Genomic DNA, 230686 nt, shown 5'->3' on the forward strand with positions numbered 1-230686 from the left:
ACTTCTTTAGCCGGCTGGCCCATCTACAAATTCGGTTCTGAAGAGCAAAAACAAACCTTCCTTCGTCCGATGGCAGAAGGCAGCAAAATCGGTGCTTACGGTTTAACGGAGCCCGGCAGCGGCTCGGATGCAGGCGGCATGAGAACAACGGCCCGCCTTGAAGGCGACCATTATGTGTTAAATGGCTCAAAAATTTTCATTACGAACGGCGGCGTTGCTGACATTTATGTGGTGTTTGCTTTAACCGATCCTTCCAGCAAGCAAAAAGGAACGACAGCATTCATTATCGAAAGCGACTTCCCGGGCTTCTCGGTTGGGAAAAAAGAAAAGAAACTCGGCATTCGTTCGTCACCGACAACCGAAATTATTTTTGAAGATTGCAAGGTTCCAGTGGCAAACAGACTGGGTGAAGAAGGCGAAGGCTTTAAAATTGCCATGATGACCCTTGACGGCGGCCGTAATGGCATCGCTGCCCAGGCAGTCGGAATTGCCCAAGGCGCGCTTGACGCTGCCGTCGATTACGCAAAGGAGCGGCACCAATTCGGCAAACCGATCGTTGCTAACCAAGGAATCAGCTTTAAGCTTGCGGATATGGCCACAGGTATTGAAGCTTCAAGACTATTAACCTATCAAGCTGCATGGCTTGAATCAAACGGCCTGCCATATGGAAAAGAATCGGCAATGTCGAAATTACTCGCCGGTGACACGGCCATGAAGGTCACAACCGAAGCAGTACAGATATTTGGCGGTTACGGTTATACAAAGGATTATCCGGTTGAAAGATTCATGCGCGATGCAAAGATCACGCAAATCTACGAAGGAACACAGGAAATTCAGCGTCTTGTCATTTCAAGAATGCTGACAAAATAAGAAAAAGATGGCGGTATCGAAAATCGCCTAAAAAGAAAAGCGGAAGCGCCCTGGGTCATCGACGAAAAGTGCTGGACTGAGCCGAGTGAGATATAAGGAGAGTCGAAAGACGTTAGTCTTTCGCTCTCGACTTATCGATGCGAGGTGAAGGAAGCGCTCTAGCCGATAGGGCGCTGGAGCTAGACAGTAGTCAAAGTAAAAAAGTTATACTTTTTTATTTGAAAAAAGGGCGGTTATAGCATAATGAAAAAACGGGAAGTACAGGCATCTGTCAAAGATGAAAAGCTCGTGCAAAAAAGGCGCGATCAGATGATTAAAGGGGCGGTCACGCTTTTTAAAGAAAAGGGATTTCATGGGACGACGACAAGGGAAATTGCCAAAGCGGCCGGCTTTAGCATTGGGACGTTATATGAATACATCCGCACAAAGGAAGACGTCCTTTACCTCGTTTGCGATAGCATCTACGATCATGTCCGCGAGCGTTTGGAACAGGGACTTGACCAGGAAAAGGGGACGCTTGCGAGCTTGAAGCTGGGGATTGGAGATTATTTTCGGGTTATGGATGAAATGCAGGCTGAGGTACTGGTCATGTATCAAGAAGTGAAATCACTTTCAAAGGATGCTCTGCCCTATGTGTTGAAAAAAGAAATGGAAATGGTCGGGATGTTTGAAAATCTTCTGACCAGGTGTGTCGAAATTGGAGAACTGACCTTATCGCAAAAACAAATAAAAATCATTGCTCATGACATATTTGTACAGGGACAGATGTGGGGGTTCCGTCGCTGGGCATTGAGGAAATTATTTACTTTGGACGAATACATTGAACTGCAAACGGACCATTTGTTTTCAGGTTTAAATCAATATCGTGTGAAAAAACCAACAATTTAAACGAACAAAAGTGGAACGAAGGAACAAGGTTCATTTTCATAATGATTAATGTCTAGCTCCGGCGCCCGGCGACTGGTGTACTTCGCTCACCTCCATACGATAAGTCAACATCGAATTACAAAAAACGCGATTCGTGTTTCCTTTATCTCATTCGGTGTGCTCCAGTCCAAACGTCGCTAAACAGGGCGCTTACGCTTTTCTAATAGGGGGATAATGATGGGAAATTATCGGCCAAAGCATCATATTCGGTTTGTGACAGCATCGAGTTTGTTTGACGGGCATGATGCATCGATCAATATCATGAGAAGGATTTTGCAGTCAAGCGGAGCGGAGGTGATTCATCTTGGTCATAACCGTTCGGTGGAGGAAGTGGTGAATGCGGCGATTCAGGAGGATGTGCAGGGGATTGCGATTTCTTCTTATCAAGGCGGTCACGTTGAATACTTTAAATATATGTACGACCTTTTAAAGGAAAAGGGCGCACCACATATCCGCATATATGGCGGCGGGGGCGGCGTTATTATCCCTCGGGAAATTAAAGAGCTTCATGACTACGGAATTGCCTGGATTTTCTCACCTGAAGATGGCAGAACGATGGGCCTTCAAGGAATGATCAACAGGATGCTTGAAGAGTGCGACTTCCCGACGGTGACTACCAATGCCGCCGAGCAAATAGAAAAGCTGCCAACAGGTGATGTTAATGCGATTGCCAAGCTAATCACACTGGCCGAACTTCATGTTGATGACAACAAAGAAGTTGCGGCAGCAGCAGAATTGGTGCTGGAACAAGTGAAAACGCTATCAAAGGCCATTCCGGTTGTCGGAATCACCGGAACAGGCGGTGCGGGAAAAAGCTCGTTAACCGACGAATTAATCCGCCGGTTTATCAATGAGCTGCCTGATAAAAAAGTGGCGATTCTATCCGTTGACCCGACGAAACAAAAAACGGGCGGCGCGTTGTTAGGTGACCGGATCCGCATGAATGCAATTTTTTCACCAAATGTCTATATGCGCAGCCTGGCGACCAGATCATCGAAATCGGAGCTTTCGCTCGCAATCAAAGATGCGGTTGCCGTTACGAAAGCGGCCGGATTTGACCTTGTGATCGTTGAAACGAGCGGAATCGGCCAAGGAGATGCCGGTATTACCGAAATTTGCGATTTGTCGATGTATGTAATGACAAGTGAATTCGGGGCGCCGTCACAGCTTGAAAAAATTGATATGATCGACTTCGCCGATTTAATAGTGATCAATAAATTTGAGCGCAAGGGCTCCGAGGATGCGAAGCGCCAGGTGCAAAAGCAATACCAGCGCAGCCATATGCTGTTTGAAAAAGAAGCTTCCGAGATGCCTGTTTACGGCACGATTGCCAGCCAGTTTAATGATCCAGGAACGAATGCTTTGTTTGCGGCGCTAATTGAAAAAATTAATGAGAAAATGGCAACGGATTGGCTGACTGCTTTTACAAAAAAAGCCCTTGTCGAAAAGCAAAATGTCATTATTCCAACAGATCGGCGCTATTACTTACGTGAAATTTCCGATACCGTCCGCATGTTTCATAAAAAAGCGGAGGAGCAGGCGAATATTGCCCGGAAATTATTCCAGCTTGAGGGTGCAATTGCCGCCGTCAAAGAGCGGGAAGCAAACGGGGATGTGCTCGCTTCATTAGAAGCGATTAAGCAAGAAACCGAAGCCAAATTGACACCGGAATCGAAAAAAATTCTCGCCGGTTGGGAAAAAACGAAGGAAGCGTATTCGAGCGAGCAATTGGTGACAAGAATTCGCGACAAGGAAATTATTACCGTCTTAAAAACAAAGAGTTTATCAGGACTGGACATTCCAAAAGTGGCGCTTCCTAAATATAAGGATTACGGTGAAATCCTCCGGTGGGTCTATCAAGAAAATGTACCGGGCTCATTCCCTTATACAGCGGGGGTATTTCCATTCAAGCGCGAGGGGGAAGACCCAAAACGGCAATTTGCCGGCGAAGGGACCCCGGAAAGAACGAATCGCCGTTTCCACTATTTATCAAAGGACGATTCAGCTAAGCGTTTAAGTACGGCGTTTGATTCGGTAACCTTGTACGGCGAAGACCCTGATTACCGCCCGGACATTTTTGGGAAGGTCGGCGAAAGCGGCGTCAGCGTCTGTACGCTTGATGATATGAAAAAATTATATGCAGGCTTTGATTTATGTCATCCATCAACATCGGTATCGATGACAATCAATGGTCCGGCACCAATTATCTTGGCGATGTTTATGAATACGGCGATAGATCAGCAAGTAGAAAAGAAAGAAGCGGAGCTTGGGCGAATGTTAACGGTGGAAGAATTTGCTGAAGTGAAGGCTTATACATTGAAAACGGTCCGCGGCACGGTCCAGGCTGATATTTTAAAAGAAGATCAAGGCCAAAACACCTGTATTTTTTCAACGGAATTTGCTTTAAGAATGATGGGTGATATCCAGCAGTATTTCATTGACCATCAGGTGCGCAATTATTATTCCGTTTCGATTTCCGGCTACCATATTGCTGAAGCGGGGGCCAACCCGATTTCCCAGCTGGCGTTTACATTGTCAAATGGTTTTACTTATGTGGAATATTATTTGAGCCGCGGCATGAAAATTGATGATTTCGCACCAAACCTGTCATTCTTTTTCTCCAATGGCTTGGACCCGGAATATACGGTAATCGGCCGCGTGGCACGCCGCATCTGGGCAACGGTAATGCGCGATAAATATGGGGCAAATGAACGAAGCCAAAAGCTGAAGTATCATGTCCAAACATCCGGCCGCTCGCTCCATGCGCAGGAAATTGACTTTAACGATATTCGCACAACACTTCAAGCATTAATGGCACTGCAGGATAACTGTAATTCGCTTCACACAAATGCCTATGATGAGGCGATAACGACGCCGACCGAAGAGTCAGTGCGCCGGGCAATGGCGATTCAAATGATTATCACCAAAGAACACGGATTAACGAAAAATGAAAATCCGCTCCAGGGATCCTTTATTGTTGAAGAGTTAACGGAGCTTGTCGAAGAAGCGGTCCTCCAGGAATTTGATCGCTTAAACGACCGCGGCGGGGTACTGGGTTCGATGGAAACGCAGTATCAACGCGGAAAAATCCAAGATGAATCAATGTACTATGAAATGAAAAAGCATACGGGTGAATTGCCGATCATTGGCGTGAACACCTATTTGAACCCTAATCCCCCTTCAGAGGAAGCTGTCAATAGTATGGAACTGGCAAGAGCATCCTATGAAGAAAAAGAATTGCAAATTCACAATTTACGTGCCTTCCAGGAAGGTCATGCAGATGCGGCCGCGGAAAAATTAACGAGCTTAAAAGAAGCTGCTGTCAACAATGGCAATATTTTTGCCGAATTAATGGAAACCGTTAAGGTCGCAAGCCTGGGGCAAATTACGAGAGCGCTTTATGAGGTAGGCGGACAGTATCGCAGGAATATGTAGCCCGAAAAGCGGAAACGCCCGTTTAGCGCACGACAGGACTGGACCGCTCCGAATGAGATAAAGGAAACACGGAGCTCAAGTCGATTCGATGTTGACTTATCGTAAGGAGGAGAGGGAAGTCCGCTGGGCGTTGGAGCTAGACAGCCCGAAAAGCGGAAACGCCCGTTATCAGGCAAGCTTTTATAAATTTTATTTATTGAAACAATGGCTCTAAAAGCTCCTGCTTTTGAGCCATTGTCTTTTTCTGTTATAATTATTTTTCAACATATTATAAAAATAGACTATTTTCTTATATAATCAAAAGTAGCAAACAAACTATGAGGTTTATCGGGCAGGTGTAACCAAATGAAAATAAGTTATATGATTGTTGTTTTACTTGTGTTTGCTTGGCCGCTATATTATCTCTATCAGCTTCAATTAGGGGCGGTTTCATTTTTACTGCTGGCGATTTTCTTCTTGGTAGTGTCATTTAAGGAGATTAAAAAAAACAAAGCAAAGAAGGAAACGGATAGAGATCCAACAAAAATCAAGCGAAACGGCAGATAGCACTAGCATAAACGGGAAAAATTTGTTTATAATGAAGAATATGTATTCTGGGGGAAATCCCGCTAAATGCCCGTTATTCACTCTTTTTAGGGTGTTAAATAGAGAAAGGAAGTGCCAAAAATGAGCCTAGCAAGTTACTCAAAAGAGCAATTAAAAGAGTTATCCCTCATAGAAATGGCTTACGAGTTTTTAAAAAATAGAAAGCAAGCTATTGCCTTTAATGAATTAGTGAGTGAAATCTCTGCTGCTGCAGATATTTCAGAACAGGAAATCAGATCACGCCTGGCACAATTCTATACTGATATGAATATTGATGGCCGTTTCCTTTCATTAGGTGAAAATCGTTGGGGTCTCCGTGTTTGGTATCCTGTTGATACTGCTGAAGAAGAAGTGGTTTCTGCCGTTAAACCTAAGAAGAAAAAGGCTAAAAAGGTTGTCGATGAAGAGGATCTTGATCTTGACGATTACGATGAAATCGATGAAGAAGAAGAGTACGATGATCTTGATGACTTTGCCGATGATGAAGATGATATTCTGGAAGATGACGAAGACATACTTGATGAAGACCTTGATGATGATGAGGATCTTTTGGCCGACGATGACGATGTTATTGAGGACGAAGAAGAATTTGATCTCGGTGATGAAGAAGATTTAGATGATGAAGACCTCGAAGAAGAAGAAACGTTCGAGGAAGAAGAAGATTTATAATCGGCTTGACTTTTTTATCCGGCCCTTGTAGAATCTTTTTTGGGCTCCTTTTAAAAGGAACGATTCGATATTTACTAATATGCGCTCCCTTACATTGTGTAGGTGGAGTGCTTTTTATTTTTCTAAGAATGTTGATTTTCCCCGTCGAATGAGGAAAGTTTACCTTTCCGGCAACTACGTCTCTCGGCAATGGCCGGGTTTCTTTATGGATGAGGCGGATTGAAAATAATTTTTTAAAAAACGCCTTAAACAAAATGGATAATGTACAAACTGTATAAGAGGGGGATTATTTATGACAAAGTATATTTTTGTAACAGGCGGTGTTGTTTCATCGCTCGGAAAAGGAATTACCGCTTCATCTTTAGGGCGCTTATTGAAAAATCGCGGACTGAACGTGACGATTCAAAAGTTTGACCCGTACATTAACGTGGACCCTGGAACAATGAGCCCATATCAGCACGGCGAAGTGTTCGTGACCGATGACGGCGCTGAAACCGACTTGGACTTAGGCCACTATGAGCGTTTCATTGATATTAATTTATCCAAATATAGCAACGTTACGACCGGGAAAATCTATTCAACTGTTTTACGGAAAGAACGTCGCGGTGATTATTTGGGTGGAACAGTTCAAGTTATTCCGCATATTACGAATGAAATCAAGGAGCGCGTATTCCGTGCCGGCAATGAAACAAATGCCGACGTTGTTATTACCGAAATTGGCGGAACGGTTGGTGACATTGAATCATTGCCATTCCTTGAAGCAATTCGTCAAATCAAAAGTGATGTCGGCCGTGACAATGTTATGTATGTACACTGTACGCTTATTCCGTACATTAAAGCTGCAGGAGAAATGAAAACGAAGCCGACCCAGCACAGTGTAAAAGAGCTGCGCAGCCTTGGAATTCAGCCAAATATCATCGTCGTTCGTACCGAAATGCCGGTTTCGCATGACATGAAGGATAAAATTGCTTTGTTCTGTGATATTGATTCCAAAGCGGTAATTGAATGTCAAGATGCAGATACGCTTTACTCGATTCCACTTTCTCTTCAAGAGCAAAACATGGACCAAATTGTCTGCGACCATTTGAAATTGGATACACCTAAAGCGGATATGTCAGAATGGAAAGTATTAGTTGATCGCGTTCTTCATCTTTCTAATAAAGTGCGCATTGGTCTTGTCGGTAAATATGTTGAGCTTCAGGATGCTTATATTTCCGTTGTTGAAGCGATGAAGCATGCCGGTTATGCCTTTGACACGGATGTGGAAGTGAAATGGATCAACTCCGATGAAGTGACGGAAGAAAATGTGGCAGAGCTATTAAATGATGTTGATGGCGTCCTTGTTCCCGGCGGCTTTGGTGACCGTGGAATCGAAGGGAAAATTCATGCTACCCGTTATGCACGTGAACAGAAGAAGCCATTCCTTGGCATTTGTTTAGGCATGCAGCTTGCGACTATTGAATTTGCCCGTAATGTCCTTGGCTATAAAGGTGCGCATTCTGCTGAATTCCAGCCGAATACAGAATTCCCAATTATCGACCTGCTTCCTGAACAAAAGGATGTGGAAGATTTGGGCGGAACATTACGTTTGGGACTCTATCCTTGCCGCCTTTCTGAGAATACGAAAGCTTTCGCTGCGTATAATGAAGAAGTCATTTACGAGCGTCATCGCCATCGTTATGAATTTAACAATTATTATCGTCAAGAGATGGAAGAGGCAGGATTTATTTTCTCCGGTACAAGCCCTGATGGCCGCTTAGTTGAAATTATCGAATTAGCCGATCACCCTTGGTTTGTTGCATCCCAATTCCATCCGGAATTTGTTTCAAGACCAACCCGCCCGCAGCCGCTTTTCCGCGACTTTATTCAGGCGTCAATTCAAAAATAAATTTTAGTAGAGCCGGTTCCGTTTTTGATGGGACTGGCTTTTTTATATTATAAATGTTGTTAATTCCGCGGGCTTTTGAAGGAATTCCGCCGATTTGAACAATTATTCCGCGTAAATAGGGGGTGATTTCCGCCGATTTTTAAACTGATTCCGCGGAGTTCACAATTTATTCCGCGAACTTCACAATTGGCGGGTTTTTCTAACAAAAAAACGACCCCAAACCAAGGTCGTTTTACTCCTCATATTCAGCAATAATCTCCTCAATTGTGAACTTCAGTCCATAATAAACAAATAATCCTGCCATTGAAGTCGGAAACCCGAAACGATTTCCTAAATCATCCGGAAGCAAGCCTTTTGTCATCAGCAAATCAATGTGGACATCAGCCATTTCCGCCAGATCAGCCGAATTCGCGGAACCTGCAACCGTTGAAACCGCCACAAATGGAATTCCCTTTTCCCGGAGCCGTAATCCTAGCTCTACTGCGTCATGATCAGCCGAAGACCTTGTGAAAATCAAAACTCTGTCTTCATGTTTAAGTTCATCCCGGTTCACGGCTGCCAATGCTTTTGCACCGGCAAGCGGTTCGGCACCCTCTAAGGCCTCGAACTCCACGGCCTTCATTTCCCTTGTTCCAAAAAGATAAATGGAACCGTCCCCGATGGGAGCCTGTGCAAGCAACCGTGCACCGTCCTCAAATGAAAACACTGATTTTTCCTCTATTCGTTTAAACAAACCAGTTAACTGGGTAGTAAACATTTTTAGCAAAATAAAAGCCCCTCCTTTTCGGATTTATTATAAACTTTTTTAATTAAATGCAAAAATAAACGCTTTTGCTGTAAAATAACATGAAAACGTTGCACAAAAAAGGCAGGAGTTTTTTAATATATGTAGAACTATAGTAGGTGGGATAAAGGGAAAATGTATCGATTTAAACAAAATGGGAAGAGGTGGAGTTATGAAAGAGAAAATTTTAATTGTTGACGATCAGTTTGGAATTCGGATTTTATTAAATGAGGTGTTCCAAAAAGAAGGGTATCAAACATTTCAGGCAGCTAATGGCATTCAAGCCCTTGATATTGTTACCAAGCATGACCCAGATCTTGTCCTTTTGGATATGAAAATACCCGGAATGGATGGTATTGAAATATTAAAAAGAATGAAAGTCATTGACCCGGACATCCGTGTCATCATTATGACTGCTTACGGTGAATTGGATATGATTCAAGAAGCGAAGGATCTTGGGGCGATTACCCACTTTGCGAAGCCGTTTGATATTGATGATATCCGCAGCGCAGTAAGAAAACATATGCCTCAAAACGCCAATTAACATTTTTTACCGTTATCAATGCATAAATATTCGATATGTTGACGCTTTCATTATGACAGTTTACAAAACTGCGCTAGATTGATGGCATTTCCTTATTTCTTTTGGTATGATACATATGGAATAAACAATGGTTGCTTATTCTTTTCCGTGAATACATATTCGTGAAATGAGAGGGAAATCCTTTATAGGGACGCCCTGTTTTGAAAAGAGTTCAACCTAAAACAAGGAGGAAGAGAAATGCCTTTAGTTTCAATGACAGAAATGCTTAAGAAAGCAAAAGCAGAAGGCTATGCTGTTGGGCAGTTTAACCTTAACAACCTTGAATTTACGCAAGCAATCCTTCAAGCTGCTGAATCAGAAAAATCACCGGTTATCCTTGGTGTATCTGAAGGGGCAGCGCGTTACATGGGCGGTTTCAAAACCGTTGTCAAAATGGTAGAAGGATTAATGGAAGATTATAAAGTGACTGTTCCAGTTGCTATTCACTTGGACCACGGTTCAAGTTTTGAAAAATGTAAAGAAGCGATCGATGCAGGCTTCACATCTGTAATGATCGATGCTTCACACCACCCATTTGAAGAAAATATCGAAATCACTTCAAAAGTGGTTGACTATGCACATGCACATAGCGTTTCTGTTGAAGCTGAATTAGGTACAGTTGGCGGACAGGAAGACGATGTTGTAGCTGAAGGCGTAATCTACGCAGATCCTAAAGAGTGTGAAGAGCTTGTTAAACGCACTGGCATTGACTGCCTTGCTCCTGCATTAGGCTCTGTACACGGTCCTTACAAGGGTGAACCAAACCTTGGTTTTAAAGAAATGGAAGAAATCGGAAATATCACTGGCATGCCGCTTGTTCTTCATGGCGGAACAGGTATCCCAACAAAAGATATCCAAAGATCTATTTCTTTAGGTACTGCTAAAATCAATGTAAACACTGAAAATCAAATTGCCTCTGCTAAAGTAGTTCGTGAAGTATTAGCGGCAAAACCTAATGAATACGATCCACGTAAATATTTAGGACCTGCACGCGATGCGATCAAAGAAACGGTTAGCGGCAAAATGCGCGAATTCGGTTCTGCAGGAAAAGCTTAATAAGAAAAGCGGAAGCGCCTTGCTCAGGGGCGACAAGCATAAGACGAGCCGGCAGGAAGGTTGGTTTTTAACCTTCATGACGGATTGGCTTATGACCTCGAGCCCCTAGGCGCTGCAGCTAGACAATAAGAAAAACGGGCCCAATTGCTTGGTACCTTTGATGAATTTGAAACCGCCCTTAACAAAAAAAGGGCGGTTTCAATGTTACATAGGTAAGTCGAAAATTATCGAAAAATAATGGAGGGAAACACATGAAATTTTTTATTGATACAGCCAATATTGAAGAAATCCGTGAAGTCTATGAGTTAGGATTACTATCAGGTGTTACCACAAACCCATCGCTTGTAGCTAGAGAAAAGGATGTTTCTTTCCATGACCGTATTAGAGAAATCGCGGCACTTGTACCGGGTTCTGTTAGTGCGGAAGTCATTTCACTTGATGCTGAAGGCATGATCCGTGAAGGGAAAGAACTGGCAGCAATCGCACCGAATATTACCGTTAAGGTTCCAATGACTCCGGATGGCCTAAAAGCAGTAGCAGCTTTTTCAAAAGAAGGAATCAAAACAAACGTAACACTTATTTTCAGTGCCAACCAAGCGTTGCTTGCAGCTAGAGCAGGAGCAACCTATGTATCACCATTCCTTGGCCGCCTGGATGATATCGGTCAAAATGGTTTAGAGCTTATTTCCACTATCTCCGAAATCTTTGCCGTTCATGGCCTTGAAACAGAAATTATTGCCGCATCCATCCGCAATCCAATTCACGTAACAGAAGCAGCTTTAAGAGGAGCGCATATTGCGACAATTCCATATAAGGTACTTTTAGGTTTATTCCATCATCCATTAACAGATAAAGGAATTGAAGGATTCTTAAAAGACTGGAATTCCCGTACAAACGCATAAATTTTACCCAAAATTTTTCCATTTTCGTGATTTTTTTTAATATAGATACATGAAAATAATTTTTTCGTGTAAACTATATAAATAGACAAGCTGTCGGAATATGACTTTTTGTGTTGGAAAAAAATACCTCGAGCCTCGTTTTAGTAATTAATGGAGCTTTTAATTGGATGAAGACAACCATTCATTTCGAGAGCGGCTGGAAGGGAGTCGAAAATGGAAAAACTTAAGATTGCGGGCGGTTATCCGTTAAAAGGAACCGTAAGAATAAGTGGTGCAAAAAATAGTGCGGTTGCTTTAATCCCGGCGACCATTTTGGCAGAATCACCAGTAACCATTGAAGGATTACCGGATATATCTGATGTTGAAATTCTTAAGGACCTGCTTGAAGAAATCGGGGGTAGGGTCCGGCTTTCCGATGATGACATGACGGTTGATCCATCGACAATGATCTCAATGCCGCTGCCAAACGGAAAAGTAAAAAAGCTGCGTGCTTCCTATTATTTAATGGGGGCAATGCTGGGGCGCTTTAAAAAGGCGGTCATAGGTCTGCCGGGAGGATGCCATCTTGGACCAAGACCAATTGATCAGCATATTAAAGGCTTCGAAGCACTGGGTGCCAGTGTGACAAACGAGCAAGGCGCCATTTATTTGCGTGCCGACGAACTTCGCGGGGCACGAATCTATTTAGACGTTGTAAGCGTTGGGGCCACCATCAATATCATGCTCGCTGCGGTTAAAGCAAAAGGCCGTACCGTCATTGAAAATGCGGCGAAAGAGCCGGAGATTATCGATGTAGCGACTCTTTTAACCAATATGGGTGCAAAAATTAAAGGTGCCGGTACAGATGTTATCAGGATTGATGGCGTGGACAGCCTTCATGGCTGCCGCCACACGATTATTCCTGACCGCATTGAAGCGGGAACCTACATGATTATCGGTGCTGCGATTGGCGAGGGCGTCTTAATTGATAACGTGATTCCACAGCATTTAGAGTCATTAATTGCCAAGCTGCGCGAAATGGGCGTCCATGTGGAATCAGGGGATGACCAAGTGTTTATTAATGGAGCCGCTAAATTGAAAGCGGTTGATATCAAAACGCTCGTTTATCCGGGATTCCCAACCGACCTGCAGCAGCCCTTCACGACTCTTTTAACAAGGTCGACGGGTTCAAGTGTTGTCACGGATACGATTTATGGTGCCCGTTTTAAACATATCGATGAATTACGAAGGATGAACGCCAATATTAAGGTTGAGGGACGCTCAGCCATTATTAACGGTCCAATTCAGCTTCAAGGTGCTAAAGTAAAAGCAAGTGACCTCAGGGCAGGTGCTGCATTGGTCATCGCAGGCCTGATTGCTGAAGGAATTACCGAAGTAACGGGTCTTGATCATATCGACAGAGGCTATAGCAATCTCGTCGAAAAGTTAAACGGCCTTGGAGCAACGGTTTGGCGCGAAGCTTTAACCCAAGAAGAAGTAGAGCACTTGAAAAACACCTAGCACGGCTTGTGACCATAGAGCCGAACGGAAAAGCTAACACTTTTCCTTCATGCGAAGGAATCTTCCGAAGATTATATTTCCGAAGATTACTATTACGGGGTAAGACGATTAAAAAAGCGGAGAAACTGGGGGATGGAACCGATGGAAAGAAGTTTATCGATGGAGCTTGTCCGCGTGACCGAAGCAGCAGCACTAGCTTCAGCTCGCTGGATGGGCCGCGGGAAAAAGGATGAAGCAGACGGTGCTGCTACATCGGCAATGCGCGATGTGTTTGATACGATTCCTATGAAGGGAACCGTTGTTATTGGTGAAGGCGAAATGGATGAAGCACCAATGCTTTATATAGGGGAAAAGCTTGGAACCGGGTATGGTCCGCGCGTGGATGTTGCTGTCGATCCGCTGGAAGGTACCAATATTTTAGCTTCAGGCGGTTGGAACGCTCTTGCAGTTCTTGCGGTTGCGGATCATGGAAACTTACTTCATGCGCCTGATATGTATATGGAAAAAATCGCAGTCGGTCCCGAAGCTGTCGGGCAAATTGATATCAACGCATCCGTTTTGGACAACCTGAAAGCTGTTGCGCGAGCAAAAAATAAAGACATTGAGGATGTAGTCGCAACTGTCTTAAACCGTCCGCGTCATGAACATATTATTGCTCAGCTTCGTGAAGCAGGAGCAAGGATTAAATTGATTAACGACGGTGATGTCGCCGGTGCAATCAATACAGCATTCGACAACACGGGTGTTGATATTCTTTTTGGTTCCGGAGGCGCACCCGAAGGCGTAATTTCCGCAGTTGCCCTAAAATGTTTAGGCGGCGAACTAATCGGAAAGCTATTACCGCAAAGTGACGGTGAACTAGAACGTTGTATTCAAATGGGACTTGATGTAAACCGGGTACTCCGCATGGAAGACCTTGTAAAAGGCGACGATGCTATTTTTGCGGCAACAGGTGTAACAGATGGAGAACTATTACGCGGCGTTCAATTTAAAGGATCCCACGGCTCAACACACTCCGTTGTTATGAGAGCGAAATCGGGAACTGTTCGTTTTATTGACGGCCGTCACAGCTTAAAGAAGAAACCAAATTTAGTCATAAAATAAAATTTTTTTAAGTCAATGCAAACCCTTTCAAGAGAGGCTGGATATTTTCAATGTCCGGACTCTCTTATATTGAAAAACTCCTTTATATAGAAAAACTCCAAGAGGAATACAGAGCATACTCCTTCCAGAAAAAATTTCCAACGATTATTTTGCTAAAGAAACGCCTAGCTTCTGATTGCCAAAAAAATTCAGTTGATTAATTTTTTACTCAGAGGGTAAAATAGAAATTGTTTTTACTATGCATATTTTTCTGCAATTCTATTTATTTTTCTTCTTTGATGCCTCTTTGAAAAAGATGTATACTTTTCTATTCTCTCATTTTCTTATTTAATTTGCCGCTTAGGGCGGAATGTGTGAAAAATTTTAAAGTGTGGTGTACAAATGGACGTAACAATTTCAAATTTAGAAAATATGAAGCTGAAAGAACTTTATGAGCTTGCACGCGAATATAAAGTGACTTATTACAGCAAATTAACGAAAAAAGAATTAATTTTTGCCATTTTAAAGGCTCGGGCTGAGCAGCAGGGTTTCTTTTTTATGGAAGGTGTATTGGAAATAATCCAATCAGAAGGGTTTGGTTTTTTAAGACCAATCAATTATTCACCAAGCTCAGAGGATATCTACATTTCAGCATCGCAAATCCGCCGCTTTGACCTTCGTAATGGGGATAAAGTTTCCGGTAAGGTACGGCCTCCAAAAGAAAATGAACGCTATTACGGTCTTCTGCACGTAGAAGCGGTAAATGGAGAGGATCCGGAATCAGCAAAGGAACGCGTTCACTTCCCGGCATTGACGCCACTCTACCCGGACAGACAAATGAAGCTTGAAACAACTCCAAAATATCTTTCTACAAGGATTATGGATTTAGTTGCTCCCGTCGGTTTTGGCCAAAGGGGATTAATTGTTGCCCCGCCAAAAGCAGGTAAAACGATGCTCCTAAAAGAAATCGCTAACAGCATCACCACGAATCACCCGGATGCGGAATTGATTGTTCTGTTAATCGATGAACGGCCGGAAGAAGTAACCGACATTGAACGCTCTGTTGCCGGTGATGTCGTCAGCTCTACGTTTGATGAAGTACCTGAAAATCATATTAAAGTGGCTGAGCTTGTACTTGACCGGGCAATGCGTTTAGTAGAGCACAAACGCGATGTTATTATCCTGATGGACAGTATCACCCGTCTTGCCCGTGCTTATAACTTAGTTATTCCGCCAAGCGGTAGAACTTTATCCGGGGGGATTGACCCGGCAGCTTTCCACCGTCCAAAACGATTCTTTGGTGCCGCTCGTAATATCGAGGAAGGCGGCAGCTTGACAATTTTAGCAACAGCCTTAGTTGATACAGGGTCCCGTATGGACGATGTAATTTACGAGGAATTTAAAGGAACAGGTAATATGGAGCTCCATCTTGATCGTTCACTTGCAGAACGCCGTGTTTTCCCTGCTCTTGATATCCGTCGTTCAGGAACGCGTAAGGAAGAGCTTATTCTTCCGAAAGATCATTTGGATAAACTATGGGCCATCAGGAAGTCGATGTCTGATTCCCCTGACTTTGCTGAGCGCTTCCTAAAGAAATTAAGACAAACGAAGTCCAATGAAGAATTTTTCGCACAATTGGGCGAAGAATTGAAATCAAGAAGGTCTTAATTTAAGTCTATCTTAAAGCTCAATGTTGATTGGAGCGGAAATCAACAGGCAAGTTTAACAGAGCCAATTTAAAAAAACATACAGAAATCCAACAAATCCCAACTTGCAAAAACATCTTGCCCTTGTTATAATGGGTGCAGTGTGTTTTTAGTAATTTTGTGTTTGTTTCAAGACAAGCACTTATGATAACTCTGTTTCGAAAGATTCAGGGCGGAAGGAGATGAAAAGAATGAAAGCAGGAATTCATCCAAATTATAAAACCGTATCGGTGACTTGTGCATGCGGAAACACGTTTGAAACTGGATCTGTTAAAAAAGAGATCCGTGTAGAGACTTGCTCTGAGTGCCACCCATTCTATACCGGTCGCCAAAAATTCGCTGAAGCAGGCGGACGTGTTGACCGTTTCAACAAAAAATACGGCCTTAAATCTCAGCAACAATAATCGTGTAAAAGCACAGGCAAGAAGCAATATACTTGCCTGTTTTTTATTGAATAAAACTTACAGTTTTTATGAAAAAATAGGATGAAACGCGGAAGCGCTTGTCTAAGCGCCCGTTTAAATATAGAAGTTTAAGGATTCGTTATAGGAAGGAGACGCCGTTTTATGTATTTAATGAAGCAAAGCGGATGGGTTGAGGTTATCTGCGGCAGTATGTTTTCCGGAAAATCGGAGGAATTGATTCGTCGTGTCAGACGAGCTCAATTTGCCAAACAAAAAATAGCTGTATTTAAACCCAAAATTGATAATCGCTACAGTGAGCAGTCTGTAGTTTCCCATAATGGTTCTTCTTTTATTGCGAAGCCAATTTCCCATTCCGTGGAAATTATGCATCACATTGAGGCAGATATTGATATGATCGCAATTGATGAAGTACAGTTTTTTGATGAAGGGATCGTCAGAATCGTGCAGCAGCTTGCTGACAGGGGACATCGGGTCGTTTGTGCCGGTCTTGACATGGATTTCCGCGGCGAGCCGTTTGGACAAATGCCGGCCTTAATGGCAATTGCTGAACAGGTAACAAAGCTGCAAGCCGTTTGTACCGTTTGCGGTTCACCTTCAAGCCGCACACAGCGTCTCATTAACGGAAGACCGGCATCTTACCATGATCCAATCATTTTAGTCGGAGCATCGGAAGCATATGAGCCGCGCTGCCGTCACCACCACGAAGTGCCAAAAACGGCATACCGGCCGGAAGTGCAGGAAGCAGTGAAGTAGTAGATAGGTGGTGCCCGGCACCATTCGAATAGTTAGGGGAAGAACCGTCTGAGAGTGGATCTCAGGCGTTTTTTTGTCGTTGCAAGCTTTCGAAAATGGGCTTTTAGCGGAATTAGGCTTAAAAACGGCGGAATGATTACCATAATCGGCGGAATTAAATAAAATTTACGCGGAATGATCGCTCAAGTCCGCGAAAAAATCCGAAATTCACGCGGAAACCTTTATTTTCTCCGCCATCTATGGAAAGATTTCTCTCGACCGGTTCAGCTGACTGACGGGCATGATAGTAGTAGGAGGTGGAAATAGTGAAAAAGTTTATTTTTCCCTCATTATTTATTATGATGATGCTCGCAAGCGGATGTCAGACCAGAGATGCAAACGATGCCGCCTATGATTTGCGTAAAGATAAAACGGCTCCCAACTATATGTCCTACAGGACAACAGACCGCGACCAGAATCGCTTTGTAGGAAATGATGTTATCAATCAAAATCCCAACTTCCTTAATCTAAATGGAACAAGGAATGGCATTGCATCAGGCGGCAGTGGAAATTTCGCCACAGACATTGATCAAGTCAAACGAGTGATCAATCAAACAAATGAATTCCGGAAAGAATCTGTTTTGATCAAAGGCGACAGAATGTGGGTAAGTGTTTTTAAAAAGGGCAATCTTACAAAACGAGATGTCAAGGATGCCGAAGCACGCCTCCATCACAAGCTGGTTCAAGCCCTTCCGCGTTATAATATTGATGTGAAAGTAAAAGAAGACAGAAGATAACATGCTCTGATTTTAGGGCATGTTTTTTGTATTGGTAGGAACCGAAAAAAAATTCCGACAATATTTGGTTTTGACGGTGCGTATCACCTATACTATAATTAGAATGTTATGGACTAAAACTAGAGGTGAATAACTGTGTTTGATCGTCTTCAATCCGTGGAAGATCGTTATGAAAAGTTAAATGAACTTTTAAGCGATCCGCAAATTATTAATGATACAAAAAAACTTCGTGAATATTCAAAAGAACAATCTGACATACAAGAAACCGTACAAACATACCGTCAATATAAAGAGGCGCGGGAACAGCTTCAGGATGCGAAGGCCATGTTTGATGATAAGCTCGATGCTGAAATGCGTGAAATGGTCAAAGAAGAGGTTAGTGAACTGGAAGTGCAAATCGAGGAATTAGAAGCACGTATGAAAATTCTTCTTATTCCAAAGGATCCGAACGATGACAAGAACGTTATCTTTGAAATCCGCGGTGCTGCCGGCGGAGAAGAGGCTGCATTGTTTGCAGGGACGCTTTACCGGATGTACAGCCGTTATGCAGAGGCACAGGGCTGGAAAACGGATGTAATTGATGCGAACCCAACAGGTCTCGGCGGCTATAAAGAAATTATTTTTATGATTAATGGTACAGGTGCCTACTCTAAACTAAAGTTTGAGAACGGAGCCCACCGTGTTCAGCGTGTTCCTGAAACAGAATCAGGCGGCCGGATCCATACGTCCACTGCCACTGTTGCCTGTTTACCGGAAGCGGAAGAAGTGGAAATCGAAATTCACGATAAAGATATCCGTTTCGATGCCTTTGCATCGAGCGGTGCAGGCGGACAGTCTGTTAACACGACAATGTCAGCCGTTCGGTTAACACATATTCCTACGGGTATCGTTGTATCGTGTCAGGATGAAAAATCCCAGCATAAAAACAAGGACAAAGCGATGAAGGTATTGCGCGCCCGTGTCTACGATAAGTTCCAGCAGGAAGCACAGGCTGAATACGACCAGGTTCGAAAATCGGCTGTCGGAACCGGCGACCGTTCTGAACGGATTCGCACCTATAACTTCCCGCAAAACCGTGTGACCGATCATCGGATCGGCTTAACGATTCAAAAGCTGGATCAAATTTTAGAAGGCAAGCTCGATGAAGTGATTGACGCTTTGATTCTTGAAGATCAATCCAAAAAGCTTGAAAGTGCCTCAAATGAGTAAAAAAGTGTACGAAGCTCTCCAATGGGCTTCTTCTTTTTTAAAAAAATCGAATCGGGACGAAAATGCGGGGGAGCTGCTGCTCCGTCATTTTACGGGAATGACACGTTCCCAGCTGTTTGCCAACGTAAGGGATGACTTAGCGCCGTCCGTTTGGATCGATTTTGAAAAATCAATCCAAGAACATGCCGGGGGCGTGCCGATTCAATATATTATCGGTTCGGAGGAATTTTACGGGCGAACGTTTCTGGTCAATGAAGAGGTATTGATTCCGAGACCTGAAACAGAAGAACTGGTTTTTGAAACATTAAAAAGAATAAAAAATGGTCAAACGGTGATTGATGTTGGGACCGGCAGCGGAGCAATCGCAGTAAGCCTAAAGCTTGAGAATCCATCCTTAAAGGTGTTTGCATCCGATATTTCGGGTGAATCATTGGCGGTGGCGAAAGAAAACGCCGCACGTCTTGGAGCGGACGTTACCTTTTTTCAAGGGGATTTGCTGCAGCCGTTTAAAGGTCAAAAGATTGATGTGGTTATCTCGAACCCGCCCTATATTCCTGTAGCTGATATATCTTCGATGTCTGTAGTGGTGACCGAACATGAGCCGCACCGGGCGCTATTTGCCGGCGAGGACGGTCTTGATTTTTATCGGAGATTTATGGAGGAGCTGCCGGCGGTACTAGCTCCAAGCGCGCTGGTTGGATTTGAAATTGGGGCCGGTCAGGGCGAAGCGGTAGCGGAGCTTTTTAAAAAATCGTTTGTAAATGTAAAAGTGGAAATCGTCAATGATATTAACGGAAAAGATAGAATGGTGTTTGCAGAAATGAACGAAAGCTTCGGAGTTTAAAATTCCGGAGCTTTATTAATAGATTTTTTTAAAATTAATAGTTTAAGATTCTTGGTTTCTGTCCACAATGAAGATATCGAAGGGACGGTGCCAAGTATGAAGAGTAAAACATTGGTGTTGGCTTATCTGCTTATTTTATCATTAGGAACTATTTTAAGTTTATATATACCGAAAAATGAAGCGATTGCTAAGGAAGCAGTGGTTATTCCGGGTGATGCGATTCGGCTGCGGATTCTCGCAAACAGTGACAAGGGTTCGGATCAAGCATTAAAACGGCAGGTGCGCGATGCGGTGAATGCGAAGATTTCACTTTGGGTGAAGGATTTAACTTCCCTGGATAAAGCCAAATCGGTGATTAAATCCAAGCTGCCGGAGATTCAGGCGATTGCGGAAAAAGTGGTACGCGATCAGGGGGCAAACCAGACGGTTCATGTGAAATTCGGCAAGGTTCAGTTTCCGACTAAATTATACGGTGAATTTTTGTATCCGGCCGGCGATTATCAAGCCATTTTGATTACGTTAGGAAAAGGGGAAGGCGCGAACTGGTGGTGCGTGCTGTATCCTCCGCTTTGCTTCCTGGATTTTTCAAATGGTGTAGCGGTCAGCGACGGTTTTGAGGAAAAAAAGGCTAAGGCGGCAACAGTGAGTGAGGCTTCTGTTAAGAAAGCTACTAGTGATGAACTTCAGGCTTCAAGTAGTACGGAGGAAATGCAAGTTGCTTCAGCAAAAAATGATGATAACGCGGAAATGCAAGTTGCTTCAGCAAAAAGTGATGACAACGCGGAAATGCAAGATGCTTCAGTAAAAAGTGATGATAACGCGGAAGTGCAAGTTGCTTCAGCAAAAAGTGATGACAACGCGGAAATGCAAGATGCTTCAGCAAAAAGTGATGATAACGCGGAAGTGCAAGATGCTTCAGTAAAAAGTGATGACAACGCGGAAATGCAAGATGCTTCAGTAAAAAGTGATGACAACGCGGAAATGCAAACTAGTCAAGATAACAGCGTGCAAAAGGTAAAACCTGCAGACAAAGGATTACAAAAACACGATACAGCTAAAAAAGCTGCGCCGGTATATACGGCTGAAGATGAACAGCCTGTAAAAGTTAAGTTTTTTATCGTAGAAATGTTTCAAAAGCTATTTGAATAAAAGCCAGTCCCGGAAGTGGGGCTGGCTTTTTAGTTGATTTAGAGAGAGAGCGGAGTGAAGTGGCAGGTAAATCTTCCGAAGTGGCAGGTAAAGTGGAAAAAGTGGCAGGTAAAGTGGAAAAAGTGGCAGATAAATTGTCCAAAGCGGCACAAAACCCCAAAAAATCGCACGCAAAAGCTTGGTTCAAAAGAAATATATCAAAAATTTAATAGAAACTATTACCTCATGTTCTATTTTATCTATTTTTTCATATTCATAGATTATCAAAATAAACGAGGTGGACAAGGATGCAGGCACGGATTCGTAAAGCGGGTAAACAGGATTTGGGGAAATTGACGGAGTTTCTTACAAAGGCAAACCTGGGGACAGAGGGATTGACGGACGAAACGGTAGATTACTTTTTGCTTTTGGAGGATGATAGGGGAGAATTGAGGGGATCGCTTGGGATTGAAGCATTTGATGGGTTTGGGCTTTTGCGTTCACTCGTGGTTTCGGCGGGTCAAGCTGAAAAAGAGATCTTCATTCTTTTTACACAAATGCTGCAATTAGCAAAAGAAAAGGCAATGAACACTTTATATTTGGCAACAAATAAACGGGAGGCTGTTTCATTTTTTGAATTACTCGGGTTTCAGAGTGTGGAACGGGAGGAGTTACCCACACCATTTTATGACTCCGAACATATTCGACATATATTAAATGTGGATAACTCATTATTTTTGAAATTTTCACTATAATTGTGGATATATCCACAAAGTTATCCACGTTTTCCCGAATGTTATACACAATTTGTGGATAAAACTTGTTTTTATTCCCACCTTCTTTTATACTTTCAAAAGTATTATAGAAAAAATACAGGTCTTGATGCCTAAATTCGGCAAATTTCGAGTTTTAGCTTGTTTAGTATAAAGGTGGATAAAAATGAACACAAAAGTTTGGAAAGTGGATAAATCTGTGGATAACTTGGAAAATAATCCACAGATTGTGGATGCAGCCCATTTTTTACGGGAAAATGAAGTGGTGGCACTGCCGACGGAAACGGTTTATGGCCTTGGAGGGAATGCGGAGAGCGACGCGGCCGTGGCGAAAATTTTTGCTGCAAAAGGGAGACCCGGGGATAATCCGTTAATTATTCACATTGCCGACAAAGAGCAGCTTAATCGCTTTGTGGCGGAAATCCCCGAGAAAGCTTCTATCTTAATGGAAGCATTTTGGCCCGGGCCGCTGACGATTATTTTTAAAAAGAAAGATGGCGTTCTTTCTGAAAAGGCAACGGCAGGGCTGGACACAGTGGCGGTAAGAATGCCCGACCACCCTGTTGCCCTCGCACTGTTGAAAAAATCCCGGCTGCCGATTGCGGCACCGAGTGCGAACAGCTCAGGCAAGCCGAGTCCGACTAATGCCGAGCATGTGCTGGATGATTTGCAAGGAAAGATTGCCGGTGTGCTCGATGGCGGAGCAACGGGAGTAGGCGTGGAATCGACGGTCGTGGATTGCACTGAGCCGGTTCCTGTCATCCTACGGCCCGGCGGGGTAACGAAGGAGCAGCTTGAGGAAGTAGTCGGTGAAGTTCGTGTGGACCCGGCCTTGATGGACGGAGAGGCAAAACCGAAAGCACCCGGGATGAAATATCGGCATTATGCGCCGAATGCACCGCTTTTTCTTGTTGCGGGAAGCAAGGATTTTTTACAGAAGCTTGTGGAAGAAAAGAAAAAGGAAGGGCAGCAAGTCGGTGTCCTGACGACGGAAGAAAACGTGGACCGGTATGGCGCGGATGTTGTGATTGCTTGCGGAAAAAGAGCGGAGCTTGAAACGGTTGCCGCTTCGCTTTATGATACGCTCCGTTTATTTAATCAAAAAAAGGTCGATATCATTTTTAGTGAAATGTTTCCGAATTCAGGTGTCGGACATGCGATTATGAACCGCTTGGAAAAAGCAGCCGGGAATAAAGTGATTAGTGAATAAAAAGCATCAGTTTCTCCTTAAGGAGACCTGATGCTTTTTTTTATGCTGCCTTCTAAATCGGCCTGGACGTGCATATGGTGAATTAGAGCAAGTCCAAGGGGGATGTCAGCAATGATAGGAGAAATAGTAACGCTGGTGTTAATGGCGATTGCACTGGGGATGGATGCCTTTTCCGTCGGTCTTGGCATGGGGATGTACAAATTACGCTTAAGGCAGATTTTTAATATCGGCCTTACCATTGGCTTATTCCATGTGTGGATGCCGCTTGTCGGCATGCTCGCAGGTAAATATTTATCAGAGAAATTTGGAACGTTCGCCACACTGATTGGCGGCTTGCTGTTAGTTCTACTGGGGGTTCAAATGATTTGGTCCAGCTTTAAAAAGGGCGATGAAAAGGTTATTACGCCGATTGGCTTCGGCTTACTTTTGTTTGCGCTGAGCGTGAGCCTGGATAGTTTTTCATTGGGCCTAACGTTAGGGATATATGGGGCAAAAACATTAATGGTTATCATTTGCTTCGGTGCTGTCGCGACCGTGCAAACATGGGCCGGTTTGCTGCTGGGAAGAAAGGTTCAGGGCTGGCTGGGCGTTTATGGCGAGGCACTGGGCGGCGGTATTTTACTGGCCTTCGGCTTTAAATTATTGCATCTTTTTTGGTGAAAATTCTTTTTTTAATGTTTTTTTTCCATAAAACGGTCTCTTATTATGATATGATAAAAACTGGTAAATTAAAAATCTCTAAATCTATCATATTTATCTAAAAAGAAGGGACAGCGGATGGGAAGATCTTTAATAAAAATTTTTATTGGTCTAATAGTAATCTCTAATACATTATTCCCGGGACTTGCATCAGCTGAGATGATCACCGGTCCAAATCAGCCCCAAGGACAATCATTGGAAAAAAGTACGGAGTCACAAAATCAGGCTCCTGTACAGCAATCCTCGGGTACAACGGCAGAGCAAACAAGTCAGATTGCAGCACAGCAATCCTCGGGTACAACAACAGAGCAAACAAGTCAGACTCAGGCACAGCAATCCTCGGGTACAACAACAGAGCAAACAAGTCAGGCTCAGGCACAGCAATCCTCGGAAACAACAACAGAGCAAACAAGTCAGGCTCAGGCACAGCAATCCTCAGAAACAACAGCAGAGCAAACAAGTCAGGCTCAGGCACAGCAATCCTCAGAAACAACAACAGAGCAAACAAGTCAGGCTTCGGCACAGCAATCCGCAATCACAACAATGGATTTGCAGCTTGCCGAAAAAATAACGGATAAGACTGCGGTTATCAAAGGGAAATCGGCTCCAAGCAGTAAAATAACTGTTGGAAACAAAGCAGGGATTCTTAATACTGTTCAAGCAGATGCGGAAGGTAATTTTGCAGTACCGATTTCAAAACAGCCGGCAAAGACAGTTTTAAAAATAACAGCGGCTGTTGGCACGAATACATATTCAATCGAAGTAACGGTCGAAGCATCGCCTCAGGTAGGCTGGGTCCTTGTGAAAGGATATTGGTACTATCTTGATAGCAACGGTCAAAAGGAGACAGGCTGGCTGACCGATAAGGGCAAACGGTATTATCTCGATCAAACGGGCGTCATGAAAACAGGTTGGATTACGGATAATCAAAAGCGGTACTACTTGGAAAAAGACGGTGCCATGAAGACAGGGTGGCTATGGTACGGCGGGAAATGGTATTATCTTGATGATTCAGGTGTCATGAAAACAGGATGGATTAAAACTTCTAATAGGTGGTATTATTTGAATACAAATGGCGCAATGAAAACGGGCTGGCTGTTTTATGGCGGAAAATGGTACTATCTCGACCAAAGCGGGGCAATGAAAACCGGCTGGTTATTTGATGGTGGAAAGTGGTACCTCCTAAATGGTGACGGCACAATGAAAATCGGTTGGGTACAGAACGGAAAGGACCGATATTATTTTGGCAGCAACGGCGCAATCGCTTCGGTTATCCTGGATGTGCCGCTTATAGCACAAAATCCTGAGCTGCCAAGAGGATGTGAAGTTACCTCGCTTGCGATGATGCTTCAAGATGCAGGGATCAAGGTGGATAAAATGACGCTGGCCAAACAGGTGAAAAAGGATCCGACACCATACTCCAAACAGAATGGCCAAATTTATTTTGGAAATCCAAATACAGGATTCGTCGGTGACATGTATTCATTTAAAAATCCCGGCTTGGCGGTTTATCATGGGCCGATAGCTGAACTGGCTAAAAAATATTTACCAAATCGAATAGTTGATTTTTCGGGTAGTAAGTTTGAAGAAATCTATAAATATCTGAATAGCGGGACTCCTGTATGGGTCATAAATAATACGTGGTTTGATACCGTGCCATCTCAATACTGGCAGCAATGGAACACGCCGGCAGGCCGGATTTCCATTACGTATAAGGAACACAGTGTGCTTATTACCGGCTATGATAAGGATTATATTTATTTTAACGATCCTCTCACCGTTATTAAAAATAGAAAAATACCTGTGAGTGCTTTTAAGCGTGGCTGGGAGCAAATGGGCAAACAGGCGATATCCTATGTTCGTTAACAAAAAAAGATTGTCCATCCATTTTTAAAAGACCTTTGATAGGTCTTTTTTTTGGAATCCCGGAGCAATCGTTTTATAATAAATGGAAAGGGGGCAGGCATATTGCGACGCATTTTGTTTGTTTGTACGGGAAATACTTGTAGGAGTCCGATGGCCGAGGCAATTTTAAGGAGTAAGAAAATCGAAGGGATGGAAGTGAGGTCGGCAGGCGTATTTGCTGCGAATGGGAGTGAGGCATCTGTCCATGCGAAGACGGTGCTCGATGATAACCGGATTCCGCATCAGCATTCATCAAGTCTGTTAACCAATGAGACGGTGGAATGGGCGGAATTGATTTTAACAATGACCGCATCGCATAAAGCGGCGATTCTCCGGCAATTCCCCGGTGCGGCGGTGAAGCTTTTTACGCTTAAGGAATTTACGGGAGAGGCAGTGGACCATGATGTGGTCGACCCGTACGGCGGGAACCTCGCCATGTACCGGGAAACGTATAAAGAACTTGATCGCTTGATTGAAAAGGCACTTGAAAAAATAAAACCATAGGGCTTCTTTGAAAAGGGAGCTTTAAATTCGGGCTCTCTTTGAAAGGGGAGCTTTTTATTTGGTTCTCACTTTATATTTTGGGAGCAGTGTGTCAAAATTAAAAGCATGGGTTTTGATTTGGATAGGAGGGTTTTGACATGAAAGTGGCATTGGCTTCAGACCATGGCGGGGTCATTATTAGAAAAGAAATCGCCGATTTATTGGATGAGCTGGGAATTGAATATGTTGATTTTGGCTGTGATTGCAGCACATCGGTGGATTATCCGGATTATGCACTTCCGGTTGCGGAAAAAGTGGCGAGTGGCGAGTTTGACCGCGGGATTTTGATTTGCGGTACCGGCATCGGCATGAGCATTTCGGCAAACAAGGTTAAAGGTATTCGCTGTGCGCTTGTGCATGATACGTTTAGCGCAAAAGCAACGCGTGCCCATAATGACAGCAACATGCTGGCGATGGGTGAACGGGTAATCGGCCCCGGCTTGGCACGGGATATTGCCCAAATTTGGCTGACGGGTGAATATGAAGGCGGCCGTCATGCGACTCGCGTTGGGAAAATTACGGAATACGAAAATAAGCACCTTTGAAAGGGACGAAGCTTATGATTCACAAATGGGAAAAAGAACTGGATGCGATTCTGTCAGAGTTTAAAGAACAGGCTTCGTTTAGGCCTGGGCAGTTATTGGTCGTTGGCTGCAGCACAAGCGAGGTAATGGGTGAGCGAATTGGCACCGCAGGCACGTTTGATGTGGCGGAAATGATTTTTCGAGGATTGCGAAAGCTTCAGAGCGAAACCGGCATTCAGCTGGCGTTCCAATGCTGTGAGCATTTAAACCGCGCGCTTGTGGTGGAGAGAGCTGTTGCTGAGAGCCTGGGCTTGGATGAGGTTTCTGTGGTTCCTGTTCGAACGGCGGGCGGAGCAATGGCCACTTATGCGTTTGCTGAACTGGAAGATGCCGTTGTCGTCGAGTTTGTGAAAGCAGAGGCGGGGATTGATATTGGCAACACGTTAATAGGGATGCATCTAAAGCACGTTGCCGTTCCGGTACGGGTGAAGCAGAAATCCTGCGGCCATGCACATGTTACTCTGGCCAAAACGAGGCCAAAACTAATCGGCGGTGCAAGAGCTGTTTACGAACGAAACACCGCAAATTCAAGCTGCAGTTAGAATTCATAGTCAAGCATGTCACGCCGGGATGGGCAACGCAGCAGTACCCTTGCGCTGCTTCGAGGGCAAAAACCGAAAGTTTCGGCTATTTTTGATGGTTTTGTTCGTGAAAATGGGTACTTTGGTTTAATTACACGGTTTATGTTGGTGATTTTTCCAGTAAACACGAAAAACTTTCTCTTTCAATTTAAGTGAGATTCATGCTAAAATGAAAAAAGAATTTTTAAAATAATTTGGTTTTCAACTTACATACGATTAGAGGGGGATTATCATGAAGCATTTGTCACAGCAGGATGAGCAGGTATTTCAAGCGATTCAACAGGAATTAGGACGTCAGCGCGGAAAAATCGAACTAATTGCCTCAGAAAACTTTGTTAGTGAAGCAGTAATGGAGGCTCAAGGGTCCGTTTTAACCAATAAGTATGCGGAGGGGTACCCTGGACGCCGCTATTACGGCGGTTGTGAATACGTGGACGTTGTGGAAGACTTGGCTCGCGATCGTGCGAAAAAGATTTTCGGTGCAGAGTATATCAACGTACAACCGCACTCCGGAGCTCAAGCCAACATGGCTGTTTACTTCACCATTCTCGAACACGGCGACACAGTACTTGGCATGAATTTATCACACGGCGGCCACTTAACACACGGAAGCCCGGTAAACTTTAGTGGTATTCAATATAAATTTATTGAATATGGTGTAGATGAAACAACTCAACGTATCAATTATGATGATGTTCGCGCAAAAGCTCTCGAGCACAAGCCAAAACTAATTGTTGCCGGAGCAAGTGCATACCCGCGCGAAATTGATTTTAAAAAGTTCCGCGAAATCGCTGATGAAGTAGGAGCCTACCTAATGGTTGATATGGCGCATATCGCCGGCCTTGTTGCTGCCGGACTGCACCAAAATCCGGTTCCATATGCTGATTTTGTAACAACAACGACGCATAAAACCTTGCGCGGTCCTCGCGGCGGGATGATCATGTGCCGCGAAGAATTTGGTAAGAAAATTGACAAGTCTATTTTCCCTGGAATTCAGGGCGGTCCGCTTATGCACGTTATTGCTGCTAAAGCAGTTGCTTTTGGCGAAGCACTTCAGGACAGCTTTAAAGAATATGCGGGTCAAATCATTGCTAATGCAAAACGCTTGGCGGAAGGCCTTCAAAAAGAAGGAATCAAACTTGTTTCCGGCGGCACCGACAACCACTTATTGCTCTTAGATATGCAAAGCCTTGGCTTAACAGGTAAAGTGGCGGAAAAAGTTCTTGATGAGGTTGGGATTACAGTTAACAAAAACACAATCCCGTTTGATCCGCAAAGCCCATTTGTTACGAGCGGTATCCGTATCGGAACAGCTGCTGTAACAAGTCGCGGCTTCGGTTTAGAGGATATGGACGAAATTGCCTCCATCATCGCCTTTACATTAAAAAATCATGAAGATGAAGCAAAACTTAAAGAAGCAAGCGAACGCGTCGAAGCGTTAACAAACAAATTCACACTATATCCTGAATATTAATAGCGGGAGAATCGGCCTTTTGAAAGCAGAAGGCCGATTTTTTTGTGTGGTATTTTCAAAAAATTATTACTAGTTCAGAAGATCAGAATCTAAGTTGCTCATTGCTTTTTTTTTCTGTAAAATTAGACGAAGTGTTTATTTGATGAAAAATTAATTTTAAAAGGGGCGATTATTGTGGCAAAGGTATACGTCTTCGACCACCCACTTATTCAGCATAAGCTTACTTACATACGTGATAAAAACACAGGAACAAAGGAATTCCGGGAACTGGTAGACGAAGTGGCAACACTAATGGCTTTTGAAATCACAAGAGATATGCCGCTTGAAGATATCGACATCGAAACACCTGTATGCCCGGCTAAATCAAAAGTTCTTTCCGGGAAAAAATTAGGACTTGTGCCGATCCTGCGCGCCGGAATCGGCATGGTTGACGGGATTTTGAAGTTAATCCCGGCTGCAAAGGTGGGCCATATCGGTTTATACCGCGACCCGGAAACCTTAATGCCCGTTGAATATTATGTGAAGCTGCCAAGTGACGTGGAAGAGCGCGATTTCATCGTAGTTGACCCGATGCTGGCGACGGGCGGTTCAGCAAACGAAGCAATCCGTTCCTTGAAAAAGCGCGGCGCCAAACACATCAAATTTATGTGCTTAATCGCAGCGCCGGAAGGGGTAGAAGCGGTAAAAACGGAGCACCCTGACGTCGACATTTACATCGCAGCACTGGATGAGAAACTAAATGACCATGGCTACATCGTACCGGGCTTAGGTGATGCCGGTGACCGGTTGTTTGGAACAAAGTAAATAGGTGGAAAATTGCCGGGTAGACTGAGTCTGCCCGGCTTTCTTTGATTTGGGACGTGGATTCCGCCGATTTCATTGTTGATTCCGCGGATTTTAGAGAGAATTCAGCGAACTTTTGCTTGGATTCCGCCAAATACAGAATCAATTCCGCGCAAACCAATTTTCCAATCAATTCTTTTATCAATGCAGCGGTATACTTTCCCCACCGGATGAAAACGATATCCAAAAAGGGGAATTTACCACATGAAAAACCTAATCCTGCTACTATCGCTAATCCTGCTTATCCAAACACCAACCTATGCCAGGACGCTTACAACCCCGCCCATTCCAAAAGACGTTCAGGAAACAATTGCGATTGTTGTGCTCGAAAATCCGCAATCAGAGAAGGAAATCAGACAGCTTTTAGCACCCTATAAAGACATCCGGCTGCGACACATTTTTCAAGAGGCGATCTATGGCTTTTCGGTTAAAGGATCGCCGGACTCGATCGCTAAACTCGCGCTGCACCACAAACAAATTGTCAATATTTCTCCGGTTGCCGAGTATAAGGCTGAAACGGAGGAAGGGGTGAAAATTATTGGCGGGGAAGAGGTCCGCAAATTTTTCGATAAAAAGAATGAACGGCTGACAGGAAAAGGAGTTACCGTTGGGGTCATCGATACGGGGGTGGACTATACCCATCCTGACCTGAGACGGAACTATGCAGGCGGCCATGACCTGGTAGATGGTGATAATGACCCAATGGAAACACGCGCCATCGGTAAAGCAACACTGCACGGCACCCATGTGGCAGGGATTATTGCAGGCAACGGAAAAATCCAAGGTGTCGCCCCTGAAGCGAGGATTATTGCCTACCGTGCCCTCGGCCCCGGCGGCGGCGGCACCACGGAGCAGGTGCTTGCGGCGATTGAACAGGCGATTAAAGATAAGGTGGATATCGTCAATCTCTCGCTTGGAAATGATATTAACGGACCCGACCTGCCTATTAGCCTTGCATTGAACCGCGCGGTCGACAAAGGCATCACGGCCGTGGCGGCATCGGGCAATTCCGGGCCGAATGTGTGGACGGTCGGTTCACCGGGCACAGCCGCGAAGGCCATCTCTGTCGGGGCCTCGACCCCGACCATGGAAATCCCCTATTTATTAATAGAAGGAATGCAGGATAAATTTCGGATTCAACCGATGGAAGGGTCGGAAAAGTGGACGCTGGACCGCTCCATTGAAATGGTGGATGGCGGCATCGGAAAGAAAGAGGAATTGAAAAATGTTCTGGGTAAAATGGTGCTTATCAAGCGGGGCCGCTTAACGTTTACCGCGAAGGCGAAAAATGCCATCGAAGCGGGGGCAAAGGCGGTCATTATCTACAATAATATGAGTGGAAGCTTCATCGGGAATCTGGAAACGCCGAGCACCATACCGGTCGGTTCACTCTCTAAGCGTGACGGAGATAGGATAACAAAGGAATTGAAAAATAAAAGCCTCTCGACCAGATTATCTGTAATAGAAGAAAAAGATCGTCTCGCTGAGTTTAGTTCACGGGGTCCTGTGACGGGAACGTGGGAAATCAAGCCGGACATTGTCGCGCCGGGAGTGGCTATCAATTCGACGGTCCCGGGAGGATATCTTTCGCTGCAGGGAACAAGCATGGCGGCACCGCATGTTGCCGGGGCCTGCGCGTTAATTAAACAGGCCCATCCCGATTGGACGCCGGCACAAATCAAGGCAGCGCTGATGAATACCGCGAAGCCGCTGGTGAAATACACCGGAGCATCGGGGCAAGTTCCGATTTATTATCGCACCTATGAACAAGGGGCGGGCAGAATCCAGGTGGACGATGCCGTCAAAGCGGAATCCCTTGTTACGCCGAGCTCGATTAAGTTTGGAAAATTTGCCTTCGGCGATCAGCGGGCTGTGCACAAGGCTAATTTGCATGTTGATAATGTGTCTAACCAAACGATCAGGTATTCGTTTGATGTTCCTGAGCATGTGGACGGGCTTGAGTGGAGGTTCCCGCTGATGTTTACATTAGCGCCAAAACAATCCCGTGATATTACCGTTGAGCTCACAGTCGAGCCTTCGGTTTTTAAAGGGAAAATTCAGGACGGTTTTCTTAGCTTGCATGCGGGCGCTAACTCCATCCGCATCCCTTACATTTATGTGCTTGAGGAGCCGAATTACCCGCGGGTAATGGGCTTTGATTTTGGTGAAGGGGATAAGCAGGGCCATTACCGTTATGAGGTCTATTTGCCGGGCGGTGCCGAGGAATTTGGAATTGCCTTGTTTAACCCGGAGGATTACCGCTTTGTCGGGTTTTTAGATACAGGGCGGAATTGGAAGAAAGGATTAATTAAAAAAGATATCCCTGTCGAGCAGATCCCTGCAGAAGGGACCTATTTGGCTAAAGTGTTTGCCAAAAAAGCCAATCAGGAGGATTTTATTGAGACGATGATTACAATCGGGAAAAAGGTGGAGTAAAACGGGGCGGCAATGGCCACCCTTTTTCCATTTTTAGCTAGGGTAGAATCGTCCTCTTAAGGTCTGACCTTTTCGGGTGAAAACCCTTTTATATTTAGTGTGATAATGCGGGCGGTGAGGTGAAATAGGCAGTGCAAAAATTGCCTAAAAATGGTATGGAAATATAATGAGAAAACTGGGAATAGTTTGTGGAATATTTCACGTAAATGCATTGACATTGACATGTGCCTATTGTATGCTAACAAAGGGTGTAAAATGGTAGGGTTTTCAAGGATATCACTGTGTTAACCTACTATATTATTTACCTCTTACCCAGCGCTGATTCTCTTAATAGTGAGGATGCGATAATATGCGTAAAAACAACCGCCACCCATTTAAAGCTATGGCTTTGATGTCCGCAATTGTCTCCCAGTTAGTCGGTTCCATTCTTATAGGTATATTTTCAGGCAGATGGCTGGATCGACATTGGGGTACCGAGCCAATTTTCTTAATAATTGGGTTGCTAATCGGATTGGCAGCAGGAACTTATTCCATGCTTCTCTCAATCCGCCATTTCTATTCAGGAGATTAAACAACTATGCCGGAATTTAGAGTAATGTACAACAGGCAACGGAAATGGATCTTTTACTTGTTGTCAATTTATGTTCTTGGCTGGGGATTCACTTCTTACAAGACAATCTTTTTAGGCTTGATTCTCGGGACATGCTTTAGCTTCCTGAATCTATGGATGCTCGTAAGAAAGACAGAAAGCTTTGACAAAGCGATTGCCAAAGGGAAAAAGGTTCGATCACTCGGATCGCTCCAAAGGATGGCGACCGCAGCGATTGCCGTGATTATCGCATTAAGATACCCGCAATACTTTCAAATTATTTACCTTGTTTTGGGACTAATGACATCCTATATTGTCATTATGATAGATTATTTTTATCATGCATTGCATGTTCATAAATGAAATGGGAAGCGAGGTGAGTTTACATGCATCATGGAGCTCCTGAGGTGCAGATTTTAGGACTTTGGTTTAACTTAGCCAATGTATTGATGATTACGGTTGCGAGTGCAATTGTTTTTCTTATAGCCGTTCTTTCCACTCGCAAGCTTGCCATGAAACCTACAGGGATGCAAAACTTCTTTGAATGGGTAATGGACTTTGTGAAGGGGATCATCAATAGTACAATGGATTGGAAGGATGGAGGAAGATTTCACATCCTTGGAATCACAATTATTATGTATATTTTTGTATCCAATATGTTAGGTCTGCCATTTGCACTGGTGATTGACGAAAAGCTTTGGTGGAAATCACCGACAGCCGATCCTGTTATTACGTTAACATTAGCTGTAATGGTTGTAGGGCTTTCCCATTTCTATGGCGTAAAGCTAAAAGGATTCAAAGGATATGGAAAAGGATTCTTCAGTCCGATGGGATTCTTATTCCCGTTAAAAATTATTGAAGAGTTTGCCAATACACTGACTCTTGGTCTGCGGCTTTATGGTAACATTTACGCCGGTGAATTGCTTCTTTCGCTATTGGCGGGAGGATTGGCAACGTCAGGAATAGTTGGCACGATAGCAGCAGTGCCGCTAACACTTGTATGGCAAGGTTTCTCCGTTTTCGTTGGTACTATTCAAGCTTATATCTTTACCATGTTAACAATGGTTTATATGTCGCACAAAGTCGGCCATGACCATTAATATATTTATGCAACAAAAAATAAACAATGATTTATTCATACAATTTCAAGGAGGAACAAAAAAATGAATCTTATAGCAGCAGCAATTGCAATCGGTTTAGCAGCAGTAGGCGCAGGTATCGGTAACGGTCTTATCGTGGGACGTACAGTTGAAGGTATTGCCCGCCAGCCGGAAGCTCGTGGATTACTTCAAACAACAATGTTTATCGGGGTTGCGTTAGTTGAAGCATTACCGATCATCGGCGTTGTTATCGCGTTCATGGTTTTAGGACGATAAAATTAGCGAAAAATCGTAGTGGCGAAGAGGCGTGTCAAAAACCTTCGCCATTCATTTATGTCTTATCGACGCTTAAGCGACTTCTGAAAGGAGTGAAATCCGAGTGTTTACAAGCAGTTTAGTTTTGGGTGCAGTAGAGAAAGCCCATTTTAATACTGGAGATGTAATTTTCCAGCTTTTAATGTTTATCATATTGTTAGCTTTGCTTAAAAAGTTTGCATGGGGTCCGTTAATGGGCATCATGAAACAACGTGAAGAGCATATTGTCAGTGAAATTAATGCGGCGGAACAAAGCCGTTTAGAAGCTAAAAAGATTTTAGAAGAACAAAGAAGTCTTTTAAAAGAAGCTCGTACAGACGCTCAAGGCTTAATTGAAAGTGCCAAGAAACAAGGCGATGTGCAGCGTGAAGAAATTATTTCAACAGCCCGTGCAGAAGCTGAACGCATTAAAGAAGCAGCTAAATTAGAGATTGAGCAACAAAAAGAAAAAGCGGTTGCCGCTATTCGCGAACAGGTTGCATCATTATCAGTCCTAATTGCCTCAAAGGTTATCGAAAAAGAATTGAGTGCAGCTGATCAAGCCCAGCTTATTAACGAATATATCCAAGAGGCAGGAGAAAAGCGATGAGCAACTCCATGGTAGCAAAACGCTACGCGTTGGCTCTTTTTCAGATTGCGAAAGAACAACAGCTTCTTGGTACAGTGGAAGAAGAACTTCGTGTAGTAAAGGAAGTTTTACTATACAATACCGATTTAAAAGCTGTTTTAAAGTCTACGAAGCTTACAAATGAAAAAAAGAAAGAGATTTTAAAAGAAGCTTTTGCATCTTTAAATGTATATGTTCTTAATACATTGATGATTTTGATTGACCGCCACCGTGATGACCAAATAGTAGAAGTGGCAAACCAATTTATTGAACTTGCTAATGAGGAAATGGGAATTGCTGAAGCAAAAGTGTACAGCATCCGCCCGCTTTCAGATGCGGAACGTGAAGGATTATCCTCCGTATTTGCTGCAAAAATCGGCAAGAAATCACTAAAAATTGAAAATATCGTTGATTCCGATTTGCTCGGCGGCATTAAGCTCCGAATCGGAAACCGTATATATGACGGGTCCTTGCGCGGCAAGCTCGATCGTTTAGAACGTAAATTATTAAGCTAAGATTCGAAGATAGGGGTGAAACTCATGAGCATCAAAGCTGAAGAAATTAGTGCCCTGATTAAGAAGCAAATTGAAAACTATCAGGCAGAAATTCAAGTGACTGATGTAGGTACTGTTATCTCAGTCGGTGACGGTATCGCACGTGTTCATGGCCTCGACAATGTCATGGCCGGAGAACTGGTTGAATTTTCAAATGGCGTTATGGGTATGGCACAAAACCTTGAAGAAAATAACGTCGGTATCATTATTTTAGGACCTTTCACTGACATTCGTGAGGGGAACGAAGTACGCCGCACGGGCCGCATCATGGAGGTTCCGGTTGGTGAGGAACTAATCGGACGTGTCGTGAACTCATTAGGACAACCAATCGATGGTATGGGTCCAATCAATACAACAAAAACGCGCCCTATTGAAGCGGTTGCTTCAGGCGTTATGGCTCGTAAATCCGTTCATGAGCCGTTACAAACAGGTATTAAAGCGATTGACGCGCTTGTACCGGTCGGCCGCGGACAACGTGAGTTAATTATCGGTGACCGTCAAACAGGTAAAACATCTGTTGCGATCGATACAATCTTGAACCAAAAAGGTCAAAACATGATTTGTATCTATGTGGCCATCGGACAAAAAGAATCAACTGTACGCGGTGCGGTTGAAACACTTCGTAAGAATGGTGCATTAGAGTACTCAATCGTCGTTTCGGCATCTGCTTCACAACCGGCTCCAATGCTATTCTTAGCTCCATATGCCGGCGTTGCGATGGCTGAAGAATTTATGTATTCAGGCAAACACGTATTAATCGTATATGATGACCTATCTAAGCAAGCGGCTGCATACCGTGAGCTTTCCTTGTTACTTCGCCGTCCTCCGGGCCGTGAAGCCTATCCGGGGGATGTATTCTACTTGCACAGCCGTTTACTGGAACGTGCAGCGAAATTGAGCGATGCCCTAGGCGCCGGTTCTATCACGGCATTGCCATTTATCGAAACACAAGCAGGGGACGTATCTGCTTATATCCCGACAAACGTAATCTCCATCACAGATGGACAAATTTTCTTACAATCAGACCTATTCTTCTCCGGTGTTCGTCCGGCGATCAACGCAGGTCTTTCCGTTTCACGTGTAGGTGGTTCCGCGCAAATCAAAGCAATGAAAAAAGTTGCCGGTACATTAAGGCTTGACCTTGCTTCCTACCGTGAATTAGAAGCATTCGCGCAGTTCGGTTCTGACCTTGATAAAGCAACTCAGGCTAAGCTTGCACGCGGTGCACGTACAGTAGAAGTTCTTAAACAAGATCTTCACAAGCCGCTTTCTGTTGAAAAACAAGTAGCGATCCTTTATGCATTAACACGCGGATTCCTGGATGATATTCCGGTACATGATGTCCGTCGTTTTGAATCAGAATTCCATAATTGGTTAGACCACAACCGCAAAGAGTTGTTAGACCATATTACAAAAACGAAGGATCTTCCTTCTGATGACGATATGGCTTCTGCAATCAACGACTTCAAAAAGACGTTTGCAGTTTCCGAATAAATAGGGTCTGACATTTTGAACAGCGTGCAGCGCGAACATGCGCTCACGCTAGACATTCTTTGAATGAGGGTGGTGAGAACCTATGGCTTCATTACGCGATATAAAATCACGTATTAATTCGACGAAAAAGACGAGTCAGATCACAAAAGCGATGGAAATGACCTCTGCAGCAAAATGGAACCGTGGAGTTATGAATGCCAAAGCATTCGTACCTTACATGGAAAAAATCCAGGAAGTGACCGCAGCGATCGCGATCGGCAGCAAAGGTATTAACCATCCAATGCTTATCGCTCGTCCTGTTAAGAAAACCGGTTATATTGTCATTGCATCCGACCGCGGACTTGCCGGAGCGTTTAACAGTAACGTTTTGCGCCGTGTGTTTCAAACAATTCAAAACCGTCATAAATCGAATGATGAATTCGCCATTATTGCCATCGGTAGAGTGGCGCGTGACTTCTTTGTCAAACGCGGCATGAACGTAGCCCTTGAAATTATCGGCGTTTCCGACCAGCCGTCTTTCGCTGACATTAAAGATATCACCGGCAGTACCGTAGGCATGTTTTCTGATGGAACATTCGATGAACTATATATTTATTACAATCATTATGTAAGTGCGATTTCACAGGAGGTAACCGAGAAGAAGCTGCTTCCGTTATCGGACATCACTGCTTCCGGCAAACTTACATCCTATGAATTTGAACCATCTGCAGAAGAAATATTAGAAGTTCTCCTGCCGCAATACGCAGAAAGCCTAATTTACGGAGCCCTGTTGGACAGTAAAGCCAGCGAGCACGCCTCCCGTATGACGGCAATGAAAAACGCAACCGACAATGCGAAAGAATTGATTAACAACTATACCCTAATGTACAACCGTGCCCGTCAAGCATCTATTACCCAAGAAATAACGGAAATCGTCGGCGGTGCGGCAGCATTAGAATAGGAAAAGCGTAAGCGCCTTGATCAGGACCGAAGCGACTCGAGCCCCTAGGCGCTGAAGCTGGACAAATATTTTTGAAAAAATTGACCCCGTTGAGTGGGCTAGATAAGTAGGGATGAGGGAATGAATTTGTTCGTTCCCGACTCCTTTTTAATCACATGAGAACGGATGCGAGAGGTACTCTTGGTTCGTTTTTCAAAAGAGTAAGTTAGGAGGGAAAAATGATGAACAAAGGACGCGTTCTTCAGATTATGGGTCCGGTTGTTGACGTAAAGTTTGATAACGGCCAGCTGCCTGACATCTATAACGCTTTGAAAATCGTCAATAAAGCGCGTAATGAATCAGAAGTTGACATCAACTTAACCCTTGAAGTTGCACTTCATTTAGGTGATGATACTGTTCGTGCCATCGCGATGGCTTCCACTGATGGTTTGACTCGCGGATTGGAAGTTGAGGATACGGGTGCAGCGATTTCTGTACCGGTTGGGGATGTAACGCTTGGTCGTGTATTTAACGTATTAGGGGAAGTAATTGACCTTAACACGGAAATTCCCGCAAGTGCCCGCCGTGATTCAATTCACCGCGAAGCTCCAACGTTTGAAAATCTTTCTACTGAGGTAGAAATTCTTGAAACAGGTATTAAGGTAGTAGACCTTCTTGCCCCATATATCAAGGGTGGTAAAATCGGTCTTTTCGGTGGTGCGGGTGTAGGTAAAACCGTATTAATCCAAGAATTGATCAATAACATCGCGCAAGAGCACGGCGGTATTTCGGTATTCGCCGGTGTTGGTGAGCGTACACGTGAAGGTAATGACCTTTATCATGAAATGACGGATTCAGGCGTTATCAAGAAAACAGCGATGGTATTCGGACAAATGAACGAGCCGCCGGGCGCACGTATGCGTGTTGCTTTAACAGGTTTGACTATGGCTGAATATTTCCGTGATGAGCAAGGACAGGACGTTCTTTTCTTCATGGATAACATCTTCCGTTTCACACAAGCAGGTTCTGAGGTTTCCGCGCTACTTGGCCGTATGCCATCAGCGGTAGGTTACCAACCGACGCTTGCAACTGAAATGGGTAGATTACAGGAACGTATCACTTCTACTAATGTAGGTTCTGTTACTTCCATCCAAGCGATTTATGTACCGGCCGATGACTATACGGACCCGGCTCCGGCTACAACTTTCGCTCACTTAGATGCAACGACAAACCTTGAGCGTAAGCTTTCTGAAATGGGTATCTACCCTGCGGTGGATCCTCTTGCATCAACTTCCCGTGCATTGTCACCTGAAATTGTCGGCGAAGAGCACTATTCTGTAGCACGTAAAGTTCAACAAACCTTACAACGCTACCGTGAATTACAGGATATCATCGCGATCCTTGGTATGGACGAACTTTCTGATGAAGATAAGTTAATCGTACTTCGTGCGCGCCGTGTGCAATTCTATTTATCACAAAACTTCCACGTTGCTGAACAGTTTACCGGTCAGCCGGGCTCTTATGTGCCTGTTAAGGAAACAGTTAAAGGTTTCAAGGAAATTCTTGATGGTAAATATGACCATCTTCCGGAAGATGCATTCCGTCTTGTTGGACGTATCGAAGAAGTCGTTGAGGCTGCAAAACGTATGGGTGTAGAGGTTTAAAACCTGCCAGGAGGGTAAAAAATGAAGACGATTAAAGTCAGTGTTGTTACTCCCGATGGCCCGGTGTATGAATCAGATGTGGAAATGGTAAGTACGAAGGCTCAAAGTGGTGATCTGGGAATTTTGCCTGGTCATATTCCGTTGGTTGCTCCGCTTGTCATTGGCGCCGTTCGTTTGAAAAAGGATGGAAAAACTGAACATATCGCGGTAAGCGGCGGCTTTTTAGAGGTCCGTCCCGATCAGGTAACAGTTTTAGCCCAGACTGCTGAACTCGCATCGGATATTGATGTTGAGCGTGCCCTTAAAGCGAAAGAACGCGCTGAACAGCGCCTTCACCAGGAACACATCGACTTCAGACGTGCTGAGCTTGCCCTGCAACGTGCAATCAATCGCCTCGCCGTATCGGAAGGAAAAAGATAATAATTTATAAGTAAAACCCCTCTTGGCCTTTTTGGCCGGGAGGGGTTTTTTGTTGTTTCTTGAGGTGAGTTGTCTAAGAGGGAAAGGTAAGTTTTGGTATTACTATAAATTTTAATAAATAGTTTGAAAGTTCCCCCAATTTTGATATTGACGTTAAACGTTATAATATGTAATATTATCTTATAATACAACATCTAATACCTACTAGGGGAAAGAGAAAGGGGGAGTGCAGCAAAGGAAGCTACGAGATTTATATTAAAAATGTAAGCGTTTTAAATTAATTCCGGTATGAAAAAAACTAAATTGGGGGTATGTATATGAAACGTTGGCTTAATGTAGCAGTTGGAATCTTTTTGATAGTTTCATTAGTATTAGCCGGTTGTTCCTCACAGAGCACGGGTACAAAATCAGCAAATGGAAAGGTCACTCTTACATTCTTTTACCGTTGGCCAAATGAGCCATATCATTCTTATTTTAAAAGTGTAATTGCCGACTTTGAAAAGCAGCACCCTACTATTAAAATCAATGAAGTAACCGCGTTAAATGATGATTATAAACAAAAGGCGAATGTTCTTCTTGGAAGTCAAACTCCACCGGATATTTTCTTTAGCTGGGCAGGAGAATATGGCCAAAAGTTTATTCGAGATGGTGTGGCTTTAGATCTTACGAAATACTACGACGAGAACAAGGATTGGTCAGGCAAATTAATTGGATCACAGGTGAATTTCTTTAAAAAGGATGACAAAGTCTACGGAGTTCCGCTATTTACGGACAGTAAGGTATTCTTCTACAACAAGGATATTTTTGATAAGTTGGGCTTACAAGCTCCAGCTACATGGGACGAGTTTATTAAAGACCTTTCCGCAATTAAAAAGAGCGGAACGACGCCGCTAATGTTAGGAAATAAAGCATCTTGGGCAGCTGCTCACTATGTAACAGCATTGAATCAGCGAATGGTGCCGAAGGAAGTTTTAGATAAGGATTTAAGCTATCAGGGGGCACAGTTTACTGACCCGGGATATGTCGAAGCATTAAAGAAGCTAAATGAATTAAAAACGTACATGAATGATAATCCAAATGCGATAGCGCATGATGAAGCGAGAAACCTGTTCCTTGGCGGAAAAGCAGCGGTTACCTTCCTTGAAACACAAGAAATTACCTTCATGAAAGACGCAACCTTTAAATGGGGTACATTTAAAGTACCAACGATTGCAGGTGCGAAAGGTGACCAGGACGGTTTAATCGGTGCCCCTGAAGGATTTATGATTCATAGTAAAACCCAACATCCTAAAGAAGCCATGGAGTTCTTGGAGTTTATGACTTCTAAAGTAAATGGGGAGAAATTAATCAAGGATACCGGCTTAGCAAGTACAGTGGATGGAGCAGTGAATGCTAATACTGCAACGGATCACGAAGTAGAAGCAATGAATTTAATCAAGAGTGCAAATAATATGGCAATTTGGACTGACAGTGCGTTAGACAGCCGAATATTTAAGCCTTATGGCGATGGGGTTCAAGCGATGCTTGGCGGCAACATGACACCGGAACAAGTAATAAAAAATGTTCAGGATGCAGCGAAGCAAGTGAAACAATAATGGAAACTTGAAATCTATTAAAAATGTCGGTTTAAGGGAATTCTTGGTTCCCTTTAAACCGACATATTTTAAAGAATAAGAAAAGATAGGTTCTGGCTTTGAGAATTGTCCAGCTCCAGCGTCCAGCGACTAGTGTACTTCGCTCTTCTTCCTACGATAAGTCAACATCGAATCGCAAAAAACGCGATTCGTGTTTCCTTTATCTCAGTCGAAGCGCTCCAGTCCTGTCGTGCGCTAAACGGACGCTTCCGCTTTTCTTAATTGATGGGAGGGGTATAAATGCGCAGAACACGAATAATCCCGCTTTTTTACATGGCACCGGCCATTTTGATGCTTTCTTTATTTGTTTACTATCCATTAGTTCGAAATGTAATAAATGGTTTTTATGAATGGAATCCTTTTACTCTAGATAGAAAATTTGTGGCCTTAAATAATTATATACACCTCTTTAAAGATCCCGTCTTTTATACGGTGCTTAAGAACAATCTCCTTTACGCCGTGATCTCCGTTATCCTTCAGGTTGGGCTTGGATTAGTGATTGCAGCGATATTAGAAGATAAGATTTTCAGAAGATTTTCCACCTTCTTCCGGACAGCCTTTTTTATTCCTGTTCTTATTTCCATGACCGTAATTGGCATCCTCTTTAGCTTCATCTATAATCCGGAAGTTGGCTTGCTGAATAGTTTTCTGAAAGCAATCGGACTAGGGTCTTGGGCAAAAGGCTGGCTTGGGGATCCAAAAACTTCTATTTTTGCTGTTATCGCTGTTTCCCAATGGCAAAGTATTGGGTATACCGTCATGTTGTATGTGCTGGCAGTCCAAAAAATCCCGGGGGAATTATATGAAGCGGCTACCATCGACGGGGCGGGGAAAATCCGGACATTTTTCAAGATTACAGTTCCACAAGTAAAAGAAATGACCTTTGTGCTATTAATCTATACAGTGACAGGTTCATTCCTAGTGTTTAGTGAAGTATATGTATTAACTGCCGGTGGTCCAAGCAACTCATCACAAGTCTTTAGTACCTATCTGTACCAAAAAGCGTTTATTGACAATGAACCGGGATATGCTTCTGCGATTGCAAATGTGATTCTAGGTATTACACTAATCTTTTATTTCCTACAAAATAAGTTCGTAAAAACAGGGGAGGAGTAATTATGAAGCCGATTGAATCACAGGGAGATTCAGGATTGGTGAGTCCGGATGCAAAGATTGTAAAGTTAGCAAACTTAAACTTGAAATCTAAAAAAGAAAAACCCGGCTTCTCAATCGCCGTTAGGCTAATCTTTCTGTTTCTGCTCCTGTACTTTATTTCGATTGCCTATCCTTTATTTTGGATGATTGTCAATTCCTTTAAAAATACGGCAGCGATTTATAACGACACCTGGGGACTTCCGAAACAATGGCTCTTTTCCAATTATCAAGCGGCATGGGAGCAAGGTGTTTCAAGCTACTTCGTTAATAGTTTGATTATCACGATTGGTACGTGTATTCTGACAGTTTTGGTCAGTTCGTTATGTGCATATGGGTTGACTCGTTTCCAATTAAAAGGAGGTAAGTTCCTGCTCCTATTTGTCTCAGCGGGACTTATGTTTTCACCGCAAAGCAGTTTAATTCCTCTCTATGAATTAATTCAAAAGATGGGGCTTTTTGATACGTATTGGGCGCTGATTTTAACGTTTACTGCCTATCGAATTCCGTTAACGGTTCTGTTGATCCGCTCCTTTTTCTTATCGATTCCAAAAGAATTGGAAGAATCGGCCTATCTGGACGGAGCTACGAGTTTAAATGTATTTACGAAAATATTCCTGCCAATGAGCAAACCGATTTTGTTTACGGGTGTAATTTTAACTGCCTATTATTCATGGAATGAGTTTTTATTTTCAATGCTCTTCATCCAAACGGAAAAGGTAAAGCCGATTACTTCCGGTTTATTAGTCTTCAAAGATGCACTAAATACAAATTGGGGAGTCTTACTGGCCGGTTTGGTCATTTCCGCAATTCCGCTTATTGTTATCTTTATAATGATGCAGAAATATTTTGTTCGCGGTTTGGCTGAGGGCAGTGTAAAAGGGTAACCGTTGTTGGGGGATGCTTCCCCCTACCATTTTAAGATAAATAGAAATTCCTTGTTATTGACAAAAATGGGAAAACAATCTATTATCTATGTATAATGTATTATGATGTATTATGAAGAAGAATAATATTAAAATAGGGAGTGATAGCATTGTTGAATTTTAGCAGAGAAAAGTATCTCAAGGTAACCCGTGGAGCAGTAGGGCTTAGAGAGGAAGTTGAACGGGTTGTAGATCAGGTCCATGAAAAAGGGTTTAAAAATATATTCTTAATCGGATCAGGCGGAGCAGTAGCTACTTTTTACCCGTTTGAATTTATGATTAACTCGACTTCCACCCTTCCGGCCTATGCCGAAATCGCTGCAGAATTTGTGTTACAGAATCATAAACAATTAACGGAGGAGTCGCTTGTAATTCTATCCTCCCTATCAGGTACAACAGAGGAGACAGTAGCAGCGGCGAAATACTGTAAGGAAAGAGGAGCAACAACGATTGGAATAACAGGCGAGTACAATAAGCCGCTTGCTGATACAGTAGACTTTCAACTTGTGAACTTTGCGGAAAATGACTTTGCCAGTGATTCCAACCAATTAATTCTCTATTTCCTGACGTTTAAACTGATAAATAAAAATGGCGATTTCCCTAACTATGAAGCCTTTGCATCGCAGTTGGAAGTTCTACCTGAGAAGTTAATAGAAGTAAAAGAACAATTTGAACCAAGGGCGGAAGCGTTTGCGAATGCTTATAAGGGTGAGCCCTATCATATGGTGGTCGGTTCCGGGACTACTTGGGGACGTGCTTACTCGTATGCGATGTGTGTTTTGGAAGAAATGCAATGGATCAAAACAAAATCCATTCATGCGGCAGAATTCTTCCATGGTACATTGGAGATCGTTGATGAAGACACAAGCGTTATTCTCCTTAAGGGTCAGGATGAAACACGCCCGCTAATGGAACGTGTTGAGCGCTTTGCGGAAAAGTATACAAAGAAATTGACCGTACTTGATAGCCAGGCTTATGAGTTAGAGGGAATCAGTGAGGAGTTTAGAAAATACTTATCACCAATCATTACGTCAACGCAACTGCAAAGACTTAGTGTTCATTTAGAAGACAAACGTGAGCATTCCTTAGAGATTAGAAGATATTATCGTACAGTAGCTTATTAAAAGAGTTATGGAAAGATACAATGAAAAATTGTATCTTTCTCTTTTTCAATTTACGGGAGGGTTAAATATGAGGTTAATTGCAGTTGGAGATAATGTAGTCGATTATTATGATGATCGCGGGGAGATGTTCCCGGGCGGGAACGCAGTAAATGTGGCGGTCTTTTGGAAACGATATAATGTCGATGAGGTTTCCTATATTGGAATAGTCGGAAATGATGAAGAAGGCGATCATATTGTCAACTCGTTAAAGCAGGAAAATATTGATGTATCAAGGGTACGGAAAGTAATTGGACCATCCGGTGAGGCAGTAGTTGCTTTGGATGAGCATGGAGATCGAAAGTTTGTAGGCTCAAACAAAGGCGGAGTCCAAAAGGAACTGAAATTGAATTTTACCGAAACGGAACTGGAGTATATTCATACCTTTTCACTGCTGCATATGAGCGTCTATAGCCACCTGGAAACAGAATTGCCATTATTGCAAAACTATATTGATATTTCGTTTGATTTTTCAACAAAATACGACGATGCCTATTTAGATCTTGTCTGCCCCTATGTGAAATATGCGATCTTCTCCGGCGGTGATTTAGCGAAAGAGGAATGTGAAGCGTTAATAAGGAAAGTTCACGCTGCAGGAACACCAAATGTCATCGTAACCAGGGGTTCTGAAGGATCGTTATTCTCTGATTCACACCAGCTTTATGAACAAGGAATTGTCGAGACCGATGTCGTCGATACACTTGGAGCAGGGGATACGTTTGTTGCAATCTTTTTAAAAGAATACGTACTGCATTCCAATGCCAAGGCCGCGATGGAAAGGGGTTCAGCAGCTGCAGCTGAAACATGCCGGCGTTTTGGCGCATTCGGCCATGGGAAGAAGCGGGAGAAAAAGATTGCGATTGGCTAAGGGCTTGTGGAAGGAAGCAGCCTGCTCTGTTGAGGAGCAGGTTACTTTTTTGGAATCAGGTTGCTATTCAAAAGGCTGTATTAGTTAACTTGTTGAAATAAAGAAAATAGAGAAGTGGTTACTTCATGAAGCCCAAAATCCATTAGGAAAGACAAAAACGGTCATCATGAGGCGTGGAGATGATTCTCTCTATTAACCCCCAAAAACAACAAGAGTTAATAAAGCGTTTAAAAAAAGCTCCGGAGTCTAAACTCGGGAGCCTTACTTCAGATTAATATTCTACTTTCCACATATAACGTCTTTTTGATAGCGGATGATTGCGGGCATCTGCCAGCTGTTCTGCATATCTGCGGAGAACATTATTTAATACAAGCGGTGCAATATAGCCTTTTAACTCTTCGTCAATGCCGGTTAAATCAAGATCCTTAGCGTCTAAAACAACCAATTTTTCGCCGTATTTTTTCGAGAAATCTAATGCTCTCTCATCAAGAGGGCGTGTTTCATCCAAGCCGAGCAGGATAATAAACGGTACATCTTTATCAATAATCTCGAATGGACCATGGAAGTACTCACCGGCATGAATGGCATGGGAATGGATCCATTGCATTTCCATGAGAATACAAATGGCATATGAATAGGCGATTCCGTAGTTTGCTCCGCTTGCCATTGTATAAATAACCTTTTCATCTTTGTAATCTTGACCGAATTGTAGTGCCTTGCTTTCATATTGCTTGTTTGATTTTTCAAACACAGGCTGGAGATTGGTTAAGCTGTTAATCACTTTGTCAAACTTATCATTTCCTTCTAATACGTTTAAAACGCCGAAAGTTAATTGATAAAGCAAACCTAAGTTTGTATTAAAAGCAATGGATTCTGTGCCCCATTCGTATTTAACGACGAATTCACTTTCCTGGGCAAGAGGTGAAGTTGGCTGATTCGTAAATCCAACTGTTAATGCCCCTTTTTGACGGGCAAACTCAGCGGCTTTAACTGTTTCAGGGGTTGTACCAGACATAGAGCATAATACAACGAGTGAATTTTCGCCAAGCTTTCTAGGATTGCGATGAATGAATTCATTGGCGCTGTATACATCTGAAGTAAGATTTTTTGCTTCACGGTCCATAATGTACTTATTCGGATACATAATGGCAGAGGAGCCGCCGCATGCAACAAAGTACACGTGGTTAATTGTACGGCCTTTCAAAGCATCTAAAACCTTTTGAACCTGTTGATCTACAACTACTTGAGAATTAACCATTGATATTTCCTCCTTGAATTCATTTTAAAATATATTAATACATCTTATAACATCATAATAAATCGCATAGAAGTAATTGTCAATGTTTTTTGAACATTAAATTTATTAAAGCAGTAAGGGAATAAATTGTTCATAACATAATATAATGTTATTTATTAATATATAGTTAATAACAGCCTAATATTAAAAAATGGCTGTGTTAAAGGCCATTGTTGATTTCGTAACTTGTTGATTGGAGCGGAAGGCGTGAGCCTCCCGCGGGAGTGAGACCCCACAGGCGCTTTAAGCGCCGAGGAGGCTCCCCGGACCGCCCGCGGAAAGCGAAACGCCTGGAGCGCAAATCAACAGGAAAGTTGAACACAGCCTAAAAAATAAAGCAGGTGATATAGATGTTAAAACAGGATAACCAAATTCCCTTATACATACAATTAAAAGAGTCAATCCGCAGCTCTATTATAAGTGGCCAATTAAAATACGGTGATCAAATTCCTACAGAATTAGAATTGAGTGAAGAGTATAAAATTAGCAGGATTACAGTAAGAAAAGCCCTTCTTGAGTTGGTTGAAGAAGGGTACCTCGTTAAAAGGCAGGGAAAGGGTACGTTTGTCAACAAAAGGAAAATCGAAAGGAAGATTGTCCATTTTTTAAGCTTTAGTGATGCCTGTAAAGCCAATGGACTGATAGCAAGCAGTAAAGTGACCAAGAAGGAACTTCTTCAACCAACACCAAAGGATCAAAAAAAACTTCAACTAGACGATGGAGATGCATGTATTTTTATCCAGAGGGTAAGATATGCCAATGATTCACCGATTATGATAGAGAACAACTACTTTTCATATAAACATTTTCATTCTTTATTAAGTGAAAATTTGGAAGGCTCTCTCTATAAAATATTGGAAGAAAAGCTGAATGTGAAACCATCTCGCTCGGGAGAATTAACAATAGAGATTGTCAGGGCTGGTGAAGATGAAGTAAATTTACTCCGTACTGCTAGCGGAGAACCTCTTTTTTACATGGAATCGACGGTCTATGATGAAAACGACCGGCCTGTGCATATAGGAAAACAGTATATTTTAGGCGATAGTTATAAATTTAACTTGGAGTAATCGTTATTCCCTCTATACACATTGTGTAGGGGCTTTTTCGCGTATCGAAGCAAATGCAGAATGAATTGGGGTTACAAGCATATGATTATAGTGGATGGGCTTATGTATGAAAAGGCACCTATGTTGTGATAAATATTGTTGATTTTAGCTAATGAAGGGTGAATCTCTGAAGACAACTAGGTATTAGGTTCAGATTGATAGGAAAAAGTATTTTTATCAATAAAGATTGAACAAATAATGACAAATCTCACTGACATTGTCCTATTTTTGTTGTTAAATAGGGGTTGTTGTCGATAATTCTGGAACTTGCGCTTCAGCTTGCAAACTTTTCCGTTTTTAGCTTTATGAGAGCGAGCTCTCAACGCTTAAAAATGGAAAGGTTTGCGGCAATTGAATTTACAATTTATCTTTATAGGGGCTTGTCGACACGGGTTTGTAACAATGCTATAATGTTATCGGTTACAATATTCATTAGTTTGAAAATTCTACAACATTGGAGGGGATAGACATGGAACTTAATGTATATCAGAATAATTATCTGATAGTTTTTGTGTTCCTATGTCTTGGGGTGTTGCTGCCTGCGGTGGCGTTATATTTAGGTAAGCTTCTGCGGCCTCATAAGCCGAGCGATGCGAAGTATACCACATATGAGAGCGGTGTTGAGCCATTTCACGATTCCCGTGTACAGTTCAATGTCCGCTATTATATTTTTGCCCTAATGTTTGTTATTTTTGATGTAGAAACCGTGTTTTTATATCCGTGGGCTGTGGCCTATAATAAACTAGGAATTTTTGCCTTGATTGAAATGTTGATTTTCGTGATTATGCTATTAATTGGCCTAGTGTACGCTTGGAAAAAGAAGGTGCTAAGATGGATCTAAAATTAGACAACATTTCACCTCGGGAAATGGAAGAGTTACAGAGAAATGTGTTTATGACAACGCTGGAGCAAGTCAAGGCATGGGCGCGAAGCAATTCGATTTACCCGCTGACATTTGGTCTGGCTTGTTGTGCGATTGAGATGATGGGTGTAGGTTCTTCCCATTATGACTTGGACCGCTTTGGTTCGTTTTTCCGAACGTCTCCAAGGCAGTCGGATTGTATGATTGTTTCAGGAACTGTTACGAAAAAGATGGCGCCCATTTTACGCCGTTTATATGATCAAATGCCTGAGCCGAAATGGGTAATTGCAATGGGTTCTTGTGCAACAGCCGGCGGGCCGTATGTCAAATCTTATTCCGTCGTTAAGGGAGTCGATCAAATCGTACCTGTTGATGTTTACATACCTGGATGCCCTCCCAACCCGGCCGCTTTAATTTATGGTATTAATAAATTAAGGGAAAAAATTCGTTACGAGGCGAAGACTGGGAAGAAGGTGATCTAACCGATGAGCGGGGAGAAAGATCTCGAACAATTAAAGAGAGAAGCCGCTGAAAAGGCGAAGGCGGCAGCACTAGCGAAGAAGCAGAGGGAAGGTATTACGGAAGAGGCACCTGAAGCGGACCCGGCACCGGATACCGATGACCTCGCGAAGAAAAAAGCAGCCGCGGTAGCAAAGGCAAAGGCGGCGGCAGCGGCAAAAAGGAAAGCACTGGGCGAATCGACACAAGATGAAGCACCAACTGAATCCGCCTTAGTGGTAAACGATACCGATGACCTCGCCAAGAAAAAGGCAGCCGCGGTAGCGAAGGCAAAGGCGGCGGCAGCGGCAAAAAGGAAAGCACTGGGCGAATCGTCACAAGATGAAGCACCGACTGAATCCGCCGTAGAGGCAAACGATACCGATGACCTCGCCAAGAAAAAGGCAGCCGCGGTAGCGAAGGCAAAGGCGGCCGCAGCAGCAAAAAGGAAAGCACTGGGCGAATCGACACAAGATGAAGCACCAACTGAATCCGCCGTAGAGGCAAACGATACCGATGACCTCGCGAAGAAAAAAGCAGCCGCGGTAGCGAAAGCAAAAGCAGCGGCAGCAGCGAAAAAGAAAGCAATGGAATTGGCAGGAGGCGCCGAAGAGTCCCACGCTGACGCGGGCGACGATGCCAAGGCAAAAGCAGCGGTAAAGGCCAAAGCAGCAGCACTCGGAGAAGGCGCCGGCGCCGACGACGAAAAAGCCAAAGCCATCGCCGCAGCGAAAGCGAAAGCAAAAGCAGCGGCAGCAGCCAAGGCCAAAGCCGACGGAGCTGCCAAATCAGCCGACGGAGCACCCGCTGAGACGGTTGCAGCCAAGCCTTCAGCAAATCAGCCATTCTTAGATAAATACGTCAAAGTCATTGAAGAAAACCTTGGACCTGACGTTTTAGAAGATTCTTATATTAATAAACTATCCAAGGATGTTCCGACCCTCGTGGCCAAGCGCGAATCATACTATAAACTAGCCCAATTTTTAAAATACAATGAGCTGTTAGGATTCGATTACTTATCCGAGCTGCACGGAACAGATTTTGAAACGCATATGGAAGTGTATGTGCACTTATACTCATATAAGAACCGTCAATCGGTTGCTTTTAAAGTGAGACTTGACCGCGATGAACCAACAATCGAGTCCTTACAGCCTATTTGGGCCGGAGCCAACTGGCCTGAATGTGAAGCGTTTGATTTACTGGGGATTAAGTTTACCGGACATCCGAATTTATACCGGATCATGCTCGGAGAAGATTGGGTTGGCCATCCACTTAGAAAAGACTATGAGCCGTATGATGTGGAGGTGTAACCAATGATAAGAACGGAAGAAATGTTACTTAACGTGGGTCCTCAGCATCCAAGTACGCACGGAGTATTCCGGCTTGTGATAAAAATCGATGGGGAAATCATTACAGAAGCAAAGCCTGTCATCGGTTATTTACACCGCGGAACCGAAAAACTTGCTGAAAACCTGCAATACACTCAAATTATTCCATACACAGACCGGTTGGACTATCTCTCAGCCATGACCAATAACTATGTTCTCTGTCATGCTGTTGAAACCATGATGGGCATTGAAGTTCCCGAACGCGCCGATTTCCTCCGGGTCATCGCCATGGAATTAGGCCGGGTTGCGAGCCACCTTGTTTGGTGGGGAACATACCTGCTTGATATCGGGGCCGTCAGCCCGTTCCTTTATGCCTTCCGCGAACGTGAAATGATTATCAATATGCTCAATGAACTATCAGGAGCGCGCTTAACCTTCAACTATATGCGTGTGGGTGGCGTTAAATGGGACGCACCTGAAGGCTGGATTGAAAAAGTGAGAGACTTCATTCCATACATGCGCGAACAGCTCGCCGGCTACCACTATCTGGCGACAGGTAACGAAATTTTTATGAGCCGGGTAAAAGGTATTGGGACTTATACAAAAGAGGATGCTCTTAATTATTCCTTAAGCGGTGCCAATCTGCGCTGTACAGGCGTCAAATGGGATCTTCGCAAAGATGAGCCATACTCGATTTACAACCGTTTTAACTTCGATGTTCCAGTTCAGGAAGGCGGCGATGCTTGGGCACGCTACCATGTCCGGATGGCGGAAATCGAAGAATCATTAAAAATCCTTGAACAGGCAGTGGAACAATTCCCTGCTGAAGGCGAGATCCTTGCCAAAGTGCCAAAAATCATCAAGGCACCTAAAGGGGAAGCATTTGTAAGAATTGAATCACCACGTGGAGAAATTGGCTGCTATATTGCGAGCGATGGCAAAAAGGAACCGTATCGCTTAAAATTTAGAAGACCATCCTTCTATAATCTGCAAATACTCCCGAAACTGTTAGAGGGCGAAAATATCGCAAACCTGATTGCTATATTAGGGGCAATTGATATTGTCCTTGGGGAGGTGGACGGCTAATGGTCAATGATTTGCTCCATTCGAGTCCGGGGTTGTTCAATTTTCTAATCTTCTTTATACTCGGCGTCATTCTGCTTTTAGTTGTATTAGGTTTCGTCACCTACGGCATTTTAGCAGAGCGGAAAGTCATGGGTTACATGCAGCTGCGCCATGGTCCAAACCAAGTCGGCGGTAAATGGGGACTCTTGCAAACCGTAGCCGACGTCCTGAAGCTTTTACTAAAAGAAGATATTATTCCGACACTCGCGGATCGGCCGTTATTTATCATCGCGCCGGTCATAGCGTTTGCACCTGCATTTATGGTACTGGCGACGATTCCGTTTACGGACAAATTCCAATTTGCGGATATCGGTGTCGGCTTGCTTTACTATATCGCTGTATCGGGTTTGACGACACTTGGCGTAGTCACCGGCGGCTGGGCATCCAACAACAAGTACGCACTCTTAGGAGGCATGCGTGCCGCAGCCCAAATGATTTCATATGAAATTCCGCTCGTGATGTCTGTCCTTGGCGTTATTCTCTTATCAGGCAGCTTAAATTTAAATGATATCGTTCATCAGCAAAGTCACGGCTGGTTCATTTTATTGCAGCCAATCGGTTTTATCGTCTTTTTCATATCATCCGTAGCCGAATTAAACCGGACACCATTCGACCTTCCTGAAGCAGAATCAGAACTTGTTGCCGGGTATCACGTTGAGTATTCCGGCTTCCGCTGGGCATTCTTTATGCTGGCCGAATATGTGTACCTATTTGCAATGTCCTCGCTGATTGTGACCTTATTCTTGGGAGGATGGATGGCACCATTTGCATTCCTAAGCTTCATCCCCGGTGCCGTATGGTTTGCACTCAAATTCTGTTTGGTTGTATTCGTCTACATCTGGTTCCGCGTCGCATTCCCGCGTCTGCGAGCCGACCAACTAATGGAAATGGGCTGGAAAGTATTGCTGCCTGTAGCATTGGCAAACATTTTCCTAACCGCCTTAATCAAAACCTTATTTTTCTCATAAAGGATTCTTTCTTAAAAGGAACCAAGTGGGGCAAACGCGTCCTTGGAGAAAGTGTGCCGTACGATTCTCAATTTTTAAAACGTAAAAGGGGTGAAAAACGTGCTTGGATTAGCAAAAGGCTTGAAATATACCCTAAAAAACTTAACGCGCGAGAAAGTCACCTATGACTATCCGAATAAGCCGCTCCCACTGCCGGACCGGTTCCGCGGTATCCAAAAGTTTTATCCGGAAAAATGTATTGTTTGCAATCAGTGTATGAACATTTGCCCGACAGAATGTATCAACTTAACAGGGAAAAAACATCCCGACCCGGCGAAAAAAGGGAAAATAATCGATACCTATGACATCAACTTCGAGATTTGCATCCTTTGTGACCTGTGTACGGAGGTTTGCCCGACCGAGGCTATCATTATGACCAATAATTTTGAGTTGGCAGAATATAGCAGGGATATGTTATTTAAAAACCTTGAGTGGTTAGATGAAAACGATGAAAACATACGGCAGGTGAATAAAGCATGACATTTTCAGGCGAATTCCTCGCTTTTATGGGCCTCGCACTTGTGGCGGTCATTGGCGGCGTGCTCTTATTGAACCTTACCAAAGTGATGCATATGGTCGTTGCGCTTGTCTTTACTTTCGTCAGCATTGCAGGTATCTACGTCCTGCTTTCCGCTGAATTTGTGGCGGCCGTACAAATCTTAATTTATTCCGGTGCGATCACGATTATCATGCTCTTTGGAATCATGCTAACGAAGCACAATGATGAAAGTGAACCGCAGGCCGGCAAATTGAGAAAGGTTCTATTATTTTTAGGGGTTGTCGGTTTTGCATTTGCCGTTTACATCGGCATTTACAACTTCGATATCCCGCAGGTTCCGACCGCGTTGCATGAAAACAACACGATGCAAATCGGTAAAGCACTCTACTCAAAATGGATTATCCCGTTTGAGCTCGTCTCTGTTTTACTATTAGTCGCTCTTGTCGGTTCCATTATTTTGGCGAAAAAAGACGTGAAGGGAGCGGATAATCAATGAGTTCAGTTCCCGCTTCAGCCTTCCTGGCATTGGCACTAATTTTATTTTGCATCGGTCTTTACGGTGCCCTTACAAAACGAAACACCGTCATCGTCCTGATTTCCATTGAGCTCATGCTTAATGCCGTTAATATTAACCTGGTTACCTTCAGCAAATACGGGATGGCACCATCCATCACCGGTCAAATATTTGCCCTGTTTGCGATTACCGTAGCCGCAGCCGAAGCTGCTGTTGGCCTGGCGATCCTAATCTCGCTCTACCAAAACCGCAAAACCGTTAATATCGACGAAATGGATTCGATGAAAAACTAATTGGTGTCAGGCACCATTGAAAGACACTTTTGGCGAAATGTCCACTGTATGAGGACACTTATGCGTCCATCCCATATGGACAAAATGTGTGTTTTGTCCACAAACGGTGACAGGCACTTCGTATTAAAAAGGGGATAGTGATAATGATGGAAAATGCATGGATCATACCGCTTTTCCCGCTATTATCGTTTTTGATCCTTCTCTTGTTCGGTAAGCGGCTGAAAGAGGCGAGCGCTTATGTGGGGATTCTGCTCACGCTGGCGTCGCTTGTTTACTCGTTGTTGGTGCTGTTCGATCGCTTTACATCACCGACGTTTTCTGCGAAGGTCGATTGGCTTACAATAGGAGATATTCATTTAACAGCGGGATTTGAAGTAAATCAATTAAATGCATTAATGCTGTGTATTGTGTCGCTCGTCAGCTTCCTGGTACATACATACTCAAAAGGGTATATGCACGGGGATGAGCGGTTTTCGGTATTCTATGCCTATTTAGGATTATTTACGTTTGCAATGCTTGGGCTGGTCATTTCGCCAAACCTATTGCAAACCTATATTTTCTGGGAGCTTGTCGGGGTCGGTTCCTTCCTCTTAATCGGTTTTTATTTTTACAAAGAAGAAGCGAAGGCTGCCGCTAAAAAAGCGTTCATCATGACCCGTATCGGGGATGTTGGACTGTTGATCGGCATGATCCTCTTATTTTGGCAAACAAAAAGCTTTGAATATAGTGATATCTTTCAAGCCGTTCAAAACGGCGATGTATCAACATCGATGATTACCTTGACAGCGATCTTAATCTTTATCGGGGCTGTCGGTAAATCAGGTCAGTTCCCGCTGCACACATGGCTGCCTGATGCGATGGAAGGTCCAACACCGGTTTCGGCGTTAATCCACGCCGCAACCATGGTTGCCGCAGGGGTTTACCTTGTAGCTGCGCTATTCCCATTATTCGTAGCAAGTAAAACGGCTTTAATGGTGATTGCCGTCATCGGTGCGTTTACGGCGATTTTTGCCGCAAGCATCGGTCTTGTACAAACAGATATTAAACGGGTATTAGCTTACTCAACCGTCAGCCAGCTCGGCTACATGATGCTCGCCTTAGGGTCCGCCGGTTATGTTGCCGGTGTATTCCACTTAATGACACACGCATTCTTCAAAGCGCTTTTGTTCCTTGCAGCAGGCAGTGTCATTCATGCGGTTCATACCCAAAACATCGAAGAGATGGGCGGTCTTTGGAAAAAGCTAAAGCTAACAGGACCGTTATTCTTAATCGGAACACTCGCCATCAGCGGTGTCCCGCTTTTATCAGGCTTCTTCAGTAAGGATGAAATTTTGGCAGCAGCATGGGAGGGCGGACATCCGATCCTGTTCCTGCTTGCGCTTATTGCCGCATTCTTTACCGCATTTTATATGTTCCGCTTGTTCTTCATGGTCTTTACCGGTGAAGCACGAAGCGAGATGAAAAATGTCCATGAATCACCGTCAGTAATGACATTCCCGATGATCGTCCTCGGCGTGTTAGCGGTGGTAGCAGGTTATGTAAACACTCCATGGTTCGGCTCCTTCCTTGGCGACTGGCTCGTAGATGGAAATGAAGCCCTTGCTTCCCACCATGCAGAAGGTCCGGTGTGGATTATGATCCTGGCCACTGTTGTTTCGTTACTGGGAATTTACCTTGCCTGGCTTATGTACGGCAAACGTTCTCTTTCCCGCAACTGGTTAAGCGGAATGGGCGATACATTGCACACGATTCTTTACAACAAATATTACATCGATGAATTCTATCAGTTGTCGATTGTCGTTTTAACAAAAGGAATCAGCTACTTCTTACGTTTCATAGATGTCTTCCTTGTCGAAGGACTTGTTAAAGCCGTGACAGGAGCAGTTCAAGGACTTGGAAAAACAGGCTCAAAAATGCAGTCCGGACAGGTTCAAACGTATGGTGCAGTTGCTTTCATCGGCTTAGCCGTTTTAGCAGTCATCTTTGCGTTAACAGGGGGGTACTTAAAATGAATCTAGCTTCTGTTTTATCTATCCTAGTATTCTCCCCTTTACTAGGCATCGTGATTTTAGCTTTCATGCCGAAACGTTCGGAGAAATCAATTAAATTAGTGGGCTTTTTAGCTACCTTGCCCGCACTGATTCTCGCGCTTGGCACGTATCTTCATTATCTTGCAGGCAAAAGCTTGAACGATTTTTCTGTTTCGGCTCATTGGATTCAATTCGGCGGCTTTAAAGGAACGGCCCAGGATATTTTCGCAGTAAAATATGAATTGGCACTTAACGGCTTCTCGTTGTTGCTCATCGTCTTGACGACCGTGGTTGCGACGCTTGCCGCGATTGCTTCCATTCATATTAAAAAAGAATGGAAGGGCTATTTTATGCTGTTCCTTCTTTTAGAAATCGGAATGCTTGGCGTTTTTACCGCCCAAAACCTCATTCTGTTCTTTATTTTCTTTGAGGTAACCTTAATCCCGACGTTCTTCTTAATCGGTAAATGGGGTTATTTTGAAAAAGAAAAAGCGGCATATAGTTTCTTAATTTACAACGGGCTGGGCTCGGCGATTTTGTTAATTGTGATCATGATCCTGTTTGCCCGCACAGGAACAACCAATATTGATGCATTGCATCATTTGCTTAATGATAAGAATGTTGATTTGATTGCGCCGATTTCAGGCGGAGTAAAGCTGGGGCTGTTAATCGCCTTGTTAATTGCCTTCGGTGTGAAATTACCGATTTTCCCTTTGCACAGCTGGATGCTGAAGGTTCACGTTCAAGCACCGCCGTCCATTGTTATGATTCACTCCGGTATTCTGTTAAAGATCGGTGCTTACGGTTTAATTCGTTTCGGAATGGGCCTTTTCCCAACGCAGTTTAAGACCATTGCCGTACTGTTAGCTGTCCTTGGAGTAATCAACCTATTGTACGGTGCGTTTCTGGCGTTCATTCAAACAGACTTTAAAATGGTTTTGGCGTATTCCTCAATTTCCCATATGGGAATTGTGTTAATCGGGCTTGCGGCCATGAACCAAGCCGGCGTTCAAGGTGCCATTTTCCAAGTGATTTCACATGGATTAATTTCAGCCTTATTGTTCTTCCTCGTTGGCGTCTTTTATGAGCGTACCGATACATCGCTCATTGAAAATCTTGGCGGAATGGCACAAGGGATGCCGGTCGCTGCAGGCTTCTTACTTGCAGGCGGTTTGGCTTCACTCGGATTGCCGGGTATGTCCGGATTTGTCAGTGAATTTATGGCGTTCCTTGGTTTATTTAAGGAAATGCCGGCTATCGCTGCCGTCGGTACGATTGGTATTATCATGACAGCTGTTTATTTACTTCGTGCCGTTCTCGGCATTACGTACGGAAAAGCACACCGTGAATTTACCGGCATACTCGATTTAAAAGGCGTGGAAATCGTGCCTGTGGTCGTGCTGATGCTGTTAATCGTGCTAATCGGTGTGTTCCCAAGTGTTCTAAGCTCACCGCTTCATGCCGCACTTGAAACCATTATGCTTGGGATAGGAGGGTGATGAAGGATGAGTTTTAAAACATTGACATCATTTCACTGGAGTATCATGACACCAGAATTCATCATCCTTGGGGTTGCTGCTGTTCTGACACTTCTCGATTTATTTATGCCGAAAAAGCAGGACCGCAGGATTCTCGGCTGGATTAGCATTCTCGCAATCATAGCGGCAATGGTATCCGTAGCAGGCTTGCTTGATCAAGGCGTTACATCGATATTAGATGATACGTTCCGGCTTGATGCCTTTGCAAAGGCCTTTAAATTGCTGCTGCTCGCCGGTGCGGGGCTGGTTATGTTTTTAGCGGTCAGCTATAAAGCAAAAGACGGCATGGAAGAATATCAAGGCGAATTTTATTATTTGTTTTTAACCGCCTTGCTCGGTGCCATGGTCATGACATCAAGCGGCGATTTAATTACGCTTTTTGTCGGCTTGGAATTGTTATCTATTTCTTCTTATATATTAGCGGGCATTCGCAAGCATCATTTAGCTTCGAATGAGTCGGCAATGAAATACGTCATCAACGGCGGTATTTCCACTGCGATTACGCTTTTCGGGATGAGCTATGTATACGGCTTGACGGGCACGACAAACCTATTGTCGGTTGCCGACAAGCTGCAATCATTAGCGGATCCGCAGCAGGTTTATATGCTCAGCTTAGCCTTTTTAATGATTTTTGTTGGTTTATCCTTTAAGCTTGCGGCTGCTCCATTCCATATGTGGGCACCGGATGTGTACCAAGGGGCACCGACACCTGTAACAGCCTTTTTAAGTGTTGTTTCAAAAACAGCCGGTTTTGTGATCGTCATCCGTATTCTGTTATCTGTTTTTGGACTGGCGGTTTCCGCAGGACCGGGCTCTGAACCGATTTTATATAAAATGCAGGATTACATCGCCTTCATTGCCGGGGCGACGATGATCATCGGTAACGTCGTGGCTTTACGGCAAACCAATATTAAAAGAATGTTTGCTTACTCAAGTATCGCCCATGCGGGTTATATCCTTGTGGCATTCTCATCGATGAATTTCATCATGTTTGATGCCATCTGGTTCTACCTTCTCGCGTACTTGTTCATGAACCTTGGAGCGTTTGCGGTCATCCAATTAATTTCGGAAAAAACAGGCTCCGAGAACATTTCCGATTTTGCGGGCCTCTATCGCCGCTCACCGATTCTTGCAGTAACAATGGGAATTTTGTTAGTATCTTTAGCCGGCTTCCCGGGCACAGCAGGGTTCATCGGTAAGTTGAACATTTTCATCGGTACATTCGTGGATACACCGCATTATGTGTTGGCATCGATCATGATTGCGACAACCGTCGTTTCTTATTTCTACTATTTTGGTGTCATGACGCAAATGTTCTTCCGCCCGGCAAGCGACGAAAGCAAATTCACTATTCCATTCGGAATTGTTGTCGTCCTAATCGTCTCAGTTGTAGCATCGATTGTGTTTGGGATTGCACCAAACTTGGCCATCGATTTCTTGCACAACCACTTTAACGGGTTTAATGATTTTCTAAAGTAGGCGAATATAAGGGGTAGTAAGAAGAGGCGTTGAGGCCTCTTCTTTTTTTTGTAAGGCTATGTTAAAGCTCATTGTTGATTTAGCTCACTCTGTTGATTGGAGCGGAAGGCGCGAGACTCCTGCGGGAAAAGCAAGTCAAGGGAGACCCCGCAGGCGCAAAGCGCCGAGGAGGCTCCCGACCGCCCGCGGAAAGCGAGCGCCTGGAGCGGTAATCATTTAACAGAGCCTTTTGTAAAAGTGCAACTACCTTTGTTTGGGCTTACATTCATTTTTTTAGAAAAACGTTCACAAAATTGACACAAAACAAAAACCCGATTTGTCGAAGGAAACTTTTAGGATTTTGATACGTCAATATGATAGAATAGTCATTGGTTTAAATAGGGGGTGTAGGATGGTTAATGACTTTGGACAAATAGCACTAGTTAGCATTATTTCACATTTAGTGTTAATTGCTGTTTCCTGGTGGGCATTACAGGCAATTCGGCTGGATAAGCTGTTGAAGCCGAACCATGTGTTCCAAGCTCGTTTACTTTATATATTATTGGCTATTTGCATTGGATCAACTGCTAGTAATTTTTTCCTTGATTATCTCCAATGGTCGAAACAGCTGCCATTGATGTTACAGTAAATAGAATTGGAAAAAATTTAGGTCTTCGTACATGTTCCCATTTACGGGTATTCAGAGTACAATTTTCTTTGTGTGGAAAAATACATACTAGAATGTTCAGTGAGTAACTTGTCAAAAAGTGACGAGATTTCCCAAGTATGCTCTTTCTCTCCTTGGAAACAATGGTAATAAGGGGGAGAGTAGAGATGAAGAGAAAAAGTATGTTTTTTTTAGGCATGATTGCAATTGCAAGTTTTTTAATGGTTGGCATGAGGAGCCAAAGTACCGAGGACCGGGATTTATTGAAAATGATTTCGGTTTTTCAAAACGAAAATATTTTGCTCGATGAATGGTCTTTCTATGCAAGGGAACATTTGGTTGACCTGAAAAGTGAAAAGGAAGCACAGGAATATGCGAAGGAGCTTCAGCGAAAGTTTCCAGATTGGGATTGGTCCACGAAAAACACCAGCCAAGAATGGGAAGTTACAGCAGTATCTCCAACTTCTAAAAACCACCATGAAATGCTTCAGATTATGGCAACCCACACAAAACAGCCTGTCAATGCGTATATAGTTTATAGAGTCAGCGGTGAAGTGTGGAATAAGGCCAATGAGTCCTTTTTCACTACGGATCAATATAAGAATAGGCTTACCGACATATTTCGGAGAAAACCTACAATTTTTTCTTGTATGAAGGGCGAGGTCAGTGATAAGATTGAAAAGTCTTTACCTACAACAGTAAACCATTTACTGTCAGTTTTTAAAGCAAAAGAAATCGAAGCGTTAAGAGAGAATACATTCATGTCAGTTACGGCACACACGCCAATGTTGTCTGATTCGATTGAAAACAAGAAAAATAACATGAATTTACAAATTGGCGTACGCTCCGAAGGATTGGGCGCGAAGACTACCATAGTAGTTGGCACACCAATCATTACGATTGAATATTAATATAGAGAAAATGGACGCGGAGGGGAATACTCTTGGAAAAGATCATCGTCCGCGGCGGAAAAAGGCTTTATGGAACGGTTAAAGTAGAAGGTGCAAAGAATGCCGTCCTGCCTGTTATCGCTGCCACATTATTAGCAAGTGATGGAAAAAGTGTAATTCGTGATGTGCCTACTCTCTCCGATGTATACACGATTAATGAAGTATTACGCAACTTAAACGCTGAAGTGGTGTTTGAAAATAATACAGTTGTTGTCGACGCATCCAGAGAGTTAAAAGTTGAGGCGCCATTTGAATATGTTCGCAAAATGCGCGCGTCTGTCCTTGTCATGGGATCATTACTCGCACGTAATGGCCGTGCACGTGTTGCCCTGCCCGGCGGTTGTGCAATCGGTTCCCGCCCTATCGACCAGCATCTGAAAGGCTTTGAAGCCATGGGTGCCAGGGTAAAAGTAGGGAATGGCTTTATTGAAGCGGAGGTAGACGGCCGCTTAAAAGGAGCAAAAATTTACTTGGATTTCCCAAGTGTTGGTGCAACAGAAAACATCATGATGGCGGCTACCCTTGCAAAAGGTACGACCATCATTGAAAACGTAGCAAAAGAACCGGAAATCGTTGATCTTGCAAACTTCCTTAACAAAATGGGCGCAAACGTTAGAGGCGCCGGCACCGGCACCCTTCGAATCGAAGGTGTTGATATTTTATTTGGCGCAGATCATAACATTATTCCCGACCGCATCGAAGCAGGTACCTTCATGGTTGCTGCAGCAATTACGGGCGGTAATGTGCTTGTCAAAGGTGCTGTACCCGAACACCTATCTTCCTTGATTGCTAAAATGGAGGAAATGGGGATAACGATTATGGAAGAGGCAGATGGCGTTCGTGTCATCGGTCCGGAAAAATTAAAAGCCGTCGATATCAAAACAATGCCGCATCCGGGCTTCCCAACAGATATGCAGTCACAAATGATGGCTTTGTTACTTCGTGCAGACGGTACAAGTATGATCACGGAAACGGTATTTGAAAACCGCTTTATGCATGTGGAAGAATTCCGCCGCATGAATGCGGATATTAAAATTGAAGGACGTTCTGTTATTTTAAATGGTCTTTCAAATTTGCAAGGCGCAGAAGTTTCGGCAACCGACCTACGCGCAGCTGCAGCACTTATTCTTACCGGTTTAGTATCTGATGGTATTACTCGCGTGACAGAGTTAAAACACTTAGACCGCGGCTACGTGGACTTCCACGGAAAATTAGCTGCACTAGGTGCCGATATCGAACGTGTAGCGGAAGCAGACGAAACGTTTACGGAAGTGAAAAAGTTTATTTCGGATATGAATGCATAGTATATAAAAAGACCGAAGAGTGAGCACTCTTCGGTTTTTTGTTTTGTTTGGAGCTTAGTTAAAAGTGGGAGTTGGTTTTTGTAAGGAGAATATTTCCAGAACAGGAAACAATGTTCATTTTAAAAAAATTGAAGTCATAAATGCTTGTCCGCCTCCATATGAATGAAATGAGATATAACCATTTCAAACTGGAGGCACTTTCATGAAAAAAATCAAACCATTCGTCGTACTAGCGTCGTCCTTACTTTCCGTAACGTTAATTGTTCCTTCTGTCCTTGTGTTACCGTTTGCTGAAGGAAAGTCCAACGGAAAATTAGGTGAAAATCTGACACAGGCCCCCGCAAAGGCTACTTCGGCGGAAAGATCGGTTGAAGTCGCTGTGTATCGCGCTAATAAAGGAAAAATCGAAACAGTGACACTGGAAGATTACCTCGTCGGAGTTGTGGCTGCTGAAATGCCGGCAGATTTTCAGGAGGAAGCACTGAAGGCACAAGCCCTGACCGCGAGAACCTATATCGTTCATAAAATGGTAAGCAATAATAAGTTAGGCGTTCCAAAGGGTGCACAGGTGAATGATACGGTATCTAATCAGGTTTACGAAAATGATGATGAAATGAAGAAAAATTGGGGCGTGGACTACGACTGGAAAAGGAAAAAAATCCTTGATGCCGTGCGGGTCACGAACGGACAAATTTTGACCTATAATGGCGAGCCAATCGATGCTAACTTTTTCTCGACCAGCAACGGTTACACGGAAGATTCGAAGGATTACTGGGGCGGTTCCTACCCTTATTTGAAGAGTGTTCCAAGCCCATGGGATAAAAATTCACCAAAGTTTAAAAGTCAAAAAGTGATTTCGGTGAAGGATTTTGAGGCAAAGCTTGGGGTGAAAATTGGCGGCAGCTCGAACATAGGGGAAATTGTTGAACGAACTGCAGGAAAACGCGTAGGCAAAGTAGATTTTGATGGGAAAATTTTGACCGGGAAAGACATCCGTGAAAAACTCGATTTGCGCTCCTCCGACTTCACCTGGAGCCGTAAAGGAAGTAGTATTATCATCGCCACAAAAGGCTTCGGCCATGGCGTCGGCATGAGCCAATACGGCGCAAATGGCATGGCAGAGGAAGGAAAAAAATATCAGGATATTGTGAAGTACTACTATCAAGGAGTAGAAATTACGAAAGCGGATAGTATGCTGGCCACGATTACTGCGAAGAAATGATGGTGGGTAGGTGGTTGGCAGGTAAAACATTGAAAGTGGCAGGTAAAATAAAAAAGGTAACTTAAAGGATCCTTCGAGATAACGGTTTCTACTAAAAAATGGATGAAATCTTTGGAGAAGGGGAAGAAAGATTACCGAGCCAGGCTACCGCCTGGCTTTTTATCTTGATAATGATGTGGTTGGCAGGTAAAACATTGAAAGTGGCAGGTAAATTGGTCGAAGTGGCGGGTAAAATTACAAAAGTGGCAGGTAAATTGAGTGAAGTGGCAGGTAAAATGAATGTCCCCTTGATAATTGTGAAAAATTATCGAAAAAAGTATTTTTTAATAGGATTTATAGTACACATAGAGAAATAAATAAAAAAGAAAGAAAGGAATGGTGCGTTTGATTGAAAAACCTCTTACTCTTCCAATAAGAGTAATAAAATTAGGGGTACTTAAAGGAAGAGTACATACAGACAATCCGGAATGGCTTAAAATCGAACAAGAATATAAAAATAGGTTACAAGGCTATGAAGGGGAAAAATCGATGGAATTTTACTTAAATCAGCTCTCTCAAAAAAAGTATGATATATTCCACGACATTCGCCTTTTTGATGGGAAATACTATTTTCAAATGGATTTCCTCCTCCTATGCAGGGCATTCGGGGTAGTTCTACAGGTCAAACATAGAGGAGGAGAAATTACTTTTGAAAGGGACTTTAATCAGACAACAATTAAGAGAAATGGAAAAAAGAGTAGAATTAATAATCCTGTTTTACAGGCTAGGCAACAGGCTATAAAGCTGAGAAAATGGCTCAAGGACCATAATTGTCCGGAGATGCCGATTATGTACCTTTTTATAAATAGTAAGGAAGAAACGGTGATCATTACGGAACCTGGTAATGAGCAGGTGAATCGATATATTTGTAATAGCGAATCCTTTTTGGAGAAAATAGAGCAAATAGCAAATTACTATAAATCGGATAATATAGATACAAAAGATTTACGAAAAATGAAGCGTCTTCTATTAACCAATCACATTCCCGACAATCCCGATATTCTCAAACAATTCAACTTAACCCCAAATGATATCCTCACAGGAGTCCGTTGCCCTGAATGCAGGTTCCTTCCTATGAATTATCAATATGGAACATGGTGCTGCCCCAGGTGCAAAACGAAGTCAAAAACGGCCCACGTTCAGGCAATCAATGAATATTTTCTCCTCATAAAACCTTCCAAAACGAACGCGGAGCTACGGCAATTTCTGCACATTGACTCCCCTAAAATTATTCATAAATTGTTAACTTCAATGAATTTGTCCTCCACAGGGAAATTTAAAGACCGTGTTTATTATTCACCGCACAAAAAAATTCCTTGACCCATGCATAAAATTATCCCCACTGTCGAAAAATAAGTTTTAAAAAAATTTTTTGACTAGTGTATATAATTCTACTTATCTGTTCAGAATGATTGCTGAGGTGATGAAAATGAGAGAGGAAGAAAACAAACGATCTTCTCAAAGTTCCAGCGTTAAACGCTTTTTCAAAAAGCGTTGGGTATTTCCAGCCATTTATATTGCAAGTGCAGCAATCATTCTGACAGGGGTTCTATGGTATCAATCCAGCAGCAGTTCAACAGACAAATACAGCTATAATACTAACGACCTTGCCGGTAAGAACAACCAACCAGCTGTTGAAGTTAACAAAGCATTGGAAAACTTCCAAATGCCGGTGGCAAATGCTGCGGATGCTGTCGTAAAAATGGGATTCTATGATTTTAAAGCGAGTGCAAAAGACCAGGAAGCGGCATTAGTATTTTACAATAATACGTATCAGCCAAATACCGGTATCGACATTACGTCAAAAGACGGCAAAGCATTTGATGTTACAGCATCATTAAGCGGTACCGTGACACGTGTCGACGAAGATTCTGTATTAGGGAATGTCATTGAAATCGAACATGACAAAGGTGTTGTTACCCAATATCAATCAGTTAAAGACATGAAGATCAAGGTTGGCGATCAAGTAAAACAAGGACAAGTTATTGCCACGGCTGGACAAAGCTTGTACAACAAAAATGCTGGAATCCATGTACATTTTGAAATTCGCAAAGATGGCGTTGCTGTAAATCCGACGAATTATTTAGACAAATCGTTAAGTACTTTACAGGAAGAAAAGTCCACTAGCGACCAAACAAATACAACAGACGATCAGTCCACTATTACTCCTGATACAAAAAAGTCTATCCAGAAGGACCAAAACGGCTCTTCGACTGACGAAAAAAGTGGACAAAACACAAACGATGGAACATCCGCTCCATCAGACAGCTCGTCTGATTCAATTGATAATACAAACTCATAATAGTGTAACAAAAGGGGGAAGGGGATAACTTTCCTCTTTTTTTGCGTTTTCTTTTAAAAAGGCTATTTTCGCATAGATTGTTGTTTTTCGTATAAGTTTATCAACCCGTATACTTAGAAGCTTCGTGGCATCTTTTCGTAAGAACATTTGCGAAAATTGCCTAGAAACTTGGTGAATGAACTTTATTAAGCTTCAAAAGCAACAAAGTTAACGAAAAGAGCCTTTAAAAATGAACCTAGTTGGCAGGGCAACAAATTTTCCATTTATTAAGAAGATTGCGGTGCACACACATTTTTCATTTATAAAAAGGATTGCGCAGCCTACACATTTTATCTTTAAAAATAGGCATACCTTTCCGAAAAGTCTATTTATTGCAAATATGTTAAAATAACAAGTAAAGGGGTGATTCGCTTGAAAAAGATAATAGGGATTCTGCTCATTTTCGCTGCGATTCTCGCTGGCTGCAGCAAGGAACCCACGCCGCAGGAGCGGTTTTCGGAATACATTGCATTATGGAACCAGCAGAAGTTTGATAAGATGTATGATTACCTTTCAAACGATGCCAAACAGAAAATCTCGCAGCAGGATTTTACGAGCCGTTATCAAAAAATCTACAAAGACCTTCAGATTACTGACCTCAAGATTGACTTCAAAAAGCCCAAAGACGATAAGCAGGCCAAGGAAAATACCGCTGCTTATACGTTTTCCGCCAAAATGAACAGCATTGCAGGCGAGATTAAATTTTCCCGCCAAGCACATTTAAAAAAAGAAAAAAAAGACAACCAAAATAACTGGTATGTGGACTGGGACTCTACGTTTATTTTTCCGAAATTGAAGGATGGCGACACAGTCGGCATCACGACAACAGCGCCGGTAAGAGGGGAAATCTTCGACCGCAACGGAAATGGACTGGCGGTGAACGGTCAGGTATATGAGGTCGGTGTAATCCCGGGAAAATTGGGGGCACAGAAGGACCAGATGATTCAGCAATTATCAACACTTTTAAAATTATCCCCGGATCAAATCAACCAAGCGCTTGGTGCCGGCTGGGTGAAACCTGACCTGTTTGTACCGCTTAAAAAAGTATCGATGCAGGATTCTGAGCTGATCGCCCAATTAATTAAGCTGGAACCCGTGCAAACGAAAAAGGTCGGGGCCCGCATTTACCCTTACACAGGGGCGGCCGCCCATTTAATCGGCTATGTTGGTCCGATTACAGCCGACGAATTGACGAAGCTCAAAGACAAAGGGTACACAAGTAATGATGTAATCGGAAAAAGAGGCCTCGAACAAGTGTATGATCAGGAGCTCAGGGGCACGGGCGGTGTAAAGATTACGATTAAAAAGAAAGCGGGCGGCGAAGAAGTGCTCGCCGAAAAGCCTGTGGTAAACGGCAAACTACTGAAGCTGACAATTGACGTCAGTTTACAAGTAAAGCTTTTCAATGAGCTCAGCGGGGAAGCAGGCTCAGCGGCGGCGATGAACCCGGGGACAGGCGAAACGCTGGCGCTGGTCAGCAGCCCGTCCTTTGACCCGAACCAAGCGACACTAGGCTATAGTGCGGACGAATGGAAAGCGCTGCAGGATAACCCTCAGCAGCCGCTAACAACACGCTTCAAACAGGCCTATGCACCGGGCTCGGTCATGAAGCCCATAACGGCCTCCATTGGCCTCGAGAGCAAGGCGGTCAGTCCTGAGCAATTGGTGGCAATCATTGGCCCGAAATGGCAAAAAGATGCCTCGTGGGGCGGCTATTTCGTCACGCGCGTCCACGAATCCAACCCGGTGAACCTGGAAAAAGCGCTCGTGTTCTCAGACAATATTTATTTTGCTCAAGCCGCTTTAAAAATCGGAAAGGATACCTTCTCTGAGGGCTTGAAAAAGTTTGGATTCGGCGAGGAGCTCGTCTATCCGTTCCCATTGGAGACATCGAAGATAGGGGCGTTAGGAAGTGAAATTGCCCTCGCTGACTCCGGTTATGGTCAAGGGCAAATTCAAATGAGCATTGTCCATCTAATGGCATCCTATACACCATTTGTTAATGGTGGCAACATGATGAAGCCGGTGTTGTTGATGGATGACCAAAAGAGTCAGGTGCTAAAAGCCTCGCTTGTTTCGAGTGGAAACGCGGCAACGATTTCAGGGATGCTGCGGAAGGTTGTAGGTGACCCGGGTGGAACAGCCCACGCCGCCGATATTCCCGGCTACCCTTTGTCAGGTAAAACGGGAACGGCTGAAATTAAGCAAAAACAAGGCCAAACCGGCACCGAAAACGGCTGGTTCATCGCCTACAATACAAATTTTATGATCGCAATGATAATTGAGAATGTCCAAGGCCGGGGCGGATCGCAGGTGCCGGTGAAGAAGGTAAGAGATGTATTTGTGCAGATAAAATAAAAGTTTTGGAGGGTGTGGCAGGTAAAACATTTGAAGTGGCAGGTAAAATTACAAAAGTGGCAGGTAAATTGAGTGAAGTGGCAGGTAAAATAAAAAAGGTAACTTAAAGGATCCTTTGAGATAAGGGTTTCTACTGAAAAATGGATGAAATCTTTGGAGAAGGGGAAGAAAAATTACCGAGCCAGGCTTTTTATCTTGATAATAATGGTAAAACATTGAAAGTGGTAGGTAAAATGGTCGAAGTGGCAGGTAAAATCACAAAAGTGTAATTCCAAAGAAAAGGCTAGGAAAACCAAAAGTTTTCCTAGCTTGTTTTATAACTTATACCGGTGCTGCCATCCCAAAAGCGGCCCATTCTTCTTTGGCCGGGCCATAGACTCCGCTTACAGGGATTCCCGCTTGACGCATTAAGACTGTCAGCTGTCCGCGATGGTGAACTTCGTGTTTGAGGAAATTATATAAGAGCACATCGGTCTTCCAATTCATTCCGAAAAAATTAACGGTTTTCTGCAAATCTTCATCCTTCAGTTGCGTTTGCACAGCATCAAGAAGAGCTTGCGTTGTTTGTTTGTATCCTTCGGCAATGGCCGCAGCTGTCGCAGGTGTTTCCTTTTCCTGAGGGACCGCAAACTTAACATCGGCCGTAAAGAGCATTTCCGTGCTTCGTACCAAATGCCAGGCAAGATAGCCGAGCGTCCGAAAGCCCGGTGCAACCTCCCGGTTTAGAGATTCATCCGTAAGCGCATTTAATAATTTTTGGGTAACTTCCGATTCACCTTTGTAATCTTCAATAAATGCTTGAATGGATTGGTACATCATTTTACCTCCACTTAATTATTTTTATCATATGTAGAATTCTACACGTAGATAGAATTACCTTCACTTGATTTAGATATTATTCCGGATGCCACTGAAATTTTTCCAAATCAATCATCCCGCCAAGCCCAATCTCAATGCCCTCACTCTCCAGCAAGAAGAATTGCTCGTCATTTTGAAGGGCAATCTGCCCCTTAGAATTAACCACACGGTGCCAAGGAAGATGGTGTTTCCTGCTCATGGAGTGCAGGGCGCGGACCACTTGTCTGGCAGCGCGCGGACTGCCTGCGAGACGCGCAATCTGACCATAAGTCATCACCCGTCCCTCGGGTATATTTTGAATAATTCCAATCACGGTTTCAGTAAAAGGTTGCATAGGGTCGTTCCTTTCCCATATGTAAAGGCATAGGTGAGCTCTCCCCATTATATAATAGTTGAAAAAAAGAAGTACGGGCAACCATGAAATTGATATCGAAAAAATTACATAACAACAACTAAAATTCCGGACTAACCTCCTCGAAAAAACCCATCAAGGCGGGGTTTTTTTAAAAAAATCTTTCGACATTTTTTATCGACAAATTTCTGGGGAAATAGTGCGGTTGGGTGGTAATTTCCTGCAAAAGGCTTGAAGGAATGAGGTTCCAAGGGGATGTCGAAAGAAGGGGGATTGGATTTAATATGTCCAATTTTCAAAAAACTTAGGAAGTAGCCTTGTCCCGATTGAGTTTTTCTTGCATATTCCCGTATCCAAGCTAATAAAATGTTACAAACCTTTACAAAGAGAGTGTTTGAGGTGAGGAGTCGTTTGAAGATAACGGGTATTCAGTCGGGGACATGATTATTCCTTGTATTTTTCAGAAGGTGTTCTTACTTCTGCCGTATGGGGTCAACATGCGGGGCAGTATTTCGTCGAAGTGATAAGCGGGTCTCATTTCACACTTCTCACATCCAAATTAGGGAGGGCGAGAGTGTGCACGATTACATCAAAGAGCGAACTATCAAGATTGGAAAGTATATCGTGGAGACGAGGAAAACGGTTCGCGTGATTGCGAAGGAGTTTGGCGTATCCAAAAGTACAGTCCATAAGGATTTGACAGAGAGACTTCCGGAAATTAATCCTGAGCTTGCAAACGAGGTAAAAGAAATATTAGATTATCATAAATCGATCCGTCATTTACGGGGTGGGGAAGCGACAAAAATGAAGTACCAGAAAGAAGAGAGAGAAGGAGAAACGGTTAAATAATCTAAGGTATTTTTCATTATCTTTTAAGGACATTCTCATGAATCCTCCGAGTACGACATTATTCTGCAAAAATTTACATCTTTTTTTAATAAAAGTATGGAAATTTTAATGAGTATGGTACAATAAACAATTAGGAAAGTATGGTGTATTCACTTTCAAGGAGGAAAGAAAAGAGAATGTTTGCTAGGGATATTGGGATTGATTTAGGTACGGCTAACGTGTTAATTCACGTAAAGGGCCGTGGAATCGTATTGAATGAGCCGTCCGTTGTGGCAATTGATAAAAATACAAACCGCGTTCTTGCTGTTGGTGAGGAAGCGCGCCGTATGGTGGGACGTACACCCGGGAACATTGTCGCGATTCGCCCGCTAAAGGATGGCGTTATCGCTGACTTTGATGTGACAGAAGCAATGTTAAAACATTTTATTAATAAGTTAAACGTTAAAGGCTTTTTATCAAAGCCGCGCATTTTGATTTGCTGTCCGACGAATATTACAAGCGTTGAGCAAAAAGCAATTAAGGAAGCTGCTGAAAAGAGCGGCGGTAAAAAGATTTACCTCGAAGAAGAACCAAAGGTTGCGGCAATCGGCGCGGGAATGGACATTTTCCAACCGTACGGCAACATGGTAGTGGACATCGGGGGAGGAACGACGGATGTTGCCGTCCTTTCAATGGGCGATATCGTGACTTCTTCCTCCATCAAAATGGCAGGCGACAAATTCGACATGGAGATTCTTAACCATATTAAGCGCGAATACAAATTGTTGATCGGTGAACGTACAGCTGAAAATATTAAAATCAACATCGGTACCGTCTTCCAAGGATCACGCTCGGAAGAAATGGAAATCCGCGGCCGTGACATGGTTAGCGGCTTACCGCGTACCATCACGGTTCATTCCGAAGAAATCGAACAAGCCCTAAGGGAATCGGTTGCGGTAATCGTTCAAGCGGCGAAAAGCGTTCTTGAGCGCACTCCGCCGGAATTGTCTGCCGACATCATTGACCGCGGCGTCATTCTAACCGGAGGCGGTGCCCTGCTGCACGGCATCGACATGCTGCTGGCGGATGAACTGAAGGTTCCCGTACTCGTTGCCGAAAATCCAATGGACTGCGTAGCTATCGGAACAGGCATCATGCTGGATAACATTGATCGTATAGCAAAAAGAAAATTGGGGTAAACTCCCCGTCTAAAAAGTCTAATGCAAAGGCAAGACAAGCCTTGATCATTGGGCTTTTTAATTTGGGGATTTTTCTGCAAGAAGGCTATTTTCCAATAATTTTTTATAATAAAATAGATAGGAAAGTGCGGTACTATTTTTTGAAAAAATGAACCTTACAGCTAAGCTGAACACGTATCGCGAACCAAATAGAGTCAATTTTTTAAAATGGTTATAATAGACATAAACGGAAATTCGGTAAAAGGGGAATAAGAATGTCTGTCAATGATCCGACGAATACGAGAGAAGAATATAAGAAATTAAAATCGCAGGAAGTGGAAGAGACGGATCGGGTCAGGGTTCGGCTGTTTCCGATTTGGCTTCGGATTGTGATTTTGGTTGTGCTCATCTTTGTCTGTACGCTGAGCGGCGCAGTGGTAGGATATGGAGTGCTTGGAAACGGGAAGATAGCAGATGTTTTTAAGGGGTCAACCTGGACACATATCCGCGATTTGGTGGAAAAGGAATAAATTCGAGAGGAAAGGAAATTTCCCTTCCTTTTTGTCTATCCTAAATAGTAGAATAGAATATAATAGCTATTACTAGTAGGAGGTACTAAGATGCTGGATGTTACACAAATTAAAGAAATTATTCCCCATCGTTATCCGTTTTTGTTAGTTGATCGGATTTTGGAGGTTGAGGAAGGGAAAAGTGCTGTCGGGATTAAGAATGTCTCGGCTAATGAGGAGTTTTTTAACGGCCATTTTCCTGATTATCCTGTAATGCCGGGCGTTTTGATCGTGGAGGCTTTGGCACAGGTTGGGGCGGTTGCCATGTTGAAAAAAGAAGAAAATCGCGGCCGGTTAGCTTTTTTTGCCGGAATTGACGGATGTCGTTTTAAAAGACAGGTAAAACCGGGTGACCAGCTGCGTCTTGAGGTCGAAATCGTGCGTCTGCGCGGTCCGATTGGAAAAGGCAAAGCCGTTGCCACTGTCGACGGAGAAATCGCTTGCGAGGCCGAGATTACGTTTGCGCTTGGAGATAAGAAGGAGTAGGAATCATTTTTACGAAAGGCTATTTTCGCATAGATTGTTGTTTTTCGTATAAGTTTATCAACCCGTATAATTAGAAGCTTCGTGGCATCTTTTCGTGAGAACATTTGCGAAAATTGCCTAGAAACTTATTAAATGAACTTTATTACGTATCAAAAGCAACAAAGTTTACGAAAAGAGCCTTACGAAAAAATGACCAGGGCGAGCTCCCTGGTCATTTTATTATGAATTTTTGACTTTTAACTTTGGTTTGCTTTTTAGTTTTTCCTTGAATTCGTCGAGAAGGGGCTGGCCTTGAAGACCCTTTTGCAGTAAATTTTCGAGCAGAAGCTCGGAATAGTCGCTCCGGTTTCGGCGCAATTGGCCTTCGAGCAAAACGCTAATATGTTCTTCAAATTTGAGCAACGAGCAAATTTTGGTCTGAAAATAAGCAGGGGCATTTTCCTTTTTCGTAATGACGGCCTCAACGATAATGTCGCGATCCTGCTCGGAAATTTTTTTGAAATAATCATAGAGGGATAGATCTGTGTATGCCTCCAGCAGCCAGGTAGAGCGGTCGTCCTCTTTATTTAGAATCAATCCATCCTTCAATGGAACATCAACCAACGTTCCATCTTCCACAACTTCCAATGAGTATAACTTAAAGGTTTTCATCCGTGAGTACCTCCTGTAAATTTATTACACTTTCCTCATCAGCATCTATTAATGTCCACTGAAAATTTCTTCTCCTAAATTATAACATACGCGAAAAGGAAGCAAATGTCGAAAAGTATTTGTCGAAACCTGAAAATCAGGTATTTTGGTACAAAAAGAGTATCGATAAGGGTCATTTCTCCTTAGAGAAAAATTGATTTCGAGGACCAAAAGGGGTTAGAAAACAGCTTTTTCGCCATTTTACAACAAGGGAGGGCCGGAGATATGATAGAGCCATCAAAAGGAGAGGAGATGTGTTAATGATCAATCAAGTCACACTTGTCGGGAGGTTAACGCGGGACCCGGAAATTAAGAAGACGGCAGAAGGAACGGCGGTCGCCAATGTGACGCTGGCTGTGAACCGCCATTTTCGGAATCATAACGGGGAAATCGATACGGATTTTGTGCAATGCACGCTCTGGAGAAAAGCAGCTGAAAATACGGTCCAATATTGCCGGAAGGGTTCCGTCGTAGGGATTACAGGGAGGCTGCAAACCCGCCATTACGACAACCAGGAAGGGAGAAGGATTTTTGTCACTGAGGTGGTGGCTGAAACGGTCCGCTTCCTGAGCGCGAAACCGCACGACGAACGCAACGTTCAAGCGGGACAAAAGGAGGAAATAACACTTGCATTCTAATAATGATGCTGCCGAGCAATTACTTGAAAGTCTGATTAAAATGGTAGGTAAGGCCAATCAAAAAATGGACAGCCTGCAAAGTCGAGTCAACCAGCTGGAATGGCTTATGAAAGTCGAATTAAAGGAACGAGGCCCCATCCCGATATACTCCACACTTACACCATCGCCCGTCTCTTCCGAAACCCATTAATAGTTTAAAAAAATTTCCCCGCAACTCGTTTCACTTGCTAAAGAAATTCAATCAACTCTCCGAAAGGAACTCCTACTTTTTTGTTTCCGGCAGTCATTTTGCCGGAAATTTTTTTCTGTCAAATTTTTGAAAAGAGTCTTCCTGAAAAATTTCATATGTATGTATAAATAAGGCTCAGCCGGCAATACTAAGGGAAAAACCCCCCTGTTTTTTTTATCGAAGCCGCTGAACATAGATTTCAGCGGCTTCTTTGTGCCTGCATTTTGTTTTTATGCATTTTACTCACCTTGATAGAGGTGGTGAGTAAATCAAGTTAAAATTTTTTTTGCGTTGAGGCTGCATTTAATAGAGTTCTAATAGAGTGCTTTTTAATATAATGCAATTGGAAGGAAATTTGAAATTATCGTCGAATAATATTAAATGATGTAAGTAATTGTAATATTTGGAGGTATTTGATCGAATGAGAGATGATAAAACCAAGAGTGATTCAATAATTTTTATCGGCGAAATATCGGAAGGAAACGAAATGACGATCAAGAATAAGCCCGGTTTTTACGATGCACTTTTACTATCAAAGCAGTCAGTCCATTCAACGAAGAGTAGTTCCTATCAATCAGTCCCTTATGATAATCAAAAGAAAATTTCTATCCGCATCTTTGATAAAAACATTCAATTTACATACCGTAATCAATCTTTGCAGCTAATAGACGATGATGAAAAACTAACCGATGAAGAGGTACTCAATGTTTTTAATCACTTCGCAATAAAGGAAGGCGACAAAGTTACCTATCTGCTCCAATACCCAAACGATAAAATCCGACCAAGAAAAAAGAAAAAAGCGCGGATTTTGGAAGAAGGCAAGCAGCTGGAAAGGGAAGATTGAAGCTTAAAAGCCATACTCACTCTTGTTGTTGTCCGTCAGTAGGAGACAAATTGGCGGCTTTGTCCACGAAGGGTGACAGGCACCATAGGTTGTTTTTCTCTGTTTTATGACAAAATGAGATACACTTTTAATCCTTTTGTAACATTACTGGCACATATTTCTGGTATAACTAGGTTAAAGGGGGAAAGTGTATGCAAGGAATTAAGCGCATGATTCTCGTAATTTCTACATTGATTTTGTGTGTATCGGGTAACGTGGTGACATATGCACAAACAAACTCTGAGGCTTTGCAAAATGTCCAACAGGAGCTTGATCAGAAGGCCAAAGAACAGCAAGCTGTTAATAAAGATATAGAAAATATTCAACAAGAAATGCAATCTATAAATACATATATTGCATCGAATACAGAGGCAATGGCTAAAACGCAAACGAAAATTGCCGCAACAAATCAACTTATAGAAGAGAAAAAGGAAGAAATTGTCACTCTTGAGGACAAAATTTCTGCCCGTAAAGATGTTATGAAAAAGAGACTAGTGGCTCTTCAGCATGATGATAATCTCAGTTTAGTGATAAAAGTTTTCTTAGAAGCGAAAGATCTTGATGATTTTATTCAACGTGCAAGTGCCGTTACGGCTCTTTTTAGTGCGGATAAAGATATTTTAGGTGCACAACAGGAAGACCTTAGTAAAATAGAACAAGATAAAAAAGAGATTGATAGACAGCAGCAAAGTTTACAAGAGGAACAAAATGCTCTTGCTAAACAGCAGGCTGAGCTCAATCAAAATTTGCAAAAAAGACAACAAGCTTTAACGGTAATGCAAGAAAAATTCAGTCAAATTAGCCAACAAATGGCGCTTGCCGAACAGCAAAAGGCAGGCATTGTCGCACAAATTCAAGCGGCACAGGAAAAGATCCGCCAAGAGCAAGAAGCAGCGAAAGCACAGGCCGCTGCTGTATCGCCACAGCCGCAAACTGCATCACCGCAGCCTCAAGCTTCGTCAGTACAGAAGGGAAAAGGCGAAGAAATGTATGTGACTGCGACTGCATACAGCCCGGAAAGCTCGGGAGATGTCACAAGATTAGGCTATAATATTAAACAAAATCCAAATATGAAATTAATTGCCGTAGACCCATCAGTAATACCATTAGGAAAAAAAGTTTGGGTAGAAGGGTATGGTGTGGCCGTTGCGGGTGATACCGGCGGTGCCATTCATGGCCATATAATCGACGTATTAATGCCAACGTCAGCACAGGCGAGAGTATGGGGCAGAAAGACTGTGAAAATTGTTATTTTAGATTAATAAATATGATGATGAGATCTAACATGAATAAGATGTTAGATCTCTTTTTGTGCTTCATTTTAAACCTGTTGTCCGCGAGATGCGGACAAAATGAGTGGAATGTCCACAAACGGTGACAGGCACCACCGCTATCCCAAATACACCAAGTCCTTCAATTCGTCGGTGGATAGTTCGGTGATCCAGTTTTCGCTTTGGATGATTTGGTCGTTCAGGAATTGTTTCTTTTCGAGCATGGCGTCAATTTTTTCTTCCAGTGTGCCGGTGCAAATGAGCTTGTGCACGTGGACGAAGCGGGATTGGCCGATGCGGTAGGCACGGTCGGTGGCCTGATTCTCGACGGCAGGATTCCACCAACGATCATAGTGGATGACGTGATTTGCAGCAGTCAGGTTCAAACCAGTTCCGCCCGCTTTCAGGGACAGCAGGAACACGGGGAACTTCTGATTCTGGAACCGCTCAATCATGTCGTCACGCTGCATCTTCGGCACACTTCCGTTCAAAAACGGGACCTCAATGCCAAACTTCTTCTTCAAGGTGCTTCTGATCATTTCGCCCATTTCAATATATTGGGTGAAAATCAGGCAGCTTTCCCCTTGCTCCAAAACAGCAGCAATCAGTTCAACCAGCTTCTCCATTTTATTGGAACGCTCGAGGAGCTGGCGCGTTGCCGACTTTTCTTTTAAATAAAGAGCAGGGTGGTTGCACAACTGCTTTAAGCGGCTCAGCATTTGCAAAATTAACCCTTTGCGCTCAAAGCCCGACAGCTTTTCAATCTCAGCAAACGTGTCGTGAATAAGCTGCTCATACAATGAAGCCTGCTCGGCAGTAAGCGGGCAGTACTCTTTTTGTTCCTGCTTGTCAGGCAGATTGAGGGCAACCTCTTCATCCTTTTTTGTCCGCCGCAGTAAGAACGGTCGGATCAACGCCTGCAGCTCCGTCACTTTTTCCTTTTTCTCATCTTTTTCAATCGGAATCACGAACTTCTTTTGAAATTGACCCAAGCTGCCGAGATAGCCATGATTGGTAAAATCAAAAATCGACCACAATTCCGACAAACGGTTTTCCATCGGCGTGCCGGTCAAGGCGATGTGATGACGGCCCCTCAGCCTGCGAACGGCCTTCGATTGCTTTGTTTGGGCATTCTTAATGTTCTGCGCCTCATCAATCGCAATCGAGCTCCATATCATCGACTCAAATTCCGCCAAATCTAAATGGCTTAAGCCAAAAGAGGTCAACACGACATCTGCCGCTTTTACTTTTTCGGTAAAAGCTTCTTCCTTCAGGCGATTGGACCCGTAGTGCAGATAGACGTTCATATCCGGTGCAAAGCGCTCCAGCTCCTTTTGCCAGTTTCCGAGCACGGAGGTAGGGCAAATAATCAATGCCGCATTCGTCGGGACCTTGGCAGGAGCATCCGCTTGCTCCTTCTTGCGGCGGTTTTTTGCGGTGACAGGCACTAACTCATTGACAGGCACCGCCCCTGCTTCTTCTTTTACCATCAATAAATAAGAAATCAACTGGACTGTTTTTCCGAGGCCCATATCATCGGCGAGACAGGCGCCAAACCCGTATTGCCGTAAAAACCAAAGCCAGCTCATTCCAAGCTGCTGATAGGGGCGGAGCTCACCGTTCAGACCGGCAGGTACCGGCTGCTGCGGGATTTCGTGCACCTCTGACAGCTGCTTGATCATTTGTTTCCATTGCCGATTTAATTCAATTTGAATCTTCGCAAATGCTTTTGGATTCTCGAGTTCATCCTCGGAGGCAGACGACTCCACGAGCTCCTGCTCAAGTAAATCGCGAACATGTAGGCCTTCTTTTTCCGCACGTTTCATTAAATCCTGAATCTGCCGGATAAACTGCGGGTCAAGCTTGACCCAGCGGCCGCGGATGTAGACAAGCCGCCTTTTTTCCTCAACAAGCTTCCCAAATTCATCCTCGGACAGATCGACGCCGTTCATCGAAAACCGCCAGTTAAAGTCGAGCATGGCCTGAAGCCCGACAAATGACGGTCGATGGCTCCCCGTTCCTTTAAGCGACGCTTTCACCTTAAGATTGGCATTTTTCATCGCCTGCCACCAGGAAGGAAGAAGGATCTCAACATCCAACGCAACCAGCGTTTCACTTGCCTCGGTCAAAAACATCCACGCTTCTTCCTCGGAAAGGCGGGATTTCAGGCGGGGAAGGGGTGCGCTTGCGCCATCAACCGAACCATCAGCCGTGCCCTCTGTGTCATCTGCCGGGGCCGCAACACCGGAACCAATCATATCCTCACGATCATCGCTCAGCCATGGTATCAACCGTACCCAGCGGCTCTGTTCACGATCAACCCGCTCCAAAAAGGTACGCCACTTTGCGGGAACGGTCGAATCTACTCCGTACACCTCATCGCTATTTTTTTTACCGCGCAAAAAGACATCAAGGCTCCAATCACCCACGCCATCAACGGGTTCCTCCAGGCGCAAGCCGACCGTAAACGGCGAATCGCTTTCCTTGATTCCGACCCACTCCAGCCAGCTTTCTTCATCAAAATAGCGGGCAAGTTCACCGCCGGAAATATTGTGCTTTTTCAACAAATCAAGCTTTGGCCCGAAAAGCTCCTTCATCGCCGAATTTCTGGTCAGGTACGAATCGAGCGCGCTGTTGTATAAGTCGGAGATGAAAACCTTCACGCTTCCCGTACCGGGTTCATCACCGGGCTGTGAACCATCCTCAACCTCTTGCTCCCAAAAAGACGGATCAAACTCATCCTTTACCCGTTCGGGAAGTAGCCAGCGGAAGTCTCCGTGCTCCCACACCGAAAAGTCGGGGAGCCAGTCTTTTTCCAAAATCCCGTCATAAAGGGCATGCGCGGCGGCGAGACAAATCTCGGATTCCTCACTCCAGTCCCAATCGATAAACCGATTGAACGACTCCTTGGCAAAAAGAGTGACAAGCTGCCAGCCGCTAAGGCTCACGCCCTCAATCCCATTGGCTTCCTCATTTTCCAAAATCGTCCCAAAAAAGCTTTCCTCGTGACGGCTAAAAACGAGATTTTTCCACATCGATGGATCCATCAAATGCCCGCGCTCATCCTCAGCAGCCAGAAGATAACGCCCCTCATCTAATTTGATTGTCCGCAATTTAACAAACCTTGTTTTAAGCATCGATCAATATGCTCCTTTTTGCATTCATCGTACCAGGGGCTGACCCCTCTGGAATGTCCGTATGGAGTGGACAAAAGTGGAGTGCTGTCCACGAACGGTGACAGGCACTCAACCTTCAATTAACTTACTTCGCTTGCACTCCTCATGAAACGCCCGCAGCCGTTTGGTTTTATCGAGAAGTGTGTCAAAGAAGTATTCCCAGTCGTCCGGACGCTTCATTTTTTTATATAATGTCCGCAGCTTTTTGAGGTGGCGGACCGCTAGCTTGTAGCTTTGGCGGTTTTTTTGCTCGATTTCACGCTGTGCCAGCTGGTGGAGCATGCCGAGCAGTACCTCAGGCTTTTCTTTTTCAACTATTTTCAAGCGATCCTTCGGCAGGTCATAGTAGTTTAAGCCCACATATGCCTGGAGCTCGCCCCACCGATCAAACTGGCCGCGCTCAAATAACAAATATTCGTAATCGGCGAAACTGTAGGGGAGCGTCTGTGTCAGGGCGCGCTCGAACAGGTCCGTGCGTCCATTTTCGGCACAGTAGGGCGCAATCGCCTTCACCGCCGTCTTCGTAAAGCTTGAACATGAATGATAACCGCCCAATTCTTCCAAATACACTTTTATTTTTTGTAAAAATAAATCAATCAATGGCGCGACACGTTTCCATGCTTTCTGATGTGACAATAGGTCAATCCAATGGATCAAATAGGGCGTGATCACTTCATCCTCAATGTGCCCGATCATTTTTAACCCCGGCTCATCGTCACCAAGCAAGAAATTCAAGTGAATTCCTGCGATCGTCAGCGGCAGCGGGTTTTCCCAGTCGTGGAGCTCCTTTAAACGCTCATTGATTTTCCTGATTTCTTCCTCGCGCCAAGGTTTCTTTTTAAAAAGATGCGTCCACAGCAGGCGGTAGAGGTAAACCCGTTCAAGCTCCAATCCCCGGACCGCCGTCAGCAGCTCAAACGCATCGTCCTTTAATTTCAAAATAAACTCGTCAAAATCGAAGGGCAGCGATTGAATACCGATTTTTTGCACAAGATCCTCGGCATCATCCATCATATTATGAAAAAGATGGAGATAGGCGCGCCGCACCATGTCCTCGGTGTGCCCTGCTTGCTCACTGAGAACGGCCAATTTTTTAAAAGAAACAACAATTCCAACCAACTCATAAAGTAGGCGCCATTCCTGCTCCACGGGAGCACTTGCGTGAATCCGCCGCTCGTAAATTTGGAACAGCTCCGTAATGATAAACGGGCTCGTGTAGTTTTTCGTAGCAAGCAGCGTATCAAAGCTGACCTCGAACGAATGGACCCAGCGGCTGTAATCGGGCTTCAGCACGCCGTTTGCCTTGATCAGATCCTTCGCCGTCTGTATGCCCCAGTTCGTAAACTCCTTCTTCTCCTTCATCGGCTCGCGCCACTCCTCCACCCATTCGGCAACACTGCCGATTTTCGCATAAGCGCTAAAAAATACAGCCATTTGGTGGCGGCATAAGCCTTCATTCGGACAGGAGCACTCGCTCATCGACAAAAATGTGAGGTCAAGCCGAACCTTGACAGGTGTCACATCCTGCACAGTCGCCGTTACCGAATCCTCGCCAATCGAAACAGGCCCCACCATCCCTTGCCGGTACAGCATCAAACCCTTTTGAACGAGCCTCGCATCCTCGGCGTCATGCGGATGCAGCAGCTCCCGCACATCACAGGAGAGTCTTTGCAATTCTATCGACTCCAAAGCCGCGTCCCCCTTTGCTAAAAAAATCCGAAAAAACCATATTCCTTTATTATACCCAAAAATTCGCTGTTAGAGGAGGAGAAGGTTAGAAAGTAAAAAAAAGACCTTTCAACATGAAAAGGTCTAAAGAATATGCACCGGATTAATTTTCACAAGCAATAAAGTCTTGATCACGATCCAACTTGTCCATAAAGCGCCTGTGATTGTATTAAAATGGTTGAATTCAGGGAACAATTACATTGAAAAAATCTGTTTTTAAAGGTGTTGGATTGTGTACCGGCATATAGAGGAGCTCCATAAAAATCTAAACAATAGTGTAAAGGAATCGGCAACCTCCTGGTATCCGTTTTAATTGCCTTCGTCAGTGGAATTCTTCTATTCATTTATCGTTACATTTCTCATTATCCTTCTTTTGAAGGCATTTGTTGATTTTATTGTAAAAAACAAATGAAATACGCATGAAAAAGGCTGGTCCTCGCACTTTGGGACTGGCCACGGGTTACCTTTTTGGGGTTTAATATGAGATTTACCTGCCACTTTGTCCGATTTACCTGCCAGTTTCATCAAATTACCTGCCACTTTATCCGATTTACCTGCCAATTTCATCAAATTACCTGCCACTTTGCCCGATTTATCTGCCACATCACCTAATTTACCCCGAACCACCACCCAACACCAATAAAAACAGCCCCCGCAATTATTGGGGACTGGCTTATGTATGTTAGTAAAATCTCTTAAATCCATCTAAATGTTGAGTGTAATAGGTACTGCTTAAATTAGAGATCTTAACTCCGTATTTTTCGTCGGCGTGGATGAATTGGTTGTCGCCGATGTAGATTCCGACGTGAGAGATCCCTGATTTATATGTATTTTCGAAAAATACGAGATCACCTGGTTTGGGTGTCGAGACGTAGTAAGAGCGGCTGTAGAAGCCGGCTGCTGTATAGCGGCCGATGGAAAGACCTGCTTTATTTGCCACAATATAAATGAGTCCGCTGCAATCAACCCCGGATAAAGAACTGCCGCCCCATACGTAAGGAGTACCTATCAAGCTTTTTGCGATTGGAACGAATTGTGATTCGTCGAAGGCTGCAGGGGGAGCCGAAGTGACCTGACCTGTTACCTTCAATTGTTGCCCGGCAAAAATCAACGTTGAAGTCAGGTTATTGAGCGACATCAACTGCTGGACTTTCATATCGTATTGGCCGGCAATTTTTCCAAGGGTATCACCGCTTTTCACGGTATAAGTACTCACCGTCGAAGCAGGCGTTGTTACCACAGGCTTTGGTGTCACCACAGGCTTCGGTGTTGAAACCGTAGGAGTTGGTGTTGGTGTAGGTGAAGGTGTTTGCGTTGAAAGCTTCAGCTTTTGCCCGACATAAATCCGATCAGATGTGAGATTGTTGAGCGATTTCAATTGCGGAACCGTCATACTATATTTTACGGCAATTTTGCTAAGGCAATCGCCGCTCTGAACGGTATAATCCGACGGTGCTGCAGTTGTGGTCGCGGTCGTGGTCACTTTCGCCGATACTCCTGTTGGAGCCGAAACCTTTAATGCTTGTCCGACATAAATGATCGTGTTATCGAGATGGTTCCACAGCTTTAGCTCACCGACGGAAACATTAAACCGGTTGGCAATTTTAATCAGGGCGTCACCTTTAACAACGATGTAGGTGGTTGACGTGTTAATAGTCTGATTCACATAAAGAGGCGTCTTAAAATTACTGACACTTGTATGAAAATTCGAGGCAATCTGCGATAAGGAATTACCTTTTTGTTGAACTTGATTACTATCGGCAAAGGCAGTTCCGGCATAAACCGTCGAAAAGAGAGCTGCTGTCGATAAAGCACGGACAATGGTTTTTTTCATCTAGTATATCACCTCTACAATTCTCATTTTCTATTATTTTACCATGAATTACCTCCATTTCGTACAAAAATATGCAAATGTTGACAGTCTAATTCTACAAAATAACAAATCTAGCGAATAATATTGGAAAACGATACCAGCGATAGTTTCGCCTAATGATAAAAAATACCTATGGAATATCCGGAGGGTATATCTTAATTACTGAAAATTATGAAGTTAATGTAAGTGCAATACTTATTTAATCGTATAAATTAATCCAAGATGGTTAGAAAGGCATGAATTGAAAATAATATAAGAATATCCAAAAAAATCAAAAGAGGAAAACTATACATTATGAATTTTCGCTTCAATCAAAGGGGATTGAAATGCCAAACACATTATTGACGATTATGGATGAAGTATTTAATCAAATGTCTGACATTGCTATCTTGTTTGAAGTCATAGGCGGGCGCTTTCGGTTTTTTAAAGCGAATGCGGCTGCTTTTAAAGTTGGTTTTAAAGAGGAACGCTTTGGAAAATTCGTGGATGAGGTTCTTCCGGCGCACTATGCAACGAATCTCAACCATATTTTAAATCAAGTACTTAGTTTACATAAATCGATAAGATTCGAAGAGACTCTTACATCCTCCACAGGTACTATACTTGGGGATATTATCATAACCCCCATTCTCGATTCAAATGGAGTATGTACCCATATTTTAGGGATTGGGAGAAATATGACGGAACAAATGGAAAAAGAACGGCAGCTGGAAGAAAGCAGGCAGCGTTATCGGTCACTATTCCTGCACCATCCCGATGCGGTTTTTCAATTTGACTTGAACGGCCATTTCCGTCAGGCGAATCATGAGGTAGAGAAAATCACCGGGTATGATTTGGAAGAACTAATGGGCCAATCATTTGCCCCCTTGATGACACCGGATAAGCTGGCCTTTACATTTGAAAATTTCAAAAAAGCGCTGCAAGGAGAAACCAGAAACTACGAATCCTCAATTTTTAATAAAAAAGGGGAGCGTTTAGAGCTTGAGATTACCAATATTCCCATCATCGTGAACGATAAGGTCACAGGTGTATTCGGTATTGCCAAAAATATCACGGAACAAAAGAGGATTCAAGATGAATTGATTCAAACAAAGGAAAAATTAGAATCCTTTTTTAAAAGCACGGTTGCAGCCATTGATGTTCATGATTTATCTAATCGTGTTTTAGATGTGAACCCCGCCTTTGAAGTCATCTATGGATATAAAAGAGAAGAGATACTTGGAAAAGAACTTTCGATGATTGTTTCAAAAGATGGGGTAGATTCAAAAAAGATATTTGATTTAGTTGTAAATGGAGGCTCCATCAATGATATGGAAGCCGTTCGCCGCCGAAAGGACGGAAGTATGATTGAAGTAAGTTTAAGTCTTTCACCACTCCGGAATGCCGAAGGGAAAATAACATCGGTTGCCGCGATTACGAGAGACATTAGTGAAAGAAAAATCGCAGAGAAAAAACTAATGGAAAGCGAAGAGCGCTATCGGCTCATTGCAGAGAATATGACAGATCTTGTGTTACTTCTTGATCCGAAGAGGAAGGTTTTATATGCATCCCCTTCCTACCAAACGGTTTTAGGATTTCAACCGCCTGTAGGAGCATTGCTCAATACGGAGCAGATTTTTCAAGAGGATCGGCCGATGGTAATAAACAGTTTTGAAAATATTGTTAAAAGCAGGCAGTCAAATACGGTGGAATATCGGTTTCAACATGGATTGGGGCATTTTGTTTGGCTTGAGACAAAGCGAACCCCTGTACAGAATGAGTTGGGCGAATTAAACGGAGTTCTTTGTGTTTCCAGAGAGATTACAAAGCGGAAACAGCAGGAAGCAGAATTGGAAAGAATGGCCTTTTATGATTATTTAACAGGTGCACTGAACAGGCGTGTATTTATGGACCGCCTCCGTCAGCAAATAGTCCTTTCAAAGCGGACAAAGGAATCGTTTGCCGTTATGTTTTTGGATATTGATCGATTTAAATGGGTAAATGATACACTCGGACATGATGTGGGGGATGAGCTGTTAGTTCAGCTTGTCAAGAGCGTGAAAACGTGTATTCGCGAAATGGATATGCTGGCTAGATTAGGTGGAGACGAATTTGCGATCCTGCTGCCGAAAATCTCTTCCACAGTGGATGTGTCGGAAGTGGCAAAGCGAATATTAGCAATGCTGCAAGAACCATGGAAGATTAGGGATCATGAATTTATCACGACATCGTCGATCGGTATATCCCAATACCCATTTAGTGGTAAAGATACCTCATCACTATTGAAAAATGCGGACGAGGCCCTATATAAAGCAAAACAATTAGGGAGAAATAATTATCAATTTTGTAATCGTGATGTGTAAACACTTTATACACAAAGCGAATTCGAATGCGAGTGGAATTCGGACAGTCCAGGCGGTAAATTGCTTGTGATAGTCCGAATGCCGTTGGTATTCAGACAGTCCAAGCGGAAAATTACCTGTTATAGTTCGAATACGAGTGTTATTCGGACAGTCCAAGCGGAAAATTGCCTGTTATAGTCCGAATACGAGGTTCATTCGGACAGGCCAGGCGGAAAATTGATTGTGATAGTCCGAAAGAGAGTGTTATTCGGACTGTCATAACTAAAAGACCGTTTAAAAGTAAACGGTCAAGATGGGGGTCTTCTTAAAATCAACATCTATCCAAAATAGCATAAAAGAAAGAATGGCTTGAAAAAAATTTCGAGGTATTTTTCAAGATACTGCGTTTCCATTGATGAAAAGCTTGTGTTTAATGGCAAGATTCCACCTTAGATTGACAGTTTTGCAGCTCACAAGTAAACCGGTTATTAAAAGGCGGTCTTCATCTTTTTCTGAAGTTTTTCATTTGGGGCGGTTCTTCTAACCAGGCGTGCTTAATTAAAATTTTTGCCCCGTCCTCACCGTATTGAAGACTTTCCGCCATTATTCGCAAATAATGCGAACCTAAATCATGTCTTTGTGCTAAAGCTAACGAACGACCATAAAACGCAACGCCGGCCTGTGTTATGAGGGCAACTTCATTCATTAAAAATTTGTCCGAAAAAGGAGAAACGGTCGTATCTTCAATCTTAGACGACCAAATCATTGGAGGGGGAAAACCTTCATCCATTAAAACGGAACTGAAAATTTCAATGTTTTTTTTGGCAATATCAGCACCGCGACTCATATAATCGCGTACTTCTTTTGCTTTTGCAACTTGACTATACCCCATTAATAATGTTTGACCTAAAGCATTACGGTTAATATTAAAGAACAAATGGGCAATTTCCATAGCCGTTAACGGTCTGCGCGAACCGAACCAACCCGTCAGGAAGCTTTGTCTTTCAGTCATATCAACTGTATCAGGCGTGGGAATAATGGGCGGTCTTGCATAAATGCCTTTTGACAGCATTAAATCCGTTGCTTCATTAAAAATTTGGGTAGAAGCTATTAAACATTGGCTAAAGAAGCTGCGAATATCCATACGTGTCGTGTGAGTTAATGCCATAGAATAGGCATTTAAATTAAGATTCATTTTTTTTTGAATAAATTCTAAAAAAAGGGTATCTGAAAATAACCGAGGAGCAGCTGCATCCACGTCTGCATCGGTAAAGCCCAATGGAACGGCAAAGTCTTCATTTTCGAATATCTGTTTAAGTTGTTTAATATTGTTTTCGGAAAATTCGTTTGCTTTTTCAATAATTGGGAGAATTTCAGTATCTTCCATTATTTTAAAGACATATTTTAACTTAGTTATCATCGCATTATTATCGATATACGCACTCCAAAGATTGGCAATTTCTGCTGAAGTTAAATCTGCTTTTGTCGTCATGAAAACAATTTCCCCCGTTTATTTTTTTTTATTTTTTCCTACAGTAAGAGGATTATTCTAATTAAGATTCTTGCAACTTCCCTCAGATTATTCGGGTGATTTGGGCACAATAAGTCCGACCATAAATGGAGGTGATACGATGGCGATTGATCGCATTTGTACAATCGGCCCCGCCAGCAGTGATAAAAAGGTTCTCACTGAACTGATGAATCACGGAATGACGATTGCCCGCTTGAATTTTTCCCACGGGACCCATGAGGATCACGGGAAGGTTATTCGATTACTAAAATCACTGAGTGAGGAAATAAAAATAATAGGTGACCTCCAAGGGCCCAAAATAAGGCTCGGCCAAGTGAGCGGTGAAAAAGTCATGCTACAAACAGGGCAGACCTTCACCCTTCACATTGATAAAGTAGCAGGGAACGAGAATCAGGCAAGTGTCGATTACGAAGGGATCGTTAAAGATGTGAAGCCTGAGGATCGAATATTGATTAATGACGGCGCGGTAGAATTGGTTGCTACCGATGTGGAAGAAACGAAGGTGGTCACAACTGTCAAAACAGGTGGTGAAATCGCATCGCATAAAGGCGTAAATCTTCCCGGTGTAGTGACGGGCTTACCTGCCATTACCGAAAAAGATAAAGAGGATATTCAATTCCTTTTACAGGAAGAAATTGATTTCATTGCCTGCTCATTTGTCCGCAGGGCATCCCATATCAAAGAAGTGCGCAGCTTTATGAAAGGAAAGGCACCAAAGCTGGTGGCAAAAATTGAAACCATTGAGGCGATTAAAAATTTTCAAGAAATCTGCCGGGAGACGGATGCGGTAATGATTGCCCGGGGTGATCTTGGTGTGGAGCTGCCGTATCAATGGATTCCATTGCTGCAAAAAGCGATGATTTCCGAATGTAACCGGATGGGGACGTATTTGATTACCGCTACGCAAATGCTGCAATCGATGGTGGAAAACTCGTTACCGACAAGGGCGGAGGTCACCGATGTATTCCAAGCCGTAATGGACGGGACGAACGCTGTCATGCTGTCCGCTGAAAGCGCTGCAGGGCATTATCCTGTCCAGAGTATCGAAACATTGAAGCTTGTGTCGCAATTTGCGGAAGCCGTTAGAATAGAAGCACCCTTCGACTTTGCCGATATGCTAAACTTATTGAATCGTACGATAGGGGGATAGGCGAGGCTGCCTATCCCATTATTGAAATTTGTCATCTATATTACCATTTTGTTTATTTACTTTTAAGTTCCGGTTGCTAAAATAAGTAAATAGATGTTTATTATGGATGCAGGCCTTCAGGAGGGTTTTTTTTTGTTTGTTCATTTCGTCGAAAACGCGGCTTTGATTAGTCTGTTTGTTTTCATCTCAGCCTATTTTTTCAACAAGCCGCACCATCAATTGTCAGTAAGGAAAAAAATTCTTATTGGTCTTATTCATGGAGTTTTTGGTATTATTGTAATTTTTATTGGGGTTACAATCGAAGATCATATCATTTTGGATTTTCGTCAATTGGCCGTGATGTTATCCGCATTTTACGGCGGGTTCCCCGCAGCCGTCATCACCGGTGTTATTTTAGGTATCTATCGACTTCTTTTTATCAATGGGATCAATTCTGCATCCGTCATTGGGGCAACTTCTATTGTTCTCCTCGGTATTTGTCTTGGGTTTATTTCAAATCGAACCTATCAATACCTTCTAAAATGGGCCTTATTAATTGTCTTTTCATTATTGATCGGAAATCTTACCTTGTTATTGGTACTCAAAACCCATCTGGGTTTTATCCCGTACTTCTCTGCCGTTATTTTAGCGGGAGGGATTTTCGCTGCTTTTATCCATTATCTCTTCCATATGGTTAAGGTTAGAATCGAGTTAAACGAATCGACTGTGTTTCTCATCCAACTATTTCGAGAGTCTGATATGGAGCAGATTTATCAAAAGGCCCTTGAGGAACTGACAAAATTGGTGCAGTGTGAATTTGGCAGTATTGTGATTATTGATGGGAAGCATTCCAAAATACTTAGTACATTGGAAAATGGCCATTATCAATTGACCGATTTTATTATTGGAAAAGAAGAGGTGGATTCATTAGGAGAATTGGGAGCCGGTTCGACTGTTTTATATCCGAACTGGAATCAGTTGCGTCCGATGGGCAGGTTAGAGCAAAGATTGTTTGCTGAAGGGGTGCGTTCTTCGATTTTTATCCCGATACTGGATCAAAACGAAGTGATTGCAGGAATAAAGCTAGCTTCGAAGAACCCCTATCATTTTTCAAACATACAAATGCATGTGATAAATAGAATCTTTCCCTTACTTAGTTTCGGGTTATCCTTTATTGATTCGGAAGCTAAATTTACGACTGTAAGTCAATCTGCTCAGGATGCGATTATTTTGACGGATAGTTATATGCTGATTACGTCTTGGAATAAAGGGGCAGAAAGGATTTTCGGATATACAAAAGAGGAAGCGTTAGGAAAAAATATCGAGTGGATTATTCCCGATGATTATAAAGAAGCACATAGCCGGGGGGTGGAAAGATATTTTTCGGAAGGAACGTCTAAGATACTTGGAAAAACCCTTGAGCTTGAGGGAATTCGGAAAGATGGGAAGGTCATTCCGATTGAGCTTTCCATCAATAATTGGACGACGGGAGGTATTCTCTTTTTTAGCAGTATTATTCGCGATATTTCGGATCGGAAACAGACGGAAGCGGCTTTAAAAGAGAGTGAAGAGAGATACAGAAAACTTGCTGACCTTTCGCCTGATGGTCTATGTGTATACCAGAACAACAAGATTGTTTATGCGAATGAAAAATCGGCAGCGCTTATTGGCTTAAACAATGCATCTGAACTGATTGGCAGTGGAAGTTTTGATTTTTTTCCTTCGAATAAATATAAAGAGGTGCTGCCTCTGATTGAGCAGCTATACCGCGGACAAATATCCTATGCTAAATTTGAAGCGCAGCTGTTGAACGTCAGAGATGAAACGATTATGTTTGAGGTTTCAGCAAGCCTCATTCAATATAATGGAAAACCGGCGATTATGAGTACTTTTCGGGACATTTCTGAACGGAAAAAAATCGAACAGCAATTAAAGGAAGCGAATGAATTATTGGAACGTCTTTCAAATATAGACGGACTAACCGGCATACCGAACAGAAGGTATTTTGACGAAATGTTCGAGCTTGAATGGAAAGCGGCTGCCCGTAATTCCTCGCCGCTGTCGATCTTATTGTGCGATGTTGATTATTTTAAAGCCTATAATGATACATATGGTCACCAGGCGGGGGATTATTGTTTAACAGAAATTGCACGCTCGTTTAGTGAAGTTCTGGAAAGGCCGCGGGATTTAGGAGCGAGATATGGAGGAGAAGAGTTCGTTATTTTGCTGCCGGATACAAATGCCGAAGGTGCGATGCAAGTTGCCGAAAAGATCCGAAGGAGAGTGGGGATGTTGAAAATTCCTCACGCAACTTCAACGGTAGATCCCTTTGTATCAACAAGCGTGGGCGCTGCTACGATAATCCCTTCTCCAGTGTATTCACAGAAACAGTTACTCGAACAGGCGGATAAAGCACTGTATAGGGCTAAGCATGAAGGGCGGAATCGGGTGGCGGTGTATTGAACGGGAAAAGAGTCCTTGAACCGGGCTTTGAAGGACAAAATCAAGGGAGTGAAAGAGAAAAGTGTCCTTGAACCGGGCTTTGAAGGACAAAATCAAGGGAGTGAAAGAGTAAAGTGTCCTTGAACTGGTCTTTGAAGGACAAAATCCCTGGAGTGAAAGGGAAAAGTGTCCTTGAACCGGGCTTTGAAGGACAAAATCAAGGGAGTGAAAGAGAAAAGAGTCCTTGAACCGGGCTTTGAAGGACAAAATCCCTCGAGTGAAAGAGAAAAGTGTCCTTGAACCGGGCTTTGAAGGACAAAATCAAGGGAGTGAAAGAGAAAAGTGTCCTTGAACCGGGCTTTGAAGGACAAAATCCCTGGAGTGAAAGGGAAAAGTGTCCTTGAACCGGGCTTTGAAGGACAAAATCCAACGAATGAACGGGAAAAATGTCCGTCAACCTTGCTCAGCCCATTTTGAGCACCACCGTTAGTTCCCCAAAGGCTCGACCGCACAAAGGCTTCGCCAACTAACTCGGACTGTACCCGCTTCTTCTATTTTGTGCTTTTTCATCATCAAATAAGCTTAGAAATACTTCCGTTATTTCGGGATCAAATTGTTTTCCTTTATTTTTTCGAATTTCGTTTAAGACAGACTCCAAATCCATTTCATTTCGATAGATAAAGTAGTTAAAAAGGGTGCTAACAAGCATAATGATAAAAAAACTATATCGAAAATAAGCGGGTTATTTAACCATATATTCAGTTTATACATAGTTTCCCCTTGGAATCAAGAATAGAACTATTTATTAAATTTCCCATTCCGGGTGGTTGGTATTCGATAACTTTAGCCGGGATTGTGCAATAAAGATTAAAAATCAATAGTTGAAATGAAAGAGGGATAGGCAAAAGACCTATCCCGTTAAATTTAAAATAGAGCTGTCGTTAACTCAACGTCAATATTCCCTTTCGTTGCTTTAGAATACGGGCAAACACCGTGTGCCATTTCAACCAATTCCTCGGCTTCTTCCAAAGAAATTCCTTTTACAGCCACATTTAAAACAACCCCCAGCTTAAATCCGCCATCCGAATCCTTTCCGATGGATACTTCCGCAGTAACTTTGGATTCGATCCGTTTTCTTGATTGTCTCGCGACTAAATTCAAGGCACTGTCAAAGCAAGCTGCATAGCCTGCCGCAAATAGCTGTTCAGGATTTGTTGCCTGTTCTTTGCCTTGCCCGCCAAGTGATTTAGGCATAGAAAGAGCTAAGTTCAGTGTGCCATCACTGGAGGTTACTTTTCCTGTTCTTCCGCCCTCTGCAGTAGCGATTGCTGTGTACAATGATTCCATATTCAAATCTCTCCCTATTTTGATTTTATAAAATTAAATTGTGTACAATCAAATGGTACAAATTCATATTAACGCCGGTATAAAATAAAGTCAACAATTAAATTGTGTACAATTAAATTGTGTTTAAAAAGGATCGTTTGTGTATTATAATGATGAATATGAATGGAGAAAGAGGAATCATTTATGAATACGAAAAATTTAAAACTCGAAAATCAAATCTGTTTTAAGATTTATTCAGTGGAGCGGGAAATTACCAAGTTATATCGTACGTTACTGGAGGAACTGGAGGTCACCTATCCGCAATATTTGGTTATGTTGGTGTTATGGGAAAAAAATTCGGTAACCGTAAAAGAGTTAGGACGGAAATTGTTTTTAGATTCCGGTACGTTAACGCCGATGCTTAAAAGAATGGAAGGGAATCAACTGATCGAGCGCCGTCGGTCGTTAGAGGATGAGCGGAGTGTAATCATTTCACTGACAAAAAAAGGCGAAGAGCTAAGAGACAAAGCAGAATGCATTCCTACAAGGCTAGTAGAAAACCTATCGATGGATTTGGGCGAATTAAAAAATTTAGAACAAACGTTAACAACCATTTTGAAGCGAATTCAAAAGATTAATAGTGAGGGCTAGAATGGAGAAGCTCCCAAAAAGGGGCACCGGTCTTATTTGCTTGGTGCCCCCGGAGGATAGTAATAAGGCGGTACTTTAATCCAGCCCCGTTTACGCATCGCTGTTTTTAATTCCATCCCAAAAACCATTTTCTCAGCATGAAACCTTGCCCACATGAGACCGATATCACTTCGAATCGATTCAGCCATATTCGTTGAAGCCATTACAATATTGGAAGTGACCTTAGCCGCAATAAAGTTCGCGATTTCATCATCTGTGATTTTTACACCTAAAGGAACACAATAGGGATCAGATTTTGGTTTAGACGGAGATACCCGGGATAAGGGAATTCCTTCATCCAGCATGAATTTTTCAAGGGTCTTTTTTTGATGGTGCGCTAAATTAAGCGATCTTTTTAATAATTTTATTAATTCGTCATCGGTTGTGGTGTTTAAACATGCTTCCAAAGGTGGGATTTCCTCTGATATTGCCGTGTAATAAAGCCAGCAGCCCATCGCTTCGCCAATATGCGGGCGGGGCTTTGGCTCCGTATCAACGGTTGTTTTTATGTAATCGATCACTGCTTCAAAAACATTAGGCATCACGTATCACCCTCTTTTCTTTTTTGTGTAAGTTTAGCGTTTCCAATAATAAGGGGATTATCAAATGGGAGTTTTTTACACGGATGATTCAAAAGAGGGATCGTTTTTTTAAAGATCTCACATTCGGACTGTCAAAGGCGATTTTTTGCAAGACCTGTCCGAATACCCCTCTCATTCGGACTGTCGTAGGCAATTTCCTGCAAGCCCTGTCCGAATAAGCCCCGTATTCGGACTGTCAAAGGCGATTTCTTGAAAGCTCTGTCCGAATAAGCCTTGCATTGGGATTGTCGTAGGCAATTTTTTGCAAGTTCTGTCCGAATAAGCCTTGCATTCGGACTGTCGTAGGCGATTTTTTGCAAGTTCTGTCCGAATAAGCCCCGCATTCGGACTGTCAAAGGCGATTTCTTGAAAGCTAAGTCCGAATAAGCCTTGCATTGGGATTGTCGTAGGCAATTTTTTGCAAGTTCTGTCCGAATAAGCCTTGCATTCGGACTGTCGTAGGCGATTTTTTGCAAGTTCTGTCCGAATAAGCCCCGCATTCGGACAAACAAAGGCAATTTTTTGCAAGTTCTGTCCGAATAAGCCTTGCATTCGGACTGCCAAAGGCGATTTTTTGCAAGTCCTGTCCGAATAAGCCCCGCATTCGGACAAACAAAGGCAATTTTCTGAAAGCCCTGTCCGAATAAGCCCCGCATTCGGACAAACAAAGGCGATTTTTTGCAAGTTCTGTCCGAATAAGCCTTGCATTCGGACTGCCAAAGGCGATTTTTTGCAAGTCCTGTCCGAATAAGCCCCGCATTCGGACAAACAAAGGCAATTTTCTGAAAGCCCTGTCCGAATAAGCCCCGCATTCGGACAAACAAAGGCGATTTCCTTCAAGCCCTGTCCGAATAAGCCCCGCATTCGGACTGTCGTAGGCAATTTTCTGAAAGCCCAGTCTGAATAAGCTCCGTATTCGGACAAACAAAGGCAATTTCCTTCAAGGGCCTGTCCGAATAAGCCCCGCATTCGGACAAACAAAGGCAATTTTTTGCAAGTTCTGTCCGAATAAGCCCCTCATTCGGACAAACAAAGGCGATTTCCTTCAAGCCCTGTCCAAATAAGCCCCGCATTCGGACAAACAAAGGCAATTTCCTGCAAGTCTTGTCCGAATACCACCTCATTCGGACTGTCAAAGGCGATTTCCTGCAAGTCCTGTCCGAATAAGCCAGTCAAGTCCTGAATATTGTGTAAAATTTAAAGTTAAGTATTTCCATTTTGATGAAGGTTATTATTTTTAAAAAAAATATCCTCCCGGTATCTCATTTACCGGGAGGGTTAAAGGTCATTTTTACGAAGCGTGGTTTAACATCTTTCTGGACTTCTTACCTGAAAAATGTTTCATATGTAGGTTTAGGAGCTTATCGAGCTCTTGGCTGCAAAGAACAGTTTGATAACTATTCATTCCTGTTATTTCAGCAACCATCACCATTTTCTTTTTTAGTCGATCAATACGCTTCATTAGCAATAATTCCAGCAAACGTTTGTCCATAATTGAGCATTCTCCTAAATGAATTTTCGGATTTAGTATTGATAGAAGTTATTATAAAAAGATATTTCGGATTGCGATACGGTTTCGACAAAGGTTCTAAAAAAAAGACAAAAAATAATGAATTCTGTTACGGTGTAATAAGAAATTTATGGGAGAATGTTCGCATTTTCGACGAATCTACTATTCGTGATTGTATTTTTTACATAGTGGTATTATTGTAAAATTATTAGAAAAATAAAGGACGTGTAAGTATTGTCTAATCTATTGGAAAAGAATGACAATATACTTAATGATTTACGTGCAGACTGTGAAAATTGTTTTGGTTTGTGCTGTGTTGCTTTGCCGTATGCAAAATCTGCTGACTTTGCATCGGATAAAGCCGGAGGTACACCTTGTTCAAACCTGCAATCGGATTATCGGTGCGGTATTCATAAAAATCTTAGGGAAAAAGGGTTTCGGGGCTGTGCTGTATATGAATGCTTCGGTGCAGGTCAAAAAGTATCACAGGTCAGTTATGGTGGAAACGATTGGCGGGATAACCCGAGGTCAGCTAAGGAAATGTTTGATGTATTTCCCGTTATGCAACAGCTTCATGAAATGCTTTATTACTTAAATGAAGCCCTTCGTTTAGAAGCTGCCCAACCTATTTATAAGGATCTGCTGGCGGTACTGGAGGAAACGGAAGATCTCACCAATCTAAGTCCCCAATCGATCCTCCGCCTTAATGTTCCCGCACATCGGGCGGTCGTTAATGATGTCCTGCTGCGCACCAGTGAACTGGTACGTACAAAAGCTTCCCGCAAGAAAAATCAAAAAAGGGACCTAATCGGTGCAAATTTAAGAGGGGCAGACCTTAGAGGAGCTAACTTAAGAGGAGCGTTGCTTATAGCAGCGGACCTCAGAGATGCTGACATGAGAATGACTGATCTTATTGGTGCAGACTTTAGAGATGCTGATTTAAGCGGTGCGAATCTCACAGGAAGCATCTTTCTCACCCAGGCGCAAATTAATTCGGCTAAGGGCGATAGTAACACGGCATTACCGCCCGCTTTACGCAGGCCCGATCATTGGTTATAAGGTTTAAATGCAGCACTTCTGTAAAATCAGAGGTGTTTTTTTGTTGTTTTTGTATACATTATTGTTTTTAGTAAAACTTAAAAGTATAGCGAATATAGTGATTTGTATTAGAAATATACCTTTAGGGAAATTTAAATGAAAGAAAGGAAGGAAGGTGAAAATATGTGCCCAAGCGTATTGCAAGCTGTTAAAAGTGTGGTCCAATCGTTCGTTGACGAGGAGCCAAAATCACCCTTACACATCGGTGAAGCCATGCTCTGCTGGTTAGTTTTGGCTTTAGACGGGGAGACACAGGTTCAAACAGAAGTAGGTATTAACAGCACAACGGACCCTGAATTGAGAGAAGCATTTCATGAAGCAGTAGAAATGTTCAAATCGCAGAAGGAACGGCTTATAGAATTTATGATCGCAGAAGGAGTTCCCTTACCACGCTTAAGTGAGTCTAAACCACTCTCCAATCCAACTAGGGTTCCGTTGGGCGTCAAGTTAACGGATCTCGAACTGGCAAACAGTCTTAAGAAAAAAGTATCGATGGCGATTACTAACTGTGCAAATGCCTCAGCCCAATCCCTTCGTATGGATCTTGGAATGATTTGGGCTAAATTTTTGCAAGAACATATAACCTTTTTAACAACATATAAATCACTGATGCGAAAACGAGGGTGGCTTAAAGTTCCACCGCTGTATTATCCACCAGGTTCACCGAATCCAGGAAGGTGAGGTAAGTGCCAGATATAGTAGAAGCTGTTAAAAATGTAGTGCAATCGCTTATGGACGATGAGCCAAAACCACCCTTACATGTTGGTGAGGTTATGTCTTTCTGGTCATTCCTTTCTGAATTGGCGGATCAACAAGTACATTCTGAAGCGGGGGTAAACAGCACAACCGACCCCGATTTGAGAAACGCATTTCATGATGCTATAAAGATGTTCAAATCGCAGAAAGAACGGCTCATAGACTTTATGCGGTTAGAGGGAGTTCCCTTACCAGCCTTAAGCGAGTCTAAACCCAACTCAGACCCTAATGAGGTTCCGATGGGCGTCAAGTTAACGGATGAGGAACTGGCAAACAGCCTTAATATTAAAATGGTTCTTGGGATATCAATTTGTACGAACGCCATAACAGAGTGTGTACGTAACGATGTTAATATGATATGGGTTGAATTTTTACAGGAATACATGAATTTAGGAGTAACCCTGAAAGCACTTTCGAAAAAACGAGGGTGGCTTAAAGTTCCGCCGTTCTATTATCCACCGGGGGCACCGATACAATAAAAGAAAAGCCGGTTCTCGGGAGAACCGGCTTTTTCATTTATGCATTTCGTTAGACTTGACTGTACCCTTATTCGATCTCTGCTACTTTCACCAGCGACTTTCCAAGATTCGCACCTTTAAAAAGATTTAAGAAAGCGTCAATCGTATGCTCAAACCCCTCTGTGATGGTTTCTTCATACTTCAGTTTTCCTTCTTTCAGCCAGCCCGCCAGCTCTTTGGCGCCTTCACCAAAACGGGATGAATAGTTTCCGACAGTAAAGCCTTGCATTAACGAACTGGTCTTGATTAGATACGTTTGCACGCGCGGCCCTACATCTGCTTCCGCGTTATTGTAGGATGAAATCGCTCCGCACACGGGAATGCGGGCAAAATTGTTCAAGAGCGGGAAGACGGCATCGGCAATTTTGCCGCCGACGTTCTCAAAATAAACGTCAATTCCATTCGGGCATGCCTCCTGTAAGGCGGTTGCAACATCCTGCGTATTGTAGTTAATAGCCGTATCAAAGCCTAATTCATCGACAAGGAATTTGATTTTATCATCTGAACCGGCAATCCCGACAACACGGGCACCTTTGATTTTTGCAATTTGGCCGACTATAGAACCAACAGCCCCTGCAGCACCTGATACGACAACGGTTTCACCTTCTTTCGGTTTCCCGATATCCAATAAGCCGAAATAGGCGGTTAAACCGGTCATGCCTAATACACTTAAAAAGGCAGATGCAGGTGCCAGATTCTGATCGATTTTACGGGCCGCACTGTCTTTCACAACGGAATATTCCTGCCATCCCAGTGATCCGAGCACGACATCCCCTTTTGAAAAATGTTCTGACCGGGATTCAACAACCTGCCCAATCGCACCGCTCGAAATCACTTCATTCAACCCAAAAGGAGGAATATAGGATTTTCCTTCATTCATCCGCCCGCGTAAATACGGATCGACTGAAATATAAACAGTTCGTACAAGAATCTCACCGGATGACGGTTCGCCGACCGGCCCCTCCGCCATTTCAAAATCCTCATACGTAGGCGTTCCCTTCGGCCTTTTAATCAGTTTAATTTGTTTTTGCAATGCAAATCATCCTTTCACTTGTCTTCTTACTTAATGTACCTTAAAAGAGGGGATTTTAGAAATAAATGGTATTAAAATTTAGAGAGGTGGGTGGCAGGTAAATTGGTCGAAGTGGCAGGTATATCGGTCGAAGTGGCAGATAAACCGTTGAAAGTGGCAGGTAAAATAAAAAAGGAAACTTAATGGATCCTTTGAGATAGGGAATTCCACCAAAAAATGGGGAAAAACCTTAGAGAAGGGGAAGAAAGATTACCGATTCAGGCTTTTTAGCTTGATAATGATGAGGTTGGCAGGTAAATCGTTGAAAGTGGCAGATAAATCAGTCGAAGTGGCAGATAAACCATTGAAAGTGGCAGGTAAATCGATCGAAGTGGCAGATAAACCGTTGAAAGTGGCAGGTAAATCGATCGAAGTGGCAGATAAACCGTTGAAAGTGGCAGGTAAATCGATCGAAGTGGCAGATAAACCGTTGAAAGTGGCAGGTAAATCGACCAAAGTGGCAGGTAAAATAAAAAGGGAAACTTAATGGATCCTTTGAGATAGGGATTTCCACTAAAAAATGGGAAAAAACCTTAGAGAAGGGGAAGAAAGATTACCGATTCAGGCTTTTTAGCTTGATAATGATGAGGTTGGCAGGTAAATCGTTGAAAGTGGTAGATAAATCAGTCGAAGTGGCAGATAAACCATTGAAAGTGGCAGGTAAATCGATCGAAGTGGCAGATAAATCGTTGAAAGTGGCAGGTAAATCGACCAAAGTGGCAGGTAAATAAAAAAGGAAACTTAACGGATCCTTTGAGATAGGGATTTCCACTAAAAAATGGAAAAAAACCTTAGAGAAGGGAAGAAAGATTACCGGGCCAGGCTTTTTAGCTTGATAATGATGAGGTTGGCAGGTAAATTGTTCAAAGTGGCACATGCTGAACAGCTTCAAAGGCATGAGACTGATAAGGCATTGCGGGATCGTTCGAATTCCGATAAAGTGCTCTTATTCGATTAATACCAACATTTCCAATCAGCAGCATACCTTCACCTTCACCTTCACCTTCTGCCCTAAGCAATGTTCAATATCTGAACTTCGAGCCTTCACAACCGGCATCCATATTACCCCCTTATATCAACACTTATTAATATTTCAATTTAAGGATAAAAGATACCGGTTGTTAACTCTAATCACGAATCCGAGCTTGTTGTTCTTACGGCAAAAGGATATATTGGGTCTCTAAGTTTAAACTCATATGTATATCCATCTACAATGCCTACTACCTTTTCACTATCGTAAAGGTCTAACATAAAGCCTGCCATTTGTTTTGATGTATGATACTTTGGTACCGTGCCATTGTATTCGAATTCGTCAATATCAAGAGAACGTTTTGCAAATTCAGTTTCAGTGGCAGCGGGAGCTAAAACTTTAGCTTGCATTTTTGCTCCTTGAGCTTTTAGCTCATGTGCAAGTCCTTCTGTAAAGGCACTCACGTAAAATTTAGAAGCGCAGTAGGTAATGGCATCTGCCACAATCGTATATCCTCCGCCTGATGATACATTGATCAATTGTGTACCCTCAACAGTTGAATAGTCCCGAACGAAAAGAGATGTCAGAATGGTTAATGCTTCAATATTTAAATGTAACATTTCCTCTATCTTGTTTAGGTTTTGGTTAGCAACGGAAGCAAAGTTCCCAAACCCGGCATTGTTAATCCACGTTTCAATTTGGAATTCACGAAGATTTTCATAAAGTTTATACGCATTTTCAGTAACGGATAAGTCCGTTGTTTGAATGACTACATCTAAGTCTTGGTTAAGATGTGCGATCGCTGATTTTAATTCCGCTAACTTATCTTTTCTGCGGGCTACAAGGATTAAGTTTTTTCCGCGAGAGGCAAAAGCGAGTGCGGTTTCATAGCCAATACCTGAACTAGCTCCGGTAATAACAGTGTATTTCATGTGAATTCCTCCTGAATGAATTTTGAAAGTTATAATGTAGATTATAGTGGTTAGAGTCCACTCTAAGTCAAATGTTTAAAAATCGAACATTTGGAGGCTTTGATGTACGCAATTAGTATTGGGGGTAAGCGCTCATACATTAAGGTATTACGAAAAGGAGAAAATTATTATTCCTGAAAAAGATTATAACTGAAGCACGTCTGGGGTGGCTGCGAAATATGCCCTTAGCCCAAATTAGGAAGTATGCCCAATTATATAATGAATGTGAATATACAACGAATAACTTTTGGAGGATCATAAAAAATCGATTCAGAATCAACTAAAAAACTTGGTAGAAACAGAGAAAATGCTTAAAGACAACAAAGACTTCATTCTTAACCAAAAGTCTAAATAAATTGATCAATATATATTTTCAGATTAGGGAAAGATAATATAAAAAAATGGAAGGAGCAGTGTAAATGGAATCTGAACATAACATTCAACTGACCGCTGTAGAAGTGGCCCAAATTTGGTCAGCTTATATTAACAGCAGCATGTCGCATTGTTTATATACATACTTCTTGGAAATAGTGGAGGATAGTCAAGTACGCCTCATTATAGAGCAGGGATTAGAACTATCAGAAAGTCATTTGGCTAAATTGACCGTGTTTTTTCAAAAAGATGGGTATCCGGTACCATATGGATTTAAAGTGGATGAAGATGTAAACAGATCCGCTCCTCGACTATTTTCGGATAGTTTTATGTTAAATTTTATACATAATATGGGAATTGTTGCTCTTAATTTTTATGCGGTTGCCAAGACGTTTTCTGTCCGTTCAGATTTAGATTCCTATTTTGCCGAATGTCTAAATGAACTGAGCGAGTTTAATACGATGACGAAAAATCTTTTATTATCTAAAGGCTTATACGTCCGGTCGCCTTACATACCTCCGGCAAAAGAGGTTCACTTCGTAAAAAGCCCAAATTTTATATCGGGATTATTAGGCAAAAAAAGACCATTAACAGCAATTGAAATCACAAACTTGTATGCAAATCAACAAAAAAATGCGTTAGGCCATGTAGCCATGATGGCATGGAGGCAAGTGGCTCAATCAAAAGAAGTAGCGGAATTTATGGTTAGAGGAAAGGAAATTGCTTTTAAACATGCAAAGGTATTTGCTTCCGTGCTGGAAGAAAATGATTTACCTGCTCCGATGTCGTGGGATACGGAAGTAACAGACTCAAAAGTGGCCCCTTTTTCTGATAAGATGTTGATGTTTATGGCGACTTTTTTGACCGCATTGAGTATTGGCTACTATGGAACAAGTATGGCAACCAGTTCAAGAAAAGATTTGGCGCTCGATTATGTTCGTTTATCCGCAGAAATAGCAACATATGCGGAAGACGGAGCCAAAATCATGATCGATAATGGATGGCTGGAGGAGCCGCCTCTGGCACCGGACCGTGATAAACTGGCAAAGCAATAAGTAAGAGTTAATTGGGCATGTGCGTGCGATGACAAAAATAGTCATCGCTATTTTCAGATTCAAACTTGCTTATTCAAGCATAAAATAGGTTGATGATTTGAACCGAATAAGCGGGTGTATGAATATGGGGAGTAAACTAGCGATTATCACAGATATTCATGGGAATCGTTCGGCGTTGAAAGCAGTTTTGGACGAGATTGATAAAGATAGTCAGATTGAACATATTTATTGTTTAGGTGATTTAATCGGTATCGGACATGAAACAAATGAAGTCCTTGAGTTACTATTTTCGCGTAATGAGATATCTTTCGTTATGGGAAATCACGATGAGGCAGTAGTAAATATAATCTTGGGTAATGAACCGGCCAGTGTTGGTGAACAACGGGAGGTCCATCACTGGATTGCCCCTCGTTTAGATAAAAAATTTATCCCTTATTTATTAAAAATGCCCAAAAAATTATCGGCGAACCACAGCGGAAAAAGGTTTCTTTTTGTCCATTACCACTTAGATGAACAAGAGAAATTTTTAACAATCGATAAAAAGCCAACGACAAAAAAACTTGAAAAATGCTATCAAGCAATCAATGCCGATATTGTTTGTTTTGGGCACCACCATAGAATCCACCATTTTAAATCCAGGGAACGGCTTTATCTTAACCCCGGCTCTCTAGGCTGTCATCACAAGCCTTTTGCTCCTTACGCTACGATAAATGTCGGTGAAGCCGGGCAAATCAATGTTTCGTTTCATGAAGTGCCCTACGATAATAAGGAGTTTCTCCTTTCCTATAAAAAACGGAATGTACCTGCTCAGGATTATATGTTAAAAACGTTTCATGGCAACCAACATCTGCACTATATGTAATTTTTCAACTGAATAAATCTGTTTATTAGATTAACACTAACCTTAGTGTTAGCATTTAACACTAAACTTCAATGTGGAGGGATATACGTTGAATATTCTTATCAGCTTAATCACAGCCCTATTTATAATAGGTATAAGAGCAGCATTCTTATTAAATAATATAACCGCTCGGTTAAAATATTTGTTGAGAGTGCCATCTTTTACGTAAGCTTGGAATATATCGTCTCATTCGCATTGTTGAGAAAAAGGTGAGCATGAATGGTGCTTGCCTTTTTTAATGAATTTTAAAAGTTTTAATGGTAAAGTTTCATATCTCTTGCTGAATTAGTAAATAATAGCTAAGAGGTGATTGTATGGAAAAGGATAAAATAAAACTCACATCTTCCGAAATAGGAACACTGTGGGGAGAGTATATAAACGGAACAATGACAGATGTCGTAAATAGGTATATGTTCACGATTATTGAAGATGAATCAATAAAAACTATTTTTGAGGATGCTATCAAGACGTTCGCTAAACAAAAGAAAGGAATCGTCGCCTTTATCGAGAATGAAGGCTTTCCGGTTCCGATTGGATTTACGGAATCGGACCTCAATAATGGAGCAGAGAGACTTTTTACTGATATCTTTTGCTTAAATTATTTACATATTATGACTGTACACGGTTTGCTGGGGCACACCACTGCATTTGGTGTTTCTGTCAGAAAAGACTTAAGGGATTTTTACGATTCCTGTGATAATGATGCGAAAAGAATGTACAATCTAACCATTGAGTTATTGCTTGAAAAAGGGAATTTTCAGAGAGACCCGCTATTTTATCCTGCCAAGAACCCTGAATATATTTCCAGCGAAGATTTTTCAGATGGAATTTTCGGAAAAGGGAGAGTTTTAGCTGCAACAGAAATCATCAGTATTTCAATCAACCTTAAAAAAAGTATTATGGCTAAGACTCTTTCGATCGCATTTAGTCAAGTCGCGCAAACGAAGGAAGTAAGAAAGTTTTTAACGGATTCAGAGGTAACGGCTGATGGACAAATAAAATCCTTTTCGAAAATAATGCAAGCGGATAATTTGCCGGTTCCGAAATCGTGGGAAACAGAAGTGACAACTTCAACGGACGCTCCTTTTTCCGATAAGTTAATGTTGTATCATATCGGGTTCTTGTTCCAAGCGGCACAAAACTATCATGGGGGAGGATTAGCATCAGCCATGAGAACAGACCTTGTAGCCGCTTACGAAGGGACCATTCTAAAAAATCTGATGGTGACTAAAAAATGGTTTGATCTGATGGTACAGAATAAATGGTTAGAGCAGCCGCCACTTGCTCCTAATAGAGTGGAAATAGCAAAAGAAAAATAATAACGATAATGTCCTACCACATGGGGGGACATTTTTAATGTTAAGAAAAGAGCAGTCTTTTGTAACTCATTATAAAGGATACTAATTTATTCTCCTTATCCAAATCAAATTGGAATATTAATTCTTCAGTTCTACCCCGCAAATCTCAATTCATTATCCATGAATCCGGCGTTAATGTATAATGTTATTGATGCGATATATGTAAAATGACGCAATTTTCCTTAAGGTTTTGAAAGAAAATCCCCTTTTTTGATAACGGGTATCAACATGGGTAAAAAGACTAAAGGAAAATAGAAGGATTTATTTTCCCCTTACATCTCTTAAAATACATAGAAAGAGGTAGAGTAATATGTTTAAAAGAATGATCATCCTTGTGGTACTCTCAATAATTTTAGTAGCATTAGTATGGGTTAGAGCTCACAACGCTGCTCCTGCTCCTGTTAACACGACAAGTACTGTTTCCTCTGAGTTCACTACGGTAGAATACAAGATTACCAATATTAAAGGTAATCAATACTACGGAAAAGAGGATGACGGGACAGAAATCCATTTTTCTGCTAAAAACATCCATTCGGGTGATAAGATACAAGTTAATGATGTGGTCATATGCTATTTTGAAAAGGATAACTTAGGTAAAGGATTAGTAAAAGTCGAGAAGAAATAACCGCTTAATATGAGGAAGCAGATTACTCTGAATGAGGAAGTGATGATAAGATGCTTTATACATGGGATATCGAGAGGATTATTAAAGAAACATTAGCTGAGCACAATTTAGATATTAATTATGAATTTAACAATAAATTAACTGCACCTATGAGTTATAACGTATCACACAATACGATAAGGTTTAACTACTTACAAGTTAACGGATATAAAGCTAAACTTAACTTTAAAATTAAAGAGACAGATGAAAACTTTGTTAAAATTATTCTTTATCATGTGCTCGGTTATTATTTGGATTTTAAGAAAAATAAACATGATACAAGGATAATAATGTATGGTAAGGAAGAAGAAAAAGAACAGCTTTTATCTCTAATAGAAACGAATTCCTGGGAATATGGAAGAACATTGGTACCTAAACAACTAGTAAATTCATATGATCAAGTACGTGAATTAGATAAAATGTTATTACATAGCAAATAAACGAATATATTTTTACCAGGCGTCTGAATCGGATGCCTTTTTTCTACATTCTGAGCCAACCGACATAATATCTTCCTCAACTCCTGCTCCGCTATCAATAAGAAAAGCTGCCACGAATATGGCAGCCTTGATTTACTACTAATTCCCTTCTATTTCATCTAATCTTCGTGCAAGAGTGAATCCGGGCTTGCATTTACTAAAAGAAGAATGGAGAAAAACCAAATCCAACAAATGGGAAGAAAACAGGTGGTCTAAAACACGGTCTAAAAAATGGTCTCGGACCAAAAAAACCAAATCCGTATCCATCAGTAGAACTAGAAGAACTTAATTCTTCAATTTCAAGGCCATCTTTATTTACCTTTACGACTCTACCAATTGACCATTCCCCTTGATTATTTTTAAACTTAATCATTTTACCCTCTAAACGACGTGCTTGATTATAATCTATTTGCATTCAAAATTCCTCCTTCCTATATGAACATACTTTAATGTATGGAGGAAGTCCTTTATGTGGAAAGGCAAACAACCTAAGCTTGTCCAATTATTTACCGGTACTTTGAAATGGGCTAAATGAAGGAAATTTCCTGTCAGTACGCCTGATTTGTCTTTTTTTATAGCAATCATTCTCCGAATTTTCGAGGCTAAATGTTCAGATTTTCGTAACACCTTTTTTAAAATAGTAGATGTATAATTCATAATACAAGAGGAGTTTTTACGTTTTTAATAATTTATATAAAAAATTTGGGGGGGCGGTTTTTTTGTTCAAAATTTTATTTTTTGTTGTTTTAATCCCGGTTACGATCCTATTGTTGTGCGCTTTTGTAAATGGGCTGATTGAGTTATATTATAAAGAACAAGAAGATAAAAAAAGGATGGTCAAAGAAGGAATTGAAGGATATCTAAATCAAATATTTGGATATGGAACGGTTCAAATATTTAAGTCGATCCTCGATGCTGAAGGCACATTAAGATATATTATCTATTTGCCGCATTACGAGTGGTTTAAGTCCCCAACGTACAAATGGTATGAAGTGTATACGACCGATAACGGCTACAATCATATCGAAATTGAAGGGTAGTTTACATATTAAGAACGAAAAGCCAACTGACTTAGCAGTTGGCTTTTCGTTGCTTCTTTTGCAATAACAAAAGCTGAAGTAGGGTCGAAGCAGCCAATCAAATTACATCAAGCCGGAAATATACCATCCGTTATATCGGGAATCGCGGATGAGTACCGGGATATGCTGGGGGCCTTTAGATATTCCGTGGAAATGGAAGCGCTGGTAAAATCGTACATTTTTATAAAAATTAATAGAATTAGCGGATGCGAAAATATTATTCTTGAATAATATATAGTACATCTTAAAAAAAGAGGTGATAGAATGGTTAAGGCAATTACAACTGGTGTATTTCATGTGCCCATTGATAACCAAGCGATAAATAACAATACGATGATCAACATCTATTTCAAAAGTCTAGTATACATATGAAATTGGAATAAACCATTTTTGAAATAAGGCTTCGGAAAGGCGTTTCCTTTTAATATCAACTGTTTCACTTATCTAACCTAAATATAACAGCCATTGTACCCTTACAATTTAATATATATTTTCATATGCAAACTTCGGAAGAAATGACAAGGAAATCGCTATCTACCAATAAAAAATGACTATCAAATTAACATACAATTTGATAGTCATTTTTAATGTTTGCGATGTTAGAAATCGATGCTCTTCTTTGGTTATATTTACTGTCTTTTAATTTAAATGATCTTTAATTGGAAAGATGCCCGGATTCACTAGAGGTTCAGATCTATTAAATAAAATGATGGTGAATACAATTTTAGGCAACTGCTAAAGAGTCTATGAAATTCATCTCTAATTTACTTCAAGAGCGAAGGCATATCCGGCATCACCGTTAGATACATGAACCTTTTTTTTATCCATCCACTGTACACCGTACGAATAATAATAAATACCTTTTTGTGCAGGTGCGGTAAATTGGTTATCTATTACCATGACTCCAATTTGTTTAGTTTCATTCATCTGGACAACATGGAATTCAGTGGGTTTTGGCTTATAATCCATCACCAACGTGATCGTTTCACCGGGTTTTACGGTGATAGGCTTTTTTCCTTTTAAAAGCTCACGCGGTCCAAGGGTATCAACACAGGTAGCTTTCCAGCAATAAGTACCGAGCGTCGTTTTATGCGTTTCATCACCGATCTTAACGAAGACAGTTGGAGGTTTTCCGCTATCCGCCTTGGGCACAGAGACTTTTTCATTTGAACAGCCCATAAGGGTAAAAAGAATCATAATAACAAATCCAAACAACTGTTTGTTCATTGCATCGCCCCCTTTTGATAAATAGACGTTTCTAATGATAGATAGTTACTGCAGGCAGATCACTCAACCCGCCAACGTCAATGCGATTCGGACAGACTTCCGTTTAAAACGTTTCATACAAAATCGTTCCTGTTTGCGAAAGGTCATAATCGCCAATCGAGTTAATTTCTGACTGAAACAGATTAGATGATAAAATTTCCTTTACCAACCGAATGGTTTCTTTGGTTTCAGGCGTTTTTAAAATCACCAGGTCATAGCGTTCCGTGATTAAAGGAACAAAATCGATGCCAACAATTTTTGCTGCTTTTTCAATTCCCACTCCCACATCGGCGATACCGGTAGAAACGGCCGAAGCTACACTTAAATGACTCGTCTCTTCGTGCTCATACCCGTTAATGTTCTTAGGAGAAAGCCGGTGGATTCTTAATTGTTCATCGAGAAGGATTCTTGCGCCTGACCCTTTCTCCCGATTAATCATGGTTAGGTGTTCCTGATTTAAATCAGACCAAGCGGTGAGGCCGAGGGGATTCCCCTTTTGCACATAAAAGCCGGCTTTCCGAGAAATCAGATTGATTAAAATATAGGGATAGCCGACCAAAATCTTTTTAATATAAGGAAGATTATATTCTCCTGTATCACCATCGAACATATGGACACTCACAATGTCACATTCCCCATTGTACATAGAGATAAGGCTATTTAAGCTTCCGGTATAGGAGCGTAATGTTTTATAGGCAGAATATTTCTCAATGTGTTTCCCTAGAATATCTAAAACCATGTCTTGTCCACTAATAACAAGGGGTTGTGAATCCTTTGATTCCATCCTCTGAGAAGGAATAGTCTGATTCATTTTATGCCGGCTAATATACGTTTCTAAGTCTTTCGCATCCATCCTCATTTGTCTTCCGACACGGAATACAGGCAATTCGCCTTTTTTAATGAGGTCATAGATGGTTAGTTTGGATACCTTTAAAAGCTGTGACACTTCTTCAATTGTATAGGAAAGCTCCTTCGACATTTGTATCCCTCCTTCTTCTATTTTAGCTCATTGCCTTTTAAAAAGTATATTCATATTAAAATGTGATTTTTTTTACACCATAACTAATTATAAATAGTTATAATTAAACATAACTAGTTATAACGAATAGGAAGGAAGAGGCAGGGTGAAAAAACGATATCTTTTATTTTTCTCGTTGATGCTGTTATTGCTTGTAATGTCAGGATGTTCCACAAAGGAACAAAGTAAGAAAGTGGAATTAACGGTTTCGGCAGCAGCTAGTTTACAAGACGCACTAAATGACATCAAAGCTGCCTATGAAAAAGCTCATCCGAATGTGACGATAAACTATAACTTTGGAGCTTCAGGGGCTCTTCAACAACAAATTTCCCAAGGAGCACCTGTGGACCTCTTTTTCTCAGCGGCTGAAGACAAATTTAATCAATTGGTCCAAAAAGGGACCATTGAAAAACAAAAAGGATCCGATCTTCTTGGGAATGAAATGGTATTAGTCGTGCCAAAGGATACGAATAAGGGAATCAAGGACTTTACGGATTTGACGAAAGCAACAAAAATTTCGATCGGAACCCCAGAGGCTGTACCGGCCGGGCAGTATGCAAAGGAAACATTAGGAAACTTAAATATCTGGAATGCGGTTCAAGGGAAAATGGTATACGCCAAAGATGTACGCCAAGTTCTTACATATGTAGAAACGGGAAATGTAGATGCAGGGATTGTTTATAAGACGGACGCGTTAATTTCGCCGAAAGTAAAAATGATCGCCACCGCTAAGGACAGCACCCACACTCCGATTATTTATCCCGTAGGAGTGATAAAAGACAGCGCCCATCTACAAGAAGCCAAACGCTTCTATGATTATCTCCATAATGAAAAATCGATGCAGACCTACGAAAAATACGGATTTAAAAGTCTTAATAAACAATAATAAAAGGAACATTGTTTAGGGGTCGAGATCCATTCGGCTCCTTTTTTTGTCTTGCCCTCGTACGCTGACTAAGTAGGTGGGGGGAGTGAGTTGGCAGGTAAATCATTGAAAGTGGCAGGTAAATTGGTCGAAGTGGCAGGTAAAATCACAAAAGTGGCAGATAAATTGATGGAACCGGCACGTATATAGAATCTCCCCCGAAAAAGGTAACTAAAAGATGATACTTAAGGAAGGAAAGAGCTCTATTTTAAAAAAAAGAAGGGGCATTAAGGTATTTATAGCTATTTTAGTAGGTGAACGACATCAGTTGGCAGGTAAATCATTGAAAGTGGCAGGTAAATTGATGGAACCGGCACGTATATAGAATCTCCCCCCGAAAAAGGTAACTTAAAGATGATACTTAAGGAAGGAAAGAGCTCTATTTTAAAAAATAGAAGGGGCATTAAGGCATTTATAGCTATTTTAGTAGATGAACGACATCAGTTGGCAGGTAAATCATTGAAAGTGGCAGGTAAAATGGTCGAAGTGGCAGGTAAAATCACAAAAGTGGCATGTAAATCGATGGAACCGGCACGTAAATAGGAGCTCCCCCAAAAAAGGTAACTTAAAGATGATACTTAAGGAAGGGAAGAGCTCTATTTAAAAAAATAGAAGGGGCATTAAGGCATTTATAGCTATTTTAGTAGGTGAGCGACATCAGTTGGCAGGTAAATCATTGAAAGTGGCAGGTAAATTGTTCAATGTGGCAGGTAAATCAATGGAACTGGCACGTAAATAGGAGCTCCCCCAAAAAGGTATCTTAAAGATGATAAATTGAGTTCTATTTTAAATAATGGCTCTGTTAAATACTATTGTTGAAAATTTAAAATAAACAAAAAGGGCTTCAAAATTTGAAGTCCGTTTGTTTATTATTCCAATAGGTCTTATGTCCGTTACTTTTTAAAATTCCATTATTGGGTACTTGTTTAATTATAAGTAGAAGATTTAGTATATCTACCGATGATGACATAGAGTTTAGTATAATCAAAAATTTTAATGTTGAAGTTAAAACTCCAAAAAAACCTAATATTAATGGCAAAATAACTGAAATAATGATGAATGGAGCTATTGTAATTAGTATATATCTTGTTTTTGAAATATTTTCTTCAGTGGCTACAAACCCACCCAATAAAGTAAGTCCAATAAATGTATTTTTTGATTTAATAAAATTGGGTATGAATATCAAATGAAGTAATTCGTGAAGAATTACAAGTAATATTATAAAAAAAATAATTCCTAAGTTAATAGTAAATAAAATAGAATCAGTTTGAGGTTCTATTCCAAAATCTTTCAACGATACATTAGAAAGCATATTTATTATCCCAACAGAGATAAGTGCATTGATAATCATTAAAGGAATAATTATAAAAAAAATAATTCCTAAGTTAATAGTAAATAAAATAGAATCAGTTTGAGGTTCTATTCCAAAATCTTTCAACGATACATTAGAAAGCATATTTATTATCCCAACAGAGATAAGTGCATTGATAATCATTAAAGGAATAGATAAAAAAATAGCACTTATTAAATGTTTAGGTTCTTTCATTGGAACCCATTCATTTTTAATCAACTCAAAATGTAAACTTTCATAATACTGTGGCAATTTGTTTTTTATTTTCACGAGTTACCTCCATTATTTATTTAAGAAATTTTTAATTATCCCATCTATTTTCCTATAGTCCTAATATATACGTTCGTATTGTGTGATAAGGTTCATTTATTGAAAATAAACAACTTTTACTTATAAGGCGTTTATAGCTATTTTAGTAGATGGACGAAATCAGTTGGCAGGAAAATCTTCAAAAGTGGTAGGTAAATTGACGTAAAAAGGAGCTCCCCCAAATTAAAAATGAGCCACCAAAACACTTCAAAGGGCCCTAATGTGAACAATTGAATTTGATTTCAAAAAAAAAACCGCTTAAAAAGCGGTTGTCGATTAGCTTATTGATTTGAACTCACTTTTTGGATTAGGTCCATATTGATTATCATCCGGTTGACTGTCTTGGCACATAAATACAAGGAGAATAATGGTGCCAACAAATGGAATAAGGCCAAGTAAGATCCACCATCCACTTTTTCCGGTATCGTGTAATCTGCGGATGGAAACAGCTAAGTTAGGCAATAATACCGCCAAATCATAGATCGTTGATAATACTGGATATACATGTAAGATTTTATCTAATGTTATAAGTATGATGGAAACGATAGCATTGAAAAGAAAAAACATCCAGTATTCCTTACGCTGTGCTCTCCCTTGAAAGCCTACATAATTCTTTAACACACTCAAATACCACTGCATGTCAAAAACCTCCTTATTTTATGATTTTTTGTCTCTTGTAACATATTTTAGTATATCATCTGTTTACTATGTTGTTTATAAAGATTTGGACAATTTAGTATATGATGGAAATTTAACTACATTCTTTAAAAGTGATTTTTTTAAAGGAATATCGTTTGGCTATCCGGAATTTCTTCGCAAATTTCACCATTTAATAGTACTTAAGGTGACTTTATAAAACTCAAAATTCCCCCCTAATGATCATTCAGTACCTTGCATTATTTAATAGCTGATGGTATATTATTCCTGTAATAGAAAAAAATTACGTTCAACTACTATACATTACACAATAGCATACATTACTTTATAGGTAGGTGAGTCACTTGAATGTTCAATTTAAGAAAGGTGCACTGGAATTATGTGTATTGGTTTACACCTTGAAGAAGGACCGCTATGGTTATGAGCTGGTTCACAGCATCTCGGATAAAATCCATATCGCGGAAGGAACGGTATATCCTTTATTACGGCGGTTAACAAATGAGGGCTATTTCGCTACATACTTGTCGGAATCCAATGAAGGCCCGCCGCGAAAATACTATCAGCTGACGAAGGCGGGACGGGAATATCTCGAACAGCTGGTACAGGAATGGCAGCAATTTTCAAAGAGTGTCAATGAGATTATTGAGGAGGGGATGAAGCATGACTAAACAGCAATTTTTAGACGAACTGAATCGTCTGTTAGCGCCATTGCCTGATATCGAACGAGAAGATATTTTAAGTGATTACGAGTCACATATTGAATCGGCGATCGAAAATGGAAAAACGGAGGAAGAGGCGGTTGCGAATCTAGGATCGCCGCGAACGATCGCCCATGAATTAGGGGCATTTCAGCCGGTTGAAAAGACGTCATTTACCGATTTTATTTCACAAAAACAAACCGGTTTGAACATTATTGCCTTGATAGGAATGCTGCTCTTTAATCTTACTTTCATCGTTGGTCCCGTTGTCGGAATCGCCGGTACGTTTGTCGGGCTTTATGTAACGGCAATCGGTTGTCTTCTTTCTCCTCTGGGTTTCATCATGAATTTATTTACGCACGATACACCGATGCTGCTCATGTTCTTCTTCGTCCTCGCCGTCTTTTCATTTGGGTATCTGCTGTTCCTGTTGACACACTTTTTGGCAAAGGGATATATTCGCTTACTCCGTTGGTATTGGAAGCTCAATGTGAAAATCGTGAGAGGGGGTTATTAAGGTGAAAAAGTTATCGATAGTTGCCGCTATTTTGGGATTGGTGATTGGAGTCATTGGAGTTTTCTATTACGGGTTTGTCCATCCTGCCTCGGCGGTTGCGGTAAATGAAACGAAAACGATTCAAGTTAAGGACATTAATAAAATAAACCTGGAATCACGTTCATCCAGCGTCCATTTTTATCCTTCAAAAACCGACGCTTTAACCGTTCACCTCCACGGCAAAACCTCCCGAAAGGATCTGGTGTTTTCCGTAAGCAAGAGCGGTGATACGGCAATGATTGATATCGGGCCGAAAAATGATCAAAAATTTCATTTATCGCTATTTGAGTTCATGTCCAATCACCTGCAAGCCGATGTGGAGGTACCGGAGAAAATGTACAGTGAACTCACCGGCCGCTCGCAGGCAGGCAGTATTGAAATCCGGCAAATTTCAGCGGGCCGCATAGATTTGAATTCTTCCGCAGGCAGTATTAAAGGGGAAGACTTAAAAGGCGATGTAACCGCCCATTCTTCAGCGGGAAGTATAAAACTAACGAACATAGAGGGGAAAATGGATTTAACCAGCAGCGCCGGTTCGGTGGATGTCCAAGTAAAAGCGATTACCCGAGACATCACTGCCAGCAGCAGCGCAGGATCCGTTCGAATCGTAACCGGGCAGCAGCCGGAGTCTCTGCAACTGAACCTTCAGACATCTGCGGGCAGTGTGAATATCAATCTGGCCAACGTTTCGTACACAACAAAGGAACATGACCGCGTCATCGGCTCCATCGGCTCAGGCGGTCCGAAGCTGCAGCTGGAATCCAGTGCGGGATCTGTGTCTATCAATAAAAAATAGAATCATTTTAAGTAAAGGAACACAGTTTAGGCTGCCGAGATTGAATCGGACGCCTTTTTCTGTTTTGTTCTAAAGAGAGGACGGATCTAGGGATTGTGATTGTCCAGGAGGATGGACAGGTAATAGAGTCTGCCGGGAAAGACAATGAGTTATCTTATTCGTACCGAGTAAAATTTACCGATTAACCTAACAAGCACCGTTCCACGTGCCTGGTGCCACCTATCCGATATTTGTAAAGGATGGATAGGTTTTTTCTTTCCCAGTTCCCAAGGAGAGTTTTGAGATTAAAATAATAACTGTCATTATTTTTATTTTATAGCTGTAGGGATGTAGTGTTTTTTAAGAGACAGAATTATCTTGACATTCTTTTTGTCGGTTGATAAAGTTATAAAAAAATATTTCTTATCCAGAGAGGTGAATAGACTGGCCCGATGAAACCTCAGCAACAGGTCTACTAAGATACTGTGCTAACTCCTGCGGGTGATGATACCTTGATTGATAAGAGTGTAGGTTTTATTTGTCAGTAATGCACTCTTTTTAAGAGTGCATTTTTGCTTTTTCTTGAAGGAGGAGAAAGAAGGTAATCGAATATTTCTAAGAAAAATTAAAGTTGAGTTATAGTTTAAAAGTGAGAGGAAGATTTGCATGTTTAAGATAAAACAGAATTTTTCTATTATCTTATGCTTTATCCCAAAGATTCTCCAAATATTTTTGAATATATCCCTCGTTTTACTAGCAATCATTTTATCTATTTTACTAGTTAAGGAATTAATCATTTTCATTCAGATTTTGATAGGGGGAGGCAACAATGACTTTAAACTTTTTCTTGCCAATATACTTATCTTCTTTTTATATTTTGAGTTTATTTCTATGATTGTTAAATACTTTAAAGAAGATTACCACTTCCCTATTAGGTATTTTTTATATATTGGCATAACGGCAATGATAAGAATAATTATTGTTGATCACGATCACCCTCAAAATTCATTATTTTATGCGATTATTATCTTAATCCTAATAATTGGGTATTTCATTATCAATTTAACTCCTCGTGAAAGGCCCGATAGTACCCGGTTGAATAAAAAATAATAATTGCTTGTCACTATTGTTCGAATGGAAAAGTTGAAGGATGTTAGGTGCACGAATATTTCCAAAGTTATTGTACGTATCCCGGGTTGGAAAAGATGGATATGTTCCTATTTTTATTGATAAAAAACCGCAGGTAGTAACGTTAGGGTGAACCGTATCATAAATAGATACGGTTTTTTTGTACAACTCGATAGCTCACAAAGAGGATACTAAATTTGATATTCTATTAAAAAAATGAAACACCAATTGACATTCTTTTTACTATTTTTAGACGGAAAACCTTTTAAAATAGAAGCCTCGCGGGATATTTAATCAAACGTTTGATTAAAAAGGATTTTAGTCGGATTTTGTCAAGTTTTCAGGTCGAGGGGATGGACTAATTGAGTATAGCCTGCCTGTTCTGGCGGTTATGCCGATTTCATTTGCGAATAGCAGGGTCTTTTTGCGAAAACGCACATAATAGTAACTTAATTATTAAAAAAGACTGAAGGCAAATCCGTATAGTTGGGATTTGCCTTCAGTCTGTGACTCTCTTTTTAATCGAGACTTACTTATCTAATTCTGGCACCATCATGACCAACTCGATAAGAACCAATCTTCGTATCATGTGCCATGATACCGCTGCTATAGAGGTAGTACCACTTACCGCCGGTTAAGATCCAGCCGGTCGCCATCGAACCATCTTTATTTAGGAAATACCAGTTCTTGTTATACCATAACCAACCGGTTTTCATGGCTCCGGTGTTGTCCAGATAGTACCACTTCTTCCCGTCTAGAATCCAACCGGTAGTCATAATACCGGTAGATTTATTGAAGTAGTACCATTTACCTTTATCAAGAACCCAACCGGTTTTCATTGCACCGGTAGCAGTATCCAGGTAATACTTCTTGCCGTTGTACACTAACCAACCCTTTTGTTTTACGTTGTTTACATAATAATAGCGTTTACCATTTTCAGTAACCCAACCATTCAGATTCGCTTTCATAACTGTAACATTTGTTGGACTGCTTTCATTTCCTGCGCTGTCCGTTGCAGTAACAGTTAAAATCGAACCGGCATTTTCATGAGGAATTCTCGTTGTGAACTTTCCATTATCACCGGCTACAGAGGCACCAATTTGAACTCCACCCAGAGAAACAATAACTTTCGCATTAGGTTCCGTAACACCGGTGATCACATTTTCATTATCGTGGATGGGATTAACTAAAGGCGGGGTGGGGGGTGTTGTATCTTGTTGCTGGTCTATGAAATCCCAAGCCAAACCATATGTATCATCTGTTGTATACATACCGACATTTAATGCACTTATATAGTAAACTCCTGCTGGAAGATTGTATCCTAATGTTAATTGGTGGTCATCTTGTTGCATATAATCAGAAAAAATGAGATTATCATTTGCATCCGTAAGCACAAAACCAATGTCTGATAAAGAAGTGGTTTGCATGATTCCCGATACACCTATTAAACCGGACTTTGGGACAGTGATTTGGTAGGTGTCAATGTCATAGTCAGTAAATGTACCTAGAACAATATCCCCTCTATTTAAAAGGTTTGCATTATAAATTTCGTTATTTGGCTCTACCTCATAAACATAATTACCAGTTAAATCTTTTGACTTAACGACACCCTGTGATTTAATGTCAGCTTTAATTCCACCTTGTGTTTTCACCTCAGATTTTAACAATCTATCAATTTTAGCATTTTCAAAGCCAGCCATTTTATGAATTTGACTTTGTGATTTATCCTTGTTCAATTGACCTTTTAGTGCATCATAAGGTGACTGAGCATGTGCATTCACACCTCCTAACAACAAAAGACCTGTTGACAAAGCAACTAAACTACCAACCTTTTTAAGCTTTTTCATTCTCACGTTCCCCCCTGTTTTGGTAAAATACACCTAATTTTAACACGGATTACCAATATGGCAGGATAATATAAATAGACACTTTATCCTACGTTGTGACACTTTTCCTATTTTCTTGTAAAAAGACGGAACCATATTAAAAAGAGTGACTACTATCTTATAAAATAAATGAATGTAAATAGGTAAACAGAAGAAATCATAAACTAAAAAAATGCTACCTCAAGAAAAGAGGTAGCATTATCATTTTGCACGAATCGTAATCATGTTCCGCAATAGGTTCGGTAACGACAGGCCGATGGCGCAGGCAGTGCAGCGTACTCATCCTGTTCGGGCGTGTTCGCGAAGGGATTTGAAAGAACAGCAAGCAGCCGCTCCATCACGCTGTAGTCGCCTTCCACTGCGGCTTCAAGTGCCGCTTCTACCCGGTGGTTCCGAGGGATGACCGCAGGATTGCTGTTCCGCATCAACTGAATCGAAGAGGCCTTCGATTCCCCAAGTCTTTTCTTCCACCGTTCATGCCACTGAGTAAATTCAGGGGTTCCGAACAGGGGCGTATCCTCAGGTGTATCAAACGTTAAGGCGCGGAAGGTATTGGTATAGTCCGCACCATGCTTCTGCATCATATTGAGGAGGTCTTCAATCAGGGATTCATCCTGTTGCTCTTCGTTAACGATTCCCAGTTTGGCTCTCATTCCCGCAAGCCAATGACTGCGATACAACTCCATAAAATGGGAAATCGCATCCTGGGCTAGCTTAACAGCCTGCTCCTCATCGTCATGCAGCAGCGGCAATAGGGTTTCAGCAAAGCGCGCGAGATTCCAGCCGGCAATATACGGCTGATTGCCATAGGCATAGCGGCCTTGGCGGTCAATGGAACTGAATACCGTATCCGGATCATACGTATCCATGAAGGCGCAAGGACCGTAATCAATGGTTTCTCCGCTAATGGTCATGTTATCGGTGTTCATCACTCCGTGGATGAAGCCCACCAGCTGCCATTTGGCAATCAGGGCAGCCTGACGCTTGATTACTTCCTGAAGGAGCGAAAGATAGCGGTTCTCATCCGCTTCAACGTCCGGGTAATGGCGCTTGAGTGTATAGTCAGCGAGAATCCGGAGTTCCTCAACAGTGCCCCATTTGGCAGCGTATTGAAAGGTGCCGACACGGATATGACTGGCAGCCGTACGGGTCAGAATGGCACCGGGCAGGTCGGTTTCACGGATGACGACCTCGCCGGTTGTCACCACAGCCAGACTGCGGGTGGTAGGAATACCAAGCGCATTCATGGCTTCGCTAATAATGTATTCGCGCAGCATCGGTCCAAGTGCCGCCCGGCCATCGCCTCCTCGGGAGTAGGGCGTCCTGCCCGGACCCTTGAGCTGAATATCAAACCGTTCGCCTGAAGGGGTGATCTGTTCGCCAAGCAGCACAGCCCGGCCGTCCCCTAACATCGTAAAATGCCCAAATTGATGCCCGGCATAGGCCTGAGCAAGAGGCGAAGCGCCTTCGGGAATCCGGTTGCCGGCAAACACCGCTACGCTATCCTCGCTTTTCAGCGCCTCGGCGTTCAACCCCAGGGAGGCTGCCAACGGTTCATTAAGAATGATTAACTTCGGTGAGCCTACAGGCTTCGGGTTCTGACTGGAAAAAAAGGTTTGCGGCAACTGGGCATAACTGTTGTCAAAGTTCCATCCGGGTTCTTTTATTTCTTTTGACATCGTATCTCCTTCCCTTCTTTTGTCTGAATTTTTCCTTTTAATAAAACATAAATCATGATTTTTTTAGTTATCTACGCTTCAAATCCACACAAGGAGTCCTTTTTAATGTATACTTCTGCCAATTTATTATACACTTTCCACTCAAAGATGACGCTCTTTAAAGATTTCATAGATATATACCGAAATCAGTGCCTTTTTGTGTCTGGGTCTCTTAAATTGCTTTAAACGGATAAGAATAAATTGCAGTCTTACGATTGAAACAAAATTACTCCTTAAGCAATTTGCTTAAGGAGTAATTTTTCTAGTCTAGGTTATTTTAAAACCCCGTTTTTATCGAAAAAGTACCTTTTTCCTGAGATTTTAACCCAACCGGTTTGCATGATTCCACTTGCATTGAAGTAGTAACGGTTTTTTCCTATTTTTGCCCAACCTGTTTGCATAGCGCCGCTGTTAGTAAGGTAATACAAGGAAGAACCGCTTTTTAGCCAGCCCGTTTGCATAGCGCCGTTGGTTTTGAAGTAATACCAGGAAGATCCAACTTTAACCCAACCGGTTTTCATTGCACCGGTCTTATCGAAGAAATACCAGGTAGCTCCTTCTTTGTACCAGCCTGTTTTCTTTATTCCGGTTTTTGAGTCGTAATAATACCAAGTACCTTTTTCTTTTACCCAACCTGAAAGTTTGGTTTTAGAAACGATAACCTTTGTTTCAGTACTCACATTGCCAGCTTGGTCTGTTACTGTAACAATGATTTCAGTTTCGCCTGTTTGAACAGGGATCGTTACATTAAATTTGCCGTCAGCCCCAACTGTTCCAGAGCCAATGGTAACACCTTTAACTTTTACCTGAACTTTTGATCCCGCTTCCGCTTGCCCGGTAAGAGAAGTTGTTTTGTCAGTTACTCCATTTACAATCGGTTTAGCAGGGGAGGTAGCATCTTTAACTACTACAGTAGTTGATTCGCTCACATTCCCAGCCTTGTCCGTAGCGGAAATCACTAATTGAGTCTCCGCTTTTTGAACAGGAATCGTTACACTAACCTTGCCATCAGATCCGGCAGTCCCAGAACCTATAACAGCTCCATTTACTTTAATCTCAATTTTAGATCCAGCTTCGGCTTGCCCAATAACAGAAGTATCTTTATCGGTTACTTTATTCACCACAGGTTTAGCAGGGGAGGTAACGTCCTTGACTACAACAGTAGTGGTTTCGCTCACATTTTCAGCTTTGTCAGTTGCGGTTATCAGTAATTGAGTCCCAGCGTTTTGTACAGGGATGGTCACAGAAAACTTACCATCAGTACCAGCAGTCCCAGAGCCAATAGCAGCCCCATTTACTTTGATTTCAACTTTAGCCCCAGCTTCGGCTTGTCCAATAACAGAAGTATCTTTATCAGTGACTTCATTAACCACAGGTTTAGCAGGAGAGGTAACGTCCTTGACCTCAGCAATAGTGGTTTCGCTCACATTTCCAGCTTTGTCAGTAGCGGTAATCAGTAATTGAGTCCCCGCGTTTTGAACAGGGATCGTTATAGAAAACTTGCCATCAGTTCCAGTAGTCCCAGAACCAATAATAGATCCGTTAACTGTTATCTCAACTTTAGATCCCACTTCCGCTTGCCCAGTTACAGACGAATCTTTGTCAGTGACTTCATGTACAACCGGTTTAGCAGGGGAGGTAGCATCTTTGACCACAACAGTAGTCGATTCACTAACATTCCCGGCTTGATCGGTTGCGGAAACAACTAATGATGTTCCAGCTATTTGAACCGGAATAGTAATGTTGAACTTCCCGTCAGTAGCCACTATACCAGTTCCAATGGAATTGCCATTTGCAATTATAGTAACCGAGGACCCTATTTCCGCCGAACCTGTAATAATGGAATCTTTATCTGTTACCTCGTTAACCACTGGTTTAGCAGGTGCGGTAGCGTCTTTTACGACTACTTTTGTAGAAGCGCTCACGTTCCCTGCTTTATCCGTAGCATTCACGAATAACTCTGTATTTGCGCTTTGGACTGGAATAGTAACACTAAACTTCCCATCAGCACCGACAGTGTCATTCCCGATCACAGTACCATTAGTTTTTATCGAAATCGATGCCCCTACTTCAGCTGTACCGGTAACAGAAGTATCCTTATCCGTAACAGCATTCACTATTGGCATATCCGGTGCTGTAATATCCTTTACAATAACGTCTTTAGTAGTAACTAGTACGTTATCAGAATTATAAACTTCAAACGTCAAAGTATTATTTTCAATTAGATTGTTAACAGGAATCGTAAAATATCCTTGATCATTGGAAGTGCTATTACCTACTTGATTATTATTTTCTATGATCTTCACAGTTGAATTTGTCAAAGCTTTACCCGTAATCGACTGCGAATTTTTTGTGAAGTCATCAATATAGATATCTGCTACTTTATAAGAATAGTAGTAGCTGTAACCGGATAAATCAGTAATTTTTACATTTAAAGTATTACTAGTACCAATGTTGAAATCAGTAATTCTAAATGTACCATCGCTCTTTAACGCGACAATTTGCCCATTAATCTCCATCGTGACAAAAGGAAGTGTTGCCCCGGTTAAATTAACTTTGCCATTGCTGCTGACAAGCGGAGTATCATAAAGCTTAAATGGTACATTAGTTAAAATTCGATTACTAGCAATTAAACTAGAAATATAGTTAGAACCAGTTAAGACTGCTTGCCCGTTACCGGGTGTGTAATAACCAAAGTAGATACTATTTGTAATAAGGCTGCCGCCAGTTATTCGGAGCCCTCCGTAGCTTCTCAAGCCACCAAGTACATATACATTTCCATTGATTGTAACATTGCTATTAATCGTTAAAGTAGCTCCCGGGACAATGTATACATCTGAATTAACAGTCTTATTTGACCATGATTGACTAGTTGTTACGATATAGCTGTCTAATGGATTAACTGATTTTATAACAGTAAAATTGCCAGCACTTAAATCAGTCTGTTCCGCTTTAACAATAGTTGAATTACCATTCGTATCTTTTATTTCAATGGAGTCAGCTTTCCAATTGCCTACTTCTGTATTTCCATCAATAGGAAGGTTGCCTGCAAAATGAGAGCCGTCATAACTAAGAGGTACGGTTACTTTCGCCTGACTAACAGGGGATATGTAGGTAATCGTCGCGTCCTGCAAGTTGGTATCATCGGTCCCATCTACAGTAAAATTCACCTGATCTCCAGACTCTACCACATTTTTATCGATGGATAGTTTAGAAAAGGAGGGTGGATTTGATTCTGTGTAAACAGTAAATTCACCATTGGCTAACTTTCCATTTGTATCATTATAATTGGCAAGATAGGTGTAGTTACCTGAAGTGTCATAAATCATCATGTAATCGACTTTAAAAACTCCGGGTTCAAAGTTAGCTGTGATAGAAATAGTTCCCTCGAAAGAATTAGTTTCAGAGTTGTAGTTCATCGGAACAGAAAAACTCCTCTGAGCAATTGGAGTTTTGTAATACAAGTAAATATTGCGTACTGCTACATCATCAGTTGCCTTCACACTAACTTTTACAGTATCCCCAACAGTAAATGCTTTTTTATTTATACTGATGCTTTCAAGAGTTGGCTTTGTCACGTCAGCTCCGCTTGTTCCGCTAACAGTAAATTCCCCATTGGCTAACTTTCCATCAGAGTCATTATAATTGGCTAAATAAGTGTAATTACCTGAAGTGTCGTAAATCATCAAGTAATCTACTTTAAAAACTCCAGATTCAAAATTAGCAGGGATAGAAATAGTTCCCTCGAAAGAATCAGTTTCAGAGTTGAAATTCATCGGAACAGAAAAACTCCTCTGAGCAATGGGAGTTTTGTAATATAAGTAAATATTACGTACAGCCACATCATCAGTTGCCTTCACACTAATTTTTACTGTATCCCCAACAGTGACTGCTTTCTTATCTATACTGATGCTTTCAAGAGCTGGCTTTGTTACGTCAGCTCCGCTTGTTCCACTAACAGTAAATTCTCCATTGGCTAACTTTCCATCAGAATCATTATAATTGGCTAAATAAGTGTAATTACCTGAAGTGTCGTAAATCATCAAGTAATCTACTTTAAAAAGTCCAGATTCGAAATTAGCAGGAATAGAAATAGTTCCTTGATAAGTATTAGTTTCAGAGTTAAAGTTCATAGGAACAGAAAAACTTCTCTGAGCAATTGGAGTTTTGTAATATAAGTAAATATTACGTATCCCCACATCATCAGTTGCTTTTATACTAATTGTTACTGTATCTCCTGCAGTAACATTCTTCTTATCCACACTAATACTATCCAATACAGGTTTTGTCACATCCGCTGCCGCATACACATGGTTAAATGGTAGCGTGCTAATAATTAATAATAAAGCAGTTATAAATGATAGAACCCTACGCAACCTACACTCCTCTTTTCTTTATGAATACTAAGTAGTTAATAATTATATAATTTACTGAAAAATAGATTGACTGATTTGAATAGATCACCTCACTAATCTACCAATATTTTGCATCTCGAAATATATTATATATCTTAAAATAACAGGTGGAAATACCTTGAAAAGTAAAAATAAAGAGAATTTATACCTAATAAAAAAACAGACTCTTGTGAGAGTCTGCTCATTCGCTAATCAAATATTTAATTAAATAGTCACTCCACACCTGGTTCCCTTTTTCACTAGGAGCACTTTGGTCAGGAAGTAGGTAGTCTTTAAATTTTTCCGAATTGGTATCCGGCCAAGCGGACCAATGATCCAGATAAGCAATATGATTAGATGCAGCATATTTTTTTAGCTTAGCCACCTGAATCGGATAAAACTTCGCTTTATATAAAGGAAAGGATGGCTGAAGGATAAAAGTGGTTTCAGGTTTTTTCACTTTAATATCTGCCATCATTTTCGAAACATCTTTTAATGATTCCTCAATTTTAACGTTTCCGTTATTCATTAAGATAAAGGGCTCCAATACAATTAGATCGGCATCTTCAGCCGCTACTTCCTCTTGTTTATTGCCAGTAACGAATTGGGTAGAAGTAGAGTCAAAGGTTTGGACATCCACTTGGATGGTATTCTCCCCAAATGCTTCCATCAGTTTTTCTTTTACGTTCTTAAAAGTGCCGGCTGTTTCAGAGCCGATTGCCGGTGAGCCGACGAACAGAATCTTATAGGGCTTTTTCTCTTTAATAGCTTGCTGGAATCGCTCAACAGACGTTGTTGGCCAATTTTTTGTTAAAGCGATCAACTCGGTTTCATCCATTGAACGATCAACTTTCTGATCAGGTAAACTAGTATTCTCTTCATGTTTAGAATGAAGGTTTAAACTTTTAGCCGAAGCGGCAATTTTATGATTCCAATACGAATGGCCAAAATATAGTACAGTAATGCAAATAATACCTAATAGAGCTGTAAGAAAATTCCTCATGACCCAACTAACCCCCATAATGTTATGCACTCCCATTATAACAAAAATCATTTGAAAGTTTATTCCAATTTCGATATTTATCTACAATAATTTACAAAATGCTGTAAAATAAGTGAGGGAAATGATATAAAATTTGTAAATGTGAAAAAATAAACATGAATCATAAATGTTCTATGATATAATAATTTTTGTTTTTATTTATGGATAATTTAGGGAGGACCTCATGGAAGAAACCATCAGTTTACAAGAGTTACTGCAAACACTGCGAAAACGAATTAGTTTAATTTTAAGCATCACATTCATTGCGGTTTTAATTAGTGGAGTGGTCAGCTATTTTTTCTTAACCCCCGTCTATCAAGCTTCCACACAGCTTCTAGTTAATCAATCCAAAAAGGACCAGAATACGTTTAATTACAATGAAGTACAAACAAACTTACAACTTATTAATACGTATAATGTCATCATAAAAAGCCCTGCTATTCTTGAGTTAGTTATTAAAGATTTACATTTGAACATGACTGCTGCACAGCTTAATCAAAAAATTACTGTGCAAAATGAAAAGGATTCACAAGTTGTTAATTTATCAGTCCAAGATACAAGTGCGGTATCTGCGGCAAAAATTGCGAATAAAACAGCGGACGTCTTTAAAGATCAGATTGTAAAAATCATGAGTGTTGACAATGTTAGTGTTCTTGCGAAAGCAGAAGTCGCTGAAAATCCTTCACCAATTAAGCCAAGACCGCTAATAAATATTGCGATTGCTTTGGTTGTAGGTTTGATGGCAGGAGTAGGTTTAGCATTTTTGCTAGAGTACTTTGACAATACCGTCAAAAATGAGCAGGAAATTGAAAAACTACTTGGCTTACCGGTACTTGGAGTAATCGCTAAGATGGATGAAACGCAAATGAAGAAAAGTCAGAAAAAAAGCTTAGAACGAAATGCAAGAGTTAGAGGTGAGTCCATTGGTTCTTAAAAAAAATAATAAGAAAAATAGTCATACGAATAGAAGAACAATTGTCACGATGTTGGATTCTAAGTCACCGATATCAGAACAATATCGAACAATAAGGACAAATATTCAATATTCCTCGATTGATCATGATGTTAAGACACTAATGGTTACTTCTGCGGGACCGGGAGAAGGAAAATCAACAACAGTTGCCAACTTAGCAGTCGTGTTTGCACAACAAGGAAAAAAAGTATTACTAGTTGATGCAGATTTACGTAAACCAACGGTCCACTATACATTTAATCAAACCAACACATACGGTTTGACAAGTGTTTTAACAAAACAATTAACATTAGAAAAGGCCGTTTCAGAGACGGATGAAAAGAATTTATTTATCTTGCCAAGCGGGCCAATTCCTCCCAATCCAGCTGAATTAATGAGTTCAAAATCGATGGATGTATTCTTCGATTATGCAAAAGAATTTTTCGATGTTATTCTATTTGATACGCCACCAATTCTAGTGGTTACCGATGCACAGATTTTAGCCAATAAATGCGAGGGTACCATCCTAGTTGTTTCTAGTGAAATAACGGGGAAAGAGCAAATGATAAAAGCGAAAGAACTTCTTGAATCCGCACAAAGTAAATTGCTTGGGGTTGTTTTAAACAATAAGAAGATAGAAAACACAAACTATTATTATTATTACGGGGTTAAATAACAATATTCGACAAATTACACCCTTTACCGCATTTTTTAAAAGTGATAGACTGATAAAAGTTTAGTTTTACTGGCAGTTTTTTGGAAGGGAGTGGCTTGTATGATTGATATTCATTGTCATATATTACCAGGTGTTGACGATGGGGCAAAAAATGTTGATGATAGCATAATAATGGCAAAACAAGCAGCAAAAGAAGGAATCCACACGATCATCGCCACCCCTCATTTAAATAGTCAATATGATAATCGAAGACTATTAATACTAGATAAGGTTGAAGAGTTAAATCAGGTTCTACAAAATGAGAAAATTAATGTAAAAATCCTTGCAGGACAAGAACCGAGGATTTACGGTGAAATTTTAGAGGATTATGAAACCAATCAAATACAAACGCTAAATGATAGTCAGTATTTATTTATTGAATTTCCATCGAGCCATGTACCAAGATATACAGATAAACTACTATTTGATATCCAGGTGAAAGGACTCACCCCGATCATTGTTCACCCTGAAAGAAATTCGGAACTGATAGAACGACCTGAGGTTTTATATCGGTTTGTCGAAAAGGGTGCACTTACACAAGTAACAGCCTCAAGCCTTTGTGGCTATTTTGGGAAAAAAATAAAAAATTTCTCCATCCAATTAATCGAAGCAAATTTAACACATTTCATCGCCTCTGATGCCCATAACGTTGTGAATCGAACATTTAAAATGGAAGAAGCTTTTGATTTCATCGACTCAAAGTTTGGGGATGATCAGGTCTTTCTTTTTAAAGAAAATACAGAGCTTTTGATTGCTGGCCAAAATGTCATTAAGGAAATGCCAGAGCAAATCAAAAAGAAACGGTTCTTTAAAATCTTTTAACCAAGTAAGTAGATGAAATTTTGTGGGTTTAATAACACACCATTTTTATCAGGTTCTATTACCTGATCGGCGAGGCTCCCTGTCCGTTACAAATGGGGGCACTCGATTATGCTGTGGGAGGGAAGAAGTTTGTTCCTATCCTTAGACGCATGTCGTCAAAAGCATGATGTGAGGACGGGTTAGATGCCCGATTTAATAACAAAACAATAAATATCTAATGAAAGAACAAGTATGAAAGCACTTGCATTTCCATTAGATATTTATTTTTTTGTCCACGTACTTTAGTGTGGAAAAGTCTTTTTTAGATAAACGAAATAAAGATAATTGGAGGGTCACAATTGAAGAAAGTAAGAAAGGCTATTATCCCAGCAGCTGGACTAGGAACAAGATTTTTACCGGCTACAAAAGCCATGCCGAAAGAAATGTTACCAATTGTAGATAAACCAACTATTCAATACATAGTTGAAGAAGCGGTTGCTTCCGGTATTGAGGATATCATTATTGTTACTGGTAAAGGGAAGCGCGCGATTGAAGATCATTTTGATTTTGCGTCTGAACTAGAGAGGAACCTAATAGAGAAAGAGAAATACGACATTTTAGAAAAAGTCCAATATTCTTCAAATCTAGCGGATATCCACTATATCCGTCAAAAGGAACCAAAAGGTCTTGGACATGCTGTATGGTGTGCACGTAACTTTATTGGCAATGAACCATTTGCTGTTCTTTTGGGTGACGATATCGTTCAAAGTGAGACACCTTGTTTAAGACAATTAATTAATCAATATGAAGATACTTTTTCATCTGTTATTGGTGTTCAACAAGTTTCAGACTCTGAAACACACCGTTACGGAATTATTGATCCGTCTTCTCAAGAAGGGCGTCGTTATCAAGTGAGTAACTTTGTTGAAAAACCAAAGCCAGGAACAGCACCATCTAACTTAGCTATTATGGGACGCTATATCTTAACACCTGAAATCTTTATGTTTCTTGATCGTCAAGAAAAAGGTGCAGGGGGAGAAATTCAATTAACAGATGCGATCCAAAGGCTAAATGAAATTCAAAGAGTGTTTGCGTACGATTTTGAAGGAATGCGCTATGACGTTGGAGAGAAGTTTGGATTTGTTAAAACAACAATTGAATTTGCGATGAAGCATGAAGATCTTCGTGATGAGATGCTAGATTACTTAAGAAATCTTGTTTCCACATATGAAAATGAAAAGGTAACGTTATAGAGAGAGGGAAGGGGTTAAGATTGGCTGAAATTGCAAATCAAGAAGGGGCTTATGTAGAAACACAAAAATCGATTTTAATTGTTAATGAGCGGAAGCCATACCTATTATTAAAAAGATTGATAGATATTATGGGCGCTTCATTCGGAATTATTTTATTGTGCTTTCTTTTTGTTATTATCGCTATCCTAATAAAATTAGAAGACCCAAATGGAAGAGTCTTCTTCTCCCAAAAACGGATTGGATTAAATGGAAAGGAATTTAAAATGTTTAAATTCCGTTCGATGGTATCGAATGCGGAGGAAAAGCTAGCTGAACTCCTTAAACATAATGAAATTTCTGGAGCAATGTTTAAGATGAAAGAGGATCCGCGCATTACAAGGGTAGGAAAGTTCATTAGGAAGACAAGCATTGATGAATTGCCGCAGCTTTTTAATGTATTAAAAGGGGAAATGAGCTTGGTTGGACCACGTCCTCCGCTGCCAAGGGAAGTAGCAGATTACACTGATTACGATAAGCAACGCTTAATGGTAACACCGGGATGCACAGGGCTTTGGCAAGTAAGCGGAAGAAACAGTCTTAGTTTTGAGGAAATGGTGCGACTAGATATTAAATATATCCGAAACCGATCAATACTATTTGATATAAAAATTATATTAAAAACGGTCCTCGTATTATTCGGATCAAAAGACGCATTTTAGGGAAAAGGGGTACAGAATTAATGATGAATAAAGATTCAAAAATATATGTAGCTGGACATCGTGGTCTTGTAGGTTCTGCAATTGTAAGGAAACTCGAAGAAAAAGGCTACACTAATTTAGTATATCGAACAAGCAAAGAATTAGACTTAAGAGACAAATATGCAGTTGATAGCTTTTTTGCAGAAGAAAAACCTGAGTTTGTTTTTCTTGCTGCAGCAAAAGTAGGCGGTATTGTGGCGAATAACGAATATCCAGCTGATTTCATTCGTGACAACCTATTAATTCAAACCAACATCATTGATGCTGCTTATCGTAATGATGTGAAAAAATTACTATTCCTTGGAAGTACGTGTATTTATCCAAAAATGGCACCGCAGCCGTTAAAAGAAGAATACCTGTTAACGGGTGAACTTGAGCCAACAAATGACGCTTATGCGATTGCGAAAATTGCAGGAATTAAAATGTGCCAATCCTATAATCGTCAATACGGTACACAATATATTTCCGTTATGCCGACCAATTTATATGGGGAAAATGATAACTTTGATCTTCATACCTCTCATGTGTTACCGGCATTAATGCGTAAATTCCATGAAGCAAAGGAAAACAATGCGCCATTCGTAGAAGTATGGGGAACAGGCACACCAAAACGCGAATTCTTATATGCAGATGACCTTGCGGATGCGTGTGTCTATCTTATCAATAATTATTCAGGTAATGAAATTGTTAATATCGGTGTTGGGGACGATCTTCCAATAAAAGACTTAGCAGAAAAAATTAAAGAAGTGGTTGGCTTCACTGGTGAGATTCAGTTTGATACTACTAAACCGGATGGAACACCAAGAAAATTAGTTGATGTAACAAAGCTAAATTCTTTAGGGTGGAAAGCAACTACTTCCCTGGAAGAGGGACTAAAGAAAGCATACCAATGGTTTTTAGATCACCAACTAACAAAAGTAAACTAACATACATCGGAGGACAAAATGAAAAAAGCATTAATTACAGGTGTAACCGGCCAAGACGGATCTTATTTAGCGGAGTTTCTATTAGAAAAAGGGTATGAGGTACACGGAATCATTCGTCGTAGTTCTTCCTATAATCAAGAGCGTTTAGAAGATCTTCTTACTGAAGAAGAAGCCAATGCATTATTAAACAATCAAAACTTCCATCTTCATTATGGAGATGTTACTGATGCGTTAAATGTTACCCGTATCATTGGTGAAATTCAACCAGATGAAATTTACAATCTAGCAGCACAATCACATGTTCGGGTTTCCTTTGATATGCCCGGGTATACTTTAGACGTTGATGCAAAAGGTACCTTAAACATTTTGGAAGCAGTTCGGATTTTAGGGTTAACAGAAAAAACCCGTGTTTATCAAGCGTCAACTTCTGAATTGTTCGGAAAAGTTCAGGAAGTTCCACAAAAAGAAACAACACCTTTTTATCCAAGATCTCCATATGGCGTGGCAAAAATTTATGGATTCTGGATTACGAAAAACTATCGTGAATCCTATAAAATGTTTGCAGTAAACGGAATTTTATTTAACCATGAATCGGAGCGTCGTGGTGAAACATTTGTAACTCGTAAAATTACACTAGCAGCTGCACGAATTGCACAAGGTAAACAAAAGAAATTAATGTTAGGTAACCTAGATTCGCTACGAGATTGGGGCTATGCAAAAGATTACGTTGAATGTATGTGGTTAATCCTACAACATGACAATCCAGAAGACTTTGTTATTGCCACTGGCGAAATGCACTCAGTACGCGAATTTGTAGAGTTATCATTCAAACACGTTGGTGTTGAAATTGAATGGACTGGCCAAGGTGTAGAAGAGAAAGGTGTTAATAAAGCAACTGGAGAAGTCATTGTTGAAGTTGATCCTAAATTCTTCCGTCCTGCTGAAGTAGAACAATTATTAGGGGACCCAACAAAATCCAAAACATTATTAGGTTGGAATCCAACCAAGACACCATTTGAGGAGTTAGTTCGTATTATGGTGGAGGCAGACATGAGGAAAGTTCAGAAAGAAGAAAAAATTAAAAAGATGTTTGATTAATATATAAAATTAGGTTTGAGGTAGGTAAATTATCTACCTCAATTTCTTTTAAGTTGAAGATTTCCATATAAAGAAAAATATACAGAGGCTGTACAGTTTGTACCATGCATACACTTGTAGCCTCAACGAATAGGGAAGAGATACTACATGGTTGAAAAGATGCAAACTGAAAAGAAAAAGCTTTTAATATATGCCCATTACTATATTCCAGATGTGGCTTCCACAGGTCAAATTCTAAAAGAACTGGCAGAAGGAATGCTTCATGAATTTGATATAACAATAATTTGTGTTGTTCCTTCCTATACTGGAAAGGTTGATGCCAAGTTTAGGAATAAATTGTTTTATAAGGAAGAAATAAATGGTGTTAAGATTATTAGAATCCGTGTACCTGAATTCTCCAAGAACAACAAAATCAGCAGAATTAAAAATATCCTAGCATATTTCTTTGGATCTATGATTGCAACATATAAGGTTGGAAAGATGGATTATGTATATTCGATTTCTCAACCTCCTATACTTGGAGGGCTGATTGGTGTCTGGGGAAAATGGATGAAGCAAGCAAAATACATCTATAATATTCAGGACTTCAATCCAGAACAAACTATGGCAGTTGGTTATAGCAAGAATAAGGTGATTCTAAATACAATGATGTTGTTTGATAAATTTAGCTGTAATCGTGCGGACAAGGTAATTGTTGTTGGTCGTGATATGGTTGAAACCCTGAAAGGTAGGTTTATAGGTAAGAAAGTACCGAATCATGTCTTTATTAATAACTGGATTAATGAGAAGGAAATCTTTCCTCTTCCAGCTGATAATGATAAAGTGGTAGATTTTAAAAAGAAATATGGATTGGAAAATAAATTAATTATTATGTATTCCGGAAACCTTGGTCTCTATTATGATCTTGAGAACTTGATGGGTGTCATTAAGAATTTTAGGGATAGGGAAGATGTTGCTTTTGCATTTGTAGGGGAAGGTACTATTAGAGATAAACTAGTTCTCTATAAGGAAAATTACAACCTTAAAAATGTAACTTTTATTCCTTATCAAAATAAAGCTGACCTTATCTACAGCCTAAATGCCGGAGATTTACACTGGTGCATAAACGCAAAGGGTATTAAAGGTGTTAGTGTTCCGAGTAAGTTGTACGGAATTATGGCAACCGGAAGACCTGTGTTAGGCATGCTGGAGGAAGGTTCTGAGGCAAGACTTATTATTGAAGAGACAAACTGCGGTCTAGTCTGTGAACCAGGGGACTACGGAAAAGTAGAGAAGAACATTAAATGGTTTATTGATAATGCAGGAAGTTATGAGATGGCTTCCATGGGAGCCCGTGGACGGGCTTATCTAGTTAAAAACCTCACAAAAGACGTGTCTATAAAGAAATATATCGAGGAAATCAAAAACAGTTAAAAACAGAACAATTTGATGTGGAAGAAGACATCGGTTTTCACGTGTACTTTTCATCCGAATCCTGAGAAAGCTTTGCTGAATATGAATTTAGAAAGTAACAAATATCATAAGTCGGTATCATATCAATATGAAGGATTTACTAAAACGAGTGAATTGAAATACTATTATACAATTTCAGAGGCAGAATCGTGATATGTTAGTTTGTCAAACTTGATTCAGTTAGCATTTAAAGTGTATTAAAGTTATCGGAAATGAGTATGTGACAAGAAATCCCTTGAAAAATGGCAGATCTTAATTTGGTAGAAAATTGAACACTAATTTGATTCATTAAAGAAGATATTTGTAGTTGTAGCACCACAATGTTAGAACGTAAAAATGGCAGATGTTTTTGGTAAAGTTCATGCGAAGACCTATATTCAAGGGGCAAATTATAATCCATTAGCACTGTGTGCGGGATGTATTTGAGGTAGATTAGAATGATTAAGAGGAAAATATGTTTTATAGCACAGTTTCCGCCTCCGATTCATGGTTTATCTAAGGCGGTCGAAACTTTATATAATTCCAACCTTGCTGAAGAATTTGAATTTGAAAAAGTCGATATTACAAATAATAAAAGATTTTTTAATAATTTGATTTCAATTTTAAAAAGTCCTGCTGATTTGTTTTACTTTACAATTAGTCAGACAACAGGTGGTAATTTTAGAGATTTGATTATTCTAAAGATTTTGTCACTGCAACACAAGAAGTGTCTAATTCATCTTCACGGCGGTTATTATCGAAAGCTGGTCGATAGTGATATGTCAGGCTGGCAGAGGAAGATGAATTATAAGGCAATAAAAAAATTGAAGGGAGCAATAGTTCTTAGCCCTTCTTTGAAGTCAATTTTTCAAGGTATGATTGACGAAGATAAAATTTATGTTATTCCAAACTGTGTTGATGATGAATTTCTAATGTCTAATGCTGAATTACAAGAGAAAATGGCCGCGGTTAAACACAAGGAAATTTTGCACGTTTTGTATTTAAGTAATTTCATTAGGAGCAAAGGCTATCTAGAAGTACTTGAGATGGCAAGGTTGGAAAAAGAACGTGTGGTTTCGGGAGAAAGGAAGAGGCTACACTTTGATTTTGCTGGTAAGTTTTTTGTAGAGAATGAAAAGGAATTTTTTGAAAGTTATATTAGGGAAAATAAGCTTCAGGATTATGTAACTTATCATGGTATTGTAGGTGGTCAACAAAAGAAAAACTTGCTGAAAAAATGTGATATTTTTATGCTATTAACTCGTTATCCGAATGAAGGTCAGCCTATTAGTATTTTAGAGGCTATGGGTAATGGTATGGTAATTGTGACTACTGATCATGCTGGTATTCCAGATATTGTTGAAGACGGTATAAATGGCATAGTTGTAAAGACAGCAGATGTAAAAAAGGTAAATAAGATTTTATTGAGGATAAAAAGACTTAATTATAGTGAAATTGGCTTTTGTAATCGAAATAAAGCTAAAAATTTATATAATGAGGATAAATATCTAAGTTTAATGAAAAGAGTATTAAAGCTGGATTAATTCGGTAGAATTGGAGAAAAAAATGAATTTTTATCAATTGCAAGTTATAGTTAAAAAAGATATTTCAAGATATAAAAGTAATAATTCTTCAACTCTTATTGCGTATATCAAAAATCCAGGGTTAAAACTTGTACTTTTTTTACGCCTGTGTCAATTCCTCGAAAGAAAAAAGATATTTATACCTTTATATTTATTATGCAGAATGTATTATAGGCATTTATGTACGAAGTTTGGTATTGATATGCCAAGCCATTCTCAATTTGGTGGGGGACTATATATACCGCACGCTATTGCTGGTGGCATTGTAATTAATGCGAATTCTGTCGTTGGAGAGAATGTAATTATATTATCTGGTGTTGTTATTGGTGGAAATCATACAGGGACTCCAGTAATAGGAAACAATGTCTTTATTGGAGCTAATTCTATTATAATTGGAAACATTCGAATTGGTGATAATGTGACAATTGGTGCAGGGTCAACTGTTACTCGCGATGTTCCTGATAATGCTGTAGTTTACGGTGAAGCTTCTGCTGTTAAAAGAATTGCAAACCACCCAACACGTTGAATTTGTCTTAAGATTATTGTCAGGAAACTTTAGAGGAGAAATAAAATATGAGTGAATATTTAATATCAGTTTGCATTCCGAGCTACAATAGACCTTTAGAGCTTAGAAGGTTACTTAAGAGTATAGATTGTGATCCTAAATGGGGAGTACAAATTGTTGTTTGTGAAGACAAATCTCCTAAAAGATTAGAAATTAGAAAAATAGTTGAATCATATAAAAACGAAACTAATTATGATGTAAAGTATGTAGAAAATACTTATAATCTGGGTTATGACGGAAACATTCGAAATCTTATTGAACAGTCTAAAGGTGACTATATTATTTTTATGGGTGATGATGACCAATTTATTCCTCGCAAATTGGACATGCTGTGTGAATTTATTAATGAAAATAATCAATTGGGATATATTTTAAGGTCATACAGAAACAATTATAAAAATGGCGATGTAGAATATTATAGATATTACCCACAAACTACTTTTTTTGATGCTGGTGAAAAAACCTATATTAATTTATTTAGAAAAAGTGTTTTTATTTCTGGTTTTACTTTTAGACGGGAATTAGCATTATCTACTTTAACTGATAGATTTGATGGCACGTTACTATATCAACTATATGTGCAAGCCGAAATTTGTTTGAATTATCCGAGTGCATATTTTAATGAACCTATTACTGAAGCAAATGAGGGTGGTGAATTTTACTTCGGTAGTAGTGCAAGTGAGAAAAAGTTTTATACTCCCAACAAACATACGGTTGAAGGAGAAGTTAACTTTATTTCTAGTTTTTTTAAAATTACAAGATATATCGATGAAAAGTACAACATTAATTCTACAACACAGATAAAGATAGATATGTCAAAGTATTCTTTCCCTATGCTTGCGCTAGTTAGTGAAAATGGAAAATCCGATTTGAAAGATTACTATAAACGTTTGAATCAGCTTGGATTTGATTGCACAAAGTTTTTTAATCTTTATTATGTTGGACTAATAGTTTTTGGACCAACTTTTTGTAGGGGACTTATAAGAATTATTAAAAACGTTATTGGGAGAACACCTCATTTATAATGTTTTCTGTACTAAGGAGAAGAAAAATGAACCCATTAGTAAGTGTTATTTTGCCAACATATAATGTTGAAAAATTTTTAGACAAATGTTTGAATTCCGTCGCAAATCAAACTTATAGGAATATTGAGATAATTATAGTAATTGATGGGGCGACAGACAACTCATATAGCATTTCTAAGAAGTGGGAAAAACAGGATTCACGTATTAAAGTTATATTTCAAGAAAATGCTGGGGCGGGTCCAGCACGTAATAATGGTCTAAGAAATGCACAGGGAGAATTTATTCTTTTTGTTGATCCGGATGATTGGATTGAATCTACAATGATAGAAAAATTTGTGGATTATCAAAGACAATATAATGTTGATATGATCATATCTGGATATATAGAAGAAACATATTATGGAGACTCAGTTGATTATAAACCAGTAATATATTCTGAAAAACTTTTAAAAAATGTTGAGGATGTACGTAAGTTCTATGTGGATCTTTCAATAATGAAAGCAATCCATGCACCAACTAGAATATTATTCAGCAAACAAATAATTGATAAAAATCATATTGAATTTCCAGACCTTAGACGTTCTCAAGATGTTGTATTTAATTATCGGTATTATGATAAAATTGAAAGCCTGTTTATTTCAAAAGATACCTTTTATCACTACCGAATGGATTCGGGGTCTTACATTACTAAATTAAAAAATGACTATTATTTAATTTTGTTAAAAATATTTTCAGATTGTTGTCAATTGATCGAAAAATGGGAAGTGGACATTGATAAAGAGAAATTGCAGCAATTTTACAATCAATATTTTGTATCACTTTGTTATAATTTTGAGTCATGTATACTTAGAGGAGAATCTGTAGTTAATATTTTGGATAATCATGAGGTTCATCGACTGGCTAAATTATCAAATCCTGTAGATTTTTATCACAAATTAATGAAAAAAAATATTATTTTGCAACGTGAGGATAATATTAAACAACTAATATTGTTTAAAAATTTTATCAGAAGTAATTTTAAAGGGATTTTTAATAAATTAAAACGGACAAATAAGTATTAATCATGGAAGGATATTATGGAAAAGTTTAAAAAAATAAAACTATATATGTGGAAAGCAAAAGTGAAATTTTTCCCAAGATTTTCGTGTCCAGAAGATTTTAACCGAATCCTAAGACTTGAAGGTATTCAAGTTGGAAAGGGAACAATTTTTTACGATCCTAATTCTCAAACAATAGATCGAGAACGCCCATGGATGCTCAAAATAGGAAATTATTGTAAGATTACAAAAGGAACAATCATTCTAACCCATGATTATAGTCGTTCTGTTATAAGAAGAGTATATGGTGAAATAATAGGAGAAGCTGGAGAAACAATTATAGGAGATAATGTTTTTATTGGTATGAATTCGATTATTCTTATGGGAGCACATATTGGCAATAATGTAATCGTTGGTGCCGGGAGCGTTGTTAGCGGTAATATACCAGATAATGTTGTAGTAGCAGGAAATCCTGCTCGTATTATTCGTAGTTTAGATGAACATTACAAAATAAGGAAAAACAAATATGTTGATGAAGCGATGATATATGCTAGGACCTTTTACAAAACATACGGAAAAAAGCCAACTATACATGATATGAACGCTTTTTTCCCACTTTATTTGGAAAGAAGTTATAACGCAATTGAGTTAAATAACTTAAATATAAAGCTGAATGGTGATAATTCTAATGAAATTTTCGATGCTTTTTTGAAAACAGAACCATTATATTGTAACTTTGATCAATTTTTAGATTATGCATTGAGGAACAATACTGAGCAATCTAAAAATAGATTATAATTATGAGGAGTTTTTTTATGAGAACTACTTTGACAATTAATGTCGTGATGACATGCTTTAATAGGAGAAAAAAAACTTTAAATTGTTTAGAATCATTATATAAACAGAAATCTGATTACCAAATAAAGTTAAATGTTTTTATTTGTGATGATGGTTCTACTGATGGAACTTCGAGTGAAGTTATATCTATGTACCCTGAAGTGCACATTGTTAGAGGATCTGGAAATCTATTTTGGGCTAGAGGTATGGCAATGGCTTTGAAAGAGGCGAAAAAAGTACAATGTGATTTTTACTTGATGATAAATGATGATGTGGTTTTTAAAGATTCTATGTTGAATACAATGTTGTCCTCATATTATGAAATAAACAGTTATGATTGTGCTTTTACTGGGGCAACCGAAGATCCAGATACTAATTTATGTACTTACGGTGGTATAGGTGATATTTCAGAACCATACGGGAAAGCAATTGATAGAATATTTCCAAGTGATCCGCTTAATCAGTGTAAATGTGCAAATTGGAATTGCTTTTTAATTTCAGCTAAATATTTTGGTATTGTAGGCGATATAGATGACTATTATGAACATTCTTATGCAGATTTCGATTATTCTAATCGTATAAGACAATCTGGTGGTAAAATTTATGTGGCCAAAAATTATATAGGATATTGCAAACAGAATTCTCATAAAAATACTTGGATGGATAAATCATTTCCTATAAGAAAACGTATAGAATTGTTACATTTACCAAATGGTATTCCATTAAAATCTTCTATATATTATTGGAAAAAATACGATAAAAGAAGATGGGTCCTTCGTGTAATTCGTCCGTATTTGGTAATTTTAAAAGATGCCATTTGGAACAAAAATTAAATTAGTTGAGGAAAATGATGAAAACAAATGGAATAAAATTAAATATAAAATCCTGTATAGAATATCTAGCTGTATTGTTAATTATTCTGGATTCACGCACATATTATTTTGGTATAATAAATGGTAATTTGTATAAAATTGTTCTAATTGTCGTAAGTGTTTGTCTTACGATTATTTATTTGAATAGATTTGATTTACTTGTATGGCTTAAAATTGTGCTTATTATTTTGATTTTAGGATTAATTGATATTATCCACTCTTCCTATTGGCAAAATATTAATGCAATATTGAAACCATTAATTCTTTCAGGATTGGTTATACAGAGTATAGGGATAAAAAAGTTTATAAAATACTATGTTAACATTATGACAATAATTGCAGTTATTAGCTTGATATGCTTTGGAATTGTAAATATAGTTCCATCATTTGCATTTCATATTATGAATAGGTATACAACAGGACCTTATACATCTGTTATGCTATCTCCCTTTTACTTTTGGGGGAATAATAGTACTCTCATGCATAGGAATAGTGGACCTTGGTGGGAACCAGGAGCATTTCAAATATTTGTTACGTTGGCTATATTGTTTTTATTGACAAATTATGAGTTGTTTGGAAAAACGTTAAAAGTAAACCGTAGTAAATTATTTATATTATGTATTACATTATTAACAACTATGTCAACAACAGCATATTTGGAACTGATTCTTCTAATAATCTTTTTTAGAAAAAATTTTATAGAATTCCTTAGCAATCAATCCGTTCAAAAAATAAGCACTAATAAGAAAATCATAGGTATAGCATTGCTGATTGTTTTACTAGTAGTTTTAAGCACTAGTGGAGTAATTAGTAATAAATTTAATGAAACATCTGGTAATTATGTTTCCTATGAAACTCGATCTGCTGATTTGAATGTTAGTTTTAATTTGTTCTTAGATAATTTTTGGACCGGAATTGGTATGGGTACAGCAGGAAGTTTAGATACCATTAACCAATATAACTTTGCTACAAATTCTAATGGGTTGTTAATAATGGGTTATACATTTGGGATTATTTTTTGCATTATTTATTTTGTACTTTTGTTAAGAGGTATTAAATCCTATATACGAACTAATTCAACTATAAAAACTATAATAGTCACAATCGTGTTATTGTGCTTTTTCTTGACAGAGAATATTTACTATTTTCCAGCTATAACTATACTCTTGTTTGGTGGAACAAGAAAAGCAAAGAAAGTAATACTTTAAGTATAACAGAATAGATAAAATTGAAATGGTGTGACCTATGGAGAAAGAAATTAGTATTATAATAGCTGCATATAATGAAGAAAAAAATATTAAAAATTGTATTGATAGTATTCTTAGACAATCATTCTCAAATTATGAAGTTATTATTATAGATGATGGTTCAATTGATAACACCTATGTAATATGTGAAAGTATAACTAGGCAATACAACAATATTAAGCTATTTAGACAACAAAATGGCGGAGTTTCAATTGCAAGAAATACTGGAATTAAATATGCTAATGGTAGTTGGATTATGTTTATGGATGCTGATGATGAATTGGCTGAGGATTCACTAAAGAAATTGTATAGCCTTGCAATTGAAGAACAATCAGATGTAATACAAGGCAAGCAGGTATATCAAGGGGATGATAGTACTGATTCAAAGGAAATTCATGTTGAAAGGTATGACCCTGATATTGTACAAATTGTGGCATTAGATCGTTTTAAATATAAAAATACAAATTTACGAAATCTTTCATATTCGGTACATGGCTGTTATGGAAAATTGTTTAATTCTAATATTATAAAGAACAATAAAATTTCTTTTAAAGAAGGACTTGGATTGGGCGAAGATCTTCTTTATTATATGCAATTTTTGGACTGCTGTAAAAGTGTTACGGTAATAGATTCTCCTGTTTACGTAATCCATAATAATAATTCATCATCCACTAGAAGATGTAATGAAAAAATGCCTATCTTTGCTCAGCAGTTTACAAAGGAGATATTTTCACAGTATTCACGAAAAGAGCGAAATATTGAGTTTTATGATGCGATGTGTAACCAGGTATATATGCATATTCAAGTTGGATTAATTTATTACTTGATGCATAAGGATAATAAAATGAGTTTTTCTGAAAAATGTCTAATTTTGAAAAAAGAGATGTATAAGGATCATTATATTGAAGTTATAAATCATTTATACCAAACTAATAATGAAAAATACAGTATAAAAACAAGGGTTTTATTTTATTTTCCACTTGTATTTTTGAGTAAAAAGAAAATAAGAACATATTTACTTTTTATAAGCTTAATAAAAAATATACGTGATTTGCGGAGGAAGTTTGAATTAAGTATAAAATATTAACACTAAACATTAAAACTTGATGATAGAAAGAATGGTTTGAGTTAAAAAATTAGGGGAATTGTTCATAAAAAATACTAGGAAGAGTTAACAATGAAAAACAAATCATTAAAAATTAATGTAATTTTAAATACAGTTAAAGTCCTTTTTTCGGTAATTTTTCCGTTAATTACGTTTCCATATATCTCGAGAATATTGCATGTGGAAAATATCGGCAAAGTAACTTTTTCAAATTCCATAGTTAGTTATTTTTCGCTGATAGCCAGCCTGGGAATTTCTACCTATGCAATTAGAGAGGGATCTAGATATCGGGACGATAGAAAAAAATTTCAGGAGTTTGCAACAGAAGTATTTAGTCTTAATCTTTGCACAACAGTATTAGCATACTTATGCCTAATGGTTTCTTTTATTTTTATTCCTATGTTTTTAAAATATAAATATTTGATTGTAATCCAATGTTTAACTATTATTTTTACAACAATAGGTATAGATTGGATGAATTCAATTTTTGAGGACTTTCTTTATATAACAGTTAGAACTTTAATATTTCAAGTTGTTTCATTGTTATTAATGTTTACTTTTGTTAAAAGCGAGCGAGATATTTATGCATATGCTTTTATACTAGTGATATCCAATGTTGGAGCAAACATTTTTAATTTTATTCATTGTAGGAAATACTGGACTATTAAATTTAGTTTCCATATCAATATAAAAAGCCATATTAAACCGATATTAATTATTTTTGCATCTTCAATTGCTTCGATTATATATTCAAGTGCAAGCACAACAATGTTGGGATTCATGGTTGGTGACTATTCGGTAGGGCTATATAGTGTTTCTGTAAAAGTCTATTCTATTTTAAAGTCACTCATATTTGCTATGATAGTTGTTTGTTTGCCGAGGCTTTCGTTCATCATTTCTAAAAGACAGGATGATGTTTATCAGCAGACGGTAAATAAAATATATAAGGGTTTAACATTACTTGCTATACCCATGATAGTTGGTATCAATTTATTGGCAAACCAAATTATCCTCATAATTTCAGGGTCTGAATATATAGAAGCGGCAATGTCTTTGAGGATTTTAAGCATATCTTTATTGTTTGCAATGTTGGCATATTTTGTTATGCATTCAATGTTATTACCATTAAGAATGGAAAAGTACATCATAATAGGAACTGCAGTTAGTGCCGGTGCAAACATAATTTTAAATCTATTTATTATTCCAATATTTAAACAAAATGGTACAGCTCTAACGGATTTGATCTCAGAATTTCTTGTGTTTTCTATTACCTATTTTTATGCAAGTAAAAAGGTAAAATTGACGTTTTTTTCTAAGGATTTAACAAGTATTATTCTAGGCTGTGTAGCCTTCTCAATTTTCATTTATTTAATTGAAAAATTAAATTTAATTATGGCTTTGTTTGTTCCTATTTCGATTATTGGTAGTGCATTTATATATGGAGTAGTGTTATTCCTATTAAGGAATGAGCTTGTTGTTGAAATTATTGGAAAAGTATTAAGGAAAGTTAGTAAATCTTATTATAGGGTGTGATACTTTGAAAAGTAATTACTATAAAATAATTTTAAAAATTTTAAATATCAAATATGGTAGGAATCTACTTCTTAAAGGCTGCCCTTTAATTTTCAATAAACCAGGCGCAAACATGTCAATCGGTAGCGGTGTTACGATTAAGTCATCATTTTTTTCAAATCTTGTAGGTCTGTATTCTAGAACCATAATTGTTACTCGTACTATCGGGGCATCCATCAGTATTGGCAATAATGTGGGTATTAGCGGTGCTACAATCTATGCAAGAGAATCCATTACAATTGCTGATAATACTAACATCGGTGGAAATGTTAAAATTCTAGATAATGATTTTCATCCTATTGAAATTGAAGCACGTAATGCTGATATTAAAGAGAAAATTGGTACTAGACCTATTGTAATTGGCAAGAACTGTTTTATCGGATGCAACGCTTTAATTCTTAAGGGCACAGTGCTTGGGGATGGCTGTGTTGTAGGTGCTGGAGCAGTGGTTTGTGGTAAATTTCCACCGAATAGTGTAATTGCAGGAAACCCGGCGAAGGTTATTAAAACTATAGAACAGTAATTAATATTGGAGAAAGTAAAAGCTCCCGATTGGTTTTAAAAGTAATCCGAGTCGATATGGTTAAATTATTCTTTACCATATGATTTGTCACTGACAGATGTGTTAAAAAAAGAATTAATATAGTTAGGGTGAGAATAAAATGAAAATTGCAGTAGCTGGCACAGGGTATGTTGGCTTAGTTACCGGGGTTTGTTTGGCGGAACTTAAGCATACTGTTACTTGTGTCGATATAGATGATAAAAAAGTAGCCTTAATGAAGGCTGGGATTTCACCTATTTATGAACCAGGACTTGAAGAATTATTGGCTAATAATATGGATCGATTAAATTTTACAACCGATTATAAAGAAGCCTATAAAGATGCAGATGTTATTTTCATAGGTGTTGGAACTCCAGAAAAACAAGATGGATCTGCTAATTTAAATTACGTTTATAGAGTAGCTGAGCAAATTGCTGAAAGTATTGAAAAAGATTGTGTCGTAGTTGTTAAATCAACGGTACCAATAGGTACAAATGATAAGATTGAAGATTTGATTAAATCTAAATTGGTTCATGATGTAAATGTATATGTAGCATCAAATCCTGAATTTTTATCACAAGGAACTGCTGTAAGGGATACCCTAAAAACCTCAAGAATTGTCATAGGTGTGGAAGAACCTTTTGCAGGTGAAGTATTAAAAGAAGTATACAAGGATTTTGATGCACCGATTGTGGTTACAAATAGGAAAAGTGCAGAGATGATCAAGTATGCATCCAATGATTTTCTCGCACTGAAAATCTCTTTTATAAATGAAATTGCGAACCTTTGTGAAATTATTGGAGCTGATATAGAAGATGTCGCTCTCGGTATGGGTTTTGACAAACGGATTGGGGATCGCTTCTTAAATGCAGGGATTGGTTACGGTGGTTCTTGTTTTCCTAAGGATACAAAAGCATTGCACTGGCTGGCGAATTTCCATGATAACGAGTTAAAAACGGTTAAGGCAGCCATTGATGTGAACGAAAATCAAAAGCTAAAATTAATAAAGAAATCCCGCAAGTATTTTGATAGTTTCAATGGGTTGAATGTAGCTGTACTAGGGCTAACCTTCAAGCCGGGGACGGATGATTTAAGGGAAGCCCCTACGCTTGTGAATATTCCGATCATGATTGAAGACGGTGCGAATGTTAAAGCGTGGGACCCAGTTGGCGTAGAGAATTTCAAGAAAAAGTACCCTGATGAAATTACTTATTGCAACACCATTGAAGACACCATCAAGGATGCAGACGTATGTTTTATCTTTACAGAATGGGATGAAGTTAAAAGCTTCGATCTTTCGAAATATAGTGAGCTAATGAAAACTCCAATCGTCCTTGATGGAAGAAACTGCTATGACCTTACAAGTGCGAGAAAAGCAAATTTGATTTATGATTCGATTGGAAGAGAAACAATTAGTAGTTTAGAAGTTTCACTAGTGAAATATGCTTAATTGGAGACAGATCCTGTATTATTGCCAATAGGGATCTGTCCTTTTTACTTTATTTTTAATAATAAGATTAACTAGAATCTTTTAGTAACTTTTGTTGCACTTCTCCATCAAAAATATAGGGGATAAAAGGCATACGCAAGAAAGTATATTCAATTGGCAGAGCAGTATTAGATAACTTTTGAGCAGGACTATTATTCATATAAATCAGATTAGGTTCTAGGGAGCCTTTTTTTGGAGGGGATATTATGAGGTTAGTATTACTATCCGGTGGATCAGGTAAGCGGCTATGGCCCTTATCCAATGATACCAGATCAAAACAGTTTTTAAGAGTATTAGAAAGCAATAAAGAAGAGAAACAATCTATGGTCCAGCGTGTATGGGGGCAGTTGGAAACAGTTGGTCTAGCCGAATCATCTGTCATTGCTACTTCTAAAATGCAAAGGGATATGATCCATAGCCAAATAGGAATGGATGTCCCTCTAATCATTGAGCCCGAAAGACGCGATACTTTCCCAGCGATTGCTTTAGCTGCGTCTTATCTTTTTTCGATACAAAATGTTTCTGAAGATGAAGTGGTCGTTGTATTACCAGTTGATCCATATGTTGAAGACGGCTTTTTTGAGAAAGTAAAAGAACTAGAAAATGTTTTATTAAATTCACAAGCAGAATTGGCATTGGTAGGTGTTAGACCGACCTATCCTTCCTCTAAATACGGCTATATCGTTCCCAAAGATGCTGTTGATGGAGATAGCTATTTTACTGTTAACCATTTTACAGAGAAGCCAAGTGAAGAAAAGGCGCAAACACTTATTGACTTGAATGCCCTATGGAACTGCGGTGTATTTGCTTTTAAATTAAGGTATTTACTTGATATTTTGTCTGATAAAGGTTTGCCCCTTTATTATGATGAACTCTCACGTCAGTATCCTAGTCTTCCTAAGATCAGTTTTGATTATGAAGTAGTGGAGAAAGCAAATCATATCGTGGCTCTTCCTTATGATGGTTACTGGAAAGATCTTGGAACCTGGAACACATTAACAGAGGAAATGGCAACAGCTCAAATTGGTAAAGGTGTAGTAAGTGATGATACAGTAAATACTCATTTAATAAATGAACTTGATATACCAGTTACCGTACTTGGTGTAAAGGATATTGTAGTTGCTGCTAGTCCAGATGGGATATTAGTTGCGGATAAAGCATCTAGCCCCAAAATAAAGGAACTAATCGGCGGGTTTGATCAGCCTCCTATGTACGAAGAGCGGATTTGGGGCTGGTCCCGTGTTCTTGATTATGCTAAATATGATGATGGAAACGAAATGGTAACAAAGCGGATTTGTATCCACGAAGGGAAAAATTCTAGTTATCACTACCACAACTTACGTGACGAGGTTTGGACTATTGTCAGAGGAGAAGGGGAACTGGCATTGGATGATTATATCACCCGTGTAAAAGCAGGGGATATCATCCACCTTCCAGCAGGTAAGAAACATGGTATTAAAGCATTTTCTGAGTTAGAGTTTGTTGAAGTACAAACAGGGATTGGCATTAGTGACGAAGATTTTACTCGTTTGTTTTTTGAATGGGATGATGTGATTAATCATTTCAATAAGTCAAAAGCAAAAGTTATTATATAATTTTGTGCAGGGAGAGAACTGGAGAAGTTCTTTCCCTCCTTTTTTATTTTTGAGGTGAAGTTTTTTGAAAACCATTGCTTATTATATTTCTGATTATGGATATGGTCATGCTTCAAGAAGTATTGCCGTTATGCGGAAACTACTTGAAAAGGCTGATATAAGAATTATTGTTTGCCATTCCTTTGCGCTTTCTTTTATTAAAGAATCTCTAAATTCTAACCGCATTAGTTATAGAAACATAAAAACGGATGTTGGCTACTTTCTGGAAAAGGATTCAATATACCCTGATAAAGCTCGATTACAAGAGGAATATAATAGCTTCTTATCAGATTGGGTGCTCAATAACTATCAAGAACAGGAATTCTTGAGGATGAATCATGTTGACTTAGTTGTTTCAGATATTTCTCCACTGCCCTTTGAAGCGGCTGAAAATTTAGGTATTCCCTCTATTGGAATATCTAATTTTACTTGGTATACAGCTTATCATGAATTATTAGATGAGCTTGATTTGGAGCCTTTTAAAGAGGCCTATAAAAAAATGACATATTTCTTTTCATTAGCAGGGAGTAATGAAACCTGGGACATCGAATCCAAGGATTTCGGCTTTTTTTCAAGAGAAGTAGATTTACAAGAAGTTAGGAGAATAAAAGAGTTGGTTGATCCTAGCCGAAGCAAGAAAATTGTTTTTCTAGGACTTGGAATGAAAATTGATGTAGGTTCACTAGAACAACTCCCAATTTGGGATAGCCCTAACTGTGTTTTTCTAGTGTCGTCAAATGTCCAAGTTAATAAGGCAAATGTCTTTCAAATACCTGCTGATTATGTAGAATCACAAAATTATATAGCAACAACGGATTTGGTGATATCAAAAGCAGGTTGGGGAATGGTCGGGGAGGCTGTTAGTGCTAACGTACCTCTATTAATTCTTAATAGACCGACAATGAAAGAGGACCAAAACACAATCAACTATCTAAAAAAACATAAATTGTGTGAAACGATTGTCTGGGAGAATTTTATTACTTATAAAATTGACCCTGACATGATTAATGATAGGAAGGAATTGTTTAGAGGAAATCTTTCTGATCATCAGAATCAATCTGAGAAAATCGCAAAGGATTTAATAAGAATCTTAGAAGAAATGCAATTTGATTTTAGATATGGAAAGTTATTGTTAAATACCATATAAAAAAGGACTATTGCTAGTCCTTTTTCCGTAATTTTATTAACTTTTGGCCAAATTATCTTTTAACATATTCGTGACCTTCATTTTCTCTTCAGTTGGGACGTTAAGGTAGTAGATTCCATCAACTTTTCCGCCTACACCTTTTACCTCATATTGCGTAATATTGTTCCGGCAGTTACGATAGTTTTTCTGGATATTCATCATATCATCAAATGTCATATTGGTTTTTACGTTGTTGCCTAATGCTGCTAGAATATCATTAAAATGACTTACCGAAGAGATACTTACGGCCTTATCAAGAATCGCCGTTATAATTTGACGCTGGCGCCCATTCCGACCAAAATCACCATTCGGATCTAAGTGTCGCATCCGGACATATCCAAGTGCTTCCGGGCCATTTAGGTTGATATCTCCTTTTGTATAATGAAAACCTTTTTTATAATACCCTTCGTCAATCCAATCAAGATCATTGTGTACAGTTACTCCACCAACAGCATCAACTAATGCACTTAATGCCTCCATATTTACACGAATAAAATAATCCATTTGAATGCCTGTAAAGTTTTCAACGGTTTCAATTGCCATTTTTGGTCCACCATACGCATAAGCAGCATTTATTTTATCCGTTGTTCCATGTCCCACAATTTCTGTTCTCGTGTCGCGCGGGATACTCACCATCTGCATGGTTCCTTTTTTAGGATTCAATGTTAAAACCATTGTCGTATCAGAGCGGCCACGATCGTTAGTTCGCTCATCAACGCCCAAAAGCAGAATCGAAATTGGTTGACTATTTTGGCTAATCACAGGTTTAGTATGTGGTTTATCTAAATTAACTGTTTCATGCATTTGTCCAACTGTATCTTTTACTGAGCTATATAATTTATACGCATATCCGCCTATTCCAATTGCTAACAAACCTATAACACTGGCAATAATTATTAGAACCTTTTTCTTCATATTATCCTCAATTCTATTCGATATTTTATAACAAATTATAACACGGTTTTACAGATTTTGTGCATTTGATTTATAAGACTAATAGCTGATTATAGGGAAATGAGGGAGGTGAAAAAAATTTCGGTGCCTTTCACCGCCAGAAATTAGCCGAAGATTGATAGGTTATTAAATAGAAGAGATTGATAAAAAGGTGATGTAACCGATTATTGTGGGGATAGAATGAGTAGATAATAAATCAGAACAATAATTTATCTATACATGACATTAGTTCAGAGATAAATATTTTATCAAGTGGAACTTTTGAATTATTATTTTTGCCAATAAGGTGTATTATTGTTTCTAGATTCGAGACTTAATCATAAAGGGAAAGTTGGACTACAATGATTCGCAAAGTGATTTATGAATATTTGAAGACATTCATGAAAATTAAACTAGTACCTGTCATTGTATGGGGGTTGATTTTAGGGCTGCATACCTGGACTGATAATTTGGGGGCTCTAATACGTTTTCAATCTATTGGTTTTAGGTGGGTTTCTTCTCCAAATTTTTGGTCGTTCTTTTATTTAGCAGATATAACAAAAATTCATCATAATTTTATCATGGTTAAAACAGGACATTTTATTGGATTTGCCATATTTGATTTGCTTATTTTCAATTGGAAGAAAAGTCATAAACAGGCGTTTGCTATATCATTTACTTTTGCATTTATTACTGAATTACTACAGCTTTTTTTTGGAAGAGACGGTCGTTTATATGATTTGACCATTGATTCTCTTGGTGCCATTTCTGTATACTTCCTTTTAAAATTTAACCTATTAAACAAACTAAAAGCGTATGACTTATAGTTCTGAATTACGTGCTTGTCACGCCTCGAAATTTGTCGAAGATTGATAGATTTATAATTGTTGAAAAGTGACAGAATGGAAGTGCTACTGAATCTGTAAGGGTGGTTGGTTGTCTATCTTCTTTCCTTTGTTAGGAAGGAGGTGATAATCATGGAAACATTTCTTGTATTTCTAAAAGAAGTCTTAAAGGGGATTGTACACGAAGTAAGTGCACATCTCATTTGAATGAATCTTTTAGATAAACAGAAAACCACCCAACGCCGTCGCAAGCAAAAGGGTGGCCCACATAAAAAATAAACTATAACAACCATCAACCTGACGGTAGAGGTTGCGAAGGGAAGTGCTACCAACACTTCCCTTCTTATTATATGACCATTATACACAATAAAATTCATTTACAAGAGTGGTAGCTGAGAATTTGCGCAGATTTGCGTGTTCTGCGACCGTCTCTTTTATTCCGTTGTGGTAATCTAAGTATTTATAGAAGTTTAGGGTATAACGAAAGTCAGATTGATCACCAAGATGAGCAGCCTGGCTTTTTTTATCTTCTATATGTTCCGCATGAGCTACCTTTACGGGTTCCGAAGGCGCTTCCGCTTTTCTTTATATCGAAATTTATTTCTTTGAACTTCGATATCTGTATAGTTTTCAGTTTAACAAAATTCTACTCCTAAATTTATCTACAATAGATGGAAATGAATGTACGTTAATTTTTAGTAAAAGATTGCTATCTACCATGTCTCTTTTCTCCCCTTTTTAATATATAGAGGGTGAAAGGAGGTGGTAGACAATGGCACAGGCAATGTTAGCAGAAACAAAGCTGCGATTGGTCTTTGAAGTTGGAATGGATGAGAAGGGTGCTCCCATTTTAAAAGCAAAGACATTGAGCAACATCAAGAAAGAAGCAACAGCAAATCAGCTCTATCAAGTGGCTCAGGCATTATCTGTTTTGTGCAATGATCAGCTGAGCAGTGTTGAAAGAGCGGATAACACCGAAATTTTAGCTTAATGGCGGGGGATTCAATTACGGTAGGAGGTGAAAGGGATGGCTAAAACATTGGAATTACAATTTGTTACCGAGTTTGGGAAGACAGCTCGATTGACCGTTGATAATCCAAAAGAACCGGTGAATGAAGCGGTTGTCAAGCAATCGATGGCAGACATTATTGCTTCAGGAATCATTACGACAGCAGGCGGTAATTTAGTTTCCGCTCAAGGTGCTAGAATCGTAGAGCGTAATATAACTGATTATGAACTTGCTTAATGAATATAGCGGAAAGGCCGGATTACGTTAAAGCCGGTCTTTTTTTTTACATGTCTTCCTAACGAAAAGAAAGGAGATAGGATCGTGGATGAGCTCATACCTCTCATCAGTTAGGTAGGATTCCCTATTGTTGTGTCCTTTTACTTGCTTTATCGGATTGAAACAAAGCTGGATATGGTGGTTCAATCAATTCAGAATCTGCCCGAACGAATGAAGGAGAGAAATTGAATAGTGTCTAGTGATCACAGCCAATGAAATGTACCATCCTTGACATAGTTTTTACCACTGAATGACAAAAAGTGTACCAATGAATGACAGACTGTTTACCACTTCATACTTTCTGGATGATCAAAGATTAAATAACCATAGTTTTTGGAATCAAAAATGTTATACAAATTTAATTGTTTTTCAATAAGATCAGTCTTCCGCAAATGGGACATTAAATGGAGTAAGTTTTATTGAGCCGACAAGATTGTTGAAGAAGAAATAATCGTTTTTCTGGCAAAAATATTGGTTTTCTACGGGTAGCGATACTTTAAAAAGAGGTATCGCTTATTATGGTTTCGACGAAATGTAACCGTTGAGTGATTCGAACAGTTGCTTATTATCCACGAATACATATTTCATCAAAAGTGCTAGAAATTATACTTTGAAAAAATAATAAAATAATAATAATTATTATTAATATAACCATTTTTTATCTAATAAACCAATATTACAGTAATCGAATATAATTATTATTATCAATTACATTAATAAATTATCAATTACATTTGACATTAGATAACAATAGCAGTAGGATTCTAATTAGGAAGATGATGTAAATGAGTAGTAACGAAGAACAATTTGAAACTACTACAAAAAACAATAAAAAACTATTTATATGGGCTGCTTCCTTAAGCATTTTCTTTGTTTTGATTGAAATAGTTTATCCAACAGTGGAGTAAAACCCCTTTCTTTAGAAATGGGGATATAAGCCATTCTTTTTTTTCTTTTTACTACCACCCTTCATGCAAAAAGTGGTAGTATATAAATACAGAACAAATGTTCCGAACTGAGGTAAGAATGGGAATGGAGCAGAACAAAAAGAACATGAAAGAGCAGAAGAAAAAAGAAGTAAAAGGTGATATCGTTATTCGGAAATTTCCGTTGCGTTTGACAGAGGAGGAGAGAAGCTTAGTCGATACTCTTCGCACGGAAGCTGCGAATCTTTGGAATGATGTTGTAGACCTTCATTGGTGGTTATATGATGTGTATAAGATATGGACCAGTGCTTCAGAAAAGAAGAAATGGTACAACGCAACCACACATACCTTGCACTCTCAAACGATTCAATCCATCATCGAATTACACGAAGAAACATGTAAAAGAACAAGGGAGCTACGGGCTAAAGGTGAAAAGCAGTGGCGTTACCCTTGGAAATATAAGAAATTTTTCATCGTTAAATATAAAAAAGCGGCTATTAAAGTAAAGGAAGAAAAAGCTTGTCTTTAGCAACGGTAAAAATCAACGCCCCTTAGTGATTCCTCAACCAAAGCATATTCATTTCCATACGATAAAAAGTGCTGAAATTGTTTGGCATAAAAATCAATACTGGATGCATCTGGCAGTGGAAGTGCCTAAACAAAAGTCTGTTCAGGGTAAAAATGAAGCGGGATGTGATTTAGGTTTAATTCACGCAGCAGTTTTAAGTAACGGAAAAAATCACCTTATCGTAACTGGCAGAGAGCTCCGCGCCTTACAACGCTATAGAAACAAAAGATTGAAGGCGTTTCAAAAACGAATTAGCCGGAAAAAACCAGGTTCGAATAAAAGACAAAAACTCATTTTACGTAAACGCCGTTTTTTAGAAAAAATGGAACGGAGAATCGAGTATCTAGTGCATTCTATATCGAAAATGGTTACCGATTGGTGTGTTGATAACCAAATTAAAACGCTCTTTATTGGAACACCGGATGGAGTTCAAAAGAACACGAAGAAGAAAAAGAAAACACGTAAAGAGATCCGTCAACAACTGTCCAACTGGAGTTTCGGCCAATTAATTGAAAAAATAAAATATAAATTGAAACTCCGTGATGTGACGGTCCAACTAGTGGAAGAGTCATATACTTCGGGCACATGTCCTTCATGCGGTGAGTTCCGTAAACAATGGAATCGAAACTTCCACTGTACGTGTGGGGCGAAAGGACACCGTGATTTAGTTGGTGCACTGAATATTTTGGACAAGGCTACAAATAAACAACTTACCCCAAGCCGTGAATTATCTAAGATTCAAGATACAAAGTATCGCCGAGTCCTTTTAACTCCTATTGTTTCGCACAATGGTGGGAAAAGAACAGTGGCGTAGTGCCTATGATTGGGCTGCGGTATGTGGTCTTTACCTCATGTCGTAATGAACCGGAGAAGCAGTAAGACCCGGAAGCCCCGGCTGAAGGGCGACTTTGATGAAGGTTTAAAAAAGAATCCCCTAGATTTATCTATGGGGAGAAGTCAAGGCTACGAAGGCAGTAACTAAGTGTTACAATAATTAAATTGGATGTGAAAAAATGGATCAACACCTACATCACACAGAAGAACATTTTTCTGGATCAGACTTCATTCGAGATGTTGTCATTGGAATGTCGGACGGATTAACCGTACCGTTTGCATTAGCTGCTGGATTGTCTGGTGCTGTTGATACAACAACTTTAATTCTTACTGCAGGAGGCGCTGAGATTGCAGCAGGGTCAATTGCAATGGGACTTGGGGGATACTTGGCAGGGAAGACAGATGCAGAACATTACGAAACTGAACTTGCCCGCGAACAACGCGAGGTAGTAGAAGTGCCAGAACGTGAAGAGGAAGAAGTTGCCAATATTTTTCGGGATTATGGACTCGAAGAAGAACAAATAAGGTCAATCACCGAAACCATGAAAAAGAACCCGGAAAAATGGGTGGATTTTATGATGAAATTTGAATTGGGACTAGAAAAGCCTGAGCCAACACGCGCAAGAAACAGCGCAATTACCATTGCCGTATCTTATATTGTCGGTGGGATAATCCCTTTGTTCCCTTATTTTATCTTCAAGCATCCTGCAACAGCGTTGATGGTCTCTGTCATTGTCACACTTATCGCTTTGCTGATTTTTGGTTATGTAAAAGGAAGGTTCACAGGAACTTCACCTATAAAGAGTGCTTTTCAAACGATGATTACCGGAGGGCTTGCGGCAGCGGTTGCATTTGGGCTTGCGAAAATTCTCACCTGATGGTGAGAATTTTCGTTCTTTATATTCCATGGATAGTTTAAAATTTAAAGCCTGGTATTCATATTGGCATTTAATCCAGAGAATACTATCATAATCAGTGATTAAATTCACTTAATTGATAATTCCCTTTTTTTAAAATGTAAATAGTGAATTAGGAGGGGCATTATGGAAAAGCAATCGATTAAGGCATACCAGGAATTTAATGAGGAAAAGTTTACAAAACGGGTTATTTTTACTAATAGCAATAGTACAGCATTTGTTCTAAACTTCTTGCCCGGACAAATACTGCCTGCTCATAAACACCCTGGCGCAGAGGTCTATCTGCTTGTTGTGTCCGGTAAGGGAACCATTATCATTGACGGCATGGAATCAGAGATAACAGAAATGGATTTAATCCATACCGGTGATGATGAGGAACTTTCTTTTTCCAATACAAGCAGTGATCGGGTAAGTTTGTATGTAGTGTTAAATAAGCTTTCCAAATAGAAGTAGAAATCACATCGTTAAAAGAAGAACAAAGAGAACTTATAAAAATACTTAAAAATCAGTAATCTGATTCCTTTGGGATTTGCCAATGAAATAACCTAAGATTCATCACTTTGGTTATCTCCAAATTCTCGCAAAAAATAAAATTCCTGATTGTAACAAGAAAGAGGGATTTGTGTGTACCATAGGATTTGGACAGCTTCCAATGTTTTGATTATTACAGGCTCAATTATTTATATTTGGCTTCTTAGTCCACATGACAACACATTGATTGTAATCAGCCAGTTTTTAGCTCAAATAGCCATGGTTTTATTTGTCTTTAATGTGAATATGTATTTCATTTTCTTACTTATTCGAAAGGCAAAACAAAGAGAAGTTAAAATCCGATTAGCGACTTATTCCAGGTATTTTATGAAATGGCATATTAAAATCGCTATCACATCTACACTTCTCATTATCGGGCACGCTTTGATTAATCTTTTTAAAATAGGACCTGTTATTGGATATGGTCATTTCAAGATGTTGATGGGTTATACATCCTTTATCTTTCTTTTGGTTACTTTGTTTGCTGGGTACTTACGCAAGAAGAAAGCATCAGGGTCTCGAAAGAAATTTCACCGGGTCATAGCTATGATCTTTACGGTTTCATTTTTTATTCATATGTTTATTGCTATTTAATAATCAATGTTCCTGTATTTATAGTTCATCAGCTAATTCAACATTAAAAAGGAGTATTTTTTGAGGGGTATTTTTCCATAACGAAACTATCCATGTTATTCCGATACTTAATAGTTTTCCATTCAAATCTATTGGATGCCTTGGAGGTAAACAAGCTTGGTACAGGTGAGGTTGTCAAAATTGAATTCATACACCTCATCATATGCCGCAAAATACAGCCTTTTCCCGTCAGGAGAAAGATCCAGATCAGAGATACCAGAGGCACTTCCTGAAAAATAATAGCGAATCGTCTTTAATTCGTTTCCTGTTGATGCATCAAGAATATGTAACGAATCGTCATAGTCCGAAGCATAAAGGAGTGTTTGATTTTGAGGATTAAACACAACGGATGCTAAACTCTTCGTAGGGTGTGTATATAACTTTTGCACCGTTTCTACATTATAAACCGTGATCCTAGAATCCCAAGTATCGTTCATGACGGCTACATAGGGAAGCGTTGGATGGAACACAATTCGATCAGCGTGATCAGGAAGGGTCATTAAAACCTGCTTGGTCGCCGCAGAAACAACCGTAGTATTCCCGGAACTATCGGAAGAAAGTAGGTATTTTCCATCGGGACTTAATTGCCCAAAGGAATTGGTATAGGTTTCGCTTTTTCCGGTATCTCGGTGATAAATTGTAAAATCAGTGTTAAAGTTATATAGGCTCTCTCTGTACCTGATATAGACCGTCTTTCCATCTGAAGTCATGCCGCTGCGATCAACTAACATCGCTGGCTGATAAGTCGAAACAATCGCCTTATCCATATAATCAAAATTTTCTTCCGCCCTCACGCTATGTGACAACCCTAATCCACCAGCCGTCATCAACAGTAAGGCAAACAACAATTTCTTCATTCCTTTTTCTCCTTTTGCAATAATCAACTCAACCATATTTCGCCACTATCAGGAAAATTCCTGTCAGCTTTAAAAAACTATTTTCCTAGTAAAATGAGAAGTGACTTACCTTACCAAAATTGTCAATATTTCATCTATATTTATAAGTGTCACACCCCAAATGTCCTATTGTTAGATTGAGAAGTGGAGAGCAGAAGGCTTTAGAGTTACTAGACCTGCCTTCAAAAAGTTTTATGACTTCTCTAATTGAAGTTCCACCAATTCCATGGGATTTTGAAAATGGAATTCCCAAGAAAGCCATGGATGTATCTTTTAACATATTCGTGACCTTAATTTTTTCTTTATTTGGAACATTAAGGTAGTAAATTCCATCGATTTTTCCACCTACACCTTTTACCTCATATTGAGTAATATTGTTCCGGCAGTTACGATAGTTTTTCTGGATATTCATCATATCATCAAAGGTCATATTGTTTTTTACGTTGTTGCCTAATGCTGCTAGAATAAATAAGTAACTGTCCGACTATTAATGCTTTTCAATTTTAAAATTAGTCTTTAAAATCCATGCTTTACAAAGGTGTTTCGGTGGTCTTAAAATTGAACTACGTATTTAATTTTCACAATTAATAATTATGTATAGTATAAAAAGGCGGTGTTAAAGGTGAATAATGGCATATTAAACAAGCTGCATGGTCTTAGTACATGGATTTCCAATTTAGCCTATATCAATATTCTCTGGCTAACGTTTACCCTTTTAGGTGGAGTAATATTAGGCATATTTCCTGCAACCATAGCGATGTTTTTTATTATTAAACAAATGTTTTTGGACAAAAACGATTTTAGTATAATAAAGGAGTTTACTCTACTTTATAAGAGAGAGTTTAAAAAGAGCAACATGCTATTTTATCCTTTTATTCTATTAAGTTTTATTGTAATTGCTGATATCCGTTTTATTTCGTCGTTAGATTTAGCTTTTAGCAGTTGGGTAGTTAAATTATTTTATGTACTCTTATTTTTATTGATCATGCTCTTTTTGTATAGTCTTGTTGTTTACACATATGGCAAAACAAGAAAAAAGGAAATTTTTAAAAGCTCTTTTTATATTTTACTAAATAATCCTATGACGAATCTTTATATTTTAACTGGGTTATTATTGTTGCATTTTTTCACTATAAAGGTGGCAGGGCTATCCTTATTGTTCTCCGGATCATTATTCAGTTTGATCGTTATAATTACCGTACAAAAAACGGCAAAAAAATTTTATTAAGAATTGTTGACAGATAATTCAAAATAAAATAAACTAAGTTCAAGTAAGCGATTACAGGAAAGCGGAAATAACTTTTAAATCGATTAAATGAAATCCTTTTTTATTTGAATGTTTTTTTAATCGATTAAATAAGTTTATATCACCCGGAATTTTTTTATTTACCTCTTTATTTAATCGATTAAAAAGCTTCAATTTTATTTATCTTTGTTATTTTTAATGAATAAAGGCGATTAAAATGAGTTTGTAACAGTATTTTATTAGAATGATTTAATCGATTTAATGAGGTGGTGAGATAAACTAATTATTTTATTGAATTTAATCAATACTAATAATAGTTACTTTTAATGTAAAGAACTTAAGTAATAATTGGGAGTGTAGTTTTTTGGATACAAAAAAAGCGAACATAAAGGATGTTGCTAAAAAAGCCAATGTATCAACTGCAACTGTTTCGAATGTAATGAATTCTTCAAGATATGTAAAAGAAGATACTCGAATGAGAGTCCTTCAAGCTATGGAAGAGTTGAATTATACCCCCAGTGCAGTAGCAAAGTCATTAAAGGGAAAAGATACGAAAGTGATCGGTTTAATCATCCCGATACTTCCTAATGATACTTCTGCGGATTTTTTCCTCTCGCTTTCGAATGGAATTGAAAGTGTCTTAAATAAAGAAGGATACAGATTGGTTATCAGCAATTCTCATGAAAATATTAATAACGAACTGGCTCAAATCGATATGTATAATACACAGTTTATTGAGTATATTGATGGATTGATCATTGTACCTACTTCTAATCTTGGATATGAGACAAATGAAGCGTTTAATAGATATCCAGCGGTATATGTGGATAGAAAGCCGAACTCACTTAAAAAAGTGGATACTGTCTATACAAATAACTATTCTGTTACCTATGAAGCTATTGAAATGATGGTGAAGAAAGAAAGAAAGAAGATTGCCTTTTTTTCTGGTCCGATTGATGTATCCAGTACTATTGAACGTTATGATGCGTATCAAGATGTTCTTAGAAGGTATCGGATTGGATTTAAGGAAGAGCTCATATTTGTTGGGGAATCATCCTTTGAAGCAGGATATAAAATGGCTAAAGAACTCTTTTCAACACAAGAAGTTGATGGAATTATAGCAGTTAATAATGTTATTGCTATGGGGGTTTACAAATTTTTAAAAGAAAAGAATATAAAAATCCCGGAAGAGGTATCGTTCATTGCTTATGATGATTTTAATTGGATGGAATTAACAGAACCGTCTATTACGGCTATAAGACAACCATCATTTGAAATGGGGCAGGCTGCAGCTAAGCTTCTAATAGAAAGGTTAGAAAATCAAGCAAAAGAGCCTGAAGAAATTTGCGTTGAATCAACAATCGTTCATAGAAATTCCTTGTAAGGTTAATGATTAAATAAAAAATCATCGGGGGTTCAAGATGAAAAAAATTAAAATTATATTAAGTTTAGTCCTGCTTAGTGGTTTATTTTTAGCTGGTTGTGGGAACAAGGAGACCACAACATCATCTGACGGTAAAACAACTATAGATTTTGCCATTCATGTAGCGAATCCCAAGGATCAAGAGCCTGCTTTTTATAAAGTAATCGAAAAATTCCAACAAGAAAACCCGGATATTAAAGTTAATCTTATTGGGAAAGAACAACAAGAACATATAAAAAGTATAAAAATGGAATCTCAATCTAATAAACTTCCAGATGTTTTTTGGATGTTGCCAGCTTCAGCAGCCGAATTAGAAAAAGCCGGTATGTTAATGGATTTAACAGAGTTTCTTGATAAAAATCCTGATATAAAGAGTTCACTTAAAGAAAATATGATCAAGTCCTTTAATAAGGATGGCCACCAGTATGGCTTGCCCTATCAACCGCTAATCACTGGCTTATTTTATAATAAAGCACTTTTTGATAAATATGGGGTAAAGCTTCCGGAGACCTTTGAAGATTTAGAAGAAGCAACAAAAGTATTTGAAAAGAACGGCATTACCACTATTGCAAAGGGTGCAAAAGATGATTACTCGGTATGGGCATTTTTAACTATGCTATCCAGATATGGATACTTTGATAAAATCGATGATATTCTAGCTGGAAAAAAGAGCTATGATAACAGTGATTTTGTAAACTACTATAAAAAAATTGATGATTTACGAAAGTTAGGTGCGTTTCCTAAAAACGTAACAACACAAACATACTTCCAAGCGGTTGAGCAATTTTTAAGTGGTAAAGCAGCTATGTTGGATTCTGGTATGTGGGATGTTCAAAAAATTGAAAAAAGCAATATTGGGAAAGACGTAGGTTTTTGGTGGGGTCCGACATTCGCTGATGGTGTAGGCAACCAAAAAGTAAGCTCTGTTGTACCTTCAGCCCCATTACTGGTTAGCAAAAAAGCAGGCGAAGACAAAGCTAAGAAAGAAGCAATATTAAAGTTATTAAAGTTCTACTATGGTAAAGAAGGTACTCAAATCATGGTAGATAACCAAGTAGCTCCAATGACGAATGCCGCAGTAAATGTAGATGAAGCAGCACATCCATTGTTTAAAAAGTTAGTCGATCAAGTACAGCTTCAGGGCTGGGTAAGTCAGCCGAACCAACCGGACCTTGTCGTTCCTGAAGCAATTGGAAGTGCAATGTACGACAGTATTTATGGTGTAATTAATGGAACTTACACCCCTGAGCAAGCAGCAAAAGTTGTTGAAGATAAAATTTCGACTATTAAATAATTTGTTTGGCTAATGTAATATGTTTGATCGTATTACATTAGCCAATTCATAGAGTAGGTGGAAAAATGCGATGGTATAGTAATCATTACAATAAAATAATCCTGCTATTACCGACAATTCTAGTGTATTTAATGTACATTATGATGCCTATAGTAATTGCAACCTATTATAGCTTTACTAGTTTTTCAGGTATTGGCGTACCACAGTATGTGGGACTGTCTAACTATCAACGATTGTTCAACGACCCCATTTTTATTATCGCCCTTAAAAATACCTTTGTCGTACTATTGGTAACTTTAGTTCTACTAATCCCTGGTGCATTTTTGCTATCCCTATTACTCAATAAAAAAATGAAGGGTGTAGGCGCCTTAAGGGCAATTAACTACTCTCCTTCTATTATTGCACCAATCATGGTTGGTTTGATTTGGGTATTTATTTTAGATCCTAAGATTGGTCTTGTTAATACCTTCCTAGGAAAAATTGGTCTTGGTTCACTTGCTTTTAAATGGATTGGGGGAGAAACCTTAACACCATTTTCAGTTGCAATTGTACAAAGCTGGCAAAGTTTGGGATACATTGCCACGATCTTTCTAGCTGGATTAACGTTAATTCCAGCAGAGCTCTACGAAGCAGCCGATATGGACGGTGCAAGTAAATTCAAGCAATTAGTTAACATCACCATTCCTTTGCTTAATGAAACTTTTAAATTAAATACTATTTTAGTTATTACACTCTGTTTTAAAATCTTTGAAACTGTTCTCCAATTAACGAATGGTGGACCAAATCATTTGTCAGATGTATTGGTAACGTTTATGTATAGTACCACCTTCACTTCAGGAGAGTATGGTTATGGAATGTCGATTGCGGTCATCTCATTACTCGCGACGATTGTATTTGCGGGCGTTTTCCTAGGAATCTTTACAGTAGGTAAAAGACTTAAGAGTAAGGAAGGTGTGTGAAGGGGATGGAGTCAAAAGAAACTTATATAGCAATAAATCAAAAGGTATCAAACGATACTACTTTTGATTTATTGAATCGTAAACAAACAAGATTTAAAAGACTATCCTATATCCTTACTTATGCTGTCACTCTACTTATAATGGTACCTTTTATTTGGATGATTGTTTTATCCTTTCAAGATAACCAGACCATCCTTACAAACCCATTTTCATTACCTAAAAGTTTAAACTTCGATAACTATAAACGGGCTTTTGAAACCTTAAATATGGGCTTGCTATATAAGAATACCTTTATAGTTGCAGCAGTTTCAGTTTTCTTAGAAATGATTATTACCTTTATGAGTTCTTTTGCGATTAGTAGATTGATATTTAAACGAGAGAAACTAAAAAATGGCTTGTATTATTTTCTCATTATCGGGCTTGCGATTCCACCGTTTATCTTATTGTTTCCAATCTACCGGATTACCATAACACTCGGAATCGAAAATACGTATCTATCACTCATTTTACCATATATTGCTACTTCTATTTCGTTTAATACATTATTGTTTACAGGATTCCTGAAGGATTTTCCATCTGAAATGGAAGAAGCCGCAGTTATTGATGGCTGTAACTTATTTACACTTTGTACAAAGGTGGTATTTCCTGTAATTAAGCCAGTGGTAATGACAATTTTTATCTTTAATATTCTTTATATTTGGAATGAATTCCCATTTGCAGTCACGCTAATTAGTGACCCAAATCATATGACCATTCCGCTTGCGATATCTGAATTTAAGGGAAGATACAACATTGATTACGGTGGTATTGTATCGGCAAGCTTGCTATTTATTGTGCCACAGCTACTATTTTATGGAATCTTTCAGAAACACATTATTGAGGGTATGACTGCGGGAGCAGTTAAAGGATAAAAAAACATTACTTTGGAGGCAACTTTACATGAAAACGAATTCAATTGGGATGTTACAAAATTTAACTAGACATGCAGATGTAAGATCTGCGAGACTCTCAAGTTCTGACCAGTCAGGCAGGAACCAAGATTATTGGTTAATTCCACCGAACGAGTCAGTAGTATTAGGGGAAATCGAAGGTCCTGGCTGCTTAACACATTTTTGGATGACATCTTTCTGTAGAAAAATTATGGGCCCAAGTATCGTGGATCCCGTTTTAGGTAGTAACGTAGCACCTGTAAATGAAATACACAATGCATTAGGTGTTACTTGGGAAGAGCAAGATCCATTTTATTACAGAAAAGCATTAATTAAAATTACTTGGGATGATCAGAATACACCAAGCGTTTTGGCACCATTTGGGGACTTCTTCTGTGTAGGTCATTCGTTACCGGGTAATTTCCAATCGGTGCCGTTTAACGTTTCTGTTAAGCCGGAGGAGGCAAATAAGTTCGGTGCACCAGCTGCGTTAAACTGCTATTTTCCAATGCCGTTTAACAAAAAAGCGAAAATTGAAATTGTGAACGAAAATGAATTACCATTTGGTCTATATTTCTATATTGATTATGAGCTATATAAAGAAGAATTACCGGAAGATACAGTATACTTCCATGCTAACTGGCGTCGGGAAAGTCCTTGCGAAGGCTGGGGAAATGATCTTCAAGTAAACAGCCCGGCAGTTCAAAGCGTTGCTAACCTAACAGGCGAAGATAACTATGTGGTTTTAGAAACACAAGGTAAAGGTCATTATGTGGGCTGTAACTTATCAGTTAACCATTTCCAAGGCAGCTGGTGGGGGGAAGGTGATGATATGATCTTCATCGATGGCGAAAAGGAACCAAGTATTAATGGTACAGGTAGTGAGGATTATTTTGGACACGCTTGGGGAATGCAAAAGAATGGTTTCTTGTATAACGGTTCCATTATTCATGAGAGCGACAAGCCGGGATACCAAGTATCCTACAGATTCCACATTGCAGATCCGATTCACTTCTCTGAGAGCATTAAGGTTTCGATTGAACATGGACATGCAAATCACTTATCTGATGACTGGTCCTCTACTGCATATTGGTATCAGACGTTACCATCTCCCAAACTAGATATACTTCCAGTCGAAAATAGACTACCGCATGTTGCCCAAATGCCTGTTGTGAAACAAAAGGCCAAGAAGGAATTAAATGAAGAGCAACAAAAAGCATATGAATCAGCAAAAGAAAGAGAAGTATTTTATGTAGAAGAGAAGAGGAAACAAATGGAAATTAAATACAACAAAACAAGAGAATCTTCTACTGGCAATAAAGAGCATGCTCAACGTGTAAAACAAAGCCTAATTGGTAAATGGAGCTAAGTTCTTTTTAAAAATTGGTAGTATGAATCTATCAATCTATATAACCTTTTATTAGGTGAAAAATAGGAGATGTTTTATGAATAGTTTAAATACAAAACACTTAGAAGCTCTTGAAAGAGCAATCCAAGAAATTGAAGCCAAGAAAGATATTATTGCGAAACGTCAATATAGATTACACTATCACTTTATGGCACCTACTGGCTGGATCAATGATCCGAATGGTTTGGTCCAATATAAGGGTGAATACCATTTATTTTATCAATTTTATCCCTACGCCTCTAGCTGGGGTCCAATGCACTGGGGACACGCAAAAAGTACGGACCTAGTACATTGGGAACACTTACCGGTTGCTTTGGCGCCATCAGAGTCATACGACTCCGGTGACGTCACTGGATATGGCTGTTTCTCTGGTAGTGCAGTCGTAGCCGGAGATGAGCTTGTATTAATATATACTGGGCATGTAGATGGCAACCTGCCACAACAGGTTCAAAATATTGCAACAAGTAACGATGGAGTTTCCTTTGAGAAATACACACAAAACCCTGTTATCAATACCTTTCCGGTTGATGGCACTCATGATTTTCGGGATCCAAAAGTATGGCAGCATGAAGGCAAATGGTACATGGTAGTTGGAACTAAGAAGGATGGAAAAGGAAAAGCTGTACTTTATGTTTCTGATGATTTAAAGGTTTGGACATATAAAGGAGTAGCAGCAGAAAGTGATGGCACCCAGGGGGATATGTGGGAGTGTCCGGATCTTTTCCCAATTAACCATACTCATGCCTTAATTGTTTCTCCAATGTATGGAACCCAAAATGAAAAGCCTTTTTATGTGATTGGTGATATGGATTATGATAAAGGTATTTTTACCCAAGGAACTTACAGGACATTAGATTATGGTTTTGACTTTTATGCCCCTCAGACCCTGATTGATGAAAAAGGTCGTCGAATTATGATTGGTTGGATGGAAAAATGGTTAACAAAAATGCCTTCTCAAGAATTCGGTTGGGCTGGTGCTATGACAATTCCGAGAGAGCTCGTCTTAGAAGGAGATATTCTTAAACAAAAACCAGTACCAGAACTTGAAGACATAAGGTCCGACTATAAGAAACTAGTTGCATTCGAAGTGACGGAAAAAGTGACAGTGAATGGTCAACAAGAATCCGTCTCAGAAATCATTCTCGATGTTAATCTCAACGAGACTGAGGCATCCGTATTTGGGATCCAATTAAGATGCTCTGAGGATGGAGTAGAAAAAACAGAAATCATCCTTGACTTAGAAAATAAAGAGATTGTCCTGGATCGGGAACACTCCGGCTGCGGTGAAAAAGGAATTAGCAAAGCACCACTGGTAGTGAAGCAAGATGGCACCATTAAACTGAGAATTTTTATGGATACTACATCCATTGAGCTATTTGTTAACGATGGTGAGCAGGTCATAACCAATCGGATCTTCCCGGAGGATACTAGCAAACAGTTTAACCTATTTACAGAGGGCGGCATGGTTTGTGTAAATAGCATTGAATCATGGAAGCTAGGTTCAGTGTGGAATTAAATTCTTTTTTTGAAATAAAGATAGAGCTCTAATCGAATAATGAGGATTAGAGCTTTGTTTTTGAAAGTAAGTGCCTGTTAAGGGTGTGAACGCAGAAGGATCACACCAAGAGTCTATTTATTATTAGATTGAACATTTTCTGATAGGACGGTTGAGAGTAAATGAAACCAAATTCATCTGTGATTTGTATTGGAGAAATATTAATCGACTTTTTTTGTACAGATATTGGAATAGACTTAGCTGATGGTCAGCATTTTGAAAAAAAGGCAGGGGGAGCTCCTGCGAATGTTTGTGCAACTATTTCCAAATTAGGAGGACATGCATTGTTTTGTGGTAAAGTGGGAAACGACCCATTTGGTCATTTTTTGCGGAAAACACTAGATGATGTAATGGTTGATACATCTATGATGGTGTTGGATAAAGATCACCCGACAACATTAGCCTTTGTATCTTTAAAGGAGAACGGGGAAAGAGATTTTGTTTTTAATCGTGGCGCAGATGCTTTTTTAATTGAAAAGGAACTCGATCAAGAAAAGCTTAAAGCTTCCAATATCCTGCATTTTGGTTCCGCCACCGCTCTGTTAGATGATCCGTTTCAATCCACCTATATAAACCTAATGAAAACGGCTAAGGAAGAGGAAAAATTTATTTCATTTGATCCTAATTTTAGATTTGACCTTTGGAAAGGCAGAATTCCATCTTTTGTAGATTTAGCTATGAAAGGAATTGCTTTAGCTGATTTTATCAAACTTAGCGATGAAGAATTAAGAATCATATCAGGGTTAGATAATATTGAAAAAGGAATCGCGTTCCTTCATGAAATTGGGGCACGGGTTGTTGCGGTTACTTTAGGAAAGGAAGGAACGTTGATCTCTAATAGGGAACAACGTGAAATCGTCCCAAGTATTACAGTAAATTCAATAGATTCTACCGGTGCTGGGGATTCATTCGTAGGAGCAACGCTATTCCAGTTGGCAAAAAAAGAAGAGCCTAGGAAAGCTTTAGAAAACTTTGAAGAACTAAGGGATATTATTGCCTTTAGCAATCGTGTAGGTGCTATTGTTTGTACAAAGGTAGGCGCCATTTCGGCCATTCCAACTCTTGAGGAAACTTTAGCAGCTAGTTTCCAACCAAAGTTTGTCGGTTAATTATAGTAATTGGCTTGAAAAAAGTGAAATCTATGTTTTTGGGAGTGAGTGGGGAATGAGGAATCGAAGATATAGACTTCGGAATATCTTCACAAAAATGGTTGCAAGATTGGTATTTTAGTTGGAAAATCGTCAAGTTTAAGAATTTTTGAGGTTGCAAGGAGATTTACTACTTTTGGTCAAATTATTTCCAATCTTATTTAATATATAAATGATACAATATATACCATTTGCAGCATAACAAACACTTACCGGCGGCATTCAATACCAAACTTAAGAGCAATCATCATTCCTAATAAAAGAGAGTAGATTAACCTTTCTAATATTGAATAGGTAATCTACTCTTTTGTTTTGTATTAAAAATTTTGGCTCTTAAGCTCCAAGTTTGTATAAAGGAAAAAGGGGCACGTTGTCGGATAACGTCCCCATTCATACGAACTCTAATGTTTCACAGAAAACTCTTCCTCAATTAATTCATTCAGATGATTAATAGCTAATTTAATACACTCTCGTTTATTTTTATGTCTGGCCATTCCTGTTAGATCATCATGCAGTAGCAGATTACTTGTAGCGAATCCAGTATAGCCCACGGGATATTTGAATGTTTCTACTGTTATAATAAAGCCTTTTCTTACATGAAGATAATAGATCTCCATATCTCCAACAACTGTTTGCGAATTAATCAACCTAAAAACACCTCACCTATTTTTGAAAATGTTTAATTAATACGATGGGCTAATTCTCAGGTGTTTTTACTATCCATCATCATTATCTGCTATTAGGTGGTCATTCTATCAGATTAAATTTGTCAAAATCAGCAAATTATTTCCAGTATTCCAACTAAAGAATTTAACACCAGTAAATGACTAAGAAGTAATTGCTTATTTTTCGGTTCAAGAAGAAAGGAGGTAGGGTTTTTGCCCGCTTCAACGGTAATTTCTTGGTATTGTTCTGCAATCTTTAGTTTATTGTTGAAGGAGGATAATTTAGAATGAACTCTCATATGGAAACCATTCTTAAACTCCACGTTCGTTTTTCTAAAAAAGCTGGTGGTCCTACGAATATGTTCCGGATTAAACCACATGGTATCGACCCGTTTGGCTGATTGAATCGGAAATAGACAGATTTTCAGAATTGGATTTACCATTACCGGACACATATGTATATCACCCATGAACCATTTAGAAGTTGTCATGGCACCTCTTAGGTTGAAACCTATCGATTTAATGCTGAACTCTAGAATTTCTAATGGGGACTTGTCGACTATAAAAGTCTTGTTCACTTCTCTAACGATTGTACACGTCTTTCCGTTTCGATCGTAAACGCCTACCATGCACATCAAATGTTGATTAATAATATAGTTTTTTTCTATCGTCAAAATCTTCAGCCCCTTCATCTACTTTTCTGTTGAATTATTTTCGAAAAAGGATATACTAGCATTAAGTTAGCAACCCTAACTTATCCGGCCAAGGGCACTGTCTTCGTAGGACACCAAATGCTCTTGGCTATTTTATTGTGCTTTTCACACATTCATCACCTCCTTTAAGCTATTTAGTAAATCGATTCTTACTCTCTTTTTCCTTTATCACAATCAAATTCGGATTTTCCTCAATTTCTTTTATAAGCTCAGAAGCCTTGATACCAAGACCTTTTGCAAGTGCAAAGGCTGAATTTAAACTTGGTGCTTGGACATTTGTTTCAATATAACTTACAGTTGTCCGATCTAAGCCGCTGCGGAAAGCTAGTTCCTCTTGGCTAAGTTGCTTAGAAAACCTTAATCTCTTTAGTATTTCTCCAATATACATGGTCTCTTTTTTCAAGGAAATTCTCCTTTTTAAGACCATTAGATAATGGGGTACCAATTTCTACCACGGACTGTAATCTACAAAAGTTGACTTGGGTAAATTTTTTTGCACTGCCTGATTTCCTGGATTAATATTAAAATAGAAATACCGTTGACAATCGTACAGTGACTAATATTTGTTTATTCTTTAACTGTTCTTATCAATAATTAGTAACTCTGTTGCTGAATTGTAACTGTTTATTTAGTGGAAATGATATTGAAAATATGGGAGAGTGTTCCTTTCGTGTATATTAAATAATAAGTAGGTATTTTTTACTATGTACTTCAGTCTACAATTTTTGTCACAGTCCGATATATATCGCTCCCGTTAAACGACATTTTATTTATAGATTTAGCGTTTAAAACCTTATTAAATCAAAGCTAAAAGTAAATTTAATCAAACGTTTGATGAAGAAATAGAATTGAAGAATTATGTCGGAATTATGAATTTAGTAAAACTGTTCATTTTCCTGTGCTTGTCACCGCCTGAACTTTCAAGAATAGTAAACTATTAATAGCGACTTGGGGCCACGAACGAGAGTACTTAAGAATCGTTATATTTCGATAATTTCTGTGAACAATAAATGACAAATTTTTTTATGACTAGAGAGTGCAATCCTTAATAAATAAAGGTTGGTAGCAAATTTAATCAAACGTTTGATCAAATGGTTTATTTGTTGGAACTGCTCGGATAATGTAAGGATTTAGTTAAACAAATGATGCCACAATACTAGCAGGTATTATGTATTGATAGTATTATCTTGATTGATGTCATAATTTCCTTATGAAGTTGTTAGGGTTATGGTATAACTATATATAAGCTAGTATTTTATACCTATAGTCTTTACTTTTATGTTTAATTCTTATTAATTTTTGAACATAGAAATACAATATAAAATGCTAGAATGATATTCTTTTTGAAGCATTGAGAGGAAATGGTTGGCCCGCTTTAGTATTTCATTAGGAGTGACAACATGTTGGAAACGATAAAGGGAATAGTACATTCCATTAAGGGGGAAATGCTGTCTGCTTTTGTTGGTGGCATTGTAGGACTTTTTTTGAGTGTAGTATTTGATGATGGATTAAGAAACTTAAAGAGTAATATAAAACGAAGGTATAAGCGCCTTTTTAGTGAGAAAAATGATTTTATGTCTCATCCTTTTACAATTGGAAATACCTCAACCCATTTTTATGTGATTGATGGAGACGGACAGTCTGATTTTAAACCGGAAAATATAGAATGTAGAGTTATTCATGATGAGATTCCACTGCCGGTTGAGCTAGAGACAATAAAAAGGGAAATTGCTGAACAGGAAAAAGGAAAAGAGGTAAATGGCTTAGAATACAAGTGGAACGGTCCTTTGTACGGATTAGCTAAATACATACCTAGTAGAACAGAAGATAAAGAAGATATGACCGTTTTATTTAATTTCTATAAAACAGATTATTACTCATTCCTGGCTACGAACATGCAGTTAACCAGAAAGTTAAATTCAGGTAAAACAATAGGAGAAGAATATATTCCCTATAGGCAATTAGAGAAGGTACAACCAATATTAGCTAATGGATTTGGGATTGGATTAGTCGTTATTACATCTGATGAAAATATTATTCTGACTCAACGGACAGAAGTTAGCGGTGCAAGAGGTAGTGAAATGGATATCAGTGTGGTTGAAGGAGTCCATCCATTATTGGACCGTCACAGTATTAATGATGGTCCGGATTTATATAATACAGCTGTTCGTGGAGCAAATGAAGAACTGGGGATTATTATTAATAGAGATATAATCAAATTTTTGGGTTATGGAATTGATTTGGACTTTTACCAATGGAATATGATCGGATATGCTCATGTTCCCCAAACAGCTAGAGAAATTCAGGAGATCAGAAGTAGAGGGACTTCGGGTAAATGGGAAAACACCTTACTTATTTTTAAGAATTTCACTTCTAAGAGTGTAGCAGAACTAATTGTAAATGAAGATATGTGGTCAACTGCAAAAGTAGCCCTTTATTGGACTGCGGTACGTGAATTAGGGAAAAATAATATTGACCGTGCACTACGAAATATAATGGAAAAATAAATCTCATTTAGGTGTACCCTAATCAAAACAATAAAAAAGGATCCTAGCTGTAAATAGGACCCTCATTCATTATATAGTATGTGCTAGATAAGTGAACAAGGCACTTAGTACGATCGTCCCAACCATTATTGAAACATAAAGAAGGATTTTGTTCCTCTTTTTCTTTTGAACTACTTCTTCAGGTGTAAGCCAATAGTTTGACATCAAATTTCCCCTTTTGCTGTTTGATGGTAGCTGGCTGGCCTTATAAATTTGACAGAGGCCCCTATAGCTTTGCGTCATCACCTAGGTGACGGTGCCCTTTATGTGGCTTTATTTATTATACAGGTATAAAAGTTGAAAATCATCAAAAAATGGCTTTTTTAAGTATAATTGTCATAAATACATATTCCTACTAAATTTTTTAATCTCAAAAAACTCTAGTTGTTTAGTCTCTTAATCTATATATTACATAGTTGAAAAGTGCTGTTTTTGCCGGAAAATGATGGTATAATATGAATAAATTATATAGTTCGTACGAAAGGGCAAACCCATTGAAAAATGGAGGCGCAAAACTATAGGGGCTAAGGTTTGAATAAACTACGCCAGCCAGGTGCCGAATATGATTACCTTCCTGCGAATTATGAAACATATAATTGGAGGGAACCTATGTTTATTTTTATCGCAGGTGTGGTTGTCGGCTCTATCGCCATGCTTTTTACAATGAGCCTAATGTTTGCTGCCAAAAGAGGCGACGAGCAAATAGAAGCATTTTTTAAAGAGAAAGCGTACTGAATCATCTACTGTCATATCCGTAAACGGTGGAATAGAGTTTATTGATTTTTTTACAGATTAAATATACAAGAATAAAAAAATGCTGCAGGTAGTTGCAGTATTTTTTAATTTCCATGTAACTGCGATTTCGAAATTAATATAAAGAGATATAGATATTATTAAAATACGACATGATTAATAAAGCAAAAGCCTATTTTCTAAATTAACCTCTTAGCCTTCTCATTCTTTGAAGCTCCTGACAGTTACTCCAAATGGTGGTAAAATATTAAATATTATGAATCTTTGAATTAAAAAATGGTAAAACAAGGCGGAGGTATTATGAAAAAGAAGCGCAAATGGAAAGTTATTGGCTACAGTTTTTTAGGAATTATCATTATTACAGTCGCGGCCCTAGTATTTGAATACAATCAGCTTCAGCCAATGAATCACTTTAAAACCATACCTGTTGTTTCTACCGGGAAGACAGATACAACAGGGAAAACAAACCAGACAAACCGGAAAAACCAGACAAAACAGCAAACCTATACGAATGCTCCCGGATTAAACATTTTAATAATGGGATCAGATGAAAGACCGGGTGAAACGATTGGTCATTCCGACACCATGATGCTGGTCCATGTTGATTTGGGGAAAAATGAAATCAATGCGGTAAGTATTCCTCGTGATACTCGTGTTCATTTAGATGGATATGGCTATACAAAATTAACGAGTGTCCAGTATATTTTGCAGGCCAACAAAGGGCCTAAGCAAGGGATAGAACAGGCGGTTCAAGCAGTTAGTGAATTAACGGGAGTGCCGATAAATTATTATGTTGAAACCAATTTTGAGGGTCTTCAATCGATGGTAGATGCAATGGGCGGTATCCAAATGAATGTACCAACGGATGTGAAAATAAACAATCAGGTCATTAATGCCGGTCCCCATTTCTTTGACGGTAAAATGGTATTAGCTCTTGCCCGTGAGCGCCATTCCCTTGCAAATGGGGATTATGGACGGCAGCAGCTTCAGTTGGAGGCATTAAAAGGGATTGCAAAAGAAGCTTTAAGTCCGGGTAATATTCCAAAACTGCCTGCACTGGTCAATTCCGTATCAAAATATATGATCGGGACCAATATGTCAACGTCAGATATGATAAGTCTGGGCCTTTCGGTGAAAAATCTCGATCCTAACAAACAATTGCATTACCTGCAGCTCCAAGGGGTTGGAGAAAGTATGTACGATGATATTTTAAAGGCAAAGAACGATGAAATTGTGATTGATCCGCAACAAATGAAAAGCATCATAGATAAATATTTTCAGAGCTAAGATAAAATCGGATTTACATCTAGTTCCATTCTGTTAAGTCAAGTCCTTCAAATATCATAAAATCCGTTTCTAGTAGTCATAATTTAATATGGGGTACAGCCGACATTCCGCGTTTTGCTGGTGGTACCCCATGCCCATCAAGCTAACAAAGTAAATTACTAGATACGAAATGATCCTTGTTTCAAAACTAGCGAGTGATGGAAAAGTAGGCATGCCAAAGAAGCCTATTAAAACGCGATTTTTTTGCTAAGCAGCTTGTCTATGCTTCACCGTCGTTTCATACACAACACCTAGAATATCAAATACGGTCATCTTCTTATATCGATGACATTTACGACCGTTCTTTTTGAGTAGCTGATAAAGGCGATGCAGAATTTTCAAAAGTTCTTCTGGGCCAACTGCTATCGCTTGAAACAGTAACGGAAAGTAATCTTTAATCATATAAATCGCTTTGTATTCACTCAACTCCTGCTTTTTCTTTTCAAGTAGAAGCTGTCGCATTTGAAACATCGTAGAAGAACAGAGGAGAATTCCAATGAGTTGTCCATATAAATGGCACTCTAGGCGTTCTCTTTTAATATTCTCATTCATCAATTTCAAAGAATGACTTCCACGTTTTAAACAAAATCTCAATCTGCCAACGAAGTGAATACAATGAATGCACGAAATTCGTCGGTACTTCTTCTAGCAACGTGTTCGTGATATATACATTCATGCCCATTAAATGTTTACTTTTATCCTTCATGACAATACCTTTCTTCTTTTCACGTATCGCTTGGTTTTTCAGCCGTGTTTGCGTTTGATCGTCGGTTAAACGATGGATAATTACACGTGCTGGAAGCTTCTGATTTTGGCCAATATATGCCTCGGGGATTTCGATCGTCTCACCAGGGGTTAGACCAGACATCATTTGTGTCATATCAAGTTGGATGTATTCTGTTTGCTTTTTTAACGTGCCATTTTTGAAATATTCTGGATCAGGGTTCTTGGTATATATGCGTGTATTCAGCTTCAACCGCGAGATATAGTAAGCCTCTTTATCATGAATGGCTTGTAAGTCTCCTAAATCGAAGTAACCAAGATCACGTAAACACAAATCGCCCGCCTCTACGGTTTCAAGGCAGGTGGTACCGTATGTTTTATCATTATTCTTTCCTGGTCCAAGCTGCACGTTAAGAAATTGACCACTCAGTAAATCATATTCCAATTGGATTTTCACGCCTGCTGTATTACTACTCCCACCTGAACCTTGATAGTCAGTGGCGAAATGATCAGGCAGTTGAAACACTGTCGCATCTAAAATACGGAGACGATTGAAAGTAGAGATCATGTGTGCAGAAAGCGATTGATTTGAACAGAGTTTTTGTGTGAGAAGAGAAGTAAAGACCTCTCGAAGAAATGCGACAGCTGCTGGATTAAAGCGTTGATTCAACCCTTCTGAGCTCATCAGTACCCCAGTGGAAGCTTCTAACTGACTACACAATTGTATAAGTGAGGTGCCAGCGATTTCTTGACTGAGCCATACGCAAAGGGCAATAAGTTCGTTTGCTTGATACTTACTAGATCGCTGTACAAAGCCAACTTGTTTGGCGATATCTTGTAGGACTACTGGAGATAAAAAGTATTGTAGCTCTTGTGCGAAAAGATTTAGTTCATTTGAAATGATAGGATTCATCAAAACGCCATCCTTTCTCGTAAACTTCTTACGATAAGCATAGCGTTTTTTCATTTTGAGGGTATGATTTTAACTTCACTTGATGGGCATGTGATACCCTAATAACAAGAAAAGCAGCAGACACTACCACACACAAAACATAGAGATAGAGATTAATCTATTCATATGTTTTCACCTTTTTAATGGGTATTAAAAAGGCATCAAGGTTTTTCCCTTAGATGCCTTTTGGCTATTTTTATCTTTTCAATTTACTTTATTCTAGATAACATCGTAACAATCTATAAGATATTTAAAGAAATTTTAAATAACATTGTGACTAATTAAAGTCGAATTTGTCCGTCTCCATTGACATAATATTTTGTCGTCGTTAAAGCTGGTAACCCCATTGGTCCTCTTACATGTAGCTTTTGTGTTGAAATGCCAATTTCGGCACCATATCCAAATTCAAAGCCATCTGTAAAGCGTGTTGAGGCATTATGATAGACAACTGCTGCATCAATACCATTTAAGAATTGTTCAACATTCTTTGGCGTTTCCGACACAATACACTCGGAATGTTTTGTACCATATTGATTAATATGAGCAATGGCTTCTTCAACACTATTTACAGTTTTTACACTGATGATTAAATCTGAAAATTCTTTTGCATAATGTTCCTTTGTTGCTTTGAGGGCTGTTGGAAATACTTTACAAACTTTTTCATCTCCATAAATTTTAACTCCAGCAATTGATACCGTTTCAAGTAGTTCTTTCCCATAATTATTAAAGAATTCATCATGGATTAATAAACTTTCAATCGCATTACATACTGATGGACGATGAGTTTTAGCATTTAGTACGATTGGTCTTACAATATCGTATTTTGCGGTTGCATCAACAAAAACATGGCAGTTACCAGCCCCTGTTTCAATAACAGGCACACTTGCTTCACGTACCACTAAATCAATTAAATCTTTGCCTCCACGAGGAATTAAAAGGTCCAAATACTCTGTTAAGTTAAATAATGTTTTAGCAGTTTCGCGTGACGTATCCTCGATTAAAAGTACCGCATTTTGAGGGAATTGCACACGTTTCAATGCTTGATGTATAGACGTAACTAAAGCCATATTGGAGTGTTTTGCTGAACTAGAGCCACGCAGTAGAACTGTATTTCCTGTTTTTAAAGACAGCGTAGCTGCATCAATGGTTACATTCGGACGGGCTTCATAAATCATACCGAGGACACCGAGTGGCACACGTCGCTTATTAATAATCAGTCCATTATCCTTATTTATGCGTTCCAATTCTTCTCCTATTGGATCGGGCAAATTAATTACTAAATGAATTGCATCACTCATGGCTTTAACCCGTTCTGGATTCAGCATAAGACGATCGATTATGGACTCAGATAACCCTAATTTATGACCATATTTAATGTCTTTTGCATTTTCTTTTAGTATAAACGCTTGATCTATTAGTAATTGCTCTGCAATTGCTAATAGTGCTGTATTTTTTTCTTCAGTTGTTTTATTTTGCATTTCTAAACTTGCTTCTTTTGCAAGCTTTGCTTTATAAATGACTTCATTCTCAATAGCTGTACTCATTGATTATACCTCCTATACATTTAAGTAGTTGATCTTAAATTTTTTATGTTCTTGTTACCTTTTTAATTCTTGTCTCTAGTTTCAAACTTAGCTAGATAGTCTTTTAAAAAGCCAATGGCTCGATTTATATAAATGGTGTCGTTATAAAGCTTTGTCATCATAAGAGATCCTTCAATTGTAGATATAAAAATTGTTGTGAATGTTTCCGAATCTATTGTGGAGATTATTTCACTGTTTCTTATCCCAGTTCGAATAATTTGAAGTATCATAGAATAAAGGTCATTCATTGCTTCTCGAGTCGCATCACGTAAGGCTGGGTGCGCATCATCGGACTCGATTGCTGCATTTAGAATTGGGCAGCCACCAGGAATTGGCTTGTCTTCTGCTAATAACAAAAAGACTTCAAGAAGTGCGTTCAATTTTTCGATAGAAGTATTTTTGCTCCTAATTGCTTCTTGGAAGGTTGTGGACATCGTTTCAATAGAAAATGAAAATGCATTCAAAGAAAGTTCTTGTTTACTCTTAAAGTGATTATAAATCCCTCCTTTTTCCATACCAGCCTTTTCCATAATATCTGTAATGGAAGTTGCCAAGTATCCCTGGGTATTTAGAAGCCCAGAGGCCTTTTCAATAATCATCTGTTTTGTTCGTTCTCCTTTACGCATTTTTAACCTCATTTTCATTAGAATTTTCAAACCGAACGGTCTTGTTAATGTAAGTATAACCTTTTATGTAATTTAAATCATCCCTTTTTTTATTAGAATATTCAAATCATATTGACAACTATAACTTGGTTTAATGTATAATAAAAAAACAGACCGGTTTGCATTTTATTGGAGGGGTTTTATATGAACGAGAGAATTTTAAATATGAAAAAAATAATTAATCGTGAGGTTCCGCCACCACCTATCGCTAAGTTAATTGGTGCAGAGTTGTTACAAATCGAAAAGGGTAAAGCAGTTTTTGAATTAGAGTGTAATACGGAGAAACATGCAAATCCTATGGGAACAATCCATGGAGGAATACTATGTGATATAGCCGATATGGCAATGGGCGTGGCCTTTTCAAGTTTGTTAGAAATGAATGAAACCTTTACTACTGTTGAACTTAAAATTAATTATTTGAAACCGATTTGGAATGAAAAAATTACAGCAAAAGGTGAGGTTATAAAGAAAGGAAAGACTATTGGGCTAATCAAGTGCGATGTTTTTGATGAAGGCGGTTCATTAGTTGCCCATGCTTTAAGTACGTGTATGATCCTTCGTGGTGAAAAATCAGTAGGAAGATAAAAAAAGTACCTAATAAAAGATCAACATATTGGTAAATATTGTATCATTATGACCTAGTTTTACGTATCTCGGAACCCCTACAGAGGTTTCATTTCTTAAGATGGATCAAAAGAAGGTGCTTATACACCGGCCGATCAAGAGTATAAATGGCTAGTTTTTTAATTTTTCTATTCACCCTATTTACATTCTACATAAAACAACAAAATTCAATGAAAATAGACAATTATAAAAGCAGAAAAAAAGGAGTAAAGAATATGAGTCAAGAGATTGTAATTGTAAGTGCCGTTCGTACAGCAATTGGAAATTTTAATGGAAGTTTAAAAAATGTATCTGCAACTGAACTGGGAGCAATCACTATCAAAGAAGCACTTGAAAAAGCAGGAGTAAAACTGGAGCAGGTAGACGAAGTCATAATGGGTAACGTTCTTCAAGCAGGTGTTGGTCAAAATCCGGCTCGTCAAGCACAGATAAAATCAGGTATTCCAGTGACGTCTTCGGCCTTTACAATTAATAAGGTTTGTGGTTCTGGTATGAAGGCCGTTCATCTTGCCATGCAGGCGATCCTTGCAGGAGATGCTGAAATCGTTGTAGCAGGCGGAATGGAAAGTATGAGTCAGGCACCATACTTATTGAAAAATGCCCGCGATGGCTTTAAAATGGGAGATCAAAAAATAATCGACAGCATGATCAGTGATGGTCTATGGTGTGCGTTTAATGATTACCATATGGGAATCACAGGTGAAAACGTTGCAGAGAAATATGAGCTGACCAGAGAGCAGCAGGATGAGTTTGCAGCATGGAGCCAGCAAAAAGCAGTTGAAGCAATCGAAACAGGAAAATTCAAAGATGAAATTGTTCCGGTTGTTATTCCACAGCGTAAAGGTGATCCGATCGTTTTTGATACAGACGAGGTTCCTAGAAAAGGTACCACTGTAGAAATATTAGCGAAGCTGCGCTCTGCATTTAAAAAGGACGGAACTGTAACAGCAGGTAACGCTCCAGGGCTTAATGACGGAGCAGCAGCATTAGTTATTATGAGCAAGCAAAAGGCAGAAGAATTGGGCCTTACGCCATTAGTTACGATTAAAGCAACTGCAAATGCTGGGGTAGACCCAAGCATTATGGGAGTTGGTCCAGTACCAGCAGTGAAAAAGGCATTAGAAAAAGCAGCAATTTCAATCGAGGATATTGATTTAATCGAAGCGAATGAAGCATTTGCATCTCAAGCCCTTGCAGTAGGAAAAGAATTAGGCTTTAAAGATGAAATTTTAAATGTCAATGGCGGTGCTATTGCACTTGGACATCCGATTGGTGCCAGCGGAGCACGTATTCTTGTTAGCTTAATCCATGAAATGAAACGCAGAAATGCCAAAACTGGTTTAGCTACACTTTGCATTGGCGGCGGACAAGGTGTTGCTACAATTGTTGAATTGGCGTAATTTGCTCCTTTTTAAAATTAAATGTGCGTATTTATTGAAAACAGGCGGGATTTCCAGTCTGTTTTTTTCTATTTGTCCAACTGTACAAGAGTAAGTCCATAGGTCACTAAACGGGCGCTTTCGCTTTTCTATGAAAATGTTATAAGGGGTCCTGACGAATGCCTATCAAGCCAAGAAAACAAGGTCACCCCCAATCTTCTTTGTAACAAGAAGGTCTAAAATTTCGTTCTGGAGGTGCTGCAAAATTTTAACTTGATGGGCATGTGGTGGTACCCCATGCCCATCAAGCTAAGACAAATCATTACCCCCATAACGAAAAAACGCTATTATCTAATGACAAATCCTCCGCTCCCTGAAAGGTAAGCTGAATGTTTTCGATGTTTGCTCCTGGTTGGACAACGAATTCATACTTGAGCTGCCCGTTCCATTCTCGAAAGACAAGATCTACCCCTGACCATAGCTCCCTATATCTCCACGGTGATATATCCATTAGAAAGATAATAAGATTAAATAGACTATCAAGAAGTCTCGATAGTCTACAATAGTTTAATTATTTATTTCCTATGACCTCCCTTTCTAGGTTTTCGCTTTCCATGACGTTTAGGAGCTTTTGGTTTTCCACTACTGCCTTTACTGCCTTTACTGCCTTTACTGCCTTTGCTGCCTTTGCTGCCTTTGCTGCCTTTGCTGCCTTTGCTGCCTTTACTGCCTTTGCTTCCGTGACTACTGGAGATTACTGTTACTTTGAACGAACAAGTGCTAGTATTTCCAAAGGCATCTGTGGCAGTACATGTGACTGGTGTAATCCCTGTTGGAAAAAAGGAACCTGATGCAGGTGTACAGAAAAAAGTAGGATTAGGACAGTTGTCACTTATAGCAGGCTCAAAATGAACGATGGCTCCATTTCTACCCAGATCATTAAAAACCGTGATGTTGGCAGGGCAGTTAATAACCGGAGGCTCTGTATCATTCACCGTTACAGTAAAAGTACAGGTTGTAGTATTTCCAGAGGCATCTGTAGCAGTACAAGTAACCGGTGTGGTTCCAACCGGGAAGAAGGAACCTGATGGCGGAGAACAAACAGCTGTTACACCCGGACAATTGTCGCTTACGGTAGGAGTTGGATAGTTAACCATCGCTCCACATTGACCCGGATCATTAAATTGCGTGATATCTGCAGGACAATTAATCACCGGTGGTTCAGTATCGTTAACAGTTACAGTAAAAGTACAGGTTGCAGTATTTCCGGCAGCATCTGTAGCAGTACAAGTAACTGTTGTGGTACCAACCGGGAAAAACGAACCAGATGCAGGTGTACAAACAGATGTAACACCAGGACAGTTGTCGCTAACGGTAGGGGGTGGATAGTTTACAACGGCACCACATTCTCCCGGATCATTGTTTACCATAATGTTGCCAGGGCAAGTAATGCTTGGCGCTTCTCTATCTTCTACAGTCACTGTAAACGAACATTGTACCGAACCTCCTCCACAAGTGTCTGTAGCCGTACAAGTGACCGTTGTTGTGCCCGCAGGAAAGGTGGAACCGGATGGTGGTGAACATACAACAATGGCACCAGGGCAGCTAGTTTTTACTGTAGGGGACGGAAAGTTTACCACAGCTCCACATTGCCCCGGAGTATTGCCAACCGTAATGTTGGCAGGACAGGTAATGCTGGTTGGGGAACGGGTTAGATCATTGATATTCGCAAAAATATCTTGACTCCCGGTCCGAGTGTCCGTCCAAACCGAAATCAACTTTTCCGGTTCTGGCAAATTTGGTGGGATTATTGCTGCAAAGATATAGTCACCTATAAAGGTACACGGTTCACCAAAGGAAGGATCAGCATTAGGGTCAAACGAAACGTCTGTTATTCGCGAATTTGTAAAGGTGGTTCCACCGTTAGTGGATATAGCTGCAAATACATCCAAAAGAGTAGTGGAAACTCGGTTTGTATAGTAAATTACACTGCATGTGCCACTACACGAGGAAACCGTAACAAACGGGAAAAAATTTTGAGTATTCTCTGGACTATCATCAACTCGGATTGGTGTAGACCAAGTCACTCCACCATCATCGGAAAAAGACATAAGGATATGAGCATTAGTAGTACTAAAATCCTGCCAGACAGCATAGACACGTGCAAACACCGCAGAACCAAAACATCCTGAAGCATCTACAGCAAGAAATGCAAATGTAGGAGTACGGAAATCCCATTGAGGGACCTTTGAATTTAGGGATTGAGGAACCTCAACGATAGGACTAACGGTAACAGTTGGTCCAAATGTCACCCCGCCATCATCTGATCTGCGAATCTGGAATTTGGCATTAACAAAATCCTCCTCAATCCAAGCAACATACACTTCTCCATTGGGTCCAACCTGAACATTTGACCCCTGTACAAAAGGAAGTCCTGTGAATACCGGTGTGATGGGAAATGCCGATGACCATGTTAAACCCCCATCTGTTGATCTTTGAAGCAAAATTTGCGAATTATTAAAGTTATTGGTGAACCGGGTATAGCTAATATAGGCATTTCCCTCAAAGGGACTTGTTGAAGACTTGTCGATAGCCAGGTATTCCTTATCATCAAAGATTCCATTGCCGACTAAGTCAGAAACTATAGTAGAATTAGTGTAGGTAAGTCCACCGTCTACTGATCGAAAGACGATTATTGAAGCTTCATTTGTTGCTTCTTTTACTGCGATGCCAGAAATCATAGATACGTTATTTAAACCGAAATCTACAATTGGATCTGATAGAAGGTCAAAGCCGGTGGTAACCGGTAAAACCGAGTAACTAAATGTATTACCTCCATTAAAAGATTGGTAAAGAGCAAATCCATCCACAGTATAATCATGAGAAACAGCGATAATGGTTAAGGGATTTATTGGGTTAACGGCGACGCTTGGTTCATTTTCTGGAAGATTAGTAGCGGGGAGTGGAATATTTGTTCCACTTGCGAGCGTATTTATACTTTTTTCTGTAATGCCTATATTTTTTGTTTGTGATTTTAATTTGATTAGTTTCTTACTAGTTGATCTGTGCATGTATCACATTCCACCTTTCTTGTCTCACTTTAGTATACGGGTGTTCAATCTCAGCGTGTGGGTGGCAGAATACTGATTGCGAAAAAAGGAGATGTTGGGAAGTTATAGGGGTAGGGACACATGCCCATCAAGCTAAGGCAAATCATTATCCCCAAAACGAAAAAAACACTATTCTTTCTGTAATATGATGGAAAGGATGGTGTTTTTTATGTGTAGCGAAGTTTCAAATGAACTTACACTCTTTTCTCAGGAATTACAACGATCTTTGTCCCACAAGCTCTCCAACTGCTGGCCAAAAAAGTGGGTTTTGTTCAAAGGACGAGTAAGTATCAAGCCAAAGAATTAATAGCGTTGTGCGTGTGGTTAAGTCAAAAAGTAGCGAGTACTTCCTTGACTCAGTTATGTAGTTCTTTAGAATCTTCAACGGGTGTCTTGATAAGTCCTGAAGGACTCAATCAACGATTTAATCCTTCGGCTGTCAAACTTTTACGACATGTATTCACTTCCTTACAAACAGTACAAACAGGTGATTTATGTATACGTGATTTAGTTTATTTCGACCTGAAAGATCTCCATCAAATGGATGAGAAAGGAGCCTATTATATCTCTCGCTTAAAATTAAACACTCGGATTTATCTAAGGAATCCTGATCCCGAGTACTTTAAAAACGGAATCTACTCTTGGTATTCGACGATGTTAACTTGATAGGCATGTGGCGGTACCCCTACTAGTAGTTTTTCTATTTATTTTTTTTCACCTTACTGTAAATAAAATGGCTGATAAAGATGAAAGGAATGTAACCAAAAAAGACAAAATATCCTGCGAAAGAAAGTGAATTTTCTAATAGTAGTATTTGGTTGTGGGTTTTAATAAACGGAACAATAATCAACGTAACTATAAGCGAAAACAACAGGGCTTTTCGCTGCTTTACTCCAAACGTTTGTTTCGCCCCTCTCATAAATGCCCAGTATGCTAATGTAATGTTCGGAAGGATAACTAAAGCCCATGAGCTAATCCCTATATACTCAAATCTTTCGACAAAAGGCATTTCGATAATCTTCCATAAATCTAAGGTTGGCCAAAGATTCATTTTCAGCTGCTCCTCACTATAGAATACGATGGATACAATATAAGTGGAGAGATAGATAAAAATACTTAATGCAACTCCAAATTGTGCCCATTTTTGTGACTTCTCTGGATTCTTAATAAATGGATAATAAATAAACAAGGTGGAGAATCCGATATAACTAAGTGACATTTGTTTAGCTGACAACATGATTTCTTTTACAGAATGATGAAAAACCGGTAGTAAGTTGGCATAATTTGCAAATTCAAGAGGAAAAAGTAAAGTTAGAATTAAATAAAGCGGGAGAATTACTCCGAAAAAGCAAATACCTGTTACAATTCTGAATCCGCCTTCTACGATATAGTAAAACAAAGGAACAAATATAATGCATAACGAAAGTAGACTGACATTCGGAAACATCCATACGTGAATAACTTCAAAATAGGAGCTTATGACAACTATTGATATTAATAGGAAATACACTAGAAGAAAAATATTAAAAATGTTCCCCAGCCACTTCCCGAATATTTTTTTGTTTATGGCTATGATATCTGTCTTTTCCTTGTTTAACACACGATACATCATCCAAATTAAAATATTAATATACATTCCTGATAGTATGATCGAAATCCAAGCGTCATTCCCAGCCCCTTTGACGATTTCAGCTTGAAAATTAAGCACACCAACTCCAATTTGGATGGAATGTACTAAGAAAAAAGTTAGATAAGGAGAAACTTGAAATCTTTCCTCAACTGTAGATTGCATTACTTCACACACCCATCACTCATCAACATCTTTTTTTTCCTTTGCTTTTTTAGGATTAAAACGCAGCGAATTTCCCGTTTGCAGTTTTATCGGTCTATTGGGGTTAGCTGAAACGGAAACCTAAAAAATGCGTCTTTTAAATCTTGCATTCGAGTAGGATAAATAGGTTCCAAAAATGGTCTTCCTATATTAAGCGCAGCAAATGAGCAATCAAATAACAAAAACAAACAACTACTCCTAACATCCCAAAAAAGTTTGCAAATAATAAAAATGGAAAACGTATTAAGCGTATTGTGTTACCCATTTGATACACAGGAGTCGTAAATGAAGCCAACGCCGCCAAAGCAACAACATATCCAATATGAATTTTTTGTTTTATGATCAATATTCTTCTGAATCATTTTCTGTTTAAATTTTTAGTTTTTTAAACATATAGGTAAGTTCCTCTGTAAGTCATTTTGTAAGAATCGTTGTTAATATTTTCTACATATAAGTTTATTAATAAACAAACAAAACGATATATATAGTTCTTAGGGTGTAGTAGTTTTTCGAAGTGCCGATATACGGAGAGTGTAGGATAATCACACCTTGAATGGTAGTTTCAATTAAGTATGTTATTTTCACTGGTAGTATGTGACAAAATAAATTTTTAGTGCAAATCTCCTATTGCTGAATTATTATATTTACAAAAGGAGAGGAATTCAATTTGAAAACGGTTGCGCTAGTGTCAATTGATTTTGATGATTTACCAAATCCGATTAAATATGTGTCTAATAATGAACCCAATAAAGTACTGATACTCGAAAAGATCATGGGTATAATAAATCATTATGATATAAGTAAAGAGGTTACCTTTAAAAGTTTACATCAAGATGAGGGTCAAAAAGTGTACTATTACCGAATCGGTGAAACAGATTGCTTTGTATTAGTCGAACGAGTCGAAATGATCGAAAATTCTTAAATAAAAGTATCTAACGCCGAAAAATTTGAGAGCAAGAGAAGTTTTGAAAAGCGGCAATAATTACGATAAGAACTATAAAAAAGGAGAACAGAATCGTTCTGTTCTCCTTTAATATTTTCTAAATTCATTTTACGGAAAAGCAATTGGATTTTGTGTATCCAAAGTTGAAAATTGAATTCTATTTGAATTTTCTATCCTGCTTTATTGTAAAACTAGCAACTACTTGTTACTGTAAATAAGGAAAGAAACTTACGATCGGATGGGATTTGGTATCCCAATAAGGATGCCCCCAATAAATTTTTGCATCTTTTAAATCTAATTGGTTTTGAGTTCCTAAATGTTTACCGAAATAGTGAGTAAAATCATCGTAAATATAGTAATTACGCATGAAATAACTTTTATTACTTTTTACCAAACTATTGTATTTTGAAGAAGCAGCTACATAGGCACTTGCAGGAAATCCTGGAGCATTGTATGTAACAGCCTTTATTCCTGTTAAAGTTGAAACTGAGGAAGCAAGATAGCCTCCTAATGAATGACCGGTAAGTGTTATATCATTTCTTTTATTGTAATTAGGGACCATTTTTACTAAAGCCAATGCATCGTCAGTCTGTTTAGAAAAACCTATTACAGCATTTAGTAAATCTGCATATAACCAGTCCACACTATTATTGCTGCCTCGGAAAGCAACAACATATTCACCGGTTTTTAAATTCTTATAAATTACACCAAAAAATCCGGATGTCCTATTATATTTATAATTATAGACCTGCCAATCAAACGCATGCGTTCTTTTTAAAAAAGTAACAACATCTTTATCCTTTACAAATCCCCGGCTCTTTGCTTCATTAAATTTGTTCTTTATATCAGCTAATTTATCTGAATTATAATTGTAGGCAGACAAATTAATGGGTGCTTTTTGTGAGTCCAACACACTATAACTTAAAGCGCTTAATACAACCAAATTCTGATCGGAAGCAGCATTTGCATTTTGTGGTTTCATAAATATTGTGAAACAAATAAAAAATATGGCTAAAAACATAATTATTTTTTTACTTCTCATTATCATTATTTTCTCCTCACTTTTTTATGTAATTAATTCAAAATTCTGTTTTTTCACATCCGATAACACTACAAATTTACTTTTTTATAATCCATTTTAATCCACTAAAGTTAATAACCTCCTAAACTGTAAAAATTTAATACTAGTTCGATTTTAGTATGTCTAATGTACTATGGTCAACATATTTTTGGTTTAGATATCATTTAATTTCTGTGAAAGTCACCAATAATATTTTGCAATTAGCGTCGACAGGCCCTATCTGCCATTGTTATTAGTACTGGAGTCTTACAAAGAAAAAGCTGACAGGAATTACTCCAATCAGCTTGCTTTCTTATTCAATTCTAATTGTGCCTTAAATTCATTTTGAACTCGTTGTTTTTCTTCAGGTGCAACAAGCCCATAATAGATTTTATTTATCATTGTTCCGGTTTCTTTTATTTCCATTTGCTGAATGTTTTTTCCTGCTTCTCTATAATTCTTTTGAATGTCCATCATTTGCTCAAAGGTAAGATTTGTTTTTATATTTTTCTCAAGAGCTGTGAAAATAGTGGAATAGTTCGTTAAAGTCGAAAGGCTTGTACCTTCTTTGATAACAGCTTGAATAATAGAACGCTGCCGTGCTTCACGTCCGAAGTCACCTCTAGGGTCTTCATATCTCATTCTCGAGAAACTTAACGCTTTTTCACCGTTTAGGTTTACTTCTCCTAGTGGAAAATGAAATCCACCCTCAGTGAAGTCTAACGTATTTTGGACGGTAACTCCGCCTACAGCATCCACAATATCCTTAAAGCCTTCCATATTAATCTTTATATAGTAATCGATCGGAATATCAAGGAAATTCTCAATGGTATCCATTGACATGGGAACTCCTCCAAAAGCATAGGCATGGTTAATTTTATCATCCGTGCCTTTTCCTACGATTTGAGTACGCGTATCTCGAGGAATGCTCAGCATTTTTACTGAATTGTTAGTTGGATTAACCGTTAATACTATGATCGTGTCAGATCGGCCTTTGTCCCCCGGGCGTTCATCGACACCCAGCATTAATACTGAAAACGGATCTTTTTTCGTCAAAGCAACTGGCTTCACACGCTTTACCGGTTGCTTTCGATCAATCGGCTGGCTCATCGTTTCCACAGCATTTTTAAACGATTTATATACGGAGTAACCATAAACTCCTCCTGCAACCAATAGCACTAGGAGTACGATACTCGTTATTTTTAACCACTTTCGACTTTTCTTTTTTTGAGACCTCATTTGATGCACCCCCGAGAAAGTTTTAAGAATTAATTTTAAATAATAATTGTTTTATTACAAAAGTACGTATGTAAAGTAGAGAATTTTAACAATGGGTTATTGAATAAAAAAAGACCTTCATAGAGGTCAAGCAGTTTGATTGAAGAACTCCTTTATTTCTTCAACCGTTATGCCGGTATTTAAAGCTTCCAAAATCAGTTCTACCCATTCTTTGTCTAATTCTTTTTCATCAATCAAAGTAGTAGTTACCATATTTCCTCCTAAAATATAGGTAGCTCAGCCATCATAGCATAGAACAGTAGATCTGTAGCTTTGCGTCCCAATCTTTCAATTGGTTTGCCTTTTTCTTTTAAAATAAAAAAGCTTATGGGAAAATATTACCATAGTTGTTCTATATATAGAACAAAGAAAATTCCAAAAAGTTCGACATTAATTTACATTTATTGAATTTTTTTGTTAATTTCTAATAAAAGATTGTTATCTACCATGTCCTTTTTCTCCCTTTTTTAATATATAGAAGGTGAAAGGAGGTGGTAGACAATGGCACAGGCAATGTTAGCAGAAACAAAGCTGCGATTGGTCTTTGAAGTTGGAATGGATGAGAAGGGTGCTCCGATTTTAAAAGCAAAGACATTGAACAACATCAAGAAAGAAGCAACAGCAAATCAGCTCTATCAAGTGGGACAAGCCTTATCTGTTTTGTGTAAAGATACGCTGAACAGTGTTGAAAGAGCGGATAACACCGAAATTTTAGCTTAATGGCGGGGGATTCGATTACGATAGGAGGTGAAAGGGATGGCTAAAACATTGGAATTACAATTTGCTACCGAGTTCGGGAAGACGGCTCGATTAACCGTTGATAATCCAAAAGAACCGGTGAATGAAGCGATTGTCAAGCAATCGATGGCAGACATTATTGCTTCAGGAATTATTACGACAGCAAGCGGCAATTTAGTTTCCGCTCAAGGTGCTAGAATCGTAGAACGAAATATAACTGATTATGAACTTGCTTAATGAATAGAGGAAAGGCCGGATTACGTTAAAGCCGGCCTTTCTTTTTACATGTCTTCATAATGAAAAGAAAGGAGATAGGATCGTGGATGAGCTCATACCTCTCATTAGTCAGGTAGGATTCCCTATTGTTGTGTCCTTTTACTTGCTTTATCGGATTGAAACAAAGCTTGATATGGTGGTTCAATCAATTCAGAATCTGCCCGAACGAATGAAGGAAAGGAATTGAATAGTGTCTAGTTCCATGTCTATATCAAAGGCGTAAAACATAGATATTTTTCCATGTCTATGTTTTACGTCTTTTATAATTTTTTTGATCGTTTTTTGGAATCAGCCCAATACTATCTTCTATATATAATGGCTGGATCTTGAATGCCAGTTTCATTCGGCAAGCGGAAGGAGAAAAAGGGCGTGATCCTGACTGAATGCAGGTCCCATTCGGACAGTTCAAGGTAAAAAAAGCGAGCTCGAGTCTGAAAGCAGGTCTGATTCGGACAGGTCAAGGTAAAAAAAGCGAGCTCGAGTCTGAAAGCAGGTCCCATTCGGACAGTTCAAGGTAAAAAAAGCGAGCTCGAGTCTGAAAGCAGGTCTGATTCGGACAGGTCAAGGTAAAAAAAGCGAGCTCGAGTCTGAAAGCAGGTCCCATTCGGACAGGGCGAGGCAAAAAAAGCGAGCTCGAGTCTGAAAGCAGGTCTGATTCGGACAGTTCAAGGGAAAAAAAGTGAGCTCGAGTCTGAATGAAGGTCTGATTCGGACAATTCAAGGGAAAAAAAGTGAGCTCGAGTCTGAAAGCAGGTCTGATTCGGACAGTTCAAGGGAAAAAAAGTGAGCTCGAGTCTGAATGAAGGTCTGATTCGGACAATTCAAGGGAAAAAAAGTGAGATCGAGTCTGAATGAAGGTCTGATTCGGACAATTCAAGGGAAAAAAAGCGAGATCGATTCTGAAAGCAGGTCACATTCGGACAGGACGAGGCAAAAAAAGTGAGATCGAGTCTGAAAGCAGGTCTGATTCGGACAGGACGAGGTTAAAAAAGTGAGCTCGAGTCTGAAAGCAGGTCTGATTCGGACAGGGCGAGGCAAAAAAAGCGAGCTCGAGTCTGAAAGCAGGTCACATTCGGACAGGATGGGGGAAAAAAAGCGAGATCGATTCTGAAAGCAGGTCACATTCGGACAGGACGAGGCGAAAAAAGTGAGCTCGAGTCTGAAAGCAGGTCTGATTCGGACAGTTCAAGGGAAAAAAAGTGAGCTCGAGTCTGAATGAAGGTCTGATTCGGACAATTCAAGGGAAAAAAAGTGAGCTCGAGTCTGAAAGCAGGTCCCATTCGGACAGGGCGAGGCAAAAAAAGCGAGCTCGAGTCTGAATGAAGGTCTGATTCGGACAATTCAAGGGAAAAAAAGTGAGCTCGAGTCTGAAAGCAGGTCACATTCGGACAGGATGGGGGAAAAAAGTGAGCTCGAGTCTGAAAGCAGGTCTGATTCGGACAGGACGAGGCAAAAAAGTGAGCTCGAGTCTGAAAGCAGGTCACATTCGGACAGGACGAGGCAAAAAAAGTGAGCTCGAATCTGAATGTAGTTCTTATTCGGACAGTTCAAGGGAAAAAAAGCGAGCTCGAGTCTGAAAGCAGGTCACATTCGGACAGGGCGAGGCAAAAAAAGCGAGCTCGAGTCTGAAAGCAGGTCACATTCGGACAGGACGAGGCAAAAAAAGTGAGCTCGAGTCTGAATGTAGTTCTTATTCGGACAGTTCAAGGGAAAAAAAGCGAGCTCGAGTCTGAATGCATCTCTCTCGTAACATGAAAAGCCCATCTTAAATAAAGAAGGGCTTTCCTACTTTGGATATAAAATGTAAAATAGATTAGCATTCTATATATATAGTAAAAAAGGGGAAGGTTATTTTTGAACATTAGAATATCTGAAATCAAAAGAAAATCCAAACAAACATTAAAAGGAAATTGGGGAAATGTGTGCCTACTTACTTTTATCTTGTTTTTAATAAATGTAGTCCTACCTACTATTATTGAAATCGTCATGAGTGGTGGGTTTACAACATGGATTGACCAAGAACATACGCCGCTAGGAGTAAATATAGTTAGTACTATCATTTCAATTGCTTTACTACCACTTTCCGTCACGGTTTATTGGTATTATTTATCTTTGGTTAGGAAAGACAATCCGCAAATTTCACAGGTGTTTTCTGTCTATAAAGATGGAAAAACTTCTTTAAGACTAATTGGAATATCCATACTACAAGCCCTTTTCGTTTTTTTATGGTCTTTCTTACTTGTTATTCCTGGAATAATAAAAGCTTTAGCTTACTCTCAATCTTTTTACTTATTACGAGATCATCCTGAATTTACTGTATTTGAAGCAATAACTGAGAGCAGGAAGAGAATGAAGGGATATAAACGGAAATACTTTTTGCTTGGACTAAGTTTCATTGGTTGGGGTATTCTTTGTTTGTTTACTTTTGGAATTGGTTTATTGTGGTTGTTTCCGTATATCGCAACATCCAATGCTACATTTTATAATGAATTAATTTACCCGGAGAATAAGGTGTTTGAGGATAAAGAAGTAATCTTATAATAGAAAGAAATAGCCCGCTCTCAAAAATGTAAAGGGCTCCGTTTTGAGGTGCTTTTTCAAAAATAACTGCTTAAATGACATTTCAATTGGTTAAGGAAATGGCAAGATAAATGTGAAAAACTCGTCAGTGTTTGACGAGTTTTTTTGTATGGAAATAACTTGTGAAGTGCTGTACTTATACTAACGGAGCAGGTAAGCAGTTAAACGCAAAAAAGGAACCGCGATTTGCGATTCCTAAGATTTTTATTTATTTACTCCGTTTAGGATACTAAGCGAATTATTAAGTGCAGATTTGGACTTGCCGGCATCGGGGTTTGATGAACGAACTGCTGCTAATACAACGTCAATCGTTCCATCAATTTTAGTCCATGTGGTGCCATCAATTTTCCTAAGTTTAGGCTCCGATGTGTCCCATTGATGTTCCAAATCGTCAGCCCCTTTTTTTGCCGAAGTAAAGTTATTGGAGTTTACCTCGTTTAACATGTCACTTTCAGCTTTAACAAAATCTGTTAATTGTCCGGCTAATGTAGTTTGTGAAGAAGCGGTCTTCGATGCTAATTTATTTACTCCGTTTATGACACTAAGCGAATTATTAAGTGCAGATTTAGATTTGCCGGCATCAGGGTTTGATGAACGAACCGCTGATAATACAACGTCAATCGTTCCATCAATTTTAGTCCATGTGGTGCCATCAATTTTCCTAAGCTTAGCTTCCGATGTATCCCATTGATGTTCCAAATCGTCAGCCCTTTTCTTAGCCGAAGTAAAGTCATTTGAATTTACATCTTTTATCATATCACTTTCAATCTTAATAAAATCTGTTAATTGCCCGGCTAATGTAGCTTGTGAAGAATTGGTTTGCGAAGCTATATTATCACTGCGCCAAATATAACCGCCTATACCAACAACTAAGAAAATACAGAGTACCGCAATGGTTTGTGTCAAAACATTTTTCTTGCTTCTATTTGTTTGGTTTGTTTCTGCTGTTTCGCTTTTTGCATTTGTATCAATTTTTGTAACAGCAAGAAAAACGATGATTGCTAAAATAGCGATAAGAAAAATGACGCTAGTAATGGTTGTTCCCAACCCTAACCCGCCATTAACTTTTGGTTGAGATAGGTAATCTCCTATTGATGCTCCAAGTGGACGAGTAAGAATATACGCAACCCAAAACGCTAATATCCCGTCAAGTTTCGATTTATATGCCAAGAAAATACAAGCTATGATAATAATGACTGTTACCCCTGTTTTAAGATAACCAAAACCAAGTTGTTCGGAATATAAATCTCCGACTGCTGTTCCAAGTGCAAATGTGAAAAGAATGGTAAGCCAATAGAAAACTTCTCTTTTTCTTGTAAAAATCGAGTGGATCGAAAGTGTTTTTTCACTAAGATACCAAAAAAGAAAAGTTAATCCTAACAGCACGGAGAAAACCGCTGTACTAACCTCAAGAGGTACTCCTATTCCATCTGTCAAATTATCAGTTACCAGCGTTCCAAATACGCTTATAAGTACAACCGTTGTCCAATAAATGCCTGGAACATATTTCGTTGCTCTGAATTGAAGATACAATACAAGGAAAAACGCTACTCCCATAATGATGGTAGTGAGAGTTAAACCCAATCCAAGGTTGAAATTGATGAAATCAGCAAATGTTTCACCGACAGTTGTACATAAAATTTTGATTATCCAGAAGAAAATAGTAACTTCCGGTACCTTGTTAAGTAAAGTTTTCAACTTATTTTGGTACGCTTGCTTACTACTATTTGTTTTTTCAACTTCCGCTATATTTTGCGTCAAAAAAAGTACCTCCTATTTTATATAATTGCTTCTATGCCAAAACCATTTTAATGTTATTTTCTTAATTATTTATTTTAAACCTATTAATAATTTGTTAAATTTTTGTTTATTAACCATATTAGGCATAATAGTTATCAATAATTCCATCTCAGGGAAGGGAAGTTAATTATAAAGAAATGGGTCAACTTCCGCCTTTTAATCCCGATTTAGACAACGATGACGTGATATTGCTGTTTTCAATTGGCGTAACCATCTTAAAGAATCGGATGGTGTACTAATTTGCACACCAGAGTACGCCAAAGGAGTTCCGGGGGCGTTGAAGAATGCAGTTGATTGGGTTGTTTCATCAGGGGAATTCGTAAAAAAATAGCCCAGTCCTCGTAAGGAACATGGGTCATGTCGTGCCTAAGTAATCACGGGAAAAGTTGTTTATTCACTGCTGCCGCTAACTATCAGCCGGTATATTAATCATTTTGATCGCCTCATTTAGAAGGGCGGAAAGTTCCGCTTATTCAATGTTTTATTAATAGAATGAATTCATCAAAAGTATCGTTACTTACTCTTGATGGAAATAATCGAGTAATCCAAGGTAAATGCCTTGAGCTACTTTATCAGGGTAAGTAGAGCTTTCAACAAACGAATCATCTTGTTTATTTGAAAGAAATCCGAGTTCAATCAGTGTACTGGGTTGTGAATTACTTCGTAAAACATTCAAGTCATTGAATCTTGTTCCAATGTTAGTTAATCCCGTTGTTTTGGCAACCTCATTTAAAATATCCGAGGCTAAAGCGTTATCTTTTGATTTTTGATAATAAAAATCAGTCAATCCATTTACCGATGGATTATTTGACCAATTATAATGGAAACTTATAAATGCATCCGCATGGTTATGGTTTGAAAAATCTGCCCGTTGTTGTAAGGAGACATACGTATCGTTGGTCCGTGTCATCATGACTTTGGCACCTGCATTTTCAAGCTTTTGTTTAACAACGGTGGCTGTTGCTAAGTTTAATGTTTTTTCAGGTGTTCCAATAATGCTTGTTGTACCGTCATCCATCCCCCCATGACCCGGATCTAACACAATGGTTTTCCCGTTGAGGGGCTTCTGACTTTCCTGATCGGTTAGTATTTTTTCCAATTTTAAATTACTTGCAACTTGGCTGGAATAACCTGAATTTTCTCGAATGTTTAAATCGTTGTCTTCAGCTGATTTCTTTACCTTTTTTACGTAAGCATTGTAAACCCATCCGGTTTGAGTGTCTGATAGTTTAATTTGATCCCAATTATTCCTTGTCCGAATGATTTCAAACGTGTCTCCTTTATGAACTAGGCCAATAATTTTACTTGAAATGTCTGAAGCTTCCCGCACATTAAGATTGGATGCAATGACCGTAACCTGAGAAGAAGAAGGCGTATTAGCATAAGTAGTATGATCCATTTCGAGTAAGGGCACTACAATAACCATAAGGATAGCCAGCACTTTAATAAGGCTTAAGTTCTTCATTTGGGTTGTTATCACGTTAGTAACCTCCATCTTTTTTAAACTGTAAAACTAGTATGGACAAGTTTCTATCAAAATATAATTTATATACTTCTCAAATTGAAAATAAAAAGTAGTAAAAAAGTATTGCGCTGGAATACCAGAAGTGTTAATATGTAAAAGTTGCTTCAGAAAATGTATCATTATAAATTAGTTTTTTAAAAGAAAAGTAATTTTTAATTGATTTTTATGAATCAACGTGATATGATGTTTCTTGTCGCTAATTTAAAGCGAAATTGCTTTGAAAAAAGTATTTGACACTTCCAAGACAAAATGATATATTAGTATTCTGTCTTCGAAAATAGTTCTTTGAAAACTAAACAAACAAAATCGTGCAAACAAACAATAACTATTAGTGAATCTTTCGTTAAGAAAGTGAAACTAAGCCAACGTAACTTTTATGAGCTAATCAACTTTCTTGGAGAGTTTGATCCTGGCTCAGGACGAACGCTGGCGGCGTGCCTAATACATGCAAGTCGAGCGAATCTTTAGGAGCTTGCTCCTGAAGGTTAGCGGCGGACGGGTGAGTAACACGTGGGCAACCTGCCTGTAAGACTGGGATAACTTCGGGAAACCGGAGCTAATACCGGATAATCCTTTTCCTCACATGAGGAAAAGCTGAAAGACGGTTTCGGCTGTCACTTACAGATGGGCCCGCGGCGCATTAGCTAGTTGGTGAGGTAACGGCTCACCAAGGCGACGATGCGTAGCCGACCTGAGAGGGTGATCGGCCACACTGGGACTGAGACACGGCCCAGACTCCTACGGGAGGCAGCAGTAGGGAATCTTCCGCAATGGACGAAAGTCTGACGGAGCAACGCCGCGTGAGCGATGAAGGCCTTCGGGTCGTAAAGCTCTGTTGTTAGGGAAGAACAAGTACCGGAGTAACTGCCGGTACCTTGACGGTACCTAACCAGAAAGCCACGGCTAACTACGTGCCAGCAGCCGCGGTAATACGTAGGTGGCAAGCGTTGTCCGGAATTATTGGGCGTAAAGCGCGCGCAGGCGGTCCTTTAAGTCTGATGTGAAAGCCCACGGCTCAACCGTGGAGGGTCATTGGAAACTGGGGGACTTGAGTGCAGAAGAGGAAAGTGGAATTCCACGTGTAGCGGTGAAATGCGTAGAGATGTGGAGGAACACCAGTGGCGAAGGCGACTTTCTGGTCTGTAACTGACGCTGAGGCGCGAAAGCGTGGGGAGCAAACAGGATTAGATACCCTGGTAGTCCACGCCGTAAACGATGAGTGCTAAGTGTTAGAGGGTTTCCGCCCTTTAGTGCTGCAGCTAACGCATTAAGCACTCCGCCTGGGGAGTACGGCCGCAAGGCTGAAACTCAAAGGAATTGACGGGGGCCCGCACAAGCGGTGGAGCATGTGGTTTAATTCGAAGCAACGCGAAGAACCTTACCAGGTCTTGACATCCTCTGACACCCCTAGAGATAGGGCTTTCCCCTTCGGGGGACAGAGTGACAGGTGGTGCATGGTTGTCGTCAGCTCGTGTCGTGAGATGTTGGGTTAAGTCCCGCAACGAGCGCAACCCTTGATCTTAGTTGCCAGCATTCAGTTGGGCACTCTAAGGTGACTGCCGGTGACAAACCGGAGGAAGGTGGGGATGACGTCAAATCATCATGCCCCTTATGACCTGGGCTACACACGTGCTACAATGGATGGTACAAAGGGCTGCAAAACCGCAAGGTCGAGCCAATCCCATAAAACCATTCTCAGTTCGGATTGTAGGCTGCAACTCGCCTACATGAAGCCGGAATCGCTAGTAATCGCGGATCAGCATGCCGCGGTGAATACGTTCCCGGGCCTTGTACACACCGCCCGTCACACCACGAGAGTTTGTAACACCCGAAGTCGGTGGGGTAACCGTAAGGAGCCAGCCGCCTAAGGTGGGACAGATGATTGGGGTGAAGTCGTAACAAGGTAGCCGTATCGGAAGGTGCGGCTGGATCACCTCCTTTCTAAGGATATATGCCGGACATATGAGCCGGACAAAACAGTTTGTTTGAAACACGTTCTTTGTTTGTTTAGTTTTGAGAGAGCAATTTTTACTGTGAGAATCATGACCGTAGGTGATGATTCGAAACAATTCTCTCGAAGCTTTTTTTATTCGTTCTTTGAAAACTGGATAATCGTAAAGAAGAAGTCAAAGTAAGAACCGAGTTATAGGGAAAAATGCAGTTCAATTTTTCCTTGCCATTTTAGTTTTCTCTCTTATTATGTAAGAGAATTAAACCTTTTAGGTTAAGTTAGAAAGGGCGCACGGTGAATGCCTTGGCACTAGGAGCCGATGAAGGACGGGACTAACACCGATATGCTTCGGGGAGCTGTAAGTAAGCTTTGATCCGGAGATTTCCGAATGGGGAAACCCATTGCTCGTAATGGAGCAATATCTTTACCTGAATACATAGGGTATGGAAGGCATACCCGGGGAACTGAAACATCTAAGTACCCGGAGGAAGAGAAAGCAAACGCGATTCCCTGAGTAGCGGCGAGCGAAACGGGACATAGCCCAAACCAAGAGGCTTGCCTCTTGGGGTTGTAGGACACTCAACATGGAGTTACAAAGGAACGGGGTAGATGAAGCGATCTGGAAAGGTCCGTCATAGAAGGTAAAAACCCTGTAGTTGAAACTTCGTTCCCTCCTGAGTGGATCCTGAGTACGGCCGGACACGTGAAATCCGGTCGGAAGCAGGGAGGACCATCTCCCAAGGCTAAATACTCCCTAGTGACCGATAGTGAACCAGTACCGTGAGGGAAAGGTGAAAAGCACCCCGGAAGGGGAGTGAAATAGTTCCTGAAACCGTGTGCCTACAAGTAGTCAGAGCCCGTTCATGGGTGATGGCGTGCCTTTTGTAGAATGAACCGGCGAGTTACGATTACATGCAAGGTTAAGTTGAAGAGACGGAGCCGCAGCGAAAGCGAGTCTGAATAGGGCGAATGAGTATGTGGTCGTAGACCCGAAACCAGGTGATCTACCCATGTCCAGGGTGAAGTCCAGGTAACACTGGATGGAGGCCCGAACCCACGCACGTTGAAAAGTGCGGGGATGAGGTGTGGGTAGCGGAGAAATTCCAATCGAACTTGGAGATAGCTGGTTCTCTCCGAAATAGCTTTAGGGCTAGCCTCACGTAGTAAGAGTCTTGGAGGTAGAGCACTGTTTGGACTAGGGGCCCTCATCGGGTTACCGAATTCAGACAAACTCCGAATGCCAAAGACTTATCCGTGGGAGTCAGACTGCGAGTGATAAGATCCGTAGTCAAAAGGGAAACAGCCCAGACCACCAGCTAAGGTCCCAAAGTATACGTTAAGTGGAAAAGGATGTGGAGTTGCTTAGACAACCAGGATGTTGGCTTAGAAGCAGCCACCATTTAAAGAGTGCGTAATAGCTCACTGGTCGAGTGACTCTGCGCCGAAAATGTACCGGGGCTAAACGTATCACCGAAGCTGTGGATTGACATCTTCGATGTCAGTGGTAGGAGAGCGTTCTAAGGGCGTTGAAGTCAGACCGTAAGGACTGGTGGAGCGCTTAGAAGTGAGAATGCCGGTATGAGTAGCGAAAGATGAGTGAGAATCTCATCCACCGAATGCCTAAGGTTTCCTGAGGAAGGCTCGTCCGCTCAGGGTTAGTCGGGACCTAAGCCGAGGCCGAAAGGCGTAGGCGATGGACAACAGGTTGATATTCCTGTACCACCTCTTTATCGTTTGAGCAACGGGGGGACGCAGGAGGATAGGGTAAGCGCGCTGTTGGATATGCGCGTCTAAGCAGTTAGGCTGCAAGTGAGGCAAATCCCGCTTGCGTGAAGGCTGAGCTGTGACAGCGAGGGAAATTTAGTACCGAAGTTCCTGATTCCACACTGCCAAGAAAAGCCTCTAGCGAGATAAAAGGTGCCCGTACCGCAAACCGACACAGGTAGGCGAGGAGAGAATCCTAAGGTGAGCGAGAGAACTCTCGTTAAGGAACTCGGCAAAATGACCCCGTAACTTCGGGAGAAGGGGTGCTCTTTGGGGTGAATAGCCTCGAAGAGCCGCAGTGAATAGGCCCAGGCGACTGTTTAGCAAAAACACAGGTCTCTGCGAAGCCGCAAGGCGAAGTATAGGGGCTGACGCCTGCCCGGTGCTGGAAGGTTAAGAGGAGGGGTTAGCGCAAGCGAAGCTCTGAATCGAAGCCCCAGTAAACGGCGGCCGTAACTATAACGGTCCTAAGGTAGCGAAATTCCTTGTCGGGTAAGTTCCGACCCGCACGAAAGGCGTAACGATCTGGGCACTGTCTCAACGAGAGACTCGGTGAAATTATAGTACCTGTGAAGATGCAGGTTACCCGCGACAGGACGGAAAGACCCCGTGGAGCTTTACTGTAGCCTGATATTGAATTTTGGTACAGCTTGTACAGGATAGGTAGGAGCCGTAGAAGCCGGAGCGCTAGCTTCGGTGGAGGCGTCGGTGGGATACTACCCTGGCTGTATTGAAATTCTAACCCGCACCCCTCATCGGGGTGGGAGACAGTGTCAGGTGGGCAGTTTGACTGGGGCGGTCGCCTCCTAAAGAGTAACGGAGGCGCCCAAAGGTTCCCTCAGAATGGTTGGAAATCATTCGTAGAGTGTAAAGGCACAAGGGAGCTTGACTGCGAGACCTACAAGTCGAGCAGGGACGAAAGTCGGGCTTAGTGATCCGGTGGTTCCGCATGGAAGGGCCATCGCTCAACGGATAAAAGCTACCCCGGGGATAACAGGCTTATCTCCCCCAAGAGTCCACATCGACGGGGAGGTTTGGCACCTCGATGTCGGCTCATCGCATCCTGGGGCTGTAGTCGGTCCCAAGGGTTGGGCTGTTCGCCCATTAAAGCGGTACGCGAGCTGGGTTCAGAACGTCGTGAGACAGTTCGGTCCCTATCCGTCGTGGGCGCAGGAAATTTGAGAGGAGCTGTCCTTAGTACGAGAGGACCGGGATGGACGCACCGCTGGTGTACCAGTTGTCTTGCCAAAGGCATCGCTGGGTAGCTATGTGCGGACGGGATAAGTGCTGAAAGCATCTAAGCATGAAGCCCCCCTCAAGATGAGATTTCCCATAGCGTCAAGCTAGTAAGAACCCTGAAAGATGATCAGGTTGATAGGTCAGAGGTGGAAGCGCGGTGACGTGTGGAGCTGACTGATACTAATCGTTCGAGGACTTAACCAGTTTTAAAGCGAACTCGTTTTTACAAACTTCTTCTGCATTATCCAGTTTTGAGGGAATGAAACCTCAAATAAATAGTCTGGCAGCAATGGCGAGAAGGTCACACCCGTTCCCATACCGAACACGGAAGTTAAGCTTCTCAGCGCCGATGGTAGTTGGGACTTTGTCCCTGTGAGAGTAGGACGTTGCCAGGCTAAGCCCCTATTGGGGCTATTATTTTGTCTAATTTTATAGTCGGCCCCTTGGTCAAGCGGTTAAGACACCGCCCTTTCACGGCGGTAACACGGGTTCGAATCCCGTAGGGGTCACCAAAGTTTTTTCGCGCTAGCGAAAATAACTTTCATTATTATGGAGGATTAGCTCAGCTGGGAGAGCATCTGCCTTACAAGCAGAGGGTCGGCGGTTCGATCCCGTCATCCTCCACCATTTTTATTGCCGGTGTTAGAAAAGATTTGTGAATCATATTTAATATGAGCCATTAGCTCAGTCGGTAGAGCATCTGACTTTTAATCAGAGGGTCGAAGGTTCGAGTCCTTCATGGCTCACCAGAGTTTTTTGTGATAGCAAAATAACTTTCAATATGCGGGTGTGGCGGAATTGGCAGACGCACCAGACTTAGGATCTGGCGCCGCAAGGCGTGGGGGTTCGACTCCCTTCACCCGCACCAAAGTTTTTTGCGATAGCAAAATAATTTTTTAAATTTGCGCCCGTAGCTCAATTGGATAGAGCGTCTGACTACGGATCAGAAGGTTATGGGTTCGACTCCTTTCGGGCGCGTCATTTTAAACGGGAAGTAGCTCAGCTTGGTAGAGCACTTGGTTTGGGACCAAGGGGTCGCAGGTTCGAATCCTGTCTTCCCGACCATTCTTGAACTATTTATTATGGGGCCTTAGCTCAGCTGGGAGAGCGCCTGCTTTGCACGCAGGAGGTCAGCGGTTCGATCCCGCTAGGCTCCATTAATTTTTTGCCAAATGACGGTAGCTCAGCTGGATAGAGCAGTCTGCTTATCACCATCCGGCCGCAGGTTCGATTTCTACAAGGTCCAGCAATATTTTTTATATAATATGGAGGAATACCCAAGTCCGGCTGAAGGGATCGGTCTTGAAAACCGACAGGCGGGTTAAACCGCGCGGGGGTTCGAATCCCTCTTCCTCCGCCATACATAAATGCGCCTTTAGCTCAGCTGGATAGAGCATACGCCTTCTAAGCGTACGGTCAGAGGTTCGAATCCTCTAAGGCGCGTAATTGGAATAAACGATAAAGTCGACAGATAAGCGTTTTATGACGTTAAATGAAACGGTCAGTGTAACGGTCAAATTCGGAAATGCACCCGAAAACCACTGCACGACCGCATGATAAATTTAGCGGCATAGGAGGCTTATTTTTTTATGACGAAAAAGAAAGCGATACTTACGATTACAGAGGATTTAAGCGAATTATTTACGGAAAAATCAGACCAATCTAAGGCTCTAACGAAGGTAAAGGCAAAGGGGAAGAGTAGGTCTATTGAATAGGATACAGACCGATTGACAGATCGTCTCACTAGCGAAAAAGCGCGTTCCTTTCTCGGTGCTTCGATAACGGTTGGATAGAGCGTAAGTTTTGGCGTCCTATAAACATCAAGGTAGATAACATGGTGAAGGAAGGAGCAGCAGAGCGTGATAAAATGATTTAGCACCAATTATGTATTGGGAACAGCAAAAAATTGCAGAAGAGCATAATTCAAGGGGAGGTTTATCAAGTGGAATGGTGGATGGTGCAATACTATAAATTCTACCCTTGTCTTTTTACTTGCAACGATGATTTTTCAACGAAAAAACTGCCCAAGTAAGGACAGTTTTTCTTAACCAACATTATTGTAAGTGGCTATGTTATTGTAATAGTTTGGTTGGAAGTCACTGGAGCAATCTCATTTGCACTGGCAGTGGCCGTATTAGTGACAACTGTTCCTGATGTAACTGGAGCCGCAACTTCAAATTGTAAGATGGCTGAACTTCCTGGGGCAAATGGGGATGTTGCTGTAAAAGTTACAACTCCTGCTGCAAAAGAAGCAGTAAATCCAGGAGGAGGACTAGCAAAAGTAAAAACTGTACCTGGTGGTATTGCGTCGGTTACTGTTAAATTGGTTAACGGAACGGTTCCAGTATTTGTCACAGTGATTGTATAGTCAATTGGTCCTCCGGGTGCAACAAGAGCTGGACCAGATTTCGTAATTGTTAGGGCACCCCCAGAAGTAGCAGCGATTAAATCCAGAACGTTTTCAAATGCGAATTCAAGCAGCATTTCCTTTTTAATCACATCCCGAAGGGTCCTTTGAACACTTGCGTCGACAGCAAGAAGATTGGACAACGAAACCACTGCAGGAGAGAAGGTAGTACGTGTTGGAGTTAAAGTGCCAAGAACAAGTTGAAGTTTTTCTGCTTCTGCGTTCACTAAGTGAGCGAGAGCCAATTCCTCAAGCGCGATGGAAGCCAATAGCAATGGAATAGTCTGTGCTGTAGAAAGAGAAAATAATGGAGTCATATTAGGGATATTAGCTTGAGACACGTCCTTGGTGATGTATGAAAATAATAGCGAATAACAGCTGTACAAGCTTTTATTCACTATTATTTTTATTCAACCCTATTTTAATAGATTGTGTTTTTGTCTATTTTCCTGCAAAAACTAGCTTAAAAAGGTTTTCTCCCATTGTGTTTTAACAGTTTTGTAATATAGGAAAATGAAGAACACATTTTGGACAAAAAAATTTCTGAGCAAAGACTGTTCAGGAGGAAGTGAACAATGTCTCACCTAATCTTCCAAATATCATACCCACTATATATTATTCAAATATTGTATTCTGGTGAGGGTTTTACCCCGTAATTTGGAAATTTAGTTGCCCATTTCATATTTTCCAGAAGGGAATCGGCTGTTAAAAGGTCTTTCCCTTTTGGTAGATGATAGCCTGCACTAGTGATAGATACGTAACAAATGAAAAGACAAAAGAAAAGGTTCTCGCACAAGCATCCTACATCGTCCAATCCACAGGACAGGGTCTTCCTCCCCTGATATTTATATATTCTAAGGAATCATTCTATAGACGAATGGATTTTTACTGTGCTTCTTCAAGTATACTGCTTCGTTAGTTGAATAAAATTTTATCGTAGTTCGTACCAATGACAGACTCAGCGCCTATATTTTTGTAGCGTCCTGAAATACGCTGAAAGTTGTCTTCTTTCGTGATAGTGACGACAGTCCTCTCCTATTATGTTAAAGCGGCTCCATTTTATTGCCTGTTTGCACCTCTAAAGTGACCCGTTAACAAAAAACCCCTTTTTTATTTTTTTAAAAGAGGATCATCTAAACTAATTTAGGTGCTGTCACCACCTGCCTTTTGTCGAAGAATGATTTGACATATTTTTTACGAGTTAAGCAGCAAGATTTCCTTTATAGCGGGCAATTAGGCAAAACTAATCAAACGTTTGATTGATAAGGAAATAAGTCTAAATTGGTTGAGAAATGTCATTTTACTTAAATGAAAGGCAAGATTTGAAAGGATCCTTAAAAACTGAAGCGTTAATTGCCATTCTTTTTAGCCTTTAATACGGTAAAACCCTTTAGAATAAAGGGCTGGCAGGATATTTAATCAAAGGTTTGATTAAATGGTTTTTTTGTTGAAATTTCTCGGGAAATGTAAGGATTACAGTAGATAATGAGTTGGGCTCTAATTTGCCAATCACTAAAAACCCAACCACTAAAAATGGTTGGGTGGGAGAGAGCTTACAATATTAATAAGGGATGAGCACGGGAACAATAGTGAAATTTTATGTTTGTTAAATTGGCCAAGTCCGGTTTTGCACCTTTTTTCATCTGAGTGACCATAATTTCTGCGCCGTGTATAAAGAATGTGTTAGAATTTAATAAAATCCCTGTGTAATTAAGTGATAACTATTTTGGAAATTTCCTACAATCAGGAATTAGTCATTTTTGGGTAATTCTATACGTAAGAAATATAAAGGGGGAGTGTGGAGAATGAAACGTCACAGAACTTTTTTTATGATTGATGATTTGGTATTTGAAGTAAATAAACCGGAAATAACGCTAAAACAAATCAAAGTATCGCAGGTTAAAATAGAAAACGAGGAATATAAAGTACTCAGAAGAAAATTTAATGAAGATATTTTTCATATAGAAAAATTACCCGATGGATGGCATATAACGGAGAAAGAGTAAGCCCCTCTCAAATTGAGAAGGGCTTTTACTATGTTATTTTATATCAGAGAAAGTTTGATTTATCCTACAGTGCCTTAAAACCCCTTTCTTTAGAAATGGGGATATAAGCCATTCTTTTTTTTCTTTTTACTACCACCTTTCATTCAAGAAGTGGTAGAATATAATTATAGAACAAATGTTCCTTTTGGGGTGAGGATGGGAATGGAGCAGAACAAAAAGAACATGAAAGAGCAGAAGAAAAAAGAAGTAAAAGGTGATATCGTTATTCGGAAATTTCCGTTGCGTTTGACAGAGGAGGAGAGAAGCTTAGTCGATACTCTTCGCACGGAAGCTGCGAATCTCTGGAATGATGTTTTAGACCTTCATTGGTGGTTATATGATGTGTACAAAATATGGACCAGTGGTTCAGAAAAGAAGAAATGGTACAACGCAACCACACATACCTTACACTCTCAAACGATTCAATCCATCATCGAATTACACGAAGAAACATGTAAAAGAACAAGGGAGCTACGGGCTAAAGGCGAAAAGCAGTGGCGTTACCCTTGGAAACATAAGAAATTCTTCATCGTTAAATACAAAAAAGCGGCTATTAAAGTAAAGGAAGAAAAGCTTGTCTTTAGCAACGGCAAAAATCAACGCCCCTTAGTGATTCCTCAACCAAAGCACATTCATTTCCGTACGATAAAAAGTGCCGAAATTGTTTGGCATAAAAATCAATACTGGATGCATCTGGCAGTGGAAGTGCCTAAACAAATGCCTGTTCGCGGTGAAACTGAAGCGGGATGTGATTTAGGATTAATTCACGCAGCTGTTTTAAGTAACGGAAAAAATCACCTCATTGTAACCGGCAGGGAGCTCCGATCCTTACAACGCTATAGAAACAAAAGATTGAAAGCGTTTCAGAAACGAATTAGCCGGAAAAAACCGGGTTCGAACAAAAGACAAAAACTCATTTTACGTAAACGCCGTTTTTTAGAAAAAATGGAACGGAGAATCGAGTATCTGGTGCATTCTATATCGAAAATGGTTACTGATTGGTGTGTTGATAACCAAATTAAAACACTCTATATAGGGACACCAGATGGAGTTCAAAAGAATACAAAAAGGAAAAAGAAAACACGTAAAGAGATCCGTCAACAACTGTCCAACTGGAGTTTCGGCCAATTAATCGAAAAAATAAAATATAAATTGAAACTCCGTGATGTGACGGTCCAACTAGTGGAAGAGTCATATACTTCCGGAACATGTCCTTCATGCGGTGAGTTCCGTAAACAATGGAATCGAAACTTCCACTGTACGTGTGGGGCGAAAGGACATCGTGATATAGTTGGTGCACTGAATATTTTGGACAAGGCTAAAAATAAACAACTTACCCCAAACCGTGAATTACCTAGGATTCAAGATACAAAGTATCGCCGAGTCCTTTTAACTCCTATTGTTTCGCAAAATGGAGTGAAAAGGACAGTGGCGTAGTGCCTATGATTGGGCTGCGGTATGTGGTCTTTGCCTCATGTCGTAATGAACCGGAGAAGCAGTAAGACCCGGAAGCCCCGGCTGAAGGGCGACTTTGATGAAGGTTTAAAAAAGAATCCCCTAGATTTATCTATGGGGAGAAGTCAAAAGGATTGTAACCAAGCATTACGACCATCGATTTACTTACCCATAATAACTATGTCACGCTCATTTCCAAGTGGCATGGAACACCTCTATCTCCTCTGATTACCGATGGATCGAAAAGCAATGCCGATTGAATTGTTATTGATCAATGGGGAACAAAAAACAGATTACAAAACACTAAATTCGTTTTTTTGAAAACTTTCCAAATTAAATCGGCCGTTTATTTGAATAAAGTGAAAGGCGATTTTATGGATTAGTCTAGAATACGTTATAAATGGAGGGAAATAATAAGCAAAAAACCAAAAAGGTGGATTTTTCTATGTACACGCTTAAACCAATTAATTTAAGTTCAGAAAAATTAAGCCCAAACGCGCCAATAACATCTGTAGAATTGGCCAAACTTTGGGCTACTTTTATGGGAAACAGCATGTCAAAACGTATTCTAAGTTATTTTATGAAACATGTTGAGGACCAAGATATTAAGACATTGATTGAAAACGGAATAGGCCTATGCGAAGATTTTATGAAAACTACGGAAGGCATTTTAAAAAAGGAAAACTACCCTATTCCCGTAGGCTTTACTGAAAAGGACGTTAACCTTGAAGCTCCTCGGTTATATGAGGATGAATTTTATGTACACTATTTGAAATATGCAGCCAAGGCAGGCCTTAGCCTATATGCTGTAGCAATTCCACTAATTATGAGACAAGATATTCATGACTTTTTTACAAATTGCTCCAATTCCACAGCTTCGTTTTTAAGTCAGGTTAATACGACTTTAATCAGTAAAGGGTTCATCATAAAACCTCCTGTTCTCCCAACACCTGACAAAGTCGATTTTGTTACCAAACAAAATTTTTTTAATGGTTTTGTTGGGGATGTTAGACCACTGCATGCTTTAGAAGTCACTCATCTTTTTGATAACATTGAGAGTAATACAACTAGTAAAGCTTTGTTAGTAGGCTTCCATCAAGTAGTCAGAAGTGAAAAGGTAAAAGAATTATTTAAAAGAGGCTTAGACATTGTTGAAAAATCTATTAAGCAACATAGTGAAAAACTACATATGGATAACTTGCCAGCTCCATCACGGTTGGAACATTTAGTAACAGACTCCACCGTTTCTCCTTTTTCAGATAAAATAATGTTATGGCATAAGGTGGACATGTTTTCCATGAAGATTAGGCATTTTGCAAATTCTGTCGCAGTAAATGGAAGAAAAGATCTTGGGTTAATGTATGGTAGAAATATGATGAATGTTTTTTTATTTGCAGAAGATGGTGCAAATATATTGATCGAACATGGGTGGATGGAAGAGCCTCCAAAAGCAATTGATAGAGAACACTTAGCATCTAATAACGATTAGAATGTTAGTAAAAAAATACATTTTGTATGGAAAGTAAAATTTGATAAGAAGGTAAGAGCGATGTGAACCCAAAAGAAAAATTGTTATGGAGCATAGCTTTTCCAGGTTTCGGCCAATTACTTAATCAAAAGTTTCTCAAAGGAATTCTTTTTATCGGTTTAGAATTTGTGATTAATGTTCAATCCCATTTTAATGAACTAATCCTGTTTAGTTTTAATGGCGAAATTGGGAAAGCCATTGACTGTACTGAATATCAATGGCTTATGTTTTATCCATGTGTTTACTTTTTTGCAATGTGGGACGCTTTTAAAGATGCAGGTGGGGGCAAGGAACCATATTCCTTTTTACCATTTGTTTTTTCAGCCTATTTTGTTACTGTGGGAATTATGTTTTCTGCAAAAGTAAAAATATTTGGGATATTGTTAGGGACTGTGTGGTTTCCGATGTTATGTGTCATTCCTGGCGTTTTTATTGGGGTTACTGCTAAAAAATTATTAAGAAAAGATTGACGTTAGATCAATTTAGCGATTTGACGTTATTTTCGTAAAGGAATTAAAAAGGAAACATAAAGCGGGCGTTTCCTTATTTTAAAATAGTAATGGTAACAAATATATTTAATATCAGGTAAGATTGTGAAATATTACACTTAAACGATCGGGTGCTTATGTTGAAGATCCAGCTGCCATTTGGTGGCTTTTTCTTTATGTTAAGGGCCATTAATGGAGTAATGAAGGAATTTTTAAGAAGTAAATGGAATTGGAATAGGGTTTATTACATCAGATTTCGTTGTATGCCATTAAGTATAAAATGGGCTATCTGTTTGGGTGACAATGGTTATTGTCACTTTGAAAATATGTATGTTAAAATCATTGTTAATTTGTATGCCAAAATGTGGGGTAAAAATGAAACCGAATAAGTTGTTAAGGCTCTCTATGATCAGCAGCATATTAGTGATTCTGTATGAATTCTTTCAATGGAAGTTAGTCGATATTATAACGGAATTTTTGATGTTGCCTGTTCTTTTATTAGTGTTTGGATTTTTTATTTATATAACAGTACGAGCAATAATAACTTTGGTTAAAAATAAGGATTGGAAGCCCATTGTCATCCAAATCATCACAATCCTATTGCTATTTTTTATTCCATTCAATCAAATTGTATTGGATTTAGATTTTAAATTGAACAAATCTGAAAGAGAACGAGTAGCTAAAATGGTTAAGAACGGGGAACTCAAACCAAATGTTTCACACAATTCTTCGCTTATTCATTTACCTAAGAAATACGAACATCTATCTAGTGGCGGCGGGGAAATTGTGGTGGAGAAATTAGGTGATGTTGATGGTTATAACATTCTTTTCTATACCTATCGTGGGATATTAGATAACTTTTCAGGTTTCGTATATACATCGAATGACCAAAAACCTTCAAGGAAAGCGTTTGATGGAGACTTCAAAGAAATAGATAAGATGGAAAAGAACTGGTGCTTTGTCGGTTCTTACTAATAACAATGTTAAAACGGCGGCGAAATCGCTGCCGTTTCGTTATTCTATTTAATTACTATTTACCGTTTTTTTCACTTTGCTAAAAACTATTTTGCTCCTCTAATTCTTGAAGTAACGGGAACGTTTCTGAAATAAGTCGGAACGCTTTTTCCTTCTTCAAGTAAATGGCAGTTTTGTTGAAGTTGGAATGGTATAATTATCCTTATATAGAATCAGTATTTTGGGGGGATTTAAACTAATGAATAGTTCATCAATAAATGTAGGAGACATTATTTTTCAACTTGTTGATTTTGGTTTTTTAGCCTTAATTATAATCTTAATCGTTTCATATTTTCGGACTAATAAGAAACGTAGGAATCAACTGGACAGGATTGAAGATAAATTGAACCTTTTAACGGAGGAATTAAGAATTTTAAAAATAAATGAACCACTATGGTTTGGATTAAACCATTTAGCGTTTGTTAAATTACTTTAGTAAAATAACTGGGGTGCCATTTTTGTAGCTTTTTCACATTTTCCATATTCGACTATCGGGCGCTTTAATGGAGCAACAAAAAAAGCCTAATTTCTTAATTTTAAGAGATTGGGCTTTTAATTATAAGAATATCCTTAACGTTGTAAACGCGAATTTACAACTGGAGTAAGGCTCTCAAACGAAAAACACCGACCTGCTATAGTCGGTGTTTTGTTTACAGCGCCTGGGAGAATCGACTTCCTAACCTCATCGCTGCCTGCAATGTGCTCTCCCGCCTTTGGAAGTTTCACTGCCCTGAATGAATCATCTGTAAGGCTTTCAACGTCCTTTGTGTCTTTTTTCAGTAAGAAAGTAAAGTAAGGCTAAAAGAGGCATGACAACTCCAATTAGAGATGTGAAACTCCAGCCTCCATGGGCATAAGACCAACCGCCCAAAGAAGAGCCAATTGCTCCGCCAATGAAGAATATAGACATGAAAAGCCCGTTCAGTCGGCCTCTTGCTTCACTCCCCAATGAATAAATCGCCCGCTGTCCAAGTACAAGATTTCCCGATACGGCCGCATCCAGCATAATAGCGGCAAGAATGAGCAATATGAGAGCCGTTGTTGAATGCCCTTGAAAAAGATATGCCAGCAAAAAAGACAAGGTGGCAATAAGCATTGCCAATCCGGTCAAAAATCTGGTCCAGCCTTTATCCGCAAGTCTTCCAGCTATAGGTGCTGCTATCGCGCCTCCCATACCTACCAATGCAAACAAAGCGATGCCTTGCTGGGACATTCCGAAACCATCCACCAATCGTAAAGGAACCACAGTCCAAAACAGGCTAAAGGCTCCAAATAAACAAGCTTGATAAATACCCCGGCGGCGTAATATAGGTGTTTGTTTTAAGAGGGCGCCTAAAGAAATAATTAATTTACCGTAGTTTATGGTAGGTGAAGGTCTACGCTCAGGGAGAATACGTGACAACAGAACCGTCAATAGAGCGATAACAATCGCTGACAGAGCAAATACCGTTTGCCATCTCCAAATGCTGGTTATAAAGCTTGCCAGCGGCCTGGCAAACATAATCCCAAGTAAGAGTCCACTCATCACGTTTCCGACCACGCGGCCGCGCTGCTCTTCAGACGCTAAATGGGCGGCATAGGGAACTAGTATTTGGGCTACCACAGATCCCAGTCCAATAAACAGGGACGCAGTCAGGAAAGATAGCGCATTGTGGGCGAATGTTGCCGCAAGCAATGCACATACCACAACAATTAGCGATACTGCCACGAGGCGTCGATTTTCAAAAATGTCACTAAGCGGTACGATAAACAGCAGCCCTACAACATAACCGATTTGTGTTAAGGTGACAATTAATCCTGCTGCTGCCGAAGAAAGACCTATAGAGACACTGATAGGTCCTACCAGGGTTTGCGCATAATAAAGATTGGCAACAATAAGACCACATGCGGATGCTAACAAAAACATAATCCAGCTTGAAATGCTTTTACCCTCGATCATTTGATTCGTTTTCATTGTAATTCTCCCCCTTTTCATTTTTTATTTGTGTGGCAGAGCAAGCAATATTCAGCACTGCCATCGCAAATTAAATAATGAACGTATAGTTTAGAAATTCATATTTAAATAATATACTGAACGTTTAGTTTTGTAAATACCCATTTTTTCTTTTTGTTAAATATTTAGTATAATGAACGTATAGTTTTTATTGTAAAGGAGAGGATTCGAGTGAATGCCAAAAGAGGACGTCCACGTAATGTTGAAACGCAAAAGTCTATCCTTTCTGCTTCATATGATTTGTTGTTGGAAAATGGCCTTGGAACAGTCACTGTAGAGAAAATTGCTGAGCGGGCAGGGGTAAGTAAAGCCACCATTTATAAATGGTGGACCAACAAAGCAGACGTTGTTATGGACGGCTTTCTAGCTGCTGCTGCGGCAAGACTGCCAGTTCCCGACACGGGTTCAGTATTTAATGACATACTTATCCATGCCACTAGTTTAGCACGGTTTTTGACCAGTCGGGAAGGTAAAATCATTAAGGAGTTGATTGGTGAAGGGCAATTTGATTCACGACTGGCGGAGGCATATCGGACCAGATACTTCCACCCTCGCCGGCTTGAGGCTAAGCAGCTTTTGGAACGGGGGGTTCAGCGAGGGGAATTGAGGGAAAATCTTGATCTCGATTTAATTATTGACCTCATTTACGGACCAATTTTCTATAGATTGCTAGTGATAGGTGAAAATTTGGATGATGTCTATGTTGAAAATTTAGTGAAATATTCATTTACAGGAATTAATTCAATTTGAATAGATACCCTAATCTTACCCTTTGCTTAAATGACCAAAATGTTATTAGTTACTAATGTCTATGAATTTAAGGACTACACATTAAGAAAGGCAAAGAAAATAAAAGTATACAATCATTATATAAAAAACAATTTCATTTGCATCAAGAAACTCTACCCTATATGTTCGAAAAATGAGGAGGATGCTGATAAATATTGCACTTACCAGTTTTTGTTGTATTGTTGCAAACAAGATATTCGAAATCATTTACTGATTAAAGCTGCATGCAATGAGGACTTCCCTCCATTAAAGCCCGGATTAAATAATAAGTGTAGAACGGATTATCCAGATGTGTTTTTTATTAACACGACTAAAAATGTTATTTTCTTTATATATGACGATAGAGGTTGCGAAGTCATTGCAAAGAAGTAAAGAGACTATTAGACCAATATTCGAGAAATACAATGATTTAGTCAATGAATATGATAGTGGAAAAATAAATATGCTTTTTTGTTGAGGTATTATAGATTGTTCTTCAACGAACGGGTACGTAATAAAATTACTAAGGATCTCACTAATGAGCTCCTTCAAGTTCCTCACTCTTCCACAATCAGGCGCAAGAATTGAAAAAACGGACTGTTTCAGCAGTCCATTTTTTAGTGGTCTTTAATCAGTTAAATGGCAGGTTTGTTGAAGAAGAAAAATAAGTAAATTAGCCACATTTGGTTTAAAATGGTAATAAATATGTTTTTTTGGGGAGATAAGTTGTAAATCCAATAAATAATGCAAAGAACTTCATAGGCTTAGATAAGGCTTGGTGGTGATTCGTTTAATTCATCTAATTTTTGATTTATTTTCTTTAGTTCTAATAAAATTTCTTTATTCAATTCTTCAGACATTGGACCGTTCGTCGCAATTTTGTTATCAAAGTTATTTGAATAGCTACTTTACTTCATTTTTAAAGGAGATGTTGTAACTTGAAAAACCAAACATTGTTTGGAGTAATTTCAGCGATGATAATCGTAGCAGTTGGATCCATGTTCATAATATTGTTTCATAACTCTGGAGCCAGTTGGGGTATTATTGCAGCTATTCTAATCATAGGTGCAATATTTTTTCGATTAGGACTGATGTAATTGATTTTTATTTAAAATTTAGTAATGTGATTAAGTAATTGATTAAAGAATGTTATTAGATGCGTGGGGGCTTTTCATCAATGATAAACATAAATGGAATAGCTTACTTCTAGTATTTCATATATTAGATGAGGTACACTTTGCTGGATTTCAAAGAGAGAATGGTGCTTCATAGCGGGGATGAAGGCCACTTGACCGGTTTCCAAAGAGAGAATGGTGCTTCATAGCGAGGATGAAGGCCACTTAATGGGTTTCCAAAGAGAAATTGGTGCTTCATAGCGAGGATGAAGGCCACTTAACCGGTTTCCAAAGAGAGAATGGTGCTTCATAGCGAGGATGAAGGCCACTTAATCGATTTCCAAAGAGAGAATGGTGCTTCATAGCGAGGATGAAGGCCACTTGACCGGTTTCCAAAGAGAGAATGGTGCTTCATAGCGAGGATGAAGGCCGCTTAATCGGTTTCCAAAGAGAGATTAGTGCTTCATAGCGAGGATGAAGGCCACTTGACCGGTTTCCAAAGAGAGAATGGTGCTTCATAGCGAGGATGAAGGCCACTTGACCGGTTTCCAAAGAGAGATTGCTCCTTCATAGCGAGGATGAAGGCCACTTGACCGGTTTCCAAAGAGAGAATGGTGCTTCATAGCGAGGATGAAGGCCGCTTAATCGGTTTCCAAAGAGAGATTAGTGCTTCATAGCGGGGATGAAGGCCACTTGACCGGTTTCCAAAGAGAGAATGGTGCTTCATAGCGAGGATGAAGGCCACTTAATGGGTTTCCAAAGAGAAATTGGTGCTTCATAGCGAGGATGAAGGCCACTTGACCGGTTTCCAAAGAGAGAATGGTGCTTCATAGCGAGGATGAAGGCCACTTAATGGGTTTCCAAAGAGAGAATGGTGCTTCATAGCGAGGATGAAGGCCACTTAATGGGTTTCCAAAGAGAGATTGCTCCTTCATAGCGAGGATGAAGGCCACTTAACCGGTTTCCAAAGAGAGAATGGTGCTTCATAGCGAGGATGAAGGCCACTTAATCGATTTCCAAAGAGAGAATGGTGCTTCATAGCGAGGATGAAGGCCACTTGACCGGTTTCCAAAGAGAGAATGGTGCTTCATAGCGAGGATGAAGGCCGCTTGACCGGTTTCCAAAGAGAGAATGGTGCTTCATAGCGAGGATGAAGGCCACTTAATGGGTTTCCAAAGAGAGAATGGTGCTTCATAGCGAGGATGAAGGCCACTTGACCGGTTTCCAAAGAGAGAATGGTGCTTCATAGCGAGGATGAAGGCCACTTAATGGGTTTCCAAAGATAGATTGCTCCTTCATAGCGAGGATAAAGGCCACTTGACCGGTGGTTTCCAAAGAGAGGAGCTATTATTGAAGATCGATCGTTCTATTTAGAAAGGAGAGAAATGGAAGGGAAAGGAATTGAACGATGATTTTTATCGCTCATTATTTCCTATATTCTATTCCCTCCCATTTATTTTCCGATAAAACCAAAATGGAGAATAGAGGAGATAAAAACTAATAACAATGACCACTTCAAGTGATAAGAGGTACCATGGCCATGGTCCAAGAAAATCCAGTAGGGACGGATTTTCTGGTTTTTTCATAATGTACAGATAATTTGCGTCCACTAAGCGGTTGATGAAAAATACGCAAGCACCATAAATATTCACGATTAAAATAGTCACCCAGAGAGACCGGATTGTCGGCTGATATCTGTCAACCAGCACCATGAAGAGACAAGCGAGAAAAACTCCGCCATGAGAGATATAAAACTCAATATATCGAAAATGTGGAAACGAATAGTTACCAAGATTAGGTGTTAGCATGGCTTGAATCGTACTGCCTAATCCGGCGAAATAGATAAATTTGAACAGACTAATGTTCTTGGTTAGTAACATCACTATCGCAAGAATCACTGCCATATCGCTGAGTTGAAGAGGTAACGAAGTCCGAATTGACCAAGCATTATAATGGATCAGCCATATATGATAGGTGATTTCTGATATAACAAGAAGAATAGCCAATGAAAAACGAAAGAAATCATTCCTTTTGGGATGTCGCAATTTTTGGCGAAATACAAACAGACAAACCCCTAGTAGTCCAATAATCAATAGTGTTAGAAGGTGTTCTACTGAAAAAAGATGAAAGGGATCATTTTTATATTTCCTTTGAAAATATTTCTGCATGGTTTTACCCCATTTAGTCACATTTTTAATCTTGGAGTGGTTTTATAGGGTTTTAGACCGGATTGGCTTGAATCCAAAGGGTTCCCACTCCGATCAAAACTAGAACAATCGAATGAGCAATACGTTTGGTTCGTAAATCACTATTTGATACAACCTCCTCCTTTTTTAGTATTCGAGGTGTATTTCAATTTATTCCTTATTATTTTCCATTTCAATGACTAGAAAGAGCAGGAGTGTAATATTTAGTTATTCATCGATAGGGTGTGAATGTTGAGGAAGAGTAGATACGTTTAATAGCTGAAAGCTGCAAGTAATATTGCAGCTTTCAGCTATTAATCATATTATTTTTGTCTGAGGGATTCATTATAAAATAATGGTAAAGACTGGATTATTTTCGTTTATATCTTCTAACTTTTACATAAGCAGTCCGTGATGTACCAATGATTTTTCCAGATGAATCCAATGCATTGACCTGAAAATATGGACCTACAGATTGTACATCAATATCTGTCTCAAAGCCGGTTCGAGGGGTGTTGGATATCACTACTGACAAATTATAAGGTGTTGGACCTGCTAATACCTGCCAAGCAACAGTTTCTGTTGAACCATTCCATGATGCATAAACAGTCGCCTGATCTTCACGTAAAAGATCTACTGCAATACTAGGTGGATAAAGCGGCAAACCTACCCATTTATTCTTAAACGCCCTATAAGAAAGATTTTGATTCGGAAACTGCATATCATATAAAAAATTCAATGATGGATTTTCTTTCGTATTACCTTCATTTTTAAATTCAGAAAGATATGGTTCCTGTCCCCATCCAACAAATTGATTTCCATTCGCTAATTTTTGAACATTTCCTTGACTTGGAACATATAGCGGTGGATCGTGATAATAAGTTCGATCTACATTTGCAGTCATGTTTTTAAAATCGAGCTTAAGGATTAAACCATGTGCTTGACACTCAGGAGGAGAGCTTGACGAAGCACAACAAGCATCATCAAACATACTTATCCGATTTCCAGGTCTATGACGCGCATCATGCTGCCAAGAAAATGAAGCGTCCGGCCCTAAAGTAAAATCGCTTTTCTTTCCGCCAAGCTGCCAAATTATCTTTCCCGTTTTTTTATCAATATTATAAATGGCCCACATGTTACGCATGCTAATGAGAAGTGTATTGTCTGGACCTTCTTCAACGGAATTTACGTGGAAACAGTCCCAAATATTATTCGAGCTTGTTGCAGATGAAGCGGGTAACATTGAGTTGGCCGGATCTACGTGTTCAAGCACATTCCAAAAGAAAAGGAGCTTGCCTGTCTCAAGATCGACTTCTTGGATGGAGTAATTATCGAAATATCCATCTTTTGGTCCTCCATACGGGGATAAATCTGCAGGCACTTGTTTAACAGCAGTAAACAAAGCAGTATTTCGTTTTGTAATTGTAAACTCGTGAACATCGGAAGTGAAACCCTTTTTGGCAGTGAGTTTCTTAATAACTTCATAATTTTGATTGATAATTTGGTAATAAGCACCAGGTTCTGGATCTCCAGCCGGAAGATTAGGATTTGCTGACTGAGTTCCTGATATCGTACCTTGCCACATCGTAAGAACTGGCTGGCCGTAATAGGATTGGACTCTAAAGTCTGTATTTTGAACATATCTACTATTGAGAGGGCTAAACCAGACGGGGTTACCTGTTTGATCCATTATCAGTGAACCTGTTTGTCCAATCATAGCTGCCCCATACACAGTATATGGAGCAACAAAAATTAGGCCGGGAGCTGTTCCGGGTTTATTTACATTTATAGTAACCTTCATAGGATGTATGTTAGGGGCTGAAACAAAATTCCATACTTGTTGTTTTGAATGGTTCGTGGAATTTCCTGATGGTAAATCCTTATTAAAGTGATCCATTCTTAACCGTCATCTCCTAGCAGTGTACTAAACAAAAGTGTATAAAAAAGTATATGAATCTCGTTACATAACATCAGGAACGGGGCGAATACATATCCGATAATGCTTAGGTGATATACGTATGATGTTATTACTCCTTAATAAGTCATCTATTGAAAAATTGGCAGGAGATAGAAAGCTAAAAAAATTTCTTAAGAAAAGGAGACATTAAAAATGATAACTTCAAAGAATAATTTAAGGACTTGCAACAAAGGGCACAAATACTATAAAAGTAGCGACTGTCCGACCTGCCCGATTTGTGAGAAAGAACGCAAACCTGACAATGGATTTCTTTTACTACTTTCGGCACCGGCCAGACGGGCATTGGAAAACAATGGGATAACTACTTTGCAACAGCTATCAAAATTTAGTGAAAAAGAGATTTTGCAATTTCACGGTATGGGACCAGCTTCTTTACCTAAACTTAGGAATGCTTTGCAGACAAATGGTTTATCATTTAAAAATTAATCACTAAGAATGATTAAACTTACAGGAATGCATTTTATGACTACCGGAGCATAATTATATTCGATGTTTTCCTCAAGAAAAGGGCGCGTTACTTGAAGATCCGGCTATCATTGCCGGCTTTTTTGTTTATTCAATTAAATGGCAGTTTAGTTGAAGAGAGAGAGAAAATTCACTCCCTTTTAATTCATATTTGGCACAAAAAGCGAAGTAATTATTTATTGTTCAAGTTACGGCAGAGACTATTTCAGTCTCTGTCTTTTTTGTGGTCCGAAACCAGCTAAGTCTGGAGTCTGATATAAAAATCAAGCTCTAGCACAATTATGAAAGCTTTAGAAAAAAGGTAATATGGAATCAAGATAACAATATACCCTGATGGGGTATAAAGAGGAGGAATATAAAATGAAAAGGTTAGTAGTACGTTTAACTGTTTATGTAGTGATTTTGGTAGTGTTTGAGGGGGGGATCGGGTTCTACGGCTTTAATCGTCATCAAAAAGATTTTTACTTAAACATCCGCCATGAGCCAGTTCCTTCGCTACAAGGAGTGAAAGTCCCTCAGTATGACCCCCATAAACCTACTGTGGCAGTTGTAATGGCGGATTCATCAATACCAACTGAAGATTTCGATTTTCTCATTCCATACACACTGTTTTCTATGACGGATGCCTACAATGTATATGCTGTTGCACCGGACAAAAACATCAAGTCTTTATCAGGAGGTTTGGATGTCGTCCCACATTACTCTTATAAAGAACTGGATAACCTATTAAATAAAAGTCCAGATATTATTGTGGTCCCTTATATGCCCATAGATATACCCAAAGTAGATGAACAGAAATATCAACCAACTCGCGAATGGATTCAAAAACATTCCAGAAGTAAAACGACGACTTTTGTGAGCATTTGTGGGGGGGCGTTGAATCTTGCTGATGCCGGCTTATTAAAAGGAAAATCAGCCACTTCCCATTGGCAAGTCCTACCCATATTAATGAAGCAATATCCTGATACACATTGGAAAGAGGATGTGAGGTATGTTCAAGAAGGTAACACCTTAACCACTGCTGGTCAAAGTGCAGGTATCGATGGCGTGCTGCATCTGATAGCTCAACAGTTAGGAGAACCTATGGCAGCGAAAATTTCGAAAGAAATCAATTATCCTTCTTACCACTTCGTTCAAAATCCAAAGGTGGACCACCCTTTTTACGTGGATATAAACTTTGCAACCTATTGGCTAAATCTTGGATTCCATTGGAATAAGAAACAGATGGGTGTACTTCTGTATAAAGGTATGGAAGAATTAACTTTATCTTCTGTAATTGGTGCTTCTTATGGAGACACCGGAACGACACAGGTATTAACCATTTCAAATTCAGATGCTCCTATTGCCACTAAACATCATCTTAATATCGTGGCTCGACATCAAATTTCGAATGCACCAAAATTAGATAAAATGATTATCCCTGGTGGCAATGCTAAATCACTCGCCGAAGCAGATATAAAGCTTTGGAGTGAAAAGGGTAATGCTAAAGAAACAATTTTGATTCATAGTGATTCACCAAACAGATATGTATTTGAAGCACCATTAGAAGACTTAGCTAAACAAGAAGACCTTTTAACTGCCAAGCATGCGGTGAAACGATTTGAATATCGTGCGAATGGTATCCATCTTGAGGGCAAACCATTTCCACTTGAAACTTACGGCAATGTACTTCTAACCGGTTTACTAGCTTTGTTGGTAGCTTTCTGTATTGACAGACGATTCATTATGAAGAAAACAATTTTCAAATCGTATAAACAATTCAGTTAATCACTATCGCCTTTGGGCGGTTTTTCCCATTCTCACCATTAACGTCAGTTAGGTATCATTATAGTAAATCCTTTTTATTATTTAACTGAAGGTTGCAGGATAGTTCAATATGGATTAAGAATATTATTTTTACAATAGTTAATAAAGGGGATGGTTTGGTGGGGTTAAAAAAGTTAATCAATTTTCTAAATAAATTAGAGGATAATAATATATTTTATAAGCTAGATAAAGTTAGGAATGAAGCTATTAAGGTTGAAGTAGCTGTTCCTGGTCAGCGTTGGGAAATTGAATTTATGGAAGATGGTACAGTTGAAATTGAAAAATTCATAAGTGATGGAGACTGTCATGATGATAAAGAGTTAGAGACATTATTTAATGATTTCAGTGATTAGCAAGTAAGTTATTAGGCTAACTGGGTGCTTGAGTTAATGTTCAAAATGAGTTGCTACGGCAGCTCTTTTTTCAATTGCTTCTTCAACTAAAGTGGCAGTTTAGATTAAGTGAAATTATTCACAATCTTATAACTTCACCAATTAATAAAAGTTCTATCGATGGCTCTTTCTCTTTTGATAATAGTTTTTATCCACGAATTTAAATAAAGAAATTTTAGTAGCATAACACTAAAATTGCAAACCTTATTAAAATGAATCGAGACAATCTTAATACCGTTGCAAAAATTATAGGTGATTCATTAAAATAATAGATGACTTTTCTACCTATTTGTAAGTAAGGGGAAAAATAGTGTTAAAATAAAAAACTTGACCCAAAAGGGTCAGCATTCAATGTCTTTTGGGTCAAACTAAATACGAAATTACCACCAAAAGAATGGAAAACAACAGCAAAATGGAACGAAGCAGCAACTTAAAAAACCAAATCCATAACCGTCAGAAGGATTAGATTCGAGAATTTCCATTCCATCTTTTCTTACTTTTACGACTGTGCCTACTGCCCATTCTCCGTTATCTTTTTTAAAACGAACCAATTCCCCTTCTAAGTGAAGAGCACGTTCATAATTTAATTCCACTTTAGAGTCCCTCCTTTCAATTAGAACTTACTATAATATATGGAAAATAGTATTAATTGTAGGAGTAATTGTCCTATATAAAAATAATATTTATTGGTTTATAGGGATTATTACAGGGGAGGAATCTTAATGGACAAGGTCTTTCACCTAAATGCATTGATGAATATCTTTACTAGTTTTTTTAAAATGGTTTTTAGGTAGTTGGTTTCTTTTTTCTCTTAAATAGCTGATTTTTCAGTTCTTAATTTTAAAATAAGTTTGTGAAGAATTGTACTTATGCTAACGGGTGCAAGAGTTAAAGTTCCAGCTGCCATTTTTGGTGGCTTTCTTCTTGTTGCAACGGGGAATGAAAGAAGTGTAGATTGTATGGGTTTTCTACGCTTAAATATTGTAAAATTTCATCTTTTCGTTTAAGTACTTGGGTTTTTGCATAAGTAGAATTTGGGGGAATTAATGATTATATGTGGCAAAAACTTAGTGTATACCCACGAATCTTTTATGTTCCATAATAACAAGCTGAATAAATTTTTCACGCTCCTCTTCACTACTATTGAGAATTTTAATATTTTCAGGCTTCCGTAAGAAGTGCTTAACCTTCTTGTTATGCCAAATGATGTAATTGTATCGAACATCTTTATTCAGGTTGGAGAACCATTCTTCTTCCTTTAATTCATCTATGTTTTTTTCTAGTTTTGACATCGGAGTAGGGAAAATTGCCTCCACTAGTCCACCAATCAAATCACCAATCAAATCACCAATCAAATCACCAATCAAATCACCTAAAAAATCACTAATGATTATCATAACTACTCCTTGCCCTTAAATAGATTTTACCTAGCAATTTAATAATATTATTAGAGGGGTTGTAAGTAAACATTCGGCCTTGGAGAAAGAAATCCTCCTCACCAGGCCTTTTTTAAAAAGAAGCTTTTGTTTTGACCCCAAGATTGTGAAAAAATGTACTTACACTAACGGAGTGATAGAGCTTTGTAGATGGGTCGCAGCAGCGATTTTTTTCTTGTTCCACTAACGTTGAGTTGAAGAAGGAGCTTAACATTAAATCTCGAATATCTAATGTAATCTTTAAACTAAAAATTTAAAGAAAGACAGGAGTTAGTTGCGATGATAAAAGGTTTCGATGGAATATTTTGGAGAACTAAGAATCTTGATGTTATAAAAAAATGGTACAGTGAAGTGTTGAAGATTGAAATAGAAAATTGGAATGGGACTGTGATTAAACCCCAATTAGGAAATGAGACTATCTTTTCTTTCTTTGAAGAGAATGACAGTTATTTTCCAACAGAACAACAAGTGATGTTAAATTTTCAAGTACATAATCTAAACGAGACTATTAAGCATTTTGAACAAATTGGTGTACCTCTTGTTAAAGAAAAAGAGGTTAGTGAGTTTGGAAAGTTTATTTGGATTGAAGATCCTGAAGGTCGACTGGTCGAGCTTTGGGAGAAATAGCGAGTTGTAATTTATTTGCTATTGAGCTATCGGGTGCTTGAGCGAAACTAAGAGTCGTAGCTACGGCTCTTTTTCTTGTTTCACTAAATGGCAATTATATAGTATCATTCCTAAAAAGATAGATAGCACCTTTTATCTATGTTTACATGTAACCATAGATAAGCGTTTAAGGATTTGCCTTGGAGCCTTTGTGGGCATGATTGGTCTTGAAAGGCTGAAGCCGTTGTTTCATCAGGCATGCAAGCCTAGCATACTCACCCCTCCAAGTAAAGTCCTATGTTATATAGGAATCTCAAAAAATTATTGATTGAGAAAACATCGAACTGTTTAAGATAAGGGTTGAATTTCCTTTTCTTATAAGGGAGTGTATTTATTTGTTTTTACGTAGAATTACTCTTTTGAGAGAAGAAGTTACGGATTTTAATACGTACCCATTCACTGTTACGGCTATAAGAGGAATGGATACATTGGACTTAGATAGTGAAGTAACATTTTTTGTAGGGGAAAATGGTTCTGGAAAATCTACTTTGCTTGAGGCTATTGCGTACAAGTGTGGGTTTAATACCGCAGGTGGAGGAAGAAACAATATATTTGACGTAGATTCATCCGCAGCTGCTTTAGGAAATTACATTCGTTTGTCTTGGCTACCAAAAATCAGTCAAGGCTTCTTTTTAAGGGCTGAAAGTTTTTATCATTTTGCTTCTCATCTGGATCAACTAGCCAAGGAAGATCCGACTTTTAATTATCAAGGATATGGAGGCAGGTCATTACACCACCAGTCTCACGGAGAATCCTTTTTATCATTATTTTTAAACCGTTTTTCGGGTAAGGGCATTTATATATTAGATGAACCCGAGGCTGCATTATCGCCAGCTCGCCTATTAACATTTATGAGGGTTATTTATCAATTGGTGAGTAGTGGAAATTCTCAATTTATTATCGCCACACATTCGCCTATTCTTCTGGGGTATCCAAACGCAAAGATCTTTAGTTTTGATTCCAATGTAATTGAAAGCGTCAGATATGAAGACACAGAACATTATCAAATAACAAAGGGATTTTTAAATAGAAAGGAAAGGTACTTAGAAGAGTTGTTTTTAAATGACGAGGATTAATAAAAATATAGATTACACAACTAACTGAGTGCAAGAGTTGAAGATGGGGACCGCTGCGGCGATCCTTTTTTCTTTTTGGACTAACGGGTCAGAGTAGTGGAAGAATAGTTATCGCATTCTGTGGTTGAAATTTATTGCCTTTTTTGCAAACTGATATCCAGTCCTTTTCAAACAATTGTCCATTCCACACACAATCTTTTTGCATAATATAATTCAACGATATTAGATTGTAAAGGAGATGTTTTCTTGGGAGAAAAAAAGAAATCAAAGTCATCCTCATATAGCCCTTCAGAATGCTGTTTTGAACCATTTATCAGCCCCAACACAATTACTTCATTTAATCCCGTTCAACACTATCCTAATATTGATAAAACCTCATTTATTAGTCAGTTTTCCAGTGTAATAGGTGATGTTACCATAAGGGATAATGTTTATGTAGCGCCTAATGTAAGTATACGTGCAGATGAAGGAACCCCTTTTTATATAGGCTCTAATACAAATCTCTAGGACGGTGTAATTTTACATGGGTTATTAAATAAAAAGATTTCGGTCAGAGGAAAAAGATATTCGATATTTATTGGAAATGAAGTGACTATTGCTCATCGAGCTCTTGTCCATGGTCCTTGTTTTATTGGAGACAAGGTATTTGTTGGCTTTAGTGCCATTGTTTACAATGCAATAGTAGGCAAAGGGTCATTTATTTCTTATAATGCGGTAGTAACAAATGGCGTTCGAATCCCACCTAATAGATTCGTTCCACCTGGAGCCCATATTGACTCTCAAGAAAAAGCGGATGTACTTCCAACCGTACCAAAGGATGATAAGGAATTTGCTCATGAAGTTCAACAAGTCAATCAGGAATTCCCCGCATCTTATCACCTTTTATTTGGGGAAAATCGTTGCTCCTGTGGACTTGCCTATGAACAACACTAAAAATATATGAAAATGTTGCAGATGAAGTGTTGAAGCATCTGTACGAAGCTGAAGAACATTGGAAAAATAGCAGATTACAATACTATCCTAATTAAGCAAAGGGTACTTTTGTTTAAACTTTTGGCAGCCATTTTTCTTGTTCAACGGGGCAGTTTACTTTAAGAAGGGTTACTTTCATAAAAAGTCGAATATTATTAACTAGCTTTTATGCTAATTCCGCCATTTTGAGAACCTATTTTATGACTCCAATAACCATAGTCCTTGCGTTTTATAGTTTAGAATGGCACTTGAAAAAATGATATATTAATCTCGCACTTACAGCTCTATCGAAGAGCTGTTTTTTTTCGTTTTATGTTTTATCCAATTTGCTATACTTAAAACATAAAAAGTTGGTGATAAAACAAATGAAACTACCAAATATAAAAATGAAATTATTTACCCAGATGATATTGCTCATATCGATTGTCATTTGCGCAACTTCTATATTAGCAGCTATTTTTTTTACAAAAATAATGGATGATCTTTCAACACAATACCTAGGTCATGAAGCCATGTCTGTTGCTAAATTGGCCGCACACGAAGAAAAAATTATCCATGCCTTTGAAAGTGACAACCCTTCAAAAGAAATTCAACCAATTGCTGAAAAAATGAGGAAACTGACTGGTGCAAGTTATATCGTAATCGGAAACAAACAAGGAATTCGATATTCACATCCTAATCCAAAGTATATTGGGAAATCAATGGGTACTAGTAACGAACCTGTGTTTAAAGAGCACACTTCCGTGGTTTATTTTGGGGAAGGGATCTCGGGCCCTGCTATTAAGGCCAAAACTCCTATCATAAATGATAAAGGGGAGATCATCGGTGTTTCCTCTGTCGGCTTCTTAATGGTAGATGTAAAAAAAAGAATCTTGACCTATAAGGAAGAAATTATTGGACTTGCTTTATTGTTACTATTCATTGGAGTGATTGCAGCTTTTTTCATAGCGCGAAGAATCAAAACAAAAATGTTTGGTCTTGAACCAGAAGAGATATCCTATGTTTTTAAAGAAAAGGAAGCGATCCTGGAATCGATTCGCGATGGAATTATTGCGGTAGATAAGAATTTTCGGGTTCTCTCGATGAATAAAAGAGCACGAGAATTACTGATGCTTAACCTGCCACTGGATGATTCGATAATCCAAAATACTCGCTTAAGGGATATGATCAAAGAAGTTATTTTATCAAAAAAAGGTAGAAGCAATCAAAAGATTTTTATTGGGGATCAATTATATGTGATTGATTTTTCATTGGTTACTCAAGCGGAGCAAATTGCCAGAGTAGTCTTAACGATCCGAACAGAATTTGAAATTGAACAACTGTTTGATGAAGTATCAAAAATTAAGTCCTACTCTGAAAACATGAGGGCACTCAACCATGAATTCTTAAACAAATTAAACACGATTTACGGATTGTTAAGCATTGAAGAATACGATAAAGCAAGAGAACTTATCTCAAGTGAAGTGGAGGAACGACAAAGTACGATTGTGTTTCTGATGACAGCTGTTAAAGATCCTTTGCTTGTTGCTTGTATACTGGGTAAGATTAATCGATCAAAAGAGTTAAAAGTAGACTTAAAAATTGATCAAGAGAGCAGCTTGTCTGAAATACCTGATTCGATTGATACAAAACTGCTTGTGACCATTCTCGGCAATATTCTTGATAACGCAATGGAAGCAGCTAAAGAAAAAAATGAAAAGGGTGCAGCTGTAACCGTGTCCTTTACTGACATTGGCAAGGATATTGTGTTTGATATTCAAGACAACGGTGCAGGAATTTTAGCAGAAGAACAACAGACGATTTTCACAGAGGGATACACAACCAAATGTGGAAAAAACCGCGGCATCGGTCTGAGCATCGTCAAGAATGCTCTTGACCAATTAAATGGTCAAGTATATATTACCCACAGCTTTTTAGGTGGTGCGAAATTTACACTGGTTATCCCTAAAAAATAAAAGGAGAATCGATATGGCAGGAGACCTCATTCAAGTCATCATCGTTGAAGATGATCCCGTAGCGGCACAAGTTTACAAACAATTTACTGAAAAAATAGAGGGGTTCGATGTTTCAGCTATTGCCAATTCAGGAAATGAGGCACTTGCCTATCTAAAGACCTTTAAACCCCAATTAATTTTGCTGGATATCTATCTGCCGGACATGAATGGAATCGACTTATTACGTGAAATCAGAATGAACTACCGCGGGATTGATGTAATACCGATAAGCGCTGCCAATGATGCTGAAACGGTAACGGAAGCCATTCGCGGAGGAGTTTTTAGTTATTTAATAAAACCAATTGATGTAAAGAAATTTACAGATGAACTGACCAGATATCGGTTAACAATAAAGCAGCTTCAAAGAAAGAAAACCATGGATCAAAAAGAGATTGATACCTTTTTCTCCTTAACCGACCATTCCAGGCATAAGCATTTGGAAGAAAAACAACTCCCAAAAGGTATTGATAAATTCACGTTAATGAGGGTTCGGGACAAACTCCATTTTGAAAAAGGAAGTGTCAGTGCGGAAGAATTGGCTATTCTTCTGGGAATGACCGATTCCACTGCGCGTAAATATTTAGAGTATCTTTCCTCAATTGATGAGATGGAAGTCGATATTCAATACGGGATGGTCGGCAGGCCTGAACGAAAATATAGATGGAAAAAGTAGAGATTGGTAAAAACCAGTCTTTTTTTGTGGCCAGAAACAAAGTCTATTTTTACAATAAATGTAAAAATTAATTTAATTACGTTAATTCATTTAATTAGGTTAAGATTCTCATTTTTCTTAAAAAACTGTACATTAACCTTAGCTGCTAATTCAAACGACGGTTTGAAAGCGTTATCTATTTAACAAAGGGAGAACTGAGAGCGCTCTCTCTCATAAAAATTTACGATTTTATAAGGGGTGTTTCATTTGACAGGTCATGATATTTCATTGCTCGTTATTGCCGTATGCAGCATTTTATTACTGATCTTCCTAATTGTTTCAAAATTGCGTTTACATCCTTTGTTGGCGCTTTTAGTAGTGTCCATTTGTGTGGGGGCAGCCTCCGGTCTCGACACAAAAACGATTGTAAGTTCAATAGAAGACGGTGCAGGGGGTACACTAGGTGGAGTTGGATTGCAAGTAGCACTCGGAGCGATGCTGGGAAAAATATTGGCCAATTCAGGTGCAAGTGACCGAATTGCTTCTGCCATTTTGAGCCGGTCCACCAATCGAACTTTACCATGGCTAATGGGTACAGCAGCATTTATTATTGGAATTCCGATGTTCTTTGAAATCGGGCTCATTATGCTTTTACCACTCGTATTCTCTGTCTCTAGAAAACTTGAGAAGCAAGGAAATATTAAAGGTTCAGCGTATGTTTATGTTGGAGTTCCGGTTATCGCAGCTCTTGCCACCATGCATGGTATGGTACCGCCGCATCCTGGTCCTCTTACCGCTATTGCCGGATTTAAATCAGATTTGGGGATTACGATGGTTTATGGTCTTATCTGTGCTATTCCTGCTGCCATCCTGGCAGGTCCGGTATATGGGAAATTTATTGCACCACGGGTGACCGTTCGTCCTGATCAGCAGTTGCTCGATCAATATACAGCTGCAAATGAAAAAATAGAAGCAAATCCTCTTGGTTCCAGTGCAGAGCAATATATGGCAGCAACAGTAGAAATTGAAGAGAAGCACCCTGTCTCTCTAGCAACTTCTTTTCTGGTTATTTTGCTGCCAATGCTAATGATGCTAAGCCGTGCGTTAGCAGAGACAGTGTTTAAGGGTTCAGCCACTTTTAATAAAATAACAGAATTTGTCGGAGATCCCGCCATTGCCTTGTTAATTGGCCTTTTAGTAGGAGTAGTTTTATTAGGCTATGCCCGGGGAACAGATTCAAAGAAACTTCGTGATTCGCTAGGTGCAAGTCTTAAACCGATTTCAGGTATTTTATTAATTATTGCTGGCGGCGGCGCTTTTGCGAAAGTTCTCGTTAACTCCCACGTTGGCAATGCCATTATTCATCTAACACATGGACTGTCTCTTTCTGCGATCGCAATCGGCTGGCTGATTGCCGCGCTGTTATCTGTTACAACTGGTTCTGCAACGGTTGGAATTGTTGGAGCAACCGGCTTGTTAGCACCACTTGTTGGATCCGATCCGAGCATTAATAAGGAGTTGCTGGTAGTAGCCATCGGTTCGGGGTCCTTATTCTTTAATTATGCAAACCATGCAGGTTTCTGGTTAGTAAAAGAATCTTTTAGTATGTCAATGGGTGAAACCTTTAAAACGATCACAATCATCCAATCTATTATTGGAATTGTTGGATTGGTTATGGCTTTATTGCTAAATTTGCTGCCACATTTCTAAAATTAAGAGCTTGGAACTCATCCGGGTTTTCAAGCTTTTTTTTCAGACGTATATCCGTGAATTTTTCGAAAAATAGATGGATTTCTGCCAAGAGTCTAAAGTGGCGTGATGCTAGTTCTTGGATGGGAAAACAAAATAGATACAGAGTAATTAACGGAGGCTAAAAAGAAAAATTCTTATTCAACAAACTGGCAGCATTCCTGTAATGAAGAAATATGAGGTTTGAATATAAAAAAGCCCCTTGGTAAGATATGAGTGTCCAAAGCTTGGCGGCAAAAAGGACACAAACAAATTACCAGGAGGCTATTTAAATGAATTATAACCAAAATGAAAAGATTGCTCAAATTACTTCTCAAACATTAATTATAGGTGTTGATATTGCTAAATACAAGCATGTGGCAAGAGCTCAAGACTTTAGAGGTTTAGAATTTTCGGCACCCTATTACTTTGAAAATTCAAATTCTAGCTTTAACTGTTTCATAGAATGGATTAAAAATTTAATGGATCAAAACAAAATGGAAAAAGTGATTGTAGGAATGGAGCCGACAGGTCACTATTGGCTTAATTTAGCTCACTTTCTTAAAGAAAAAAATATTAAATTTGTAGTTGTAAATCCTATGCATGTAAAGAAGAGTAAAGAGCTGGATGATAATTCTCCAACGAAAAATGATGTAAAGGATGCAAGAGTTATTGCACAGTTGGTCAAAGACGGGAGATATGCTGAACCGAATATTCCGCATGGAGTTTATGCAGAACTTCGAGTGGCTCGAAAAATACGTAATCTCCTAGCTGTTGATCTTCAAGCAGTTCAGGGGCAAGTCCATAATTGGATAGACCGCTACTTTCCAGAATTCCTTACGGTATTTAAAGATTGGGAAGGTAAGTCGGCGATCCAATTATTAAAACTAAATTTATTGCCTCATGAGTTAGTGAACCTTTCGGAACAAGAAATATTAATACATCTTCGAAAAGCTGTTAAACGTGCAGTTGGAATCGGTAGAATAAAAGAACTAAAGCAGGTTGCCACTGATTCTATCGGCATTCGTGAAGGTTCGGGTATGGCTAAATTAGAGCTAAGCACGTTAATAGACAAATATGAGCTTATAAAGGAAAAGTTCGAAGAACTGGAATCTAAAATAGATAAACTTCTTGAACAAATTCCTGGTGTTGAACAAATGTTGGCGATTAAGGGAATAGGGAAAGACACGGTTGCAGGCTTTTATGCGGAGGTTGGAGACTTAGGCAACTACACCCACCCTAGACAGATTATCAAATTGGCTGGGCTGAGCCTGAAGGAAAATACATCTGGAAAGCACAAAGGACAAACCAAAATTACCAAGAGAGGAAGGAAGACTTTAAGAGCACTCCTCTTTCGGGTGGCAATGCCTTTGGTCGCTAAAAATAAAGCTTTTAAAGCATTACATGAGTATTTTACAAAACGCCCAAATAATCCATTAAAAAAGATGCAATCGTTGATTGCAATATGTAACAAGCTTATACGAATTCTGTTTACCATCGGTAAAAAGCAGTGTGAATTTAGTGAAGAACGTATGTTAAGGGACATTCCTCATATGGCGGAATTACAGATAGCAGCTTAAATTTCTTTTAGTGAAATTCATTAAGTAGTAGTTTTATTGTTTTAGACATTTGAAGCACGGATTAGTCAGTAAATCAACTAAAATACGGGCAAGGACCCTGTCTGGCAGCATGACTGACATCCACCTCATGGAAAGGTTGGACGAAGGAATTTTGGAGCTTGGACTCTGTGAGAAATGGGAGGGTTGACCTCCATGAGAAATGTGGAGATCTACCAGTGCGACCATACTTTATCTAGTTATCCAACTTTTGGATAAGGTTGGTTTGGTTAACTATAAGTTTCTTTTTCACTTTGTCCCCAAAATTATCCTTTAGTACACTATAATTCCAATATTCAAATGGACTTTAAAACAAACTACTACGAAATTTGGAGAAAACAAGAGAAATCGTGAGATTTTCCTTTCTATATAGAGGGAGTTTAGTTCAACAAGAAAAGAGGATTTTACTACAAAAAAGGTTCCAAAATTCAGGGAACCTTTTTTGTAATTACTTTAATTAATTGGAAATAAAGGTTGAACAGAGCAGTTCCAATATTTCCTCAGGCGAATAACCACGCACATCCTTTTGAAAAAAATAGGAATCGCTGCTTAAAGCCGTTAGCACCATATCGGCTTTAAAGACACTGTGCGAATAGGTGGTTTGCTCTTTTGCTGTCATTTCGTCAAATAGTTGAACCAATATTTGTTGTAATTCAACATATAAAGGGCTTTGGGTTCGGGACTTAAGTGGGTTCGTTGACTTCGTTTCCTCGACTCCTGTAAGCAATTGAGCTTTTTTTTCTCTGAAACGAATAAAAAAGCTTATTATTTCTTTCAATTTTTGATTAGCCGGAACTGTTTCGTTTTCTTCCAAGTATGCTTCAATATCCTCGAAAAATAGATCAACACTGTCTTTAATTAAATCTAGACATAACTCACCTTTGTTTCTATAACGGCGATAAAGTGTTCCTGGACCAATTTGTGCTTCTGTGGCAATTTGATTCATACTTACCTGTTCAACACCATATTGCTCAAATAGTCTATGAGCTGTATTCAATATAAGCTGACGATTCTTTGCAGCATCACGTCGCTCAGTCCGAATACGGGGTGTATTCTCGTCATTTACCATACCATCACATCCTAAAAATCAATACGTATCTTGACAGACGGAGATGTCTCCATTTAATATAAAAAAGGAGAAGTCTCCGTTTAAATTCTAAATGAAAAAGGAGGAAATGACAACTTATGCAAAATCAAAGTAAGAAAGCCGCATTATTAGTAATGGATTTACAAAATGGCATTGTACCACATTTAGGAGAAAATATAGAAGAAGCGATTATTCCTTATCAAAAGGCAATAAAAGCAGCCCGTGAACACTCTCTTCCGGTTATTTTTGTCAGAGTGGGGTTTAGCGAGGGGTATCCTGAAATTAGTCCAAAAAATAAGGCATTTTCAGCTATATCTAAATATGGTGCCATGACGGTTCATGATCAAGCAACACAAATTCATGAATCCATTCAACCTGAAAGAAATGAACCGATCATTACGAAATATCGAGTAAGTGCTTTTTGTGGAAGTAATCTTGAAGTAATCCTACGAGCACAACAAATTGAGACACTTGTTCTCAGCGGAATTGCTACGAGTGGGGTAGTTTTATCCACTTTAAGAGAGGCAGCGGACAAAGACTTTGAAATTAAAGTGCTAGAAGACGCTTGTTTTGATCGGGATCCGGAGGTTCACCGAGTTCTAATGGAGAAGGTATTTCCACGTCAAGCCGATGTGTTAACAGTCCAATCCTGGATTGCTACATTGAACTAAACAAAGAGGGTCTGTTTCCGTTATGGTGAAATAGACCCGAACGAGTATGCCCTTCCGTTTTTTTATGATTTACACAGCCGTTTTTTACAGTTCCTGAAACCTTTCAAGATTAAATGAAGGAAGGAAGAAAATTGTCGATATTTAGTAACAACAAGAAGGCTACAAATAAAAAGTATTTTAATCAAAAATTGATTGCTCCAATGGTTTTAGGTTCCATTCTAAATCCTATTAACTCCTCGATCATTTCAGTTGCTTTAATTCCAATTGGGCAGGCGTTTGGTGTATCATCTACCCAAACAGCATGGCTTGTTTCTGCTTTATATCTTGCTACGGCAATTGGACAGCCGGTCGTAGGAAAACTAATTGATATTTTCGGTCCAAGACTCCTTTTTTTAATCGCAACATCACTAGTAGGTATCTCTAGTTTAATCGCGATCTTTGCCCCTACTATTTGGTGGTTAGTGGTTGCCAGAGTTTTACTTGGTTTTGGAACCTGCGCTGGTTATCCCGCCTCTATGTATCTTATCCGTAGTGAAGCAGAGCGAACAGGTGAGGATCGTCCAACGAGTATTCTTACATTATTAGCAATTGCTAGCCAAACCATTGCCGTTGTTGGACCTACCTTAGGGGGACTACTCATTGAAGTTGGTGGTTGGCAAAGTACATTTATCGTAAATATTCCTTTGTCATTAGCTTGTGTGTTCTTGGGCTACTTTCGTTTTCCAAGGGTTTTAGGAGATTCACTAAGAAAAGAGGAAAAAATTATTTCCATTGATTTTATAGGTATCCTTTTCTTTGGAATCACTTTAATTTCCGCTCTCCTTTTCTTAATGAGTCCGAGTTGGCATAATGAATATTTATTAATGATTGCAATCATCTCCGGTGTCATTTTTACCGGCTTTGAGTTGAAAATAAAAAATCCTTTTATTGATTTACGATTATTAGGTGGGAATACCCCCTTGTTATTAACCTATGCCAGAGGTTTACTTTCAGCTACCGTATCATACTGTTTTCTTTATGGATATATTCAATGGTTAGAAGCAGGTAGGGGGCTGTCACCTACCTATTCTGGTCTGTTGCTATTGCCGATGTTTTTAACGTCGATCATCATTTCTAAAACAACCGGAAAAAATCCGGCAATCCATATGAAATTGATGGTAGGGAGTATCGTTCAGTTTATTGCTATGTCACTGCTGCTATTTACAAATCATTCAAGCAGTCTTGTTTATCTTGTTGTCATTGCTATACTATTCGGAATACCTCAAGGTATATTAAATTTGGCTAACCAAAATGCTGTTTATTTTCAGGCTTCTTCCAAACAAATGGGTGCTTCAGCCGGTTTGTTAAGAACCTTTATGTACATGGGAGCTATGCTTGCTTCCGCTGCCAACGGATTGTTTTTAAAATCCGAAGCTATTACAAATGGGCTCCACTATCTAGCAATATTCAGTTTAGTCATTTGTTTTATTCTAATTATTACCCTATTAGATCGATCCTTGAGCAAAATTGGAAAAAAACACATGAGCATGTAAAATAATGTACTTACACTAAAGGAGTGCTTTACTCAAAAATCATTTGAAATTATGTGATTATCTTGAATGCAACTCCAGCTATAATGATTGGATTACTAATGGTAGCTTATTCTCTTTTTATTCAAATAAGAAATGGGCGACACAAAGTATCGCCCTAGAATATTATACATTATTCAGATTTCTTTAAATGAAGAGGAGGAGGGACTAACCATCCTTTTTCCTTATTTAACTTTAACATTTTTAAACCAAATTGTGCCTTTGCTAAATGAAACTGTCCATACATCATAGCAATATCTTCTCTGATACTTTGGCCCATTATTTGGCTACAAGCTACTAATGCAGCAGCGACGTCCTTGGAAATAGATGCACTAATCTCTGGATCAGTAAATCTTGCTCCAACAGGGATGTCCTCTAAATTTGCATTTGGACGATCTGGTGGGGCTGGAGGCAAGCCGATACCATTTGTTTTAAGAAGTTCTTGTAATTGATGGTTTTCGTTTTTCATACCTTCAATTGCTTCTTCAATAAGTTTTTTCAAGTCCTGATCACCAGTATGATTTATATAAGACTGATAACCGGCAATTAAGCCATTGTTTGCCAATAGGTGAGACCAAGTTCCGAAAACCTCCCCATAATGCATTGGTTCATCCTGAGGATTACCACTTAAAATTCCCATGACTACACTCCTTATCACCTTTTGTACATTCATGAAATACTCCTTTAAAGGAAATAGAACACAGGGATTATTATTAAATAATAAATTAAGGATTATTCATTTTTTTTAGAAGTGTATGGTCTACAAGCGATAAAAAGCAAGGAAACCAAATGCCGATGCTAGGGAGTTAAAAGGTAAGAGGAAGAACTTGCAGCTTAATACTCTTACTTGGTTTTCGTTTTAATCAGTTATTCCTTCTTCAATTTAGATCTAAGAATTTGCTTATTTCTCCAACATATTGATCTTTTAGATAATTTCTGTATAAATTACTGGATAATCGAATGGGATCACCAAAAAAGTATCTTTCATAGTGGGTTTGTCTTGTACCAAATGAACTCATCGTAAGATCCCAGGCCAAGCGGAATAGTTTAACTCGGTCCACGGCATTCAGACTATCCGCTTGAAGATATTGGTCCAGTTCTGCCCTAATTTCAGAATCAAAGGCTTTTTCGGTTGGTAATGAAACCATTCCGCTAGCTCCAATTAATTGTATAATTTCGCTGAAACGGGGATAAATTCTCGGAAAAATGTTACTGGCAACTTGTAATGGTATCATACTGGGACGCATATATCCCCATTCATCTAATTCTGCATCATTTTCTGACTTCTCTAGGAGTGCTTTCATGG

Annotated in this window: 215 protein-coding genes, 9 tRNA genes, 3 rRNA genes, 9 pseudogenes and 4 riboswitches (2 of these 240 cut by a window edge); of the genes and pseudogenes, 182 read left to right on the forward strand and 54 right to left on the reverse strand. The window is 39.7% G+C overall.

Annotation, left to right across the window (positions count from 1 at the left end; translation table 11 throughout):
* The 6 genes from AC3ANV_RS00590 to pyrG form a co-directional block, all read left to right on the forward strand.
* Window positions 1-870 carry the 3' portion of an acyl-CoA dehydrogenase gene (locus AC3ANV_RS00590; protein WP_488311772.1) on the forward strand. Its footprint begins 270 nt before the window's first position, so the window shows 870 of its 1140 coding nt (coding positions 271-1140); its start codon lies beyond the left edge, outside the window; it ends in the stop codon at window positions 868-870.
* A gap of 243 nt (window positions 871-1113) precedes the next feature.
* Window positions 1114-1758, forward strand: a complete 645-nt coding sequence (locus AC3ANV_RS00595) for a TetR/AcrR family transcriptional regulator (protein WP_488311773.1) — start codon at window positions 1114-1116, stop codon at window positions 1756-1758.
* Between the two features lie 216 nt (window positions 1759-1974).
* On the forward strand, window positions 1975-5232 hold the full coding sequence (gene icmF / locus AC3ANV_RS00600) for a fused isobutyryl-CoA mutase/GTPase IcmF (protein ID WP_488314357.1): 3258 nt from the start codon (window positions 1975-1977) through the stop codon (window positions 5230-5232).
* A gap of 345 nt (window positions 5233-5577) precedes the next feature.
* Window positions 5578-5778, forward strand: coding sequence for a hypothetical protein (locus tag AC3ANV_RS00605; RefSeq protein ID WP_488311774.1), 201 nt, complete (start codon window positions 5578-5580; stop codon window positions 5776-5778).
* Between the two features lie 120 nt (window positions 5779-5898).
* Entirely contained in the window at window positions 5899-6486 is a 588-nt protein-coding gene (gene rpoE / locus AC3ANV_RS00610) for a DNA-directed RNA polymerase subunit delta (RefSeq protein WP_488311775.1), read from the forward strand.
* A gap of 292 nt (window positions 6487-6778) precedes the next feature.
* Window positions 6779-8374: a CTP synthase gene (gene pyrG, locus AC3ANV_RS00615; RefSeq protein WP_488311776.1), complete on the forward strand. Its 1596-nt coding sequence runs from the start codon at window positions 6779-6781 to the stop codon at window positions 8372-8374.
* A 232-nt stretch (window positions 8375-8606) separates the two neighbouring features.
* Here the strand turns inward: pyrG and AC3ANV_RS00620 are convergent, their stop codons facing one another.
* Window positions 8607-9140, reverse strand: a complete 534-nt coding sequence (locus AC3ANV_RS00620) for a DUF2529 domain-containing protein (protein WP_488311777.1) — start codon at window positions 9138-9140, stop codon at window positions 8607-8609.
* Window positions 9141-9330: 190 nt separating this feature from the next.
* Here AC3ANV_RS00620 and AC3ANV_RS00625 point away from each other — a divergent pair, with 190 nt between their 5' ends.
* From AC3ANV_RS00625 to AC3ANV_RS00810, 38 genes are all read left to right on the forward strand, one after another.
* Entirely contained in the window at window positions 9331-9702 is a 372-nt protein-coding gene (locus AC3ANV_RS00625) for a response regulator (protein ID WP_488311778.1), read from the forward strand.
* Between the two features lie 237 nt (window positions 9703-9939).
* Window positions 9940-10797, forward strand: a complete 858-nt coding sequence (locus tag AC3ANV_RS00630) for a class II fructose-bisphosphate aldolase (RefSeq protein ID WP_488311779.1) — start codon at window positions 9940-9942, stop codon at window positions 10795-10797.
* Window positions 10798-11048: 251 nt separating this feature from the next.
* Window positions 11049-11699 carry a fructose-6-phosphate aldolase gene (gene fsa, locus AC3ANV_RS00635; RefSeq protein ID WP_488311780.1) on the forward strand — a complete coding sequence of 217 codons (651 nt, stop codon included), beginning with the start codon at window positions 11049-11051 and terminating at the stop codon, window positions 11697-11699.
* Window positions 11700-11912: 213 nt separating this feature from the next.
* On the forward strand, window positions 11913-13199 hold the full coding sequence (murA, locus tag AC3ANV_RS00640; RefSeq protein ID WP_488311781.1) for a UDP-N-acetylglucosamine 1-carboxyvinyltransferase: 1287 nt from the start codon (window positions 11913-11915) through the stop codon (window positions 13197-13199).
* Window positions 13200-13340: 141 nt separating this feature from the next.
* On the forward strand, window positions 13341-14303 hold the full coding sequence (gene glpX, locus AC3ANV_RS00645; RefSeq protein ID WP_488311782.1) for a class II fructose-bisphosphatase: 963 nt from the start codon (window positions 13341-13343) through the stop codon (window positions 14301-14303).
* A 381-nt stretch (window positions 14304-14684) separates the two neighbouring features.
* The gene (gene rho / locus AC3ANV_RS00650) at window positions 14685-15950 is read left to right on the forward strand and encodes a transcription termination factor Rho (protein ID WP_488311783.1); all 1266 of its coding nucleotides are present in this window, start codon (window positions 14685-14687) and stop codon (window positions 15948-15950) included.
* Between the two features lie 229 nt (window positions 15951-16179).
* The gene (rpmE, locus tag AC3ANV_RS00655; protein ID WP_488311784.1) at window positions 16180-16392 is read left to right on the forward strand and encodes a 50S ribosomal protein L31; all 213 of its coding nucleotides are present in this window, start codon (window positions 16180-16182) and stop codon (window positions 16390-16392) included.
* Between the two features lie 162 nt (window positions 16393-16554).
* Window positions 16555-17166 (forward strand): thymidine kinase, encoded by a 612-nt coding sequence (locus tag AC3ANV_RS00660; RefSeq protein WP_488311785.1) that lies wholly within the window; start codon window positions 16555-16557, stop codon window positions 17164-17166.
* Window positions 17167-17471: 305 nt separating this feature from the next.
* The gene (locus tag AC3ANV_RS00665; protein WP_488311786.1) at window positions 17472-17942 is read left to right on the forward strand and encodes a hypothetical protein; all 471 of its coding nucleotides are present in this window, start codon (window positions 17472-17474) and stop codon (window positions 17940-17942) included.
* 135 nt (window positions 17943-18077) lie between these two features.
* Window positions 18078-19151 carry a peptide chain release factor 1 gene (gene prfA / locus AC3ANV_RS00670; protein WP_488311787.1) on the forward strand — a complete coding sequence of 358 codons (1074 nt, stop codon included), beginning with the start codon at window positions 18078-18080 and terminating at the stop codon, window positions 19149-19151.
* Window positions 19144-19995, forward strand: a complete 852-nt coding sequence (gene prmC / locus AC3ANV_RS00675) for a peptide chain release factor N(5)-glutamine methyltransferase (protein ID WP_488311788.1) — start codon at window positions 19144-19146, stop codon at window positions 19993-19995. Before prfA ends, prmC begins: the two co-directional genes overlap by 8 nt.
* 96 nt (window positions 19996-20091) lie before the next feature.
* Window positions 20092-21144, forward strand: coding sequence for a stage II sporulation protein R (gene spoIIR, locus AC3ANV_RS00680; protein WP_488311789.1), 1053 nt, complete (start codon window positions 20092-20094; stop codon window positions 21142-21144).
* A gap of 59 nt (window positions 21145-21203) precedes the next feature.
* A complete protein-coding gene (locus tag AC3ANV_RS00685; RefSeq protein WP_488311790.1) occupies window positions 21204-21353 on the forward strand; it encodes a hypothetical protein in 150 nt (49 codons plus the stop codon).
* Between the two features lie 78 nt (window positions 21354-21431).
* Window positions 21432-21878, forward strand: coding sequence for a GNAT family N-acetyltransferase (locus AC3ANV_RS00690; RefSeq protein ID WP_488311791.1), 447 nt, complete (start codon window positions 21432-21434; stop codon window positions 21876-21878).
* A gap of 184 nt (window positions 21879-22062) precedes the next feature.
* Window positions 22063-23106, forward strand: coding sequence for an L-threonylcarbamoyladenylate synthase (locus AC3ANV_RS00695; RefSeq protein ID WP_488311792.1), 1044 nt, complete (start codon window positions 22063-22065; stop codon window positions 23104-23106).
* Between the two features lie 102 nt (window positions 23107-23208).
* Window positions 23209-23766: a manganese efflux pump MntP gene (locus AC3ANV_RS00700; protein WP_488311793.1), complete on the forward strand. Its 558-nt coding sequence runs from the start codon at window positions 23209-23211 to the stop codon at window positions 23764-23766.
* Between the two features lie 117 nt (window positions 23767-23883).
* The gene (locus AC3ANV_RS00705; RefSeq protein WP_488311794.1) at window positions 23884-25671 is read left to right on the forward strand and encodes a C39 family peptidase; all 1788 of its coding nucleotides are present in this window, start codon (window positions 23884-23886) and stop codon (window positions 25669-25671) included.
* A 102-nt stretch (window positions 25672-25773) separates the two neighbouring features.
* A complete protein-coding gene (locus AC3ANV_RS00710; RefSeq protein ID WP_488311795.1) occupies window positions 25774-26214 on the forward strand; it encodes a low molecular weight protein arginine phosphatase in 441 nt (146 codons plus the stop codon).
* 137 nt (window positions 26215-26351) lie between these two features.
* Window positions 26352-26798: a ribose 5-phosphate isomerase B gene (rpiB, locus tag AC3ANV_RS00715; RefSeq protein ID WP_488311796.1), complete on the forward strand. Its 447-nt coding sequence runs from the start codon at window positions 26352-26354 to the stop codon at window positions 26796-26798.
* 14 nt (window positions 26799-26812) lie between these two features.
* Complete coding sequence (locus AC3ANV_RS00720; RefSeq protein ID WP_488311797.1) at window positions 26813-27379, forward strand: TIGR01440 family protein; 567 nt, start codon at window positions 26813-26815, stop codon at window positions 27377-27379.
* Between the two features lie 271 nt (window positions 27380-27650).
* Entirely contained in the window at window positions 27651-28892 is a 1242-nt protein-coding gene (glyA, locus tag AC3ANV_RS00725) for a serine hydroxymethyltransferase (protein ID WP_488311798.1), read from the forward strand.
* 174 nt (window positions 28893-29066) lie between these two features.
* Window positions 29067-29696 carry a uracil phosphoribosyltransferase gene (upp, locus tag AC3ANV_RS00730; RefSeq protein WP_488311799.1) on the forward strand — a complete coding sequence of 210 codons (630 nt, stop codon included), beginning with the start codon at window positions 29067-29069 and terminating at the stop codon, window positions 29694-29696.
* Between the two features lie 243 nt (window positions 29697-29939).
* Window positions 29940-32171, forward strand: coding sequence for a S8 family serine peptidase (locus AC3ANV_RS00735; protein ID WP_488311800.1), 2232 nt, complete (start codon window positions 29940-29942; stop codon window positions 32169-32171).
* Between the two features lie 349 nt (window positions 32172-32520).
* The gene (locus AC3ANV_RS00740) at window positions 32521-32742 is read left to right on the forward strand and encodes an AtpZ/AtpI family protein (RefSeq protein ID WP_488311801.1); all 222 of its coding nucleotides are present in this window, start codon (window positions 32521-32523) and stop codon (window positions 32740-32742) included.
* A gap of 6 nt (window positions 32743-32748) precedes the next feature.
* Window positions 32749-33123 carry an ATP synthase subunit I gene (locus AC3ANV_RS00745; RefSeq protein WP_488311802.1) on the forward strand — a complete coding sequence of 125 codons (375 nt, stop codon included), beginning with the start codon at window positions 32749-32751 and terminating at the stop codon, window positions 33121-33123.
* 23 nt (window positions 33124-33146) lie between these two features.
* Window positions 33147-33860 (forward strand): F0F1 ATP synthase subunit A, encoded by a 714-nt coding sequence (gene atpB / locus AC3ANV_RS00750; protein WP_488311803.1) that lies wholly within the window; start codon window positions 33147-33149, stop codon window positions 33858-33860.
* A gap of 63 nt (window positions 33861-33923) precedes the next feature.
* Window positions 33924-34136, forward strand: coding sequence for a F0F1 ATP synthase subunit C (gene atpE / locus AC3ANV_RS00755; protein ID WP_026572680.1), 213 nt, complete (start codon window positions 33924-33926; stop codon window positions 34134-34136).
* 103 nt (window positions 34137-34239) lie between these two features.
* Complete coding sequence (locus tag AC3ANV_RS00760; protein WP_488311804.1) at window positions 34240-34764, forward strand: F0F1 ATP synthase subunit B; 525 nt, start codon at window positions 34240-34242, stop codon at window positions 34762-34764.
* Complete coding sequence (locus AC3ANV_RS00765) at window positions 34761-35297, forward strand: F0F1 ATP synthase subunit delta (protein WP_488311805.1); 537 nt, start codon at window positions 34761-34763, stop codon at window positions 35295-35297. The genes AC3ANV_RS00760 and AC3ANV_RS00765 overlap by 4 nt, the downstream gene beginning before the upstream one ends.
* A 24-nt stretch (window positions 35298-35321) precedes the next feature.
* Window positions 35322-36830: a F0F1 ATP synthase subunit alpha gene (gene atpA, locus AC3ANV_RS00770; RefSeq protein WP_488311806.1), complete on the forward strand. Its 1509-nt coding sequence runs from the start codon at window positions 35322-35324 to the stop codon at window positions 36828-36830.
* An 82-nt stretch (window positions 36831-36912) separates the two neighbouring features.
* Window positions 36913-37770, forward strand: a complete 858-nt coding sequence (gene atpG, locus AC3ANV_RS00775; RefSeq protein ID WP_488311807.1) for an ATP synthase F1 subunit gamma — start codon at window positions 36913-36915, stop codon at window positions 37768-37770.
* Between the two features lie 221 nt (window positions 37771-37991).
* Window positions 37992-39413 carry a F0F1 ATP synthase subunit beta gene (gene atpD / locus AC3ANV_RS00780; protein WP_488314358.1) on the forward strand — a complete coding sequence of 474 codons (1422 nt, stop codon included), beginning with the start codon at window positions 37992-37994 and terminating at the stop codon, window positions 39411-39413.
* Between the two features lie 21 nt (window positions 39414-39434).
* Complete coding sequence (locus tag AC3ANV_RS00785) at window positions 39435-39833, forward strand: F0F1 ATP synthase subunit epsilon (RefSeq protein ID WP_488311808.1); 399 nt, start codon at window positions 39435-39437, stop codon at window positions 39831-39833.
* Window positions 39834-40150: 317 nt separating this feature from the next.
* A complete protein-coding gene (locus AC3ANV_RS00790; protein WP_488311809.1) occupies window positions 40151-41428 on the forward strand; it encodes an ABC transporter substrate-binding protein in 1278 nt (425 codons plus the stop codon).
* A gap of 279 nt (window positions 41429-41707) precedes the next feature.
* Window positions 41708-42583, forward strand: a complete 876-nt coding sequence (locus AC3ANV_RS00795; protein ID WP_488311810.1) for a carbohydrate ABC transporter permease — start codon at window positions 41708-41710, stop codon at window positions 42581-42583.
* Between the two features lie 2 nt (window positions 42584-42585).
* A complete protein-coding gene (locus tag AC3ANV_RS00800) occupies window positions 42586-43506 on the forward strand; it encodes a carbohydrate ABC transporter permease (protein WP_488311811.1) in 921 nt (306 codons plus the stop codon).
* Between the two features lie 140 nt (window positions 43507-43646).
* Window positions 43647-44669: an SIS domain-containing protein gene (locus tag AC3ANV_RS00805; protein ID WP_488311812.1), complete on the forward strand. Its 1023-nt coding sequence runs from the start codon at window positions 43647-43649 to the stop codon at window positions 44667-44669.
* 67 nt (window positions 44670-44736) lie between these two features.
* Window positions 44737-45573 carry a PfkB family carbohydrate kinase gene (locus AC3ANV_RS00810; RefSeq protein WP_488311813.1) on the forward strand — a complete coding sequence of 279 codons (837 nt, stop codon included), beginning with the start codon at window positions 44737-44739 and terminating at the stop codon, window positions 45571-45573.
* A 271-nt stretch (window positions 45574-45844) separates the two neighbouring features.
* Here AC3ANV_RS00810 and AC3ANV_RS00815 read toward each other — a convergent pair whose 3' ends face one another.
* Window positions 45845-46831, reverse strand: a complete 987-nt coding sequence (locus AC3ANV_RS00815; protein ID WP_488311814.1) for an SIS domain-containing protein — start codon at window positions 46829-46831, stop codon at window positions 45845-45847.
* Between the two features lie 389 nt (window positions 46832-47220).
* Between AC3ANV_RS00815 and AC3ANV_RS00820 the strand changes: the two genes are divergently transcribed.
* The 21 genes from AC3ANV_RS00820 (at window position 47221) to AC3ANV_RS00920 (ending at window position 68278) form a co-directional block, all read left to right on the forward strand.
* A complete protein-coding gene (locus AC3ANV_RS00820) occupies window positions 47221-47937 on the forward strand; it encodes a GntR family transcriptional regulator (RefSeq protein WP_488311815.1) in 717 nt (238 codons plus the stop codon).
* 508 nt (window positions 47938-48445) lie between these two features.
* Window positions 48446-48817, forward strand: a complete 372-nt coding sequence (locus AC3ANV_RS00825; protein ID WP_488311816.1) for an NADH-quinone oxidoreductase subunit A — start codon at window positions 48446-48448, stop codon at window positions 48815-48817.
* Window positions 48808-49320: a NuoB/complex I 20 kDa subunit family protein gene (locus AC3ANV_RS00830; RefSeq protein ID WP_488311817.1), complete on the forward strand. Its 513-nt coding sequence runs from the start codon at window positions 48808-48810 to the stop codon at window positions 49318-49320. The genes AC3ANV_RS00825 and AC3ANV_RS00830 overlap by 10 nt, the downstream gene beginning before the upstream one ends.
* A gap of 3 nt (window positions 49321-49323) precedes the next feature.
* The gene (locus tag AC3ANV_RS00835) at window positions 49324-50646 is read left to right on the forward strand and encodes an NADH-quinone oxidoreductase subunit C (protein WP_488311818.1); all 1323 of its coding nucleotides are present in this window, start codon (window positions 49324-49326) and stop codon (window positions 50644-50646) included.
* A 3-nt stretch (window positions 50647-50649) separates the two neighbouring features.
* Entirely contained in the window at window positions 50650-51750 is a 1101-nt protein-coding gene (locus tag AC3ANV_RS00840; RefSeq protein WP_488311819.1) for an NADH-quinone oxidoreductase subunit D, read from the forward strand.
* The gene (gene nuoH / locus AC3ANV_RS00845; RefSeq protein ID WP_488311820.1) at window positions 51750-52757 is read left to right on the forward strand and encodes an NADH-quinone oxidoreductase subunit NuoH; all 1008 of its coding nucleotides are present in this window, start codon (window positions 51750-51752) and stop codon (window positions 52755-52757) included. Before AC3ANV_RS00840 ends, nuoH begins: the two co-directional genes overlap by 1 nt.
* Window positions 52758-52856: 99 nt before the next feature.
* Window positions 52857-53276: an NADH-quinone oxidoreductase subunit NuoI gene (gene nuoI / locus AC3ANV_RS00850; RefSeq protein WP_488311821.1), complete on the forward strand. Its 420-nt coding sequence runs from the start codon at window positions 52857-52859 to the stop codon at window positions 53274-53276.
* A complete protein-coding gene (locus tag AC3ANV_RS00855) occupies window positions 53273-53791 on the forward strand; it encodes an NADH-quinone oxidoreductase subunit J (RefSeq protein ID WP_488311822.1) in 519 nt (172 codons plus the stop codon). Before nuoI ends, AC3ANV_RS00855 begins: the two co-directional genes overlap by 4 nt.
* On the forward strand, window positions 53788-54102 hold the full coding sequence (gene nuoK, locus AC3ANV_RS00860; RefSeq protein ID WP_307411328.1) for an NADH-quinone oxidoreductase subunit NuoK: 315 nt from the start codon (window positions 53788-53790) through the stop codon (window positions 54100-54102). The genes AC3ANV_RS00855 and nuoK overlap by 4 nt, the downstream gene beginning before the upstream one ends.
* Before the next feature lie 143 nt (window positions 54103-54245).
* Window positions 54246-56114 (forward strand): NADH-quinone oxidoreductase subunit L, encoded by a 1869-nt coding sequence (nuoL, locus tag AC3ANV_RS00865; RefSeq protein WP_488311823.1) that lies wholly within the window; start codon window positions 54246-54248, stop codon window positions 56112-56114.
* Window positions 56111-57631, forward strand: coding sequence for an NADH-quinone oxidoreductase subunit M (locus tag AC3ANV_RS00870; protein ID WP_488311824.1), 1521 nt, complete (start codon window positions 56111-56113; stop codon window positions 57629-57631). Before nuoL ends, AC3ANV_RS00870 begins: the two co-directional genes overlap by 4 nt.
* Window positions 57632-57637: 6 nt before the next feature.
* The gene (nuoN, locus tag AC3ANV_RS00875; protein WP_488311825.1) at window positions 57638-59149 is read left to right on the forward strand and encodes an NADH-quinone oxidoreductase subunit NuoN; all 1512 of its coding nucleotides are present in this window, start codon (window positions 57638-57640) and stop codon (window positions 59147-59149) included.
* A gap of 391 nt (window positions 59150-59540) precedes the next feature.
* The gene (locus tag AC3ANV_RS00880) at window positions 59541-59777 is read left to right on the forward strand and encodes a DUF1146 family protein (RefSeq protein ID WP_488311826.1); all 237 of its coding nucleotides are present in this window, start codon (window positions 59541-59543) and stop codon (window positions 59775-59777) included.
* A gap of 185 nt (window positions 59778-59962) precedes the next feature.
* Window positions 59963-60706: a YwmB family TATA-box binding protein gene (locus AC3ANV_RS00885; protein ID WP_488311827.1), complete on the forward strand. Its 744-nt coding sequence runs from the start codon at window positions 59963-59965 to the stop codon at window positions 60704-60706.
* Between the two features lie 32 nt (window positions 60707-60738).
* A complete protein-coding gene (gene murA / locus AC3ANV_RS00890) occupies window positions 60739-62049 on the forward strand; it encodes a UDP-N-acetylglucosamine 1-carboxyvinyltransferase (RefSeq protein ID WP_488311828.1) in 1311 nt (436 codons plus the stop codon).
* Between the two features lie 202 nt (window positions 62050-62251).
* Window positions 62252-63271: a stage II sporulation protein D gene (spoIID, locus tag AC3ANV_RS00895; protein WP_488311829.1), complete on the forward strand. Its 1020-nt coding sequence runs from the start codon at window positions 62252-62254 to the stop codon at window positions 63269-63271.
* A gap of 98 nt (window positions 63272-63369) precedes the next feature.
* Window positions 63370-63627, forward strand: coding sequence for a hypothetical protein (locus AC3ANV_RS00900; protein WP_488311830.1), 258 nt, complete (start codon window positions 63370-63372; stop codon window positions 63625-63627).
* A 28-nt stretch (window positions 63628-63655) separates the two neighbouring features.
* Window positions 63656-64630, forward strand: coding sequence for a nuclease-related domain-containing protein (locus AC3ANV_RS00905; protein WP_488311831.1), 975 nt, complete (start codon window positions 63656-63658; stop codon window positions 64628-64630).
* 109 nt (window positions 64631-64739) lie between these two features.
* Window positions 64740-65612 carry a stage II sporulation protein SpoIIQ gene (gene spoIIQ, locus AC3ANV_RS00910; RefSeq protein WP_488311832.1) on the forward strand — a complete coding sequence of 291 codons (873 nt, stop codon included), beginning with the start codon at window positions 64740-64742 and terminating at the stop codon, window positions 65610-65612.
* A gap of 402 nt (window positions 65613-66014) precedes the next feature.
* Complete coding sequence (locus AC3ANV_RS00915; protein WP_488311833.1) at window positions 66015-68009, forward strand: penicillin-binding transpeptidase domain-containing protein; 1995 nt, start codon at window positions 66015-66017, stop codon at window positions 68007-68009.
* Window positions 68010-68149: 140 nt separating this feature from the next.
* Window positions 68150-68278, forward strand: coding sequence for a hypothetical protein (locus tag AC3ANV_RS00920; protein WP_488311834.1), 129 nt, complete (start codon window positions 68150-68152; stop codon window positions 68276-68278).
* 52 nt (window positions 68279-68330) lie between these two features.
* Here the strand turns inward: AC3ANV_RS00920 and AC3ANV_RS00925 are convergent, their stop codons facing one another.
* Window positions 68331-68828 (reverse strand): DinB family protein, encoded by a 498-nt coding sequence (locus AC3ANV_RS00925; RefSeq protein WP_488311835.1) that lies wholly within the window; start codon window positions 68826-68828, stop codon window positions 68331-68333.
* Window positions 68829-68904: 76 nt separating this feature from the next.
* Window positions 68905-69201, reverse strand: a complete 297-nt coding sequence (locus AC3ANV_RS00930) for an MGMT family protein (protein ID WP_488311836.1) — start codon at window positions 69199-69201, stop codon at window positions 68905-68907.
* A gap of 594 nt (window positions 69202-69795) precedes the next feature.
* Between AC3ANV_RS00930 and spoIIID the strand changes: the two genes are divergently transcribed.
* The 4 genes from spoIIID (at window position 69796) to fabZ (ending at window position 72280) form a co-directional block, all read left to right on the forward strand.
* A complete protein-coding gene (spoIIID, locus tag AC3ANV_RS00935) occupies window positions 69796-70068 on the forward strand; it encodes a sporulation transcriptional regulator SpoIIID (protein WP_071357605.1) in 273 nt (90 codons plus the stop codon).
* Between the two features lie 176 nt (window positions 70069-70244).
* Entirely contained in the window at window positions 70245-71246 is a 1002-nt protein-coding gene (gene mreB, locus AC3ANV_RS00940; RefSeq protein WP_488311837.1) for a rod shape-determining protein MreB, read from the forward strand.
* Between the two features lie 254 nt (window positions 71247-71500).
* Window positions 71501-71755, forward strand: a complete 255-nt coding sequence (locus AC3ANV_RS00945) for a DNA-directed RNA polymerase subunit beta (RefSeq protein WP_488311838.1) — start codon at window positions 71501-71503, stop codon at window positions 71753-71755.
* Between the two features lie 90 nt (window positions 71756-71845).
* Entirely contained in the window at window positions 71846-72280 is a 435-nt protein-coding gene (gene fabZ, locus AC3ANV_RS00950) for a 3-hydroxyacyl-ACP dehydratase FabZ (protein ID WP_488311839.1), read from the forward strand.
* Window positions 72281-72499: 219 nt separating this feature from the next.
* Here the strand turns inward: fabZ and AC3ANV_RS00955 are convergent, their stop codons facing one another.
* On the reverse strand, window positions 72500-72931 hold the full coding sequence (locus AC3ANV_RS00955; protein ID WP_488311840.1) for a YwpF-like family protein: 432 nt from the start codon (window positions 72929-72931) through the stop codon (window positions 72500-72502).
* A 299-nt stretch (window positions 72932-73230) separates the two neighbouring features.
* Between AC3ANV_RS00955 and ssb the strand changes: the two genes are divergently transcribed.
* The 4 genes from ssb to AC3ANV_RS00975 all read left to right on the forward strand — a co-directional run bounded on the left by ssb (window position 73231) and on the right by AC3ANV_RS00975 (window position 75982).
* On the forward strand, window positions 73231-73608 hold the full coding sequence (gene ssb, locus AC3ANV_RS00960) for a single-stranded DNA-binding protein (RefSeq protein ID WP_488311841.1): 378 nt from the start codon (window positions 73231-73233) through the stop codon (window positions 73606-73608).
* Entirely contained in the window at window positions 73598-73798 is a 201-nt protein-coding gene (locus tag AC3ANV_RS00965; RefSeq protein ID WP_488311842.1) for a hypothetical protein, read from the forward strand. Before ssb ends, AC3ANV_RS00965 begins: the two co-directional genes overlap by 11 nt.
* 460 nt (window positions 73799-74258) lie before the next feature.
* The gene (locus tag AC3ANV_RS00970; protein WP_488311843.1) at window positions 74259-74681 is read left to right on the forward strand and encodes a hypothetical protein; all 423 of its coding nucleotides are present in this window, start codon (window positions 74259-74261) and stop codon (window positions 74679-74681) included.
* A 191-nt stretch (window positions 74682-74872) separates the two neighbouring features.
* Entirely contained in the window at window positions 74873-75982 is a 1110-nt protein-coding gene (locus tag AC3ANV_RS00975) for a 3D domain-containing protein (protein ID WP_488311844.1), read from the forward strand.
* Between the two features lie 128 nt (window positions 75983-76110).
* Here AC3ANV_RS00975 and AC3ANV_RS00980 read toward each other — a convergent pair whose 3' ends face one another.
* The 4 genes from AC3ANV_RS00980 to AC3ANV_RS00995 form a co-directional block, all read right to left on the reverse strand.
* Window positions 76111-79128, reverse strand: coding sequence for a DEAD/DEAH box helicase (locus AC3ANV_RS00980; protein ID WP_488311845.1), 3018 nt, complete (start codon window positions 79126-79128; stop codon window positions 76111-76113).
* A gap of 108 nt (window positions 79129-79236) precedes the next feature.
* Window positions 79237-80856: an SWIM zinc finger family protein gene (locus AC3ANV_RS00985; RefSeq protein WP_488311846.1), complete on the reverse strand. Its 1620-nt coding sequence runs from the start codon at window positions 80854-80856 to the stop codon at window positions 79237-79239.
* A 375-nt stretch (window positions 80857-81231) separates the two neighbouring features.
* Window positions 81232-81522, reverse strand: coding sequence for a hypothetical protein (locus tag AC3ANV_RS00990; protein ID WP_488311847.1), 291 nt, complete (start codon window positions 81520-81522; stop codon window positions 81232-81234).
* Between the two features lie 55 nt (window positions 81523-81577).
* The gene (locus tag AC3ANV_RS00995) at window positions 81578-82729 is read right to left on the reverse strand and encodes a C40 family peptidase (RefSeq protein WP_488311848.1); all 1152 of its coding nucleotides are present in this window, start codon (window positions 82727-82729) and stop codon (window positions 81578-81580) included.
* Window positions 82730-83094: 365 nt separating this feature from the next.
* Here AC3ANV_RS00995 and AC3ANV_RS01000 point away from each other — a divergent pair, with 365 nt between their 5' ends.
* On the forward strand, window positions 83095-85110 hold the full coding sequence (locus AC3ANV_RS01000; RefSeq protein WP_488311849.1) for a PAS domain-containing protein: 2016 nt from the start codon (window positions 83095-83097) through the stop codon (window positions 85108-85110).
* Between the two features lie 481 nt (window positions 85111-85591).
* On the opposite strand, the gene AC3ANV_RS01005 is transcribed toward AC3ANV_RS01000, so the two are convergent.
* A complete protein-coding gene (locus AC3ANV_RS01005; protein ID WP_488311850.1) occupies window positions 85592-86581 on the reverse strand; it encodes a DUF3231 family protein in 990 nt (329 codons plus the stop codon).
* 139 nt (window positions 86582-86720) lie between these two features.
* Between AC3ANV_RS01005 and AC3ANV_RS01010 the strand changes: the two genes are divergently transcribed.
* Both AC3ANV_RS01010 and AC3ANV_RS01015 read left to right on the forward strand, forming a co-directional pair.
* Window positions 86721-87770: a pyruvate kinase gene (locus AC3ANV_RS01010; RefSeq protein ID WP_488311851.1), complete on the forward strand. Its 1050-nt coding sequence runs from the start codon at window positions 86721-86723 to the stop codon at window positions 87768-87770.
* A gap of 132 nt (window positions 87771-87902) precedes the next feature.
* Complete coding sequence (locus AC3ANV_RS01015) at window positions 87903-90212, forward strand: diguanylate cyclase domain-containing protein (RefSeq protein ID WP_488311852.1); 2310 nt, start codon at window positions 87903-87905, stop codon at window positions 90210-90212.
* A 903-nt stretch (window positions 90213-91115) separates the two neighbouring features.
* Here the strand turns inward: AC3ANV_RS01015 and AC3ANV_RS01020 are convergent.
* Complete coding sequence (locus AC3ANV_RS01020) at window positions 91116-91538, reverse strand: organic hydroperoxide resistance protein (RefSeq protein WP_488311853.1); 423 nt, start codon at window positions 91536-91538, stop codon at window positions 91116-91118.
* Window positions 91539-91721: 183 nt separating this feature from the next.
* Here AC3ANV_RS01020 and AC3ANV_RS01025 point away from each other — a divergent pair, with 183 nt between their 5' ends.
* Window positions 91722-92168, forward strand: a complete 447-nt coding sequence (locus AC3ANV_RS01025; protein ID WP_488311854.1) for a MarR family winged helix-turn-helix transcriptional regulator — start codon at window positions 91722-91724, stop codon at window positions 92166-92168.
* Window positions 92169-92200: 32 nt separating this feature from the next.
* Here the strand turns inward: AC3ANV_RS01025 and AC3ANV_RS01030 are convergent, their stop codons facing one another.
* From AC3ANV_RS01030 to AC3ANV_RS01040, 3 genes are all read right to left on the reverse strand, one after another.
* Window positions 92201-92749 (reverse strand): DUF3231 family protein, encoded by a 549-nt coding sequence (locus AC3ANV_RS01030; RefSeq protein WP_488311855.1) that lies wholly within the window; start codon window positions 92747-92749, stop codon window positions 92201-92203.
* 412 nt (window positions 92750-93161) lie between these two features.
* Window positions 93162-93716: a hypothetical protein gene (locus AC3ANV_RS01035; RefSeq protein WP_488311856.1), complete on the reverse strand. Its 555-nt coding sequence runs from the start codon at window positions 93714-93716 to the stop codon at window positions 93162-93164.
* Between the two features lie 363 nt (window positions 93717-94079).
* A complete protein-coding gene (locus tag AC3ANV_RS01040) occupies window positions 94080-94280 on the reverse strand; it encodes an aspartyl-phosphate phosphatase Spo0E family protein (protein ID WP_488311857.1) in 201 nt (66 codons plus the stop codon).
* Window positions 94281-94532: 252 nt separating this feature from the next.
* Here AC3ANV_RS01040 and AC3ANV_RS01045 point away from each other — a divergent pair, with 252 nt between their 5' ends.
* The 3 genes from AC3ANV_RS01045 to AC3ANV_RS01055 all read left to right on the forward strand — a co-directional run bounded on the left by AC3ANV_RS01045 (window position 94533) and on the right by AC3ANV_RS01055 (window position 96631).
* A complete protein-coding gene (locus AC3ANV_RS01045; protein WP_488311858.1) occupies window positions 94533-95357 on the forward strand; it encodes a pentapeptide repeat-containing protein in 825 nt (274 codons plus the stop codon).
* A 135-nt stretch (window positions 95358-95492) separates the two neighbouring features.
* The gene (locus AC3ANV_RS01050) at window positions 95493-96077 is read left to right on the forward strand and encodes a DUF3231 family protein (RefSeq protein ID WP_488311859.1); all 585 of its coding nucleotides are present in this window, start codon (window positions 95493-95495) and stop codon (window positions 96075-96077) included.
* A gap of 5 nt (window positions 96078-96082) precedes the next feature.
* Window positions 96083-96631, forward strand: a complete 549-nt coding sequence (locus AC3ANV_RS01055) for a DUF3231 family protein (protein ID WP_488311860.1) — start codon at window positions 96083-96085, stop codon at window positions 96629-96631.
* 67 nt (window positions 96632-96698) lie between these two features.
* Here AC3ANV_RS01055 and AC3ANV_RS01060 read toward each other — a convergent pair whose 3' ends face one another.
* Window positions 96699-97703: an NADP-dependent oxidoreductase gene (locus AC3ANV_RS01060; protein ID WP_488311861.1), complete on the reverse strand. Its 1005-nt coding sequence runs from the start codon at window positions 97701-97703 to the stop codon at window positions 96699-96701.
* A gap of 301 nt (window positions 97704-98004) precedes the next feature.
* Here AC3ANV_RS01060 and AC3ANV_RS01065 point away from each other — a divergent pair, with 301 nt between their 5' ends.
* The 3 genes from AC3ANV_RS01065 to AC3ANV_RS01075 all read left to right on the forward strand — a co-directional run bounded on the left by AC3ANV_RS01065 (window position 98005) and on the right by AC3ANV_RS01075 (window position 98700).
* Window positions 98005-98229, forward strand: a complete 225-nt coding sequence (locus AC3ANV_RS01065) for a hypothetical protein (protein ID WP_488311862.1) — start codon at window positions 98005-98007, stop codon at window positions 98227-98229.
* A gap of 118 nt (window positions 98230-98347) precedes the next feature.
* A complete protein-coding gene (locus tag AC3ANV_RS01070) occupies window positions 98348-98473 on the forward strand; it encodes a hypothetical protein (protein WP_488311863.1) in 126 nt (41 codons plus the stop codon).
* A gap of 47 nt (window positions 98474-98520) precedes the next feature.
* A complete protein-coding gene (locus AC3ANV_RS01075) occupies window positions 98521-98700 on the forward strand; it encodes a hypothetical protein (protein ID WP_488314362.1) in 180 nt (59 codons plus the stop codon).
* Here AC3ANV_RS01075 and AC3ANV_RS01080 read toward each other — a convergent pair.
* A pseudogene (locus tag AC3ANV_RS01080) lies at window positions 98618-98799 on the reverse strand (cell wall hydrolase); the annotation flags it as partial. The gene AC3ANV_RS01075 and the pseudogene AC3ANV_RS01080 sit on opposite strands and share 83 nt — an antisense overlap.
* Before the next feature lie 74 nt (window positions 98800-98873).
* On the reverse strand, window positions 98874-99644 hold the full coding sequence (locus AC3ANV_RS01085; protein ID WP_488311864.1) for an SDR family NAD(P)-dependent oxidoreductase: 771 nt from the start codon (window positions 99642-99644) through the stop codon (window positions 98874-98876).
* Window positions 99645-99762: 118 nt separating this feature from the next.
* Here AC3ANV_RS01085 and AC3ANV_RS01090 point away from each other — a divergent pair.
* The 6 genes and pseudogenes from AC3ANV_RS01090 to AC3ANV_RS01115 all read left to right on the forward strand — a co-directional run bounded on the left by AC3ANV_RS01090 (window position 99763) and on the right by AC3ANV_RS01115 (window position 104473).
* Window positions 99763-100038 (forward strand): annotated as a pseudogene (locus AC3ANV_RS01090) (MerR family transcriptional regulator).
* A gap of 64 nt (window positions 100039-100102) precedes the next feature.
* Complete coding sequence (locus tag AC3ANV_RS01095; RefSeq protein WP_488311865.1) at window positions 100103-101110, forward strand: DUF3231 family protein; 1008 nt, start codon at window positions 100103-100105, stop codon at window positions 101108-101110.
* A gap of 124 nt (window positions 101111-101234) precedes the next feature.
* Window positions 101235-101972 (forward strand): metallophosphoesterase family protein, encoded by a 738-nt coding sequence (locus tag AC3ANV_RS01100; protein ID WP_488311866.1) that lies wholly within the window; start codon window positions 101235-101237, stop codon window positions 101970-101972.
* Window positions 101973-102325: 353 nt separating this feature from the next.
* Window positions 102326-103330: a DUF3231 family protein gene (locus AC3ANV_RS01105; protein ID WP_488311867.1), complete on the forward strand. Its 1005-nt coding sequence runs from the start codon at window positions 102326-102328 to the stop codon at window positions 103328-103330.
* A gap of 349 nt (window positions 103331-103679) precedes the next feature.
* The gene (locus tag AC3ANV_RS01110) at window positions 103680-103994 is read left to right on the forward strand and encodes a hypothetical protein (protein WP_488311868.1); all 315 of its coding nucleotides are present in this window, start codon (window positions 103680-103682) and stop codon (window positions 103992-103994) included.
* Window positions 103995-104044: 50 nt separating this feature from the next.
* Window positions 104045-104473: a hypothetical protein gene (locus AC3ANV_RS01115; protein WP_488311869.1), complete on the forward strand. Its 429-nt coding sequence runs from the start codon at window positions 104045-104047 to the stop codon at window positions 104471-104473.
* Window positions 104474-104669: 196 nt separating this feature from the next.
* On the opposite strand, the gene AC3ANV_RS01120 is transcribed toward AC3ANV_RS01115, so the two are convergent.
* Window positions 104670-104927 carry a hypothetical protein gene (locus AC3ANV_RS01120; protein WP_488311870.1) on the reverse strand — a complete coding sequence of 86 codons (258 nt, stop codon included), beginning with the start codon at window positions 104925-104927 and terminating at the stop codon, window positions 104670-104672.
* A gap of 304 nt (window positions 104928-105231) precedes the next feature.
* Here AC3ANV_RS01120 and AC3ANV_RS01125 point away from each other — a divergent pair, with 304 nt between their 5' ends.
* Entirely contained in the window at window positions 105232-105552 is a 321-nt protein-coding gene (locus AC3ANV_RS01125; protein ID WP_488311871.1) for a hypothetical protein, read from the forward strand.
* A gap of 798 nt (window positions 105553-106350) precedes the next feature.
* Here AC3ANV_RS01125 and AC3ANV_RS01130 read toward each other — a convergent pair.
* Window positions 106351-106818, reverse strand: coding sequence for a hypothetical protein (locus AC3ANV_RS01130; RefSeq protein WP_488311872.1), 468 nt, complete (start codon window positions 106816-106818; stop codon window positions 106351-106353).
* A 103-nt stretch (window positions 106819-106921) separates the two neighbouring features.
* On the reverse strand, window positions 106922-107836 hold the full coding sequence (locus AC3ANV_RS01135; RefSeq protein WP_488311873.1) for a helix-turn-helix transcriptional regulator: 915 nt from the start codon (window positions 107834-107836) through the stop codon (window positions 106922-106924).
* Window positions 107837-107981: 145 nt separating this feature from the next.
* Between AC3ANV_RS01135 and modA the strand changes: the two genes are divergently transcribed.
* From modA to AC3ANV_RS01150, 3 genes are all read left to right on the forward strand, one after another.
* The gene (gene modA / locus AC3ANV_RS01140) at window positions 107982-108761 is read left to right on the forward strand and encodes a molybdate ABC transporter substrate-binding protein (protein WP_488311874.1); all 780 of its coding nucleotides are present in this window, start codon (window positions 107982-107984) and stop codon (window positions 108759-108761) included.
* A gap of 217 nt (window positions 108762-108978) precedes the next feature.
* Window positions 108979-109125 (forward strand): hypothetical protein, encoded by a 147-nt coding sequence (locus tag AC3ANV_RS01145; protein ID WP_488311875.1) that lies wholly within the window; start codon window positions 108979-108981, stop codon window positions 109123-109125.
* Between the two features lie 29 nt (window positions 109126-109154).
* Window positions 109155-109343: a hypothetical protein gene (locus AC3ANV_RS01150; RefSeq protein WP_488311876.1), complete on the forward strand. Its 189-nt coding sequence runs from the start codon at window positions 109155-109157 to the stop codon at window positions 109341-109343.
* Window positions 109344-109644: 301 nt separating this feature from the next.
* Here the strand turns inward: AC3ANV_RS01150 and AC3ANV_RS01155 are convergent, their stop codons facing one another.
* On the reverse strand, window positions 109645-110421 hold the full coding sequence (locus AC3ANV_RS01155) for a DUF3267 domain-containing protein (protein WP_488311877.1): 777 nt from the start codon (window positions 110419-110421) through the stop codon (window positions 109645-109647).
* Window positions 110422-110736: 315 nt separating this feature from the next.
* Window positions 110737-111099, reverse strand: a complete 363-nt coding sequence (locus AC3ANV_RS01160; RefSeq protein WP_488311878.1) for a DUF805 domain-containing protein — start codon at window positions 111097-111099, stop codon at window positions 110737-110739.
* Between the two features lie 362 nt (window positions 111100-111461).
* On the opposite strand from AC3ANV_RS01160, the gene AC3ANV_RS01165 reads away from it, so the two are divergent.
* The 4 genes from AC3ANV_RS01165 to psiE all read left to right on the forward strand — a co-directional run bounded on the left by AC3ANV_RS01165 (window position 111462) and on the right by psiE (window position 114256).
* Window positions 111462-111785, forward strand: coding sequence for a PadR family transcriptional regulator (locus AC3ANV_RS01165; RefSeq protein WP_488311879.1), 324 nt, complete (start codon window positions 111462-111464; stop codon window positions 111783-111785).
* Complete coding sequence (locus tag AC3ANV_RS01170) at window positions 111778-112332, forward strand: HAAS signaling domain-containing protein (RefSeq protein ID WP_488311880.1); 555 nt, start codon at window positions 111778-111780, stop codon at window positions 112330-112332. The genes AC3ANV_RS01165 and AC3ANV_RS01170 overlap by 8 nt, the downstream gene beginning before the upstream one ends.
* 1 nt (window position 112333) lies before the next feature.
* Entirely contained in the window at window positions 112334-113167 is an 834-nt protein-coding gene (locus AC3ANV_RS01175) for a DUF4097 family beta strand repeat-containing protein (RefSeq protein ID WP_488311881.1), read from the forward strand.
* Window positions 113168-113566: 399 nt separating this feature from the next.
* Window positions 113567-113672, forward strand: a riboswitch (SAM riboswitch).
* Between the two features lie 140 nt (window positions 113673-113812).
* Window positions 113813-114256 carry a phosphate-starvation-inducible protein PsiE gene (psiE, locus tag AC3ANV_RS01180; RefSeq protein WP_488311882.1) on the forward strand — a complete coding sequence of 148 codons (444 nt, stop codon included), beginning with the start codon at window positions 113813-113815 and terminating at the stop codon, window positions 114254-114256.
* Between the two features lie 551 nt (window positions 114257-114807).
* Here the strand turns inward: psiE and AC3ANV_RS01185 are convergent.
* The 4 genes from AC3ANV_RS01185 to AC3ANV_RS01200 form a co-directional block, all read right to left on the reverse strand.
* Window positions 114808-116121, reverse strand: coding sequence for an N-acetylmuramoyl-L-alanine amidase family protein (locus AC3ANV_RS01185; protein WP_488311883.1), 1314 nt, complete (start codon window positions 116119-116121; stop codon window positions 114808-114810).
* A gap of 260 nt (window positions 116122-116381) precedes the next feature.
* Entirely contained in the window at window positions 116382-117839 is a 1458-nt protein-coding gene (locus AC3ANV_RS01190; protein WP_488311884.1) for a protein adenylyltransferase SelO, read from the reverse strand.
* Window positions 117840-118150: 311 nt separating this feature from the next.
* Window positions 118151-122254 carry an Ig-like domain-containing protein gene (locus AC3ANV_RS01195; RefSeq protein ID WP_488311885.1) on the reverse strand — a complete coding sequence of 1368 codons (4104 nt, stop codon included), beginning with the start codon at window positions 122252-122254 and terminating at the stop codon, window positions 118151-118153.
* Between the two features lie 220 nt (window positions 122255-122474).
* Window positions 122475-123293, reverse strand: a complete 819-nt coding sequence (locus tag AC3ANV_RS01200; protein WP_488311886.1) for an SGNH/GDSL hydrolase family protein — start codon at window positions 123291-123293, stop codon at window positions 122475-122477.
* Window positions 123294-123498: 205 nt separating this feature from the next.
* Here AC3ANV_RS01200 and AC3ANV_RS01205 point away from each other — a divergent pair, with 205 nt between their 5' ends.
* The 21 genes from AC3ANV_RS01205 to AC3ANV_RS01305 all read left to right on the forward strand — a co-directional run bounded on the left by AC3ANV_RS01205 (window position 123499) and on the right by AC3ANV_RS01305 (window position 145881).
* Window positions 123499-124248, forward strand: a complete 750-nt coding sequence (locus tag AC3ANV_RS01205) for a YveK family protein (RefSeq protein ID WP_488311887.1) — start codon at window positions 123499-123501, stop codon at window positions 124246-124248.
* 49 nt (window positions 124249-124297) lie between these two features.
* Complete coding sequence (locus AC3ANV_RS01210; RefSeq protein ID WP_488314104.1) at window positions 124298-124942, forward strand: CpsD/CapB family tyrosine-protein kinase; 645 nt, start codon at window positions 124298-124300, stop codon at window positions 124940-124942.
* A 99-nt stretch (window positions 124943-125041) separates the two neighbouring features.
* Window positions 125042-125803 (forward strand): tyrosine-protein phosphatase, encoded by a 762-nt coding sequence (locus tag AC3ANV_RS01215; RefSeq protein WP_488311888.1) that lies wholly within the window; start codon window positions 125042-125044, stop codon window positions 125801-125803.
* Window positions 125804-126141: 338 nt separating this feature from the next.
* Window positions 126142-127035, forward strand: a complete 894-nt coding sequence (galU, locus tag AC3ANV_RS01220) for a UTP--glucose-1-phosphate uridylyltransferase GalU (protein ID WP_488311889.1) — start codon at window positions 126142-126144, stop codon at window positions 127033-127035.
* A 20-nt stretch (window positions 127036-127055) separates the two neighbouring features.
* Window positions 127056-127733 carry a sugar transferase gene (locus AC3ANV_RS01225; RefSeq protein WP_488311890.1) on the forward strand — a complete coding sequence of 226 codons (678 nt, stop codon included), beginning with the start codon at window positions 127056-127058 and terminating at the stop codon, window positions 127731-127733.
* Window positions 127734-127756: 23 nt separating this feature from the next.
* Window positions 127757-128698: a GDP-L-fucose synthase gene (fcl, locus tag AC3ANV_RS01230; protein ID WP_488314105.1), complete on the forward strand. Its 942-nt coding sequence runs from the start codon at window positions 127757-127759 to the stop codon at window positions 128696-128698.
* An 18-nt stretch (window positions 128699-128716) separates the two neighbouring features.
* Window positions 128717-129796: a GDP-mannose 4,6-dehydratase gene (gene gmd / locus AC3ANV_RS01235; protein ID WP_488311891.1), complete on the forward strand. Its 1080-nt coding sequence runs from the start codon at window positions 128717-128719 to the stop codon at window positions 129794-129796.
* Window positions 129797-129943: 147 nt separating this feature from the next.
* Complete coding sequence (locus tag AC3ANV_RS01240; RefSeq protein ID WP_488311892.1) at window positions 129944-131209, forward strand: glycosyltransferase family 4 protein; 1266 nt, start codon at window positions 129944-129946, stop codon at window positions 131207-131209.
* 476 nt (window positions 131210-131685) lie between these two features.
* The gene (locus AC3ANV_RS01245; protein ID WP_488311893.1) at window positions 131686-132771 is read left to right on the forward strand and encodes a glycosyltransferase family 4 protein; all 1086 of its coding nucleotides are present in this window, start codon (window positions 131686-131688) and stop codon (window positions 132769-132771) included.
* A gap of 22 nt (window positions 132772-132793) precedes the next feature.
* Window positions 132794-133336, forward strand: coding sequence for a serine O-acetyltransferase (locus tag AC3ANV_RS01250; protein WP_488311894.1), 543 nt, complete (start codon window positions 132794-132796; stop codon window positions 133334-133336).
* Between the two features lie 47 nt (window positions 133337-133383).
* Window positions 133384-134400 carry a glycosyltransferase family 2 protein gene (locus AC3ANV_RS01255; protein ID WP_488311895.1) on the forward strand — a complete coding sequence of 339 codons (1017 nt, stop codon included), beginning with the start codon at window positions 133384-133386 and terminating at the stop codon, window positions 134398-134400.
* Window positions 134401-134426: 26 nt separating this feature from the next.
* Window positions 134427-135461 (forward strand): glycosyltransferase family 2 protein, encoded by a 1035-nt coding sequence (locus tag AC3ANV_RS01260; protein WP_488311896.1) that lies wholly within the window; start codon window positions 134427-134429, stop codon window positions 135459-135461.
* A gap of 15 nt (window positions 135462-135476) precedes the next feature.
* Window positions 135477-136235 (forward strand): acyltransferase, encoded by a 759-nt coding sequence (locus AC3ANV_RS01265; protein WP_488311897.1) that lies wholly within the window; start codon window positions 135477-135479, stop codon window positions 136233-136235.
* Between the two features lie 17 nt (window positions 136236-136252).
* Window positions 136253-137107: a glycosyltransferase family 2 protein gene (locus tag AC3ANV_RS01270; RefSeq protein ID WP_488311898.1), complete on the forward strand. Its 855-nt coding sequence runs from the start codon at window positions 136253-136255 to the stop codon at window positions 137105-137107.
* 14 nt (window positions 137108-137121) lie between these two features.
* Complete coding sequence (locus AC3ANV_RS01275; protein ID WP_488311899.1) at window positions 137122-138354, forward strand: O-antigen ligase family protein; 1233 nt, start codon at window positions 137122-137124, stop codon at window positions 138352-138354.
* Window positions 138355-138391: 37 nt separating this feature from the next.
* On the forward strand, window positions 138392-139480 hold the full coding sequence (locus AC3ANV_RS01280; RefSeq protein WP_488311900.1) for a glycosyltransferase family 2 protein: 1089 nt from the start codon (window positions 138392-138394) through the stop codon (window positions 139478-139480).
* A gap of 90 nt (window positions 139481-139570) precedes the next feature.
* Complete coding sequence (locus tag AC3ANV_RS01285; protein ID WP_488311901.1) at window positions 139571-141031, forward strand: flippase; 1461 nt, start codon at window positions 139571-139573, stop codon at window positions 141029-141031.
* 4 nt (window positions 141032-141035) lie between these two features.
* Entirely contained in the window at window positions 141036-141593 is a 558-nt protein-coding gene (locus AC3ANV_RS01290; protein WP_488311902.1) for an acyltransferase, read from the forward strand.
* Between the two features lie 139 nt (window positions 141594-141732).
* Window positions 141733-143061: a UDP-glucose dehydrogenase family protein gene (locus AC3ANV_RS01295; protein WP_488311903.1), complete on the forward strand. Its 1329-nt coding sequence runs from the start codon at window positions 141733-141735 to the stop codon at window positions 143059-143061.
* Window positions 143062-143306: 245 nt separating this feature from the next.
* Window positions 143307-144695 (forward strand): sugar phosphate nucleotidyltransferase, encoded by a 1389-nt coding sequence (locus tag AC3ANV_RS01300; RefSeq protein WP_488311904.1) that lies wholly within the window; start codon window positions 143307-143309, stop codon window positions 144693-144695.
* A gap of 64 nt (window positions 144696-144759) precedes the next feature.
* A complete protein-coding gene (locus tag AC3ANV_RS01305; RefSeq protein WP_488311905.1) occupies window positions 144760-145881 on the forward strand; it encodes a glycosyltransferase in 1122 nt (373 codons plus the stop codon).
* Between the two features lie 36 nt (window positions 145882-145917).
* On the opposite strand, the gene AC3ANV_RS01310 is transcribed toward AC3ANV_RS01305, so the two are convergent.
* Entirely contained in the window at window positions 145918-146835 is a 918-nt protein-coding gene (locus AC3ANV_RS01310) for an LCP family glycopolymer transferase (protein ID WP_488311906.1), read from the reverse strand.
* A gap of 419 nt (window positions 146836-147254) precedes the next feature.
* Between AC3ANV_RS01310 and AC3ANV_RS01315 the strand changes: the two genes are divergently transcribed.
* The 10 genes and pseudogenes from AC3ANV_RS01315 (at window position 147255) to AC3ANV_RS01360 (ending at window position 153353) form a co-directional block, all read left to right on the forward strand.
* Entirely contained in the window at window positions 147255-147680 is a 426-nt protein-coding gene (locus AC3ANV_RS01315; RefSeq protein ID WP_488311907.1) for a VanZ family protein, read from the forward strand.
* A 790-nt stretch (window positions 147681-148470) separates the two neighbouring features.
* Complete coding sequence (locus AC3ANV_RS01320; RefSeq protein WP_488311908.1) at window positions 148471-148689, forward strand: DUF1659 domain-containing protein; 219 nt, start codon at window positions 148471-148473, stop codon at window positions 148687-148689.
* A 36-nt stretch (window positions 148690-148725) separates the two neighbouring features.
* Window positions 148726-148944: a DUF2922 domain-containing protein gene (locus AC3ANV_RS01325; RefSeq protein WP_488311909.1), complete on the forward strand. Its 219-nt coding sequence runs from the start codon at window positions 148726-148728 to the stop codon at window positions 148942-148944.
* Between the two features lie 84 nt (window positions 148945-149028).
* Window positions 149029-149172: pseudogene (locus tag AC3ANV_RS01330) on the forward strand (YvrJ family protein).
* 596 nt (window positions 149173-149768) lie between these two features.
* Window positions 149769-149891, forward strand: coding sequence for a hypothetical protein (locus tag AC3ANV_RS01335; protein WP_488311910.1), 123 nt, complete (start codon window positions 149769-149771; stop codon window positions 149889-149891).
* 124 nt (window positions 149892-150015) lie between these two features.
* The gene (locus AC3ANV_RS01340) at window positions 150016-150438 is read left to right on the forward strand and encodes a hypothetical protein (protein WP_488311911.1); all 423 of its coding nucleotides are present in this window, start codon (window positions 150016-150018) and stop codon (window positions 150436-150438) included.
* A gap of 25 nt (window positions 150439-150463) precedes the next feature.
* A complete protein-coding gene (locus AC3ANV_RS01345) occupies window positions 150464-151291 on the forward strand; it encodes an RNA-guided endonuclease InsQ/TnpB family protein (protein ID WP_488311912.1) in 828 nt (275 codons plus the stop codon).
* Between the two features lie 199 nt (window positions 151292-151490).
* Window positions 151491-152189, forward strand: a complete 699-nt coding sequence (locus AC3ANV_RS01350) for a VIT1/CCC1 transporter family protein (RefSeq protein ID WP_488311913.1) — start codon at window positions 151491-151493, stop codon at window positions 152187-152189.
* Between the two features lie 165 nt (window positions 152190-152354).
* Window positions 152355-152675, forward strand: a complete 321-nt coding sequence (locus AC3ANV_RS01355; RefSeq protein WP_488311914.1) for a cupin domain-containing protein — start codon at window positions 152355-152357, stop codon at window positions 152673-152675.
* Window positions 152676-152852: 177 nt separating this feature from the next.
* Window positions 152853-153353 (forward strand): hypothetical protein, encoded by a 501-nt coding sequence (locus AC3ANV_RS01360; RefSeq protein WP_488311915.1) that lies wholly within the window; start codon window positions 152853-152855, stop codon window positions 153351-153353.
* 128 nt (window positions 153354-153481) lie between these two features.
* Here AC3ANV_RS01360 and AC3ANV_RS01365 read toward each other — a convergent pair whose 3' ends face one another.
* Window positions 153482-154249, reverse strand: a complete 768-nt coding sequence (locus AC3ANV_RS01365; protein ID WP_488311916.1) for a WD40 repeat domain-containing protein — start codon at window positions 154247-154249, stop codon at window positions 153482-153484.
* A gap of 307 nt (window positions 154250-154556) precedes the next feature.
* A pseudogene (locus AC3ANV_RS01370) lies at window positions 154557-154763 on the reverse strand (LCP family glycopolymer transferase); the annotation flags it as partial.
* A gap of 147 nt (window positions 154764-154910) precedes the next feature.
* Here AC3ANV_RS01370 and AC3ANV_RS01375 point away from each other — a divergent pair.
* The 8 genes from AC3ANV_RS01375 to AC3ANV_RS01410 all read left to right on the forward strand — a co-directional run bounded on the left by AC3ANV_RS01375 (window position 154911) and on the right by AC3ANV_RS01410 (window position 164211).
* A complete protein-coding gene (locus AC3ANV_RS01375; protein WP_488311917.1) occupies window positions 154911-155516 on the forward strand; it encodes a YesL family protein in 606 nt (201 codons plus the stop codon).
* 382 nt (window positions 155517-155898) lie between these two features.
* The gene (locus tag AC3ANV_RS01380; RefSeq protein ID WP_488311918.1) at window positions 155899-156918 is read left to right on the forward strand and encodes a LacI family DNA-binding transcriptional regulator; all 1020 of its coding nucleotides are present in this window, start codon (window positions 155899-155901) and stop codon (window positions 156916-156918) included.
* A 37-nt stretch (window positions 156919-156955) separates the two neighbouring features.
* Window positions 156956-158251 (forward strand): ABC transporter substrate-binding protein, encoded by a 1296-nt coding sequence (locus tag AC3ANV_RS01385; protein WP_488311919.1) that lies wholly within the window; start codon window positions 156956-156958, stop codon window positions 158249-158251.
* A gap of 65 nt (window positions 158252-158316) precedes the next feature.
* Window positions 158317-159210 (forward strand): carbohydrate ABC transporter permease, encoded by an 894-nt coding sequence (locus AC3ANV_RS01390; protein WP_488311920.1) that lies wholly within the window; start codon window positions 158317-158319, stop codon window positions 159208-159210.
* 5 nt (window positions 159211-159215) lie between these two features.
* On the forward strand, window positions 159216-160121 hold the full coding sequence (locus AC3ANV_RS01395; protein WP_488311921.1) for a carbohydrate ABC transporter permease: 906 nt from the start codon (window positions 159216-159218) through the stop codon (window positions 160119-160121).
* 28 nt (window positions 160122-160149) lie between these two features.
* A complete protein-coding gene (locus AC3ANV_RS01400) occupies window positions 160150-161508 on the forward strand; it encodes a glycoside hydrolase family 172 protein (RefSeq protein ID WP_488311922.1) in 1359 nt (452 codons plus the stop codon).
* A gap of 76 nt (window positions 161509-161584) precedes the next feature.
* Window positions 161585-163063, forward strand: a complete 1479-nt coding sequence (locus AC3ANV_RS01405; RefSeq protein WP_488311923.1) for a glycoside hydrolase family 32 protein — start codon at window positions 161585-161587, stop codon at window positions 163061-163063.
* A gap of 161 nt (window positions 163064-163224) precedes the next feature.
* Window positions 163225-164211 (forward strand): carbohydrate kinase family protein, encoded by a 987-nt coding sequence (locus tag AC3ANV_RS01410; RefSeq protein WP_488311924.1) that lies wholly within the window; start codon window positions 163225-163227, stop codon window positions 164209-164211.
* Window positions 164212-164651: 440 nt separating this feature from the next.
* Here AC3ANV_RS01410 and AC3ANV_RS01415 read toward each other — a convergent pair whose 3' ends face one another.
* The 3 genes from AC3ANV_RS01415 to AC3ANV_RS01425 all read right to left on the reverse strand — a co-directional run bounded on the left by AC3ANV_RS01415 (window position 164652) and on the right by AC3ANV_RS01425 (window position 166031).
* A complete protein-coding gene (locus AC3ANV_RS01415; protein WP_488311925.1) occupies window positions 164652-164897 on the reverse strand; it encodes a hypothetical protein in 246 nt (81 codons plus the stop codon).
* A 128-nt stretch (window positions 164898-165025) separates the two neighbouring features.
* Complete coding sequence (locus AC3ANV_RS01420; RefSeq protein WP_488311926.1) at window positions 165026-165589, reverse strand: competence protein ComK; 564 nt, start codon at window positions 165587-165589, stop codon at window positions 165026-165028.
* A 169-nt stretch (window positions 165590-165758) separates the two neighbouring features.
* On the reverse strand, window positions 165759-166031 hold the full coding sequence (locus AC3ANV_RS01425; protein WP_488311927.1) for a helix-turn-helix domain-containing protein: 273 nt from the start codon (window positions 166029-166031) through the stop codon (window positions 165759-165761).
* A gap of 997 nt (window positions 166032-167028) precedes the next feature.
* On the opposite strand from AC3ANV_RS01425, the gene AC3ANV_RS01430 reads away from it, so the two are divergent.
* The gene (locus AC3ANV_RS01430; RefSeq protein WP_488311928.1) at window positions 167029-168135 is read left to right on the forward strand and encodes an NUDIX hydrolase; all 1107 of its coding nucleotides are present in this window, start codon (window positions 167029-167031) and stop codon (window positions 168133-168135) included.
* A 69-nt stretch (window positions 168136-168204) separates the two neighbouring features.
* Here AC3ANV_RS01430 and AC3ANV_RS01435 read toward each other — a convergent pair whose 3' ends face one another.
* Window positions 168205-168339, reverse strand: a complete 135-nt coding sequence (locus AC3ANV_RS01435) for a hypothetical protein (protein ID WP_488311929.1) — start codon at window positions 168337-168339, stop codon at window positions 168205-168207.
* Between the two features lie 22 nt (window positions 168340-168361).
* Window positions 168362-168445: riboswitch (cyclic di-GMP riboswitch) on the reverse strand.
* 203 nt (window positions 168446-168648) lie between these two features.
* Window positions 168649-168735: riboswitch (cyclic di-GMP riboswitch) on the forward strand.
* Here AC3ANV_RS01435 and AC3ANV_RS01440 point away from each other — a divergent pair.
* Window positions 168706-168909, forward strand: coding sequence for a hypothetical protein (locus AC3ANV_RS01440; RefSeq protein WP_488311930.1), 204 nt, complete (start codon window positions 168706-168708; stop codon window positions 168907-168909). It overlaps the preceding riboswitch by 30 nt.
* A 318-nt stretch (window positions 168910-169227) precedes the next feature.
* The gene (locus tag AC3ANV_RS01445; RefSeq protein WP_488311931.1) at window positions 169228-170214 is read left to right on the forward strand and encodes an LCP family protein; all 987 of its coding nucleotides are present in this window, start codon (window positions 169228-169230) and stop codon (window positions 170212-170214) included.
* Between the two features lie 246 nt (window positions 170215-170460).
* Here AC3ANV_RS01445 and AC3ANV_RS01450 read toward each other — a convergent pair.
* From AC3ANV_RS01450 to AC3ANV_RS01460, 3 genes and pseudogenes are all read right to left on the reverse strand, one after another.
* Window positions 170461-171889, reverse strand: a pseudogene (locus tag AC3ANV_RS01450) (IS4 family transposase).
* 320 nt (window positions 171890-172209) lie between these two features.
* Complete coding sequence (locus tag AC3ANV_RS01455; RefSeq protein WP_488311932.1) at window positions 172210-173472, reverse strand: glutamate-5-semialdehyde dehydrogenase; 1263 nt, start codon at window positions 173470-173472, stop codon at window positions 172210-172212.
* Between the two features lie 62 nt (window positions 173473-173534).
* On the reverse strand, window positions 173535-174137 hold the full coding sequence (locus AC3ANV_RS01460) for a TetR/AcrR family transcriptional regulator (RefSeq protein WP_488311933.1): 603 nt from the start codon (window positions 174135-174137) through the stop codon (window positions 173535-173537).
* Between the two features lie 183 nt (window positions 174138-174320).
* Between AC3ANV_RS01460 and AC3ANV_RS01465 the strand changes: the two genes are divergently transcribed.
* Window positions 174321-174761, forward strand: coding sequence for a PaaI family thioesterase (locus AC3ANV_RS01465; protein WP_488311934.1), 441 nt, complete (start codon window positions 174321-174323; stop codon window positions 174759-174761).
* A gap of 254 nt (window positions 174762-175015) precedes the next feature.
* Window positions 175016-176200 (forward strand): acetyl-CoA C-acetyltransferase, encoded by a 1185-nt coding sequence (locus tag AC3ANV_RS01470; protein WP_488311935.1) that lies wholly within the window; start codon window positions 175016-175018, stop codon window positions 176198-176200.
* A gap of 301 nt (window positions 176201-176501) precedes the next feature.
* On the opposite strand, the gene AC3ANV_RS01475 is transcribed toward AC3ANV_RS01470, so the two are convergent.
* Entirely contained in the window at window positions 176502-176690 is a 189-nt protein-coding gene (locus tag AC3ANV_RS01475; RefSeq protein ID WP_488311936.1) for a DUF7948 domain-containing protein, read from the reverse strand.
* Window positions 176691-176754: 64 nt separating this feature from the next.
* Window positions 176755-179250, reverse strand: coding sequence for an HYR domain-containing protein (locus AC3ANV_RS01480; RefSeq protein ID WP_488311937.1), 2496 nt, complete (start codon window positions 179248-179250; stop codon window positions 176755-176757).
* Between the two features lie 208 nt (window positions 179251-179458).
* Here AC3ANV_RS01480 and AC3ANV_RS01485 point away from each other — a divergent pair.
* Window positions 179459-179922: pseudogene (locus AC3ANV_RS01485) on the forward strand (transposase); the annotation flags it as partial.
* 67 nt (window positions 179923-179989) lie between these two features.
* Here AC3ANV_RS01485 and AC3ANV_RS01490 read toward each other — a convergent pair.
* Window positions 179990-181081, reverse strand: a complete 1092-nt coding sequence (locus AC3ANV_RS01490) for a GerAB/ArcD/ProY family transporter (protein WP_488311938.1) — start codon at window positions 181079-181081, stop codon at window positions 179990-179992.
* Window positions 181082-181096: 15 nt separating this feature from the next.
* Window positions 181097-181433, reverse strand: a pseudogene (locus AC3ANV_RS01495) (spore germination protein); the annotation flags it as partial.
* A gap of 354 nt (window positions 181434-181787) precedes the next feature.
* Between AC3ANV_RS01495 and AC3ANV_RS01500 the strand changes: the two are divergent.
* Window positions 181788-182042, forward strand: a complete 255-nt coding sequence (locus tag AC3ANV_RS01500) for a hypothetical protein (RefSeq protein WP_488311939.1) — start codon at window positions 181788-181790, stop codon at window positions 182040-182042.
* Between the two features lie 226 nt (window positions 182043-182268).
* Here the strand turns inward: AC3ANV_RS01500 and AC3ANV_RS01505 are convergent, their stop codons facing one another.
* The 3 genes from AC3ANV_RS01505 to AC3ANV_RS01515 form a co-directional block, all read right to left on the reverse strand.
* Window positions 182269-183105 (reverse strand): YqiA/YcfP family alpha/beta fold hydrolase, encoded by an 837-nt coding sequence (locus AC3ANV_RS01505; protein WP_488311940.1) that lies wholly within the window; start codon window positions 183103-183105, stop codon window positions 182269-182271.
* Window positions 183106-183423: 318 nt separating this feature from the next.
* Entirely contained in the window at window positions 183424-184362 is a 939-nt protein-coding gene (locus AC3ANV_RS01510) for an LCP family glycopolymer transferase (protein ID WP_488311941.1), read from the reverse strand.
* Between the two features lie 126 nt (window positions 184363-184488).
* Entirely contained in the window at window positions 184489-184614 is a 126-nt protein-coding gene (locus tag AC3ANV_RS01515) for an anti-repressor SinI family protein (protein ID WP_488311942.1), read from the reverse strand.
* Window positions 184615-184629: 15 nt separating this feature from the next.
* Window positions 184630-184713: riboswitch (cyclic di-GMP riboswitch) on the reverse strand.
* A 189-nt stretch (window positions 184714-184902) separates the two neighbouring features.
* Here AC3ANV_RS01515 and AC3ANV_RS01520 point away from each other — a divergent pair.
* From AC3ANV_RS01520 to AC3ANV_RS01535, 4 genes are all read left to right on the forward strand, one after another.
* Window positions 184903-185121 carry a DUF1659 domain-containing protein gene (locus tag AC3ANV_RS01520; protein ID WP_488311943.1) on the forward strand — a complete coding sequence of 73 codons (219 nt, stop codon included), beginning with the start codon at window positions 184903-184905 and terminating at the stop codon, window positions 185119-185121.
* A 36-nt stretch (window positions 185122-185157) separates the two neighbouring features.
* A complete protein-coding gene (locus AC3ANV_RS01525; RefSeq protein WP_488311944.1) occupies window positions 185158-185376 on the forward strand; it encodes a DUF2922 domain-containing protein in 219 nt (72 codons plus the stop codon).
* Window positions 185377-185458: 82 nt separating this feature from the next.
* Window positions 185459-185602: a YvrJ family protein gene (locus AC3ANV_RS01530; RefSeq protein ID WP_488311945.1), complete on the forward strand. Its 144-nt coding sequence runs from the start codon at window positions 185459-185461 to the stop codon at window positions 185600-185602.
* A 1667-nt stretch (window positions 185603-187269) separates the two neighbouring features.
* Window positions 187270-187956 carry a DUF975 family protein gene (locus AC3ANV_RS01535; protein WP_488311946.1) on the forward strand — a complete coding sequence of 229 codons (687 nt, stop codon included), beginning with the start codon at window positions 187270-187272 and terminating at the stop codon, window positions 187954-187956.
* A gap of 243 nt (window positions 187957-188199) precedes the next feature.
* On the opposite strand, the gene AC3ANV_RS01540 is transcribed toward AC3ANV_RS01535, so the two are convergent.
* Window positions 188200-189756, reverse strand: coding sequence for a COG4705 family protein (locus AC3ANV_RS01540; RefSeq protein ID WP_488311947.1), 1557 nt, complete (start codon window positions 189754-189756; stop codon window positions 188200-188202).
* 277 nt (window positions 189757-190033) lie between these two features.
* Between AC3ANV_RS01540 and AC3ANV_RS01545 the strand changes: the two genes are divergently transcribed.
* A complete protein-coding gene (locus AC3ANV_RS01545; RefSeq protein WP_488314106.1) occupies window positions 190034-190126 on the forward strand; it encodes an NADPH-dependent FMN reductase in 93 nt (30 codons plus the stop codon).
* 186 nt (window positions 190127-190312) lie between these two features.
* Here the strand turns inward: AC3ANV_RS01545 and AC3ANV_RS01550 are convergent, their stop codons facing one another.
* Window positions 190313-191275: an N-acetylmuramoyl-L-alanine amidase family protein gene (locus AC3ANV_RS01550; RefSeq protein ID WP_488311948.1), complete on the reverse strand. Its 963-nt coding sequence runs from the start codon at window positions 191273-191275 to the stop codon at window positions 190313-190315.
* Window positions 191276-191711: 436 nt separating this feature from the next.
* Between AC3ANV_RS01550 and AC3ANV_RS01555 the strand changes: the two genes are divergently transcribed.
* The 14 genes and pseudogenes from AC3ANV_RS01555 to AC3ANV_RS01620 all read left to right on the forward strand — a co-directional run.
* Window positions 191712-193261: ribosomal RNA gene (locus AC3ANV_RS01555) — 16S ribosomal RNA — on the forward strand.
* Between the two features lie 281 nt (window positions 193262-193542).
* A 23S ribosomal RNA gene (locus AC3ANV_RS01560) occupies window positions 193543-196478 on the forward strand.
* A gap of 75 nt (window positions 196479-196553) precedes the next feature.
* A 5S ribosomal RNA gene (rrf, locus tag AC3ANV_RS01565) occupies window positions 196554-196669 on the forward strand.
* The 16S, 23S and 5S rRNA genes sit together here with 9 tRNA genes alongside, the layout of an rRNA operon.
* A gap of 42 nt (window positions 196670-196711) precedes the next feature.
* Window positions 196712-196786 (forward strand) — tRNA-Glu (locus AC3ANV_RS01570).
* 39 nt (window positions 196787-196825) lie between these two features.
* Window positions 196826-196901, forward strand: a tRNA-Val gene (locus tag AC3ANV_RS01575).
* A 46-nt stretch (window positions 196902-196947) separates the two neighbouring features.
* Window positions 196948-197023, forward strand: a tRNA-Lys gene (locus AC3ANV_RS01580).
* A gap of 34 nt (window positions 197024-197057) precedes the next feature.
* Window positions 197058-197142: transfer RNA gene (locus AC3ANV_RS01585), tRNA-Leu, on the forward strand.
* Between the two features lie 36 nt (window positions 197143-197178).
* Window positions 197179-197252: transfer RNA gene (locus AC3ANV_RS01590), tRNA-Arg, on the forward strand.
* 10 nt (window positions 197253-197262) lie between these two features.
* Window positions 197263-197339: transfer RNA gene (locus tag AC3ANV_RS01595), tRNA-Pro, on the forward strand.
* A gap of 19 nt (window positions 197340-197358) precedes the next feature.
* Window positions 197359-197431, forward strand: a tRNA-Ala gene (locus AC3ANV_RS01600).
* A gap of 110 nt (window positions 197432-197541) precedes the next feature.
* A tRNA-Ser gene (locus tag AC3ANV_RS01605) sits at window positions 197542-197634 on the forward strand.
* Window positions 197635-197643: 9 nt separating this feature from the next.
* Window positions 197644-197717 (forward strand) — tRNA-Arg (locus tag AC3ANV_RS01610).
* Window positions 197718-197863: 146 nt separating this feature from the next.
* Window positions 197864-197989: a hypothetical protein gene (locus AC3ANV_RS01615; RefSeq protein WP_488311949.1), complete on the forward strand. Its 126-nt coding sequence runs from the start codon at window positions 197864-197866 to the stop codon at window positions 197987-197989.
* A gap of 41 nt (window positions 197990-198030) precedes the next feature.
* Window positions 198031-198138: pseudogene (locus tag AC3ANV_RS01620) on the forward strand (tyrosine-type recombinase/integrase); the annotation flags it as partial.
* A gap of 203 nt (window positions 198139-198341) precedes the next feature.
* On the opposite strand, the gene AC3ANV_RS01625 reads toward AC3ANV_RS01620, so the two are convergent.
* Window positions 198342-199079, reverse strand: a complete 738-nt coding sequence (locus AC3ANV_RS01625; RefSeq protein ID WP_488311950.1) for an alpha-helical endospore appendage domain-containing protein — start codon at window positions 199077-199079, stop codon at window positions 198342-198344.
* A gap of 1407 nt (window positions 199080-200486) precedes the next feature.
* Here AC3ANV_RS01625 and AC3ANV_RS01630 point away from each other — a divergent pair.
* From AC3ANV_RS01630 to AC3ANV_RS01655, 6 genes are all read left to right on the forward strand, one after another.
* A complete protein-coding gene (locus tag AC3ANV_RS01630) occupies window positions 200487-200687 on the forward strand; it encodes a hypothetical protein (RefSeq protein ID WP_488311951.1) in 201 nt (66 codons plus the stop codon).
* Between the two features lie 201 nt (window positions 200688-200888).
* Window positions 200889-202163: an RNA-guided endonuclease InsQ/TnpB family protein gene (locus AC3ANV_RS01635; RefSeq protein WP_488311952.1), complete on the forward strand. Its 1275-nt coding sequence runs from the start codon at window positions 200889-200891 to the stop codon at window positions 202161-202163.
* 463 nt (window positions 202164-202626) lie between these two features.
* Window positions 202627-203670, forward strand: coding sequence for a DUF3231 family protein (locus tag AC3ANV_RS01640; protein WP_488311953.1), 1044 nt, complete (start codon window positions 202627-202629; stop codon window positions 203668-203670).
* 62 nt (window positions 203671-203732) lie between these two features.
* Complete coding sequence (locus tag AC3ANV_RS01645) at window positions 203733-204179, forward strand: hypothetical protein (protein WP_488311954.1); 447 nt, start codon at window positions 203733-203735, stop codon at window positions 204177-204179.
* A gap of 393 nt (window positions 204180-204572) precedes the next feature.
* The gene (locus AC3ANV_RS01650) at window positions 204573-205172 is read left to right on the forward strand and encodes a hypothetical protein (RefSeq protein ID WP_488311955.1); all 600 of its coding nucleotides are present in this window, start codon (window positions 204573-204575) and stop codon (window positions 205170-205172) included.
* Window positions 205173-205410: 238 nt separating this feature from the next.
* Window positions 205411-205647: a hypothetical protein gene (locus AC3ANV_RS01655; RefSeq protein ID WP_488311956.1), complete on the forward strand. Its 237-nt coding sequence runs from the start codon at window positions 205411-205413 to the stop codon at window positions 205645-205647.
* A gap of 318 nt (window positions 205648-205965) precedes the next feature.
* On the opposite strand, the gene AC3ANV_RS01660 is transcribed toward AC3ANV_RS01655, so the two are convergent.
* The gene (locus AC3ANV_RS01660) at window positions 205966-207165 is read right to left on the reverse strand and encodes an MFS transporter (RefSeq protein WP_488311957.1); all 1200 of its coding nucleotides are present in this window, start codon (window positions 207163-207165) and stop codon (window positions 205966-205968) included.
* Window positions 207166-207375: 210 nt separating this feature from the next.
* Here AC3ANV_RS01660 and AC3ANV_RS01665 point away from each other — a divergent pair, with 210 nt between their 5' ends.
* Entirely contained in the window at window positions 207376-207954 is a 579-nt protein-coding gene (locus AC3ANV_RS01665; RefSeq protein ID WP_488311958.1) for a TetR/AcrR family transcriptional regulator, read from the forward strand.
* Window positions 207955-207993: 39 nt separating this feature from the next.
* Window positions 207994-208365, forward strand: a complete 372-nt coding sequence (locus AC3ANV_RS01670; RefSeq protein WP_488311959.1) for a DUF3885 domain-containing protein — start codon at window positions 207994-207996, stop codon at window positions 208363-208365.
* A 2161-nt stretch (window positions 208366-210526) separates the two neighbouring features.
* Here the strand turns inward: AC3ANV_RS01670 and AC3ANV_RS01675 are convergent.
* Both AC3ANV_RS01675 and AC3ANV_RS01680 read right to left on the reverse strand, forming a co-directional pair.
* Window positions 210527-211255 carry a YwaF family protein gene (locus AC3ANV_RS01675; protein ID WP_488311960.1) on the reverse strand — a complete coding sequence of 243 codons (729 nt, stop codon included), beginning with the start codon at window positions 211253-211255 and terminating at the stop codon, window positions 210527-210529.
* A gap of 388 nt (window positions 211256-211643) precedes the next feature.
* Entirely contained in the window at window positions 211644-213170 is a 1527-nt protein-coding gene (locus tag AC3ANV_RS01680; RefSeq protein WP_488311961.1) for an arylsulfotransferase family protein, read from the reverse strand.
* 213 nt (window positions 213171-213383) lie between these two features.
* Between AC3ANV_RS01680 and AC3ANV_RS01685 the strand changes: the two genes are divergently transcribed.
* The 3 genes from AC3ANV_RS01685 (at window position 213384) to AC3ANV_RS01695 (ending at window position 215875) form a co-directional block, all read left to right on the forward strand.
* A complete protein-coding gene (locus AC3ANV_RS01685) occupies window positions 213384-213677 on the forward strand; it encodes an RNA polymerase alpha subunit C-terminal domain-containing protein (protein ID WP_488311962.1) in 294 nt (97 codons plus the stop codon).
* A gap of 399 nt (window positions 213678-214076) precedes the next feature.
* The gene (locus AC3ANV_RS01690; RefSeq protein ID WP_488311963.1) at window positions 214077-215483 is read left to right on the forward strand and encodes a DJ-1/PfpI family protein; all 1407 of its coding nucleotides are present in this window, start codon (window positions 214077-214079) and stop codon (window positions 215481-215483) included.
* 158 nt (window positions 215484-215641) lie between these two features.
* A complete protein-coding gene (locus tag AC3ANV_RS01695; RefSeq protein ID WP_488311964.1) occupies window positions 215642-215875 on the forward strand; it encodes a hypothetical protein in 234 nt (77 codons plus the stop codon).
* A gap of 419 nt (window positions 215876-216294) precedes the next feature.
* Here the strand turns inward: AC3ANV_RS01695 and AC3ANV_RS01700 are convergent, their stop codons facing one another.
* Window positions 216295-216507, reverse strand: coding sequence for a hypothetical protein (locus AC3ANV_RS01700; protein ID WP_488311965.1), 213 nt, complete (start codon window positions 216505-216507; stop codon window positions 216295-216297).
* Window positions 216508-216981: 474 nt separating this feature from the next.
* The gene (locus AC3ANV_RS01705) at window positions 216982-217311 is read right to left on the reverse strand and encodes a hypothetical protein (RefSeq protein WP_488311966.1); all 330 of its coding nucleotides are present in this window, start codon (window positions 217309-217311) and stop codon (window positions 216982-216984) included.
* Between the two features lie 318 nt (window positions 217312-217629).
* On the opposite strand from AC3ANV_RS01705, the gene AC3ANV_RS01710 reads away from it, so the two are divergent.
* The 7 genes and pseudogenes from AC3ANV_RS01710 (at window position 217630) to AC3ANV_RS01740 (ending at window position 226018) form a co-directional block, all read left to right on the forward strand.
* Window positions 217630-217977, forward strand: coding sequence for a VOC family protein (locus AC3ANV_RS01710; protein WP_488311967.1), 348 nt, complete (start codon window positions 217630-217632; stop codon window positions 217975-217977).
* Between the two features lie 374 nt (window positions 217978-218351).
* Window positions 218352-219092 carry an AAA family ATPase gene (locus tag AC3ANV_RS01715; protein ID WP_488311968.1) on the forward strand — a complete coding sequence of 247 codons (741 nt, stop codon included), beginning with the start codon at window positions 218352-218354 and terminating at the stop codon, window positions 219090-219092.
* A gap of 246 nt (window positions 219093-219338) precedes the next feature.
* Window positions 219339-220025 (forward strand): annotated as a pseudogene (locus AC3ANV_RS01720) (LbetaH domain-containing protein).
* Window positions 220026-220429: 404 nt separating this feature from the next.
* Window positions 220430-222019, forward strand: coding sequence for an ATP-binding protein (locus tag AC3ANV_RS01725; RefSeq protein ID WP_488311969.1), 1590 nt, complete (start codon window positions 220430-220432; stop codon window positions 222017-222019).
* Window positions 222020-222032: 13 nt separating this feature from the next.
* The gene (locus AC3ANV_RS01730; protein ID WP_488311970.1) at window positions 222033-222731 is read left to right on the forward strand and encodes a response regulator; all 699 of its coding nucleotides are present in this window, start codon (window positions 222033-222035) and stop codon (window positions 222729-222731) included.
* A 246-nt stretch (window positions 222732-222977) separates the two neighbouring features.
* On the forward strand, window positions 222978-224420 hold the full coding sequence (locus tag AC3ANV_RS01735; protein ID WP_488311971.1) for a GntT/GntP/DsdX family permease: 1443 nt from the start codon (window positions 222978-222980) through the stop codon (window positions 224418-224420).
* Between the two features lie 311 nt (window positions 224421-224731).
* Complete coding sequence (locus AC3ANV_RS01740; RefSeq protein ID WP_307414353.1) at window positions 224732-226018, forward strand: IS110 family RNA-guided transposase; 1287 nt, start codon at window positions 224732-224734, stop codon at window positions 226016-226018.
* Window positions 226019-226511: 493 nt separating this feature from the next.
* Here the strand turns inward: AC3ANV_RS01740 and AC3ANV_RS01745 are convergent, their stop codons facing one another.
* Window positions 226512-227123, reverse strand: coding sequence for a TetR/AcrR family transcriptional regulator (locus tag AC3ANV_RS01745; protein WP_488311972.1), 612 nt, complete (start codon window positions 227121-227123; stop codon window positions 226512-226514).
* A 116-nt stretch (window positions 227124-227239) separates the two neighbouring features.
* Between AC3ANV_RS01745 and AC3ANV_RS01750 the strand changes: the two genes are divergently transcribed.
* Both AC3ANV_RS01750 and AC3ANV_RS01755 read left to right on the forward strand, forming a co-directional pair.
* The gene (locus AC3ANV_RS01750; protein ID WP_488311973.1) at window positions 227240-227812 is read left to right on the forward strand and encodes a cysteine hydrolase family protein; all 573 of its coding nucleotides are present in this window, start codon (window positions 227240-227242) and stop codon (window positions 227810-227812) included.
* Window positions 227813-227943: 131 nt separating this feature from the next.
* The gene (locus AC3ANV_RS01755; RefSeq protein WP_488311974.1) at window positions 227944-229344 is read left to right on the forward strand and encodes an MFS transporter; all 1401 of its coding nucleotides are present in this window, start codon (window positions 227944-227946) and stop codon (window positions 229342-229344) included.
* Between the two features lie 169 nt (window positions 229345-229513).
* Here the strand turns inward: AC3ANV_RS01755 and AC3ANV_RS01760 are convergent, their stop codons facing one another.
* The gene (locus AC3ANV_RS01760) at window positions 229514-230020 is read right to left on the reverse strand and encodes a DUF3231 family protein (RefSeq protein ID WP_488314107.1); all 507 of its coding nucleotides are present in this window, start codon (window positions 230018-230020) and stop codon (window positions 229514-229516) included.
* A 238-nt stretch (window positions 230021-230258) separates the two neighbouring features.
* Window positions 230259-230686: the 3' portion of a 4-hydroxyphenylacetate 3-monooxygenase, oxygenase component gene (hpaB, locus tag AC3ANV_RS01765; protein WP_488311975.1), read on the reverse strand. 1015 nt of this gene lie beyond the right edge of the window; the window shows 428 of its 1443 coding nt (coding positions 1016-1443); the start codon falls outside the window, past its right edge — the gene reads right to left on this strand; its stop codon occupies window positions 230259-230261.

Source organism: Neobacillus sp. DFD-2R, assembly GCF_057747865.1.

What these genes read in the sequence shown, in the direction of transcription:
- AC3ANV_RS00595 (WP_488311773.1), top strand. Translation starts at nt 1,114, where the DNA reads ATGAAAAAACGGGAAGTACAGGCATCTGTCAAAGATGAAAAGCTCGTG.
- icmF (WP_488314357.1), top strand. Translation starts at nt 1,975, where the DNA reads ATGGGAAATTATCGGCCAAAGCATCATATTCGGTTTGTGACAGCATCG.
- AC3ANV_RS00605 (WP_488311774.1), top strand. Translation starts at nt 5,578, where the DNA reads ATGAAAATAAGTTATATGATTGTTGTTTTACTTGTGTTTGCTTGGCCG.
- rpoE (WP_488311775.1), top strand. Translation starts at nt 5,899, where the DNA reads ATGAGCCTAGCAAGTTACTCAAAAGAGCAATTAAAAGAGTTATCCCTC.
- pyrG (WP_488311776.1), top strand. Translation starts at nt 6,779, where the DNA reads ATGACAAAGTATATTTTTGTAACAGGCGGTGTTGTTTCATCGCTCGGA.
- AC3ANV_RS00625 (WP_488311778.1), top strand. Translation starts at nt 9,331, where the DNA reads ATGAAAGAGAAAATTTTAATTGTTGACGATCAGTTTGGAATTCGGATT.
- AC3ANV_RS00630 (WP_488311779.1), top strand. Translation starts at nt 9,940, where the DNA reads ATGCCTTTAGTTTCAATGACAGAAATGCTTAAGAAAGCAAAAGCAGAA.
- fsa (WP_488311780.1), top strand. Translation starts at nt 11,049, where the DNA reads ATGAAATTTTTTATTGATACAGCCAATATTGAAGAAATCCGTGAAGTC.
- murA (WP_488311781.1), top strand. Translation starts at nt 11,913, where the DNA reads ATGGAAAAACTTAAGATTGCGGGCGGTTATCCGTTAAAAGGAACCGTA.
- glpX (WP_488311782.1), top strand. Translation starts at nt 13,341, where the DNA reads ATGGAAAGAAGTTTATCGATGGAGCTTGTCCGCGTGACCGAAGCAGCA.
- rho (WP_488311783.1), top strand. Translation starts at nt 14,685, where the DNA reads ATGGACGTAACAATTTCAAATTTAGAAAATATGAAGCTGAAAGAACTT.
- rpmE (WP_488311784.1), top strand. Translation starts at nt 16,180, where the DNA reads ATGAAAGCAGGAATTCATCCAAATTATAAAACCGTATCGGTGACTTGT.
- AC3ANV_RS00660 (WP_488311785.1), top strand. Translation starts at nt 16,555, where the DNA reads ATGTATTTAATGAAGCAAAGCGGATGGGTTGAGGTTATCTGCGGCAGT.
- prmC (WP_488311788.1), top strand. Translation starts at nt 19,144, where the DNA reads ATGAGTAAAAAAGTGTACGAAGCTCTCCAATGGGCTTCTTCTTTTTTA.
- spoIIR (WP_488311789.1), top strand. Translation starts at nt 20,092, where the DNA reads ATGAAGAGTAAAACATTGGTGTTGGCTTATCTGCTTATTTTATCATTA.
- AC3ANV_RS00690 (WP_488311791.1), top strand. Translation starts at nt 21,432, where the DNA reads ATGCAGGCACGGATTCGTAAAGCGGGTAAACAGGATTTGGGGAAATTG.
- AC3ANV_RS00695 (WP_488311792.1), top strand. Translation starts at nt 22,063, where the DNA reads ATGAACACAAAAGTTTGGAAAGTGGATAAATCTGTGGATAACTTGGAA.
- AC3ANV_RS00700 (WP_488311793.1), top strand. Translation starts at nt 23,209, where the DNA reads ATGTCAGCAATGATAGGAGAAATAGTAACGCTGGTGTTAATGGCGATT.
- AC3ANV_RS00705 (WP_488311794.1), top strand. Translation starts at nt 23,884, where the DNA reads ATGGGAAGATCTTTAATAAAAATTTTTATTGGTCTAATAGTAATCTCT.
- rpiB (WP_488311796.1), top strand. Translation starts at nt 26,352, where the DNA reads ATGAAAGTGGCATTGGCTTCAGACCATGGCGGGGTCATTATTAGAAAA.
- AC3ANV_RS00720 (WP_488311797.1), top strand. Translation starts at nt 26,813, where the DNA reads ATGATTCACAAATGGGAAAAAGAACTGGATGCGATTCTGTCAGAGTTT.
- glyA (WP_488311798.1), top strand. Translation starts at nt 27,651, where the DNA reads ATGAAGCATTTGTCACAGCAGGATGAGCAGGTATTTCAAGCGATTCAA.
- AC3ANV_RS00735 (WP_488311800.1), top strand. Translation starts at nt 29,940, where the DNA reads ATGAAAAACCTAATCCTGCTACTATCGCTAATCCTGCTTATCCAAACA.
- AC3ANV_RS00740 (WP_488311801.1), top strand. Translation starts at nt 32,521, where the DNA reads ATGCGTAAAAACAACCGCCACCCATTTAAAGCTATGGCTTTGATGTCC.
- AC3ANV_RS00745 (WP_488311802.1), top strand. Translation starts at nt 32,749, where the DNA reads ATGCCGGAATTTAGAGTAATGTACAACAGGCAACGGAAATGGATCTTT.
- atpB (WP_488311803.1), top strand. Translation starts at nt 33,147, where the DNA reads ATGCATCATGGAGCTCCTGAGGTGCAGATTTTAGGACTTTGGTTTAAC.
- atpE (WP_026572680.1), top strand. Translation starts at nt 33,924, where the DNA reads ATGAATCTTATAGCAGCAGCAATTGCAATCGGTTTAGCAGCAGTAGGC.
- AC3ANV_RS00765 (WP_488311805.1), top strand. Translation starts at nt 34,761, where the DNA reads ATGAGCAACTCCATGGTAGCAAAACGCTACGCGTTGGCTCTTTTTCAG.
- atpA (WP_488311806.1), top strand. Translation starts at nt 35,322, where the DNA reads ATGAGCATCAAAGCTGAAGAAATTAGTGCCCTGATTAAGAAGCAAATT.
- atpG (WP_488311807.1), top strand. Translation starts at nt 36,913, where the DNA reads ATGGCTTCATTACGCGATATAAAATCACGTATTAATTCGACGAAAAAG.
- atpD (WP_488314358.1), top strand. Translation starts at nt 37,992, where the DNA reads ATGAACAAAGGACGCGTTCTTCAGATTATGGGTCCGGTTGTTGACGTA.
- AC3ANV_RS00785 (WP_488311808.1), top strand. Translation starts at nt 39,435, where the DNA reads ATGAAGACGATTAAAGTCAGTGTTGTTACTCCCGATGGCCCGGTGTAT.
- AC3ANV_RS00790 (WP_488311809.1), top strand. Translation starts at nt 40,151, where the DNA reads ATGAAACGTTGGCTTAATGTAGCAGTTGGAATCTTTTTGATAGTTTCA.
- AC3ANV_RS00795 (WP_488311810.1), top strand. Translation starts at nt 41,708, where the DNA reads ATGCGCAGAACACGAATAATCCCGCTTTTTTACATGGCACCGGCCATT.
- AC3ANV_RS00800 (WP_488311811.1), top strand. Translation starts at nt 42,586, where the DNA reads ATGAAGCCGATTGAATCACAGGGAGATTCAGGATTGGTGAGTCCGGAT.
- AC3ANV_RS00810 (WP_488311813.1), top strand. Translation starts at nt 44,737, where the DNA reads ATGAGGTTAATTGCAGTTGGAGATAATGTAGTCGATTATTATGATGAT.
- AC3ANV_RS00815 (WP_488311814.1), bottom strand. Translation starts at nt 46,831, where the DNA reads ATGGTTAATTCTCAAGTAGTTGTAGATCAACAGGTTCAAAAGGTTTTA.
- AC3ANV_RS00820 (WP_488311815.1), top strand. Translation starts at nt 47,221, where the DNA reads ATGTTAAAACAGGATAACCAAATTCCCTTATACATACAATTAAAAGAG.
- AC3ANV_RS00825 (WP_488311816.1), top strand. Translation starts at nt 48,446, where the DNA reads ATGGAACTTAATGTATATCAGAATAATTATCTGATAGTTTTTGTGTTC.
- AC3ANV_RS00830 (WP_488311817.1), top strand. Translation starts at nt 48,808, where the DNA reads ATGGATCTAAAATTAGACAACATTTCACCTCGGGAAATGGAAGAGTTA.
- AC3ANV_RS00835 (WP_488311818.1), top strand. Translation starts at nt 49,324, where the DNA reads ATGAGCGGGGAGAAAGATCTCGAACAATTAAAGAGAGAAGCCGCTGAA.
- AC3ANV_RS00840 (WP_488311819.1), top strand. Translation starts at nt 50,650, where the DNA reads ATGATAAGAACGGAAGAAATGTTACTTAACGTGGGTCCTCAGCATCCA.
- nuoH (WP_488311820.1), top strand. Translation starts at nt 51,750, where the DNA reads ATGGTCAATGATTTGCTCCATTCGAGTCCGGGGTTGTTCAATTTTCTA.
- AC3ANV_RS00855 (WP_488311822.1), top strand. Translation starts at nt 53,273, where the DNA reads ATGACATTTTCAGGCGAATTCCTCGCTTTTATGGGCCTCGCACTTGTG.
- nuoK (WP_307411328.1), top strand. Translation starts at nt 53,788, where the DNA reads ATGAGTTCAGTTCCCGCTTCAGCCTTCCTGGCATTGGCACTAATTTTA.
- nuoL (WP_488311823.1), top strand. Translation starts at nt 54,246, where the DNA reads ATGATGGAAAATGCATGGATCATACCGCTTTTCCCGCTATTATCGTTT.
- AC3ANV_RS00870 (WP_488311824.1), top strand. Translation starts at nt 56,111, where the DNA reads ATGAATCTAGCTTCTGTTTTATCTATCCTAGTATTCTCCCCTTTACTA.
- nuoN (WP_488311825.1), top strand. Translation starts at nt 57,638, where the DNA reads ATGAGTTTTAAAACATTGACATCATTTCACTGGAGTATCATGACACCA.
- AC3ANV_RS00880 (WP_488311826.1), top strand. Translation starts at nt 59,541, where the DNA reads ATGGTTAATGACTTTGGACAAATAGCACTAGTTAGCATTATTTCACAT.
- AC3ANV_RS00885 (WP_488311827.1), top strand. Translation starts at nt 59,963, where the DNA reads ATGAAGAGAAAAAGTATGTTTTTTTTAGGCATGATTGCAATTGCAAGT.
- spoIID (WP_488311829.1), top strand. Translation starts at nt 62,252, where the DNA reads ATGAAAAAAATCAAACCATTCGTCGTACTAGCGTCGTCCTTACTTTCC.
- AC3ANV_RS00900 (WP_488311830.1), top strand. Translation starts at nt 63,370, where the DNA reads ATGGATGAAATCTTTGGAGAAGGGGAAGAAAGATTACCGAGCCAGGCT.
- spoIIQ (WP_488311832.1), top strand. Translation starts at nt 64,740, where the DNA reads ATGAGAGAGGAAGAAAACAAACGATCTTCTCAAAGTTCCAGCGTTAAA.
- AC3ANV_RS00920 (WP_488311834.1), top strand. Translation starts at nt 68,150, where the DNA reads ATGGATGAAATCTTTGGAGAAGGGGAAGAAAAATTACCGAGCCAGGCT.
- AC3ANV_RS00925 (WP_488311835.1), bottom strand. Translation starts at nt 68,828, where the DNA reads ATGATGTACCAATCCATTCAAGCATTTATTGAAGATTACAAAGGTGAA.
- AC3ANV_RS00930 (WP_488311836.1), bottom strand. Translation starts at nt 69,201, where the DNA reads ATGCAACCTTTTACTGAAACCGTGATTGGAATTATTCAAAATATACCC.
- mreB (WP_488311837.1), top strand. Translation starts at nt 70,245, where the DNA reads ATGTTTGCTAGGGATATTGGGATTGATTTAGGTACGGCTAACGTGTTA.
- AC3ANV_RS00945 (WP_488311838.1), top strand. Translation starts at nt 71,501, where the DNA reads ATGTCTGTCAATGATCCGACGAATACGAGAGAAGAATATAAGAAATTA.
- fabZ (WP_488311839.1), top strand. Translation starts at nt 71,846, where the DNA reads ATGCTGGATGTTACACAAATTAAAGAAATTATTCCCCATCGTTATCCG.
- AC3ANV_RS00955 (WP_488311840.1), bottom strand. Translation starts at nt 72,931, where the DNA reads ATGAAAACCTTTAAGTTATACTCATTGGAAGTTGTGGAAGATGGAACG.
- ssb (WP_488311841.1), top strand. Translation starts at nt 73,231, where the DNA reads ATGATCAATCAAGTCACACTTGTCGGGAGGTTAACGCGGGACCCGGAA.
- AC3ANV_RS00970 (WP_488311843.1), top strand. Translation starts at nt 74,259, where the DNA reads ATGAGAGATGATAAAACCAAGAGTGATTCAATAATTTTTATCGGCGAA.
- AC3ANV_RS00975 (WP_488311844.1), top strand. Translation starts at nt 74,873, where the DNA reads ATGCAAGGAATTAAGCGCATGATTCTCGTAATTTCTACATTGATTTTG.
- AC3ANV_RS00980 (WP_488311845.1), bottom strand. Translation starts at nt 79,128, where the DNA reads ATGCTTAAAACAAGGTTTGTTAAATTGCGGACAATCAAATTAGATGAG.
- AC3ANV_RS00995 (WP_488311848.1), bottom strand. Translation starts at nt 82,729, where the DNA reads ATGAAAAAAACCATTGTCCGTGCTTTATCGACAGCAGCTCTCTTTTCG.
- AC3ANV_RS01000 (WP_488311849.1), top strand. Translation starts at nt 83,095, where the DNA reads ATGCCAAACACATTATTGACGATTATGGATGAAGTATTTAATCAAATG.
- AC3ANV_RS01005 (WP_488311850.1), bottom strand. Translation starts at nt 86,581, where the DNA reads ATGACGACAAAAGCAGATTTAACTTCAGCAGAAATTGCCAATCTTTGG.
- AC3ANV_RS01010 (WP_488311851.1), top strand. Translation starts at nt 86,721, where the DNA reads ATGGCGATTGATCGCATTTGTACAATCGGCCCCGCCAGCAGTGATAAA.
- AC3ANV_RS01020 (WP_488311853.1), bottom strand. Translation starts at nt 91,538, where the DNA reads ATGGAATCATTGTACACAGCAATCGCTACTGCAGAGGGCGGAAGAACA.
- AC3ANV_RS01025 (WP_488311854.1), top strand. Translation starts at nt 91,722, where the DNA reads ATGAATACGAAAAATTTAAAACTCGAAAATCAAATCTGTTTTAAGATT.
- AC3ANV_RS01030 (WP_488311855.1), bottom strand. Translation starts at nt 92,749, where the DNA reads ATGCCTAATGTTTTTGAAGCAGTGATCGATTACATAAAAACAACCGTT.
- AC3ANV_RS01040 (WP_488311857.1), bottom strand. Translation starts at nt 94,280, where the DNA reads ATGGACAAACGTTTGCTGGAATTATTGCTAATGAAGCGTATTGATCGA.
- AC3ANV_RS01050 (WP_488311859.1), top strand. Translation starts at nt 95,493, where the DNA reads ATGAAAGAAAGGAAGGAAGGTGAAAATATGTGCCCAAGCGTATTGCAA.
- AC3ANV_RS01075 (WP_488314362.1), top strand. Translation starts at nt 98,521, where the DNA reads ATGGAAAAAAACCTTAGAGAAGGGAAGAAAGATTACCGGGCCAGGCTT.
- AC3ANV_RS01085 (WP_488311864.1), bottom strand. Translation starts at nt 99,644, where the DNA reads ATGAAATACACTGTTATTACCGGAGCTAGTTCAGGTATTGGCTATGAA.
- AC3ANV_RS01095 (WP_488311865.1), top strand. Translation starts at nt 100,103, where the DNA reads ATGGAATCTGAACATAACATTCAACTGACCGCTGTAGAAGTGGCCCAA.
- AC3ANV_RS01100 (WP_488311866.1), top strand. Translation starts at nt 101,235, where the DNA reads ATGGGGAGTAAACTAGCGATTATCACAGATATTCATGGGAATCGTTCG.
- AC3ANV_RS01105 (WP_488311867.1), top strand. Translation starts at nt 102,326, where the DNA reads ATGGAAAAGGATAAAATAAAACTCACATCTTCCGAAATAGGAACACTG.
- AC3ANV_RS01110 (WP_488311868.1), top strand. Translation starts at nt 103,680, where the DNA reads ATGTTTAAAAGAATGATCATCCTTGTGGTACTCTCAATAATTTTAGTA.
- AC3ANV_RS01115 (WP_488311869.1), top strand. Translation starts at nt 104,045, where the DNA reads ATGCTTTATACATGGGATATCGAGAGGATTATTAAAGAAACATTAGCT.
- AC3ANV_RS01120 (WP_488311870.1), bottom strand. Translation starts at nt 104,927, where the DNA reads ATGCAAATAGATTATAATCAAGCACGTCGTTTAGAGGGTAAAATGATT.
- AC3ANV_RS01130 (WP_488311872.1), bottom strand. Translation starts at nt 106,818, where the DNA reads ATGAACAAACAGTTGTTTGGATTTGTTATTATGATTCTTTTTACCCTT.
- AC3ANV_RS01135 (WP_488311873.1), bottom strand. Translation starts at nt 107,836, where the DNA reads ATGTCGAAGGAGCTTTCCTATACAATTGAAGAAGTGTCACAGCTTTTA.
- AC3ANV_RS01145 (WP_488311875.1), top strand. Translation starts at nt 108,979, where the DNA reads ATGATACTTAAGGAAGGAAAGAGCTCTATTTTAAAAAAAAGAAGGGGC.
- AC3ANV_RS01150 (WP_488311876.1), top strand. Translation starts at nt 109,155, where the DNA reads ATGATACTTAAGGAAGGAAAGAGCTCTATTTTAAAAAATAGAAGGGGC.
- AC3ANV_RS01160 (WP_488311878.1), bottom strand. Translation starts at nt 111,099, where the DNA reads ATGCAGTGGTATTTGAGTGTGTTAAAGAATTATGTAGGCTTTCAAGGG.
- AC3ANV_RS01170 (WP_488311880.1), top strand. Translation starts at nt 111,778, where the DNA reads ATGACTAAACAGCAATTTTTAGACGAACTGAATCGTCTGTTAGCGCCA.
- psiE (WP_488311882.1), top strand. Translation starts at nt 113,813, where the DNA reads ATGTTTAAGATAAAACAGAATTTTTCTATTATCTTATGCTTTATCCCA.
- AC3ANV_RS01185 (WP_488311883.1), bottom strand. Translation starts at nt 116,121, where the DNA reads ATGAAAAAGCTTAAAAAGGTTGGTAGTTTAGTTGCTTTGTCAACAGGT.
- AC3ANV_RS01190 (WP_488311884.1), bottom strand. Translation starts at nt 117,839, where the DNA reads ATGTCAAAAGAAATAAAAGAACCCGGATGGAACTTTGACAACAGTTAT.
- AC3ANV_RS01200 (WP_488311886.1), bottom strand. Translation starts at nt 123,293, where the DNA reads ATGGGGGTTAGTTGGGTCATGAGGAATTTTCTTACAGCTCTATTAGGT.
- AC3ANV_RS01205 (WP_488311887.1), top strand. Translation starts at nt 123,499, where the DNA reads ATGGAAGAAACCATCAGTTTACAAGAGTTACTGCAAACACTGCGAAAA.
- AC3ANV_RS01210 (WP_488314104.1), top strand. Translation starts at nt 124,298, where the DNA reads ATGTTGGATTCTAAGTCACCGATATCAGAACAATATCGAACAATAAGG.
- AC3ANV_RS01215 (WP_488311888.1), top strand. Translation starts at nt 125,042, where the DNA reads ATGATTGATATTCATTGTCATATATTACCAGGTGTTGACGATGGGGCA.
- fcl (WP_488314105.1), top strand. Translation starts at nt 127,757, where the DNA reads ATGAATAAAGATTCAAAAATATATGTAGCTGGACATCGTGGTCTTGTA.
- gmd (WP_488311891.1), top strand. Translation starts at nt 128,717, where the DNA reads ATGAAAAAAGCATTAATTACAGGTGTAACCGGCCAAGACGGATCTTAT.
- AC3ANV_RS01240 (WP_488311892.1), top strand. Translation starts at nt 129,944, where the DNA reads ATGGTTGAAAAGATGCAAACTGAAAAGAAAAAGCTTTTAATATATGCC.
- AC3ANV_RS01245 (WP_488311893.1), top strand. Translation starts at nt 131,686, where the DNA reads ATGATTAAGAGGAAAATATGTTTTATAGCACAGTTTCCGCCTCCGATT.
- AC3ANV_RS01250 (WP_488311894.1), top strand. Translation starts at nt 132,794, where the DNA reads ATGAATTTTTATCAATTGCAAGTTATAGTTAAAAAAGATATTTCAAGA.
- AC3ANV_RS01255 (WP_488311895.1), top strand. Translation starts at nt 133,384, where the DNA reads ATGAGTGAATATTTAATATCAGTTTGCATTCCGAGCTACAATAGACCT.
- AC3ANV_RS01260 (WP_488311896.1), top strand. Translation starts at nt 134,427, where the DNA reads ATGAACCCATTAGTAAGTGTTATTTTGCCAACATATAATGTTGAAAAA.
- AC3ANV_RS01265 (WP_488311897.1), top strand. Translation starts at nt 135,477, where the DNA reads ATGGAAAAGTTTAAAAAAATAAAACTATATATGTGGAAAGCAAAAGTG.
- AC3ANV_RS01270 (WP_488311898.1), top strand. Translation starts at nt 136,253, where the DNA reads ATGAGAACTACTTTGACAATTAATGTCGTGATGACATGCTTTAATAGG.
- AC3ANV_RS01275 (WP_488311899.1), top strand. Translation starts at nt 137,122, where the DNA reads ATGATGAAAACAAATGGAATAAAATTAAATATAAAATCCTGTATAGAA.
- AC3ANV_RS01280 (WP_488311900.1), top strand. Translation starts at nt 138,392, where the DNA reads ATGGAGAAAGAAATTAGTATTATAATAGCTGCATATAATGAAGAAAAA.
- AC3ANV_RS01285 (WP_488311901.1), top strand. Translation starts at nt 139,571, where the DNA reads ATGAAAAACAAATCATTAAAAATTAATGTAATTTTAAATACAGTTAAA.
- AC3ANV_RS01295 (WP_488311903.1), top strand. Translation starts at nt 141,733, where the DNA reads ATGAAAATTGCAGTAGCTGGCACAGGGTATGTTGGCTTAGTTACCGGG.
- AC3ANV_RS01300 (WP_488311904.1), top strand. Translation starts at nt 143,307, where the DNA reads ATGAGGTTAGTATTACTATCCGGTGGATCAGGTAAGCGGCTATGGCCC.
- AC3ANV_RS01310 (WP_488311906.1), bottom strand. Translation starts at nt 146,835, where the DNA reads ATGAAGAAAAAGGTTCTAATAATTATTGCCAGTGTTATAGGTTTGTTA.
- AC3ANV_RS01315 (WP_488311907.1), top strand. Translation starts at nt 147,255, where the DNA reads ATGAAAATTAAACTAGTACCTGTCATTGTATGGGGGTTGATTTTAGGG.
- AC3ANV_RS01320 (WP_488311908.1), top strand. Translation starts at nt 148,471, where the DNA reads ATGGCACAGGCAATGTTAGCAGAAACAAAGCTGCGATTGGTCTTTGAA.
- AC3ANV_RS01325 (WP_488311909.1), top strand. Translation starts at nt 148,726, where the DNA reads ATGGCTAAAACATTGGAATTACAATTTGTTACCGAGTTTGGGAAGACA.
- AC3ANV_RS01335 (WP_488311910.1), top strand. Translation starts at nt 149,769, where the DNA reads ATGAGTAGTAACGAAGAACAATTTGAAACTACTACAAAAAACAATAAA.
- AC3ANV_RS01340 (WP_488311911.1), top strand. Translation starts at nt 150,016, where the DNA reads ATGGAGCAGAACAAAAAGAACATGAAAGAGCAGAAGAAAAAAGAAGTA.
- AC3ANV_RS01350 (WP_488311913.1), top strand. Translation starts at nt 151,491, where the DNA reads ATGGATCAACACCTACATCACACAGAAGAACATTTTTCTGGATCAGAC.
- AC3ANV_RS01355 (WP_488311914.1), top strand. Translation starts at nt 152,355, where the DNA reads ATGGAAAAGCAATCGATTAAGGCATACCAGGAATTTAATGAGGAAAAG.
- AC3ANV_RS01365 (WP_488311916.1), bottom strand. Translation starts at nt 154,249, where the DNA reads ATGAAGAAATTGTTGTTTGCCTTACTGTTGATGACGGCTGGTGGATTA.
- AC3ANV_RS01385 (WP_488311919.1), top strand. Translation starts at nt 156,956, where the DNA reads ATGAAAAAAATTAAAATTATATTAAGTTTAGTCCTGCTTAGTGGTTTA.
- AC3ANV_RS01390 (WP_488311920.1), top strand. Translation starts at nt 158,317, where the DNA reads ATGCGATGGTATAGTAATCATTACAATAAAATAATCCTGCTATTACCG.
- AC3ANV_RS01395 (WP_488311921.1), top strand. Translation starts at nt 159,216, where the DNA reads ATGGAGTCAAAAGAAACTTATATAGCAATAAATCAAAAGGTATCAAAC.
- AC3ANV_RS01400 (WP_488311922.1), top strand. Translation starts at nt 160,150, where the DNA reads ATGAAAACGAATTCAATTGGGATGTTACAAAATTTAACTAGACATGCA.
- AC3ANV_RS01405 (WP_488311923.1), top strand. Translation starts at nt 161,585, where the DNA reads ATGAATAGTTTAAATACAAAACACTTAGAAGCTCTTGAAAGAGCAATC.
- AC3ANV_RS01410 (WP_488311924.1), top strand. Translation starts at nt 163,225, where the DNA reads ATGAAACCAAATTCATCTGTGATTTGTATTGGAGAAATATTAATCGAC.
- AC3ANV_RS01430 (WP_488311928.1), top strand. Translation starts at nt 167,029, where the DNA reads ATGTTGGAAACGATAAAGGGAATAGTACATTCCATTAAGGGGGAAATG.
- AC3ANV_RS01435 (WP_488311929.1), bottom strand. Translation starts at nt 168,339, where the DNA reads ATGTCAAACTATTGGCTTACACCTGAAGAAGTAGTTCAAAAGAAAAAG.
- AC3ANV_RS01445 (WP_488311931.1), top strand. Translation starts at nt 169,228, where the DNA reads ATGAAAAAGAAGCGCAAATGGAAAGTTATTGGCTACAGTTTTTTAGGA.
- AC3ANV_RS01455 (WP_488311932.1), bottom strand. Translation starts at nt 173,472, where the DNA reads ATGAGTACAGCTATTGAGAATGAAGTCATTTATAAAGCAAAGCTTGCA.
- AC3ANV_RS01460 (WP_488311933.1), bottom strand. Translation starts at nt 174,137, where the DNA reads ATGCGTAAAGGAGAACGAACAAAACAGATGATTATTGAAAAGGCCTCT.
- AC3ANV_RS01465 (WP_488311934.1), top strand. Translation starts at nt 174,321, where the DNA reads ATGAACGAGAGAATTTTAAATATGAAAAAAATAATTAATCGTGAGGTT.
- AC3ANV_RS01470 (WP_488311935.1), top strand. Translation starts at nt 175,016, where the DNA reads ATGAGTCAAGAGATTGTAATTGTAAGTGCCGTTCGTACAGCAATTGGA.
- AC3ANV_RS01475 (WP_488311936.1), bottom strand. Translation starts at nt 176,690, where the DNA reads ATGGATATATCACCGTGGAGATATAGGGAGCTATGGTCAGGGGTAGAT.
- AC3ANV_RS01480 (WP_488311937.1), bottom strand. Translation starts at nt 179,250, where the DNA reads ATGCACAGATCAACTAGTAAGAAACTAATCAAATTAAAATCACAAACA.
- AC3ANV_RS01490 (WP_488311938.1), bottom strand. Translation starts at nt 181,081, where the DNA reads ATGCAATCTACAGTTGAGGAAAGATTTCAAGTTTCTCCTTATCTAACT.
- AC3ANV_RS01505 (WP_488311940.1), bottom strand. Translation starts at nt 183,105, where the DNA reads ATGAGAAGTAAAAAAATAATTATGTTTTTAGCCATATTTTTTATTTGT.
- AC3ANV_RS01510 (WP_488311941.1), bottom strand. Translation starts at nt 184,362, where the DNA reads ATGAGGTCTCAAAAAAAGAAAAGTCGAAAGTGGTTAAAAATAACGAGT.
- AC3ANV_RS01515 (WP_488311942.1), bottom strand. Translation starts at nt 184,614, where the DNA reads ATGGTAACTACTACTTTGATTGATGAAAAAGAATTAGACAAAGAATGG.
- AC3ANV_RS01520 (WP_488311943.1), top strand. Translation starts at nt 184,903, where the DNA reads ATGGCACAGGCAATGTTAGCAGAAACAAAGCTGCGATTGGTCTTTGAA.
- AC3ANV_RS01525 (WP_488311944.1), top strand. Translation starts at nt 185,158, where the DNA reads ATGGCTAAAACATTGGAATTACAATTTGCTACCGAGTTCGGGAAGACG.
- AC3ANV_RS01615 (WP_488311949.1), top strand. Translation starts at nt 197,864, where the DNA reads ATGACGAAAAAGAAAGCGATACTTACGATTACAGAGGATTTAAGCGAA.
- AC3ANV_RS01630 (WP_488311951.1), top strand. Translation starts at nt 200,487, where the DNA reads ATGAAACGTCACAGAACTTTTTTTATGATTGATGATTTGGTATTTGAA.
- AC3ANV_RS01635 (WP_488311952.1), top strand. Translation starts at nt 200,889, where the DNA reads ATGGAGCAGAACAAAAAGAACATGAAAGAGCAGAAGAAAAAAGAAGTA.
- AC3ANV_RS01640 (WP_488311953.1), top strand. Translation starts at nt 202,627, where the DNA reads ATGTACACGCTTAAACCAATTAATTTAAGTTCAGAAAAATTAAGCCCA.
- AC3ANV_RS01650 (WP_488311955.1), top strand. Translation starts at nt 204,573, where the DNA reads ATGAAACCGAATAAGTTGTTAAGGCTCTCTATGATCAGCAGCATATTA.
- AC3ANV_RS01655 (WP_488311956.1), top strand. Translation starts at nt 205,411, where the DNA reads ATGAATAGTTCATCAATAAATGTAGGAGACATTATTTTTCAACTTGTT.
- AC3ANV_RS01660 (WP_488311957.1), bottom strand. Translation starts at nt 207,165, where the DNA reads ATGAAAACGAATCAAATGATCGAGGGTAAAAGCATTTCAAGCTGGATT.
- AC3ANV_RS01670 (WP_488311959.1), top strand. Translation starts at nt 207,994, where the DNA reads ATGTTATTAGTTACTAATGTCTATGAATTTAAGGACTACACATTAAGA.
- AC3ANV_RS01675 (WP_488311960.1), bottom strand. Translation starts at nt 211,255, where the DNA reads ATGCAGAAATATTTTCAAAGGAAATATAAAAATGATCCCTTTCATCTT.
- AC3ANV_RS01680 (WP_488311961.1), bottom strand. Translation starts at nt 213,170, where the DNA reads ATGGATCACTTTAATAAGGATTTACCATCAGGAAATTCCACGAACCAT.
- AC3ANV_RS01685 (WP_488311962.1), top strand. Translation starts at nt 213,384, where the DNA reads ATGATAACTTCAAAGAATAATTTAAGGACTTGCAACAAAGGGCACAAA.
- AC3ANV_RS01690 (WP_488311963.1), top strand. Translation starts at nt 214,077, where the DNA reads ATGAAAAGGTTAGTAGTACGTTTAACTGTTTATGTAGTGATTTTGGTA.
- AC3ANV_RS01705 (WP_488311966.1), bottom strand. Translation starts at nt 217,311, where the DNA reads ATGATAATCATTAGTGATTTTTTAGGTGATTTGATTGGTGATTTGATT.
- AC3ANV_RS01710 (WP_488311967.1), top strand. Translation starts at nt 217,630, where the DNA reads ATGATAAAAGGTTTCGATGGAATATTTTGGAGAACTAAGAATCTTGAT.
- AC3ANV_RS01725 (WP_488311969.1), top strand. Translation starts at nt 220,430, where the DNA reads ATGAAACTACCAAATATAAAAATGAAATTATTTACCCAGATGATATTG.
- AC3ANV_RS01730 (WP_488311970.1), top strand. Translation starts at nt 222,033, where the DNA reads ATGGCAGGAGACCTCATTCAAGTCATCATCGTTGAAGATGATCCCGTA.
- AC3ANV_RS01740 (WP_307414353.1), top strand. Translation starts at nt 224,732, where the DNA reads ATGAATTATAACCAAAATGAAAAGATTGCTCAAATTACTTCTCAAACA.
- AC3ANV_RS01745 (WP_488311972.1), bottom strand. Translation starts at nt 227,123, where the DNA reads ATGGTAAATGACGAGAATACACCCCGTATTCGGACTGAGCGACGTGAT.
- AC3ANV_RS01750 (WP_488311973.1), top strand. Translation starts at nt 227,240, where the DNA reads ATGCAAAATCAAAGTAAGAAAGCCGCATTATTAGTAATGGATTTACAA.
- AC3ANV_RS01760 (WP_488314107.1), bottom strand. Translation starts at nt 230,020, where the DNA reads ATGGGAATTTTAAGTGGTAATCCTCAGGATGAACCAATGCATTATGGG.